226 protein-coding genes, 1 tRNA gene and 1 other RNA gene (1 of these 228 only partly in view) are annotated in these 230,686 nt (G+C 45.7%); 130 read left to right on the top strand and 98 right to left on the bottom strand.

Going from position 1 to position 230,686, the window contains the following annotated elements:
• Window positions 1–49: 49 nt before the first annotated feature.
• From D2V93_RS06420 to D2V93_RS06390, 7 genes are all read right to left on the bottom strand, one after another.
• Window positions 50–382 (bottom strand): ArsR/SmtB family transcription factor, encoded by a 333-nt coding sequence (locus D2V93_RS06420; RefSeq protein WP_036379071.1) that lies wholly within the window; start codon window positions 380–382, stop codon window positions 50–52.
• A gap of 108 nt (window positions 383–490) precedes the next feature.
• Window positions 491–703, bottom strand: a complete 213-nt coding sequence (locus D2V93_RS18820; protein WP_081894160.1) for a GDCCVxC domain-containing (seleno)protein — start codon at window positions 701–703, stop codon at window positions 491–493.
• Between the two features lie 2 nt (window positions 704–705).
• Window positions 706–1,308: a mercuric transport protein MerTP gene (gene merTP / locus D2V93_RS06410; RefSeq protein ID WP_036379073.1), complete on the bottom strand. Its 603-nt coding sequence runs from the start codon at window positions 1,306–1,308 to the stop codon at window positions 706–708.
• A complete protein-coding gene (locus D2V93_RS06405) occupies window positions 1,301–1,684 on the bottom strand; it encodes an ArsR/SmtB family transcription factor (protein WP_036379075.1) in 384 nt (127 codons plus the stop codon). The genes merTP and D2V93_RS06405 overlap by 8 nt, the downstream gene beginning before the upstream one ends.
• 84 nt (window positions 1,685–1,768) lie before the next feature.
• Window positions 1,769–3,043: a site-specific integrase gene (locus D2V93_RS06400; RefSeq protein ID WP_036385944.1), complete on the bottom strand. Its 1,275-nt coding sequence runs from the start codon at window positions 3,041–3,043 to the stop codon at window positions 1,769–1,771.
• Between the two features lie 222 nt (window positions 3,044–3,265).
• A tRNA-Pro gene (locus D2V93_RS06395) sits at window positions 3,266–3,339 on the bottom strand.
• A gap of 148 nt (window positions 3,340–3,487) precedes the next feature.
• On the bottom strand, window positions 3,488–11,698 hold the full coding sequence (locus D2V93_RS06390) for a T9SS type B sorting domain-containing protein (RefSeq protein ID WP_245978106.1): 8,211 nt from the start codon (window positions 11,696–11,698) through the stop codon (window positions 3,488–3,490).
• Between the two features lie 255 nt (window positions 11,699–11,953).
• On the opposite strand from D2V93_RS06390, the gene D2V93_RS06385 reads away from it, so the two are divergent.
• Window positions 11,954–13,072, top strand: coding sequence for a PQQ-dependent sugar dehydrogenase (locus D2V93_RS06385; RefSeq protein ID WP_119618861.1), 1,119 nt, complete (start codon window positions 11,954–11,956; stop codon window positions 13,070–13,072).
• 2 nt (window positions 13,073–13,074) lie between these two features.
• On the opposite strand, the gene murQ is transcribed toward D2V93_RS06385, so the two are convergent.
• Complete coding sequence (gene murQ / locus D2V93_RS06380) at window positions 13,075–13,887, bottom strand: N-acetylmuramic acid 6-phosphate etherase (protein WP_119618860.1); 813 nt, start codon at window positions 13,885–13,887, stop codon at window positions 13,075–13,077.
• Between the two features lie 5 nt (window positions 13,888–13,892).
• Window positions 13,893–14,642 carry a DeoR/GlpR family DNA-binding transcription regulator gene (locus tag D2V93_RS06375; protein WP_072877614.1) on the bottom strand — a complete coding sequence of 250 codons (750 nt, stop codon included), beginning with the start codon at window positions 14,640–14,642 and terminating at the stop codon, window positions 13,893–13,895.
• A gap of 184 nt (window positions 14,643–14,826) precedes the next feature.
• Here D2V93_RS06375 and nagB point away from each other — a divergent pair, with 184 nt between their 5' ends.
• From nagB to D2V93_RS06330, 9 genes are all read left to right on the top strand, one after another.
• Window positions 14,827–16,734, top strand: a complete 1,908-nt coding sequence (gene nagB / locus D2V93_RS06370) for a glucosamine-6-phosphate deaminase (RefSeq protein WP_119618837.1) — start codon at window positions 14,827–14,829, stop codon at window positions 16,732–16,734.
• A gap of 23 nt (window positions 16,735–16,757) precedes the next feature.
• Window positions 16,758–19,733 carry a SusC/RagA family TonB-linked outer membrane protein gene (locus D2V93_RS06365; RefSeq protein ID WP_119618836.1) on the top strand — a complete coding sequence of 992 codons (2,976 nt, stop codon included), beginning with the start codon at window positions 16,758–16,760 and terminating at the stop codon, window positions 19,731–19,733.
• Window positions 19,734–19,751: 18 nt separating this feature from the next.
• On the top strand, window positions 19,752–21,092 hold the full coding sequence (locus D2V93_RS06360) for a RagB/SusD family nutrient uptake outer membrane protein (protein WP_072877608.1): 1,341 nt from the start codon (window positions 19,752–19,754) through the stop codon (window positions 21,090–21,092).
• 91 nt (window positions 21,093–21,183) lie between these two features.
• The gene (locus tag D2V93_RS06355) at window positions 21,184–22,668 is read left to right on the top strand and encodes a glycoside hydrolase family 10-like protein (protein WP_119618835.1); all 1,485 of its coding nucleotides are present in this window, start codon (window positions 21,184–21,186) and stop codon (window positions 22,666–22,668) included.
• Window positions 22,669–22,674: 6 nt separating this feature from the next.
• A complete protein-coding gene (locus D2V93_RS06350; RefSeq protein ID WP_119618834.1) occupies window positions 22,675–23,157 on the top strand; it encodes a GNAT family N-acetyltransferase in 483 nt (160 codons plus the stop codon).
• Window positions 23,154–24,434, top strand: coding sequence for an MFS transporter (locus D2V93_RS06345; protein ID WP_119618833.1), 1,281 nt, complete (start codon window positions 23,154–23,156; stop codon window positions 24,432–24,434). Before D2V93_RS06350 ends, D2V93_RS06345 begins: the two co-directional genes overlap by 4 nt.
• Entirely contained in the window at window positions 24,427–26,031 is a 1,605-nt protein-coding gene (locus tag D2V93_RS06340) for a glycoside hydrolase family 3 protein (RefSeq protein WP_119618832.1), read from the top strand. Before D2V93_RS06345 ends, D2V93_RS06340 begins: the two co-directional genes overlap by 8 nt.
• Window positions 26,028–26,693: a class I SAM-dependent methyltransferase gene (locus tag D2V93_RS06335; RefSeq protein ID WP_119618831.1), complete on the top strand. Its 666-nt coding sequence runs from the start codon at window positions 26,028–26,030 to the stop codon at window positions 26,691–26,693. The genes D2V93_RS06340 and D2V93_RS06335 overlap by 4 nt, the downstream gene beginning before the upstream one ends.
• Window positions 26,690–27,772 (top strand): anhydro-N-acetylmuramic acid kinase, encoded by a 1,083-nt coding sequence (locus D2V93_RS06330; protein WP_119618830.1) that lies wholly within the window; start codon window positions 26,690–26,692, stop codon window positions 27,770–27,772. The genes D2V93_RS06335 and D2V93_RS06330 overlap by 4 nt, the downstream gene beginning before the upstream one ends.
• Here D2V93_RS06330 and D2V93_RS06325 read toward each other — a convergent pair.
• The 4 genes from D2V93_RS06325 to D2V93_RS06310 form a co-directional block, all read right to left on the bottom strand.
• Window positions 27,769–28,983, bottom strand: a complete 1,215-nt coding sequence (locus D2V93_RS06325) for a multidrug effflux MFS transporter (protein ID WP_119618829.1) — start codon at window positions 28,981–28,983, stop codon at window positions 27,769–27,771. The two genes, D2V93_RS06330 and D2V93_RS06325, sit on opposite strands and share 4 nt — an antisense overlap.
• A 196-nt stretch (window positions 28,984–29,179) precedes the next feature.
• Window positions 29,180–30,721, bottom strand: coding sequence for an acyl-CoA carboxylase subunit beta (locus D2V93_RS06320; protein ID WP_119618859.1), 1,542 nt, complete (start codon window positions 30,719–30,721; stop codon window positions 29,180–29,182).
• A gap of 5 nt (window positions 30,722–30,726) precedes the next feature.
• Complete coding sequence (gene accC, locus D2V93_RS06315; protein WP_119618858.1) at window positions 30,727–32,169, bottom strand: acetyl-CoA carboxylase biotin carboxylase subunit; 1,443 nt, start codon at window positions 32,167–32,169, stop codon at window positions 30,727–30,729.
• Window positions 32,169–32,654: an acyl-CoA carboxylase biotin carboxyl carrier protein subunit gene (locus D2V93_RS06310; RefSeq protein ID WP_119618828.1), complete on the bottom strand. Its 486-nt coding sequence runs from the start codon at window positions 32,652–32,654 to the stop codon at window positions 32,169–32,171. Before D2V93_RS06310 ends, accC begins: the two co-directional genes overlap by 1 nt.
• Before the next feature lie 175 nt (window positions 32,655–32,829).
• On the opposite strand from D2V93_RS06310, the gene udk reads away from it, so the two are divergent.
• The 12 genes from udk to D2V93_RS18750 all read left to right on the top strand — a co-directional run bounded on the left by udk (window position 32,830) and on the right by D2V93_RS18750 (window position 43,516).
• A complete protein-coding gene (udk, locus tag D2V93_RS06305) occupies window positions 32,830–33,438 on the top strand; it encodes a uridine kinase (RefSeq protein WP_119618857.1) in 609 nt (202 codons plus the stop codon).
• Between the two features lie 2 nt (window positions 33,439–33,440).
• Entirely contained in the window at window positions 33,441–33,773 is a 333-nt protein-coding gene (locus tag D2V93_RS06300; RefSeq protein ID WP_072877584.1) for an FtsB family cell division protein, read from the top strand.
• On the top strand, window positions 33,766–35,151 hold the full coding sequence (locus tag D2V93_RS06295; RefSeq protein WP_119618827.1) for a methylmalonyl-CoA mutase subunit beta: 1,386 nt from the start codon (window positions 33,766–33,768) through the stop codon (window positions 35,149–35,151). The genes D2V93_RS06300 and D2V93_RS06295 overlap by 8 nt, the downstream gene beginning before the upstream one ends.
• Window positions 35,144–37,216 carry a methylmalonyl-CoA mutase gene (scpA, locus tag D2V93_RS06290; protein WP_119618826.1) on the top strand — a complete coding sequence of 691 codons (2,073 nt, stop codon included), beginning with the start codon at window positions 35,144–35,146 and terminating at the stop codon, window positions 37,214–37,216. The genes D2V93_RS06295 and scpA overlap by 8 nt, the downstream gene beginning before the upstream one ends.
• 133 nt (window positions 37,217–37,349) lie before the next feature.
• Window positions 37,350–38,123: a ParA family protein gene (locus D2V93_RS06285; RefSeq protein ID WP_119618825.1), complete on the top strand. Its 774-nt coding sequence runs from the start codon at window positions 37,350–37,352 to the stop codon at window positions 38,121–38,123.
• Window positions 38,124–39,032, top strand: coding sequence for a ParB/RepB/Spo0J family partition protein (locus D2V93_RS06280; RefSeq protein ID WP_119618824.1), 909 nt, complete (start codon window positions 38,124–38,126; stop codon window positions 39,030–39,032).
• A complete protein-coding gene (locus D2V93_RS06275) occupies window positions 39,025–39,651 on the top strand; it encodes a DUF5683 domain-containing protein (protein WP_245978105.1) in 627 nt (208 codons plus the stop codon). The genes D2V93_RS06280 and D2V93_RS06275 overlap by 8 nt, the downstream gene beginning before the upstream one ends.
• Window positions 39,652–39,654: 3 nt before the next feature.
• Window positions 39,655–40,356, top strand: coding sequence for a 4-hydroxy-tetrahydrodipicolinate reductase (dapB, locus tag D2V93_RS06270; RefSeq protein WP_119618823.1), 702 nt, complete (start codon window positions 39,655–39,657; stop codon window positions 40,354–40,356).
• Window positions 40,357–40,404: 48 nt separating this feature from the next.
• Window positions 40,405–42,144 carry a signal peptidase I gene (gene lepB / locus D2V93_RS06265; RefSeq protein ID WP_119618822.1) on the top strand — a complete coding sequence of 580 codons (1,740 nt, stop codon included), beginning with the start codon at window positions 40,405–40,407 and terminating at the stop codon, window positions 42,142–42,144.
• A gap of 41 nt (window positions 42,145–42,185) precedes the next feature.
• Window positions 42,186–42,545, top strand: coding sequence for a four helix bundle protein (locus D2V93_RS06260; protein ID WP_072877556.1), 360 nt, complete (start codon window positions 42,186–42,188; stop codon window positions 42,543–42,545).
• 46 nt (window positions 42,546–42,591) lie between these two features.
• A complete protein-coding gene (locus D2V93_RS06255) occupies window positions 42,592–43,215 on the top strand; it encodes a WbqC family protein (protein ID WP_262696653.1) in 624 nt (207 codons plus the stop codon).
• A complete protein-coding gene (locus D2V93_RS18750; protein WP_119618820.1) occupies window positions 43,208–43,516 on the top strand; it encodes a DUF6122 family protein in 309 nt (102 codons plus the stop codon). The genes D2V93_RS06255 and D2V93_RS18750 overlap by 8 nt, the downstream gene beginning before the upstream one ends.
• On the opposite strand, the gene D2V93_RS06245 is transcribed toward D2V93_RS18750, so the two are convergent.
• From D2V93_RS06245 to D2V93_RS06215, 7 genes are all read right to left on the bottom strand, one after another.
• Window positions 43,505–44,554, bottom strand: coding sequence for an endonuclease/exonuclease/phosphatase family protein (locus tag D2V93_RS06245; RefSeq protein ID WP_119618819.1), 1,050 nt, complete (start codon window positions 44,552–44,554; stop codon window positions 43,505–43,507). The two genes, D2V93_RS18750 and D2V93_RS06245, sit on opposite strands and share 12 nt — an antisense overlap.
• Window positions 44,555–44,557: 3 nt before the next feature.
• The gene (locus D2V93_RS06240) at window positions 44,558–45,421 is read right to left on the bottom strand and encodes a rhomboid family intramembrane serine protease (protein ID WP_119618818.1); all 864 of its coding nucleotides are present in this window, start codon (window positions 45,419–45,421) and stop codon (window positions 44,558–44,560) included.
• Window positions 45,422–45,424: 3 nt separating this feature from the next.
• Entirely contained in the window at window positions 45,425–46,159 is a 735-nt protein-coding gene (locus D2V93_RS06235) for a rhomboid family intramembrane serine protease (RefSeq protein ID WP_072877545.1), read from the bottom strand.
• Window positions 46,160–48,007 carry a DNA mismatch repair endonuclease MutL gene (gene mutL, locus D2V93_RS06230; protein WP_119618817.1) on the bottom strand — a complete coding sequence of 616 codons (1,848 nt, stop codon included), beginning with the start codon at window positions 48,005–48,007 and terminating at the stop codon, window positions 46,160–46,162. It lies immediately after the preceding gene.
• Window positions 48,007–48,291 carry a riboflavin synthase subunit beta gene (locus D2V93_RS06225; protein ID WP_072877541.1) on the bottom strand — a complete coding sequence of 95 codons (285 nt, stop codon included), beginning with the start codon at window positions 48,289–48,291 and terminating at the stop codon, window positions 48,007–48,009. Before D2V93_RS06225 ends, mutL begins: the two co-directional genes overlap by 1 nt.
• A 172-nt stretch (window positions 48,292–48,463) precedes the next feature.
• A complete protein-coding gene (gene ribH, locus D2V93_RS06220; RefSeq protein ID WP_072877539.1) occupies window positions 48,464–48,946 on the bottom strand; it encodes a 6,7-dimethyl-8-ribityllumazine synthase in 483 nt (160 codons plus the stop codon).
• Window positions 48,947–48,949: 3 nt separating this feature from the next.
• A complete protein-coding gene (locus D2V93_RS06215) occupies window positions 48,950–49,711 on the bottom strand; it encodes a tetratricopeptide repeat protein (protein WP_072877537.1) in 762 nt (253 codons plus the stop codon).
• A 125-nt stretch (window positions 49,712–49,836) separates the two neighbouring features.
• Here D2V93_RS06215 and recF point away from each other — a divergent pair, with 125 nt between their 5' ends.
• Genes recF through D2V93_RS06195 form a run of 4 tightly spaced genes read left to right on the top strand, consistent with a single transcriptional unit; the run spans window position 49,837 to window position 52,195 of the window.
• A complete protein-coding gene (gene recF, locus D2V93_RS06210) occupies window positions 49,837–50,916 on the top strand; it encodes a DNA replication/repair protein RecF (RefSeq protein ID WP_119618816.1) in 1,080 nt (359 codons plus the stop codon).
• A 1-nt stretch (window position 50,917) separates the two neighbouring features.
• Window positions 50,918–51,340 (top strand): hypothetical protein, encoded by a 423-nt coding sequence (locus tag D2V93_RS06205; RefSeq protein ID WP_119618815.1) that lies wholly within the window; start codon window positions 50,918–50,920, stop codon window positions 51,338–51,340.
• Window positions 51,340–51,636, top strand: coding sequence for a DciA family protein (locus tag D2V93_RS06200; RefSeq protein WP_072877531.1), 297 nt, complete (start codon window positions 51,340–51,342; stop codon window positions 51,634–51,636). Before D2V93_RS06205 ends, D2V93_RS06200 begins: the two co-directional genes overlap by 1 nt.
• A gap of 19 nt (window positions 51,637–51,655) precedes the next feature.
• Entirely contained in the window at window positions 51,656–52,195 is a 540-nt protein-coding gene (locus D2V93_RS06195) for a GNAT family N-acetyltransferase (protein ID WP_182849951.1), read from the top strand.
• A 15-nt stretch (window positions 52,196–52,210) separates the two neighbouring features.
• Here D2V93_RS06195 and D2V93_RS06190 read toward each other — a convergent pair whose 3' ends face one another.
• Together D2V93_RS06190 and D2V93_RS06185 are read right to left on the bottom strand one after the other, a co-directional pair.
• Entirely contained in the window at window positions 52,211–52,630 is a 420-nt protein-coding gene (locus D2V93_RS06190) for a nucleoside-diphosphate kinase (RefSeq protein ID WP_108423523.1), read from the bottom strand.
• Window positions 52,631–52,680: 50 nt separating this feature from the next.
• Window positions 52,681–53,718, bottom strand: a complete 1,038-nt coding sequence (locus tag D2V93_RS06185; RefSeq protein WP_313791652.1) for an alkaline phosphatase D family protein — start codon at window positions 53,716–53,718, stop codon at window positions 52,681–52,683.
• A gap of 71 nt (window positions 53,719–53,789) precedes the next feature.
• On the opposite strand from D2V93_RS06185, the gene D2V93_RS06180 reads away from it, so the two are divergent.
• The 6 genes from D2V93_RS06180 to D2V93_RS06155 all read left to right on the top strand — a co-directional run bounded on the left by D2V93_RS06180 (window position 53,790) and on the right by D2V93_RS06155 (window position 62,001).
• A complete protein-coding gene (locus D2V93_RS06180) occupies window positions 53,790–54,806 on the top strand; it encodes a DHH family phosphoesterase (protein ID WP_119618813.1) in 1,017 nt (338 codons plus the stop codon).
• Window positions 54,803–55,351 carry a gliding motility-associated peptidyl-prolyl isomerase GldI gene (gene gldI / locus D2V93_RS06175; RefSeq protein ID WP_072877521.1) on the top strand — a complete coding sequence of 183 codons (549 nt, stop codon included), beginning with the start codon at window positions 54,803–54,805 and terminating at the stop codon, window positions 55,349–55,351. The genes D2V93_RS06180 and gldI overlap by 4 nt, the downstream gene beginning before the upstream one ends.
• A gap of 13 nt (window positions 55,352–55,364) precedes the next feature.
• The gene (locus D2V93_RS06170; protein WP_119618812.1) at window positions 55,365–56,471 is read left to right on the top strand and encodes a peptidylprolyl isomerase; all 1,107 of its coding nucleotides are present in this window, start codon (window positions 55,365–55,367) and stop codon (window positions 56,469–56,471) included.
• A gap of 87 nt (window positions 56,472–56,558) precedes the next feature.
• On the top strand, window positions 56,559–57,632 hold the full coding sequence (locus D2V93_RS06165; RefSeq protein WP_119618811.1) for a DUF3810 domain-containing protein: 1,074 nt from the start codon (window positions 56,559–56,561) through the stop codon (window positions 57,630–57,632).
• Window positions 57,633–57,696: 64 nt separating this feature from the next.
• On the top strand, window positions 57,697–60,636 hold the full coding sequence (locus tag D2V93_RS06160) for an amidohydrolase family protein (protein ID WP_119618810.1): 2,940 nt from the start codon (window positions 57,697–57,699) through the stop codon (window positions 60,634–60,636).
• A gap of 105 nt (window positions 60,637–60,741) precedes the next feature.
• Window positions 60,742–62,001, top strand: coding sequence for an amidohydrolase family protein (locus D2V93_RS06155; protein ID WP_245978104.1), 1,260 nt, complete (start codon window positions 60,742–60,744; stop codon window positions 61,999–62,001).
• 97 nt (window positions 62,002–62,098) lie between these two features.
• On the opposite strand, the gene D2V93_RS06150 is transcribed toward D2V93_RS06155, so the two are convergent.
• The gene (locus D2V93_RS06150; protein WP_119618808.1) at window positions 62,099–62,902 is read right to left on the bottom strand and encodes a DUF6503 family protein; all 804 of its coding nucleotides are present in this window, start codon (window positions 62,900–62,902) and stop codon (window positions 62,099–62,101) included.
• Between the two features lie 66 nt (window positions 62,903–62,968).
• Between D2V93_RS06150 and D2V93_RS06145 the strand changes: the two genes are divergently transcribed.
• The 13 genes from D2V93_RS06145 (at window position 62,969) to D2V93_RS06085 (ending at window position 79,117) form a co-directional block, all read left to right on the top strand.
• The gene (locus D2V93_RS06145) at window positions 62,969–63,772 is read left to right on the top strand and encodes a TrmH family RNA methyltransferase (RefSeq protein WP_119618807.1); all 804 of its coding nucleotides are present in this window, start codon (window positions 62,969–62,971) and stop codon (window positions 63,770–63,772) included.
• Window positions 63,773–63,775: 3 nt separating this feature from the next.
• Entirely contained in the window at window positions 63,776–65,008 is a 1,233-nt protein-coding gene (locus D2V93_RS06140; protein ID WP_119618806.1) for a M48 family metallopeptidase, read from the top strand.
• 44 nt (window positions 65,009–65,052) lie between these two features.
• On the top strand, window positions 65,053–67,257 hold the full coding sequence (locus tag D2V93_RS06135) for a RelA/SpoT family protein (RefSeq protein WP_072877507.1): 2,205 nt from the start codon (window positions 65,053–65,055) through the stop codon (window positions 67,255–67,257).
• A gap of 41 nt (window positions 67,258–67,298) precedes the next feature.
• A complete protein-coding gene (locus D2V93_RS06130) occupies window positions 67,299–67,754 on the top strand; it encodes a Fur family transcriptional regulator (protein ID WP_119618805.1) in 456 nt (151 codons plus the stop codon).
• Between the two features lie 12 nt (window positions 67,755–67,766).
• A complete protein-coding gene (locus D2V93_RS06125; RefSeq protein ID WP_119618804.1) occupies window positions 67,767–69,035 on the top strand; it encodes an adenylosuccinate synthase in 1,269 nt (422 codons plus the stop codon).
• Window positions 69,036–69,263: 228 nt separating this feature from the next.
• The gene (locus tag D2V93_RS06120; RefSeq protein ID WP_119618803.1) at window positions 69,264–69,743 is read left to right on the top strand and encodes a Dps family protein; all 480 of its coding nucleotides are present in this window, start codon (window positions 69,264–69,266) and stop codon (window positions 69,741–69,743) included.
• A 91-nt stretch (window positions 69,744–69,834) separates the two neighbouring features.
• Entirely contained in the window at window positions 69,835–71,538 is a 1,704-nt protein-coding gene (locus D2V93_RS06115; protein ID WP_119618802.1) for an OstA-like protein, read from the top strand.
• Entirely contained in the window at window positions 71,538–72,734 is a 1,197-nt protein-coding gene (locus tag D2V93_RS06110; RefSeq protein WP_119618801.1) for an aspartate aminotransferase family protein, read from the top strand. The genes D2V93_RS06115 and D2V93_RS06110 overlap by 1 nt, the downstream gene beginning before the upstream one ends.
• Before the next feature lie 86 nt (window positions 72,735–72,820).
• Complete coding sequence (locus D2V93_RS06105; protein ID WP_072877496.1) at window positions 72,821–74,221, top strand: tetratricopeptide repeat protein; 1,401 nt, start codon at window positions 72,821–72,823, stop codon at window positions 74,219–74,221.
• A gap of 24 nt (window positions 74,222–74,245) precedes the next feature.
• Complete coding sequence (locus tag D2V93_RS06100) at window positions 74,246–75,163, top strand: polyprenyl-phosphate transporter (protein WP_072877494.1); 918 nt, start codon at window positions 74,246–74,248, stop codon at window positions 75,161–75,163.
• An 18-nt stretch (window positions 75,164–75,181) separates the two neighbouring features.
• Window positions 75,182–76,219, top strand: coding sequence for a DUF368 domain-containing protein (locus D2V93_RS06095; RefSeq protein ID WP_072877492.1), 1,038 nt, complete (start codon window positions 75,182–75,184; stop codon window positions 76,217–76,219).
• The gene (locus D2V93_RS06090; protein ID WP_245978103.1) at window positions 76,188–76,925 is read left to right on the top strand and encodes a shikimate dehydrogenase family protein; all 738 of its coding nucleotides are present in this window, start codon (window positions 76,188–76,190) and stop codon (window positions 76,923–76,925) included. The genes D2V93_RS06095 and D2V93_RS06090 overlap by 32 nt, the downstream gene beginning before the upstream one ends.
• A 143-nt stretch (window positions 76,926–77,068) precedes the next feature.
• Entirely contained in the window at window positions 77,069–79,117 is a 2,049-nt protein-coding gene (locus tag D2V93_RS06085; protein ID WP_119618799.1) for a DUF349 domain-containing protein, read from the top strand.
• Between the two features lie 42 nt (window positions 79,118–79,159).
• Here the strand turns inward: D2V93_RS06085 and D2V93_RS06080 are convergent, their stop codons facing one another.
• Window positions 79,160–79,579, bottom strand: a complete 420-nt coding sequence (locus D2V93_RS06080; protein WP_072877486.1) for a CBS domain-containing protein — start codon at window positions 79,577–79,579, stop codon at window positions 79,160–79,162.
• A 228-nt stretch (window positions 79,580–79,807) separates the two neighbouring features.
• Between D2V93_RS06080 and D2V93_RS06075 the strand changes: the two genes are divergently transcribed.
• Complete coding sequence (locus tag D2V93_RS06075) at window positions 79,808–81,067, top strand: DUF7477 domain-containing protein (RefSeq protein WP_119618798.1); 1,260 nt, start codon at window positions 79,808–79,810, stop codon at window positions 81,065–81,067.
• Window positions 81,068–81,083: 16 nt separating this feature from the next.
• Here D2V93_RS06075 and rny read toward each other — a convergent pair whose 3' ends face one another.
• The 4 genes from rny to D2V93_RS06055 form a co-directional block, all read right to left on the bottom strand.
• Window positions 81,084–82,655: a ribonuclease Y gene (rny, locus tag D2V93_RS06070; RefSeq protein WP_072877482.1), complete on the bottom strand. Its 1,572-nt coding sequence runs from the start codon at window positions 82,653–82,655 to the stop codon at window positions 81,084–81,086.
• A gap of 53 nt (window positions 82,656–82,708) precedes the next feature.
• A non-coding RNA gene (ssrS, locus tag D2V93_RS06065) (6S RNA) lies at window positions 82,709–82,815 on the bottom strand.
• A 55-nt stretch (window positions 82,816–82,870) separates the two neighbouring features.
• Window positions 82,871–83,164 (bottom strand): cell division protein ZapA, encoded by a 294-nt coding sequence (locus tag D2V93_RS06060; protein WP_119618797.1) that lies wholly within the window; start codon window positions 83,162–83,164, stop codon window positions 82,871–82,873.
• Between the two features lie 14 nt (window positions 83,165–83,178).
• Entirely contained in the window at window positions 83,179–83,469 is a 291-nt protein-coding gene (locus tag D2V93_RS06055) for a hypothetical protein (RefSeq protein WP_072877478.1), read from the bottom strand.
• A gap of 168 nt (window positions 83,470–83,637) precedes the next feature.
• Between D2V93_RS06055 and D2V93_RS06050 the strand changes: the two genes are divergently transcribed.
• Entirely contained in the window at window positions 83,638–85,329 is a 1,692-nt protein-coding gene (locus D2V93_RS06050; RefSeq protein WP_119618796.1) for a M23 family metallopeptidase, read from the top strand.
• Window positions 85,330–85,469: 140 nt separating this feature from the next.
• Entirely contained in the window at window positions 85,470–86,117 is a 648-nt protein-coding gene (locus D2V93_RS06045) for a hypothetical protein (protein WP_072877891.1), read from the top strand.
• On the opposite strand, the gene D2V93_RS06040 is transcribed toward D2V93_RS06045, so the two are convergent.
• Complete coding sequence (locus D2V93_RS06040; RefSeq protein ID WP_119618795.1) at window positions 86,118–87,266, bottom strand: cysteine desulfurase family protein; 1,149 nt, start codon at window positions 87,264–87,266, stop codon at window positions 86,118–86,120.
• 109 nt (window positions 87,267–87,375) lie between these two features.
• On the opposite strand from D2V93_RS06040, the gene D2V93_RS06035 reads away from it, so the two are divergent.
• On the top strand, window positions 87,376–87,897 hold the full coding sequence (locus tag D2V93_RS06035) for a hypothetical protein (protein WP_119618794.1): 522 nt from the start codon (window positions 87,376–87,378) through the stop codon (window positions 87,895–87,897).
• Here the strand turns inward: D2V93_RS06035 and D2V93_RS06030 are convergent.
• Window positions 87,894–88,436 (bottom strand): Smr/MutS family protein, encoded by a 543-nt coding sequence (locus D2V93_RS06030; RefSeq protein ID WP_119618793.1) that lies wholly within the window; start codon window positions 88,434–88,436, stop codon window positions 87,894–87,896. The two genes, D2V93_RS06035 and D2V93_RS06030, sit on opposite strands and share 4 nt — an antisense overlap.
• Window positions 88,437–88,516: 80 nt before the next feature.
• On the opposite strand from D2V93_RS06030, the gene D2V93_RS06025 reads away from it, so the two are divergent.
• Genes D2V93_RS06025 through D2V93_RS06015 form a run of 3 tightly spaced genes read left to right on the top strand, consistent with a single transcriptional unit; the run spans window position 88,517 to window position 89,500 of the window.
• Window positions 88,517–88,837 (top strand): DUF2752 domain-containing protein, encoded by a 321-nt coding sequence (locus D2V93_RS06025; RefSeq protein WP_245978102.1) that lies wholly within the window; start codon window positions 88,517–88,519, stop codon window positions 88,835–88,837.
• A gap of 12 nt (window positions 88,838–88,849) precedes the next feature.
• The gene (locus D2V93_RS06020) at window positions 88,850–89,176 is read left to right on the top strand and encodes a CCC motif membrane protein (RefSeq protein ID WP_119618792.1); all 327 of its coding nucleotides are present in this window, start codon (window positions 88,850–88,852) and stop codon (window positions 89,174–89,176) included.
• A 6-nt stretch (window positions 89,177–89,182) separates the two neighbouring features.
• Window positions 89,183–89,500, top strand: a complete 318-nt coding sequence (locus tag D2V93_RS06015; protein WP_119618791.1) for a CCC motif membrane protein — start codon at window positions 89,183–89,185, stop codon at window positions 89,498–89,500.
• On the opposite strand, the gene recQ is transcribed toward D2V93_RS06015, so the two are convergent.
• The gene (gene recQ, locus D2V93_RS06010) at window positions 89,497–91,698 is read right to left on the bottom strand and encodes a DNA helicase RecQ (RefSeq protein WP_119618790.1); all 2,202 of its coding nucleotides are present in this window, start codon (window positions 91,696–91,698) and stop codon (window positions 89,497–89,499) included. The genes D2V93_RS06015 and recQ overlap by 4 nt on opposite strands.
• 184 nt (window positions 91,699–91,882) lie before the next feature.
• On the opposite strand from recQ, the gene D2V93_RS06005 reads away from it, so the two are divergent.
• The 4 genes from D2V93_RS06005 to lptB are packed head-to-tail and all read left to right on the top strand — an operon-like array spanning window position 91,883 to window position 94,828.
• On the top strand, window positions 91,883–92,848 hold the full coding sequence (locus D2V93_RS06005) for a KpsF/GutQ family sugar-phosphate isomerase (RefSeq protein ID WP_072877462.1): 966 nt from the start codon (window positions 91,883–91,885) through the stop codon (window positions 92,846–92,848).
• Window positions 92,848–93,690: a twin-arginine translocase subunit TatC gene (tatC, locus tag D2V93_RS06000; RefSeq protein WP_072877460.1), complete on the top strand. Its 843-nt coding sequence runs from the start codon at window positions 92,848–92,850 to the stop codon at window positions 93,688–93,690. The genes D2V93_RS06005 and tatC overlap by 1 nt, the downstream gene beginning before the upstream one ends.
• Entirely contained in the window at window positions 93,680–94,030 is a 351-nt protein-coding gene (locus tag D2V93_RS05995) for a carboxymuconolactone decarboxylase family protein (RefSeq protein WP_072877458.1), read from the top strand. The genes tatC and D2V93_RS05995 overlap by 11 nt, the downstream gene beginning before the upstream one ends.
• Before the next feature lie 57 nt (window positions 94,031–94,087).
• The gene (gene lptB, locus D2V93_RS05990; RefSeq protein ID WP_072877456.1) at window positions 94,088–94,828 is read left to right on the top strand and encodes an LPS export ABC transporter ATP-binding protein; all 741 of its coding nucleotides are present in this window, start codon (window positions 94,088–94,090) and stop codon (window positions 94,826–94,828) included.
• On the opposite strand, the gene D2V93_RS05985 is transcribed toward lptB, so the two are convergent.
• On the bottom strand, window positions 94,825–97,263 hold the full coding sequence (locus D2V93_RS05985; RefSeq protein ID WP_119618789.1) for a hypothetical protein: 2,439 nt from the start codon (window positions 97,261–97,263) through the stop codon (window positions 94,825–94,827). The genes lptB and D2V93_RS05985 overlap by 4 nt on opposite strands.
• Before the next feature lie 333 nt (window positions 97,264–97,596).
• A complete protein-coding gene (locus D2V93_RS05980; protein WP_119618788.1) occupies window positions 97,597–98,328 on the bottom strand; it encodes a CDP-alcohol phosphatidyltransferase family protein in 732 nt (243 codons plus the stop codon).
• A 151-nt stretch (window positions 98,329–98,479) separates the two neighbouring features.
• Between D2V93_RS05980 and D2V93_RS05975 the strand changes: the two genes are divergently transcribed.
• The 8 genes from D2V93_RS05975 to D2V93_RS05945 all read left to right on the top strand — a co-directional run bounded on the left by D2V93_RS05975 (window position 98,480) and on the right by D2V93_RS05945 (window position 108,072).
• Window positions 98,480–99,601, top strand: coding sequence for a lipoprotein N-acyltransferase Lnb domain-containing protein (locus D2V93_RS05975; RefSeq protein ID WP_245978101.1), 1,122 nt, complete (start codon window positions 98,480–98,482; stop codon window positions 99,599–99,601).
• A 22-nt stretch (window positions 99,602–99,623) separates the two neighbouring features.
• The gene (locus D2V93_RS05970; RefSeq protein WP_119618786.1) at window positions 99,624–101,498 is read left to right on the top strand and encodes an ABC-F family ATP-binding cassette domain-containing protein; all 1,875 of its coding nucleotides are present in this window, start codon (window positions 99,624–99,626) and stop codon (window positions 101,496–101,498) included.
• Window positions 101,499–101,544: 46 nt separating this feature from the next.
• Window positions 101,545–102,033: a hypothetical protein gene (locus tag D2V93_RS05965; RefSeq protein WP_147377372.1), complete on the top strand. Its 489-nt coding sequence runs from the start codon at window positions 101,545–101,547 to the stop codon at window positions 102,031–102,033.
• A gap of 16 nt (window positions 102,034–102,049) precedes the next feature.
• Window positions 102,050–102,211, top strand: a complete 162-nt coding sequence (locus D2V93_RS18620; RefSeq protein ID WP_182849949.1) for a hypothetical protein — start codon at window positions 102,050–102,052, stop codon at window positions 102,209–102,211.
• Between the two features lie 79 nt (window positions 102,212–102,290).
• Complete coding sequence (locus D2V93_RS05960) at window positions 102,291–102,851, top strand: cob(I)yrinic acid a,c-diamide adenosyltransferase (RefSeq protein ID WP_119618784.1); 561 nt, start codon at window positions 102,291–102,293, stop codon at window positions 102,849–102,851.
• A gap of 122 nt (window positions 102,852–102,973) precedes the next feature.
• Window positions 102,974–103,198 carry a DUF2795 domain-containing protein gene (locus tag D2V93_RS05955; protein ID WP_013551418.1) on the top strand — a complete coding sequence of 75 codons (225 nt, stop codon included), beginning with the start codon at window positions 102,974–102,976 and terminating at the stop codon, window positions 103,196–103,198.
• Between the two features lie 133 nt (window positions 103,199–103,331).
• Window positions 103,332–106,694: a preprotein translocase subunit SecA gene (gene secA, locus D2V93_RS05950; RefSeq protein WP_072877444.1), complete on the top strand. Its 3,363-nt coding sequence runs from the start codon at window positions 103,332–103,334 to the stop codon at window positions 106,692–106,694.
• 208 nt (window positions 106,695–106,902) lie between these two features.
• Window positions 106,903–108,072, top strand: a complete 1,170-nt coding sequence (locus D2V93_RS05945; protein WP_245750607.1) for a sensor histidine kinase — start codon at window positions 106,903–106,905, stop codon at window positions 108,070–108,072.
• Between the two features lie 119 nt (window positions 108,073–108,191).
• On the opposite strand, the gene D2V93_RS05940 is transcribed toward D2V93_RS05945, so the two are convergent.
• Window positions 108,192–108,428 (bottom strand): hypothetical protein, encoded by a 237-nt coding sequence (locus tag D2V93_RS05940; RefSeq protein ID WP_119618783.1) that lies wholly within the window; start codon window positions 108,426–108,428, stop codon window positions 108,192–108,194.
• Window positions 108,429–108,838: 410 nt separating this feature from the next.
• On the opposite strand from D2V93_RS05940, the gene msrA reads away from it, so the two are divergent.
• Window positions 108,839–109,495, top strand: coding sequence for a peptide-methionine (S)-S-oxide reductase MsrA (msrA, locus tag D2V93_RS05935; protein ID WP_119618782.1), 657 nt, complete (start codon window positions 108,839–108,841; stop codon window positions 109,493–109,495).
• A gap of 106 nt (window positions 109,496–109,601) precedes the next feature.
• Here the strand turns inward: msrA and D2V93_RS05930 are convergent, their stop codons facing one another.
• The 4 genes from D2V93_RS05930 to D2V93_RS05915 all read right to left on the bottom strand — a co-directional run bounded on the left by D2V93_RS05930 (window position 109,602) and on the right by D2V93_RS05915 (window position 112,718).
• Complete coding sequence (locus tag D2V93_RS05930) at window positions 109,602–111,041, bottom strand: hypothetical protein (protein ID WP_147377371.1); 1,440 nt, start codon at window positions 111,039–111,041, stop codon at window positions 109,602–109,604.
• Window positions 111,013–111,615 carry a hypothetical protein gene (locus D2V93_RS05925; RefSeq protein WP_119618780.1) on the bottom strand — a complete coding sequence of 201 codons (603 nt, stop codon included), beginning with the start codon at window positions 111,613–111,615 and terminating at the stop codon, window positions 111,013–111,015. Before D2V93_RS05925 ends, D2V93_RS05930 begins: the two co-directional genes overlap by 29 nt.
• Window positions 111,605–112,141, bottom strand: a complete 537-nt coding sequence (locus tag D2V93_RS05920) for an RNA polymerase sigma factor (RefSeq protein WP_119618779.1) — start codon at window positions 112,139–112,141, stop codon at window positions 111,605–111,607. The genes D2V93_RS05925 and D2V93_RS05920 overlap by 11 nt, the downstream gene beginning before the upstream one ends.
• A gap of 151 nt (window positions 112,142–112,292) precedes the next feature.
• Window positions 112,293–112,718, bottom strand: a complete 426-nt coding sequence (locus D2V93_RS05915) for an organic hydroperoxide resistance protein (RefSeq protein WP_119618778.1) — start codon at window positions 112,716–112,718, stop codon at window positions 112,293–112,295.
• 197 nt (window positions 112,719–112,915) lie between these two features.
• Here D2V93_RS05915 and meaB point away from each other — a divergent pair, with 197 nt between their 5' ends.
• From meaB to D2V93_RS05900, 3 genes are read left to right on the top strand one after another with little or no spacing between them, the layout of a single operon-like run.
• The gene (gene meaB, locus D2V93_RS05910; protein ID WP_119618853.1) at window positions 112,916–113,959 is read left to right on the top strand and encodes a methylmalonyl Co-A mutase-associated GTPase MeaB; all 1,044 of its coding nucleotides are present in this window, start codon (window positions 112,916–112,918) and stop codon (window positions 113,957–113,959) included.
• A gap of 35 nt (window positions 113,960–113,994) precedes the next feature.
• On the top strand, window positions 113,995–114,957 hold the full coding sequence (locus tag D2V93_RS05905) for a glycosyltransferase family 2 protein (RefSeq protein ID WP_119618777.1): 963 nt from the start codon (window positions 113,995–113,997) through the stop codon (window positions 114,955–114,957).
• Window positions 114,938–115,816, top strand: coding sequence for a lysylphosphatidylglycerol synthase transmembrane domain-containing protein (locus tag D2V93_RS05900; RefSeq protein WP_119618776.1), 879 nt, complete (start codon window positions 114,938–114,940; stop codon window positions 115,814–115,816). The genes D2V93_RS05905 and D2V93_RS05900 overlap by 20 nt, the downstream gene beginning before the upstream one ends.
• Here D2V93_RS05900 and D2V93_RS05895 read toward each other — a convergent pair.
• The 5 genes from D2V93_RS05895 to mazG all read right to left on the bottom strand — a co-directional run bounded on the left by D2V93_RS05895 (window position 115,804) and on the right by mazG (window position 120,724).
• A complete protein-coding gene (locus D2V93_RS05895; protein WP_119618775.1) occupies window positions 115,804–117,462 on the bottom strand; it encodes a glycosyltransferase family 39 protein in 1,659 nt (552 codons plus the stop codon). The genes D2V93_RS05900 and D2V93_RS05895 overlap by 13 nt on opposite strands.
• Window positions 117,459–118,028, bottom strand: coding sequence for a phosphatase PAP2 family protein (locus tag D2V93_RS05890; protein WP_119618774.1), 570 nt, complete (start codon window positions 118,026–118,028; stop codon window positions 117,459–117,461). The genes D2V93_RS05895 and D2V93_RS05890 overlap by 4 nt, the downstream gene beginning before the upstream one ends.
• On the bottom strand, window positions 118,028–118,255 hold the full coding sequence (locus D2V93_RS05885; RefSeq protein ID WP_108423469.1) for a hypothetical protein: 228 nt from the start codon (window positions 118,253–118,255) through the stop codon (window positions 118,028–118,030). The genes D2V93_RS05890 and D2V93_RS05885 overlap by 1 nt, the downstream gene beginning before the upstream one ends.
• Window positions 118,256–118,425: 170 nt before the next feature.
• A complete protein-coding gene (locus D2V93_RS05880; RefSeq protein WP_119618773.1) occupies window positions 118,426–119,793 on the bottom strand; it encodes an MATE family efflux transporter in 1,368 nt (455 codons plus the stop codon).
• Between the two features lie 157 nt (window positions 119,794–119,950).
• Window positions 119,951–120,724: a nucleoside triphosphate pyrophosphohydrolase gene (mazG, locus tag D2V93_RS05875; protein ID WP_119618772.1), complete on the bottom strand. Its 774-nt coding sequence runs from the start codon at window positions 120,722–120,724 to the stop codon at window positions 119,951–119,953.
• 162 nt (window positions 120,725–120,886) lie between these two features.
• On the opposite strand from mazG, the gene D2V93_RS05870 reads away from it, so the two are divergent.
• Genes D2V93_RS05870 through D2V93_RS05860 form a run of 3 tightly spaced genes read left to right on the top strand, consistent with a single transcriptional unit; the run spans window position 120,887 to window position 124,019 of the window.
• Window positions 120,887–121,762: an alpha/beta hydrolase gene (locus tag D2V93_RS05870; protein ID WP_072877402.1), complete on the top strand. Its 876-nt coding sequence runs from the start codon at window positions 120,887–120,889 to the stop codon at window positions 121,760–121,762.
• A gap of 24 nt (window positions 121,763–121,786) precedes the next feature.
• Window positions 121,787–122,431, top strand: coding sequence for a GDSL-type esterase/lipase family protein (locus D2V93_RS05865; RefSeq protein ID WP_119618771.1), 645 nt, complete (start codon window positions 121,787–121,789; stop codon window positions 122,429–122,431).
• 13 nt (window positions 122,432–122,444) lie between these two features.
• Window positions 122,445–124,019 (top strand): family 20 glycosylhydrolase, encoded by a 1,575-nt coding sequence (locus tag D2V93_RS05860; RefSeq protein WP_119618770.1) that lies wholly within the window; start codon window positions 122,445–122,447, stop codon window positions 124,017–124,019.
• A 3-nt stretch (window positions 124,020–124,022) separates the two neighbouring features.
• On the opposite strand, the gene D2V93_RS05855 is transcribed toward D2V93_RS05860, so the two are convergent.
• The 3 genes from D2V93_RS05855 to ruvX are packed head-to-tail and all read right to left on the bottom strand — an operon-like array spanning window position 124,023 to window position 125,528.
• Complete coding sequence (locus D2V93_RS05855; protein ID WP_119618769.1) at window positions 124,023–124,469, bottom strand: DUF5606 family protein; 447 nt, start codon at window positions 124,467–124,469, stop codon at window positions 124,023–124,025.
• Window positions 124,470–124,522: 53 nt separating this feature from the next.
• Window positions 124,523–125,113: a peptide deformylase gene (gene def, locus D2V93_RS05850; protein WP_119618768.1), complete on the bottom strand. Its 591-nt coding sequence runs from the start codon at window positions 125,111–125,113 to the stop codon at window positions 124,523–124,525.
• A 4-nt stretch (window positions 125,114–125,117) separates the two neighbouring features.
• Complete coding sequence (gene ruvX, locus D2V93_RS05845; protein ID WP_119618767.1) at window positions 125,118–125,528, bottom strand: Holliday junction resolvase RuvX; 411 nt, start codon at window positions 125,526–125,528, stop codon at window positions 125,118–125,120.
• A 98-nt stretch (window positions 125,529–125,626) separates the two neighbouring features.
• On the opposite strand from ruvX, the gene D2V93_RS05840 reads away from it, so the two are divergent.
• Window positions 125,627–126,442, top strand: a complete 816-nt coding sequence (locus D2V93_RS05840; RefSeq protein WP_119618852.1) for a 2,3,4,5-tetrahydropyridine-2,6-dicarboxylate N-succinyltransferase — start codon at window positions 125,627–125,629, stop codon at window positions 126,440–126,442.
• A gap of 5 nt (window positions 126,443–126,447) precedes the next feature.
• Here the strand turns inward: D2V93_RS05840 and D2V93_RS05835 are convergent, their stop codons facing one another.
• Complete coding sequence (locus tag D2V93_RS05835) at window positions 126,448–127,488, bottom strand: glycosyltransferase (RefSeq protein ID WP_119618766.1); 1,041 nt, start codon at window positions 127,486–127,488, stop codon at window positions 126,448–126,450.
• A 98-nt stretch (window positions 127,489–127,586) separates the two neighbouring features.
• On the opposite strand from D2V93_RS05835, the gene glf reads away from it, so the two are divergent.
• Together glf and D2V93_RS05825 are read left to right on the top strand one after the other, a co-directional pair.
• Window positions 127,587–128,696, top strand: coding sequence for a UDP-galactopyranose mutase (glf, locus tag D2V93_RS05830; RefSeq protein ID WP_119618851.1), 1,110 nt, complete (start codon window positions 127,587–127,589; stop codon window positions 128,694–128,696).
• Between the two features lie 226 nt (window positions 128,697–128,922).
• The gene (locus tag D2V93_RS05825; RefSeq protein ID WP_119618765.1) at window positions 128,923–129,726 is read left to right on the top strand and encodes a glycosyltransferase family 2 protein; all 804 of its coding nucleotides are present in this window, start codon (window positions 128,923–128,925) and stop codon (window positions 129,724–129,726) included.
• Here D2V93_RS05825 and D2V93_RS05820 read toward each other — a convergent pair.
• The gene (locus tag D2V93_RS05820; protein WP_119618764.1) at window positions 129,708–130,541 is read right to left on the bottom strand and encodes a glycosyltransferase family 2 protein; all 834 of its coding nucleotides are present in this window, start codon (window positions 130,539–130,541) and stop codon (window positions 129,708–129,710) included. The genes D2V93_RS05825 and D2V93_RS05820 overlap by 19 nt on opposite strands.
• A 76-nt stretch (window positions 130,542–130,617) precedes the next feature.
• Between D2V93_RS05820 and D2V93_RS05815 the strand changes: the two genes are divergently transcribed.
• From D2V93_RS05815 to D2V93_RS05790, 6 genes are read left to right on the top strand one after another with little or no spacing between them, the layout of a single operon-like run.
• Complete coding sequence (locus tag D2V93_RS05815) at window positions 130,618–131,688, top strand: hypothetical protein (protein WP_119618763.1); 1,071 nt, start codon at window positions 130,618–130,620, stop codon at window positions 131,686–131,688.
• 12 nt (window positions 131,689–131,700) lie between these two features.
• On the top strand, window positions 131,701–132,261 hold the full coding sequence (locus tag D2V93_RS05810) for an L-threonylcarbamoyladenylate synthase (protein ID WP_072877384.1): 561 nt from the start codon (window positions 131,701–131,703) through the stop codon (window positions 132,259–132,261).
• 1 nt (window position 132,262) lies between these two features.
• Window positions 132,263–133,693, top strand: coding sequence for a CCA tRNA nucleotidyltransferase (locus D2V93_RS05805; RefSeq protein ID WP_119618762.1), 1,431 nt, complete (start codon window positions 132,263–132,265; stop codon window positions 133,691–133,693).
• Window positions 133,690–134,703 (top strand): COX15/CtaA family protein, encoded by a 1,014-nt coding sequence (locus tag D2V93_RS05800; protein WP_072877382.1) that lies wholly within the window; start codon window positions 133,690–133,692, stop codon window positions 134,701–134,703. Before D2V93_RS05805 ends, D2V93_RS05800 begins: the two co-directional genes overlap by 4 nt.
• A gap of 42 nt (window positions 134,704–134,745) precedes the next feature.
• Complete coding sequence (locus tag D2V93_RS05795) at window positions 134,746–135,258, top strand: IS1096 element passenger TnpR family protein (RefSeq protein ID WP_072877381.1); 513 nt, start codon at window positions 134,746–134,748, stop codon at window positions 135,256–135,258.
• Window positions 135,259–135,317: 59 nt separating this feature from the next.
• Window positions 135,318–136,376, top strand: coding sequence for a nucleoid-associated protein (locus tag D2V93_RS05790; RefSeq protein ID WP_119618761.1), 1,059 nt, complete (start codon window positions 135,318–135,320; stop codon window positions 136,374–136,376).
• 85 nt (window positions 136,377–136,461) lie between these two features.
• On the opposite strand, the gene D2V93_RS05785 is transcribed toward D2V93_RS05790, so the two are convergent.
• Window positions 136,462–137,538 (bottom strand): hypothetical protein, encoded by a 1,077-nt coding sequence (locus D2V93_RS05785; protein ID WP_119618760.1) that lies wholly within the window; start codon window positions 137,536–137,538, stop codon window positions 136,462–136,464.
• A gap of 213 nt (window positions 137,539–137,751) precedes the next feature.
• Here D2V93_RS05785 and D2V93_RS05780 point away from each other — a divergent pair, with 213 nt between their 5' ends.
• The 3 genes from D2V93_RS05780 to uvrB all read left to right on the top strand — a co-directional run bounded on the left by D2V93_RS05780 (window position 137,752) and on the right by uvrB (window position 141,583).
• Window positions 137,752–138,648 carry an ABC transporter ATP-binding protein gene (locus tag D2V93_RS05780; RefSeq protein WP_119618759.1) on the top strand — a complete coding sequence of 299 codons (897 nt, stop codon included), beginning with the start codon at window positions 137,752–137,754 and terminating at the stop codon, window positions 138,646–138,648.
• Between the two features lie 13 nt (window positions 138,649–138,661).
• On the top strand, window positions 138,662–139,495 hold the full coding sequence (locus D2V93_RS05775) for an ABC transporter permease (RefSeq protein WP_119618758.1): 834 nt from the start codon (window positions 138,662–138,664) through the stop codon (window positions 139,493–139,495).
• Between the two features lie 99 nt (window positions 139,496–139,594).
• Window positions 139,595–141,583: an excinuclease ABC subunit UvrB gene (uvrB, locus tag D2V93_RS05770; RefSeq protein ID WP_072877371.1), complete on the top strand. Its 1,989-nt coding sequence runs from the start codon at window positions 139,595–139,597 to the stop codon at window positions 141,581–141,583.
• A gap of 50 nt (window positions 141,584–141,633) precedes the next feature.
• On the opposite strand, the gene D2V93_RS05765 is transcribed toward uvrB, so the two are convergent.
• The 6 genes from D2V93_RS05765 to D2V93_RS05740 all read right to left on the bottom strand — a co-directional run bounded on the left by D2V93_RS05765 (window position 141,634) and on the right by D2V93_RS05740 (window position 146,280).
• Window positions 141,634–142,413 (bottom strand): hypothetical protein, encoded by a 780-nt coding sequence (locus D2V93_RS05765; protein WP_119618757.1) that lies wholly within the window; start codon window positions 142,411–142,413, stop codon window positions 141,634–141,636.
• Window positions 142,414–142,578: 165 nt separating this feature from the next.
• Window positions 142,579–143,004: an Hsp20/alpha crystallin family protein gene (locus D2V93_RS05760; protein ID WP_072877367.1), complete on the bottom strand. Its 426-nt coding sequence runs from the start codon at window positions 143,002–143,004 to the stop codon at window positions 142,579–142,581.
• A 117-nt stretch (window positions 143,005–143,121) separates the two neighbouring features.
• Complete coding sequence (locus D2V93_RS05755; RefSeq protein WP_119618850.1) at window positions 143,122–143,523, bottom strand: TerB family tellurite resistance protein; 402 nt, start codon at window positions 143,521–143,523, stop codon at window positions 143,122–143,124.
• Window positions 143,524–143,640: 117 nt separating this feature from the next.
• Window positions 143,641–143,976, bottom strand: a complete 336-nt coding sequence (locus D2V93_RS05750) for a hypothetical protein (RefSeq protein WP_119618756.1) — start codon at window positions 143,974–143,976, stop codon at window positions 143,641–143,643.
• A gap of 354 nt (window positions 143,977–144,330) precedes the next feature.
• A complete protein-coding gene (sucC, locus tag D2V93_RS05745; RefSeq protein WP_072877363.1) occupies window positions 144,331–145,524 on the bottom strand; it encodes an ADP-forming succinate--CoA ligase subunit beta in 1,194 nt (397 codons plus the stop codon).
• 117 nt (window positions 145,525–145,641) lie between these two features.
• A complete protein-coding gene (locus D2V93_RS05740; RefSeq protein WP_119618755.1) occupies window positions 145,642–146,280 on the bottom strand; it encodes an LON peptidase substrate-binding domain-containing protein in 639 nt (212 codons plus the stop codon).
• Between the two features lie 205 nt (window positions 146,281–146,485).
• On the opposite strand from D2V93_RS05740, the gene lysA reads away from it, so the two are divergent.
• Window positions 146,486–147,724 carry a diaminopimelate decarboxylase gene (gene lysA, locus D2V93_RS05735; RefSeq protein WP_072877358.1) on the top strand — a complete coding sequence of 413 codons (1,239 nt, stop codon included), beginning with the start codon at window positions 146,486–146,488 and terminating at the stop codon, window positions 147,722–147,724.
• Between the two features lie 97 nt (window positions 147,725–147,821).
• On the top strand, window positions 147,822–148,337 hold the full coding sequence (locus D2V93_RS05730) for a thioredoxin family protein (protein ID WP_072877356.1): 516 nt from the start codon (window positions 147,822–147,824) through the stop codon (window positions 148,335–148,337).
• 37 nt (window positions 148,338–148,374) lie between these two features.
• On the opposite strand, the gene guaB is transcribed toward D2V93_RS05730, so the two are convergent.
• Window positions 148,375–149,847 (bottom strand): IMP dehydrogenase, encoded by a 1,473-nt coding sequence (gene guaB / locus D2V93_RS05725; protein ID WP_119618754.1) that lies wholly within the window; start codon window positions 149,845–149,847, stop codon window positions 148,375–148,377.
• Window positions 149,848–150,005: 158 nt separating this feature from the next.
• On the opposite strand from guaB, the gene D2V93_RS05720 reads away from it, so the two are divergent.
• The gene (locus D2V93_RS05720) at window positions 150,006–150,356 is read left to right on the top strand and encodes a DUF6686 family protein (RefSeq protein ID WP_072877352.1); all 351 of its coding nucleotides are present in this window, start codon (window positions 150,006–150,008) and stop codon (window positions 150,354–150,356) included.
• Between the two features lie 4 nt (window positions 150,357–150,360).
• Here the strand turns inward: D2V93_RS05720 and D2V93_RS05715 are convergent, their stop codons facing one another.
• The 7 genes from D2V93_RS05715 to D2V93_RS05685 form a co-directional block, all read right to left on the bottom strand.
• Window positions 150,361–150,858, bottom strand: coding sequence for a hypothetical protein (locus D2V93_RS05715; protein WP_119618753.1), 498 nt, complete (start codon window positions 150,856–150,858; stop codon window positions 150,361–150,363).
• Window positions 150,858–151,385, bottom strand: coding sequence for an FMN-binding protein (locus D2V93_RS05710; RefSeq protein ID WP_119618752.1), 528 nt, complete (start codon window positions 151,383–151,385; stop codon window positions 150,858–150,860). Before D2V93_RS05710 ends, D2V93_RS05715 begins: the two co-directional genes overlap by 1 nt.
• Window positions 151,386–151,432: 47 nt before the next feature.
• Window positions 151,433–152,611: a hypothetical protein gene (locus tag D2V93_RS05705; RefSeq protein ID WP_119618751.1), complete on the bottom strand. Its 1,179-nt coding sequence runs from the start codon at window positions 152,609–152,611 to the stop codon at window positions 151,433–151,435.
• Window positions 152,612–152,730: 119 nt separating this feature from the next.
• Window positions 152,731–153,594: a hydroxymethylglutaryl-CoA lyase gene (locus D2V93_RS05700; RefSeq protein ID WP_119618750.1), complete on the bottom strand. Its 864-nt coding sequence runs from the start codon at window positions 153,592–153,594 to the stop codon at window positions 152,731–152,733.
• A 20-nt stretch (window positions 153,595–153,614) separates the two neighbouring features.
• Window positions 153,615–154,271 carry a LysE family translocator gene (locus D2V93_RS05695; RefSeq protein ID WP_119618749.1) on the bottom strand — a complete coding sequence of 219 codons (657 nt, stop codon included), beginning with the start codon at window positions 154,269–154,271 and terminating at the stop codon, window positions 153,615–153,617.
• 6 nt (window positions 154,272–154,277) lie between these two features.
• Complete coding sequence (locus D2V93_RS05690; protein WP_119618748.1) at window positions 154,278–155,318, bottom strand: quinone-dependent dihydroorotate dehydrogenase; 1,041 nt, start codon at window positions 155,316–155,318, stop codon at window positions 154,278–154,280.
• A gap of 55 nt (window positions 155,319–155,373) precedes the next feature.
• Window positions 155,374–155,736, bottom strand: coding sequence for a hypothetical protein (locus D2V93_RS05685; RefSeq protein ID WP_182849948.1), 363 nt, complete (start codon window positions 155,734–155,736; stop codon window positions 155,374–155,376).
• A gap of 157 nt (window positions 155,737–155,893) precedes the next feature.
• Between D2V93_RS05685 and pepT the strand changes: the two genes are divergently transcribed.
• Both pepT and D2V93_RS05675 read left to right on the top strand, forming a co-directional pair.
• Window positions 155,894–157,123, top strand: a complete 1,230-nt coding sequence (pepT, locus tag D2V93_RS05680) for a peptidase T (RefSeq protein ID WP_119618747.1) — start codon at window positions 155,894–155,896, stop codon at window positions 157,121–157,123.
• A gap of 1 nt (window position 157,124) precedes the next feature.
• Complete coding sequence (locus tag D2V93_RS05675; RefSeq protein ID WP_119618746.1) at window positions 157,125–157,715, top strand: YdeI/OmpD-associated family protein; 591 nt, start codon at window positions 157,125–157,127, stop codon at window positions 157,713–157,715.
• 168 nt (window positions 157,716–157,883) lie between these two features.
• Here the strand turns inward: D2V93_RS05675 and D2V93_RS05670 are convergent, their stop codons facing one another.
• From D2V93_RS05670 to nusB, 4 genes are all read right to left on the bottom strand, one after another.
• Window positions 157,884–159,233, bottom strand: coding sequence for a Gfo/Idh/MocA family protein (locus D2V93_RS05670; RefSeq protein WP_119618745.1), 1,350 nt, complete (start codon window positions 159,231–159,233; stop codon window positions 157,884–157,886).
• Window positions 159,234–159,322: 89 nt separating this feature from the next.
• Window positions 159,323–159,616 (bottom strand): preprotein translocase subunit YajC, encoded by a 294-nt coding sequence (yajC, locus tag D2V93_RS05665; protein ID WP_072877327.1) that lies wholly within the window; start codon window positions 159,614–159,616, stop codon window positions 159,323–159,325.
• Window positions 159,617–159,629: 13 nt separating this feature from the next.
• Entirely contained in the window at window positions 159,630–160,109 is a 480-nt protein-coding gene (locus D2V93_RS05660; protein ID WP_072877325.1) for a DUF1573 domain-containing protein, read from the bottom strand.
• Window positions 160,110–160,147: 38 nt separating this feature from the next.
• Entirely contained in the window at window positions 160,148–161,095 is a 948-nt protein-coding gene (gene nusB / locus D2V93_RS05655; RefSeq protein WP_072877323.1) for a transcription antitermination factor NusB, read from the bottom strand.
• A 181-nt stretch (window positions 161,096–161,276) separates the two neighbouring features.
• On the opposite strand from nusB, the gene D2V93_RS05650 reads away from it, so the two are divergent.
• The 3 genes from D2V93_RS05650 (at window position 161,277) to D2V93_RS05640 (ending at window position 164,129) form a co-directional block, all read left to right on the top strand.
• A complete protein-coding gene (locus tag D2V93_RS05650) occupies window positions 161,277–163,028 on the top strand; it encodes an ABC transporter ATP-binding protein (protein ID WP_119618744.1) in 1,752 nt (583 codons plus the stop codon).
• 78 nt (window positions 163,029–163,106) lie between these two features.
• Window positions 163,107–163,478 (top strand): PUR family DNA/RNA-binding protein, encoded by a 372-nt coding sequence (locus D2V93_RS05645; protein WP_072877319.1) that lies wholly within the window; start codon window positions 163,107–163,109, stop codon window positions 163,476–163,478.
• 90 nt (window positions 163,479–163,568) lie between these two features.
• Window positions 163,569–164,129: a thioredoxin family protein gene (locus tag D2V93_RS05640; protein ID WP_119618743.1), complete on the top strand. Its 561-nt coding sequence runs from the start codon at window positions 163,569–163,571 to the stop codon at window positions 164,127–164,129.
• Between the two features lie 28 nt (window positions 164,130–164,157).
• On the opposite strand, the gene D2V93_RS05635 is transcribed toward D2V93_RS05640, so the two are convergent.
• Complete coding sequence (locus D2V93_RS05635; protein WP_119618742.1) at window positions 164,158–164,700, bottom strand: YfiT family bacillithiol transferase; 543 nt, start codon at window positions 164,698–164,700, stop codon at window positions 164,158–164,160.
• A gap of 231 nt (window positions 164,701–164,931) precedes the next feature.
• Between D2V93_RS05635 and D2V93_RS05630 the strand changes: the two genes are divergently transcribed.
• Window positions 164,932–165,570, top strand: coding sequence for a peroxiredoxin (locus D2V93_RS05630; RefSeq protein WP_072877313.1), 639 nt, complete (start codon window positions 164,932–164,934; stop codon window positions 165,568–165,570).
• A gap of 85 nt (window positions 165,571–165,655) precedes the next feature.
• Window positions 165,656–165,850: a cold-shock protein gene (locus tag D2V93_RS05625; RefSeq protein WP_072877311.1), complete on the top strand. Its 195-nt coding sequence runs from the start codon at window positions 165,656–165,658 to the stop codon at window positions 165,848–165,850.
• A 435-nt stretch (window positions 165,851–166,285) separates the two neighbouring features.
• Here D2V93_RS05625 and D2V93_RS05620 read toward each other — a convergent pair whose 3' ends face one another.
• Window positions 166,286–167,218 (bottom strand): peptidylprolyl isomerase, encoded by a 933-nt coding sequence (locus D2V93_RS05620; RefSeq protein ID WP_119618741.1) that lies wholly within the window; start codon window positions 167,216–167,218, stop codon window positions 166,286–166,288.
• A gap of 423 nt (window positions 167,219–167,641) precedes the next feature.
• Between D2V93_RS05620 and D2V93_RS05615 the strand changes: the two genes are divergently transcribed.
• The 14 genes from D2V93_RS05615 (at window position 167,642) to D2V93_RS05545 (ending at window position 176,445) form a co-directional block, all read left to right on the top strand.
• Complete coding sequence (locus D2V93_RS05615; protein WP_119618740.1) at window positions 167,642–168,061, top strand: DUF3997 domain-containing protein; 420 nt, start codon at window positions 167,642–167,644, stop codon at window positions 168,059–168,061.
• An 877-nt stretch (window positions 168,062–168,938) separates the two neighbouring features.
• Entirely contained in the window at window positions 168,939–169,697 is a 759-nt protein-coding gene (locus D2V93_RS05605) for a barstar family protein (protein ID WP_182849947.1), read from the top strand.
• A gap of 103 nt (window positions 169,698–169,800) precedes the next feature.
• Entirely contained in the window at window positions 169,801–170,262 is a 462-nt protein-coding gene (locus D2V93_RS05600) for a hypothetical protein (protein WP_147377370.1), read from the top strand.
• Window positions 170,263–170,396: 134 nt separating this feature from the next.
• Window positions 170,397–170,780 (top strand): nuclear transport factor 2 family protein, encoded by a 384-nt coding sequence (locus tag D2V93_RS05595; RefSeq protein WP_119618736.1) that lies wholly within the window; start codon window positions 170,397–170,399, stop codon window positions 170,778–170,780.
• On the top strand, window positions 170,780–171,124 hold the full coding sequence (locus tag D2V93_RS05590; RefSeq protein ID WP_119618735.1) for an MmcQ/YjbR family DNA-binding protein: 345 nt from the start codon (window positions 170,780–170,782) through the stop codon (window positions 171,122–171,124). Before D2V93_RS05595 ends, D2V93_RS05590 begins: the two co-directional genes overlap by 1 nt.
• 242 nt (window positions 171,125–171,366) lie before the next feature.
• Complete coding sequence (locus D2V93_RS05585; RefSeq protein WP_119618734.1) at window positions 171,367–171,900, top strand: DUF2975 domain-containing protein; 534 nt, start codon at window positions 171,367–171,369, stop codon at window positions 171,898–171,900.
• Window positions 171,901–171,903: 3 nt separating this feature from the next.
• Window positions 171,904–172,110, top strand: coding sequence for a helix-turn-helix domain-containing protein (locus D2V93_RS05580; protein ID WP_119618733.1), 207 nt, complete (start codon window positions 171,904–171,906; stop codon window positions 172,108–172,110).
• A 130-nt stretch (window positions 172,111–172,240) separates the two neighbouring features.
• Window positions 172,241–173,335, top strand: a complete 1,095-nt coding sequence (locus tag D2V93_RS05575; RefSeq protein WP_119618732.1) for a DUF6544 family protein — start codon at window positions 172,241–172,243, stop codon at window positions 173,333–173,335.
• A gap of 40 nt (window positions 173,336–173,375) precedes the next feature.
• Window positions 173,376–173,801 carry an EthD family reductase gene (locus D2V93_RS05570; RefSeq protein WP_072877293.1) on the top strand — a complete coding sequence of 142 codons (426 nt, stop codon included), beginning with the start codon at window positions 173,376–173,378 and terminating at the stop codon, window positions 173,799–173,801.
• Window positions 173,802–174,005: 204 nt separating this feature from the next.
• Window positions 174,006–174,332, top strand: coding sequence for a DMT family transporter (locus tag D2V93_RS05565; RefSeq protein ID WP_072877291.1), 327 nt, complete (start codon window positions 174,006–174,008; stop codon window positions 174,330–174,332).
• Window positions 174,333–174,351: 19 nt separating this feature from the next.
• Window positions 174,352–174,747, top strand: coding sequence for a DUF1801 domain-containing protein (locus D2V93_RS05560; protein WP_119618731.1), 396 nt, complete (start codon window positions 174,352–174,354; stop codon window positions 174,745–174,747).
• A gap of 24 nt (window positions 174,748–174,771) precedes the next feature.
• Window positions 174,772–175,137 carry a DUF2200 domain-containing protein gene (locus D2V93_RS05555; protein ID WP_072877287.1) on the top strand — a complete coding sequence of 122 codons (366 nt, stop codon included), beginning with the start codon at window positions 174,772–174,774 and terminating at the stop codon, window positions 175,135–175,137.
• A gap of 105 nt (window positions 175,138–175,242) precedes the next feature.
• Window positions 175,243–175,824 (top strand): PepSY domain-containing protein, encoded by a 582-nt coding sequence (locus D2V93_RS05550; protein ID WP_119618730.1) that lies wholly within the window; start codon window positions 175,243–175,245, stop codon window positions 175,822–175,824.
• A 39-nt stretch (window positions 175,825–175,863) separates the two neighbouring features.
• Window positions 175,864–176,445, top strand: coding sequence for a TMEM175 family protein (locus tag D2V93_RS05545; RefSeq protein WP_119618729.1), 582 nt, complete (start codon window positions 175,864–175,866; stop codon window positions 176,443–176,445).
• A gap of 8 nt (window positions 176,446–176,453) precedes the next feature.
• Here D2V93_RS05545 and D2V93_RS05540 read toward each other — a convergent pair whose 3' ends face one another.
• Window positions 176,454–177,851, bottom strand: a complete 1,398-nt coding sequence (locus D2V93_RS05540; RefSeq protein WP_072877281.1) for a M28 family peptidase — start codon at window positions 177,849–177,851, stop codon at window positions 176,454–176,456.
• Window positions 177,851–178,732: a PPK2 family polyphosphate kinase gene (locus tag D2V93_RS05535; RefSeq protein ID WP_119618849.1), complete on the bottom strand. Its 882-nt coding sequence runs from the start codon at window positions 178,730–178,732 to the stop codon at window positions 177,851–177,853. The genes D2V93_RS05540 and D2V93_RS05535 overlap by 1 nt, the downstream gene beginning before the upstream one ends.
• 176 nt (window positions 178,733–178,908) lie before the next feature.
• Between D2V93_RS05535 and D2V93_RS05530 the strand changes: the two genes are divergently transcribed.
• On the top strand, window positions 178,909–179,616 hold the full coding sequence (locus D2V93_RS05530; protein WP_143070670.1) for a hypothetical protein: 708 nt from the start codon (window positions 178,909–178,911) through the stop codon (window positions 179,614–179,616).
• Window positions 179,617–179,630: 14 nt separating this feature from the next.
• Here the strand turns inward: D2V93_RS05530 and D2V93_RS05525 are convergent, their stop codons facing one another.
• From D2V93_RS05525 to D2V93_RS05480, 10 genes are all read right to left on the bottom strand, one after another.
• A complete protein-coding gene (locus D2V93_RS05525; protein WP_119618728.1) occupies window positions 179,631–180,794 on the bottom strand; it encodes a sigma-54-dependent transcriptional regulator in 1,164 nt (387 codons plus the stop codon).
• A gap of 11 nt (window positions 180,795–180,805) precedes the next feature.
• Complete coding sequence (locus D2V93_RS05520; RefSeq protein WP_220473620.1) at window positions 180,806–181,675, bottom strand: DUF6268 family outer membrane beta-barrel protein; 870 nt, start codon at window positions 181,673–181,675, stop codon at window positions 180,806–180,808.
• 32 nt (window positions 181,676–181,707) lie between these two features.
• Window positions 181,708–182,595, bottom strand: coding sequence for a mechanosensitive ion channel family protein (locus D2V93_RS05515; protein WP_072877273.1), 888 nt, complete (start codon window positions 182,593–182,595; stop codon window positions 181,708–181,710).
• 6 nt (window positions 182,596–182,601) lie between these two features.
• On the bottom strand, window positions 182,602–183,942 hold the full coding sequence (locus D2V93_RS05510) for an ABC transporter permease (protein ID WP_119618726.1): 1,341 nt from the start codon (window positions 183,940–183,942) through the stop codon (window positions 182,602–182,604).
• A complete protein-coding gene (locus tag D2V93_RS05505; RefSeq protein WP_119618725.1) occupies window positions 183,932–184,870 on the bottom strand; it encodes an ABC transporter ATP-binding protein in 939 nt (312 codons plus the stop codon). Before D2V93_RS05505 ends, D2V93_RS05510 begins: the two co-directional genes overlap by 11 nt.
• A gap of 182 nt (window positions 184,871–185,052) precedes the next feature.
• The gene (gene dnaJ, locus D2V93_RS05500; RefSeq protein WP_119618724.1) at window positions 185,053–186,171 is read right to left on the bottom strand and encodes a molecular chaperone DnaJ; all 1,119 of its coding nucleotides are present in this window, start codon (window positions 186,169–186,171) and stop codon (window positions 185,053–185,055) included.
• Between the two features lie 6 nt (window positions 186,172–186,177).
• Window positions 186,178–186,753 (bottom strand): nucleotide exchange factor GrpE, encoded by a 576-nt coding sequence (locus D2V93_RS05495; RefSeq protein WP_119618848.1) that lies wholly within the window; start codon window positions 186,751–186,753, stop codon window positions 186,178–186,180.
• A gap of 133 nt (window positions 186,754–186,886) precedes the next feature.
• Window positions 186,887–187,849, bottom strand: a complete 963-nt coding sequence (locus D2V93_RS05490; protein ID WP_119618723.1) for a TIGR01777 family oxidoreductase — start codon at window positions 187,847–187,849, stop codon at window positions 186,887–186,889.
• Between the two features lie 137 nt (window positions 187,850–187,986).
• Window positions 187,987–188,649, bottom strand: coding sequence for a tRNA (5-methylaminomethyl-2-thiouridine)(34)-methyltransferase MnmC2 (mnmC2, locus tag D2V93_RS05485; RefSeq protein ID WP_119618722.1), 663 nt, complete (start codon window positions 188,647–188,649; stop codon window positions 187,987–187,989).
• Between the two features lie 2 nt (window positions 188,650–188,651).
• Window positions 188,652–189,122, bottom strand: coding sequence for a DUF4920 domain-containing protein (locus D2V93_RS05480; protein ID WP_119618721.1), 471 nt, complete (start codon window positions 189,120–189,122; stop codon window positions 188,652–188,654).
• A gap of 106 nt (window positions 189,123–189,228) precedes the next feature.
• Between D2V93_RS05480 and D2V93_RS05475 the strand changes: the two genes are divergently transcribed.
• On the top strand, window positions 189,229–190,296 hold the full coding sequence (locus D2V93_RS05475) for a branched-chain amino acid aminotransferase (protein WP_177190017.1): 1,068 nt from the start codon (window positions 189,229–189,231) through the stop codon (window positions 190,294–190,296).
• A gap of 27 nt (window positions 190,297–190,323) precedes the next feature.
• On the opposite strand, the gene D2V93_RS05470 is transcribed toward D2V93_RS05475, so the two are convergent.
• Window positions 190,324–190,710, bottom strand: coding sequence for a pyrophosphohydrolase domain-containing protein (locus D2V93_RS05470; RefSeq protein WP_072877261.1), 387 nt, complete (start codon window positions 190,708–190,710; stop codon window positions 190,324–190,326).
• A 39-nt stretch (window positions 190,711–190,749) separates the two neighbouring features.
• Between D2V93_RS05470 and D2V93_RS18815 the strand changes: the two genes are divergently transcribed.
• The 5 genes from D2V93_RS18815 to D2V93_RS05440 all read left to right on the top strand — a co-directional run bounded on the left by D2V93_RS18815 (window position 190,750) and on the right by D2V93_RS05440 (window position 194,746).
• A complete protein-coding gene (locus D2V93_RS18815; RefSeq protein WP_072877259.1) occupies window positions 190,750–190,938 on the top strand; it encodes a hypothetical protein in 189 nt (62 codons plus the stop codon).
• Between the two features lie 311 nt (window positions 190,939–191,249).
• Window positions 191,250–191,624: a fluoride efflux transporter CrcB gene (crcB, locus tag D2V93_RS05455; protein ID WP_072877244.1), complete on the top strand. Its 375-nt coding sequence runs from the start codon at window positions 191,250–191,252 to the stop codon at window positions 191,622–191,624.
• 269 nt (window positions 191,625–191,893) lie between these two features.
• Window positions 191,894–192,232 carry a P-II family nitrogen regulator gene (locus tag D2V93_RS05450; RefSeq protein ID WP_072877242.1) on the top strand — a complete coding sequence of 113 codons (339 nt, stop codon included), beginning with the start codon at window positions 191,894–191,896 and terminating at the stop codon, window positions 192,230–192,232.
• 32 nt (window positions 192,233–192,264) lie between these two features.
• Complete coding sequence (locus tag D2V93_RS05445; RefSeq protein ID WP_119618720.1) at window positions 192,265–193,548, top strand: ammonium transporter; 1,284 nt, start codon at window positions 192,265–192,267, stop codon at window positions 193,546–193,548.
• Between the two features lie 124 nt (window positions 193,549–193,672).
• A complete protein-coding gene (locus tag D2V93_RS05440) occupies window positions 193,673–194,746 on the top strand; it encodes a porin (RefSeq protein ID WP_119618719.1) in 1,074 nt (357 codons plus the stop codon).
• Window positions 194,747–194,807: 61 nt separating this feature from the next.
• Here the strand turns inward: D2V93_RS05440 and D2V93_RS05435 are convergent, their stop codons facing one another.
• From D2V93_RS05435 to D2V93_RS05425, 3 genes are all read right to left on the bottom strand, one after another.
• Window positions 194,808–195,446 carry a DUF1684 domain-containing protein gene (locus tag D2V93_RS05435; protein WP_119618718.1) on the bottom strand — a complete coding sequence of 213 codons (639 nt, stop codon included), beginning with the start codon at window positions 195,444–195,446 and terminating at the stop codon, window positions 194,808–194,810.
• A 25-nt stretch (window positions 195,447–195,471) separates the two neighbouring features.
• Window positions 195,472–196,890, bottom strand: coding sequence for an alpha/beta hydrolase (locus tag D2V93_RS05430; protein WP_119618717.1), 1,419 nt, complete (start codon window positions 196,888–196,890; stop codon window positions 195,472–195,474).
• A gap of 61 nt (window positions 196,891–196,951) precedes the next feature.
• Window positions 196,952–197,404, bottom strand: a complete 453-nt coding sequence (locus D2V93_RS05425; protein ID WP_072877852.1) for an Lrp/AsnC family transcriptional regulator — start codon at window positions 197,402–197,404, stop codon at window positions 196,952–196,954.
• Window positions 197,405–197,526: 122 nt separating this feature from the next.
• Here D2V93_RS05425 and D2V93_RS05420 point away from each other — a divergent pair, with 122 nt between their 5' ends.
• Entirely contained in the window at window positions 197,527–197,928 is a 402-nt protein-coding gene (locus tag D2V93_RS05420) for a hypothetical protein (RefSeq protein ID WP_072877232.1), read from the top strand.
• Between the two features lie 6 nt (window positions 197,929–197,934).
• On the opposite strand, the gene D2V93_RS05415 is transcribed toward D2V93_RS05420, so the two are convergent.
• Window positions 197,935–201,387, bottom strand: coding sequence for a methylmalonyl-CoA mutase family protein (locus tag D2V93_RS05415; RefSeq protein ID WP_119618716.1), 3,453 nt, complete (start codon window positions 201,385–201,387; stop codon window positions 197,935–197,937).
• A gap of 142 nt (window positions 201,388–201,529) precedes the next feature.
• Here D2V93_RS05415 and purU point away from each other — a divergent pair, with 142 nt between their 5' ends.
• The 6 genes from purU (at window position 201,530) to D2V93_RS05385 (ending at window position 206,438) form a co-directional block, all read left to right on the top strand.
• Window positions 201,530–202,378 (top strand): formyltetrahydrofolate deformylase, encoded by an 849-nt coding sequence (purU, locus tag D2V93_RS05410; protein ID WP_119618847.1) that lies wholly within the window; start codon window positions 201,530–201,532, stop codon window positions 202,376–202,378.
• A 157-nt stretch (window positions 202,379–202,535) separates the two neighbouring features.
• Entirely contained in the window at window positions 202,536–203,234 is a 699-nt protein-coding gene (locus D2V93_RS05405; protein WP_072877228.1) for a response regulator transcription factor, read from the top strand.
• Entirely contained in the window at window positions 203,231–204,604 is a 1,374-nt protein-coding gene (locus tag D2V93_RS05400) for a sensor histidine kinase (protein ID WP_119618715.1), read from the top strand. The genes D2V93_RS05405 and D2V93_RS05400 overlap by 4 nt, the downstream gene beginning before the upstream one ends.
• Window positions 204,605–204,701: 97 nt before the next feature.
• Window positions 204,702–205,202: an adenine nucleotide alpha hydrolase family protein gene (locus D2V93_RS05395; RefSeq protein ID WP_119618714.1), complete on the top strand. Its 501-nt coding sequence runs from the start codon at window positions 204,702–204,704 to the stop codon at window positions 205,200–205,202.
• Between the two features lie 8 nt (window positions 205,203–205,210).
• A complete protein-coding gene (locus D2V93_RS05390; protein ID WP_119618713.1) occupies window positions 205,211–205,687 on the top strand; it encodes a hypothetical protein in 477 nt (158 codons plus the stop codon).
• Complete coding sequence (locus D2V93_RS05385; protein WP_119618712.1) at window positions 205,671–206,438, top strand: YoaK family protein; 768 nt, start codon at window positions 205,671–205,673, stop codon at window positions 206,436–206,438. Before D2V93_RS05390 ends, D2V93_RS05385 begins: the two co-directional genes overlap by 17 nt.
• Before the next feature lie 65 nt (window positions 206,439–206,503).
• Here the strand turns inward: D2V93_RS05385 and D2V93_RS05380 are convergent, their stop codons facing one another.
• From D2V93_RS05380 to D2V93_RS05370, 3 genes are all read right to left on the bottom strand, one after another.
• Window positions 206,504–208,567 (bottom strand): TonB-dependent receptor family protein, encoded by a 2,064-nt coding sequence (locus D2V93_RS05380; RefSeq protein ID WP_119618846.1) that lies wholly within the window; start codon window positions 208,565–208,567, stop codon window positions 206,504–206,506.
• A 102-nt stretch (window positions 208,568–208,669) separates the two neighbouring features.
• Window positions 208,670–211,204, bottom strand: coding sequence for an ABC transporter permease (locus D2V93_RS05375; protein WP_245978100.1), 2,535 nt, complete (start codon window positions 211,202–211,204; stop codon window positions 208,670–208,672).
• An 11-nt stretch (window positions 211,205–211,215) separates the two neighbouring features.
• Window positions 211,216–211,896: an ABC transporter ATP-binding protein gene (locus tag D2V93_RS05370; RefSeq protein ID WP_119618711.1), complete on the bottom strand. Its 681-nt coding sequence runs from the start codon at window positions 211,894–211,896 to the stop codon at window positions 211,216–211,218.
• A 69-nt stretch (window positions 211,897–211,965) separates the two neighbouring features.
• Here D2V93_RS05370 and D2V93_RS05365 point away from each other — a divergent pair, with 69 nt between their 5' ends.
• The 3 genes from D2V93_RS05365 (at window position 211,966) to D2V93_RS05355 (ending at window position 213,887) form a co-directional block, all read left to right on the top strand.
• Window positions 211,966–212,634 carry an arylesterase gene (locus tag D2V93_RS05365; RefSeq protein WP_245978099.1) on the top strand — a complete coding sequence of 223 codons (669 nt, stop codon included), beginning with the start codon at window positions 211,966–211,968 and terminating at the stop codon, window positions 212,632–212,634.
• A 159-nt stretch (window positions 212,635–212,793) separates the two neighbouring features.
• Window positions 212,794–213,243, top strand: a complete 450-nt coding sequence (locus tag D2V93_RS05360) for a carboxypeptidase-like regulatory domain-containing protein (protein ID WP_119618709.1) — start codon at window positions 212,794–212,796, stop codon at window positions 213,241–213,243.
• Between the two features lie 185 nt (window positions 213,244–213,428).
• The gene (locus D2V93_RS05355; RefSeq protein WP_119618708.1) at window positions 213,429–213,887 is read left to right on the top strand and encodes an SRPBCC family protein; all 459 of its coding nucleotides are present in this window, start codon (window positions 213,429–213,431) and stop codon (window positions 213,885–213,887) included.
• Window positions 213,888–213,959: 72 nt separating this feature from the next.
• On the opposite strand, the gene D2V93_RS05350 is transcribed toward D2V93_RS05355, so the two are convergent.
• From D2V93_RS05350 to D2V93_RS05310, 9 genes are all read right to left on the bottom strand, one after another.
• Window positions 213,960–214,298 carry a hypothetical protein gene (locus D2V93_RS05350; RefSeq protein WP_119618707.1) on the bottom strand — a complete coding sequence of 113 codons (339 nt, stop codon included), beginning with the start codon at window positions 214,296–214,298 and terminating at the stop codon, window positions 213,960–213,962.
• Entirely contained in the window at window positions 214,295–214,864 is a 570-nt protein-coding gene (locus D2V93_RS05345) for an RNA polymerase sigma factor (RefSeq protein ID WP_245978098.1), read from the bottom strand. The genes D2V93_RS05350 and D2V93_RS05345 overlap by 4 nt, the downstream gene beginning before the upstream one ends.
• The gene (locus D2V93_RS05340; protein ID WP_119618706.1) at window positions 214,854–215,186 is read right to left on the bottom strand and encodes a hypothetical protein; all 333 of its coding nucleotides are present in this window, start codon (window positions 215,184–215,186) and stop codon (window positions 214,854–214,856) included. The genes D2V93_RS05345 and D2V93_RS05340 overlap by 11 nt, the downstream gene beginning before the upstream one ends.
• 35 nt (window positions 215,187–215,221) lie before the next feature.
• Window positions 215,222–216,334: a serine hydrolase domain-containing protein gene (locus D2V93_RS05335; protein WP_245978097.1), complete on the bottom strand. Its 1,113-nt coding sequence runs from the start codon at window positions 216,332–216,334 to the stop codon at window positions 215,222–215,224.
• Window positions 216,335–216,461: 127 nt separating this feature from the next.
• The gene (locus D2V93_RS05330; RefSeq protein WP_119618705.1) at window positions 216,462–217,901 is read right to left on the bottom strand and encodes an amidohydrolase family protein; all 1,440 of its coding nucleotides are present in this window, start codon (window positions 217,899–217,901) and stop codon (window positions 216,462–216,464) included.
• A gap of 116 nt (window positions 217,902–218,017) precedes the next feature.
• Entirely contained in the window at window positions 218,018–218,332 is a 315-nt protein-coding gene (locus D2V93_RS05325; protein ID WP_072877195.1) for a hypothetical protein, read from the bottom strand.
• 87 nt (window positions 218,333–218,419) lie between these two features.
• Window positions 218,420–218,920, bottom strand: coding sequence for a DUF4760 domain-containing protein (locus tag D2V93_RS05320; protein ID WP_147377369.1), 501 nt, complete (start codon window positions 218,918–218,920; stop codon window positions 218,420–218,422).
• A 108-nt stretch (window positions 218,921–219,028) separates the two neighbouring features.
• On the bottom strand, window positions 219,029–219,970 hold the full coding sequence (locus D2V93_RS05315; protein ID WP_119618703.1) for a TerC family protein: 942 nt from the start codon (window positions 219,968–219,970) through the stop codon (window positions 219,029–219,031).
• An 88-nt stretch (window positions 219,971–220,058) separates the two neighbouring features.
• On the bottom strand, window positions 220,059–220,577 hold the full coding sequence (locus tag D2V93_RS05310) for an RNA polymerase sigma-70 factor (RefSeq protein WP_119618702.1): 519 nt from the start codon (window positions 220,575–220,577) through the stop codon (window positions 220,059–220,061).
• Window positions 220,578–220,746: 169 nt separating this feature from the next.
• On the opposite strand from D2V93_RS05310, the gene D2V93_RS05305 reads away from it, so the two are divergent.
• The 6 genes from D2V93_RS05305 to D2V93_RS05280 all read left to right on the top strand — a co-directional run.
• On the top strand, window positions 220,747–221,892 hold the full coding sequence (locus tag D2V93_RS05305; protein ID WP_119618701.1) for a FecR family protein: 1,146 nt from the start codon (window positions 220,747–220,749) through the stop codon (window positions 221,890–221,892).
• A 144-nt stretch (window positions 221,893–222,036) separates the two neighbouring features.
• Window positions 222,037–225,597, top strand: a complete 3,561-nt coding sequence (locus tag D2V93_RS05300) for a SusC/RagA family TonB-linked outer membrane protein (RefSeq protein WP_119618700.1) — start codon at window positions 222,037–222,039, stop codon at window positions 225,595–225,597.
• A gap of 18 nt (window positions 225,598–225,615) precedes the next feature.
• Entirely contained in the window at window positions 225,616–227,037 is a 1,422-nt protein-coding gene (locus D2V93_RS05295; protein ID WP_119618699.1) for a SusD/RagB family nutrient-binding outer membrane lipoprotein, read from the top strand.
• A gap of 260 nt (window positions 227,038–227,297) precedes the next feature.
• On the top strand, window positions 227,298–228,797 hold the full coding sequence (locus D2V93_RS05290) for a S10 family peptidase (protein ID WP_119618842.1): 1,500 nt from the start codon (window positions 227,298–227,300) through the stop codon (window positions 228,795–228,797).
• A 7-nt stretch (window positions 228,798–228,804) separates the two neighbouring features.
• Window positions 228,805–230,304: a S10 family peptidase gene (locus D2V93_RS05285; RefSeq protein WP_119618698.1), complete on the top strand. Its 1,500-nt coding sequence runs from the start codon at window positions 228,805–228,807 to the stop codon at window positions 230,302–230,304.
• Window positions 230,305–230,399: 95 nt separating this feature from the next.
• Window positions 230,400–230,686, top strand: partial view of an amidohydrolase family protein gene (locus D2V93_RS05280; RefSeq protein WP_119618697.1) — the 5' portion only. It continues 1,321 nt past the right edge of the window; only the first 287 of its 1,608 coding nucleotides appear in the window; its start codon is at window positions 230,400–230,402; its stop codon lies off the right edge, out of view.

Raw genomic sequence — 230,686 nt, 5'->3', positions numbered from 1 at the left:
CAGTTTATTAGTTAATCGCAATAAAACGATTAATGGGTTCAAAAAAATACTAACAGCACTCTTGGTCCAGTTCAATCCCCTGATCGAGGAATGCCTTGAACTTATCCTTCATTTCGTTCCAATTTGCCACATTGACACAGTAACAGACACTGGTGCCCTCCACATCGCCCTTGATGAGTCCCATGTTCCGGAGTTCCTTCAAGTGTTGTGAAACCGTAGGCTGTGCCAGTCCTATCTCGTCCACAAGGTCACCACAGACACAGGCCTTGACCTTGAAGAGGTGCTGCAATATGGCAATCCGGGCGGGATGGGCAAATACCTTACCGATGAGGGCGAGCTCATTCTGGTTTTCGGTAAATATTTCGGTCTTTGCCAGTCCCATATCATTATTTTATCGCAATATTACAATATATTGATTCAACATAAAAAGATTTTCGATAAAAATACTTAGGTTCAAACCAAGGCTTTACAAATTTTCAGGGTCACTTGGTCATGTACCACAACATCCGGATGTTGCCTGAATGGGGGGACAGGCCACCGAACCAAAGGAACAATACACGCAACAATCGCCATTTTTGGGCCTTAGAATGGAGCCGCAATTTTCACATTCATAAAAGAACTGACAAGAATCCGTAGGCATCTTTTCCTCTTTGGAATTGCCACAATGCGGACAGGTAATTGTAGAGTACAGATTGATATCCATTATCACTGGTCCTTTATGGTGTATCCGGTTTTCAAAATGGCGTTCACGATAGCATCCCTGGTGGTTTTGGCGGGATCGTACATTATCTGTGCATTGGCTTTTTGGTAATCTGCCTTGACCATGATGATCCCATCAAGTCCATTGACCTCGTGTTCAATATGTGCCTCGCACCCACTGCATGTCATTCCCACGACCGGAATATTGATTTCCTTGACATCTTGGCTCGCAAAAAAGTTCGTTTGACCCTTGGCTTCCTGTTTCGGGTACAAAGATTGGGCATAATAGGGAAAGGCAAGCATCGCTAAGGCAAAGACCGTGATGGTCATCAACCAAATTTTACCCTTCCAAAAGGCCGGCTTTTCGTCCGTATCGCATGCACAGTCTATTTCCTTTTTGGCGACTGTCCTTAACTGTTGGTACCACGCCACTACCAAAACCAAACCCGTAATTCCGATCAAATACGGTCTGAACGGTTCCAAAAACTTAAAATTGGACGCCAGGCCAGATGTTCCGGCCACAATGGCCAAAAGTGGTCCTATGCAACAAAGGGAGGTGGCCATGGCCAAAATAATGGAAGATCCCATTAAGGTTTTCTTGTTATTCATGGTTTACTGGTTTTATTTGTTCTTTTTTATCGAGCAGGTCAAAAATTGGAAAAAGTAACGGCGAATGATCGGTCACCAAGGAATAATGGATCATCTGGCCTTCCTTTTGGGATGTGATCAAATTTCTGTCCTTGAGCTTGCGCAAATGTTGTGAAATTGCGGATACATTCATTTCCAGTATATCACTAAGGTCACAGACACATAAGCGTTGCTCTTGGTTCAAAAGGTAGAGAATCTTAAGCCGAACCGGATTGCCCATTAAATTCATTATCCCTGAAAGGGAGTCCATGGAATTTTCCAAATTTTGCATAGTTTCCCTGCATTCCATTATCTGTTTGGCATCCGCCTCCAAACGTATGCATATGTTCTTATCCATACTACGAAGTTACAGTAATTTATTATTTTAGCAAACTCTAAAATAAATGGGTGGCAAAAGAACAATATCAAGCCCTGGGTCACATTACCTGATAATCTTTAGGGTCGGATATTCCGAATTGTCGTTCGCTTTACTTTGCCCGCTTCCCAATTTCTCCTTCAACTGGGCCATGTCCTTGCTGATTTTCTTTTCCACGACCCTAGCATACTTTTGGGTCGTTGAAAGCTTGGTATGCCCGAGGAGTTTGGAAACGGTCTCAATGGGCACGTCGTTCATTAAGGTGATTGTCGTTGCAAAGGTATGTCTGGCCACATGGAAGGTTAGGTGCTTATCAATATTTGCCCTTTGTGCAATGATCTTTAGGTATTGGTTCACCTTTTGATTGGAATACACTGGAAGAACGGTATTTTCATTTTTGGGAAAATCCACATACTTCTCCAAGATTTTCTTGGCTTTGGGCAATAGGGGAACCTTCACTTCGGTCTTGGTCTTTTGGCGTTTTACATCGATCCAGAGTTCCCCGTCGATGCCGGATACGATACCATTGGGATTGAGAAGTTTGATCTCTATGTAGCTGAGTCCGGTATAACAGGCAAAAAGGAAAATATCCCGGACCAGTTCCATGCCCTTTTCCTCGAATTCCAATTGGTCCAGCGCCAGAATTTCCTCCTCTTCCAAGAAAGCACTGTCATAATCCTCCATTTTCACTTTATACAGATTGAAGGGATTCTTGGGGATACAATCAAATTTATAGGCCATGGTCACCAATTTCTTGAACCGCAGCATATGTTTCATGATACCGTTGTTGTTCAATGTCTGGAACGATTTGATGGGTTCGCAGTTCCGCAGGAAGTTTTCAAACTCGATCAAAAAGGCATAGTCTATCGAGGCCAGCCCAATATCGGGTACCCGATATTTTTTGGCAATGAAGCGTTTCAGGTAGGTCTCTGTGGAGGAATAGTTCTTGACCGTCCCTTTGGCCAGTTTGGGCAACTCATAGGTTCGGTTGTACTCCAAAAGGTCCAATAGGGTGAGCATCACCTTGTCCTTTCCCAGATATCGAAGCTTGATGGATTGTGCCGTTATAAAGTTACTCTCGGCACTAAGTTGCCGATGGCATTCCAGCAACTTTGCACGGACGTCGTCCAGATATTTGTTTACAACAACGGATTCACTGGCCCTATGGTCCATTTTTCCCAAAATAGGACACCATCGTTCTTCAAAAGTTGATCTATGGACACTGAGATCTGCATTTTTTCCTTTACATCTGATCCGGACATAAATTGGAAACCGTCCATCTTTTTTTCTTCCTGATTTTTTCAGCCAAAAACTGATACTGAAGGAGTTAGAGGTATTCATGTGTTCTCGCTTTAAGTGAAACATTGGTTGAAGCGAAAGTCAAATCACACGAAAAATCAATAATGGAAGTACAATTTAGGGAATTTTTCCCGACAAAAATAGGACACTCTATAGGACATCCTCACCGATGGTTTCAGATGGAAATAAAAAAAACCAGAAAAAATTAATTTTCTGGTTTTCAATTAATTAAGGTTTTACTTAGTGTCATAAAACCATGGTTCGTCGGGATGACTGGATTCGAACCAGCGACCACACGCACCCCATGCGTGTACGCTACCAGACTGCGCCACATCCCGAAATTGGACTGCAAAAATATAAATTTTGATGATATTTTGACCCAGACCCTACAAAACTTTTACCGATGGGTACAAATTACCCATACCGTCTTTGACATCAAAAATAAGCTTTAGTCTTAGTGTCAATGATTTATAAAATCCGTTCACCTTATCTATAAAGTGTAAAGTGCCCTACAAATCGTTGTTTTTCCCTGTCGTTGGCATTCACAACATACCAATAATCACCTGTGGGCAACGGTTTGCCGTCATAGTTTCCGTCCCACTTCTTGACCTGGTCCAATCGGGCCACTACCCTACCATATCGATCATAAATGATTACATCGATATTGGGGAAAAACTCACGGTTTTCTGGGTACCAATAGTCGTTCAGGTTATCCCCATCCGGGGTAAAGAACGGCGGCATTTCGGGCATTCCTTCAAAATTGAACGGCAGCACAAGATTAGCCACACAACCATTGCTGTCCCGGACCATAATGTTGATGTTGGAATCCACATTGATATTGAAAGTATTCACATCCCCATAGGATTCCCCTTGGAAGAAATATTCATATCCCCCGAACCCGCCTGTGGCAACCGCAGTGACCTCATTGGGCCCGGTTTTCATGGCTTCCAGGGTCAGTGGTTCGTAGGCATCGACCTCAAACTCCACAAAGGTCACACATCCATTGGCATGGTAGATATAGACGGTATGTTCGCCCGGTGGTAAGTCTCCAAAGGTCCTTTGATTGGTGGCGAGTTGCACATCATCCACATCCAAGGAAAACAACAGGTCGGATAGTTGTGAACTGTCCGCAATACTAATCGTCGTGGTACTGTTCGGGAAAATACCTTCACAACCATATTCCACAATGGGTTCTGCCACAATATCTATCCCAATGCCTATTTCCGCTATCACATTGGTCTGGCAACCATTGGCATCCCTAATAAAGATGGCATAGGTTTCCCCGCCTTGGAGGTTGTCAAAGAACATGGTATCATTCTGAACAAAATCAGCATCGTCAACAGAGTTGATACTGGTATAATAAGGGGCCGTACCTCCAGAAACTTCCAGAGTTAAGGTACCATCACCATCTCCCATACACACCTCTGGAGTAGTGGAAACCACTGCAGCGATAAGTTCCGTAGGCTGGGTGATTTCCAGTGTTCGGGTAATGGTACATCCCAAATCGTCTTGAATAATGATGTCATAGGTCCGTGGGCTCAGGTCATTGAATGTTTTTCGGTTCGGATTATCTGGATTATCACCTTCAAAGAACTCGCTCAATGTATCGGAAATGGAATACCTGATCCTACCTGTACCTCCACTGGCCTCAATAATGATCTGTCCATTGGTGTTCCCTGCGCACATAACGGGTACTGCTTCCAAATACTCCAATACCAAAGGTGGTTTCGGCTCGATGACGATAGGGTCCGACATGGCCTCGCATCCACCACTCTGGGCATACACATAGTAGGTGCCGGCATCCAGGTCCCTAAAGATTCCGGAACTTTGTGCGGAACGGACAATATTGGCTGACGACACGGGCAATGTGTTAGAGTTCACCAAGGTGTACATATAACTTCCAATGCCTCCGAATGCCTCTGACCGAATGATTCCGGTTGATTCCCCGGCACAATTGATCGTTGCGTTGGTAAGATCCAGGGCTATCACCAAAGGTGCCGCTGGGTCCAAAGATATCTGGTTCGATTTCTCAGAAGGACAACCGTTGGAGTTCTGCACGTCATATTGAAACGGTCCTGCATCCACAGTAATGTCCACTGCAATTTCCACACTGGTCATTCCAGCCCCAAAAGGAGTAAATGGATCAGAAGTACCTGACCTACGATAGAAATATTCGACCAGAGGCTCTGGATTGGTAACTGTTAATTCCATTCTGCCCAGATCCCCACAACCCGGGGGTTGCAGCTCCACCAATTCGGCCACAACGATTTCTGGATCGGCAATGGTGATCACATTGGTGAGGGCACTACAGTTCCATCCATCAAAAATGGTGATGGTATAATCTCCTGCCGAAAGGTTGGCAAAGGTCGGTGTGGTCTGGAGTCCACTATTGGTGCCATCAGTGATTCGGTTCAACTGGTACAGATAGTTCCCAGGTCCTTGCCCACCCGCTTCGTTATAAGCCTCTATTATGGCATCATTGTCATTGTTACAGGCCAATGGACTTACTATTCGAATATCCGCAGAAATAGGTGTCGGCAATGGCAAGTTGATGGTATTGAATCTCTCACAACCCTCAAGATCTCTGATATTCACCGTGTATGTATCTGTGGATAGATTTTCGAATACGGGATTGGTATTGGGATAATCCACCAAAATGGTTCCATCGGATGCCACCAACTGATATTGGTAAGTTCCCCATCCCCCATCGCCAGTAGCTGTGATTTCACCCAAACCGGGCACATTACAGGTCACTGGGGAGGTCTGCAATAAATCAACGGTCAGTTCCCTATCTGGAGAGCGCACTGTGGTCACATTGCTCACCACATCACAATAGGGCGAATCCAACGCTTCGATACGGACTACCAAGTTACCTGCCGGCACATTTTCGATAAGTTCTGGGGTATTGATGGGCGCATCGGTATCAAAAGTTCCGGTAACCCCCGTTGAAGTTTCCACTCCGGTATTATCGCGTGTGAACACCTCGTAATTGTACTCACCATTGTAGTTGTTGATTTGCAAGCTTATGGAACCATCTCTTCCATCAAAACAGGTCACGGGTTCGACTTCGGCGATCAGAGCTTCAATGGTATTGTATTCGGGCATGTTGATGGTCGTGGTCAAATAGGTACATCCGCCACTGCCCACATCGGTCACGGCAAAGATATAGTCACCGGGAGTGGCTATATCCCAAGTTACACGGTCACTCCCCCCAGAACTTCTTGCTGGTTCAGAACCTAAAGGCAAAATCTCAACTTGATAATCCCCTGGACCTTCATTGATGATGATGTCAATGGACCCTGGACTTACTCCCGTTCCTGAAGCATCACAAGTGATCGGGTTCACATTATAGCTAAAAGTGATGTCCGTCGGGCTGTTGATGGTTATGGTTGACGTTTCCTCGCAACCATTGTAGTCACGGGCAGTGAGGGTAATGGTCTGATTGGTGCCATTATCGATCACTTCAAAAGTATTGCTGGTCTGGAAATTGGTACCATCAAACTGTGGGGTACCATCGTTCATACTATAGGTGTAAGGGCCTGTTCCGGTCGCAGTGCCAGTACCATCACCATTGGTATCGGTGTAAATGGTTATGGTCGCCGTACTGAACTGATTGCTGGACGGGTTACAGCTGAACTCGGTATGTATTGCAGTGGCCTGTAATTCTGTTGGCTCATCAATAACAATACCGCCAACTGAGTTTGTACATCCTCTATCCGAAACGACTTCAACTAAGTAGGTATCCGGTGGCAAATTATCAAAAACGGAGGAGCCTTGCGGACCAGCAACTATGTTTGAGCTACTATCATACAGGATATAATTTATTGGCGTATCGGTATCCGTACCGGGTTGAAGCTCCACCGATATGGTACCGTTATCGGCCCCATTACAGGTCACATGGCTACTGGGCGTGCCCGCAATCACAGGTGTATCCACTGTGGACACGATGACTTCGGCCTCATCCGAGCACAATGGGGACGTGTTAGAATCCAAATCCGTTACCAGAATATTATAATTTCCGGGCATCACACCGGTAAATTCGTTGTTATTCAACTGTGGTGAGCCAATATCTGTCAAAGTGAGGGCATCCCTCAATTGGTATTGAAAATTCCCACTACCCCCAGTGGTGTTCACAGTGATGACCCCATCCCCTGCATTACAAGTAGGGAAAGAGGTGGCATCGGCCGTAATGGCAAAGAAATCGAATACTTCCGCGGTGACGGTATTGGTACAGCCGTTTCCATCCCGAACCGTGATCACATAGGTGCCAGGGTTGGGCACAATAAAGGTACCTCCTGTCTGGTAACCACTTCCGATGTTGTACTGGAACGTATTTTCCGGTTCAGGACCCGAAGTAATCGGCGATACAATATTGATTTGATACCCACTTGTGGCCGTACATTGGTTCACCACATCGATCATTGGGTCCGGAACTCCGGCCTCTTGGGTCACTGCAAGCGTGGTAAAAGCGGTACAACCGTTGGCATCTTGGGCGTAGAAATCATACGTTGTGGGGTAAGGCCCAGGAACCTCAAAAGTGGTTTCCGGCACAAATGTTGTCGGTGCTGGGTCTCCAGAAGGCACATAGGCATAGGTGTACGGACCTGTGCTTCCAAAGCCTCTAACAGTCACCAAAGCACCAGCATTACACGTGGCCTCCACAAAGTTGTCGATGGCTATGGAAACAGCAGTGATATCAATAAAGGCCAAAGTACTTCCACTACATCCAGTATCTGTATCATTTACAATGATTTGATAATTCCCTGGAGCCAATCCTGTAAAGCTATCCGAAAAAGGAAGCGTTTCATTGTTATACGTCGTAGGACCAGAAATGGTAGCCCCTGTGTCCGTATTTTGAAGGGTGACTGTAAAATTGCCTGGATTGTTTGGCAATCCAGAAACCTCATAATCAATGGCCCCACTTCCTGCCACACTGCACGAAGCTGTTGTAGCAGTTGCAGTAACATTGACTGGGGTTGGTGTTGTTATTGGGGTTATTTCTTCAATATAAGTACAACCATTGGCATCCCTAACCTCAACAAAGTAAGTAACCCCAAATGTTACTACCGCAGAAAAATCATGGATATCAACTCCATTTACATTGGCAGGAACGAAAACCGGGTCTCCCACCAAACGAAATTCGTAGGGTGCTGCCCCTCCACCTGCCTGAACCCTATAAGAAAGGAAAGGATCCGTACAATTGGCTGGAGGTGCATCCAATGGGGTTAAGAACAAGGTGTTTTGGTCAATCACTACGGGATCTCGGTCCTCACAACCTTGGGCATCGGTAGTGATCAGGGTATAGTTGCCTGTGGATAGATCGGTAAAGTTTACCGAAGTACTGGTGGTTCCTATCGATGAAGCCACTGTTCCCCCAAATTCATCCACCAATACATAATCAAAAGGCGCAACACCATTGCTGATGGATGCCGCTATTCTTCCATCGATCGCTCCCGACAAGCAAATCGCATCGGTAGGCGTTGCAGTGGCATCCAAAGGATCGCTGGCACCGATGGTCACGGTATAGGCCGGGCTCACACACCCCCTACTATCGCGGATGACAAACCCTCCGTGTATTCCAGGTCCATAACCCGAAAAGATATTCTGGCTGCTGAAGGTTGCCCCATTGTCATTACTGTACTCATACGGTGGAATACCTTGTGTGGTGTCGGGAACCAACTCCACGATGCCACTGGTATTGTCCCCACATTGGGTATCCGTACCCACTACAGACCCTGCTATGGTCTCCGGAGGTGACATGGTGACCATGTTCGATTGTGTGGTACATCCGCGGCTATCGGTAATCAAAAACTGAAAGGTGGTATCCGAAATGATGGAACCATCGTTGGGAATATTGTACACAAACGAGTCCCCTGTTATATTGTTGTTATCCGAAGTGTAAGGAGCTCCATTGATACTTACCTCATAGATATCGTAGTTGCCCCCGGAGGTATATCCGTTGCTAATGTTGACTTGTATTGCACCAAAAGGTGTTCCACAATCCAGTTCCTGGGTAATCGTGGCATTGGCCATGACCTGAGGCTGAATCGTAGCGGTGACCGTATCGCGACAGTCGTTGGCATCCACCACTTCAATGGTATAGGTTCCTGGAGTGAGTCCGGAAAAGCTGTTACTGGCCCCCAATGGCCCTCCATTGATTCTATAACGGTACGGGGCCAATCCGCCTGCCGCATTCACGGCCAAGGTGGCCGCGGTAAAATTGTCATAACAGAAATCCGAGGCTCCGTTGTCCAACGTGAGCGTAGGTGCATCCAATCTTGTAAGGATAAAACTGTCGGTAACCTCACATCCATTGGCATCGGCGACAATCACTTGATAGGTCCCATCCAAGGAAAGATTGGAGAACGTGCTTCCACTTTTTGGTCCTCTTGTGGAACCATCGGGTTGGATCAAGGTGTATCGGTTACCGCCCCATCCCCCAACGGTATTGATCTGGACCGCTCCAATGTTCCCATTCTGGCAGCTCATGTCCGTTACGTTCAAACCAGTAATATCAAACGCAGTTGATGGTTCTTCAATGATCAAAGTGGCTGTATCTGTACAGTTGGTCTCTTCATCGGTCACGGAAATCACATAACTTCCGGCGGTCAAGTTCGTAACCGGAATGATGCTTCCGTTCTGAGCAGTAAAAACTGGGCCTCCATCTATACTGTAGCTATAGGTTGAATTGAATCCATCCACCAAAAAGCGACCTTCCCCATCCGAATCACCAACACAGGTAACCACTCTTGTCTGTTGGGCCTGCACACCGATGGAACTGATATCGGTAATAGCGTAGTTCTCATCATAGGAACAACCCTCATTATCAGTGACCCTAAAAGTATAAGTTCCCAGTCCCAATCCGGTAAAGGTATTGTTGTTGCCATTGTTGATGGCACTTGCCGATGGGGCAATGATCTCGTAGGTATATGGTCCCGTTCCACCTGTAACGGTCAGATCCAAAGAAGCGGTGGTAGTGATACAGTCCAAACTGGAGATACTGAAATCCAGGTTGGTGGGCTTGTTCAACGCATTGAACACAATATTGGGAAGTGCCTCTACACATCCATTGGCATCCCTGACCATGGGCGTATAACTACCCACGCCCAAATTTGGAAACACATTATTGGCTCCAAAACCTGCTCCAATACTGTACTCGTAGGGAGCGGTTCCTCCCGACACGCCGGAAATGGTGATCTGTCCCCCATTTTCATTGCCACAAGTGGGTAGAAAATCCGGATTGGCGGATGCTGTTATGGTTGATGGAGTACCCACAGTGGCCGTTTGTGGTGTTGTGGTACAGGTAAACGAATCCTGTTCGTACCGCAGCACCACATCGTAAGAGCCTGGGGCCAAATTGGAGAACACATTGCTTATCTGAAAGGTTGCCCCATTGTTGATGCTGTATTCAATCTCATACCCAAATCCATTGGTCACATTGATAGTGACCCTTCCATCGTTGGCGCCACCACAATTGGCGTCTTCTTCGGTGATGTTAAAAATAGGCGGGGGAATATTGGGAACATCCACGGAAGCACTTCGTTGGCAACCATTGGCATCTTCCACCAAAATGGAGTAGGTTCCCGCTGTGGTCACAGAAAAGCTGGTGCTGCCCAAATAAGTTGAACCGAAAGGACCTCCATCCACACTGAAACGATAGGGAGCGGTTCCACCTGAAGTAGTCAAATTGACATTCACCGAAGTGGCGCCACATCCAAAACTATCCGATGCAGTGGCCGAAACGGCCAATGGACTTATACCACCACCTATCACTATGGGATCACCATTGATATCATTCGTAACGGTCTCTGAACAATTGTTGGTCTCCACCCGAATGCTGTACGTTCCAGGGCTTACGTTGGCAAATGTATAGGAATCGGACCCGTTGGGGCCAAAAGTATCCACGGTCACACCGTTCTTCACCAAACGATAGGTATAGAATCCAGGTACGCCAGAAACCTGAACATCTATACTTCCCAGTTCCCCGCTGCAGAGAATATCATTGGCGGTCACATCTACATTGATGTCAAGATCGTTCACAGTTACTGGATTTGATGGAAAAATACAGGCACTGGCCGAAACGTTCTTCAAACGTACATATACCCTGTAGGTTCCTGGTGTAGTGATATCAAAATAGGGAGTATCTTGATAAGGCCCGGCAGGACTGTTCAAACTATACTCGTAACCTGCAGGAACATTGGTCACTTCTACCCTGCCCGGATTTCCACAAACAATGTCCTCCTTGATCAATTGTGGGTTCAAGGGGTTGAGTGTCGATTTAAAATAATAGTATTGTCCAGAGTTTACCCTTACCCTGAATTCCCCTGCTGTCGAAAGGTCATAAGTGGGTCCCGTACCTACCGTGTTCCATGTACAGGCAGCATTTATGGTAGGGCAATCATCCACCACGGTAGGGGCACAACTATTGGGGTCCAACTGTTGCCATTGGTAGGCACTGCCCGATTGGCTCAGGCTCAAGGTCCTGACATCACTGGTTCCGCATAGGAAGAATTTAGCCAGTGTGCTTCCATCGTTTGGGCAAACGACCTGTTGATCGCTCCCCTGTATAATGGTCGCAAACATACTGGCACTTGCCGGGGCAAAGATCACTTCTGTAGCCAATGGCATCTCTGGAGGGGAAACCACCTCTCCCTCTCCAGCATTTGCTGCGGATACGGTGGACACAATTCTTGTCAAAATGTTTTTGACGTCTGTTTTTGCTAATACCGTGGAACCAAAGATTGATATGAACACCAGCAACACGGCATATAGCAAATGCCTTGTTTTTTGAGGAAGCATAGGTTAAGTCTTGTTAGCAGAATATGTCAGATTTGGGACCTTAATATTCTAAGTTGTAAATGTCTATACTTATAAAATTCTGTTTATCTTACGGCAAATGATTTTCTAAAAATGACCGTTCGTCTATTAAATCTGTTATTTCAACGTAAAATTATAGAAAAAAGTACCTTATTTCCCTATTTTTTCGTTGTACTGCTCAATACGTCCTGTGCCCAAAATTCAAATTCCAAGATAAATCTTACAAATAATACGGATTTTACATCTGAAATTGTAGTGGATGGAATTCAAAACCCGTGGGGCCTGGTCTTTTTTCCCAACAATGACATCCTGATATCCGAAAAATCAGGGAAATTAATTTTATATAGATCAGGAAAAAAGGTTGAAGTTGGCAATGCACCCGAGGTCTACAACCGGGGACAGGGCGGTATGATGGACATAGAACTGCACCCCGATTATAAAAAAAATGGATGGATCTACTTTTCCTATGCCTCAAGTGAGGGCGATAGTAAAGGTGGCAATACCGCAATTATGCGGGCCAAGCTTTCCGATACCAAACTTGTACAAAAACAATTGCTCTACAAAGCGGTCCCCAATACGACCAAAGGCCAACATTTTGGATCACGGTTAGAGTTCGACCAGGACGGCTACCTGTTCTTTTCCATTGGTGAGCGCGGTGATCGGGATGTGAACCCACAGGACATTACAAGGGACGGTGGCAAAATCTATCGTCTACATGATGATGGACGGGTTCCCAAGGACAACCCGTTCGTTGACAAAGACGGTGCCAAGACAGCCATCTACAGCTACGGCCATCGAAACCCACAGGGACTGGCGCTCCACCCAGAAACCGGACAGTTATGGGAGCACGAACATGGCCCTAGGGGCGGTGATGAAATCAATATCATACAAAAAGGCAAAAACTATGGTTGGCCCGTGGTCACCTACGGCATCAATTATAGTGGCACCAAAATAACCGATGAGACTTCACGGCCAGGAATGGAACAGCCTCTATACCAATGGACTCCTTCCATAGCCCCTTCCGGATTGGCTTTTGTCACCTCTGATAGGTACCCTAACTGGAAAAACAGTCTTTTGGTTGGCTCCTTGGCGTTTCAATATTTGGAACGGTTGGAAATCAAGAACAACAAAGTGGTGTACCGCGAAAAACTATTGGACGGTATGGGACGGGTACGCAACGTGCGGCAAGGCCCGGACGGCTACATTTATGTAGGGATAGAGGGCAAGGGCATCTATCGGTTGCTTCCCAGATAACCCTATTTCAATGCATCTATGGCCCGTTTTACGGAACCGTACTTTATCAATGCCTTCTCAGCTTCGTCATAGTTCAGCCCCAGCTCTTCCATAATATAGCGGGTTCCGCGGTCTACCAATTTGGTGTTACTGAGCTGCATGTTCACCATTTTATTGCCCTTTACACGACCAATGCGTATCATCAGCGCCGTGGAAATCATATTGAGTACCAACTTCTGGCTGGTCCCGCTTTTCATTCGGGTGCTTCCGGTCAAAAATTCAGGGCCCACATTAACCTCTATCGGAATGTCCGTATCCGTTGCCAAAGGCGATCCTGGATTGTTGGTGATGCCCACGGTCAAGATTCCATGCTTTTTTGCATCGGCAATACCTCCCAACACATAAGGAGTTGTCCCTGAAGCCGCTATACCGATCAGGACATCGTTTTTGGTAATGTTATATTCCTGAAGGTCTTTCCAAGCTTGCTCCATATCGTCCTCGGCAAATTCAACGGCCTTGCGTATGGCACTGTCCCCTCCTGCGATGAGACCGATGACCCTGTCATAGGGCATTCCAAAAGTAGGCGGTATTTCGGAAGCATCAAGGATTCCCAACCGTCCACTGGTGCCGGCACCGATATAGAACAGTCTACCCCCTTTTTCAAAACGCTTTGCGGTCTCATCTACGACTTGGGCCACTTGGGGCAAAACCAATTCCACGGCATCCGCTACTTTCTTGTCCTCATTGTTTATATTGGCCACAATGTCCAAAGTCTTCATTTCATCCAATCGGTCGTACAAAGACGGTTCCTCGGTAATCTTTATGTGCTTTTCTATCACTATTACAATAATTGTATGTTCATATTCTTAAATGCATCAAGTTTGCTGTCCCATGGTTCCAATTCCGTTATCAGGGCATCGATTTCTTCCACACCACATATCCTGTACCGCTGCAATGAACCGATTTTTTCCGATATGCAAGGCGATACTACCTTACGGGCACTATGGATCATGGCTTTTTTCATTTGTACGATTTCCCAATCAAATTCCGTCAGTCCTTCCGTTGGATGGATGGAGTTCGTACCTAAGAAACAAATATCCACTTTGATGTCGGACAGCATGTTGATGGCACTCCCCCCAATTGCTATTTGGGAATCCTGTGACAGCCTTCCCCCGATGAATATCACCTCTATGTTACTTTTTCCCAGCAATTGCACAGCCACGGGTAGACTTGGGGTAAAACAGGTCAATTCCATCTTTGAGGGCAAACGTCTTGCCAGTTCCAAATTGGTGGTACCCCCACTCAGCAAAATCACCTGCCCTTCTTTGATGAGTCCCAAGGCTTTTTCTGCTATCAAAGATTTTTTTTCAAGAGAGTAGATTTTTTTTCCAGTGGGGTTATAATTGTTGAAACCCAAAGAAATTGCTCCTCCGTGTACTTTCTTCAGCTGCTTGGCATTGTGCAGTTCCTTTATGTCCCTTCGTATGGTATCCACAGAAACATTGAGCAGATTGGCTATGTCTGTCAACAATACCCTATTGTGAACCCCAACCTCATTGAGGATAAACTGATGCCTTTCTTCTTTCAACATATACAGTAGGTAAAGTTAAATAAATCCTAAAAAGATTACCAATATCAGCAAAATACTGCAAAACTATGCAGATTTTGGAACTATATCTATAAATAACAGCAATATTTGGCAAATCTTGCATGTTTTTGCATATATTTGAGAAAAAGTTTCGTCTTTTTGCCAGAACACTCTACGATTACCAGATATGCACCAACCTTATCAAGAAGAATTAAGATTCGAGAAAATCCATACGATCATACATCGGGATTCGAACACTGCATCTTTGTCGGTGGCCAATGAAATTGCAAGCCTTATCAAACTGAAACAGGAAGAAGGAAAAAAAGCCGTTTTGGGTCTTGCCACAGGTTCCACGCCCATAAAGGTTTATGAATATCTGGTCCAGTTCCATAAGGAAGGGAGATTGAGCTTCAAGAATGTGATCACTTTCAATCTGGATGAATATTTCCCCATGGAACCAGGTTCCATACACAGTTATGTAAGGTTCATGAAGGAACACCTTTTCGATCATATCGACATTGAACCGGACAACATCCACATCCCCAATGGTGACCTTGGTATGGAAGAGGTCAGGAAATATTGTGAGGATTACGAAGAAAAAATAAAGAACGTTGGAGGGCTGGATATCCAAATTTTGGGCATAGGACGCACAGGACACATAGGTTTTAATGAACCTGGATCCACGCTCAATAGCAAAACCCGCTTAATCCGCTTAGATCGGGTAACAAGGTTGGATGCCGCCAGTGATTTCTTTGGGGAGGAAAATGTACCCAAAAGGGCCATCACCATGGGCGTGGGAACCATTATGGGGGCCAGAAAAATCATTTTGATGGCCTGGGGCGAAGGAAAATCCAACATCATACAACAGGCCGTGGAAGGCAAAATAAAGGAATCCGTTCCGGCAACCTTCCTACAACATCACGAAAATTGTGATTTTGTATTGGACAGTGCGGCAGCCTCTTCCCTGACCAGGATAAAGACCCCTTGGCTGGTCACCGAGTGCGAATGGGACGACAGACTCATCAAAACGGCTACCATATGGCTTTCCGAAAAACTGGGAAAAGCCATTTTGAAACTGACCAACGAGGATTATAACGAATATGGGATGGGCAACCTCATTGCGGAAATAGGTTCCGCGGAACAGATCAACCTGAAAGTGTTCAACCAGTTGCAGCATACCATCACGGGATGGCCTGGGGGAAAACCCAACGCAGATGACAGCCAGCGACCCGAAAGGGCCGAACCGTACCCAAAAACATCGCTTATCTTCAGCCCACACCCAGATGATGACGTCATTTCCATGGGCGGAACACTACTGCGCTTGGTAGATCAGGGGCATCATGTGCACGTAGCCTATCAAACTTCTGGAAATATTGCTGTTTTTGATGATGAGGTGATACGTTTCCTCGATTTTGCCACAGATGTTCAAAAGGACAACAAGGAGCTGAGAAAAAAATTCAAGGAGGTACGAGAGTTTCTCGCTAATAAAAAGCCCGGGCAAGTGGATAGTCCGGAGGTACAGCAGTTCAAAGGTCTGATCAGAAAAGGAGAAGCCTTGGCCGCCTGCAGGTATTGTGGTGTACCCGAGGCGAATGCCCATTTCCAGAACCTTCCGTTCTATGAAACAGGAGCCGTCAGAAAGAAACCGCTTTCCGATGAAGATGTGCAGATCACTTACGACTTGCTCAACAAATTAAAGCCGCATCAAATTTTTGCCGCAGGAGATCTTTCCGACCCACATGGCACCCACAGGGTATGCCTCGATATCATATTCAAGGCCATTCAAAAACTGGTGGACGACCGTGCGGAGTGGATCAGAAACTGCTATGTATGGCTATATAGGGGTGCATGGCAAGAATGGGACATCGCCGATATGGAGATGGCCATCCCGATTGGGCCCAAGGACATGGCAAGGAAGATCACTGCAATATTCAAGCACCAGTCCCAAAAGGACAGTGCCATGTTCCCTGGCAATGATGAACGGGAATTTTGGCAACGTGCCGAACAAAGAAACAAGGAAACCGCAAACCGATATAACGCACTGGGCATGGCCGAATATGAAGCCATGGAAGGCTTTGTGCGCTATCACTTTTAACTCTAATTAAACTACTCAAATTTATGCGAAAACTACATGACTATTTAGGACAGATGAGGTCCCGACTGGTTTTAATTGTCTTCTTGGCGTCTGCGCTTTCAGCCTTCGCCCAGAGCCAATACACCTTTTCGGGGACCGTTACTGAAAGTGGCACAGGAGTGCCACTTGCTGGTGCTTCAGTGTTCATTGAGAACACATCTTATGGTTCCGTCACCGATTTTGACGGAAATTATAGCTTTTCCGCCACTTTGGAATCAGACTCTTACACGTTGGCAATCAGTTCACTGGGGTTTTCCACACAGCGAATCGCAGTCACCGCGGGCGGAAGTTCCTCGATCACTACCGATGCCAATCTTGCCGAGGATTTATTGAGCCTTGACGAGGTAGTTGTCACGGGTACGGGGGCAGGAGCCAACAAAAGGACCTTGGGTAATGCCATATCCTCGGTAAAAGCCGAAGAGTTAGTGGACAATGGCGCTACACAGATAGACCAGGCCATTGCCGGTAAAGTCACCGGAGCCCTGGTACAACAAAACTCAGGTGATCCCGCAGGCGGTATCAGTATTCGTCTTCGTGGACCAAGTACCATTGCAGGTAGCTCGGATCCTCTTTACATCGTGGATGGGATCATCATCAGCAACTCGAGCAACGAGCTCGTGGACCTTGGGGGGAATGCACAGAACCGCTTGGCGGACATCAACCCCAACGACATCGAGAAGATAGAGATCATCAAAGGAGCTGCTGCTGCTGCCATTTACGGATCTAGGGCGAGCAACGGTGTTGTCCAGATTTTCACCAAACAAGGAAGAAGCGGCGAGCCCAAGTTTACGTTCATGACCAATACCAGGATAAATGAACTTCGCAAGAAAATTGATTACAACCAGGTCCCCTTGGCCTGGGCCGTGCCTTCCAACCGATCGGACCTTACGACAGTCGAAGTAGATCGCTATGACCTTCAGGATGAAATGTTCGAATCTGGTTTTGGGATTGAAAACTATTTCTCCATGACTGGCGGAACAGAGAAAACATCCTATTATCTGTCCGCTTCCCATTTGGACAATGATGGTATCATAAAGAACACCAATTTTAAGCGGTACGGCTTCAAGGCCAATCTTACCCAAAAGGCCTTTGATTGGTTGGATATCACAGGTGGTTTCAATTACATCAGAAGTGTCAGCGATGACATGCCCAATGGAGGGATCAACAGTGCATATGGTGCCATCACGGGCTTTGTGTTCAGTGACAACTCCATCGACCCATCTCCAGACGAATCAGGGGTATATCCCGTCACCTCCCCCGCAGTGCCAAGAACAAACCCTGCTGAGGCTGTGGCCCGCTTTGATTTTGCCCAAAAGACCAACCGTTTTATCACAAGTGTGGCACTTGACGCAAATTTCACTGAGAAATTGAGCGCTAAATATACCTTGGGATTGGACTATTACAACCAATCGGCTACTGCCTATATCCCGATCAACAACACCTCCCCTAATCCTGATGGGTATGCCAGAAGATCGGACCTGAACAGCTTCCAATACAACTCAGACCTAAATTTCACATATAAAACAGATATTACCTCATCCATCTCCTCGACATCAACCTTGGGTGGATCCTGGCAGTATGAAGAACGTGAGAACATAGGTATCAATGCAACAGGCTTGCCTCCCGTGGTGGAGACCGCAACTGGTGGAAGCATCTTGGAGCAAGGGGAAAACCGTTCCCAAATATCCTATTGGGGCGCTTTCTTCCAACAATCATTTGGTTTCAATGACAAAATCTACGTGAACGGGGCCGTACGTATGGATGGTGCATCCACCTTTGGTGAGGACGAGCGTAACCAGTTGTACTTTAAGGCTAGTGCTTCCTATGTAATGTCTGATGAGGATTTTTGGAAAAACACTTTTGGCGATACTTTCAACCTGTTCAAGCTTCGGGCTTCTTGGGGCCAGGCAGGCAACTTGACCGCCTTGAGTGCCTATGCAAGATTCTCCAACTACAACCCATCCGCCCTGACCGGTTCCGTAAGTTTGATTCCAAGCACCCAATTGGGCAATGAAAGCCTTAAGCCAGAACGACAGGATGAAACAGAACTTGGTTTTGACGCAGGACTATTGAACAATAGAATCGGTATTGAATTTTCTTACTACAAACAAAAAGTCACCGATCTCTTATTGCAAAGGGTATTGGCGCCATCCAGCGGTTTCAGCTCACGATTCGAAAATGTCGGAAATCTGGAGAACACTGGTGTGGAAGTATTGCTGAGAGGAGCCCCGATCAAGACCAAAGACTTTAACTGGGACCTTACGGCCACCTTCTCAAAGAACAAAAACGAAGTGACCAATGTGGCCGGCGGCGGTAGAATTGCACTTCCCGGCAGCTTTTCCACCAATTATGTAATTGAAGGTCAACCGCTTGGGGTTTTCTACCATGGATTCTATGCCAGAAACGAAGATGGATCCATAGCCCTTGATGATGCAGGATATCCCTACAGAGGGCAAACTGAGGAAGGTGAGCGCTCCAAAGTCATAGGTGATCCCAACCCAGATTGGTTCGGATCGTTGATCAACGAGTTTACCTACAAAGACTTTGGCCTAAGGGTACAGTTCGATGCCGTCCAAGGCTACGATGTCTTCAACTGGAACAGAAGATTGCTGGACAACGTTGTCTTTGGTGGTGGTTACAATGTAGGACAGGAACTTTTGGGCAACAGACCCAAGGGCTATGGAAGTGCACAAGCGAGTATTTTTGAGGAATTTGTAGAGGATGGATCTTTTGTAAAACTAAGGGAAGTGGCATTGAGCTATACCTTCAAACCCAAATGGGAGCATATAGACAATGTAAGGTTCAGTCTAGTGGGCAGAAACTTGATTTCTTGGGACGATTACTCCGGATGGGATCCAGAAGTAAGTGCAGCAGGACAGAGTAATGGAGTACGTGGATTCGATTTTGCCACAGTACCTATCCCAAGGACCTATCAATTGGGCGTAAACGTTAGTTTCTAATCCTAAAAAAAATTGACAATGAAAATTTATAGATACAATACATTAAAACTGATGTTCCTGCTAACGTCCATGTTGGCGGTCACATCGTGCGAAACAGACTTTGAAAATCCGAACGCAGCTTCAGCCGACCAAGTTTACGCTTCAAGGGAAGGTATTTTGGCCGCCTCGATAGGTATGCAGGAACTCTATTCCACAACAGGTATGCGATGGATGATAGAGACCCCTGCCATCACCACAAGGGAGGTTGGCATCACCAGTACTTTCCAAAACTTGATAGACCTTGAAAATGGCGGGGATATCCCAAACAACACCTCAAACATAGAAGGGCTTTGGGCCACTATGTTGAGGGTAATCGGTATTGCCGAGAATATTGCCACCGAGGCCGAAAGCTTGGAAATAGAGGCAGGAACGCGAAGTGGCCTTGTTGCTTTCGCCAAATTGTTCCATGCCATGAGTATCGGGGCCATGGCCCAAAACTACGAACAAGTGATCGTTGCCACTTCAGATGACAACCCTCCTTTTGTAAGCAGGATCGAAGGCTTCAATACCGCTGTTAGCTTGCTGACCGAGGCACAAACACTTCTAGCGGCGACACCCATTTCTGCCGAATTTGAAGCGGAAATATTGAGAGGTCAGATAGATTTGGAAAATACCATTGGTGCAATGCTGGCCAGATTCAATCTCTATGCCGGTAATTATGATGCTGCCATTGCAGCTGCATCCTCTGTGGACCAGACCTCTGGCTCTGTTTTCTCATACGATTCCCAGAACCTGAACCCCGTTTGGGCCAGGGTCTATCAAAATGGCGTGGACAACTTCAAACCAAGGGATAATTTTGGTCTACCGGAAAGCTTCGTATTTGACGATGCCGATGGCCGATTGGCCTTCTATTTGATCCCTTTGGATGAATTGAACCTTAACCTATTGCCCATCGAGGACCTGGCAGGTTTCTTTGATGGTGAAAATGGCTCGGAAGCAATCCCAGTCTATTTACCAGATGAAATGAACCTCATCATTGCAGAGGCCAACCTAAGAAAAGCTTCCCCAGATACAGGTGCGGCAATTGCGGCCTTGAACCTGGTACTTACGGACAATGACGATATCTTCGGTGTAAACGCCAATGTGGCTGCCTATAGTGGAGATACATCTGTGGATGCCTTGCTGGATGAAGTCTACAAAAACAGAAGGGCCGAATTGTTCCTCACCGGAGGTAGTCTCGAGGACAGTAGAAGGTTTGGAAGGCCTGAGCCAACCCCAACAGTACAAAATTTCGATGAAGAACGGAACAGGAACTTTTATCCATATCCTTTGACGGAAAGGGACAACAATACGAACACTCCTCCTGATCCGGCCATATGATGAAAATTCATTTGAGTTGTTAGTTGTTTAATTCAATTTTAGCAAAAAGGCCTACATTTAGTGCATACGTAGGCCTTTTTTATTCCATTTCATGAAAAGATTCCTCTATCTGATCCCTTTTGCTTTTCTGATTTCCTGTGCGGTTTCCAAAGCACCCAAGGAGGAATTCAGGGGAGTATGGATAGCCACTGTGGCCAACATCGATTGGCCGAAGCATCCTTCCGATGATGCTGAAAAGAAAAAGAAGGACTTCATTGCCATACTTGACTTTTACGAAAAGTTGAACTTCAATGCGGCCATTGTGCAAGTGAGGACAGCTGGGGATGCCCTCTACCCTACCCAATTGGCCCCATGGTCCAAATACCTATCGGGCCAACAAGGAAACGCGCCCGAAGGTTTTGAAGAACCGCTCCAATGGATGATCAAGGAAACCCACAAACGAGGGATGGAATTCCACGCTTGGCTCAATCCCTATCGCGCCACATTTGATTTGGACACCCTGGCCCTTTCCAAATCCCATGACTTTTACCAACATCCCGACTGGATGCTCAAGTACGGCAAAAAATACTACTATGATCCCGGCCTCCCCGAAGTGCGGGACAAATTCAACCAGATTATTGAAGAATTGGTCACCACCTACGAGCTGGACGCCATCCATTTCGATGATTATTTCTATCCCTATAAAATCGAGGGGGAAACATTTGGGGATGCAGCAACTTTTTCCAAATACGGATTGCCCGGACAATCCTTGGAAGATTGGCGACGAAGCAATGTGGATTCCCTCGTGAAAAACGTACACGCCACCATCAAAAAGAACAAACCTTGGGTACAGTTCGGCATCAGTCCGTTCGGGGTATGGAAAAACAAAAGCACCGACCCAAAGGGCTCGGATACCCAAGCCGGACAGACCACCTACGAGGACCTGTATGCAGACCCCGTGCTCTGGGTGCAGGAAGGTTGGCTGGACTATTTGGCCCCACAAGCCTATTGGAGCATGGATTATCCGGTAGCTTCACACAAAAAAATCGCTTCTTGGTGGGCCAATGCCACCCCCAATACCAACCTGTACATGGGCAATGGCACTTATAAAATCAACAACAATGCTGATAAGGCTTGGAGCAAGAAAAACGAAATTCCAAAGCAATTAAAACTTGCACGTAATCTGGAAAATATTGATGGCAATATCTTCTTCAGTGCCAAATCATTGATGGGCCAGCACGAAAAGGTCAACACCAAACTGGAAAAGAAATTTTATCGGTTGCCCGCTAAAAATCCCGGTCCCATCAACCAGAAGGCAAGAGATATACAGTTGCCTGCAATCGTTTCTTTGGAAAACACAGGGCAATCCGTGGAGATTTGCATCAGCCATGTGGACCAAATTCCTCGTTTTCTGAACCTTTACCTTGTGAAAAATGGAAAAGCACAGCTTCTTGGAAAAGAATATCTTTCAGAAAGTGATGTGGAAGGTTGTTTTCAATTCAACCTATCGCCAAAGCAGCTCCGAGGTGAACTCGAGATAAATATAAGTGATGCCTTTGGCAACCAAAGTGCCATGCAACCCCTGAACATCAAATAGCCCGATATGTACGACATGCTTGTTCGACTTATGGACCTCCCCGACATCTCCACAGCGGAAAAAGCGCTTTTCGAGAAAGAGGGTATCTTTTTTAAAAGGCCCATCCCTCCCGAAAAAAGCATTGTTGTGGATTGGGTCGGTCAGCATTTTAGCACAAACTGGGCCGATGAGACCGAGGCTGCCTTCTCGGCCTTGCCCGTAAATTGTTTCATTGCCCAACGGGAACAGGAAATTCTGGGTTTTGCCTGTTTTGAGAGCACGGCAAAAAACTTTTTTGGCCCTACGGGAGTTCTTCCCAGCGAGAGGGGCAAAAACTTGGGCAAGATCCTGTTGGTAAAATCCTTGCTCGCACTGAAGGAAATGGGATATGCCTACGCCGTCATCGGAGGGGTCGGTCCTGCCAGCTATTACGAAAAAACCGTAGGTGCCACCATCATCGAGAAATCGGAAAAAAGCATCTACCAGAACCTATTAAAGCACCGCAAATGAATGTAGCCCCCAAAGACAAAAACGCCTGGCTGTGGATTCCCTTTCTATATTTTACCCAAGGGATTCCATACATTCTCGTGGTCACGGTCTCCGTCATCATGTACAAGCGGTTGGGCATCGGCAATGCCGAAATAGGACTGTACACCAGTTGGCTCTATTTGCCTTGGGTCATCAAACCGTTGTGGAGCCCCATTGTGGACCTCAACGGCACCAAGCGAAAATGGTTCCTGGGCATGCAATTGGTCATTGCCCTCGCATTTTTGGGAATCGGGCTGTTCCTGCCCTCCAATTCCTTTTTCACCATCACCTTGGCGTTTTTCTGGATGGCTGCCTTCGCATCCGCCACCAATGATATTGCATCGGATGGTTACTACATGATCGGTCTCACCCAGAAAAAACAATCATTTTTCATTGGACTCCGCAGCACCTTTTACCGATTGGCCATGGTGACCGGGCAAGGGCTATTGGTCATTTTCGCTGGATTTTTGGAGAACACATATGGGGACAACACCAAAGCGTGGTCCATCACCATGATCAGTGCCGCCGTTTTGATGATCGCCCTCACCATTTCCAACTTTTTTGCCACGCCCAAGTTTGAAGAAACAGCACCTCAACCCAAAGAAAAACAAATGGGCTTTTTTGAGGTGTTCGCCTCCTTTTTCAAGAAAAAACAGATAGGTTGGGCACTCCTGTTCATCCTCACCTACCGCTTGGGCGAATCCCAATTGGTAAAAATGGCCTCGCCGTTCCTTTTGGACAAGCTCGAGGTGGGCGGACTTGCCTATTCCACGGAAGCCGTGGGCACCATTTACGGTACAGTGGGTATCATCATGCTCTCCCTTGGCGGAATCTTGGGCGGAATCCTAATCTCACGGGATGGCCTAAAAAAATGGATGCTGCCCATGTTGCTGGCCCTGAACCTGCCCAATGCCCTGTATGCCCTCTTGGCGATAACACAGAGTACCAGCATGTTCGCCGTAGTGGGCACCGTGGTGATCGAGCAATTTGGTTATGGTTTCGGGTTTGCCGCATTTATGATGTACCTCATCTACGTGGCCGAAGGAGCCTCCAAAACATCGCACTATGCCATCGCAACCGGATTCATGGCCCTCGGGATGATGCTCCCCGGCATGCTCAGCGGATACATACAGGAGTGGTTGGGATATGGCGGCTTCTTTACCTGGGTCGTGATCGCCGCCCTGCCCGCATTTGTGGTACTGCGCTTTTTGAAATACCCTGCCGATTACGGCAAAAAAACTGTTGAATCCAATGACTGATACCCATCCAACCTATACACTTTCAAAGAAAGAATTGACCCTAAGACAAAAAGTCGGGCAATTGTTCATGCCTGCGGTTTTCATCAACGATACCGAGGAAGAGGTACAGAAAATGGAAAGGCTCATCAAGGAACACCATGTTGGGTCCATCTGCTTTTTCCACAGTAGGGCCAGTGCCGCCACCAATTTTGAAGGGAAGAAAAAAGTGGTGCACAATGCCAAAAGCCATGACCGGCTAAAGGAACTCATCGCCCGATATCAGAAAGCCTCAGAAATTCCCCTGTTGGTGGCCATTGATGCCGAATGGGGGTTGGCCATGCGCATTGAGAATACCCCACAGTTTCCGTACGCCATCACTTTAGGTGCACTGAATGGGGATGAAAACCTGATCCTACAAGTGGGACAGCATATTGGATGGGATTGCAGGGCTGCTGGCATTCAGTGGAACCTTGCCCCAGTAGTGGACATCAACAACAATCCTGAAAACCCCGTCATCGGTTACCGTTCGTTCGGGGAAAACAAAGAAAAGGTATTGACCAAATCCGAAGCTTTCATTCGGGGAATGGAAAGTACCGGGACACTGAACTCCATCAAGCACTTTCCCGGTCACGGCGATACGGCGACCGATTCCCATTTGGGACTGCCCGTTATCGATAAATCTTTGTCCGAGCTAAAGGAGAACGAACTCTTCCCTTTCCAGGAACTCATCAACAAAGGGGTGGATTCCGTAATGGTGGGCCATTTGTCCCTACCCCAATTGGACGACCAAAATCCATCGACCACTTCATCAAAAATCATCACGGGTCTCCTGCGGAAAGAAATGGGTTTTGAGGGTGTCATCATTTCAGATGCGCTCAACATGCACGCTGTCTCCAAAAAATATCCCCAAAAAGGAAAGTTGGAACAGGTAGCTTTTGAGGCAGGGATGGACGTACTGTGTTTCAGTGAAAATGTTGCGGGAGGGATACAACTGATACTGGACACGGCCACTGAGGAGCGAATCGATGAAAGTTTTGATCGGTTGTGGAGCTTGAAGAAAAAAGCCTTTGCCTCTGAAAAAGAGATAGTCGCGCCCAATGACGGTTCCGCATCCATTTTGAACCGCAACATAGCCCTCAAAAGTATCACGGAGCTTTATGGAAACCCGAGCTGCATCCAAAAATTCAAAGCAGAGGGATTCCTCAACATATCCTGCAACAACGGGAAAGAAAACATCTTTTCCCAAAAATTGGAAGACGAATTTGGGGTTGAACCCTTGGATATTGCTTTGCAAACGGACATCATTAACGAAAAAATCAAAGCGACCAAAAATGTGGTCCTGTCCCTATTTCCTCCTGCCGTGAAACCCAAGGACCAGTTTGGATTTGATACAAATGTATTGGAAACCGTCAAAAAGTGGATCAATGACAACAACACCTTGATCTACCTTTTCGGCAACCCTTATGTTTTAGACCTTTTAGGATTGAAACCGACCTCCAATGTGGTGGTGGTCTATCAGGATTTTCCAGAATTCCAAGAAGTAGCGGCCGAACATTTCAAAGGAGCGATTTCGGCCAAGGGAACGCTTCCCATCCAACTAAAAACGTTTCAAGCATGAGCGAGGACATCTTAAAGTCGTGGGAAAAAAATGCTTCCGAATGGGTCAAGGTCATCCAAAACCATAGCATTCCGTCAAGGAGATTTACCAATGTGGCCATATTGGAGGCCGTCAGCGAACTGAAGGGCAGCAAAATTGTGGACATTGGATGCGGTGAAGGTTGGCTTACCCGCGAAATGGAGAAAATGGGATGGGAAGCCACTGGACTGGACGCCATAGAAAGTTTGATCACCGAGGCCAGAAAAAACAGCAAGGCAGACTTCCATGTATTTACGTATGAGAACATCATCGATGGAAAACCCATGCCCAATGCCCCATTTGATACCGCTGTGTTCAATTTTTGCCTTTACCTGAAGGAAAGACTGCACCAACTATTGACCAATACACTTCAACAACTTTCATCGAAAGGGACCCTTGTGATACAGACCCTCCACCCTTTCTTTTTGCTACAGAACGGGCTGCCCTACAAAAGCCAGTGGTTGTCCGATTCATGGAAAGGGTTGCCGGGCAATTTTACGGATGGACATTCGTGGTATGCACGTACATTCGAAGATTGGACCTCCGTGCTGAATCAATTGGGAGGAAGCGAGATTTGCATTACAGAAATAGTGAATGATGAGGAAAAACCCATTTCCTTGATCCTAAAACTAAAAAAACAATGAGCGGTTATAACGTATTGGGGTTGATGTCGGGCACCTCCTTGGACGGCCTTGACATGGCCCTTTGCCATATCTGGCAGGAAAACGGGCATTGGAACTTCACCATCAAACACACCAAGGATGTTGCCTACTCCGATGATATGAGGGAGCAACTCAAAAATGCCATTTACCTATCCGAAAAGGACCATGCGCAGTTGCACAGGGATTATGGCATTTGGTTGGGGAAACAGTCCAAAAATTTTATGGAAGCGTTTGGTTCGGATATCGATTTTATTGCCAGTCATGGACATACCTCCCATCACAGACCACATGATGGTGTCACTTTTCAATTGGGCGATGGCCAATTATTGGCGGATACCAGTAGTAAAAAAGTGGTCTGCGACTTCAGGACCAAAGATGTGTCCCTAAAGGGTCAAGGCGCCCCATTGGTCCCCATTGGCGATAAACTGTTGTTCCATGAATATGATTTTTGTCTGAACTTGGGGGGAATCAGCAATATTTCCTTTGATAAGGATGGGGAACGGATTGCCTATGACATTGGTTTGGCCAACATGCCCTTGAATTATATTACCCATAAAATGGGTCTGGCCTACGATGAAAATGGAAAATTGGCCCGTTCCGGGAAATTGGACCCCGGTCTTTTACAACAACTGAACGCCTTGGCGTATTATCAACTTCCCTACCCAAAATCCACAGGTTACGAATGGTTCACTGGCGAGATTGTTCCCTTGATCCAAGCTTCTGAAAGTTCCGAAATAGACCTTTTACACACCTTTATCCACCATAATTGCGAGCAGATTGCCATTTCGGTCCATAAGCATCAAGGCAAATCCAAAAACAAATTGCTGGCAACCGGTGGAGGGGCACTCAACCAATTCTTTGTGGATACGCTACAAGAGAGGTTGGGCTCCGACACCGAAGTGGTTGTCCCGAGCAAAACATTGATTGCGTACAAAGAAGCCCTGGTCTTCGCACTGATGGGTGTGCTTCGTTTGGAAGGCCACACCAACGTGCTGCGCTCCGTTACCGGTGCCACATCCGATTCTTGCAGCGGGGAGGTTTTCCTTCCCAACCGAGGTTAAGCGGCGGCCAGTCTTTTTCGTCTAGGCTTTCTCACCATCAGGAAAATGGCAAGGGAACAAAGTCCACAGATGGCCAAACCTGCAAAAAGGGGCCATACACTATCTTTCACAAACTCCCCAATGAAAGTCGCAATGGGAATGGAGAGCAGGGTGGACACAAAACCATTGATGGCCGCTCCTATTCCCGCTATATGACCTATGGGCTCCATGGCAATGGAACGGAAGTTACCCCACATAAACCCAAGACAGAAGAACTGCACTGACAGAAAACCGACCAACACATAGATGCTTGGATTGGGCGAATTCAAGTACAAAAAGGAATACAGCAGGGCCACCGAACAGAACACGATGGTGGCCATCAAGGACAGTTTTCGCATCCCGAAACGCATAACCAAGGTACCATTCAAAAAAGTGGAAAGTCCTATGGAAATGGCCAAGCCAGCAAAAATATAAGGGAACATCTCCTTCAGCGCATACTGGTCCTCAAAAATATGTTGGGCAGAACTCAAATAGACCAAAAACGCCCCGGTGACCAATCCTGAAGTCAACGTAAAGGCAACCGTTTCCCTATGCTTTACAAATTCCTTCAGACCATCGATAAATACGTGGCCCGTGAACGGAATCTTGTATTCGGGGTGTAACGTCTCCGGCTGTCGCTTCCAAAACCAAATAGCGACAATGAGCGCAAAGAACAATTGCACATAAAAAATGGCCTCCCATCCCGCGGCATCCAAAATCAATTTGCCTATGGCAGGGGCCACTACCGGCACCAATATGAAGAAAGCCACCACAAACGACATGATCTTGGCCATATAATCGCCTTCATACGTATCGCGGATGATGGAAATGGAAATGGTACGGGGAGCGGACAGCCCTATCCCCTGAAAAATCCTCCCAACGACCATGACTTCCAACGATGGGGCATAGAGACAGATGATGCTGGCCACCAAAAAAATGGTGAACCCAACATACACCACAGGTTTTCTACCAAAACTATCGGATATGGGCCCAAAGAACAATTGGCCCACACCTAGCCCCAAGAAAATCATGGTGACCAACAATTGGTTGTCCGTTGGATCCAGACTATTGATGGCCATGCCGATGTTTGAAATCGCGGGCAGAATGGCATCAATGGCCAGGGCGACTATGGACATCAAGGCGGCCATCATGGCCACGAATTCAAATTGGGGTTTTTGGGTTTCTTTTTGCATGGCGCAAAATTAGGGATAGCCCATGGATCAATAAAGCTTTTAAGAAAGGTTTAATGTTATATTGATATAGGTTTTGTCTATGGACATTTTCACCCTTTCTCCAAATCTTCGTTAAGTTTGGTGTCAAGGTTCAACTGCGCTCGACCTGACAGCTCACAACTATATTGGTGAAATTCGTGTCAAACCGACACAAAACCTACAACGGAATGTTCCCATGTTTCTTCCATGGGGTCTGCACTTCTTTCTTCTCCAACATCGCATAGGCCTTCAACAGTTTGCGCCTTGTATCCTTCGGTAAGATGACCTCATCAATAAAACCGCGTTCCGCAGCTCGATAGGGATTGGCGAATTTTTCGGCATATTCGCCCTCTTTCTCCTTTAACTTGGCCACTGGGTCGTCCGCAGCGGTAATCTCGCGCCTAAAAATGATCTCACTGGCTCCTTTGGCCCCCATTACCGCAATCTCGGCACTGGGCCATGCAAAATTAAAGTCCGCCCCAATATGCTTGGAATTCATCACATCGTAGGCACCGCCATACGCTTTACGGGTAATCACCGTAACCCGTGGCACAGTCGCCTCACTCAGGGCATAGAGCAATTTGGCCCCATGCATGATGATCCCGCTCCACTCCTGGTCCGTTCCCGGTAAAAATCCAGGGACATCCACCAAAACAAGCAATGGAATGTTGAACGCATCACAAAAACGGGTGAATCGGGCCGCTTTCTGCGAACTCCTCACATCCAACACCCCTGCCAAAAACATAGGTTGATTGGCAATGACCCCAATACTTCGCCCGCCCAAACGGGCAAAACCTGTGATGATATTTTCCGCAAAGTCCTTATGGATCTCATAGAACGTGTCGTTGTCGATGATACCCTGGATCACATCGTGCATATCGTACGGCTTGTTGGGATTGTCGGGCACAATAGTGGAAAGTTGCTCCCGAAGCTCATCACCAAGCTCATACGGTTTCAACTTGGGACGCTCGGTATTGTTCTGGGGCAGGTAGTCCAACAATCGTTTGATATCATCCAAACAAGTGGCATCGTTGGAAGCTGTCCGGTGTGCCACGCCAGACTTCGCCGCATGTGTGCTGGCCCCGCCCAATTCTTCGGAAGTGACCTCTTCGTTGGTCACCGTTTTCACCACATTCGGACCTGTGACGAACATGTAACTGGTCTCCTCCACCATCACAATAAAATCCGTCATGGCCGGGGAATAGACTGCACCCCCGGCACAGGGGCCCATGATGGCCGAAATCTGCGGAATGACGCCCGAAGCCTGCACGTTTCGGTAAAAAATATCGGCATAGCCTCCCAAAGACCTTACCCCCTCTTGGATCCTCGCCCCCCCGGAATCGTTCAAGCCCACAATGGGCGCTCCTACCTTCATGGCCAGGTCCATCACCTTACAGATTTTTTCAGCATGGGTCTCGGACAAGGCACCACCAAAAACCGTAAAATCCTGGGCATACACATACACGAGTCTTCCATTAACGGTACCATACCCTGTCACCACCCCATCCCCGTAGTAAATCTCCTTGTCCATCCCAAAATCAGTGGTGCGGTGGGTGACCAAGGCTCCCATTTCTTCGAAGGAACCTTCATCCAAAAAGTATTGGACCCGCTCACGTGCTGTCAATTTTTTCTTTTGATGCTGCTTTTCAATTCGTTTTTCCCCACCTCCCAAAAGGGCTTGGGCCATTTTCTCCTGCAGTGTCTTTATTTTGTCGTCCATTGGGTTCAATTTGATGGCAACCGTACTGTTTTTTTGTCTTCCAAATATTGATAGAGTGCAACCAGTGCAGCTACTTCAGCTTGTTTGGCATTGCGCTCTTTGATGTTGTCCGGAGCATAATGGTTTTTCACAAAGTGTGTATCAAAATTGCCCGAACGAAAGGCTTCATGAGCAAAGACAAAACTCCCGAAGGGCAATGTGGTCTGTACGCCCTTCACTTTGTATTGCTTGATGGCATCCAGCATCAACGCTATGGCCTCTTCCCTGGTTTTACCATAGGTAATAAGCTTGGACAGCATAGGGTCGTAGTAGATGGACACGTCCATGCCTTCCTCAAAACCATCGTCCACACGGATACCTTGTCCACTGGGCGGTCTGTATATTTCCAAGGTTCCCACACTAGGCAGAAAATCGTTCAAGGGGTCTTCTGCATACACCCGAAGCTCCACGGCATGCCCTTGGATTTTCAGGTCTTCCTGCTTCATGGGCAGTTCTTCCCCTCGCGCCACCCGGATCTGTAATTCCACCAAATCCACCCCTGTGATTATCTCGGTGACGGGGTGTTCCACTTGCAAACGGGTGTTCATTTCCAAAAAATAGAAATTGTGGTCGGCATCCATCAGAAATTCCACTGTACCGGCCCCGATATAATCGCAGGCCTTGGCCACTTTGGTGGCCGCTATACCCATTTTTTCTCGGAGTTCCGGGGTCAAAATGGATGAAGGGGCCTCTTCCACCACTTTTTGGTGCCGTCTTTGCACACTGCATTCCCGCTCAAAAAAGTGGAGGACGTTCCCGTGGGTGTCCGCCATCACCTGTACTTCGATATGTCTGGGTGACTTCACATATTTTTCCAAGAACACCGAACCATCCCCAAAGGCAGAGGTAGCCTCGCTGATGGCGCGTTTCATGCCCGATTCCAGTTCCTCTTCCTTCTCCACAATGCGCATTCCTTTGCCCCCACCACCTGCGGATGCCTTGATCAGAATGGGATAGCCTACTTCCTTTGCGATCTTTTTGGCCTTGGCCACATCGGTAATGGCCTCGTCTATGCCGGGGACCATGGGAATATCGTAGGCCTTGACCGCCTCTTTGGCCGCCAATTTGCTTCCCATCATTTGGATGGCCTTGGATTTGGGGCCAATGAAGGTGATCCCACTTTTCTCGACAGCTTCGGCAAATTCAGCATTTTCGCTCAGGAACCCATACCCGGGATGGATGCCATCGACACCAAGTTTCTTGGCCGCATCAATAATCTTATCCCCCCTCAAATAGGATTGGTTGGAGGGTGCCTCGCCAATGCAAACAGCCTCATCGGCAAACTTCACATGGGGTGCGTTCCTGTCCGCTTTTGAATATACGGCCACGGTTTGGATGCCCATTTTTTGGGCAGTTTTCATCACACGGACCGCAATCTCGCCGCGGTTGGCAATCAATATCTTTTTCATCATTCAAACGCTATCAACAATTGCTTTTTATCAACAGTGTCGCCTTGCTTCACGGCCACCTGTTTGATCACTCCCTTTCTCGGGGAAGTAATGATATTTTCCATTTTCATGGCCTCCAAGACCAATAGTTGGTCCTCTTCGTCCACTTCTTGCCCTGCTTCAACCAAAATATCCAAGATAAGGCCGGGCATAGGCGCGTAAATGGAATCGATGTTCTTGGCCCCATTGGTGGCAAATCCCATTTTTAGAATGAGTTCATCCAATGGTGTGAAGATGGATGTCGTGTATTCACTTCCATTGACTGAAATGGTATAGGTGCCTTCATTGAAATCGGATTCCAGGATTTCAACAGCGTAGGATTGTCCTTTTTGGAGCAAGTGAAGGCTGGTTTTCCCTGTTTTGATCAAATCCAATGCCGCGATTTCATCGTGCGAAAACGTAAACTCTAGATCCCCATCCACTTTTATCGAGTACGAACTGTCCATAAGATACTTCCTTTGGTTAGTAGGATAAATATAAGAGTATTGGTTTGGAATTGCACAAGACATTCCGGTTATCCTATGTCTTGATTTGCAGATGGACATCATTTTACCTGCTAAAGGACCGGATGATGGCAGCAGATATATTCAAATGTTTATTTTTGAGGTCAAATTGGTTCGTATGCTGATCTTAGGGATTGCCGGGGGCACCGGTTGTGGAAAAACGACAGTGGTCAATCAAATCGTTGACCAACTTCCTAAAAATGAGGTAGGTGTCATTTCACAGGATTCGTATTACAAAGACCTTTCCCATATGGAACGAAAGGAGCGGGGAAAAGTCAATTTTGACCACCCGAACTCCATTGATTTTGATTTGCTGATCTCCCATATGATGCAACTGAGAGAGGGAAGGACCATCCAGATGCCAGTATATTCCTTTGTGGAGGAAACACGTTTGGAAGAGACGATTCCGACCCCGCCCCGGAAGGTGATGATCGTTGAGGGCATACTGGTGTTGAGCAACCCAAAGCTCCGCGACCTGTTCGACATTAAGATATTTGTACATGCCGACTCCGATGAACGGTTGATCCGCAGATTGCAGCGTGACATTAGGGAACGGGGACATGACCTGGACAAGGTGCTCACCCGCTACCAGACCGCCGTAAAGCCCATGCACGAACAGTTCATTGAGCCTTCGAAGGAGTTTGCGGACATCATTATCCCGAACAACCACTACAACACGGTGGCCGTGGACATTGTGAGGACCATCATCAACAATAAACTGGCATAGCCATGGGCTTGAAAGAATTAAAACAGAAAAAATGGTTCAAAGTCTTTACCAATACGTATATTTTGGTACTGACCATTTTTGTGATATGGATGGCCTTTTTCGATACCAATTCCCTATTGATCCACATGGAGCTGCGGAACGAGATCAAGAAACTGGAGAAACAGAAGGATTTCCTCAAAGAGGAAATTGCAAAGGACAAAGAGATCCTCGAAAAGATGTCCGACAAAGATGAATTGGAAAAACTGGCCCGCGAAAAATATTACATGAAAAAGGAAAAAGAGGAAATCTTCCTTATCGAGTATGAGGATAGTTTGAAAAACAAAAAAGATGACTGACAGTGGCCTATTTGACGAATTTCCCGAAGTCTCCGCCAAACAGTGGAAACAGAAGATCCAATATGACCTAAAAGGGGCCGACTACAACGACACCTTGGTCTGGGAATCGTTGGAAGGCATCAAGGTAAAGCCCTTCTACCATTCTGAGGACATGGAAAGCACCAAGACCTTTCCCCTACCCGAAGGTCATACGTGGCAAATTGCGGAGACCCTCTATGCCGGAGACCCAAAAAAAACGAATGCAAAGGCCTTGAACGCCCTCAAAAAGGGAGCTGGCAGCTTGATCTTTACCATTCCCGATACCAAAACAGATTTCTCGGCCCTTCTTGCCCATATTGATTTGGAAACGACCCCGATCCATTTCAATTTTGAGTTTTTGGACGTGGAACCCATCAAACGGCTATTGTCCGTGACCGATGGCAAAAAAGCGAATATATTTCTCAACTTAGACATTATTGGTCATTTGACCAAAGATGGAAACTGGTTCCACAACCTGGAAAAGGACCATGACCTGCTCAAGGAAATCCACGGGCTGGGCAACTTTCCAATATTGGGTGTCGATGTTTCCCATTATCAAAACGCAGGTGCAAACAAGGTGCAACAACTGGCCTATGGATTGGCCCATGCCAATGAGTACCTGAACCATTTTGCGCATGTCATCCCAAGCGTAGTCGAGGGATCTTTTCCGATCGTGTTCAAAGTGGCCGTGGGCAGCAACTATTTCTTTGAAATAGCGAAATTGAAGGCATTGCGTTGGTTATGGAAAAGCATCGCCCCTTCATACGATTTAAATAACGACTGCCACATTCTTGCCGTGCCCACCAAACGGAACAAGACCCTGTACGATTACAACGTGAACATGCTCCGTACCACTTCCGAATGCATGTCTGCCGTACTGGGCGGTGCTGATACGGTATGTAACCTTCCCTATGACGCCATTTACCACAAGGACAATGAGTTTGGCAGCCGCTTGGCCCGAAACCAATTGCTGTTGCTGAAAGAGGAGAGTTATTTTGACAGCACTTCAAATGCTTCGGAAGGAGCTTACTACATCGAATCGCTCACCCAACAACTCGCGGAAAAAGCCTTGGCGTTATTCAAACAGATAGAGGCTTCGGGCGGATTTTTGGACGCCTTGAAAAAAGGGACCATACAGCAAAAAATCAAGGAAAGTGCCGCAAAGGAACAACAGCTTTTTGATGAGGGGAAGATCATATCATTGGGAACGAACAAATACCAGAACCCCCAAGACCGCATGAAAGATGATCTGGAGCTATACCCCTTTGTGAAGACACAGCCCCGAAAAACCCTTATTGAGCCCATTATAGCCCGAAGACTAGCCGAAAGCCTGGAACAAAAACGATTGGACAATGAGTAGAAAGAACCTTCAACATTTGGAACTCTCTGTCAGGTCGAGCGCAGTAGAGACCCAGAATTTCGAGCATGCCAACTTCGCGGCAGGCATCCCCCCCTTCCTTCGGGGCCCCTATTCCACCATGTATGTGAGCAGACCATGGACCATCCGCCAATATGCAGGATTTTCCACTGCCGAAGAGAGCAATGCCTTCTACCGCAGAAACTTGGAAGCAGGACAAAAAGGACTTTCGGTCGCCTTTGACCTTCCCACTCACCGAGGGTATGATTCCGATAATGAACGTGTTGTTGGGGATGTGGGCAAGGCTGGGGTCGCCATAGATTCCGTGGAGGACATGAAAATTCTCTTCGATGGCATTCCGCTGGACCAAATGTCCGTTTCCATGACCATGAACGGCGCCGTGATACCCATTATGGCCTTCTACATTGTGGCTGCCTTGGAGCAGGGCGTGCCCATGGAAAAGCTTTCCGGGACCATCCAGAACGATATTTTGAAGGAGTTCATGGTGCGAAACACCTATATCTACCCTCCTACGCCTTCCATGCAGTTGGTGGCCGATATTTTCGAGTTCACCAGCAAACATATGCCGAAGTTCAACAGCATCAGCATTTCTGGCTACCACATGCACGAAGCTGGTGCCCCTGCGGCCATGGAGTTGGCCTACACTTTGGCAGATGGAATCGAATACATCCGGACCGGGGTCAAGGCCGGCATGAAAATAGACGAGTTTGCCCCACGTCTTTCCTTTTTCTGGGGGATAGGGATGAACCATTTCACGGAGATTGCGAAAATGCGTGCCGGTCGTATGCTCTGGGCCAAACTGGTGCAGCAATTTGAACCGAAAAATGAAAAATCGTCCATGCTCCGTACCCACAGCCAGACCAGCGGATGGAGCTTGACCGAGCAAGATCCCTTCAACAATGTGGCAAGGACCACCATTGAGGCCATGGCTGCGGCCTTGGGTGGAACGCAGAGCCTGCATACCAATGCTTTGGACGAGGCCATTGCCCTTCCCACGGATTTTTCTGCACGTATTGCACGGAACACACAGATCTATCTTCAGCTTGAAACCCATATCACGAGAACAGTGGACCCTTGGGCGGGTAGCCATCTTGTTGAAAAATTGACCCAAGAAATAGCCCAAGAAGCCTGGGAACTCATCACGGAAATTGAAAAACTGGGTGGAATGACCAGGGCCATCGAAGCTGGCATCCCAAAAATGCGCATTGAGGAGGCAGCAGCCAAAAAGCAGGCCCGGATAGACAGCGGACAGGACATTATTGTAGGCGTGAACAAATACAAATTGGAGAATGAGGACGAGCTCCAAATTCTGGAAGTGGACAATGTAAAGGTCCGCAAGCAGCAGATGGAGCGACTGCAACACATCAAATCCACCCGAAATAACGCTGCGGTCAAAAAAACCTTGGAAAACATAAAAGTAGCGGCCAAAAAAGCTGTGCGTAAGGAGACCGACCGCGAAAATTTATTAGCTTTAGCAGTAGAAGCGGCCAAAGAACGAGCTACTCTGGGTGAAATCAGCGAGGCCATGGAGAGTGCCTTTGGACGCTACAAAGCAAAAATCCAATCCTTTTCTGGAGTGTATTCCAAAGAGATCAAAAACGACAAAAGCTTTGAAAAGGCCCGAAAAATGGCCGATGAATTTGCCGTTCAGGAAGGCCGTCGCCCTCGCATCATGGTGGCCAAGATGGGTCAGGACGGACATGATCGCGGAGCCAAAGTAGTGGCAACAGGTTATGCCGACCTCGGTTTTGATGTGGACATAGGCCCATTGTTCCAGACTCCTTCGGAAGTGGCCAAACAGGCCGTGGAAAATGATGTCCACGTCTTGGGCATCTCGTCCCTGGCCGGGGGCCATAAGACCTTGGTCCCTGAAGTGATCCAAGAACTCAAAAAACTAGGGCGGGAGGACATCATGGTCATTGTCGGCGGTGTCATTCCCAAACAGGATTACGGATACCTATTGGAACACGGTGCCGTAGCGGTGTTCGGACCTGGCACTACGATCAGCGATGCTGCCATAGAAATACTCAACATTTTGATGGACTAACTGCTTAACGATCTAATACAGATAACTTTAACTTTCTTTAACGCGCAAAGCACCCGTTATTCACCCCTTGTTAACAAAATACATTTTCTGGCATCTTAAATAATCGTATTTTTAGCACCTAACTTACTATGAAATGGGCAAGATAATTGCTATTGCGAACCAAAAGGGCGGTGTGGGCAAAACAACCACTACGGTAAACCTTGCAGCCTCCCTTGGCGTATTGGAAAAGAAAGTATTGCTAATCGACGCCGACCCCCAGGCCAATGCAACATCTGGCCTTGGCATCGATGTGGATTCCGTGGAATATGGAACTTATCAACTTTTGGAACATACCATGAGCGTGGACGAGGTCATTATCCCAACGGATTCGCCCAATGTGGACCTTGTACCCGCACACATCGATCTTGTGGCCATTGAAATAGAACTGGTGGACAAGGACAACAGGGAATACATGATGAAGGAAGCCTTAAAGGACCTTGGTGACCGATATGACTTTGTGTTGATCGATTGCGCTCCATCCCTGGGCCTTTTGACCCTGAACGCCCTTACGGCAGCAGATTCGGTCATGATTCCCATCCAATGTGAATATTTTGCGTTGGAAGGCCTTGGTAAGCTCTTGAATACCGTAAAAAGTGTACAAAAAATACATAACAATGACCTGGACATCGAGGGTATGCTATTGACCATGTACGATTCCAGGCTCCGCTTGTCCAACCAAGTTGTGGAAGAAGTGAAAAAACATTTTGCCGATATGGTGTTCGACACCATCATCCAAAGAAATGTGAGACTGAGTGAAGCCCCAAGTTATGGAGAGAGCATCATAAAATATGATGCCAGCAGCAAAGGTGCCTCCAATTACCTTAACTTGGCCAATGAAATTTTGAAGAAAAACAAGGAGAAAGTTTAAATGGCGAAAGCAACTAAAAAACAGGCTTTGGGAAGAGGCCTGTCCGCCCTATTGAAAGATCCTGAGAACGATATCCAATCCGTTTCGGACAAAAACGCGGACAAGGTGATAGGAAATGTGGTGGAACTGGACATCGAATCCATCGAGATGAACCCGTTCCAGCCCCGCTCCAACTTCAATGACGAGGCCCTTGAGGAATTGGCCAGTTCCATTCGGGAGTTGGGCATCATCCAACCCATAACCGTTAGAAAACTGGATTTCAACAAATTCCAGTTGGTATCCGGGGAGAGAAGGTACCGTGCCTCCAAACTGGTGGGCCTGGAGACCATTCCCGCCTACATCCGCATCGCCAACGATCAAGAATCCTTGGAAATGGCCTTGGTAGAAAATATCCAAAGGCAAGACTTGGACCCCATTGAGATTGCCCTTTCCTACCAACGACTCATCGATGAGATCCAGATCACCCAAGAAAAACTGAGCGACCGCGTAGGAAAAAAACGCTCCACCATCACCAATTATCTACGCTTGTTGAAACTTGACCCCATCATCCAGACTGGGATGAGAGATGGGTTCATCAGTATGGGACATGGTAGGGCACTCATCAACATCGACAAGAAAAAGGACCAGATCTCCATCTACGAAAAGATTGTTTCCGATGGCCTGTCCGTCCGTGATACCGAACAATTGGTGAAGGCCTACAAGGAGCCAGAAAGCCAAACAGCGACCCCGAAGAAAAAAGGCAGCAAGGATGTTCCCGGATTTGTATCCAAGGGCATCGAAGCCCTCAAGGAACACCTTTCCGCAAAAGTGGACATTTCCGCCTCCAGCAACGGAAAAGGCAAAATCGTGATTCCTTTCCATTCCGAAGAGGAATTCAAGCGAATAAAAAAATTGTTGACAGGTGAATAAAAACCTTCTCTTTTTGTTCTTTGCCTTGTTGTTTGTGCACATTGGTTTTTCCCAAGAAAAAGAGGAAACAGGCAAGGAAGAACCCCAACCCCAAGAAGTGGATTCCTTGGCCCAAAATTTGGAAGGTGAGGGCGTCACTTTTGAAGAGGTGACCAAAAGGGAAAGTGTGAATCCCCTTGCCCCCAGCAAAGCTGCATTCTATTCGGCAGTATTTCCCGGTCTTGGACAGATCTACAACAAACGCTACTGGAAAGCTCCCATTGTCTGGGGCGCCATCGGCACCGGAATCTATGTCTATTCCAATAACAATACCGAATATAAAAGGGCAAGAAATGCTTTCAAGCGACGATTGGCAGGCTTTACCGATGATGAATTTTTTGGCCGAATTTCCGACGAGGCCCTAGAGGGAGCCCAGGAGAACACCCAAAGGGACAGGGACCTGGCCCTGGTCATCACCATTGCACTCTATGCCCTGAACATCATAGACGCCAATGTGGACGCGCACCTTAAACAATATAATGTTGACGACAATCTTGCGGTTGACTTTCAACCTTATATAGATGTAAACCCCGTGACCAACCAACCCAACTATGGAATGGCCCTGGTCGTAAAATTTTAGTATATGAACATTGCTTTGTTCGGTTATGGCAAAATGGGTAAGATGATTGAACAAATCGCCCAAGAAAGAGGCCATACCATTGTAGCAAAAATAGACGTCGGTACGGCGGATGTGGATTACGGCGCCATGGACGTTGCCATAGATTTCAGCACCCCCGATGCCGCCTTTGAAAATATCACCAACTGTTTCAAGAACGGTGTGCCGGTCATTAGTGGCACCACGGGATGGTTGTCCCGATACGAAGAAGCCGTGGAACAGTGTACGGAAAACAAAGGCGCCTTTATCTACGCATCCAATTTCAGTTTGGGTGTGAACATTTTTTTTGAACTGAATTCACATCTGGCCAAAATGATGTCCAAATTGGAGCAGTACAAGGTTTCCATGGAAGAGATCCACCATACCCAAAAGCTGGATGCTCCCAGTGGGACTGCCATTACCTTAGCTGAAGGGATTATTGGGAACTCTTCGTACAGCGACTGGAAATTGGATACCGCTGGTGATAAGATCATTCCCATAACATCAATCCGGGAGGGCATGGTGCCCGGCACCCATAGTATCTGCTACGAAAGCGATGTGGACAGCATTGAGATAAAGCACACAGCGCACAATAGGCAAGGTTTTGCCCTTGGAGCCGTGATCGCGGCGGAATGGATCAAAGGAAAAACAGGTGTCTTTTCAATGAAGGACGTGTTAAACCTAAGCTAAAAAACGTAACAACAATTTAGGCAGTTAGTCTAACAAAGAAAATTTTATATGGACGGTACACAGTGGATCATTTTTATCCTGATCATCCAGATCATCCATTTTTTGGGTACTTGGAAACTATATGTAAAAGCAGGACGAAAGGCTTGGGAGGCCGCCATACCTATCTACAATGGGATCGTATTGATGAAGATCATCAACAGGCCCAAGTGGTGGGTCATCTTGTTGTTCATCCCCATCATCAATTTATTGATGTTCCCTGTGGTGTGGGTAGAGACCATCCGAAGTTTTGGCAAGAGCACCCTCTTGGATACCTGGTTGGTCATCCTCACTCTTGGGTTCTACATTTATTACATCAACTACGTAGAAGATGTCATCTATATCGAAGACCGTAGCCTAAAACCTAAAACCGGTCTGGGCGAGTGGGTCAGTTCCATTGTGTTTGCCATAGTGGCCGCAACTTTGGTGCACACCTATTTCATCCAGCCCTATGTGATACCAACAGGATCGTTGGAGCGCACCCTACGGGTCGGGGACTTCCTTTTTGTGAGCAAGTTCCATTATGGTGCCCGGGTGCCCATGACCACCTTGGCCGCCCCAATGGTACACGATACACTTCCCGTCCTCAAAACAAGGTCATATTTGGCCGATGTGGACCCGGAGACCGCCAAGACTTCCTGGATCAACAAACTGCAATTGCCCTATATGCGCTTGCCCGGTTTTGAAAGGGTGGAAAAAAATGATATTGTGGTGTTCAGTTTGCCCTCGGATACCCTGTACCAATTCTTCAAAGCACAAAAAGCGGTCATAAAACCTATAGACAAGAAATCCAATTACGTAAAACGTTGTGTGGGCACGCCCGGGGATTCCCTTTCCGTGGTTGATGGCTTTGTGCACATCAATGGAAAAAAACTGCAGCTTTCCGACAGGGCCAAACCTATGTACGATTATGAAGTGTATGCAAAAAATGGGGTGTCCAGTCGTTATCTGGAAGAAGTGGATGCATCGGATTATCTGCGTAAATACATTGCCCCCAGTATAACAGAAGCACAGTACAATGCGTTGGTCCCCTTTGCCATGGGAGCCAACCGTAAACAAGATGGCAAAATAGAGATCATCACAGAGGAAAAAGGAATCCCCACGGATGTCATTCGACAATTGAGGCTTTCCTTGACCGAAGAAAAACCTTTGGCGCGGGTTGCCAACATGACCGCCGAAATGGTGGAAAAATTGCGTCAAAACCCGGCCATCGACTCCGTGGTGATGACGCTTGAGCCCAAAGGGGTATATGGTGGTTCCTTCCCCCAAAAACCCAACCTCTATCCGTGGAACAATGATAATTTTGGACCCATTTATATTCCGGAAGCCGGTGCAACTGTGGAGATTAATTCCAAAACCATCCCCCTGTACAAAAAAATCATCAGGGACTATGAGCACAACGATGTCGAGGTCACAGGGAACAAAGTGCTGATCAATGGGCAAGAGGCCAACTCCTACACCTTCAGACAGGATTATTACTGGATGATGGGTGACAATCGCGACCATTCCGAGGACAGTAGGACCTGGGGCTATGTCCCTGCCGACCACATTGTGGGCAAGCCGGTTTTCCTTTGGATGAGTTTCGATAATTTCACAGAGGGCATTGCAAAATGGAGGCCCCGATGGGAACGTGTCTTCACCACTGTGGGTGGTAGCGGGGAACCTGTATCATACCGCTGGTATTTTGTTGTTGCAATTATCGGCTGGTTTGTGTTTGACTTCTTCCGAAAGCGAAAGAAGAAAAAGGCCTGATCTGTTTTTACGTTGATTTGTTGGTCTGAACTTATAAATCCATGTTTACATACTCTTTCGAAAAACTTGATGTATGGAAAGAAGCCAAGGAGTTCACAAAAGAGATATATGCCGTAACTGCTCGATTTCCAGAGCTTGAAAAGTTTGGTCTGACATCTCAGATGAGAAGGGCCGCTGTATCGATTTGTTCAAACATTGCGGAAGGATCGGCTAGAAAAACAAACAAAGACAGGGCTCATTTCACAACAATTTCATTTAGTTCAGCAGTGGAAATTTTAAATCAATTAATTTTATCATCTGAACTAGGTTTCTTGGATTTGGAAGATTATCAAGATTTGAGACTCAAATTGGAAAGTATAACCAATAAGCTCAACTCTCTTAGAAATTATCAGACCAAATAGCCAACCACAAACATTTCCAAATATCAAATCAACAGATAAACAAATATTGCTCCACCCCACCTATTTTCCGAACGTAGCCTCTTTTGCCGCGATGGTTCAAAATGATGTGGTTTGGGAAGCCGAAGACAATTTCCAGAAGCAGACCTATCGAAACCGCTGTTACATCTGCACGGACAAGGGAAAACACATGCTCAACATTCCCATCAAACATGTAGGGGGCGATGAGGGCAGACAAAAATATGCCGATGTGGAAATGGACAACAGCTACCCTTGGAAAAAACAACATTGGCGCACCTTGGAAACAGCCTACAGGACGTCCCCTTTCTTTGAATTCTATGAAGATGAGATAAGACCGCTGTATGAAGGCACGGACACCTCCCTATATGAGTTCAACTTAAAGACCATTGAGGTGGTCGGCAACTGTATAGGGGTGGAACTTCCCGCAGCAAAGACTGAGAAATTCCAAATGGAGCCTACCGAACTTTTGGATACCCGTTTTTTGGTAGAGGCCAAACGAAAAGGGAAAATACCATTGGAGCCTTATCCACAAGTGTTCGAAGAACGGCATGGATTCATTTCTGACCTGAGCATACTGGACCTTTTGTTCAATGAGGGCACCAATGCCCTTGCCTACCTGAAGAACCAATCTTTGCATTTGTCCCATGCTTAGGCACATGGTCCATTATGGTATCCATTTTTTGGTGCCCATCCTTATTGCTGGCTGGTTTTTCAAAGGTAATCGGCTGCAAATCGCATTGATCTTATTAGCGGGTATTCTTATCGATGTAGATCATCTGCTGGCAGATCCCTTATTTGACCCAAATCGTTGTAGCATTGGTTTTCATCCTTTGCACAGCTATTGGGCCATTTTGGTGTATTGTATCCTTCCTTTTTTTAAAACTACCAGGGTTATTGGTCTAGCGCTTATCATCCACATTTTAGCGGATATGTTGGATTGCTTATTGATGTGAATTGAGCCGAAGAGTGGCCATCACGGGGTAGTGATCGGACAGTTTTTCTTCAAAATTCACATGGTCTAGGACTTCAAAATCCGGATCGGTCAAGATATAGTCTATCCGGATGGGAAACTTCAAAAGATCATATGTACGGCCAAATCCCGTTCCTCTCTCAAAATAAGAATCATTCATATCTCCTTTGATTGTATGGTAGACATTCGAGTATTGCGTATTGTTGAAGTCGCCTACCACAATTTTCTTGTACGGTGTGGCATCCATACTTTCCCTGATCAGCTCGGCCTGTTCGTATTGTTTTAGCATTACCCTCCTCGACTTTGCAAACAATCGGGAGGATTCCTCCCTTTTGATGGTGTTCAGGTTGGGTTCAATCCTAAAGGATTGTAAATGGACATTGTAGACCCGTATGGTGTCCTTGTCCATTAGTAAATCCACATAAATGGCATTGTTGGCGCTACCGGGAAAAACAATGGAATCTATTTTCAGAATGGGGAATTTGGAATAGACACCTTGGATGACTTTTCCAGAATGTTTTCCATAAACAAAATCAACAAACTTGTGCTTGTACTGACCGAGAGCATTGTTGCGCTTCATGGCGTAGAGTGTCTCTTGGAAGCAAACAATATCAGGGTCCTTTTTCGTTACAAAATCATAGATAAGGCTATCCACATTGTCCATATCCAACTGCCCCAGCTCATTAAAACTTCTTGCATTGAAAGACATGATGGTCAATTCCGTATCATCATCTGGCACATGTTCACTTTTTCGTGGAAACCGATAAAATGGTCCCAAGAGCACATACCAAAGCACCAACAAAATTCCTGACAACAGCGCATTTCTTTTCCTCTTGAAGATCCAATAAAGCAAAAACAACAAGTTGACGATCACCAGCAAGGGGACAATCAGGCTTAAGATAGATAGCGATGGGATCAACGTAGTGGGAACATAGGGCACAAGCAGGGATATGGCCAGCACCAGTGCGAACACCGTGTTCAAAAAAAAGATGATCTTATCAAAAAATGAGAGGTTTTTCACAAATCAATCTTCCTTACCTGCTTTAAACAAAAAGTCCTTTTCTTCTTTGGACAGACTCTCGTATCCCGACTTGCTGATCTTGTCCAGAATGGTATCGATCCTGCGTTGTCTGGCCTGCCTATCATAATCTGCCTGGCGGTCCGCAGCGGTATTTTTTCTATATACGGTCTTCAACGGGGCCTTTTTCTCCTTTGGTTTGAACAGTTGCCCGATGGAATTTCTCAGCTTGGTGAACCCTGCTCCGATATCATTCCCATTCAGCAATTGCCGGGCATACATGTAGCCTAAAAAGGCCCCTCCCAAATGGGCCAACCGCCCCCCAATATTTCCTCCATAGGGTATCTGAATCAAATCCACCAGAACAAAAAACACCCCAACATACCATAATTTGATGTTGAAGAAAATCACCCTGACCTCTTGATTTGGGATATACGCACAAACAAAAATCAGCACGGCCGTTACCCCTGCCGATGCGCCAATAAGGGCCGTATTCGTATTCAACAGGGTTGGGAACACATTGTAGCTGAGCAGAAAGACCAGCCCACCCACGATGACACCCAAAAAATATACATTGATGAACCTTTGGGCATCAAAAAGGTTCAGGAAGATGCGACTGGCGAAATAGAGCATGAGCATGTTCCAAAAGATATGCCCCAATCCCGCATGGAAAAAGGAATAGGTAACCAATGACCACGGTTGTCCAACAAACTCCAAAAAGTCCTTGGGCAAGTGGAACCAGTGGGACACCGAATAACCCAACAAGGCTGTTGACAACCCGTCCAGAATAAAGATCAGGACATTGACAACAATCAGTTTCTCAGCTATGCTGAGCCTGGCAAATTGATATTGAAGCCCGCCATTCGTCATAGATCAATCCCACCTTTTATTGTTGAACTGGTCCTTTTTCCAGTACCACATCATTATAAAACCTATCAGGGCACCACCAATATGCGCGAAGTGGGCCACTCCCGTGTTCACGTTCCCTATACCAAAGATCAGATCCACGGCGATCAGTATGGGCACGAAATATTTTGCCTTGATGGGTACGGGCAGAAAGATGAGCATCAACTTGGCCTCGGAATACATAAAGGCGAAGGCCACCAAAATACCATAAATGGCCCCTGAAGCACCTACTGCAGGTGTGTTGAATGCGGTCAACATACTGTCAATTGTACTTTTGGGTGCCAGATCATACCAACCAGGGCTGTACTGTCCATTGGACAAAATATCCAAAACCTGCGTTCTGGCAATGCCAGCTCCTTCCAAAGCACTCAATCCTTCGTTGAAAAGGAAATAATTCACCCCTGTGTGCAACGCCGCAGATCCCAATCCGGCGGAAAAATAGAAGAACAAAAACTTGCCCTTGCCCCATATCTGCTCCAAAGGCGTTCCGAAGGCCCATAACGCATACATATTGAACACAATGTGCATCAAGTTACCATGCATGAACATATGGGTGACCACTTGCCACCATTCAAAATTGTTGTTCTTGGGAAACCAGAGCGACATCCATTGGTACATTTGGTCCCCATATAGTTGTGTGGCAAAAAACAAGATCACATTGATGATCAACAAATGCTTTACTGCCTCGGTCATTCTACCCATCTAACTGAATTTTTTATCGATATCCCCTTCGGAGATAATGGTGTACGTTAATTTCTGGAACGGGCTCAAAGAGGGTTCCTTGCATGCAAATAAGTTGTCCAAAAGGGCCAACTGCGATTCTTGGTCCAAAACCTCGCCGGTCCGTACCGCCAAGTTCTTGGAAAGCACTTTGGCCAGAACCTCAGCTTGGGAAACAGAACCATCACTGAACCCTTCCGTATAATCTGCGATGAGGCGATCCAATACCGTGCCAATCCCACTTTCGGGGACCACCAACGGGACGCCTGTCACTTTTACAGTCTCCTGTTCCAGACTTTCAAAGGCAAAACCAATGTTAGTCAGGCTTTCCTTGATTTCGCTCAGAACAGCCAGTTCCTGCTTGTTGAAGGTCAATTCCATCGGAAACAACAATTGCTGGCTCAAACCTTCCTTGACCGTGATCTCCCCTAAAAACTTTTCAAAAAGGATGCGTTCATGCGCCCTGTTCTGGTGGATGACCAGCATTCCGGACTTGACCGTGCTCACTACATATTTCCGCCGCAGCTGAAAGGTGGAGGCCAAATGCCCTGTCCCGTCATCCGAATACAAAGTGCCCTGCTCCTCGCTTTCCGACTCGATGACCACATTGCTAAAGCCTTCAATATCGGTACTTTTTTCCAACCCTTCGTACAGCCCCTCCCAACCCTTGACGCTGGTTTTTTGATAGGCTCCGCTACCCATACTTCTTCGCTCCGGGGTTTGCTGAAAGGGATTGAAACTGGCATCCACGGTAATCTTGGGCAAGGTCGCCCCCTTTTCTTTGTACGAATAGGGCGTATCCAGATTCGGGTCATGCTCAAAATCAAGTACCGGGGCCACATTGAACTGCCCCAAGCTATGCTTTATGGTCGATCGGAGAATAGCGTAGAGCGTGTTCTCATCATCAAATTTCACTTCAGTCTTTGTGGGATGGATGTTGATGTCGATGGAAGACGGGTCCACTTGCAGGTACAGAAAATAGCCCGGATACAGGTCCGATTTAATCAAACCTTCAAATGCGGCGACCACGGCATGGTGCAAATACGGACTTTTGATGAATCTGCCATTGGCAAAAAAGAACTGTTCCCCCCTACTCTTCTTTGCAAATTCGGGCTTGCAAACAAATCCAGAGATTTTGACCACCTCCGTTTCCTCTTGCACGGGCACCAATCTACCGTCCATCTTACTGCCAAAAATATGGGCAATACGCTGACGGTGTTTGGCTGATGGCAGGTTGAAAATATCCGAACCATTATTGTAGAAATGGAACTCGATATCGGGGTGCACCAAAGCCACCCTATGGAACTCATCGGTGATGTGACGAAGCTCCACTTGATTGGATTTTAAAAAATTTCGCCTTGCCGGTATATTGAAGAAGAGGTTTTTCACCGAAATGGAAGTCCCCTTTGGGGCCGCCACAACTTCTTGGGATACAATTTTGCTCCCTTCGATCTTGATATGTGTGCCCACTTCATTGGTTACCGTTCGAGTATGCATATCCACATGGGCAATGGCCGCTATGGAGGCCAAGGCCTCTCCTCGGAAACCCTTGGTCTGTAAATTGAACAGGTCTTGTGCTGATGATATTTTGGAAGTGGCGTGGCGCTCAAAAGATAACCGGGCATCGGTTTCACTCATCCCATCACCATCATCGACCACTTGGACAAGGGTTTTTCCGCCATCCTTGACGATCAGTTTGATGGTCTTGGCCCCGGCATCGATTGCATTTTCCATGAGCTCCTTGACCACAGAGGCGGGCCGTTGGACGACTTCCCCTGCTGCAATCTGGTTGGCAACATGGTCTGGCAAAAGTTTGATGATGTCAGCCATTAGGGATTCAGGAATATCGATAGGTCGAAGTCGATGATAAAAAGGAACAGCAACACCAATATGCCCACTATGATCAGAAGACGCAGCTTCAGGTTCTTGTCCCCTTCCATTTTCAAATCGTCCATTGCAGATGAAAACTTGTTCTTGAGTCCTCTATTGGTATGTGCCGTACTTCGAAACTTATCCAGTTTGTGTTCTATTTTATACGGATTGCCCTCCCCCTTGTAGTAGCGTGGTGAATAATCAAACGATTTATTTTTCCTAAGTTTTAAGGGGTTTCGCATAACATCCTTCTCCGTGTCACCTCAAAGGTACTCAAAATAGAAAAAAGGCATTGGAAGGTGCTGCCAAAAAATGTTAACACTTTCGGATTGTTGGATAGCTATGCTAATGGATTGTTTGGACTATTGGATCATAAGTCCCAATACTTGATTAGGATTCAGTCAACACTGAGCTTTATTTCCCCAATACCGCCATTTGGATAGCCGCTATGGCCGCTTCCGTACCCTTGTTTCCGTGTTTGCCCCCGCTCCTATCCTTGGCCTGCTGAAGGTTATCATCGGTCAGGACGCAGAAAATGACAGGAATGTCATAGGTCACGTTCAGATCTTTGATGCCCTGTGCCGTGGCACTGCACACAAAATCGAAATGACTGGTCTCCCCACGGATGACACTACCTATCGCGATAACGGCATCCACTTTTTGGGTTTTCATCATTTTCTTGCAGCCAAAAGTAAGCTCAAAACTGCCGGGAACATCCCATACCAATATATTTTCGGGAAGCGCCCCACAGTCCAAAAGGGCTTCTTTGGCCCCTTTGCAAAGGGCTCCTGTGATCTCTCCGTTCCACTCCGAAACAACAATCCCAAACCGAAGGTCCTTCGCATTTGGGATTTTGTTTTTATCGTAAGTGGATAAATTTTTGTTCGCTGTGGCCATAGTTTAGTTTTGGGCCATTCCGATCAGGGCTTCTACTCCATTGGCTTCCTGGGCGTTCGGATACTCCTCCTTGATGCGCTCAAAATATCCCAATGCCTTGTCTTTTTTCCCCAATTCCATGGCAACCACTCCTGCCTTGTACAGGAATCTTGGTGTGGTGAACTCATTTTCGCTATGGGCAATGGCCTTTTCGTAGTAATCCAAAGCATCTTCGGACTGATTCAACTGTGAAAAAGCATCACCGATCCCGCCTTTGGCCATGGCACCCATGATATCGTCCTCGGATGAAAAGCTTTCCAAATGGGAAATGGCCTCATCGTATTGCTGAAGGTTCAAATAGGTCATTCCAGCAGAATATTTGGCCAAATTGGCCGCTTTGGTACCGCTGTATTCCTCAATGATATCCAAGAAACCGTATTTACCCTCGGCACCGTTAAGGGCCAACGTGAACAGGGAATCCTTTTCGGTCTCACTGTTCAATGCCTGGTCAAAATATTGTTGCGGATAGAAAAGCTCATTGGCCGCAGAGGCCTCTTTGGGCTTTTGGATGAACTGGTGGTAACCCAAGTAGGCGAGCACCCCAATGGCAACGGCTCCAATGACCCCCAAAATGTAGTTTTGGTTCTTTTGTACCCATGCCTCGGTCCTCGACGCACTTTCGTCCAGCGTGTTGAATACTTCCGCCGTTGTGCTCTCGTGTTCTTCTACCTGAGCTTCTTCCGCCTTATTTTTTGGCTTAAAGCCTCTCTTCTTGTATGTTGCCATCCGTCATTTAATTGGTCGCGCAAAAATAAAGTTTTTATCCAAAACCGAAAGGTAATTTATTCGTTATTTTTGGAACCCTTAACGGACACCAATCAGAAAAACCCACTTTGTCTCTCTAGATTTTTATGTTTTTAAGGCATTTATCTTTAGTCAATTACAAAAACTTCGATTCCAAGACCTTGGAGTTCGACCCTGTCATCAACTGCTTGGTGGGCGATAACGGCGTTGGAAAAACGAATATTCTGGATGCCATTTACCACCTCTGTTTCGGCAAGAGCTATTTTAATCCTGTAGCGACGCAGAACATCAAGCACGACACCGAATTTTTTGTGGTGGAGGGGGAGTTTGAAAAGGTGGGAAAGACGGAAAAAATCATCTGTAGTTTCAAAAAGGGGACCAAAAAGGTCATCAAACGCAACGGAAAACCCTATGAAAAGTTCTCCGAGCACATTGGTTTTTTGCCCTTGGTGATCATTTCCCCTTCGGACCGTGACCTCATCCTTGAGGGCAGCGATACCCGTAGGAAGTTCATGGACGGTGTCATTTCGCAGTCGGACAAGGTCTATCTCCAGAACCTCATCAAGTACAACAAGGTCTTGGTACAGCGCAATTCCCTGCTGAAATACTTTGTGGCCAACCGTACCTTTGATGCGGGCACGCTATCCATATATAATGAGCAATTACATGGACTGGGGACGGAAATCCACAAAAAGCGAAAGGAATTCATGGCCGCTTTTGTGCCCATTTTCAAGGAGCAGTACAGTCATATTTCGGAAAAGGAAGAACAGATCATGCTCTCCTACGAAAGTCCGCTCTCCGAAGGCCCTCTCCTGAGACTCTTGGAGGCCAATGTGGAGAAAGACCGTGCCCTGCAATACACCTCGGTGGGGGTGCACAAGGACGATCTGGACTTCACGATTGCAGGACATCCCATCAAAAAATTTGGGAGCCAAGGCCAGCAGAAATCCTTTTTGATCGCCCTGAAACTGGCCCAGTTCCATTTTATCAAGGAACAGGCGAACACCACGCCCATCCTGTTGCTGGATGATATTTTTGATAAACTGGACGAGAACCGGGTCTCCCATATTGTGGGCTTGGTGAAGAACGACAATTTCGGTCAGATCTTTATCAGCGACACGCATGCGGAGCGCACGGAAAATGTGGTAAAAACCATCCATCAGAGCTATAAAATCTTTACCTTGTAACATGCGCCAGACTCTTCCTATTATATTGCTATTGATGCTTTGGAGCTGCAAAAAAACCGCTGTGGCCGAAGCGGACCTGCAGTATCTGAACGGATATTGGGAGATTGCCGAAGTGGAATTTCCGAATGGCTCCAAAAAGCAGTACTCGGTCAACCCCAGCATCGATTTCATCAAATTGAAGGATGGCGAAGGGTTCCGCAAAAAGATGCAGCCCCAGTTTGATGGCTCCTACGACACCTCGAACGATACGGAGTTCTTCACCGTATCGGAAAACCAAGAGACCTATACACTGCGCTACAAAAACGAGTTCAGCGAATGGGAGGAAAAATTGGTATCTGTGGATTCCCTCTCGTTTTCGGTGACCAATGAAGAAGGGGTCACCTATTCCTACAAGCGATTCCAACCCATCAAAATTCCCAAGTAATGGCCAAACGGAACAACTCCCATCTGCCACTGAGCGAAGCCTTGAACGAGTTCATCAAGGAAAATAAGCTCCAAAAAGGCATGGACAAGGTGGATGCTCGCGAGGCATGGACCAACCTGATGGGCAACGGGGTGAACAACTACACCACGGCCGTGGAACTCAAGAACGAGACGCTCTACGTGTCGCTTTCCTCCTCCGTGCTCAGGGAAGAGCTCAGTTTGGGCAAGACCAAGATCATTTCCATGATCAATGAGGAACTGGGCCGGGAACTGGTCAAGAAATTGGTGCTTCGTTGATATTGATCGTTCATCCCTTATGAAAGTCATCCTATCCACAGAACGGCTCGTCATTTCAGAAGTAGAACTTACGGATGCCACATTTATCCTGGAATTGTTGAACAGTCCTACATGGATCCAATTTATTGGGGACAAGGGAATATATTCAATGGAAGATGCGGAAAACTATATCCGAAAAAGCCTGACGAATTCATACCAGACCAACGGTTTTGGACTGTATAAGCTATGCTTCAAGGAAACCATGGTCCCGATAGGCCTGTGCGGATTCTTGAAACGAGATTATCTGGACCATCCGGACATCGGGTTTGCCCTGTTACCAGATTATGAAGGAAAAGGTTTGATGTTGGAGGCCGGCAAAGCGCTTTTGGAACATGCCACATCCCAATTGGGTTTTGATGAAGTCCTCGCCATTGTCCTTCCATCCAATGGCAAATCGTGCCAACTATTGGGAAAGTTGGGGTTCCAAGAAATTGGAAAAGTGATGCCGACAGGAAGTCAAGAGGAACTGCTGCTGTTCTCCAATAAAAAAAGCCACTCCAATGGAGCGGCTTCTTCTTGATATCTTTGGTTCAAATTAGAACACTTCCCTTCCCGAAAAATGGAAAGCACCTTCGATAGCCGCGTTCTCATCACTGTCCGATCCGTGAACGGCGTTCTCACCGATGCTGGCAGCATACAATTTACGGATAGTGCCCTCGGCAGCTTCGGCCGGGTTGGTGGCACCGATCAAGGCACGAAAATCATCAACGGCATTGTCCTTCTCCAGTATGGCGGCCACAATGGGACCCCTGGTCATAAACTCAACCAATTCACCAAAGAAAGGACGCTCTCTGTGGATACCGTAGAATTCCTCTGCATCCCTTTGGCTCAATTGGGTGTACTTCATGGCCACGATCTTAAATCCGGCAGCCGTTATTTTTTCCAAAATCGCGCCGATATAGCCGTTTTCAACAGCATCTGGCTTAATCATGGTAAACGTTCTATTTCCCGTCATTTTCTTTAAATTTTGCGCAAAAGTACAGTTTTTGGAACAACGGGCAAGGCTTAATAGGTTTGTTTTAACTCCTGAAGCACAGCCCCATTGTCGCCCATCATCTTCATATCGGCCTCTTTTTCCTTAAAATATAGGTTGATGACCCCATAACTTTTGTCCGAAACCACCTCACCTACCCTGTGGCTGTTTGGCTCCCCACTAAAGGAAGCATAGGAATGGGTCAGTCCACTGCTCGTAAAATCCACCAAGGGATAGGACAATCCATTGATAGTGGCCCTTGAAAATTCGGAGATATGACGGTCACCAGACAGTAGGATGACTCCCTTCGCCCCTGATTCCACAATCATGGTTTCCAACTTTTGGACCTCATGGGGAAAATTGCCCCAAGTCTCAAAACCGTGCTCCCCTGAAAGCACCTGGATACTGGACATGATCAAGTTAAAATCAGCGTCGGAATTGGCCAACTCGCCCTTCAACCAATCCCATTGGGCATCTCCAAGTATGGTGGCCCCCTCCTCGGTATTGGGCTTATACCTTCGTTTGGGATCTTCGTCCTTGATCAGGTCACTTCGGAAATATCGGGTATCCAAAACGATGATCTTCACTTTTCCCTCAGGCAGTTCAAATTCGTGGGAGGCGTATACCCCTTCGCGATTTCTTCGCTCACTGTCCGAAGGCACTCCCATAAAGTCCAAGAATATCTGCTGACTTTCTTTTTTCACGGCAAATCCGGATCCCCCATCGTTCAAACCAAAATCATGATCGTCCCAAGTCCCGATAATGGGAACCTCGACCTTTAATCTAGCATAGCCCTGTACGGTGTCCTGCATGGCATAAATGGTCCTGATCCTGTCCACATCGTCGGTATCGGCATAGACAATATCACCACCCCAGATCCAGACATCCGGGTTTTCGGCCACCACATCATCCCAAAACGGATTGGGTTCCTGGGGCATGTTACAGGAGCCAAAGGCAACCACAAAATCGGGCCGTTCCTTTTCTTTTTCCAATGGTTGTTTCTCTTCTTTCCTTTTACATCCCATGAAAAGGACCATAAGGACCAGCAAAACGGAAGTGTGCTTCATCATCAGGGTTTAGAGGTTCAAAAATAAGGATATTGCCAGTTACCTCTATATTATATTATTGTATATTTGGCCGCATGAATTCAGCGGATATCACGACAATAAAGTCGATACTTTCCCAACCTCAAAAAATTGTGATCGTCCCTCATAAAAACCCCGATGGCGATGCTATGGGCTCTTGCTTGGCACTCTATGGGTTTTTGAAGGGAATGGGGCACACGGCACATGTGATTGCCCCGAACGATTACCCCAAGTTCCTGAAATGGATGCCCTGCAACGAGACGGTCATCAATTACGAATGGGAGACCCAAAGGGCCCAACGATTGTTGGATGAATCTTCCTTGATCTTCACCTTGGATTTCAACGACCTGTCCAGGGTTGGGCAGATGGAATCCGCACTAAGGGAGGCCAAGGCCGATTTCATCATGATAGACCATCACCAGCAGCCCAGTGATTATGCCAAGGTGACCTATTCCGATGTCAGCATGAGCTCCACTTGCGAGATGGTCTATAATTTCATCGATTTTTTGGGCGGGGCCGAACAAGTGACCAAGGAAATCGCCACCAACCTCTACACGGGTATCATGACCGACACGGGTTCTTTCAAGTACCGATCCACATCGAGCAGGACCCACCGCGTAGTGGCGGAGCTTATTGACAGGGGTGCGGAGAACATGGAGATCCACAGGCAGGTGTTCGACACCAATTCGCCTTCCAGACTGCATTTGTTGGGCGTTGCCCTGAGCAATATGGTCATTCTGCCCGAATATCGGACGGCATACATTACCCTTACCCAGAACGAATTGGATGCCCACGATTTTAAGAAAGGGGACACGGAAGGATTTGTCAACTACGGACTCACCTTGGATGACATTGTTTTTGCCCTCATCTTTATCGAGAACAGGGAAGAAGGTATCATCAAAATCTCCTTACGCTCCGTGGGGGACTTTTCGGTGAACGAATTTGCCCGAAAGCATTTTCAAGGGGGCGGGCACGACAATGCCGCAGGGGGCAAAAGTGACCTGAGCATGGAAGAGACCATCGACCAATTCAATACCATCCTGAAAACCTATAAAAGTCGATTGAACCCATGAGAATTGTCCTTTTGTTCATAGTCGTTATAGTCTTCGCCAGTTGCAAAGGTCCGGAACCACGGAAACCAGTTGAAGTGAAATCCGGCAGTTTTTACAAGGAATCCATAGAACGAAGCAAACAACTGTTGGCCAAGGAAGAAGAAATCATCAAAGAACTGATGGCCAAGGACACACTGCACGAATACATTACCAGTCCCAATGGTTTCTGGTATTATTATGAAACAAAAAACGACACGGCCACCTATTTGCCCAAAACAGAGGACCAGATCTTGTTTTCCTACAATCTGATGTCATTGCAAAACGACACCATCTATACCGCCGAACAAATAGGTCCCACATCGCACGTAGTGGACAAACAGCAATTGTTCCCCGGACTCCAAAATGCCGTTAAGTTGCTTAAAATCAATGAGAAAGCCACTTTTATATTTCCTTCACTACAAGCCTTTGGCTATCAAGGGGACAATAAGGCCATCGGCCCGCGGACTCCATTGAAATCTTCTGTGGAACTACATACGATCATTATCCATAAAGACAGTTTAAACTAAATCCATACATCAAATGAAACAATCACTTTACATCATAACCTTGTTCTCCCTGGTTATTTTGGGATGCAAGTCCAGCAAACATGCTGATTTGGGAGATGGCATCTATGCCGATATCCAGACCACCAAAGGGGACATCATCGTCAAACTGGAATATGAAAAGACCCCGGTCACGGTGGCCAACTTCGTGTCCTTGGCAGAGGGCAACAACCCTTTCGTGAATGACGAATACAAAGAAAAAAAGTTCTATGACGGCATCGTTTTCCACAGAGTAATCAAAGATTTTATGATCCAAGGCGGCGATCCTTCGGGAACAGGCAGTGGAAATATCGGATATACGTTCAAGGATGAGATCCATGACTCCCTGACCCATTCCAAAAAAGGGATCATCTCCATGGCCAACCGAGGCCCAAAGACGAACAGTAGCCAGTTTTTCATCACGCACAACGAAACCCCATGGCTCAATGGAAAGCACACCGTTTTTGGGGAAGTGGTCAAAGGAATCGAGGTGGTCGACTCCATTGCCAACACGGAAACAGGACCTGGTGACAGACCCAAAGTGGATGTGGTGATGAACAAAGTCGAGATTGTCCGGAACGGCAAGGAGGCCAAGAAATTTGATGCTGTACAGGTAATGAACGCTTATTTTGAAGAAGCAAAAGCTGAAGAAGCCGCCTTCAAAAAAATGAAAGAGGATTGGGTCGCTGAATTTACTTCACAAATGGCCAATGCCGAAGAGACCCCTTCCGGACTGAAAATAGTCAAACTGAAAGAAGGTGATGGCGAACAGCCCAAACTAGGCCAAAAAGCAATGGTGAACTATGCCGGCTGGTTGGCCAATGGCGAATTGTTCGACACCAACATTATGGAAATTGCCGAAAAGTTCAATCAAGTGAACCCCGGCAAGAGAGATCGCGGACTTTACAGCCCCTACCCTATGGATTACAGCCCGGATGCACAATTGGCCGCTGGTTTTAGGGAAGGACTGCTCACCATGAAAGTGGGGGACAAACTGCGTTTGTTCATCCCTCCACATTTGGGATATGGCGACAATGACTACGGCCCTATCCCTGGAGGCTCCACACTGGTCTTTGACCTGGAAATCGTGGGAATCCAAGAATAAAAACCATGTATTGAACACAAAAAAAGCCGTACTTTTCCGTACGGCTTTTCCATTTATGGCCGCATCAATTTTCGCTTTACTATATCGATGGGACAAAAAACGAAAACAATCCTTGCCATTGCGCTTCCAGTCCAAATCGTATTGGTCAAATGGGTAGGTAGCTATCCCCTCTTCATCGAGAATTATTACAGTAATGGGGTTTATCCCTATATCTCCAGATTATTGCGGACTCTCTTTGGATGGGTTCCCTTTTCCTTTGGGGATTTGATCTATACCGCCTTGACCTTGATGGCCATCAGGTATTTTTACCGCAATTGGAAGACCATAAAAAAACAACCGCTACTTTTTCTCAAAGACATCTTGGTAGTGTTTTCCATCGCGTATTTTGCGTTCCACATCCTCTGGGGACTCAACTACTACCGCCAGCCCATCACTTGGAGATTGGGCATAGCCCGCGAATATTCCCTTGAAGAATTGGTGGACTTTACCGAATATCTAGCAGAAAGGGCCAACCATTACCAAAACGAGATTACCGGGGACAGTCTTTCCCCTGTACACGTTCCCTACACCAAAAAAGAAATTTTCACCAAAACAGAGGATGCCTATCAGCTTCTAAAAAATGAATACCCCAGTTTCCATTACGAAACCCCAAGTCTGAAGTCATCCCTCTACAGCCTTCCCCTTACCTACATGGGATACGGCGGCTACCTCAACCCCTTTACGAACGAGGCACAGGTGAACGGCCTCACACCATTGTTTCGGTTGCCGACAGTGAGCGGGCACGAAGTAGGGCACCAATTGGGGTATTCTGCCGAGGATGCTACTAATTTCATAAGTTTCTTGGTCACCTCGCAGAGCGACGACCCGTTTTTCAGATATGCAGCATACAACCATGCACTGGGGTATTGTCTCGTAGATTTATACAATAAAGATGAAACCAAATACAATCAAATTTTGGACTCCCTTCACCCCGGGGTGAAAAAAAATTACAAGGAATTGGCAGATTTTTGGAAAAAATATGAAAATCCCATGGAACCGGTCTTCAAGGCCGTGTTCAACACTTTTTTAAAGGTGAACAACCAAAAAGAGGGAATCAAAAGTTACAACTCGGTCGTTGGGTTGATGATCAACCACCAAAAACGCCTTGGGGAGCGAAATTGAAACTTGCGCGATCTTCACACTTCCTTTATATTTAGACGAGCTAAACTAATTCAAATCTAACTTTATGAAAATTAAACTCTTGGCACTGTCCTTCTTTTTGGGCAGTATTTCTTTGTTCGCACAAGATTATTTTCCCACAAATGATGGTGTAAAGACGAAGAACAACAACTACACGGCATTCACCAATGCCAAGATTTATATGACCCCCACACAGGTCATCGAAAAAGGCACCCTACTGATCCAGAATGGCAAGGTCGTACAGGTCGGGAAGTCCGTGAGCATTCCCAAAAATGCCGTGGTACAAGACCTTGACGGGAAGTCCATCTATCCTTCCTTTGTGGACATTTTTTCAAATTTTGGGGTAAAGCCGCCCGAAAGGGCAAATGGTGCGGGAAGATCTGCCCAATATGGTCCTGAAAGGGAAGGATTCTATTGGAACGATCACATTATGCCTGAGAACAATGCCGTGAACAGTTTCTCCTACGACTCCAAAAAAGCCGAAGAGCTTCGAAATGCAGGTTTTGGGGCAGTGAATACCCATATCCAAGATGGTATTGCCAGGGGAACGGGGCTACTGGTCGCCCTGAATGATGCTGGAACCGAGGCACAAAGAATCCTTTCAGACAAATCTGCACAATACTTTTCCTTCGAAAAAAGTGTAGCCAAAAGACAATCCTATCCTGGCTCCCTAATGGGGGCCATGGCCTTGATAAGACAATTGTACTATGATCTGGACTGGTACAGCAAGGGCAATGTGGACACCAAGGACCGCTCACTGGAAGCCTTGGCCGCCAACAAGGGCCTGACCCAGATCTTTGCTGCCGGTGACAATGGAAATGTGTTGCGTGCCGATAAGATCGGGGATCTGTTCGGTATCCAATACACCATTTTGGGCGGTGGAGATGAATATGAACGCATTGACGACATCAAGGCTACCAAGGCCAAGCTGATCCTTCCCTTGAATTTTCCGGACGCCTATGACGTGTCCAATCCGTATCAAGCCGAATATATTGCCTTGAAAGATATGCGGCATTGGAACTTGGCACCGTCCAACCCTAAGGTATTGGCAGATAACGGTGTGGAATTTTCCATCACGCTACACGAATTGAAATCGCCTTCCGACCTGAAGGAAAAATTGATGAAAGCCATTACTTATGGACTATCCAAGACCAAGGCCTTGGAGGCATTGACCACTGTACCTGCGAACATTTTGGGCATGTCTGGCCAAATCGGTTCCCTACAATCGGGCAGTCAGGCCAACTTCTTGGTCACCTCCGGCGAAATTTTTGACGAGGGTACCATCCTCTACGAAAACTGGGTCCAAGGAACCAAAAACATCATCCAGTCCATGGATTTGGTGGACATCCGCGGGAATTACGACCTCAATGTAAACGGCAATAGCTATACCGTGGCCCTTACCGGCTCCATTGACAAGCCCAAAGCCGAATTGAAAAAAGGGGATGAAACAGTCGATTCCAAGATAGATTACTCCGACAACTGGCTGAACCTATCTTTTTCAGAAGACAATGTAGGTTCTTACCGTATGATTGCCCGAGTTGCCCCAGGATCCAACGCGATCAGTGGCAAGATGGTACTCCCCAATGGGAACGAGACAACGGCCAGCCTGGCAAAAACATCGCCTTTTGAGGAGAAATCCGAAGACAAAAGTACCCAAAGGCCAGAATTAGTGGCACTCTCCTACCCTAATGTAGGTTTTGGATACAAGGAAAAACCCAAACAGGAGAATATCCTTTTCAAGAATGCAACGGTTTGGACCGGGGAAGCCATTTTGGAAAACACCGATGTATTGATCAAAAATGGAAAGATAGACAAGGTCGGGAAAGACCTGCGTGCAGGAGGGGCCACCGTGGTGGATGCCACTGGAAAACACCTGACCGCCGGGGTCATTGATGAGCATTCACACATTGCCGCTTTGGCCATCAACGAAGGAGGACACAATTCCTCTGCGGAGGTGCGGATGAAGGATGTCATCGATCCAACGGACATGGACATCTACAGAAACCTTGCGGGTGGCGTCACTACTATCCAACTATTGCATGGTTCCGCCAACCCGATAGGGGGCCGTTCTGCCATTCTACGGCTAAAATGGGGTGAAAATGCAGATGGATTGGTATTCCCCAATGCACCAAAGTTCATCAAGTTTGCACTGGGCGAGAACGTAAAACAGTCCAACTGGAACAGTTTTTCCCGTTTTCCACAGACCCGTATGGGGGTGGAGCAACTCTATACCGACTACTTCCAACGCGCTAAGGAATACGATGCAAAAAAGAAGAGCGGACAACCCTTCCGTTATGATGAGGAAATGGAAACCCTGGCCGAAATCCTCAATGGGGAAAGGTTCATCAGTTGCCATTCCTATGTTCAGAGCGAAATCAACATGATGATGAAAGTGGCGGAAAAGTTCAACTTCCGCATGAACACCTTCACCCATATCCTGGAAGGGTACAAACTGGCCGACAAAATGGCCGAACACGGCGTTGGGGGCTCCACATTCAGTGATTGGTGGGCCTACAAATATGAAGTGAACGATGCCATTCCCTACAACGCTGCCATCATGGCTAGCCAAGGAGTTACCGTGGCCATCAACAGTGATGATGCCGAGATGTCCAGAAGATTGAACCAAGAGGCCGGAAAAACTGTAAAATATGGAGGTATGTCCGAAATCGAGGCGTGGAAGATGGTCACCCTGAACCCTGCCAAGTTGTTGCATTTGGACGACCGCGTAGGCAGCATCCAAGAAGGCAAGGATGCCGATATGGTGCTTTGGAGCGATCATCCTCTATCCGTATATGCCAAGGCAGAAAAAACATTGATCGAGGGAAAAGTCTATTTTGATCTGGAAAAAGACCAAATGCTACGGGAATCTGTGAAAAAAGAACGAAACCAATTGATCGGCATGATGCTGAACGAAAAGAAAAATGGTGGAAAGACCCGTACACCTGCCCAGAGCAAAAAAGAACGATTTGAATGTGAAACCCTTTAAAGTAAAATAATGAAATTTTCAGATATATATTCAAGCAATCATTGTCCCCTTGAGGGGACTTTAGGGGTGTTTTTGAGGCGCCTCGCCTTCGTGGTCATGCTAGCTATGAGTTTTACAACTTCCGCTCAGCAGACCCCTGCCCCCAAGCAGACCGAACAAGTTGCCATTTTTGGGGCGACAGCCCACATCGGTAATGGAGAGGTCATAGAAAATTGTACCATCATATTTACCGATGGGAAAATCACGGCCATAGGTTCCGATCTTATGGCACCTACCATTGGCACTATGATAGATGCCAAAGGAAAACACGTATATCCGGGCATCATAGCTCCCTCCAAGTCCCTTGGTCTGGTAGAAGTGGATGCCGTAAGGGCCACTGACGACCAAGATGAAATCGGGGAAATGATCCCACACATCAGGAGCATCATCGCCTACAATGCAGAATCCAAAGTAGTCGAAAGCATGCGCCCGAACGGTGTTCTGTTGGGTCAGGTGACCCCACAGGGCGGTACCATTTCTGGAACATCGAGCATAGTCCAATTCGATGCATGGAACTGGGAAGATGCCGCTGTGAAGACCGATGATGGCATCCACTTGAACTGGCCGTCCTTCTTCAGGAGAGGCAGATGGTGGATGGGAGAAGACAGAGGTTACATCCCCAATAAGGAATACACAGGACAAGTAGGTGAAATCGAAGTGTTCTTCCAAAATTCCAGTGCCTATGGAAAATCAGTAGAAAAGGAAAGAAACCTTCCCTTTGAAGCCATGCAGGGTCTATTTGATGGCTCCAAACATTTATACATCCACGCCAATGGCGAAAAGGAGATGACGGATGCCGTGGCGGCCGTAAAAAAAGCAGGAGTGAAGAATGTAGTGATCGTAGGCGGGTACCGTGCCAACAAGATTGCGGATTTCCTAAAGGAAAACAATGTCCCCGTACTGGTAAACCTTACCCATTCGTTGCCTGAATATGACGATGACGATTACGACCTTCCCTACAAATTGCCCAAATTGCTTGTGGACGCAGGACTATTGGTCGGTTTGCAAAATGAAGGTGCAGCCAATTTCCAGACCAGGAACCTGCCCTTCTATGCCGGACAAACGGTAGGCCAAGGACTGGACAAGGAGACTGCGCTACAATTGGTGACCGGGAATACTGCAAAAATACTGGGCATCGACGATATGTACGGCACCTTGGAGGTTGGTAAGAGCGCCACCTTGTTCATTTCGGAAGGAGATGCTCTTGACATGCGTACCAACCAACTATCCAAAGCTTATATCGATGGTCGAGATGTTTCATTGGAAACCCATCAGACCGAACTTTGGAAAAGGTATATGGGCAAATATGAAGGTGACGGGAAGTAATAATTAACCCGACCTACCTTAGTATTGAAATTTGTCAGGTTGAGCGCAGTCGAAACCTAAAACATTCTCGACTGCGCTCCAAATTGACAAACAATTCCTAACTCTTGTTCAAGGGGATAAATTCCGCTCCATCAGGTTTGGTGTAGAAACCTTCCGTTTTGGCATCCTCGGACAGCATCACATTCTCGAAGACCACCGTACTCTTTGCATCCAACAAGGTACGCCCTTCATAATTGTACCAGGTGATGGCCTTTGGAAGCAACACGCCATTGACCTCTGTCCATTCATTATAATGTATCCATCTAAAATTATCTGAAGGCTCCCCGGTGCCGTAGGTCACGGTATATCCCAACCAAGCCATCTGGTGGGTTTCGGGGTCAAAATGGATATAATATTCATCCTTGGATGAAGCCCCTACCCCTGTCTTGTACCCAATTTGGATACCTGGGTAGCTTTTTCCTTCAAATTCCAAATCCTCTGCAGCGGTATAGACAATACCATCATCTGCCAAAACAAAGGGCATGGCCTGAAAATAGAACATCAAATTGTGGTAAAATGCGGCATCTCCCTTATAGGCTTCTTCGGCGTCCAAGAGCCAAACCTGTGCTCCATCAAATCCTAAGGAAAATAAATCGGTATCCACCCTATCCTTTCTAGACCACAGATCAATGGTGTGGATTTCGGGAAGGTCGGGGTTGGGTAGCACAAAGGAAAGGGTGCGCTGCTTTTTCCAAAGCTTCAACCCACCGTGGGCATCAAAAACCTTGGAAAGTGCTTCTGGAAAGGCATGGACGGCCATTTTCTCTTCCATGGGAATCTGCACTTCTTTTTCTTCATTTTTTGGGGACTGTTTGCAAGCAAAAATGGCCAGTACAGTCAATAAGATGGTTGTTTTCTTCATGGTATAAGTTTGGTCACTTGGTCGAAAACCCCTTTTTTACATTACAGGAATAGCTATTTTTACCTTATGATGGAAACCAAACTGATCAGCAGTGTCCAAAATCCATTGGTAAAAAAAATACTGCTCCTTAAAGAAAAATCCCGGGAACGGAAGACAACGGGACTTTTTGTGGTAGAAGGGCAGCGGGAACTGGAGCTTGCCCAAAAGGGTGGGTACCCATTGGAGACCTTGCTATATTGTCCGGACATTTTGGACGCGTCCCAGATCCGACCTTTCCTGAAAAATTCCAAGGCCGAAATTGTACAGATCACGAAACCGGTTTATGAAAAAATGGCCCACAGGGGTACTACCGAAGGCGTTCTGGGAATCATGAAAGCAAAGGAACACAGTTTGGAAAAGATCCATTTCAAGAACAAAGAGCCTTTGGTATTAGTTGCCGAGGCCCCGGAAAAACCAGGAAACATAGGTGCCCTGCTTCGCACTGCCGATGCAGCTGCGGTGGATGCGGTGCTGATTGCCAACCCCAAATCGGACCTGTATAACCCAAACATCGTACGATCCAGCGTGGGCTGCGTGTTCACCAATCAGATTGGCATGGGTTCCACCGAGGAAATCATCCATTTTCTCCAAAAAAATCACATCAAGATCTATTGTGCCACGCTCACCGCCTCAAAAAACTATGTAGACTGTGATCTTACTGGCGCAACGGCCATTGTGATGGGCACGGAGGATACCGGGCTAACGGACATTTGGCTCAAAAGTTCCGACCAAAACCTCATAATACCGATGCAGGGAGAAATAGATTCCATGAACGTTTCCGTATCGGCGGCAATACTTATATTTGAGGCGAAGCGGCAACGCGGATTCTAAGCTATGGAAAAGACTTTGCTCTTTTATGTTATTCTCATCATTTTGATTGTCCAATTCTTGGTCCATCAACTATTGGAATACCTTAACGCTAAGCGTTTTGGGTCGAAACTACCCCAGGAACTTTCCGATGTCTTCGATGAAGAAGAGTATCGAAAATCACAACAGTACAAACAGGCCAATTATCGATTTGGGTTGATTTCGGATGGCTTTTCATTGGCGGTCACCATCTGTTTTCTGTGGTTTGGTGGATTTGGGTGGGTCGATACCATCACCCGGTCCCTTACCGAGAGCCCCATTCCCATGGCATTGGTCTTCTTTGGGTTGATCACCTTGGGAAGCACCGTCCTTGGATTGCCCTTCTCCTACTACAGGACCTTTGTCATCGAAGAAGCGTACGGGTTCAACAAAACCTCCCGAAAATTGTTCTTCATGGACAAACTGAAAGGCGGATTGCTCACTGTCGTTTTAGGCGGAGGCATATTGGCCTTGTTCATGGTGTTCCTTCAATGGACCGGTCCCAACTTTTGGATCTACACTTGGGCCATGATCGGCGTAGTGATTCTTTTTGTCAATCTATTTTATAGCCGTTTGATCGTCCCTCTTTTCAACAAACAGACCCCACTAAAGGAAGGTAGCCTAAAAAAGGCCATAGAAGGTTATGCCCAAAAAGTCGGATTCGAACTAAAGAATATTTTTGTGATTGATGGATCCAAACGCTCCACCAAGGCCAATGCCTATTTTTCAGGATTGGGAAAAGAGAAGCGTATCACCCTTTTCGATACTTTGATAGATGACCTGAGCGAAGAGGAAATTGTTGCGGTCCTGGCCCACGAAGTAGGGCATTACAAGAAAAAGCACATCGTTTTCAACCTATTGGTTTCCCTGGCTTTGACAGGATTTACCTTATATGTGCTCTCCCTTTTCATCAACCATCCTGAAATATCGCTGGCCATTGGAGTGTCCACACCCAGTTTTCATGCGGCCTTGGTGGGATTTGCGCTTTTGTACAGCCCCATTTCAGAAATAACGGGCCTAGCGATGAACTATCTTTCCAGAAAGTTTGAGTTCCAAGCGGACGACTTTGCCAAAAACACCTTTGCGGCAAAGCCATTGGTCACTTCGTTGAAAAAACTTTCGAAGAATAGTCTGAGCAACCTTACCCCACACCCGGCCTACGTTTTTGTACACTACTCCCACCCACCGTTGATAGAGCGGATCAGAAACCTTAGGGCATAGTTTTTGTTGCCTAGCTGATAAGATTGTGGTAATTTTAATATACTATGACAGAGGCTGCGATTGAAAAAGAGAACAAGGAGATTGCAAAGCAGTACAAGGAACTGCTTCGCATAAGCTATCAAACTTTGACCGATGAGGATAAAAAGTTGATACGCTCCGCCTTTGATGTGGCCGTGGATGCCCATAAGGACCAAAGGCGCAAATCTGGCGAGGCATATATCTTCCACCCCATAGCCGTGGCCAAGATCGTAGCCTCCAAGATAGGTCTCGATGCCGTGTCCATAGCAGCGGCCCTGCTGCATGATGTGGTCGAGGACACCCCCTATACCCTGTCCGACATTGAGCGGATGTTCGGTGAGACAGTGGCCCGTATCGTGGACGGCCTCACCAAGATCGCCCACCTGAAAAAGGATATGGACATCAGCCAGCAAGCCGAGAATTTCAGGAAAATGTTGCTTACGCTGCATGACGATGTCAGGGTCATTATCATCAAGATTGCCGACAGATATCACAATATGCTCACCATGGAGTCCATGCCCGAGCACAAGCAGGTCAAGATCGCTTCAGAAACCCTCTATATCTATGCCCCGTTGGCTCATCGGATTGGGCTCTACAATATCAAGACACATCTGGAGGACCTTTCCCTGAAGTATACCGAACCAGAAGTGTATAACGACATCAAGGCCAAAATCGAGGATACCGAAGAGGAGAGCATGGCCTATATAGAAGCCTTCTCCAATGTCATAAAAAACTCGTTGGACAAGGAGGGACTCAATTACCAGATCAAGGGGCGGATGAAGTCCATCTTTTCCATCCGGAGGAAAATGAAGTCCCAGAACGTATCCTTCGATGAGGTGTATGACAAATTTGCCATCAGGATCATCTATAAATCCGACAGAAAGAACGAAAAGTTCCTTGCCTGGAAGATCTACTCCATCGTAACGGACCACTTCACCCCAAACCCCATCCGTTTGCGTGATTGGATCACTTCTCCTAAATCCACAGGGTACGAGGCGCTCCACATTACCGTAATGGGCCCAAAGGGCAAATGGGTGGAGGTGCAGATCCGAAGTGAGCGAATGCACGAAATTGCGGAAAAAGGCTATGCGGCCCACTTCAAATACAAACACGGCGACCAAAAGGAACAGGGCATTGAGGAATGGCTCAATAAATTACAGGAAGCCCTTGAAAGTGCCAATGGCAACGCCGTCGACTTTGTGGAGGAATTTAAACTGAACCTCTATGCCAAGGAAATCTTTGTGTTCACCCCTAAGGGTGATCTAAAATCCATGCCCAAAGGGGCCACAGCCCTAGATTTTGCCTTTAACATCCACACCGAGATCGGCATGAAGACCCGTGGGGCCAAGGTCAACGGGAAATTGGTCCCGTTGGGTACCGAGCTGCATAGTGGTGACCAAGTAGAGATCATGACCTCTGAAACGGCCAAGCCAAACCAAAGCTGGCTGGACTATGCCAATACGGCCAGGGCCAGGGCCAAGATCAAATCCTCGTTGATGGAGGAAAAAAGGGAAGTGGCCGAGGAAGGCAAGGAAATCCTTCGCAGAAAGCTGAAGTCCCAAAAAATTACCCTCAACGAGGACACGGTGAACAAACTGGTGAACTTTTTCAAACTGAAGACCAGTCTAGATTTGTTCTATCGCGTAGGAATTGGGGTCATCGACAACGACAAGCTGAAGGACTTCGCATCGTCCTATCACAATGCCTTTATTAACTTCTTCAAGAACCGGATACGGAAAACCCCTGTCCCCAAAGATGTGGACAAGGACGAGATCACCACCAAGTACGATATGCTTGTGTTTGGCAAGGAGGAAGAGCGGCTGAACTACAAACTTTCGCAGTGCTGCAATCCCATTCCCGGGGATGAGGTGTTCGGTTTTGTAAGCGTAAACGACGGTATAAAGGTGCACAAGAAAAACTGCCCCAACGCCATCTCCCTGCAATCCAATTATGCCTACCGCATCATGACCGCCAAGTGGATAGACTCCACCCAGGAAGAATTTTCGGTGGACATACAAATTACGGGGATAGACAACCTAGGACTGGTCAAGGACATCACCAAGATCATTTCCGAAAACATGCACGTGAACATGCGGAACCTCAATTTCAGTGCGGATGGCGGCACCTTCAAAGGGAAGATCACCCTTGTGGTAAAAAACAACAACATCCTCAAAAGGCTCATGGACAATCTAAAGCAAGTAGAGGGGATCGACAAAGTCTCCAGAATTTAATTTTTAGCTGTACCTTTGTGCATTAGCATAGGTAGAAAGCCATGGGAAACAATAAAAATCAGGAAATTGTAAAAAACGTGTTCACTGCGTTCCTCGAGGAAAAGGGACATCGGAAGACACCTGAGCGCTACGCCATTTTACAGGAAATCTATGAAAGTGACGATCATTTTGACGTGGAATCCCTCTACATCAAAATGAAGACGAAGAATTACAGGGTGAGCCGAGCAACGCTCTACAATACCATCGAACTTTTGTTGGAATGCAAACTGGTACGCAAGCATCAATTTGGAGAAAATCAGGCTAAATATGAAAAATCCTATTTTAACCGTCAACACGACCACATCATATTGACAGATACAGGTGGAGTTTTAGAATTTTGTGATCCTCGAATTGAATCCATAAAAAAGACCATCGAAGAGGTTTTTGACATCAAGATCAACAACCACTCGTTATATTTCTACGGAACCCGAAACAAAGAAGAAAACCTAACAGAATAACCAACACATTTCATGGTAGATTTATTGCTTGGACTCCAATGGGGAGATGAAGGAAAAGGAAAAATTGTTGATGTACTAACCAAGGAATACGATATTATCGCCAGATTTCAAGGAGGCCCCAACGCAGGGCATACCTTGGAATTCGATGGCATAAAACACGTACTGCACACCATCCCCTCTGGGATTTTTCATAAAAATGCCATCAATATTGTGGGTAATGGCGTAGTCATTGACCCCGTCATCTTCAAAAGGGAATTGGACAATCTTCAAAAGTTCAACATCGATATCATCTCCAAGCTTTTGATCTCGCGCAAGGCACACCTTATCCTTCCCACGCACCGGTTGCTGGATGCCGCATCCGAAGCCTCAAAGGGAAAGGCCAAGATCGGCTCCACACTAAAGGGCATCGGACCTACCTATATGGACAAGACCGGGCGCAACGGAATGCGTGTGGGAGACCTGGAATTTGACGATTGGAAAACCAAATACCGTGCCCTGGCCGACAAGCACGAAGCCATGATCGATTTCTATAATGCAGAGATCGAATACAATCTACCCGAATTGGAGGCCGAATTCTGTGAAGGTGTGGAGACCCTCAAAAAATTGACCTTCATCGACAGTGAGGAATACATCTTCAAAGCGCAGGCCGAAGGAAAGAAAATACTTGCCGAAGGGGCCCAAGGCTCCCTTTTGGACATTGATTTTGGGACCTATCCCTTTGTTACCTCATCCAACACCACCGCAGCAGGTGCCTGCACCGGTCTAGGTGTCGCACCCAACAAGATTGAGAAGGTATTGGGCATTTTCAAGGCCTATACCACCCGAGTGGGCAGCGGCCCCTTCCCCACCGAGCTTTTTGATGAGGATGGAGCGACCATGGGCCGCGTAGGAAACGAATTCGGCGCCACCACAGGAAGACCAAGACGTTGTGGCTGGTTGGACCTCGTAGCACTGAAATATGCCGTACAAATCAATGGCGTTACCGAATTGATGATGATGAAGGCCGATGTACTCAGCGGGTTCAAGACCATTAAGGTCTGTACCGCTTATGACTACAAAGGAGAAAAGATACAACACCTACCCTACAATATTGAAAGTGAATATGTCTCACCCATATACACTGAAATGAAGGGATGGGCCAAGGACCTTACCAAATTGACCACGGCAGAGGAACTCCCGACTGCCCTGAACGATTACATTACGTTCTTGGAGGAACAGCTCCAGGTGCCCATTAAGATTGTTTCCGTGGGGCCGGACAGACTTCAGACCATACGCAGATAAGGTTTCTCGCTGTACATTTTGACTGCTGACGACAAAGTAAACGTCAGTTCGATTTTTTCCCTTTGGGAAAAGGTACTTGCCCATTGACAGCCTGATCGAGAACAAGATTCTTGTAACAGGGTGACTTTTGTCACTTTTGGGATGATGCTTATTGCCTAACTTGCTTGAAAGAAACACGGCCCAAATCCGACAAAGTTTGGGTATAAAAATCATTTAAAAAGCAAGAACATGGGGAAAAATCTCAATCAAATAGGACTGGACCAAAAAGCATCGAGCGAACTCTCAGAAAAACTCAACGAGCTCTTGGCCGATTATCAATTGTTCTACATGAATGCACGCGGATTCCATTGGAACATCAAAGGCCATAAATTCTTTGAGCTCCACCTCAAATTTGAGGAGCTGTACAATGATTCCCTAATCAAAATCGATGAGATTGCCGAAAGGATCTTGACCCTTGGCTTCACTCCGCTCCACACATATGCGGATTATTTGGGACTGTCCAAAATAAAGGCAGCAAAGAACGTATCCAATGGCACTGAGGCCATCAAAGAGATCTTGAAGGGCTATGAGGTGCTGCTCCCCTTGGAAAGGGAACTCCTCGAAATGTCGGGAGACTCCAACGATGAGGGTACAAACGCGCTGATGAGCGACTATATCCGGGAGCAGGAAAAACTGGTGTGGATGTATTCCGCCTTTCTGAATGAATGACAAAACGGGGCAAAACTGTCCAACATTTGCCAAAGCTTTCTAAAGGCTATATGTCACTTTCCCCAAAAACCCTACTTTTGGGCAAAATTCCATGGATTTGAAAAGATTTTCTTTTTTCATTCTATTGTTATGCTTTATTGGGGCCACTGCCCAACAGGACGGTCAGAAACCCCAAGATAGACAGATCAACATTGTGTATGGGGCCAATTTCACCAAGGACGAGGCTCAGTTTCCAGGTGCTTCCATATTCAGCAAGGACGATGAAAGACAGGTACAGTTTGAACACCAAGGTGCAGACCTTTGGTGCGATATCGCCATATTCTATACGGAAGAAAACCGCTTGAAGGCCATTGGGAACATCCGTTTGCAACAAGGGGATTCCATTGAGATGAACAGTGGCAAAATGGATTATGACGGCAACACCAAACTGGCCAAGGCCTGGGAAAGTGTGGACCTGACCAACGGACAGATGACACTCACCACGGACACCCTTTATTTTGACCGTGAAAAGCAGTTGGCCTATTACAACTCAGGTGGCAAGGTGGTGGATTCCGCCAATGTGTTGACCAGCAAGGTGGGGACCTACTTCATGACCCCAAAAAAGTACCAGTTCCAAAGGAACGTGCACATAGACAACCCCGAGTACATCATCGATTCGGAACAGTTGGATTATTACACGACCTCCAAAAACGCATACATGTACGGCCCCTCCACCATTACTGGGGAAGAGTATAAAATCTACTGTGAACGGGGCTTTTACGACACCAAAATCGAACGGGGATATGGCATAAAGAATACACGGATCGATTACGATAACAAGATCATAGAGGGTGATAGCCTTTATTTTGACAAGGTCAGTGAGTTTGCCTCGGCCACCAACAACATCAAGATTACAGACACCATAAATAATGGGGTGATCAAAGCCCATTATGCAGAGGTATATAAGGCATTGGATTCCGTTTTTGCGACCAAACGGGCCGTTTCCATCAGTCTGGTGGAAAATGATTCCCTGTACATGCATGGTGACACCCTTATGGTGACCGGCAAACCCGAAAAAAGAATTCTGAGGGCTTTCAGAAATGCCAAATTCTACAAAACGGACCTGAGCGGCAAATGTGATTCCATCCATTTTGATGAGTCTACCGGAATCACCCAGTTGATCAAAGACCCCATTATGTGGAATGTGGACAACCAGATCACAGGGGACAGTATCCATCTGATCTCCGATATGGAGACCGAAAAACTGGATTCACTCAAGGTCATCGAAAATGCCTTTATCATTTCTCTGGACACCATTAGTGGAACCGGGTATAATCAGGCCAAAGGAAAGAATCTCTATGGAAAATTCATCGACAATGAACTAAAGATCATAGACTTGGTCGCCAATACCGAGGTCATTTATTACATGTACAATGACGATGAGGAACTTATTGGCATTGACAAGACCATTTGTAGCAAGATCCGGTTGATCATGGCCAATAACGATATTGAAGACATTACCTTCTTTGTCAATCCCGATGGGGATATTTTTCCCGAAAAGGACCTGCCTGTGGAGAGCCGGAAATTGAAGGGTTTTGTCTGGCGGGGCGATGAGCGCATCATGTCCAAGGACGAAATTTTTGATGAGGACGACAACAATATCGAACTGGTAAAGATTCGCGGAATCGATAATCCCATAGACATTGATGCAGAGGAAGAGGAACGTCAAAAAAATGAGAACGACCCCATCAATGCCCAGAACAACAAGGCCACACAGCCCAAAAAGACCCAAATAAAAAAAGTACAGGCCCCTTAATGTACAAAGACGACTTTTTCATCCATCAAGCCCAGACCACACCACATCCCTTGGGATTGGAGGTCTCCCATGCAAAGGGCAGCTATATCTACGACCACGAAGGCAAGGCGCACTTGGATTTTGTGGCCGGCGTGTCCGCCTGTGGGTTGGGCCATGGCCATCCAAGGGTCATCGAGGCCATCAAGGAACAGGTGGACAAATACATGCATGTGATGGTCTACGGGGAATATGTGCAGCGCCCAGCAGTGGAGTTTACAAAACTTTTGGCCGCCCACCTACCCAAAACTTTAGAGACCACCTATTTGGTCAATTCCGGAACCGAAGCCATGGAAGGGGCCATAAAACTGGCCAGAAGGAATACGGGTCGATCGCAGATCATAGCCGCCAACCATGCCTACCACGGAAACACCATGGGCAGTTTGAGCCTTATGGGCTATGAAGAGCGTAAAAGTGCGTTCAGGCCCTTGATTCCCGATGTGCGCTTTATCAATTTCAACGTAGGGGAAGATCTGGCAAAGATCACCGAAAAAACGGCCGCTGTGGTCTTGGAGACCATACAAGGGGGAGCAGGTTTCATCCTTCCGGAAAATGGGTATCTGGAAAAAGTCAGAAAACGCTGTGACGAAATGGGTGCTTTGCTCATTCTTGATGAGATCCAACCAGGTTTTGGCCGTACCGGGGCGCTTTTCGCTTTTGAACATTTCAACTGCGTACCCGATATCCTCGTGATCGGCAAAGGAATGGCCTCCGGCTTGCCTGTAGGTGCCTTTGTGGCCTCAAAAGAAATGATGGCCCAGTTACAGCACAGTCCAAAATTGGGCCATATTACCACCTTTGGTGGAAATCCCGTAATCGCTGCCGCCAGTTTGGCCACTTTGCGGGAGCTTATGGAAACCGCCTTGATTCCACAGACACTGGAAAAGGAAAACCTCTTCCGAAAACTGTTGGTCCACCCCTTGATCACCGAGGTCCGGGGCAAAGGGCTAATGCTGGCCGTGATGCTAGAAACCAAGGAAGTGGCAGACCATCTGATATTGGAGGCCGCCAAAAGGGGTCTCATTCTTTTTTGGTTGCTGTTTGAAGGCAGGGCAGCAAGAATTTCACCACCTTTGACCATTTCGTTGAAAGAAATTGAGGTCGGTTGCGACATAATCATTAGTATCTTGAACGAGTATAAACCCGACACTGTTAACTAATTTGTTGATAACATACCCGATTTTTGGACCTAAAGAGATACCCAAAGGGTTAATTTTAAGTCCATAGTCAAACCAAAAAAGTTCCTATGGCGTTAGATTCTAACGAATATCCTGACAAATCCATCAGCAAATTCGAGTCAATGCTCAAGACGGACGACGTCTATTTCTTTGACTCCGAGGACTTTGAGGAGATCATTCACCACTACCTCAACAATGGAAAAATCTCCCTAGGGAAGAAAGCTATCCAAATAGGCTTGGAACAACACCCAAACTCCTTGGAGCTAAAATTGTTGCAGGTTGAAGTATTGGCGTTTGAGGACAAATTCGAGGCCGCTGAAAAATTATTGGACGAAATTCAGGACATAGATGCCCTCAACGAGGAAATCTATATCCAAAGGGCCAACATCCAATCCAAACAGGACAACCACCAAGCTGCGGTAAACCTGTTATTGGATGCCCTGCACCTCACGGACGACACTTTTGACATCCATTCGCTCTTGGGCATGGAATACTTGTTCATGGACGACCATGAACGTGCCAAGCTCAGTTTCATGAAATGTGTGGAGTATGATGAAAGTGACTATTCATCGCTCTACAATGTCATCTATTGTTTCGAGTTCCTCGAAGATTTTGACGGGGCCATACACTACCTGAACGACTATTTGGAACGCAATCCCTATTGCGAAGTGGCCTGGCACCAGTTGGGCAAGATGTACTACGCCATGGACATGTTCCAAGAAGCCCTGACCGCATTTGATTTTGCCGTAATTTCCGACGATTCCTTCATCGGGGCCTATTTTGAAAAAGGCAAGGTGCTCGAAAAGTTGGGACGGTACAACGAAGCCATAGAAAATTACGAGGCCACCATTTCCATGGAGGATCCCACTTCCCATGCCTTCCTACGCCTTGGGAAATGCCATGAAAAACTGGGCAACTATGATCTGGCGAAATACTATTACTACCACACGGTACATGAAGACCCTCTGTTGGACAAAGGTTGGTTGGCCATTACGGATTTCCATTTTAGGCAAAAGAACCACGAAAAGGCACTCTACTATATCAACAAGGCCATCAATATTGATGGAGAGAATCCGCTCTATTGGAAAAAAGCCGCCAAAATCTACTTTGCCCTTGACAATTTGGACGAGGCTGATTTTGCCTACAAACAGACTGTGGACCTAGGGAACTATGAACTGGATACCTGGAAAAATTGGGCAGAGGTACTGAAAAGAATGGGCGATTTGAATTCCTCCATACAGGTTTTGATCCAAGGTTTGGAATTTTATCCCGACAGTGCCAAGCTCACGTATAAACTGGCCGGAATCTACCTGAAGAACAACGAAATCCCGGAAGCCAAGAAAACATTGGCGGACGCCATGAAAATGGATTTGGACAAACTGGAGTTGTTCGACGGGGAATTTCCAGAGTTCAGCGAAGTGAAATGGGTAAAGGCCTTGGTTTCCAAAATAAAAAAGACCTCAACCTAATCCTTGTCATCATATTTAAGTTACATGAAACCACGCCGATTAGCGGACTATATCATTATTACCCTCAAAGGAATGGCCATGGGTGCCGCAGATGTGGTCCCAGGGGTGTCCGGGGGCACGATTGCCTTTATTTCGGGCATCTACGAAGAACTCATCACCTCCATCAACAATATTGACCTATCCCTTATCTCCGTTTTGCGAAAAGAAGGTGTCAAGGCTTTTTGGAACAAAATCAACGGCAATTTTTTGCTCGCGCTTTTTGCGGGCATATTCATCAGCGTGCTTTCCCTCGCCAAGTTTCTTAGCTGGCTTTTGGAAAATGAGCCCGTGCTGCTGTGGTCCTTCTTCTTCGGATTGGTAGTGGCCAGTGTATTTTTTGTGGGGAAGGAGATCCAAAAATGGAACTTGGGCACTGTGGTCGTTTTTGTGCTGGGTGCCGTTGTTGCCTATTTTATCACCGAACTTCCCGTGAGCGAGAACACGGACAGCCTACCCTATCTTTTCATGTCGGGGGCCTTGGCGGTATGTGCCATGATCCTTCCAGGGATTTCCGGTGCTTTCATTTTGGTACTGCTGGGCTCCTACAAGACCATTTTGGATGCCGTCCATGAAAGGGACATCAAAATAGTGCTCACCGTTGCCCTTGGGGCCATTGTCGGACTGTTGAGCTTTGCCCGCCTCCTGAAGTGGATGTTCAGCAACTACAAGAATAGTACCTTGGCACTCCTCACCGGTTTCATTTTGGGATCCCTGAACAAGATCTGGCCTTGGAAAAAGGTGCTCCAGACCCGCACTTTTGGGGAAAAGACCATTGTTGTCGATGACATCAACGTACTGCCCGGTGCATTTGAGGGCGATAATCAATTAATGCTTGCCATAATCCTAGCCATACTAGGTTTTTCGCTTATTTTTATCCTGGAAAAAGCAGCTTCCAAAAAATAAGAAAACATATTTTGGCCCATGCACCAACCTAGGACGTTTCTGGATAATTTCTTCTTGGTCATCAAGGGCCTCTGTATGGGAGCGGCCAACAAGGTCCCTGGGGTATCTGGGGGCATCGTGGCCTTTGTGGGCGGCTTTTACGAAGAGTTCATCTATTCCCTCCAAAAACTCAATTCCAAAGCGGTTAAATTACTTTTTAACGGCAGGTTCAAGAGCTTTTACAAATACACCAACGCACAGTTTTTGATCCTTTTGATCTTTGGGATGCTGGTGAGCTATTTCAGTGTTTCGAGGATACTGGATTACTTTTTGGACCATAACGAGATATTTGTATGGGCCACATTCTTTGGAATGGTCATAGGATCCATCTACTATATCGGTAAAGATTTTGAGCCATGGAACCGAAGAACGGTTCCAGCAGGCATTATCGGGCTGCTCATTGGCATTTCCATTAGTTTTCTCAACCCGGCCAAGGAAAACGACAATTTGATATTTATCTTCTTTTGTGGAATTATCAGTGTTTCCGGGATGACCCTTCCCGGACTTTCCGGCTCCTTCATCTTGATCCTTCTGGGCAACTATGTGTTGCTATTGGTGGACTCTGTGAATGCCCTCTATGACACCTTTTCAGATATCTTTGCAGGTGATTTCAGCTTTGTGGACAACGGGGAGCGTATCCGTACCCTAAAGATATTGGCCGTATTCACGCTGGGATCTGCCACAGGACTGGTTACTTTCTCCCATTTGCTCAGCTATGTGCTCAAGCATTACAAGGCCACAACCACGGCCGTCATCCTAGGCTTCATAACAGGTTCGCTCGGAGTGCTTTGGCCATGGAAAAGGACCATGTTTAAACTGGGTCCGGAGGGAAACCCCTTGTTGGATTCCAATGGGGACAAAATAGTGCTTAACTACAAACGCTACCTTCCGGACATTGCTCTGGCTGAAACCTGGTGGGCTTTGCTTTTTATAATCCTTGGGATTTTAATATTATTGCTGTTGGATTGGTATGGAAAGAACAGAAATGAAAAAAAACAGGTACGGCCTTCTCGGTAAGAACATCTCATACTCTTTTTCCAAGGGCTATTTCACCCAAAAATTCAAGGACCTCGGAATGGATGACCACAGTTATGAAAACTTTGATCTTCAGGACATCTCTGAACTGGAATCCGTGCTTTCACAGGACAACATCAAGGGATTCAACGTAACCATCCCGTATAAAGAAGAAGTACTGGTTTATCTGGACCAGCTGGATGCCAAAGCGGAAAAAATCGGTGCCGTGAACACCATCAAAATTACCGAAAATGGCCTGAAAGGCTTCAACACAGACGCGTACGGTTTTGAAAAATCGCTTGCACCCTTGTTAAGACCGCATCACAAAAAGGCCCTGATATTGGGTACGGGCGGCGCCTCCAAAGCGGTACGTTTCGTGCTCGAGGAGATGGGCATAGGCACTACATACGTTTCACGGAGCAAAAAAGTGGGACAATACACCTATGATGAACTGGACAAGACCATCATGGAAGAAAACACCCTGATCGTGAACTGTACGCCCTTGGGCACCCACCCCGATATTGAAAAAAAACCTGACCTTCCCTACCAATATATTGGAAAGGAACATTTGTTGTACGATCTGATCTACAACCCGGACAAAACCACTTTCCTTGCCCTTGGAGAAGTCAATGGGGCGACCATACAGAATGGCCTGGGAATGCTGCAATGGCAGGCCGAAAAAGCTTGGAAAATCTGGAACACGCCATAAAAAAAGACGTCTAACGTAGCTTTCCTGTCGATTCACACAACTTGCCATTGGAGCAAAAGAAGATTCAATACTTTTGCTATTAGCCAATTAAGTTGTTAAATTGGCTATAATTATCATCAATCAACAGCTAAAGCTACTTACTAATGCAGGACAACGAACACAAACTTCAGCAAGCTGAAGGTGGCACAGAGCAAACATCGGACAACATTAAAGCACCTTTGGAAGAAAGCCCCATTTCTGAACCGAACGTGTCCGAGGAAGCCGCATCTGAAAATAAGGAAGAAAACAAGACAGAAAGCAGCGATTCCAAAGAGGACAGCGCAAAAGATTCCGACAGTCCCAACGACCCAATTGACGAGATAGATGAATCCAATGCGGAGGACGCGGAAGATACCGACAATGAAAAACGTCACTACATCCCATTTTTGGATTACCACTCCATGCCCATGGAAAACTTGGTGGGCGAACTTCAAAAGCTGGTGCGGAACGAAAAGGTACAGGCCATTGGAAAACATGTCAGCGCCATAAAATATGAGTTTGACCAAAAATTCCAGGAGTTTTTGGAACACAAGAAAGAAGAGTTCGTGTCCAAGGGAGGCAATGAAATTGATTTTAAGTACAACTCCGTGGCCAAAAGGCAGTTCAATGAAGTATATGCCGATTATCGTGAAAAGCGAGACCAGTATTACAAACAACTGGAGCAGAACCTCAAGAACAATCTCCAAAAGCGATTGGAGATCATTGAAGAGCTCAAGGGGCTCATCGATGTGGAGGAAGACATCAACACCACCTACAACAATTTCAAAAACCTTCAGGAAAGTTGGAAAAATGCAGGGCCCATTCCCCGCAACCACTACAACGATGTTTGGCGCACTTACCACCACCACATGGAAATCTTCTACGATTTCCTTCATCTGAACCGGGAACTGCGCGACTTGGATTTCAAGCACAATCTGGAAGAAAAGCAAAAATTGGTGGAGCGGGCCGAAGCCTTGGCCGATGAACCCGACCTGAACAAAGCCTTTAGGGAACTCCAGACCCTCCATAAGATTTGGAAAGAGGACATTGGTCCCGTGGCAAAGGAGAACAGGGAAGAAATCTGGGAAAGGTTCAGCAATGCCACCAAGGCCATGCACCAGCGTAGACAGGAACATTTCCAAGAACAGGAAAAGGTCTATGAAAAAAATCTCGAGAAAAAGCAGGACATCATAGCCTCCATTGTCCAGATTTCCGGAAATGTCGCCAATAGCCACAGGGCGCTTCAGCAGCAGATCAGTGAAGTTGAGAAGCTGCGGGATTCCTTCTTCAAGGCCGGTAAAGTGCCCCAAAGGGTAAACGAGGAAACTTGGAGCCACTTCAAGGATGCTGTCCGTAAATTCAATAGGAACAAGAACGCTTTTTATAAGAACCAGAAAAAGGAGCAACAACAGAACCTGGATAAGAAAAAGGCCCTCTTGGACCTTGCCATTTCTTTGAAGGACCGCGATGATTGGGACGAAGTCACACCCGAAATGAAGCGCATCCAAAGCGAATGGAAAAAGATAGGCCATGTACCCAGAAGGTATTCGGACAAGATCTGGAAAGATTTCAAGGATGCGTGCAACCACTATTTTGATCGCCTGCACTCAGATAAGAACGAAGCACAGAAGGACGAGTATGAAAATTTTGAAAAGAAAAATGCCTGTCTGGAACGATTAAAGGAGTTTCAACTCAGCGGGGACAAAAAGAAAGACTTGGCCGAGATCAAGGAGTTCCTTGCCGAATGGAAGCAATATGGCCGTATTCCCTACAACAAAAAGCACATTAACGGCAAGTTCAGCAAAATTGTGGATGCCCTACTGAAAAAGTTGGGGGTGAGCAGACAAGAGTCGGAGCTCATCAAATATGGGAACAAGGTGCAGGAACTGGCCAAAACGGAGGACGACCGCGCCATTGGCAATGAGCGGGTGTTCATCAGAAGAAAAATCGACGAGAGCAAGTCTGAAATACGCCAACTGGAAAATAATCTCCAGTTCTTCTCCAATGACTCAGAGGACAATCCGCTGGTGCAAGAGGTCATCAAAAACATAGACAACCAGAAAGAGGCCCTTCAGACCTGGAAAGAAAAGCTCAAAAAGCTGAACATTCTCGAAAACAGGCTCAACAGAGAGGCCGAAGAAGAAGAGAACAGCAACGATAACGAAGAAGAATAACAAAATCGCCCCAAAATTGGGGCGATTGTTTTTGTTGCCGGTTCAATATTGCTCCAACAGGTATCTTATCAAATCGGTAGTTGTGACAATGCCCACCAGCTTTCCATCGTCCACTACAGGAAGCGCATGGAATTCCTTTTGCGATAAAAACTGCGCCACTTCCCTGATCGTGGTCTTGGAGGTAACGGTCACCACATCATGCACCATCACTTGGGGTATGGTGAACATATTGTAAACTATGGTGTCCACATATTCCTCATGTTCGTCGATGGCATCAGCAAAACTGATACGGAGCAAGTCCGTGTAACTCAGTATTCCAATAATCGCATCTCCCTTTACCACTGGAATGTGCCTTATATGATGTTTCTTGAAAAGTCTCTCGGCAGTGACCAGGTCATCTTTTGGGCTCAACGTGACCAATTTTTTGGTCATGATCTCGGAAACAGGTACACCATTTTTCATCGTTGTTGAAGTTTATTGTTCCAAGGATAAAGCTAGTGCGATTTCATCGTGAAAAGTATGATAATTGTCAGCCCCTATACTCGGAGGGGCCTTGCTCACCTCCAAAAAACAAACATTGGCTATCTCTTTTGAACAGTACACCGCATTTCTTTTGAAGGTTCAGGAATAAATAGGAAATTTCGCAAGAAAATCAAACCTATTACCAACCAACCAACACCCCTTTTACCAATGACCAAAAGATCAATTTTCTTGGCCCTTTATCTTTTGTTGGGCATCCAAGCATTTTCACAATCCTATTATTATGAGACCAGTTGGATCAGCAACAGTGTAAAGTATACTGGTTTTGTATTCTTTTACACTGATACCGAAGCCTTGGTCCGTATAAAATATTTTGCCAATGGCACTGACAAGGTTGCCCAATACAAAGGCACCTTTAAAGAGTTCACCAAAGCTGATGGCACTAAGGATTATTTTCTGGATGGGGAAAACCCCTTAATCATCAGAGGACCTGAAAACTCCAGCTACAGTCCGGACAACTTTTATCTGGAAGAGATGTCCGATGGCACATTCAAGGCCTATACGGTGGATGACAATGCTTTCGCTGGTGGGGACATCACACAACACATGAAACCTACGCTCTATTGGGTCAACCTAGATCCGAAATCGGTAAACCAGGGTTATCTGGACGACTACATGAACGAAGACGAGGACATTTATAAGGCCCTGCTATTTGACAATTCCGGGGAACTGGAACTTCCCATCTATACCAATGCCATAACAGCGTTCGCAAATGGAGAGATAGAGGGTGAAGGAGCCTGGTCCGTAGTAATGAGTGATTTAGTGGCCAATTCCTATGAAAAACAAAAAATATTTCATTCAAAGCAATTTCCTTCCGATTGGATCAAGACCCACTGGGACTTGGGGTACACCATTACCTCTGTCGAGTTCGACAAAACCAAAAACACCTTTTTATTGGTCATGAGCAAAACTTCCCGTTGGGGGATTCAATCCTGGAAATTATCTGAAATTTTTCCCAAGGATTGGATCAACGAAAAATGGAACAATGGTTACCGCATCACTTCCATTGCCTATGGCAATGGGGAATGGGTCGTGGTCATGAACCAAAATACAGGGTATGGTGAACAACGATGGAAAACCTACAACTCAGAGATACCCAAAGAGTGGATAGAGCAGAATTGGAACGAGGGTTATTCCATCACTTCGGCCAATTATGGCAATGGACTTTGGGCGGTCACGATGAGCACAGAGTCTCAGTTGGGCCTTCAGAGCTGGAAGACACTTTCTGAATATCCGCTAGAATATATCAAGGAAAAATCGAATGATGGTTACGATATCACAACCATTGCACATGGCAACGGAAAGTGGTTCGTGGTGATGTCCAAAAGGAGCATCTATGGCTACAACACATCCTATTCGAGCTATAGTGACATTCCTTTGGAATGGATATTCAAAAATTCCAGGGATTAAGAAATCAAAAAAAAGCTTATTTGGCCACGTTCACTGAGCGTGTCTCACGGATCACGGTCACCTTCACCTGACCAGGATAGGTCATGTCGGTCTGTATCTTCTGGGAAATCTCAAACGATAGTTCAGCAGCCTTGTCGTCGCTCACCTTTTCGCTTTCCACAATGACCCGAAGCTCCCTACCGGCCTGGATGGCATAGGCTTTCTGTACTCCATTGAAACCAAAGGCGATGTCCTCCAGGTCTTTCAATCGTTGGATGTATGAATCCAACACCTGTCTTCTTGCTCCAGGACGTGCACCGCTGATGGCATCACAAACCTGCACGATGGGCGAGATCAGCGTGGTCATCTCAATTTCATCATGGTGGGCACCGATAGCATTGCAAACTTCGGCTTTCTCCCCATATTTTTGGGCCCACTGCATCCCTAAAATGGCGTGTGGTGTTTCCACTTCCACTTCGGCCATGGGCACTTTTCCGATATCGTGCAGAAGTCCGGCCCTTTTGGCCAACTTGGGATTGAGTCCCAGTTCGGCAGCCATTACGCCGCAGAGCTTGGCCACTTCCCTAGAGTGCTGCAATAGGTTCTGTCCATAGGAAGAACGGTATTTCATTCGCCCTACAGCCTTTATCAATTCTGGATGGAGTCCGTGGATACCCAGATCTATCACGGTGCGCTTACCGATTTCGGCAATCTCTTCGTTGATCTGCTTTTCGGTCTTTTTCACCACTTCCTCGATACGGGCGGGGTGAATCCGTCCATCGGTCACCAATCTATGCAATGAAAGTCGGGCAACTTCCCTTCTCACGGAATCAAAACAGGAGAGGATAATGGCTTCCGGGGTATCGTCCACAATAATCTCGACGCCAGTGGCTGCCTCGAGGGCACGAATGTTCCTTCCTTCCCTACCGATAATACGTCCCTTGACGTCATCCGACTCCAAATTGAAAACAGAAACACAGTTTTCCACTGCTTCCTCGGTCCCGATACGTTGAATGGTATTGATGACTATTTTTCTGGCCTCTTGTTGCGCGGTGAGCTTTGCTTCTTCCAAAGTGCTCTGCAAGTAGGCCATGGCATCTGATTTGGCCGTCTCTTTCAGGGATTCCAACAATTGGCTCTTGGCATCCTCAGCGGAAAGTCCGGAAATCACCTCCAATTGTTGCACTTGGCTCTTGTGGAGTTTTTCCACTTCGGACTGCTTTTTGTCCAGTATCTCCCCCTTGTAGTTGACTTCCTTGATCTGCTCCTGGAGCTGATCGCTCAATTTTTTGTTTTTGGCCAGTTCGCTGCTCACTTGGGATTCCTTGTCCCTGATACGTTTTTCGGCCTCTGCTATCTTCTTGTCCTTGCTGATGATGACCTTTTCGTGTTCGGCCTTCAACTCCAGGAATTTCTCCTTGGCTTGGAATATCTTGTCTTTTTTGATGTTCTCCCCTTCCTTGTTGGCCTCTTTTATGATATCTGAAGCCTCCCTCTTTGCATTGGCAATGGTCTTGGATGCCTTGCCCTTCTCCATCATCTTGGCAATTGCGAATCCTATGCCCAGCCCTACAACAGCTGCTACAACGATCACTATGATATTATCCATGTTTGATTATGTTTAGTTTAAAAAAAAAGCCCACATCGGCCGAAGTTTTGTACAAACTCCTAATTACAGGTTTAGGGCTAACAGGCTGATCAAGGATCCCTTGTACAGGGCATGCTTTTACAACCTAAACTCACCCTTTTTAATTATAATAGTGTTGAGCTTGTCAAAAATATATTACCAATGTGGGCAGTAACAATAATTTTATTTTAAAGAACTTATTCCCCCAGCTTGGAATGCAACAGTTCGTTGAGGGCCTTGAGGCGCTGCATGGCGGCCTCGGCACTTTCCGAACGGTCAATCCCACCTTGCTCAATTTTTGAGGCAAATTGTAAGGCACACATGGCCAGAACATCTTGCTTGTCCCGAACCGCATAGTTTTGCTCAAATTTTTTGGCCAGCGTCTCAATGTTCTTGGCCGCCTTTCGGAGTCCTTCCTCTTGCCTGGGGTCTATCGTAAGTGGATATACCCTATCAGCAATGGAAAGCTTAATTTTGAGCTTCTCTTCCATGGTTTCGTTACAAATCAATCCGAGAGCTTGGCAATGCAAACATCCAATTCGCGGATCAATGTATTTATCTTGAGCTTAGCTTCTGTTTTGCTAGTATTACTACCCAACATCGTGTTCGCCATTTTTAGGGAATTGTATTTCTCTTCCCACTCTGCCAAAGCGTCCTCTTTGAGCTTGCTTTCCTCTTTTGCAAGTTCCAATTCTTCTTTCAACTTGGTGTTCACCTGGTGCAACAGTTCCATTTTGTGCAGCAGTTTGCTCACCTTGTTCTCCAAAGAATCCACAATCTCAACAAGTTCGCTCATAGATGCAAACAACAATGCGTATTACACAAAGTTAACGATCCTAAGATAACCTCGCAATACTTTTCGGTATTTATTATTTAGGGCGGTTTGGGGGCACCAAGGGAGCTTTAAATCGTTTTTCATAAAACAAAACATTGGTTACTTTCGTATGTATTTATAAAAAACCTTATGCGCCTGTCTTTTTTTGCCCTTCTTTTTTTAATTGCCCCAATACTCCATGCCCAAGAAAAATACCCAAAAGATGTTTTCCGATCCCCTCTGGAGATTCCTTTGGTGCTTGCCGGGACATTCGGGGAGCTGCGTTCCAATCATTTCCATTCGGGCATCGACATCAAGACCCAACAGCGGGAAGGTCTGCCTGTTCTCGCTATCGGGGATGGCACGGTAACCCGGATAGTGGTCTCGCACTGGGGCTATGGAAAGGCTCTCTATGTGGCCCATCCCAACGGGTACACTTCCGTATATGGACACCTTAAAAAGTTTGGGCCGGAAATAGAGGAATATGTGAAGAAGGTGCAATACACCAAGCAATCGTATGAGGTCGAAATCTTCCCTGATTATGGAGAGCTAAAGGTATCCCAGGGCAATATTATAGCTTTTTCAGGCAACACCGGTGGTTCATCAGGCCCCCACCTACACTTTGAAATACGGAGCAGCGTCAACGAAAAACCCACCAACCCCCTACTCTATGGCTATGAAGTAAGGGATGCCACCGACCCAACCCTTTTGGGTCTGTATGCCTACCCTTTATCCAAGGATGCCTTGATCAACCAAAGTGAGGAGAAGATCCAGATCAACTATACGAAACAAGCGGATGGTTCCTTTTTAGCGGACAAGGTCACAGCCTCGGGTTCCATCGGCTTTGGCATCAATACGTTTGACCGACAGGACATGGCCGCCAACCAAAATGGGGTTTATTCGGTAAGGCAAACTGTGAACGGCAGGGTCTACTCCGAGTTTGACTTTGAAACGTTTTCCTTCGGGGAAACCCGCTATATCAACACCTTAATTGATTATGCCCATTTCTACAAATTCAGACAGCGTATCCAAAAATGCTTCAAGGAACCTTTCAACCATTTGAGCATCTACAAGTCACTGTACAACAATGGCCAGATTGACCTGGAGGAAGGCATGTCGTACAATGTGGAGCTCCTCATTTCGGATATTGCAGGCAATACCACCAAACTCATCATTCCTGTTGAAGGCAAAAAGGAGTCCGCAAAAAAAATCAAAAACGATGAAGCCTCCTCTGATTTTATCCTTGCAGACAAACCGAACAATTTTGACCTTGGTGCGGCAAAGGTCTATTTTCCAGCCAATACCTTTTACGATGATTTTTATATCGCCCTAAAAAAAGGAGAAGATACCGTGGCCATACACGACAACAGTGTGGCGGCCCACCGAAACTTCACCATCAGTTTTGACCCTTCCAAATACCCATCTTCAGACCGTGACCAAATGTTCATAGCCCATTTGGACGAGGATGGCCGCCCTTCCTACTCCAAAACCTATAAGAGGGATGGTTCCTTTACGACCCGCACACGTACCCTGGGCACCTATACCCTTGTCAAGGACAGCCTTGCCCCTTCCATAACACCAAAAAATTTCAAGGAAAGACAATGGTTGAGCAATTACAGCTATCTGAGCCTCACTATTTCCGATGATCTAAGCGGGATAGACACCTATTCGGCCACTTTGAACGGAGAATGGATATTGATGGAATACGAACCAAAGACCAATACCATCACCTATAATTTTGACGATAAGATCTTGAATGCCACGGAGTGTGAGCTCAAAGTCACCGTTACGGACAACGTGGGCAATTCAAGCACCTTTATCAGTACTTTTTTCAGGAAATAACCTTATTTTTGCCAGCGGAAAACAGCCAGCCAGCCGATTTTCATAGGAATACTTCCCCTCAACAGGGTTGGCCATAACGTGTTTTTGGCAGATTACTTCTGTGAAGATCAAGAGCCTGTTCCCCGTAAAAAAATATGATCATGAAAAAAATCGTCTTCATTTTTGTTCTGTGCACAGCGGTCTTTGCATCGGCCCAAAAGAACATTTATGAGAACACCCGTTTCGACGACCTCACCGAAGATCATGAAATGCTGGCCATTGTTCCCTTTATTGCCCATTTGGAACTGAAGAAGGCCGTGGACAACGACGAACTGAAGGTTTTGGCACAAAGGGAGGGCTATGCGGTGCAGGATGCCCTGGAGACCTATTTCGCCAAACGAAAAAAGCGGAAAAAGTTCAATGTGGATTTCCAGAACATCCGGAACACCAATGCCATTTTGGCCCAGAACGGTATCGAATACAACAATATTGACACCTTCACTACGCAGGAGCTCTGCGATATATTGGATGTGGACGGCATCATCAGCGGAAACCTCAACCTCAATATCCTGCTTTCCGAAGGCGTACCCACAGATTTCAGTCTTTTCGATTATTTCAGCGGCGATGCCAATTATGGCAGGATCGGAGTGAAGGTCAGTGATGGGGAAACGGGCAAGCTGCTCTGGAAATACGAAAACGAAATCACAAAAAAAACGGGGAAAAACACCACGGAACTCATCGACAAGATGATGAAAACGGCATCCCGAAAGTTCCCTTATGACAAGGAAAAGAAAAGGGACAGGGATTGATTACCCTTGCACAAACTCCTTGAGCACCCCAACGGTATAGTCCAACTCTTCCTTGGTGTTGTACATGGAAAATGAAAACCGCAATGATGGTTTTTCCAGTTCTTCGTCCGATAGGATTTCGGTGAGCACGTGCGATCCTTTATCACTGCCCGATTGACATGCACTTCCTTTGGAACAGGCAATTCCTTTCATGTCCAAATGGAACAGAAGCATCAATCCTTTTTGTTTGTCCAAGGGCAGGCGCACATTCGCAAGCGTATAAGTACTCTTGTCCATATCGCCTGAAAGCCCGTTGAAGGCAGCTTCTGGAATTTCTTCTTTCACTTTTTGCACAAAATACCTCTTGAGTTCCTTTACGGCCTTGGTCTCTTGCTCCAAATGTTCGTATGCCCTCACAAAGGCCTCTTCCAGCCCCACGATATTGTGGAAAGGTTCGGTACCGGCCCTGAATCCCCTTTCCTGGGCACCGCCCACGATCATGGGTTTCAACCCTGAATTTTTTCTGATAAATGCAAAACCAATGCCCTTGGGACCATGGAACTTGTGTGCGGCAGCCGTCATAAAATCGATGGATACTGATTGCACATCCCATGGGTAGTGACCAATGGACTGTACGGTATCGGAATGGAAAAGGGCCCCGTTCGCCTTGCATAGCTTCCCGACCGCCTCAATATCCATAATGTTTCCGATCTCGTTGTTCACATGCATCAAGCTGACCAGCTTTTTGGAACCATCTTTCTGAAGGAGTTCTTCCAAATGCTCCATTTTTGGATTGCCGAACTCGTCCAGGTCCACATACCAAACCGCAGTACCGTATTCTTTTTCCAACTCTTCCACAGTGTGCAGCACGGCATGGTGCTCTATTCTGGAGGTGATGATGGTCTTTACCCCCAAATCCCTGACGGCACAACGTAAAATCATATTGTCGGCCTCCGTGCCACCCGATGTGAAGATGATTTCCGAAGGTTGGGCATTCAATGTTTTGGCAATGGTCTTTCTTGCCTGTTCCACCATCGTCTTTGCCGACCTTCCAAAGCTGTGGGTCGAGGACGGGTTCCCATAATGCACGGCCAAGGCCTCCTGCATTCTTGCGATTACCTCATCCCTTACCTGCGTTGTGGCCGCATTGTCCAGATACACTTTTTGCATGGTCCAGTTGTGATTTTAGAGGGGCAAAAATACGGGAAATAAAGTTAATTTCTTTTAAAGTGACGGAGAGGATTGGGGTATTAAAATGGAATTGCTTTAAATTTGGTGCATGAGAAAACTCTTCCTTTCGATGCTTTGTGCCGGAATGTTTTTTTCCTGCAGTGATGGTGACCTTCAGATAGAGACCATTGATTTTGACAGTGTCTCCCTGCAATATTGCACCGCGCCGAGTACAACAACCAAAAACATACTCTTCAAGATCAATGAAAATGAGGCATTGATATTGGAACTCCAAAGCGGCGTACTCAACAGGGGCGTTATAGGCGATACCATTGTCACGGAAAGCACCGTGCCCGGACAGTCACAGATCACTTACCGCATTTTTTCAGATGATGTAAGCAAAAATTATTTCTGTGATGACATCCCCGCCGCAGACCCTGTTGTGGCCGACGAAGTCGAGGCCGAGGATGGGTTGGTTTTCATAGAGACCATCATGGATGCCGACAGCACCAACTTTGTCCATACCATAAATTTGAGCGGGATTTCTTTTGTCACTGGCAATGGGGAACGCATCACCAACCTGAACATCTCCGAGTTTGGTGAAGTAACCACTGCCATCCCTACCAACTAAGGGTTCTGAAAAATATAGACCTCTGTAGCACCCAGCCCGTATTTTTGGTAATCGGCATCATAGTACTTCACGTTTTCATATTTCCTGAAGAGATAATGTAGCTCTTCCTTTAAGATTCCTTCACCCACACCGTGGATGAACACCACTTTTTGGATGCGCTTCTGCATGGCAAATTCCAATTGTCCCTTGGCCCTTTCCAATTGGATATTGAGCATATCGAAATTACTGAGTCCTCTGGTGGATTCCACTAAGTGATGGATGTGGAGGTCCACTTCCATCTTGGGGGCAAGGCGCTCCTTTGGCTTTGTGCCCGTGGCCTTTCTCCGTTTCGGCTGTTCCTTTTCCTTTTTCACTTGGGCCACCTCAAAATTGGAGATGGAGATTTCCCTTCCCGCTTTCACCAGATCTTTTGCAGGATACTGCATTGGGAAACCCTCATCGGTAATCAGGGTGACCTTGTCCCCGTCCACTTTCTGCACAGTACCTGAAATGGCTTCGTCCAGTACCTCTACCTTGTCCCCGACCTTAAAAATGCCCATACTTAATTATCTGTTAAAAAAATGATGGGAAAGATGAATCCCATAAGCAAAAATAATAGTATTTTTCGGCTGTTACAGCTATGATGCACCTACAACCGACCATATTCTCCCTTAGCCTGAAGGACTATATGCTCCCCTGTCTCAACAAAAAGTTGTTAGGGCTGGACTGTCCCGGTTGTGGCATGCAGCGTTCTGTGGACCTATTGCTGCACGGAGAGTTTGCGGCCGCATTTAAAATGTATCCGGCCATTTACCCAATCATCCTCCTGCTGCTTTTTCTGATTTCCAACCTGTTTGTGAAATTTAGATTCTCCCATCAGATTCGATTGGCACTGATGCTGACGGTTGCGGGAGTGATTATAGTGAGTTACATCATCAAAATGAATAAACTGTTTAATTAAAAAACCAAAATTATGGAACAACAAAAACTTCCAAATGCAACACTGATCCTTGTATTTGGTATCATATCAATCGTCACTTGCTGCTGCTATGGCGTCATTGGATTGATTTTTGGCATAATTGCCCTGGTCTTGGCCAATAAGGCAATGAAACTATATGCCGAAAATCCGGAAATTTACGATGGAATACAAAATGTAAAAACAGGTAGAATACTGGCCATTATTGGAATTATCCTCAACGTATTGGCGCTCGCCTATTTTATATGGGCCATTTCCTTCTTTGGATGGGAAACCCTACAAGACCCTGAAAGAATGCAAGAAATTTTGGAACAATACCAATAATAGTTTATGAGCCAACAACCCTTACCTGGGGCAAGTACAGTGCTGACAATGGGAATCATTTCCATTGTCGGCACCTTGTTTTGCTGCGGCCCTTTTGGGGCCATCTTCAGTATCATCGCATTGGTCAAAGCCAAGACCGCTAACCAGTTGTACCAACAAAATCCTGGGAACTATACGGATTACAGCAATGTAAAGACCGGTAAGATCCTGGCCTACATCGGTCTGGTATTTTCCTTGATCTATTTGGTGCTGTTCATCCTGTATTTCGGATTCATCATAGCGATGATAACCGCAAATGGAAGTGATTGGGGTAGCGGATATTAATTCGCCACTTCACTTATAAATTTCAATCGGTAGAGCCGAAGTTCCTCATCCTCGTAACTGCCATCGAACTCCTCGATGGCCTGCGAGATGGAATCGGTGTCGGCCTCCAGGAAATACTCATGGATTTCTTCCTGTTGGTCCTCATCCAGAATTTCGTCTATCCAGTACCCAATATTGAGTTTGGTACCACTGAACACGATTTGCTCCATTTCCTTGATCAGCTCGGGAAGTTCCAGACCTTTCGCGGAGGCGATATCGTCCAGCGGCAATTTTCTGTCAATGCTTTGAATCACATACAGCTTCAATCCTGAATTGGCCCCGGTGCTCTTCACCACAAGGTCATCGGGTCTTACAATATCGTTTTCCTCAACGTATTTGTTGATCAGGTCCAAAAAGGGTTGTCCATATTTTTTGGCCTTTCCTTCCCCTACCCCCTGAATGTTGAGGAGCTCGTCCATGGTTATGGGATATTTGAGGGACATATCTTCCAATGAAGGATCCTGGAATACCACAAAAGGGGGTACCTCTCTTTTTTGGGCCTCCTTTTTCCGAAGGTCCTTGAGCAATTTCAACAAGTTTTCATCTGCTACGGCACCGATAGATTTTGCAGCTATGGCCTCGGCTTCCATACTTTCTTCCGTGTAGGTATGGTCCTTGGTCATGAGGAAGGATTCCGGTTTCTCCAGAAATTTTTTCCCAGCATCCGTCAAGTGCAGAATGCCATATCGTTCTATTTCCTTTTTAAGAAGGCCGGCCACGAGCACCTGCCGTATCAAAGCCATCCAATAAGCCTTGTCCTTTTCGGACCCGATACCAAAAAAGGGCTTCTCATCGGTTTTGTGGGACGAGATCATCGCATTGACCTTGCCGACCAATATCCTAACGATTTCCTTGGCCTTGAACTTTTCATTGGTGTCACGAACCACACCCAAAAGTTTCACCACTTCATTTTTGGCTTCTTCCTTGGGTTTGGGGTTCCTTGCATTGTCATCCATATCGGCACCCTCACCGTTCACCTCGTCGAACTCCTCCCCGAAATAATGGAGAATGAATTTCCGGCGTGACATGGAAGTTTCGGCATAGGCCACGATCTCTTGGAGCAGCGCACTACCTATTTCCTGTTCGGCCACGGGCTTTCCGGACATGAACTTCTCGAGTTTTTCCACATCTTTGTAAGCGTAGAATGCCAGACAGTGACCCTCGCCACCGTCCCTTCCTGCACGGCCCGTTTCCTGATAGTAGCTTTCGATGCTCTTCGGGATGTCGTGATGAATCACGAACCTTACATCGGGCTTGTCTATGCCCATTCCAAAGGCAATTGTGGCGACCACTACATCCACTTCCTCCATCAAGAACATATCCTGGTATTTGGAGCGGGTCTTGGCATCAAAGCCGGCATGGTAGGGAACCGCGCTTATTCCGTTCACTTGCAGCACTTGGGCCAGTTCTTCCACCCGCTTTCTGCTCAGACAATAAATAATGCCCGACTTGCCTTGGTTTTGCTTCACAAAGCGAATGATGTCCGCATCCACATTTGGGGTCTTGGGGCGCACCTCATAGAACAGGTTGGGCCTGTTGAACGATGCCTTGAACACCTTTGCGGAGGTCATGCCCAGATTTTTGATAATGTCTTCCTGCACTTTTGGGGTTGCCGTGGCCGTAAGCCCAATAATGGGGATATTGTCCCCCAAACGATTGATGATTCCCTTCAGGTTGCGGTACTCGGGCCTAAAGTCATGTCCCCACTCCGAGATACAGTGGGCCTCGTCTACAGCAACAAAAGAGAGCGGCACCTTCCGTAAGAATTCAACATTGTCATCCTTGGTCAGGGATTCCGGTGCCACATATAAAAGCTTGGTGATCCCATTGGCAATGTCCTGCTTCACCTGTTTAATCTCGGTCTTGGTCAGCGAAGAGTTCAGCACATGGGCTATACCGTTCTGTTCGGATATACCCCTGATGGCATCCACCTGGTTCTTCATCAGGGCAATCAATGGCGACACCACGATGGCCGTCCCCTCCTTCATTATGGCGGGCAATTGGTAACAGAGTGATTTCCCGCCGCCCGTAGGCATGATCACAAAAGTATCCTTGTCATCCATAATGTTCTGGATCACATTTTCCTGAAGACCTTTGAATTTAGAAAAACCAAAATATTTTTTGAGAGAGGAATGCAAATCAGTATTCATTAAGCTCATTTCCGCATTTTTCTTTTTATGACAAGCAACCTAAAGGCCGTTGAATCTTTATTTTTTAATGTCCATCAAAAGTAAGAAGTATTCTATCTTCCTTTATAGTCTGTAAAAGATAGTTTGATTAATTTTGTAATCTTAAATATAAGACATTCTTTTAGGAATACAATCAGATAATCCGTTAATTACCTTGAGCGACAGACAGTCCATTTTATCCATTGCAAAACGAACACTTGAAATAGAGAGCAAGGCCATCGGGGATTTGGTCGGTCAACTTGATGATCAGTTTGCCCATGCTGTCCAATATATATTGGAATCCCAGGGAAGGGTCGTGGTCTCAGGGGTTGGAAAGAGTGCCATTGTGGCCTCCAAGATTGTAGCCACGCTCAACTCCACCGGAACCCCGGCCATCTTCATGCATGCTGCAGATGCTATCCACGGGGATTTGGGCACCATCCAGAAGGACGATATTGTCATCTGCCTTTCAAAAAGTGGCAACACCACCGAAATCAAAGCTTTGCTTCCCCTGATCAAAAGCGGAGGGAACAAACTCGTAGGCATAACGGGCAACATGGATTCCTTTTTGGCCAAACAAGCGGATTTTGTGCTCAGCTCCTATGTGGAAAAGGAAGCCTGCCCCAATAATCTGGCCCCCACCACAAGCACATCGGCACAAATGGCCATGGGCGATGCACTGGCAATTTGCCTATTGGAGCTCAGGGGTTTCAGCAGTGCTGACTTTGCAAAATATCACCCAGGCGGTTCATTGGGCAAAAAACTATACTTGCGTGTAGCGGACATTGTAGTGAACAACCAAAAGCCAGAGGTCGATGTAAATGCGAGCGTAAAAGAAGTCATCATAGAGATTTCCAAAAAGATGCTCGGTGTCACTGCTGTGACCGAAAATGGCAAGGTCATTGGCATAGTGACCGATGGCGATATCCGAAGGATGCTCAGCAAACATGACAATATCAGTGGACTCACGGCCAGGGACATCATGACCCCCGATCCAAAATCAGTGAAAGTGGACACCCTTGCGGTAAAGGCACTCAAGCTGCTCCAAGAAAAGAACATATCGCAACTATTGGCCTTTGATGAGGGCAATTATGCCGGCGTGGTCCATATCCATAACCTTATAAACGAGGGAATCCTATAATGGCAAAAAAACAAAAGAAAAATCCGGATGAAATGTCCTTTTTGGACCATTTGGAAGAATTGCGCTGGCATCTTGTACGCTCAACCCTTGCCGTGGTCATCATCGCCTGCGTGGCATTTGTGTTCAAGGGTTTCATCTTTGACGTTATCCTATTCGGGCCCAAGAACATGGACTTTCCCACCTACAGGTTCTTTTGCCAGATTGCCACTTACTTTGGGGTAACATCCGAGTTTTGCGGGGATTCCCTTCCCATCACGATCCAAAGCCGGTTGATGGCCGGACAGTTCTCTGCACACATTTGGACCTCTATATGGGCCGGGGTCATCCTTGGATTCCCCTATATTTTATATGAACTCTGGAAATTCATCAGCCCAGGACTGTACGAAAACGAAAGAAAGCATTCCAGGGGCTTTATCTTGACAGCCTCTTTCCTGTTCTTTTTGGGGGTACTCTTCGGATATTATGTGGTGGCCCCACTCTCCATCAACTTTTTGGGGACCTACCAAGTCAGTGAAGAAGTGCTCAATCAAATTGATTTGGCATCTTATGTTTCCACGGTAAGGGCATCGGTGATTGCCTGCGGCATCATGTTCGAGCTTCCCATCGTCATCTATTTCTTGACCAAAGTGGGATTGGTGACCCCCGAGATCCTAAAAAAATATAGGAAAATGGCCTTGGTCATTGTCCTGATATTATCTGCTATCATTACACCCCCGGATGTTACCAGCCAAATCGTGGTTGCCATCCCGGTACTGATCTTATATCAGATAAGTATCCATATCTCCAGAATGGTCGTAAAAAGAGAGGCCAAAAAAGAAAAAGCGAAAAAGGATGCCAAATAAAGTAGAGGAATTCAATGCCTATCGTTCCCAAATGAACGAAAAATTGCTTGCCGACAACAACAAGCTCATCAAGCGCATCTTCAACCTGGACACCAATGCCTACATGGCGGGTGCCCTTGATGTGAAGACCAAGGAACTGTTGGGACTGGTCGCTTCGGCCGTACTCCGTTGCGACGATTGTGTGAAATATCATCTGGAAAGCTCCAGAAAGGCAGGTGCCAACAAAGAGGAGGTAATGGAGACCCTGGGCATCGCCACTTTGGTGGGAGGTACCATCGTTGTACCCCATTTACGCCGTGCCTACGAATTTTGGGAAGCCTTGGAGGAGAACGATGCTTAAAAAAATCCAAAAGAGCACCCCACAGAAAAAGAATATGTTTAGTTTTGGCCCATTCCTATGAAGCTACGTGCAGAAAATATCATGAAGGCGTATCGGGGCCGTAAGGTCGTGAAAGGCATATCGCTGGAAGTGAACCAAGGAGAGATTGTAGGTCTTTTGGGACCCAATGGAGCAGGAAAGACCACTTCTTTTTATATGATCGTGGGGCTGATCAAACCCAATGGAGGCAACATCTACCTCGAAAACATGGACATCACGAGCTTCCCAATGTACAAAAGGGCCCAGAACGGCATAGGCTATTTGGCACAAGAAGCCTCCGTGTTCCGCAAACTCAGTATCGAAAAGAACATCCTCAGCGTGTTGCAGCTCACCAAATTGAGCAAAAAGGAGCAACACATGAAAATGGAATCCTTGATTGACGAATTTGGCCTTGGCCACATTCGAAAAAACAGGGGCGACTTACTGTCCGGAGGTGAACGCCGACGTACGGAAATAGCCCGCGCACTGGCCACCGACCCCAAGTTCATCTTGCTGGACGAACCATTTGCCGGAGTGGACCCCGTAGCCGTGGAAGACATTCAGCGCATCGTGGCCCAATTGAAGAACAAGAACATCGGGATCCTGATCACAGACCACAACGTACAGGAAACCTTGGCCATCACAGAGCGCTCCTATCTCATGTTCGAAGGGGGAATCCTAAAAGCAGGTGTTCCCGAGGAGCTGGCCGTGGACGAAATGGTACGAAAGGTATATCTGGGGCAGAATTTTGAGCTACGTAAGAAGAAACTTGATTTTTAGTTGGGTTTAGCTGCGCTCAGTATTTTAATATCAGAATATAAATTTCCGTCCTCTCCCATTCCCTCAATCACAAGTTTTAATTTGTCATACCCGTAATTTGGAATTTTAAATTTATAGTTGTTATCCTGGTCTATCCATATTAATGGCTCCCAATGAATCAGTCCAAAATTCTCAAAAGCTGAATCTGTAAATGACTTAAACTTAGGGTTGTAAAACTCCTTTTGTTTCTCGAACCCCTTGTCCACTTTAAATTTAAAAGAATTTCTGGACATAAAATCTTGACCTTGTGTTAGATTCAACTCTTCGCCATGTCTCAAAAAAATATACACCGTTTCCATATTGCCGGCTTTTGTGCCCATATACCTAGATATCCTATCCACATAAAAACTCTCTACCTGCGTTAAGGGCATATTGTAAAACACATCTAAATTAGGCTGTAAAACATCATCTAAAAACATATTTACCCCACCACCCCTGCGCGATTTTATTCTGAACCTACTAATAAATTCATTGCTGCCACCATCAAAAGCCTGTAAATCCTCACGTATCTCATAGCCTTTTGAGCGCAACAAATCTGCAACCGTATTAAATGTCGAAGCTAATTCTTTATCAACAACGGTAATCTTATTCGCCAAATATCTAGGAACCCGCAAATTATTTCTTGCATCTTTCTCAAGTTTGCTTTGCTCAATAACAGTAACATTATCCAAAGCAATTAGTTTTTCCTCTGCACTTAGTTCCGGTAATTCAAAATCATCATCATCTTCATAAATGATACTGCTACCTCTATTGAGCATATTGAACTTTTCGTAACCAGAAACAACAATTTTATCCTCGAGAAAATAGTTGTTTGACAAACGGGCATACATATCCAACTTGGATAATTTTCCCTGACTATCTTTCTTGGAAAAGAAAATGTTTTCTCCAATAATTGGATAAAAATTGGTGACTAAAAATTTATCTTGTTCAGATGATAGGCTTATTTCTGTTGGCTCATGCACAATAGATTTATGAATCAAAATACTTTCCCGTTTCAACTTTTCATTCAAAAAACCATAAAGGTTCAATCCATCTACTGGACTATAGGTTGTTTGAAATTTCCCGTTTATTATCTCATGCCAATTGTATCTACTCCAACCCTGAGTCAACAAAAGCAAATCCATCTCGTATTTTTTTTTGTTATCCGTATTTGTAAAATAATAGTCAACATTTTCGATAACACCTTTTACATACGGTCTGAGATAAAATTGTTCGTATATATTATTACTCCCATGATATGCCATTGTATTCTTTGGTAAAACAGAGACACTAAGCCCCATAGGCTGGGCAACTTTTGAATTTAACACTATTTCTAAAGAGTCATTCGGTTGTATGGAGTGAGCCACATAGGCTTCAATTCTATTTTCTCCCATCCCTTTCCAAACAAAAAATTGTCTCTCTTCTATAGGATTGTTTTTTTCGTCAAATAAGGTTAGGATATTTACGCCTGCCATCAATTTAGTCTTATCAAAATAAATAGTATAGATTTTGGATTTTTTTGATAACAAGACTGGTTCAGATATGACTTCACCATCTTTGTGCAGAACCAAATTTGTTTTAATATCCCCATTCTCCAGTGCTAAATCATTGGCTTCAACCTGCACCAAAACTTCTTCTTTGTATGGATTATCGTATATGTTTAGGTTGATTCCTTTGGGATAAGCTTTTGGCATTTTAATACTTACTTCCTGTCCAGATGATGTTGTCACTTTGGCAAAGTAACCAGTATCGGTATCAGGATTTATTTCAAATTTACCTAGACCAAGGTCGTTGGTTTCCATCAATACAAGTTGTTTCCCATGCTCGTCAACAATCTCAATATTTTTCAATTGTAAGGGCTTGTTCAAATGATCAAGGGCTTTAACTCCTACAATATTCTTTATACCAGATACCAGGTTCCCTCCCTCTGGTAAAAACTGAAAATCTAAATTTTCCAGATTTAGGGGCTTCTCCCTAACCTTTATGTCAGATTTAACAACCAAAAATTCTTTTATAAAGGAATTTCTGTCATTAAAATTTCTCATCCAGTTCGTTTTTGCTTTTAAAAAATAACGCCCATGGGCAAAAGTTGAATCCACTTTTACACTCCCTTTAAAATAGCCCTCATTCAAATAATAAAGCTGTTCTTTTTTTAAGACACCCAAACTATCATATATCCCCACATTGATTGTTCTTGAAATTTTTGATGGTTCTGCTTTTTTTTGGTCATACAAATAACCTTTAAACCAAATTTCTTCCTCTGGAAGAAATATATCCTTACTTACATGTAGGTATACCATTTCTCTAGATTCTTCAAAATATTTGCGGTATTTCTCTGTTATTTGGTTCTGGGCTTTAAGAATATTAATGACAAGAAATAACGAGAATACACATAATAAAGGCTTGTGTTTTAGCATTATAAATAATTTAATTGTTTCTTGAGAAAGAAAATTAGGTCAATTCGTCAACCTTTTAAAAATACACAAATAAACCCAGTGTACATTTTCTTGTCTTTGCTTGCTATCATATGGAAGCAAGTTCAATACCTCATATTCCCCAAATAAACTACTTCAAAATACACAAAGGGAATAAATGGAACTATAGTTTTATATTAATAACAGTAAACGTGAAAAAAGGAAAAGCTGCAACTATAAGTCAGTCATATCTTTCTTCTTTAATCCATCTACTTGGATATGGGCGCTTAACGGAATCGGAGAACAACACTTCTGGAAGGACCTAACTGATGAGGCTTATGCGGTTTTTCCTCCTCTATCAATTAATGACATCAAAATATAAGCAAGGATAATAACCGGTATGGCCAAGAACTTCAAGGTCAACAACATGATTAAACTCCCAATCAAAAACAGGTAACGCACGCCATTGTCCTTAAAACTCCAGTTTTTAAACTTCAGGGCAAAGAGTTCAATGGGTGAGTTCAGCAAATAGGCGCTCAAAAGTGTCAACCCGACCAAAAACCATGGATTCAGGATAATCCCATTCAACAATTCGTTGTTATGGTACAAGAGGATCAAGGGCAACGAAAGGATCAGCAACGCATTGGCAGGTGTAGGCAGCCCCACAAAGGACGAGACCTGATTCTCATCCACATTGAACTTGGCCAACCGATAGGCCGACGCCAAGGTGATGACAAACCCAAAAAAAGGTAGTATGGTCATTTCAGTGCTATGTCCAAAAATTCCTAGGTTCCAACCTCCCCTTTCAGCCATGTTCAACAACTGGAACATGACCACTCCAGGGACCAGACCGCTGGTGATCACATCCGCCAAGGAATCCAACTGTACCCCCACCTCACTCTGCACCTTCAAAACGCGGGCAGCCAAACCATCAAAAAAGTCGAAGAATATCCCTATAAAAACAAACAGCGCTGCCCATTCCAGTTGGTTGAGCACTGCAAAAACCGTGGCAATACAACCACTTAAAACATTCAATAAGGTCAAAAAATTGGGGATATACGACTTCATACAAGGTCAGATTTTCGTAAAAATAAGGCAAAAAATAAACTGTTGACATCATATCTATGGCTGTGCCGTATTTATTCTGATATTTGCCGTGATGAATTTCAGGATGAAATCAAAGTACCTTTTTTCATTTTTTTTGTTATTGGTCGGAAATGTGCTGTTTTCACAAACGCCACAACTTACCGAACGATCACAGGTAAGCCTACTCACCTGCGCAGCGGGCGATGAACTTTACTACGCCTTTGGCCACAGTGCCTTTCGGGTGCAAGATCCTGTTTTGGGCATCGATGTGGTCTATAATTATGGTACATTCGATTTCAATCAGCCCAATTTCTACCTCAATTTCGCAAAAGGAAGAATGATCTATTCCCTTTCCCGCCGAAGTTTTGATGCCTTTTTGTATGAATATGAACTGGAAAAAAGATGGGTCAAGGAACAGATTTTTGATCTCACCCTGGAAGAAAGGAACCAACTGCTCGTCTTTTTTGAGAACAACTATCTGCCCCAGAACAGGGATTACCTCTATGACCCCTTACTGAACAATTGCTCCAGCATTACAGGGGATATTTTAAGAAAGCAATTTGGTGATGCCATTGCATTTGACGGTTCCTATTTGGACAAACCATATACTTTCCGTCAATTGGTAAGACAGTTCTTGGACACCAACTCGTGGTCCATGTTCGGTATTGACCTCGCCTTTGGAGCCGTGGTAGACCGAAAGGCCACAGTGCAGGAACATATGTTCCTCCCCTACTATGCCATGGAACAGATACGCAACACGAGCTTAAATGGCAGACCCCTCTTGAAAAGGGAACGCACCATTTTGGATTACAACGAACATACCCAACAGCATTTTTTCCCATTGTCCCCACTGTTTTGGTTCATCCTATTGCTGGCCTTTACCTGTGCCATCACTTACTTTGATTATACACACAAGACACGCAGCCGTTGGTTGGATTTTTCACTCATGTTCCTTACAGGCTTGGTGGGTACCTTTCTTTTACTCCTTTGGTTTGCGACGGACCACACTTCAACCCCAAAAAACTTCAACGTGCTTTGGGCATTTCCGCTGAATGTGGTGGTCGCCTTTATTTTTGCCTTTCAGGACAAACTGCCCGAATGGTCATCAAAATACCTCTGGTCCGCATTGGGACTCATCGGAATTGTACTGCTGCTTTGGATAATCCAAGTGCAGTCTTTTTCACCTGTGCTGATTCCCTTATTTTTGACCCTGGCCATACGGTATGTGTACCTGATCCGGTATTCCAAGCTTTAAACCTGGCCCGTAAACAGCATCCATGAATTTATTGACCGTAGAAAACATATCAAAATCGTATGGGGAACTGGTACTCTTCTCCGACATCTCCTTTGGCATCAACAAAGACCAGAAAATTGCACTGATAGCCAAGAACGGGAGCGGAAAAACCTCCATTCTCAACATCATGTCGGGCAAGGACACTTCCGAAACGGGACAGGTCACCATCCGGAAGGACATCAAGATCTCCTTTTTGGAACAAGAGCCCCGTTTGGATCCCAACCTAACCGTTGAGGAGACCATCTTTGCGACGGACAATGAAATCCTCAAGATCATAGCCGCCTACGAAAAGGCCGTGGAGAACCCTGAGGACAGCGCACGCTACCAAAAGGCTTTCGAGGCCATGGAACGGCACCATGCCTGGGATTTTGAGACGCAGTACAAACAGATCCTCTTCAAACTACAGCTTACCCAACTCGATGCCAAGGTGGCTACGTTGTCCGGCGGGCAGCGAAAACGTCTGGCCTTGGCCAATGCCCTGTTGAACAAGCCCGAACTGCTCATTATGGATGAGCCGACCAACCATTTGGACTTGGAGATGATCGAATGGCTGGAGGCCTATTTTTCCAAAGAGAACATGACCCTGTTCATGGTCACCCATGATCGGTATTTCCTGGACCGTGTCTGCAACGAGATCATAGAACTGGACAACAATCAGTTATATACCTACAAAGGCAACTACTCCTATTACCTGAGCGAAAAGGAAGGCCGGATGGAACGTGAGGCCGTGGAACAACATAAATCCAAGTTGCTCTACAAAAAGGAGCTGGAATGGATGCGCCTACAGCCCAAGGCCCGTACCACCAAATCCAAATCACGGATAGATGACTTCAACGAGATCAAACAGCGGGCGAACCAACGGAGAAAGGACCATGAAGTGGAGCTGGAACTCAATATGGAGCGCTTGGGCAGCAAAATCTTGGAGCTCCATAACATTTCCAAATCCTATGGTGACAAGACCATTTTGAACAAGTTCGATTACAACTTCACCAAAGGTGAACGGATAGGGATCATTGGGAAGAACGGAACGGGAAAATCCACTTTTTTGAACATCATCACCCAAAAAGAGGGCGTGGACGGTGGAAAGGTGGTGGTGGGAGACACCATCAAGTTTGGTTACTACACCCAAAAGGGGATTCCGGTCAAGGAAGGCCAAAAGGTCATCGATGTCATCCGCGAGTTCGGAGACTACATTCCATTGAAAAAAGGGAAACAGATTTCCGCACAGCAGTTGTTGGAACGTTTTCTCTTTGACCGAAAAAAGCAGTACGACTTTGTGGACAAACTCAGTGGCGGGGAACGCAAGCGATTGTATTTGTGCACCGTACTCATCCAAAATCCAAATTTCTTGATCCTGGATGAGCCCACCAACGACCTTGATATTGTGACCCTCAATGTTCTGGAAAGTTTCCTGTTGGATTTTCCGGGCTGTTTGATCGTGGTGTCGCACGACCGCTACTTTATGGATAAAATTGTGGACCATTTGTTCGTGTTCAGGGGCGAGGGTGAAATCGAGGATTTCCCCGGCAACTATACCGATTACAGGGTCTATGAAAGCAGCAAGCTCATCGAGGAACGGGAGAACAAGGAGATTCCTGAAAAAACGGAGAAGACCCATTGGAAAGAAAAGGAAAGTGGTGGAAAGCTTTCTTACTTGGAGCAGAAGGAGCACAAACAACTGGAAAAGGACATCCAAAAACTGGAAGAGCAAAAGGTAGCCTTGCAGAACAAGTTTGCCGACCCAGACCTGAACGGGGACGAAATCAACCAACTTTCCGTGGAACTGAAGAGGTTATCGGATACCATTGAGGAAAAAACAGAACGCTGGTTCGAACTTTCATCCATTCTGGAAGGGTAAATGTCCCCTTGAGGGGACCTTAGGGGTGTTAACTATGTTTTTCAAATTGTTTTCTTACGTAAACTTCCTAATCAATTCCACCAACGCGCATGGAGTACACTCCCCCTTTGTCTTCCAGTATGTGACCCAGTGCCTATATGTACGGAAAAGGCTCCATAGGGACAAATCCATCAATGTGCTGCTGAAGAGCATCGCCCACTTCAGGGCAAACAGCATCCATATGGACCCCAATCCTTCTCTTGAAAAAACCGTCAAAGAAATGTTTCCCAATGTCCATTTTGAGACGGAACCTTCGGATATCATCTATACCGATCTATTGGACACCGCACGTTTTGAAGAGCTTCTTTCCAAAGGAAAATTACACAATGACAGCATGGTCCTGATGGAAGGCATCCATCAAAATGAAAAAAAAATGGAAGATTGGAAGACGCTGATCGCTTCGCCCAAAATCACGGTGAGCATCGATATGTTCCATTGTGGGGCCATCTTCATCCGAAAAGAACAAGTGAAGGAGCATTTTACGATTCGGATTTAAAAAAGTAACTTTAAGTATGGAAAATGCAGCAACAGATAACACCGTTTGGTACGTTCTCGCCATATTGGGGCTCATCTATCTGATCATTCTGTTCAGGAACAAGAAATCGACCCGACAAAGAAAATCGAGAAGGTTCATGGATGGCAAGCGCCGGCATGATAGGGAGAATGAACAATGAACAGGACTCAAATCCCTCTAAAACATCCTATCCACCCAAACCAATTTGTACTTATATTTGATTATTGATAACAGATAGCATGAAGATATACACCAAAACAGGTGACAAGGGCACCACGGCACTGTTCACGGGCACTCGGGTGCCCAAACACCATATCCGCATTGAGAGTTATGGCACCATTGACGAACTCAATTCCTTTTTGGGACTGCTGCGCGATCAGGAGATGGACGCCCATTCCAAAGATGTGCTGGCCCTTATCCAAGAAAAACTCTTTACCGTGGGATCTATCCTCGCCACGGAACCCAAAAAGGACAAACGCCTTAAAATACCACGGATCGGTGATGCCGATATTGAGCTTTTGGAAAAGGAAATGGACCAAATGAACGAGGAACTGCCCGAAATGACACATTTCATCCTTCCGGGTGGGCACACCACCGTGTCATACTGTCATATTGCCAGAACCGTTTGCCGAAGGGCGGAACGGATGATCTCCTACTTGCACGAAAATGAACCCGTTCCCGATACCTTGCTTTCCTATATCAACCGTCTTTCCGATTATCTCTTTGTATTGGCACGGAAGTTGTCCAAAGACTTAAAAGCCCAAGAAGTCAAGTGGATCCCGGAGAAGTTGGACCAATAAAATCGTTTTTTTGACCCAATAGTTTTGTCAACATCAAAATAATTTTTAAATAATACTGTTTTTACTTGGCAAATTGGGTTTAAAAATTATTTTTGCAAAAAATTTAAAATCAAACCGTTACTATGTACTGGACGTTAGAACTAGCCTCATATTTGAGTGATGCGCCTTGGCCAGCCACCAAGGACGAACTGATAGATTATGCTATCCGTACCGGAGCGCCTTTGGAAGTTGTTGAAAATTTACAGTCCATGGAAGAAGAGGGCGGCGAAATATATGAGTCCATCGAAGAAATATGGCCTGATTATCCCACCGAGGAAGATTACCTCTGGAACGAGGATGAATATTGATATCAGAAAAACAAGCACGTTAAAAAGTCTCATTTGAGGCTTTTTTTTATGTAATTTTGACAGCCCAGCAAAAGAATTTCCCGACATTCCCGTCAATGGAACAGCTTTTGCCATTCTAACGAAAATACAATTCATGAGTTTTATCAATTCCGTACTAAAGGTTTTTGTGGGAGACAAATCGGAGAAAGATGTAAAGTCCCTACAACCCTTGGTGAAAGAGATAAAATCCTTTGAGCAGCAGCTGGAAGGATTGACCCACGACGAACTTAGACAAAAAACGGCCGCCTTCAAAACAAGGATAGCGCAAGACTGCAAGGACATCAACGACAAGATCGCCGACCTGCAGAAAGAAGTGGAAAGCTCCAATGACATAGACCGCAACGAGGAAATCTATACCGAGATAGACAAGCTGAACGAAGAGGCCTATAAAATTTCCGAAAAGACACTCAACGATATCCTTCCCGAAGCCTTTGCCGTGGTAAAGGAGACCGCCAAGCGATTTGCCGCCAACGAGACACTGACCGTACTGGCTACCGAATTTGACAGAAAACTGTCGGGCGACAAGGATTATGTGACGCTCGAGGGCGACAAGGCCATTTGGAGCAACTCCTGGGACGCCGCCGGAAAAGAGGTCACTTGGGACATGGTCCACTACGATGTACAGCTGATAGGCGGTATCGCGCTCCATCAAGGCAAGATTGCGGAAATGCAGACCGGGGAAGGTAAGACCTTGGTGGCCACACTCCCACTCTACCTGAACGCCCTAGCTGGTAAAGGTGCCCACTTGGTGACCGTGAACGACTATCTTGCCAAAAGGGACAGTGCCTGGATGGCCCCCATTTTTGAGTTCCATGGGCTTTCTGTGGATTGTATCGACAAGCACAGGCCCAATTCCGACGGAAGAAGGGCCGCCTACAATGCTGACATCACCTATGGGACCAACAACGAATTTGGTTTTGACTACCTACGTGACAATATGGCGCACACCCCGGACGATCTGGTACAGCGCCCACATCACTACGCCATTGTGGATGAGGTGGATTCCGTTCTCATCGACGATGCACGTACCCCATTGATCATCTCTGGCCCCGTGCCCGAAGGTGATCGACACGAGTTCAACGAGCTAAGACCAAAGGTGGCCGACATTGTGCAGCAACAACGCCAACACTTGACGGGCGTGCTTGCCGAGGCCAAAAAACTCATTGCGGCCGGTGACACTAAAGAAGGCGGGTTCCTTCTTCTCCGTGTGCACCGAGGACTTCCCAAGAACAAGGCACTCATCAAGTTTTTGAGTGAGGAAGGGGTGAAACAGCTCCTCCAAAAAACAGAGAACTTCTACATGCAGGACAACAACAGGGAAATGCCCAAAGTGGATGCCGACCTGTTGTTCGTGATCGATGAGAAGAACAATCAAATAGAACTGACCGATAAAGGGGTCGATTATATTTCCGGTGACAAGGACAAGGATTTCTTCGTGATGCCGGACATTGGCAGTGAAATTGCCAAGATCGAACGTCAAGATCTGGAGATTGAAAAAGAAGCAGAGCTCAAGGAAGAGCTTTTCAAGGATTTTGCCATAAAGAGCGAGCGTATCCATACCTTGACCCAACTGTTGAAAGCCTATACCCTATTTGAAAAAGATGTGGAGTATGTGGTGATCGAAAACAAGGTGATGATCGTGGATGAGCAGACCGGACGTATCATGGACGGTAGACGATATTCCGATGGACTCCACCAAGCCATCGAGGCCAAGGAGAACGTCAAGATCGAGGCCATGACCCAGACCTTCGCCACCATCACCCTTCAAAACTATTTTAGAATGTACAACAAGCTGGCCGGTATGACCGGTACAGCTGTCACAGAGGCAGGCGAGTTTTGGGAGATCTACAAGCTGGATGTCATGGAAATACCTACCAATAGGCCCATTGCCCGACATGACCGCCACGATCTCATCTACAAGACCAAACGTGAAAAATACAATGCTATCATTGAGGAAGTGACCAACCTTTCCAATGCGGGCAGACCAGTTTTGATCGGTACCACTTCGGTGGAAATTTCGGAATTGCTGTCCAAACTGTTGAGTGTCCGCAAAATTGCCCACAATGTACTGAACGCCAAACTGCACAAAAAGGAGGCGGACATTGTTGCCGAAGCAGGGAAATCCGGGGTGGTCACCATTGCCACCAACATGGCCGGTAGGGGTACGGACATTAAGCTTACCCCAAATGTGAAGGAAGCGGGCGGACTTGCCATTATTGGTACGGAGCGCCACGATTCTAGACGGGTGGACAGACAGTTGAGAGGACGTTCCGGGCGGCAAGGAGACCCAGGAAGCTCTCAGTTCTATGTTTCCTTGGAAGACAATCTGATGCGTTTGTTCGGATCGGACCGTGTGGCCAAGATGATGGACCGCATGGGTCTGGAAGAAGGGGAAGTGATCCAACACTCCATGATGACCCGATCTATCGAACGGGCACAGAAAAAAGTGGAAGAAAACAACTTCGGTATCCGTAAACGTCTGCTGGAATATGATGATGTCATGAACGCCCAGCGTGAGGTAGTCTATAAGAGAAGAAAACACGCCCTTCAAGGCGAACGTCTCAAGGTGGACATTGCCAACATGATCTATGACACCTGTGAACTGATCGCAGAGACCAACAAAATGGCCGATGACTTTAAAAACTTCGAGTTTGAGCTCATCAAGTATTTCTCCATCACTTCACCCATCAGCGAGGAAGAGTTCAAAAAACTGAATTTTCAGGAAATAGCCAATACCATTTACAAGGCATCCTACGATTTCTACAAGAACAAAATGGAGCGTAGTGCCACCGTGGCTTTCCAAGTCATCAAAAAGGTGTATGAGGACCAGACCAACAAGTTCGAGCGCATTGTGGTCCCTTTCACGGACGGTATCAAAACCTTGAACGTGGTCACCAATCTGGAAAAGGCTTATAATACGGATGGAAAGCAATTGATCACGGATTTTGAGAAGAACATCACACTGGCCATCATTGATGATGCCTGGAAAACCCATTTGCGCAAGATGGACGAGCTGAAACAATCCGTACAGTTGGCCGTTCACGAGCAAAAAGATCCCTTGTTGATCTATAAGTTCGAGGCATTCGAACTCTTCAAGGAAATGATAGACAAGGTGAACAAGGAGGTGATTTCTTTCCTTTTCAAAGGAGAACTTCCCTCAGAGAACACCAATCAGATCCAAGAGGCCCGAAACGTACAAAGGCCCAAGGAAAACCTTCAGACCTCAAAAGAGGAGATTCCCAACAGTGATGAGCTTGCAGCACAGCACAGGGCTGCCGGCCAAACTCAAGGTCAGCGCCAACACGTTACCGAAACCATTGTGAGGGAAAAGCCGAAAATTGGCCGAAATGACAAGGTTACGATAAAGAACATCATGTCCGGCGAGAGCAGGACCATGAAATACAAGCAGGCAGAATCCCTTATCGAAAAAGGGGAATGGGTTCTGATCGAAGATTAAATTAGCCCAAAAGCAATTCTACAAGTGACAGTTATTTTATAGCTGTCACTTTTTTTATATCAAAAACATATTTAGATTTACACCATAATTACACCCCATAAAGCTACTTTTGCTACCCTTTTTCAACCTTGGTAGTAGAGGAGACAATCACGTGCAGCATATGAAAGTCCCTGGTAAGGATAAATATCGGTTACAAGATAAGATTGATTTGATACTCAAGGTTAATTACAGTTCCTCACTCTTTGCTGCCATATTTGGGCTGATCTGCTTTTTTTTCCTGGATATAAAAGGGGTTATTCCCTATACCTTTATTGGATATGCCTTTGTGAACCTTGTGAACACAGCACTCTACCGCAGACATGAAAATTTGGTGCTTACCTATAACCTGACCTCTATCTTGTCCATGTTAGCGGCCATTGTCATCACCATATATAGTGGCAGTATACAAAGCCCATTTATCTTTGTACTGGCCATCATCGTCTTTGCAGGCTATGTGACCACAAAAGTTTTTGGCCAACTGTACCTCATCGTCAATTTGGCCGTGCTTACCATACTCTTTCTATATGATACAGGGGATTTCAGGATTTCCGAGAACACCGTTCCCTTGGAATCACGCAACTGGTTCGCCTTTCTCAGCGCTGTCTTTGCCGTGTACCTGCTTGGCGGTGTTTTTGGGAAGAACCTGCTCATGGCCCATCATAAATTGTACAAATCCCGAAATGAGATCCAGGAACGCATCGAAGAAAAGGAAACCCTCTTGAAAGAGGTCCACCATAGGGTAAAGAACAACCTTCAGACCGTTTCCAGTCTTTTGAGCCTACAGTCCAGGGCCATAGCGGACGAAAAGATCAGTAGTATCATCAAGAGCAGCCAGAACCGTGTAGTATCTATGGCCATGGTACACGAAATGCTGTACAAAAGGGACGATTATCTTTCCAAAATTGAACTTAGGCCTTATGTAAAGGAACTATGCGATTATCTGGTACGTTCCGTGAAAGGGAGCAACAGCAATATCAAGGTAGACTTGGACATTGACGACCACAAACTCAGTATAGATACGGTAATCCCCATTGGTCTGATTATCAACGAGACCATCACCAACGCCCTCAAATATGGGATAACGGATGCCAAAGGTGGCGAAATCCATGTTTCGGTCAAAAAAATAGGTGAAAACCGCTATCAAATGTACTTGGGGGACAATGGTATTGGCTATTCTGAGGACATCGGTCCAAGAACATCCAATTCACTGGGGCTTAAATTGATCTACAACCTAAGCCGTCAGCTCCGTGGGACCATCAGTAGGGATTACGATAAAAAAGGCACCTACTATTGTATCGAGTTTGAGGAAATCATCGAAGAGTTCAATTCGGTGGATTGATCGGGCCCAACTTATCTACCTTAAAAACTTTCTTTCCCGGAATGAAAAGGCAATTGTGGCCACCACAAAGGCCAAACTGATGAAAAGGGCAAATGGAATCAAAAGGTTAACAATCATGATTAGGCCAATATTGATTTATTCTTTTTGGTGGTAAAGGAAAGGGCTTGTTTCACTCTGGAATTCTTGAATTTGTACAATCTGGCCGTTTTCCTGTCCTTACGGATAGCTTGTTGAAAATCCATGTCCAAGACCACATCGGCAGTAATGGTTTCCACCTTTGACTCTTTGGAAATATCCTGTGCCATGGCCATGGTTCCGATAAAAGTTACTGCGATAATGGTCAAAATTGTTTTCATGATCTGGGTTTTTATTACGAAGTAAAATTACCTTCGTGCCCAACCTGATCCAGATTTCCATCGTCCAATAACCCTCTTTTTTCGGTATAAAAACTTTTCTTGGGCGAAGTGCATTTTATCGACGACGAACGTTTTTTGCTGCAAAAACATGATGCCGAGCACATGTGCATTTCATCGATCTTTTAAAAAATGACCTTTTCCAACCCACTGATTTGAAACCTTTTGTTTGTAGGAAAAACTTTTCATTCATTGTTTTTCAAAACCACATACCCCCATTCGGTTTTAGAAAAGAACAAAGGACTGTAAAACAGTCATTAACATTTTTTAACAACCCTTGGCGTAATACTTAGTACCTTATGGCAACTAAGTAAAAAAAGAAAATCGTGAGAATTCCACTTTTATCCCTTCTTATGTTGGTATCCACAGGTTGCCAGCCCAAAAGCAAATCGGACAAACCTGAAGTTGCCCAAAAAGGACAAGAAAATACCTTGATGGAGACAAGCCTGACTGCAGATCAATTAAAAGGTTATGAGACCGCTTATTTTGCAAGTGGTTGCTTTTGGTGTGTCGAGGCCATTTTTGAAAGTGTCAAGGGCGTAAAGGAAGTCTATTCGGGCTATTCGGGCGGAACCGAGAAAAATCCGACCTATAAGGAGGTTTCCTATGGAAAAACAACCCATGCAGAGGCCGTGGAAGTGTACTATGACCCAAAAATCATCTCTTTTGCCCAGTTGGTGCAGGTGTTCTTTGGTTCGCACGACCCCACTTCCCTGAACAGACAGGGACCCGACAGAGGTACCCAATACCGCTCCATCGCATTTTACAAGGATGAGGCACAAAAGAAAATCATCACGGATTATATCGCCCAATTGGAAGCTGAAAATATCTATGGCCGCCCCATTGTCACCGAGGTGAAAAAGTTTGACAAGTTCTATAGGGCGGAGGAATACCACCAAGATTACGAAAAAAGAAATCCAAACAACACTTATATTCAAAATGTATCGGTTCCAAGACTGAACCGGTTCAAGGAAAATTTCAAAAGCTACCTGAAAAAAGAATCACATTGATGTGAGCGACAGGGAACAATTATTTTTAAGAGGAAAGTGAGATAGGGGAGGTAAAATTGCCCGAAAGTGGTTGCAGAGATGCTTTGGGGCATTGAATATGGAAGGTTTATTCCTTTAGGACCACTTCGCTATACTTCGAGTTGATGCTGATGGATTTGCCTCCATTTTTATGGATATGATAGCCTTTAAGGGCATTGGTCCCGTAATTTTTTGAACTTTCCAATTTCAGCGTTTTGGGATACTGAAAGTCGGACGTGATTTCATTCACCGAAATTATAAAAGGGGTCGATGGCAATTTGCAGTCCATCTCTCCATTTTCCATGGAAATATCAAGGGATTTGAACCCATCGGATATTGTATGGATACTCAAGGTTCCAAACTTGTTGTTCACCAATGCCCTGCTGGCCAGTTTACCTATCACTACATTGGAGGAAACCGAACTAAGGTCCAGTTCCACCACCTCTTTTAAATTGACCTTGTCGGAATAGTCCGTCTTTAACTTCCCATAGTTCCATTGCTGCACCACAACAGGGGAATAGGAAGCCTGGATATAGGTCCTGTCCCCATCAATGGTAGGGGCATGCAAGCTTGCGTAGGACAAGCTTGCATTGATGTTCTTGGTATTGGCCGCCAGTTTCACCTCCCCATGCCTCACGTTCATGTTCAGTTTGAGGTATTTTGGCATTTTGATCTTGATGCGTTTTTTCACCTTGTACTCCTTGTTCTCCCCATCAGAGGAAAAATAGAATACATTGGGACTGGAACGTAATGTCCTGGCTTCCTCCGCATATTGCTTTCTCATCTCTTCCCTCTGGCTCCTCAGTTCCTCGCGCTGCTGCTTAAGGTCTTCCTGCATTTCCTTGCGCTTCTCTTCACGTTCTTTTTGGAATTCTTCCCTTTGCTTGGCCATCTCTTCCCTGTGTTTGTCCCTTTCCTTGGCCATTTCCTCCATTTCCTTGCCCCATTCCTCAAAGCGTTTTTTGTACTCTTCGTCAAAGGTCTTGTCAAACTTTTTCTTCCATTCCTTCAAGTACTTTTCCTTGTCCTTTTTGTAGGCATCGTAATCAAACTCCACAAAAGGGGTCGGAGGCATAGGTGGCATGGCCGGCATGAAGGAAATCTCAGGCAGCGCAACAATCTCTGGCATTTCGGGAATTTCTATGGTGGACATGATATGGTCCACGGATGGAAGTTCGGGAAAATCAAAACTCAATCCTTTAAAATCGTAGGCATAGGGCCCACCTGCCTTGGTACTCACCTCTATTTCCTTGCTATTTCCCATGATCTTGACGAGATCCTTTTCAAAATACGACTTGGCCTCCTCATCACCCACTCCTTCGAGTTCCACCACGACTGAGATTTCCACTTGATCCTTGTCCCAAGTTTCAAACTCAATGTCCGCATGGCTGGTATTGATGTTCAGTTCAGTGTCCTTGTTGACACTGTAGGTTTCCTTGTAGGTCTTGGATTTCTCCTGTGCACGGCAGGCAAACCCTCCGAGCAGCAAGAGCAATCCATTAAATAATATGAGACGATTCCTGTTCATTTTTTGATGATTTTAATTGATTCAACTTTGTTTTTAATTTTTGCAGCAATTGCAGTCTGAGCTGCAGGTTCATGATCAAGGCACTTATGGTTTGGTCGTTGGGTCCCAGTTCGTTCAGCTCCTTATTCAGCTGTTGGTATTCTTCGTTCAGTTCCGCCAATCGCTCCAAGTAACTGTCCATGAGCTCCTTGTTGTCCGATGTCATCTCCAGATCGGAGAGTTGCAGGTTGATGTTGGTGGTGTAATAGGTCTCAATTTTTTTGAAATCGGGGGAAAGGTCGCCCAGTGAAATGGTCTGTTCCTGTCCATCTGTTTTGTCCCTGTCTGCAACGATCACATTTTCATCGGACAAGTCCCCTTTGTCGGTACTATTCATAAAATACATGGAGAGTCCCACCGCCACTATCACAGAGGCCGCTATTTGCAACCACAGGGTATAGACTTTCTTTTTCCTTGGACCAGCTGGCAGCTGTCCATCCAATTTTTCAAGAAAACGGGCCTCATGTCCATCCTTCATGGAATAGCTTTTCTGCTCCCTTTCCTTTTCGAACATTTTCCGAAGATCATGTGCCATATACCAAATCTTTTAATTTCTCTTTCAATTGTGCTTTTCCGCGTAACAACCGGGTCCTGGATGCCGTATCCGAAATCCCCAATATCTGGGAGATCTCACTATGGTCATACCCTTCCACCAAGAACAGTTGCACTACATACCTGTATTTTCCAGGCAACTCCTCAATGGCCGCCTTTACCTGTTCCAAGGAAATGCTTTCCTCGACCGACCAATCGTCCTCTTCAGCCACATGCAGGTAATTTTCATCCAACTCCTCTGTCCTCTGGTGCTTCGATTTGAGGAAATCGATGCTCCCGTTCACCACTATCCTTTTCAACCATGCCCCGAACGTGACCTCCCCCTTGAACTGATGTATACGTTGGAAGGCCTTTATAAAGGATTCCTGAAGTACATCCTCCGCATCATCCGGATTTTTGAGGAAACGCATGGCCACCCCGAACATACCATCACAGTACTGTCGGTACAGTTTCAATTGTGCCTGACGATCGTTGGCCTTGCACTTTTCCACCAGTTCAATATGAAACAAGCTCGGTTCTATGTTTGGTCTTTTAGCTGTTCAACTTAAGGACGAAGCGAAAAACGCAACGTTGCAAAATAGGTTGTTTTTTGCTGATTTTTAACAAAAAAATCCTGCCGATTTTCACCGACAGGATTCATTTTGAACAGGTTATGATTTTTTACTCGTCCAACATCAAGTTCAAGTGAACGGTAATATTGTCCCTTGTCGCCTTGCTGTACGGACAGATTTCGTGGGCGGCATTGATCAAATCCTCCCCTGTCTCTCGATCTACCGTTGGCAAATAGGCGTCCAAGGTGGCCTCCAGGAAAAATCCTTCTTCCTCTTTATTGAAGGCTATGGTAGCCGTTACGTTGAAATCTCCTAGGTCATCTATGCCCTGCTCCTTGGCCACGGCCTGCAAGGCACCGGCAAAACAGGTGGAATATGCGGCCGCGAAAAGTTCCTCGGGATTGGTGGACTTGGGATTGGGCTTGCCTTTGGCATTGGGCATGGAAATATCAAAATCCAATACGCCGTCCTCGCTCTCCACATGTCCTGCCCTACCTCCCGTATTGGTGGCCTTACTTTCAAAAATTGTCTTCATCATATCTAGTTTTAGGTTTCTGTTCCGGTTTCCTAAAGTCACCGAACATTGAGTTGAAAAGTTACCAATTTGAATTTGGAAGTTCCCTACAACAGGTATTAAATTTTTGTGAAATGGTTGTACAATGGCATCCCATCTTTTCCCCCTAACCCATAAAAACTTTATACCTTAGTGATGAATTGAACCACCATCGACCCTTGGCAAAGAAAAAGAGTACATCCGACGATACCGTGTCGAAGATAAAAACCCTCCGCAAACAGGAAATTTCCGTGGACACCCTCACCGAAGGCATCTTCAAGGGAGACAAGGCCATGTTGGCCAAGGCCATCACTTTGCTGGAAAGTACACAGCCCGCCCATTTTGAAAAAGCCAATGCCGTAGTGGAAAAATGCCTTTCAAGGCCGGTCGAGAGCATACGGTTGGGGATTACGGGCGTGCCCGGAGTGGGCAAAAGTTCGTTCATTGAAACCTTGGGCACCACACTTACGGCCCTGGGCAAAAAGGTCGCCGTACTTGCCGTGGACCCCTCAAGTTCGCTGAGCAAAGGCAGCATTTTGGGCGACAAGACCCGGATGCAGGCCCTTTCCAATGACCCCAATGCCTTTATCAGGCCCTCCCCTTCGGGAAGTTCGTTGGGCGGGGTGGCCCAAAAGACCCGTGAGAGCATCATGCTCTGCGAAGCGGCCGGATATGATGTGGTGCTCGTGGAGACCGTGGGCGTGGGCCAGAGCGAGATTGCCGTGCACAGTATGGTCGATTTCTTTTTATTGTTGAAACTATCAGGTGCCGGGGATGAGCTACAGGGCATCAAAAGGGGCATTATGGAAATGGCGGATGCCATAGTCATCAACAAGGCCGATGGCAGCAATGTGGAGAAGGCCAAACTGGCTGTTACCGAGTTTCAACGAGCCTTGCACCTGTATCCCCCAAAGCAGAACGGATGGATCCCAAAAGTGATGAAATGCTCAGCATCCGAAAACACCGGGGTTCGTGAAATCTGGGACATGGTGGAAGATTTTGCCCGCCAAAACAAGGAAAATGGTTTCTTTGAAAAAAACAGGAAAAACCAGAACAAGAATTGGTTCCTTCAGACCGTGGACGACCACCTCAAACAGTTTTTCCACCAAAAGCCTGCTTTCATCAAGGTACAAAACGAATTGCTCAAGGACATTGAACAGAACAAAGTGTCCCCTTTTTATGCGGCCAAACTCCTATTGGACAAGATTACCAAGGAACTTTAAATAAAAGCGATAAATTTGCACAGATCAAAAATGAAATGAGTACCGTCACCGATTCCCTTTTATCCATAGTGGTTCCGTTATACAATGAAGAGGACAATGTGGTCCTTCTCACCCAAAAGATTCATGAAAGCCTCGAAGGATACAACTACCAGATTGTGTATGTGGACGACTTTTCCTCAGACCAGACCCGAAAAAGGGTAAAGGATATGGATGATGACAAGGTCCATCTCATTGAACTGAAAAAGAATTACGGACAGAGCCTTGCCCTAGCTGCCGGGCTCGACTATGCGGAAGGGGAATACATCATCACCATGGACGGCGACCTTCAGAACGACCCTTCGGACATTCCGCATATGTTGGAATACGCCGTGAGCGGCGAATATGATGTGGTCACGGGCATCCGCCAAAAACGGAAGGATTCCCTCGTGAAGAAAATACCCTCCAAAATCGCCAACTTTTTGGTGAGAAGGGTGACCAAACTGGACATCAAGGACAATGGCTGTGCCCTCAAGGTATTCACCAAGGATATTGCCAAAGGACTCAACCTGTATGGGGAAATGCACCGTTTCATCACGCTTTTGGCCTTTTTGGAAGGAGGGCAGATCAAGCAGGTCCCTGTAAAGCACCATGCGCGCCATGCCGGGGTCTCCAAATATGGGTTGGAACGCGTTTTCAAAGTGGTGGCCGACATGATGTTGTTGCTCTTCATCCGGAAATATTTCCAACGTCCCATCCACCTCTTCGGAATTTTTGGGGTGTTGCTGATCATCCTCGGGATATTCATCAACATCTACCTGCTGATCGTGAAACTTGGTTTCGGCGAAGATATCGGCAGTAGACCCTTGCTCATTTTTGGAATGATGTTCATATTGGGAGGCATCCAATTGTTCACCATCGGGATTGTGATGGAACTGTTGATACGCACCTACTACGAATCCCAACAGAAACGGCCCTATCGCATCAAAAAAATTACCATAGGTGACGGAAAAGCTGCGTAAAAGGCTAATCACTGCCCTAAAAATCGTTGTAAGTGCAGCGCTGATCTACTTCATCTTTACCAAAATAGAGCTGAAGGACGTTTTGCAGACACTCCGAAAGAGTGACCTGCTTTTTCTGTTCCTTGCCCTCCTGTTTTTTGTGATTTCCAAAGTACTCTCCGCGTTCAGGCTAAACCTGTATTTTCACCAAATAGGAGCCCAACTTTCGCACACCAGCAACCTAAAATTGTATCTGCTCGGGATGTTCTATAACCTGTTCCTCCCTGGGGGAATCGGTGGAGACGCCTACAAGGGGTATATGGTCCAAAAAACCTATCAACCCGGCACCAAAAAAGTGGTTTCAAGTCTGCTGCTGGACCGGTTGAGCGGGATGCTATTGCTGTTCGTATATGCCTGCGCCCTTGCCTTACTATCGGAAAATGCATTCCTCCAATCCTTTTTCTGGCTGTTGATGGCGGCCATTCCAGCAAGTGTGGTCGTGTTTTGGTTTGTGAACAAATCGTTCTTCCCCACTACCCTCCCTGTTTTTTGGAAATCTTTTGGGTATTCGGCACTCGTGCAATTGGCACAATTGGTCTGTGCACTCTTTATTTTAAGATCATTATCGGTTACGCTGGACGCCATCGAGTATCTTTTCGTCTTTTTGATCTCATCCATTGTATCAGTAATCCCATTGACCATTGGTGGGATTGGGAGTCGGGAAGTCACTTTTCTGTATGGTGCCAAATGGTTGGGACTGGATGCGAGCACATCCATCGGTATCAGCTTCACCTTCTTTTTGATCACGGCCCTGGTTTCCTTGATGGGAATCGCGTACCATTTCAAAAAACCGGACCTGGAATCGAATCAATCCAAATGAACCAAATGCATGTGGTTGAGCTTGCCCTCACGGGTGTTCGGGTTCAGGAATTTGGCCTGTAGACGGGTAATCCGGAATTGATCTACCGTGATCTGTCCCTCCCACTGGAACCCATTTTTTTGCAGTTGCTCCAGTTCCTCGTCCGTGGCATATACCCAAATATCCTTTTTATCAGCTATTTCCGATAGTGAAGTAATCTGTACGGGCTTTTTATTGTAGAAATCCAACGACCACGAGTACCTTTCCGAAATCTTATAGATCTTGTCCACCGGAATATGGTTCTCCCTCACCTTTTCCGCCATGGTGGAGCCTCCTTGATATTCAAGCAATTTGGGATAGAAGTGGGCATTCATCAACCCATTCAGCACTACCGAGCTGAGAATAGCCACTGTCACGATCTTTGCATAGACCGTTTCTTTTTTCAAGATGAAATAGGCCACCAACACCAGTGCGGCCACCAAAAGCAAATACCCGTACCATTGTTCCAATCGGAACACATAGAAACAGACCAACAGTGCGAAGACGATCACCAATCCCAATATAAAATATTGGATGCCCAGAATCACCTTGGCCATTTTCTGTTTTTCCCGTTGATACAGCCCAAACAGGAAAGCGGCCGACATCACCGCATAGAGTGGAATCAAAATATTGATGTAATGTGGTAGTTTGAACTGCGCAAAACTGATCAGGAAGAATAGAATGGAAATGCCACCAACGGTCAGAAACTCCAATTGTGGCCGCTGGGCAAATTTGGCTTGCCAAAATGCTCTCAATTGCGTCCAATACCCCATCAATGCTAGAACGGTCCATGGCAGGAACACCCACAAGAAGGTATGGAAGAAGAAAAAGAAATCGCTGCTGTTCTTTCCAACGCCTTCCCCGCTCATCCGCTCAAAACTCTGTTCCCAAAAAATGAAGAAGATACCGCTTCGATGGTCCTTGCCCCGAATCACTTTTTCCGGGTGTAGGTCAAATTGGTGGTAATAGGCATACAGCATCGGGGAAATGGTCAACCCAAAGACCAAAAGGGCCACCAGCAATCGCCAATTGAGCAAACGTGCCCATTTTCGGGTATAGGCCAAATGGCACAAGAGGGAAATTCCAATGACCACCAAGGCTATCTGCCCCTTGGTGGAAAAGGCCATCCCTGCTCCAAAGGCACCCCATACAACACTCTGTAAAGTTCCTTTTTCAATAAAGGTCGCCAATTGCCATATCGCGAAAATGGTGAATCCGGTCAGCACGGCATCGGTACGGATATCGATAGTGGCCAGCACAATGGTCTGTGCGGTCATGAATATGAGGGAGGCCAAGCGCCCCACCTCCTTGTTATAGAGCAATTTTCCAAGTCCGTAGCAGCTGTAAGCGGCCAAAAACGTGGCCAATATGCCCGGGATGCGATAGGCCCAATCGTATATTCCAAATACTTTATAGGAAAGGGCGGCCAACCAATAGTGCATATGGGGCTTGTCCAGATACTCTTCCGGACCTTTGAAAAGGCTCAAAAAATCATTTTCTTGGACCATTCGCATGGCCATCACTGCAAATTGGGCAGAATCGTTCTCGAAAAGGGTCACAAACATCCCCACGATGTACACCAATACAATCAGGGCAATAAAGAACCAATACCGGGCCGTGGAGATCATGAGCCTATTTTTTGGAATGCAAATATAGCCAACCTTGCAAATACCCATCCGAAGAAAGACCCAATCAAAGCGCCGGTGACCACATCCAAAGGATAGTGCACGCCGATATAGATCCTACTGTAGGCGACAACACAGGCCCAAAGAACCAAGATCCAGCCTATGTATTTCACCTTATTTCGAAAAAGAACGGTGAAGAAAATAGCCGGACCGAAAGAATTGGCCGCATGGGCCGAGAAATACCCGAACTGCCCGCCGCAATAACTTTTCACCAAGCGCATCGCGGTACTGATTTCAGGGTCGTGGCAGGGCCGTAACCGGGCCAGACCATATTTGAAAAAATTGGACAACTGGTCCGTGCAAGTGATCAGCAAGGCAATGCCAACCAGTACAACAGCAGTTTTCTTCAGTCCAAAATGTTTGTAGGTAAGGTAGAGTAACAGTAGATAAAGTGGGGCAGAATTACGGGTGGTGGTCATGAACATCCAAAAACCGTCCCATGCCTCCGTTCCCAATCCGTTCAGAAACAGGAAAAGGTCTTTATCGAACTGTATGAGCTGGTCCAACATTATTCGTCGTATCTGGAGACTTCCCTATCGTAAAACGCCGTGGCCGCCTCGATAAGGCTTTCGGCCTCTTCGGCAAGCTCTGCTTCGTCCTCTTGGGAAAATTCTTCCAGCCACTCCACTTCATCATCTTCCAGATTGATGACAAATCGTGGATATTCGGTATGGACTATGAAAATGGCCGTAGGATAGTCGGTGTTATCGGCCAATAAAAATTTAGGTAGTTCCATATGCTTTTAATTTGGTCCCAAATGTGAGGAACCTTAGGTTTAAATCGCTATTATATTATTTTTTGTGCACCCTGAGCGCGTCGAGGGGTCTATCAACAACGTCTCGACTACGCTCGACGCGACAATTCCAATTCAATTTTAGCTTTTGTCATCTAGGTCGGAGCAAATATTTAGTTTGCAATCAATTTTTTCGTCAAATAGTTGAATCGAATATACAACATTACCGCCGATGCTGTTAGCCCCGATAGCAATCCGATCCAAATGCCCGTGCTACCAAAATCCGTGAACAGTCCTAGATAATAACTGATCGGAAACCCTATCAGCCAATAGGCCACAAAGGTAATGAGCGTTGGGACCCTTACATCCTGAAGGCCGCGAAGCGCCCCGAGCACCACCACTTGCAGGCCATCCGATATCTGAAAAAAGGCGGCGACCAGCAACAGCTTGGCCGCTATGATGATCACCTCTGTATTGTCCGCTTGGTTCATAAGGTCGTCCACATCCAAATAGATGGTAGGGAACCAGTGTCTCCCCATCAAGAAAAGGACGGCAAACACAATTTCCAATAGCAATGTCAGAAAAAAGATGGATTGGGCTATGCGCCTGAGTTCCCTAAAATTTTGAAGTCCCTTTTGGTTGCCCACACGCACCATGGCCGCCACGCTAAGGCCCATGCCCACCATAAAGGTCATGCTGCTCAAGTTGAGGGCAATCTGGTTGGCGGCTTGGGCATTTTTTCCCAATACCCCGCTCAGCCAAATGGCCGCCGTGAAAATGGCCACTTCAAAGAACATCTGCAACGCAGAGGGAAACCCAAGGCTGATGATTTTCTTCATCATCTTTCTTTCAATTTCCTTGAAATTGAAATGGGTCACATAAGCCTTAAACTTTTTCTTTTGTTTCAACAAAAACCAAATGAAGGCCACCATGATGACCCTGGATGCCAAAGTTCCGATGGCCGCTCCTACAATGCCCAACTTGGGAAATCCGAATGAGCCAAAAATGAGTAGGTAATTGAGGGAAATGTTGACCACATTGGCCAAAATGGTGGCAATCATGGGGTATTTGGTCTGCGACAATCCATCAGAAAACTGTTTGAATGCCTGGAACATGACCAAGGGCACCAAGGAAAAGGCCACCAACTCCAAATACGGAATGGCGAGTTCCACCACCTCGGGAGGTTGCTCCATGTGGTACAGGAGGGGCTTGCAAAGCAAAATGACCCCAAACAGGGAAAGTCCCAGTAGCGTACAGAGCACCAGACCGTGCTTGAGTGCATTCTTGCCCGCCGCTTGGTCCCCTGCCCCATCGGCCTCTGCCACCAAAGGGGTTATCGCCGTTGAAAAGCCAATGCCCAAGGACATGGCAATGAACACAAAACTGTTTCCGAGGGAAACCGCAGCCAATTCGGCCGTGCCCAATTGCCCTACCATGATGTTGTCCGCAAAGGCCACAAAAGTATGCCCCAACATCCCCAAAATAACGGGATAGGACAACTTGAGGTTATATGTGAATTCTTTGGTGTATTGCTGGAACACTTCGGTGGTTTAAAAAAGAGCGTAAAGATAGTGGGATTGGAAATTTTTTCGCCCTGAATCTGTATAACTTTTTTGCACAACCACCCCTAAAGCCCCCTCAAGGGACAATGCCTTAATGGAATTCAATGGGCCATTCTTTTATCAGGATACTATTGGCTTAAAGACTTTTTGCTTCTTCCCAAAAAACATCCATCTCCGCCAAGGTCATTTCCCGTAAGGTCTTTCCTGATTCCTTGGCCTTGCCCTCCAAATATTGGAAACGCTTGATGAATTTCTTGTTGGTGCGCTCCAGGGCATTTTCTGGATTGATCTTCAGAAAACGGGCGTAGTTTACCATGGAAAAGAGCACATCCCCGAACTCTGACTCCATCTTGTCCATGTCATTTTGCTTCACCTCATGCTGAAGCTCCGCCAATTCTTCCTTCAGTTTTTCAAAGACCTGTTCCGGATGCTCCCAGTCGAACCCCACCCCAGCCACTTTTTCCTGTATGCGGTTGGCCTTCACCAATGCAGGAAGACTGTTGGGTACTCCCTCGAGCACACTTTTCTTCCCTTCCTTCAGTTTAATGCTCTCCCAGTTCTGCTTTACCTCTTCCTCATTCTGCACCTTGACATCACCGTAAATGTGTGGATGCCTGTTGATCAATTTCTCACAAATGCCATTGGCGACGTCCGCAATGTCAAAATCATGGGTCTCGGAACCGATTTTGGCATAAAAGACGATGTGCAGTAAAAGATCACCCAATTCCTTCTTCACCTCATCAAGGTCATTGTCCAGAATGGCATCACCCAGTTCGTAGGTTTCCTCTATGGTCAGGTGGCGGAGGGTCTGCATGGTCTGCTTTTTGTCCCAAGGACATTGATCGCGCAGCTCATCCATGATGTTCAACAGTCGTTCCAATGCCTTTAGCTGCTCAGGTCTTGCGTTCATCTATAAAATTTTATTTAAAAGTACAAAGACCGTAAATAGCGTGAGTTGATTTTTTATCCATAGTTATAAAGACCGTGCATCGTAAAAACAGAAAAATGGTGTTTGCAGCATTTTTCCATAGTACAGTATTGAAAATTGTACATTTGAAAAAATACCGGTAACATGAAAACACTTTCTTCATTAGCATTTGTATGTTGTGGGCTGTTCTTGAATGCACAAGAAATTGTAAAGCTGCCCAATACTGATGAACCACCCGTAACATGGGAAACGCCTGAAAACGACTATTTTTCAACTATATGGAACACCCAAGTCGTCACCAATGTATCAGAACCAACAATGCAGGTTTTTCGGCCTAAGGAAGAAATCAATACCGGTACTGCCGTCATTGTGGCTCCGGGAGGCGGATTATTTGCCCTTAGCATCAATAGTGAGGGCAATGAGGTGGCCAAATGGTTGAATGAAAAAGGCATCACCGCCTTTGTGCTCAAATATCGATTGGTACCCACTGGGGAAGATGGTGTCGCTGAAATCGAAAATAATGCCCCAGAAGAACCTGAAAAATTCATGGAGCGTGTAAATGCCGTTCTCCCCTATTCCATAAAAGATGGCCTCAATGCCATAAAACATGTTCGTGAAAATGCGGCCAATTATGGGGTTGACCCGAATAAAATAGGCTTTATGGGTTTCTCTGCCGGAGGAGCTGTGACGGTAGGCGTTGCCTACAACTACCAAGCGGAAAGCAAACCTGATTTTTTGGTTCCCGTCTATTATTGGGCCAGTGTGATACCTCTTGAAAAGCCAAAGGAAGATGCGCCTCCCTTATTTTTGGTCTGTGCGTCGGACGACCCTTTGGACTTGGCGACTGGAACCATTGCGCTGTATTCCTCATGGCTGGAAGCCGGAAAAAGTGTGGCCCTACATATGTACAGCAAGGGCGGGCACGGTTTTGGAATGCGCAAACAGGGATTGCCATCAGATACGTGGATAGAACGTTTTTATGAATGGAGCAAAACTCAAAATCTGGTCAGTGACTATTGATCGCCATCACAAAAACAGGTCGGCATGAAAAAAATACTCATACTACTATTGTTTATTCCCGTGTTGGGATGGGCCCAAGCTCCAAATCGATTTGATGAGGAAGTCAATGAAATCAAAAAAAAGAATGATACCCTCTGGGATGTATCACGACCCGCCATAGTGTTTACGGGAAGTTCCAGCGTCAGATTATGGGAAGACCTTCAAGATAGATTTCCAGACCAACAAGTGTTGAATACCGGATTTGGTGGCTCCCAATTTTCGGATTTGGAATTGTATCTCGATGAGTTGATCCTCAGCTACGACCCGATCAAAGTCTTTATATATGAAGGGGACAATGATGTGAACGCCAAAGTAAAACTTAGGACGATCGTGGATACCTCGGAGCGCATATTGGATGTGCTCCAACAAAAAAAGCAAGGGATGGAGATTGTCCTTATTTCACCCAAACCCAGTATATCCAGATGGAAATTACGGGGCAAGTACAAACGTTTGAACAGAAAACTTGCCAGACTGGCATCAAAAACCGAGGGTGTGGAATTTGTGGATGTCTGGTACCCGATGTTGGAGAAGCGAAAACTAAAACAGGACATCTTTATTGAAGATGGACTTCATATGAACTCAAAAGGGTATGACATCTGGTACGATGTCATCAAAAATTATGTAGAATAACCAATCGATCATCATGATATACCGATCCTTAGTACTGTTCGCTGCCATCGTGTGCTTGGCCGCCTGTCAAACTGAAAAAAAAGAAATCGTATTTCCAAAAACAGATTTGACCACTGTTCCCTTGATCCCCAAACCTGTCAAGACGATCGCCACGCACAGCGCCTTTGGACTCGACAGCAACACGACCATATATACCTCAACGATTGACCCCAAATTTGAGGAGGTAGGCAAATACCTTTCCGAAAAAATAAAGGGAAAAACCGGCCTGGACATTGCCGTGAATGCTACGCCTGACGGCAAGGTCGAGCGGATGATCTACATCAACCAATCGGACAGTTTGGAACTGGAGTCGGCCGAGTCCTACCAACTCTATATCAAGAAAGATTCGATCCTTTTGAATGCCAAAACCGCAGCAGGTGCCTTTAGGGGGATACAGACCCTTAGGCAACTTATCCCACAGCAAAGCAACGACACGCTTACCGACCACCCTTTGTGGCTGATTCCGACTGGAAAAATACTGGATGCACCCAAGTTTGCCTATCGCGGGGCCATGCTCGATGTGGCTCGCCACTTCTTTACGGTGGACGAGGTAAAAAAATTCATGGACATTCTGGCCTATTACAAATACAACACGCTGCACTTGCACCTTACGGATGACCAAGGATGGCGCATCGAGATAAAATCGTGGCCAAAATTGACAGAGATCGGCGCAGCCACCGAAGTTGGCGGTGGTAAAAGCGGCTTTTTTACCCAAGAGGATTATAAAGAACTGGTGCGGTATGCAGCGGAAAGACATATCACCATTGTTCCCGAGGTGGACATGCCCGGACATACGAACGCTGCTTCGGTGAGCTATCCTTTTTTGAACGGCAATGGAAAACCTGTGAAACCCTACTCTGGGACAAAAGTAGGTTTCAGCACTTTTGACGCCCAAAAAGATACCGTTTACAGTTTTCTGGATGATGTCATCGGGGAAATAGCAGCCATCACACCTGGCCCTTATTTCCACATTGGTGGGGATGAAAGCCATGTGACCAAGAAGAAGGACTACATCCACTTTGTGGAAAAAGTGGAGAAGATAGTACAGAAACATGGCAAAAGGTCCATTGGTTGGAACGAAATTGCGCAAGCGGACATTGATTCCTCCACCGTGGTCCAACTATGGAATGAACCTGATCATGCTACAAAAGCGGCCAAAAATGGGTCCAAGATTCTCATTTCGATGGCCGGAAAGACCTATATGGACATGAAGTACGATTCCATCTCGGAATATGGATTGACCTGGGCAGGCCTTATCCCTGTGGATGTGGCCTACAATTGGCTCCCAGAAACCTTGGTGGAGGGTCTACACGTGGAGAGCATCCTTGGTATTGAGGCCCCTTTGTGGTCCGAGACCATAGACGACAGTGCCGGTATTGAATATTTGGCCTTTCCACGGGCCATTGGATATGCCGAACTGGGCTGGTCCCCAACGGAACATTGCGATTGGGAGGACTACAGAAAGCGCTTGGCGCAGCAAGTGCCCTATCTGAACGAGATGGAAATCAATTATTATCCAACAAAGTTGGTGGACTGGGCCAAGGAATAAAGTTTATTCTTCCTCGCTGGAAGCTGTTTCAGCGGGGACTTCTTCAGTTGCGTCTTCGGCCACAACAAAATCGGTGATCTTGTTATCGATCAAGATGTTGTACCATTGGATGATTTTTTTGATATCGCTGGCATACACCCTGTCCTCATCATAATTGGGGAGGATCTCGAAGAAATATTCCTCCAACTCAATTTTGTCAGCCTTGTGGTTGATGGCGGTCTTTTTGCCATCTTCCTTGTCTTTTATTTTTTGGAAGACTTCACGAAGTGGCACTTCCTCTTCCAAGGTATAAATGGCGATTTCGGAAAGTACGCTCACATTGCTCCGCAATCCCACGGTAACACGTTTGCCGTCCAATAGGGATTCGCCGACAAAGCCACTTCTGGTTTGGGTCAATAATTTGTAAAGTCCGGGCTTTCCGCCAATAGATAAAATCTTGTCAAGTGCCATTTAAAATATTTTATGCGGGCAAAAATATGGTATTATCGGAAACTGTAATTTTTTTAACGTCCTTTTTTGATATTGGGAAACCTCATCCTATAGTCCACATCGATTTTTCCTTTGGAAATCTTTTCCAATCGGCCTTTTAACAGACGTTTTTTAAGGGAAGATAGCTTGTCCGTGAACATGATGCCCTCAATGTGGTCGTATTCATGCTGGATTACCCTCGCCAACAGACCATCATAGGTCTCGGTATGTGGCTTGAAATTTTCATCCATATAGGTGATGGTGATCTCCGGTTTGCGTTTTACATCTTCCCGGATATCGGGTATACTCAGGCAACCTTCGTTAAAATCCCATTCCTTTCCGGTCTCCTCGATGATCTTGGCATTGATGAACACTTTTTTGAAGCCGTTCAATTTTTCCTGCTCTTCGGGGCTCAAATCCTCATCATCGGAAAAAGGGGTGGTGTCCACTACGAACAAACGTATGGGAAGTCCCACTTGGGGAGCCGCCAATCCAACGCCATGGGCATTGTACATGGTCTCCCACATATTGGAGATCAATTCTTCGAGTTTTGGGTATTCCACGGCAATATCACCTGCTTTTTTTCGCAGAACGGGATCACCGTATGCAACAATGGGTAAAATCATAAAACTAAAATCGGTTTAAGTAGGCCTGCAATATGAGCGTGGCACTTATTTCATCGACCAAGGCCTTGTCTTGGCGCTTTTTCTTTTTCATTCCACTGTCCAACATGGATTGTACCGCCATTTTGGAAGTGAACCTTTCATCTTGGCGCTCCACGGGATAGGTGGGGAACTTGGTCGACATTTTCTTTAAAAATTCCTGGATAAGGGCTTCGGATTCCGAGGGCGTATTGTCCATCTGTTTGGGAAGTCCCACCACGATCCGCTCTACCTGTTCCCTTTGAAAATAAGTCTCCAAAAACGGGATCAGATCTTTGGTCTCCACCGTGGTAAGCCCGGAAGCGATCAGTTGGAGCTCGTCCGTGACAGCGATTCCCGTCCTCACCTTACCATAATCCAAAGCCAAAATTCTTGCCAAGACAATTTTTTGGCAAAAATAACCCTAAAAATGTTATGGCCTTAAAAATGGGGGCAATATTCTGTGGAGGGGCGTATCTTTGCGAAAAATTTAAGAAAATGACAGAATTAAGGACGCTCATAGAAAAAGCGTGGGACAATAGAACATTGTTGGAAGAGGAAACGACCCAAACGGCCATTCGTAAGGTTATAGACCTAATCGATTTGGGCCAGTTGCGCTGTGCAGAGCCTACCGAAGAGGGATGGCAAATCAACGAGTGGGTGAAAAAAGCAGTGGTACTCTACTTCCCCATCCAAAAAATGGAGGTCCTTGAAGCTGGCATTTTTGAATATCACGATAAGATTCCACTGAAAAGAGGATACAAAGAGAAAGGCGTGCGTGTGGTGCCCCATGCGGTGGCCAGACATGGCGCGTACATTTCCAAGGGAACCATCCTTATGCCCAGCTACGTGAACATTGGTGCCTATGTGGATGAAGGTACCATGGTGGACACGTGGGCCACTGTGGGCAGTTGTGCACAGATCGGGAAGAACGTACACTTGAGCGGTGGTGTTGGCATCGGCGGGGTGTTGGAGCCCCTTCAAGCCGCCCCGGTCATCATTGAGGACAATGCCTTTATCGGTTCGCGCTGTATCGTGGTAGAAGGGGTCCGTGTGGAAAAAGAAGCCGTATTAGGAGCCAACGTGGTCCTTACCGCTTCCACCAAGATCATAGATGTGACCGGCGACGAACCTATAGAGTTGAAAGGAAGGGTGCCCGCAAGATCGGTTGTGATCCCTGGAAGCTACACCAAAAAATTCCCTGCAGGCGAATACCAAGTTCCCTGTGCCCTCATCATTGGGAAACGCAAGGAAAGTACGGACAAGAAAACATCCTTGAACAACGCCCTGAGAGAACACGACGTAGCGGTGTAACCCTACTACCCCAACTCTGCCAAGGCATTTGTAACGGCTTCCTGTAAGAAGTGGCCATTGGCAATCTTGTTTCTCATGGTGTGCACATTGGCGACCATTTGGTCGTAAGTGGCCGCATCGATTTGGGCGAGTTTTTCCGATAGTTCCTCCAAGGAGGCAATGGCAAACCCGATTTTTTCCTTTTCCACCACTTGGGCAACGGCCGCCTTGTCCCATATGATGATGGGAAGGCCCGCCAATAAGTATAGGGAGGTCTTATGCGGATTGTTGTATTGGATGTACTTGCCAAAGTCACCATCGCACTCCCTGATGGCATTTCCGTTCCATACAAGGCCAAAGTTTCCCTTCAAGTGATCCAAGACCTCATCGGGGGCAAAGACCCCTTGGTAGTGCAATGCGGAGCCTTCTTTTACTTTCTCCTTTTGAAAGCCGTTCCCATAAAGTTTCAGGGTAAAGTTCGGATGCAACTCATCCAATTGGTAGAGGAAGGCACTTTTCTCCATACCCAATCCCCCTGCAAAAACGATTTCATTTCCCTGTCCCAAAGTCTGTTCGGGCAGTTCCTGCCCATCGGCCAACAGATAATCGAAGAGGTACAAAGGAACCTTTTTTCCTTTGTAGCCCTGTTCGGCGAACCACTGCATCATCACCTGATTGTGCAGGATGAGCACATCGGCCTTGTTGAACCGCTTCATCTCCTTTCCGGCATCCTTGTTCTTGCCCATAAGTGTCTTTACATCATGAACGATCAGGATTATCTTACACCCTTTCAGTTTGGCCACGGCCACTTTGTACCCGAAAAATTTACTGAGCGGATATTGCATGCAGAGTACCGATGAAAAAGGCAACCGGACCAATCCCCAAGTGATCCCAAAAAAGCTAATGATGGCCCCAATGGCCGAGCTGGGATGGTTGCTCTGCCTGAACCCAAGGTTCTTAAATCCCGATTGGGACAGCACCTCCTCGCAATCCATTTTGGGCTTGGATGCCGCATTTCTGGAAAACTTGTAATTTCTGGAGATATAGAACCGTTTTCGGTTTTGCATTTTGATCTGTTTTTTTCAAAAATATCCTTTTTTCTTTTGTCGAATCCATAAATTGCGACCAATCGCCTTTGAATTATAAACCAAAGATCGTGGACAACATGCGTGAACCCGAATATGATTTTCTGATTGTAGGTGCTGGATTGTATGGTGCCGTTTTTGCCCATGAAGCCCATAAAAAAGGGAAAAAATGTTTGGTTATTGACAAAAGGGAACATCTTGGAGGCAACACCTATTGTGAGGATGTGGACGGCATCAACGTGCACAAGTATGGGGCCCACATTTTCCACACCAACGACAAAGCTATTTGGGACTACGTGAACAGTTTCGTCCCGTTCAACAGATACACCAACTCACCGCTGGCCAACTACAAGGGTGAACTGTACAACCTCCCGTTCAACATGAACACGTTTCGCCAATTATGGGGTATTTCCACCCCCGATGAAGCCAAGGCCATCATCGCGGAACAGACCCAGGAATACAAGGGTAGGGTCCCGTCCAATTTGGAAGAACAGGCACTTACGTTGGCGGGCAGGGACATCTACGAAAAATTGATCAAGGGTTATACCGAAAAGCAGTGGGGAAGAAAAGCAACGGAACTCCCGGCCTTTATCATCAAAAGGTTGCCCTTACGATTTACGTATGACAACAACTATTTCAACGACGATTATCAAGGCATCCCCATTGGCGGCTATAACAAATTGACCGAAGGTCTTCTTGAGGGTATTGAGTGCCGAACAAATGTGGATTTTTTCAAGGACCGAAAAAAATTGGAAAGCTTGGCCGAACAAGTGGTGTTCACAGGAAAAATTGATGAATATTTTGATTATCGCCATGGCAAGCTCGAATACCGCAGCCTTCATTTTGAGCACACTACCCTCGATCAGGACAATTATCAGGGCAATGCCGTGGTAAACTATACGGAAGCCACCATCCCCTACACCAGGATCATTGAACACAAACATTTTGAGTTTGGCAAGCAAAAGACCACGGTAATCACCAAAGAATATCCACTGGAGGCCTCTTCGGACAATGAACCTTACTATCCCATCAACGACGCCAAGAACACCGATCTGTTCAATACGTACAAAAAAATGGCAGATCAGGAGACAACGACAATTTTTGGGGGCCGATTGGCCGAGTACCGGTATTATGACATGCACCAGGTGATCGGTGCTGCACTGGCCAAAACACGGAAAATATTGTCCTGAGAACTTTCCTACATCCCAAATAAGACAAAAAATCGCACTTCTTACGCAACCATCCCCACGGGACTCTATCTAAAGGAAAGAAACTGCATTGCGAAGAAACCATAAATTGGAACACCAATAGTAGGGGATTCAGGCAGTCAGTTGTTGTAAGAAAAAGAAACGGAAAACAATTTTCCACCTATTTTTTTGTTATAGATTTGTAAACCATTAACCCTGCACCCATAATATGGCTGGATTGAGCACCCCAAAGCAAAAATTGTCAGCACTCATCATTACTTACAACGAAATGGGCTACATTGAAAGATGTATAGATTCCGTTTCATTTGCAGATGAGATCATCGTAGTGGATTCATACAGTACCGATGGAACCTACGAATATTTGGCCAACCACCCCAAAGTGAAGGTCATCCAAAATCCGTTTGAAAATTTCACCGCCCAAAAATCGTTCACGCTCAAGCAGGCGACCAATGATTGGGTCCTGTTCTTGGATGCGGATGAAGTGGTCAACCAAAAACTCCAAAAAGAAATCATTGAAACCATAAACAACCCCAATGCCCAAGAGGCCTATTGGTTCTACCGCAAGTTCATGTTCCAAAATGAACCGTTGCATTTCAGCGGTTGGCAGACCGATAAGAACCATAGACTTTTCCGAAAAAGCAAGGTGCAGTTCACGGATAAAAAGTTGGTGCACGAGACCCTTGAGGTGGATGGAAGCTCAGGTATCCTCAAACAAAGACTGACCCACTATTGCTATAAAAATTATGAGGATTATAAAGGCAAAATGCTCAAGTACGGTCAATTGAAGGCCAAAGAGGATTTTTACAAGGAAAAACATTTCAACTACCTGTTGATGACAGTAAAACCGTTGTGGAAATTCTTTAACCACTACGTGATCAGATTCGGCTTTTTGGACGGCAAAAAGGGGATTACCATTTGTTATCTCAATGCCCTTGGCGTTCTGGAAAGGTTCAGGGAATTGAAAAGATTGGAAAAAAAGAACGAGCTCGCCTACTATTTGGTGATGCCATAATGTGTCCAGACCACTTTTTTGGACCTCGTTTCCTTTCGTATTGCTTGATTTTTGGCGATGGACTCCGGTGTCTTGTAGCCTCTTTTATGATCTAGGTGCACACAGACCGCACTGTAGCGCAGTTGTTTTGACTTTATCCCAAAATTGAAGAGGCGTTCACCCAATTCCCGGTCCTGACCGCCATACTGCATACGCTCATCAAAACCATTGACATTCAGGATGTCCTTTTTCCATCCTGATGAATTGTGGCCGTTCCAACTGGCATTGGTCGGGGTGAAGGTGTTCAGCAACTTTGAAATGAAGCCGCTCGCAGTGAGCTTGTTGTTCTTGAACGTTTTTGGAATACCCTTGTCCATCAGCCAATGGATATTGAAACAATTCTGCTTTTCAATATCCTCCAAGGTAATCATTTTGGAAATGTTCATCGGCAGCATGTAGTACCCGCCCGAGATAAAATACCCTGCTTCCTTGTTGATGTAGTGTACCTCCACAAAATCTTCGCGAGGAATGCAGTCCCCATCCGTCATGATGATGTATTCCGCACTACAGGCCTCCACGGCCTTGTTCAATATCCTTGATTTTTGGAAACCATCGTCCTCCTGCCACACATGAACAATCTTGTAGAACACCTTTTTGGAAAGTTCCTCCAGAAGTTCCCTGGTCTTGGGACCTGATCCATCGTCCGCAATTATCACCTCAAAGTCCTTGAAAATCTGACAATTGAAACCCCAAAGCACCTTTTCCAGCCACTCCTCGGCATTGTAGGTGCTCACTATTACGGATATTTTCGGTACTTCGTGTTCTTCGTGGCTCATTCAGGCAAAAATAGTAAAGTCTGTAATTTAAAAGATAACTTTGCAAAAAAGTACTGTCTTTGCAAAAAACCTGTTCATGGGAAAAGTAGCCCTTGTCGAGTTCAACTCCTATCATGACGAATGCCTGTACTCGCAGATCAAGTTCCTGACGGATTCCGGACATACGGTTACCTTGGTCATAAGCGAACAAATCCATGAAAGGGCATCCGAATATGTCCGCCTTGCGGAAGAAGTGATCATTTTCCAACGTTCATCACAAAAAAACCTGTTCAAGCGCATTGCCTTTACTCTTGGCCTAAGCAGGTTCTTCAGAAAGAAAATGATGGAAACGCTCATCTTCAACACCGCAAGTTCCAGGCTGGAAGTCATCCTGCTCAGCCATTTATTGAAACGGAAAACAAAACTGTTTGGAATACTCCACAACCTAAAAAAAGTAAATCATAGCTTTTCCCAAAAACTCATCAACAAGGCCATAAAGAAATTCTTCGTGTTGAATGATTTTTTGCTGGATTCCGTCAAGTTGGAGGACAGTTCCCTAAAATTGGGGGCTTTTTACCCCATTTTCTTCCCTGCATATGACAGTACCGCTCCAGCAAAACCAAAGGAAGAAACATGGATCAGCATTCCTGGAAAACTTGATTTCGGTAGGAGGGACTATTTTTTGGTTGCGAAAGCCCTTGAAAAGACACAGGCAAAATCCAACCTAAAGATTCTGATCTTGGGTAGCACCAATGTCAACGACCCAAAAAGCCAAGAATTTTTGGACCATATCAAAACCCATGACTTGCAAGATAATTTTATCACGTTTGACGCTTTTTTGGACAATGACACGTTCCACGATTACATCAAAAAATCAGACTACATATTGATTCCGCTAGATTCCGTTGGCGACAATTATGCCAAATACAAAATCATGGGGTGTTACAACCAAGCGTTTGGATACAAGAAAACCCTGATTTCCCCCATCGGACTTGAACATATCCCTGATATGGAATCCCACTCCATTTTTTTCAATGGCGCTGACGGACTATCTGAAATTTTTGCAAAAATGAGCAACGGAAAAAGCGACAAAAAAGAATACGTTTCCAAAAAGTGGGATTTTGCGGAACAGAAAAACAGCTATATCACCTTTTTGGAAAGCAATTAGAATTTTCATCCAATGACCGAAGAAATCAACAACTGCATCAAAGTGCTCAAAGAAGGGGGGCTTATCCTCTACCCTACCGACACCGTGTGGGGCATTGGCTGCGATGCATCCGATCCAGAAGCCGTAAAAAAAGTATATGCCCTCAAAAAAAGGGAGGACAGCAAGGCCCTGATCTGCCTCGTCGCCAACCAGGCGATGCTGGAACGCCATGTGAAACAGGTGCCCGAAGTGGCCTACGATATCATGGACCTGGCCACCAAGCCCACCACCATCGTTTTTGACGAGCCCATCGGTGTAGCCAAAAACCTAGTGGCCGAGGACAATACGCTGGCCATTCGGGTAGCGTCGGACAAATTCTGTCAATACCTCATCAACAAATTTGGAAAACCCATTGTTTCCACCTCGGCCAACATCTCCGGGGAACCCACCCCAAATCGTTTCAAGGATATAGCCCCGGAAATTTTAAAAGGAGTGGACTATGTGGTAAATTTGCCGGACGAAAACAAAAACCCTTCCCCTTCCTCCATCATTAAATTGAGCAATGACGGCCAGGTGAAGGTAATCCGGGAATAGAATGACGAAGGAATTCCATACAGAAGCCATACAACATCCCATTTTTGAGCTGATCGGTTCAACTGCAGATGAACTGGGAATCGATTCCTATGTGATCGGCGGCTATGTACGTGACTATTTTTTACAACGAAACACCCCGAAGGACATAGACATTGTGGCCATAGGGAGTGGTATAGAACTCGCCCAAAAAGTGGCTTCCAAACTCAAGGGAAAACCAGAAGTCTCCGTGTTCAAGAATTTTGGCACGGCCATGATCAAACATCAGGGCATGGAACTCGAGTTCGTGGGCGCGCGAAAGGAAAGTTACCAACGGGACAGCCGAAAACCCATTGTGGAGGACGGCACCTTGGAAGATGACCAAAACCGAAGGGATTTTACCATAAATGCCATGGCACTGTCACTGAACAAGGGCAGCTTTGGACGACTGTTGGATCCTTTTGATGGATTGTCCGACTTGGACAAAAAAACCATCAGGACCCCTCTAGAACCGGGCATCACCTATTCCGACGACCCACTACGCATGATGCGCGCCATCCGTTTTGCCACCCAGTTGGGATTTGCCATCGAGCTCCGGTCTCTTCAGGCCATCACGGAAAACAAGGAACGTATCAAAATCGTTTCCAAGGAACGTATTGTGGACGAACTGCACAAAATAATGATGGCCCGCAAGCCATCCGTTGGGTTCAAGTTGATGCTCCAAACAGAGCTTTTGCCCTATATCCTACCCGAACTCATCGCCCTGCAGGGCATTGAAGAGGTGGAAGGGCAACGCCACAAGGACAATTTTTGGCACACTCTGGAAGTGGTGGACAACATTGCCGAAACCACGGACAACCTTTGGTTGCGGTGGGCCGCCCTACTCCACGACATTGGCAAGGCCCCGACCAAAAAGTTCCACAAAAAAATTGGTTGGACCTTCCACGGACATGAATTTGTGGGATCCAAGATGGTATACAAACTCTTCAAGCGGCTAAAGATGCCCTTGAACGAGAAAATGAAGTTCGTGCAACAAATGGTGCTGATGAGTTCACGCCCCATCATCCTGGCCGAGGACCATGTCACCGATTCCGCGGTCCGTCGTTTGGTCTTTGATGCCGGGGACCATGTGGATGACCTCATGACCCTTTGCGAAGCGGACATCACTACCAAAAATCCCAAAAAGCAGAAAAAGTACAAGAACAATTTCCAGATTGTCCGCCAAAAAATAGTGGAGGTCGAAGAAAGGGACCATGTACGCAACTTTCAGCCCCCCGTTTCCGGTGAAGAGATCATGGCCACCTTCAACCTAAGTCCCTCCAAAGAAATCGGAATCATAAAGGATGCCATAAAAGAGGCCATTCTGGAAGGGGAAATCCCCAATGAATATGAAGCCGCTTACCAATTTATGTTGGAAAAGGGTAAAGAAATGAACCTAAAAGTACACTCGGAATGAAAAAGAACAAAGCTGTGATCTACTGGCTATTGACGGGCTGTGCCCTCATTTTTGTCATGGTGCTCGTCGGTGGCATTACCCGTCTCACCCATTCAGGACTTTCCATTTCCGATTACAAATTGATTCACGGAACCTTGCCGCCGATGAACGAGCAGGCCTGGGAAGAGGCTTTTGAACTTTATAAACAATATCCTGAATATCAAAAACTTAACTCCCATTTTGATTTAGAGGATTTTAAGGATATTTATTTTTGGGAGTGGTTGCACCGATTCATTGGGCGATTTATTGGAATCGTTTTTATACTGCCCTTCCTGTATTTTCTGGTCACCAAAAAATTGGACAGGTCCACCATCAAGAAATGTCTTGTCCTACTCTTTTTGGGAGGCTTTCAGGGATTTTTGGGCTGGTATATGGTCAAAAGTGGCCTAGTGGACCGCCCAGATGTGTCCCATTTCCGGCTCGCTGCCCATTTGACCACCGCCTTTGTCACCTTTGCCTATAGCCTTTGGGTCGCTTTGGATTTGATATACCCCACCAAAAAAGAGGTCAATATAAAAATCAGGAACCTAGTCAGGATCGGACTGGCCGTCCTGTTGCTCCAAATCATCTGGGGGGCTTTCGTGGCTGGACTGGATGCCGGTTTCATCCACAACCACTGGCCCATGATGAGCGAGGGGAAATTGATGCACGAAACCGTATATATAGAGCATCATCCCGTTATCAAAAACTTTTATGAAGGAAAGAGCGGGGTGCAGTTCGTGCATCGCTATCTGGCCTATGTTGTTGTGGGCTTTATCCTATGGATATGGTTCAGGACCCGAAAAGTGGAACGGACACCAATACAGGAGAATGGCCTTAAGACCCTTTTGGCCTTGGTATTCCTACAATTTGTGCTGGGCGTACTGACCTTGATCTACGCCGTTCCCCTGTGGCTGGGCATTGCGCACCAAATAGGGGCATTTTTCCTTTTGGCGGCCATGACCTTTACCTTGCACCGGTTCACCAAATAAGGGGTATTTATTGTAACTTTGCACATTCTATAATTTTTTTTGATGATCTATAAAATCAGGATAATACTTGATGCTGAGGAAGATATCTTTAGGGATATCGAAATTGACGAAAACGATACACTGGAAGAATTCCACAATGCCATAACCCAGGCCTTTGGATTTGAAGGAGGTGAAATGGCCTCTTTCTACACCTGTGACGAGGAATGGAACCAAGATGAGGAAATCGCACTCTTCGATATGAGCGAGAACGGTTCCGATATCCGGTTGATGAACGAGACCTCCCTGGACGATGTACTGTCCGAACAGACCCCAAAATTGATCTACGTGTACGATTTTTACAGCATGTGGACCTTCTTTGTGGAACTGGCAGATGTAGTTGAAAATGAAGGTGGAAAAATTTATCCCAATCTTTTGTTCAGTTTTGGGGAATTACCGGATTCGCCCCCGGAGAAAAAATTTGAAGCAGAGGAAGGAGATTTGGAGGACAGCTTTGGTGAAGACGATGATTTCCTCGATAGCTATGACGACATGGATTTTGATGAAAACTGGAATTGACATACCCAACCCTTAACCCTTAACCCTTAACCCTTAACCCTTAACCCTTAACCAAAAATATGCTAAACCTATATCCCGCCCAGATTGAAAGCATCTCGCTCCACCGTGTGGGCAACAAGAGCAAAAATGAAGCTGCTTTTATGTCCGCCGAACCTTTCTCGCTGAACGATGAGATGTCCGGTTTGCTAAAAGAGTATTTCTTTAGGCCTTTTAGGGAAAAGGAAGAGAACTATTTTAGGTTTGCCCATGATGTGGACCTGGAGTTCAATGAGGTATTCAAATCCATTTCGGAACTGTTTGAAAACCCATCGAACGGGCACCAGGTTTCCAAAAAGATAACCCAGCACCTTTTTGACCAGTCCAACCACCCGCACATCAAAAGCGGGGAGGTATATGTCGTCCATTTTTCGGACATGGTCATCGACAACAAAAAAACGGATGCCGTGGGCATTTTTAAAAGTGAGTTGAAGCATGATTTTCTACAGTTCCGGGAAAAGGAGCAAAACCTGGAGATCCTCATCAAGCAGGGTATCAACATCAATAAGTTGGACAAGGGCTGTATCGTTTTCAATGTGGACAAGGAAGAAGGGTACAAAGTTCTATCCGTGGACAGTAACCGCTACGATGCCAAATATTGGCTGGAGAATTTTTTAGGTTTGGTCCCGTTGACCGACGAAAATTTCTACACCAAAAACTACCTGAAATTCTGCCAGAACTTCGCCAAGGACGTGGTTCTTCCGGCGGAGGACAAGCAGCAAGAGGTTCTTTTCATGAACCGGGCGGTGAACCATTTTGCCAAAAACGATGCCTTTGAAGAGACCGCCTTTTTGAACGAAGTGATGGAAAACCCGGAACTGATTCCCGAGTTCAAACACTACAAAGTGGAAAAGGGGCCAAAGTACAGCATTGAGGATGTATCCAATTTTGACATTGCCAACAAGGCCGTTTCAGATGCCCGGAAAAAAATAAAGAATGTCATCAACCTCGACACCAATATCCAGATAAAACTGGATTTCATCAACCCTGAATCCGCCGAAAAATTTGTGGAGAAGGGCTGGGACGAGGAGCGCCAGATGTACTATTATCTGGTCTATTTCAACAAGGAGCAGAAGAGCTAACACAATTAGCAATGGACAATAAACAATAGTAATAGTGTCCAAAAAAAGTGTGATTGTCAATCGCTTATTGGCAATTGAACATTGATCAAAATTTCTTCTCGATGATCTGCTTCATGCTGACATCTTCATAGTTGCGCTTTACAAAATCGAGGGCCAGGGACAGTACTTCGCCCATGGTAGTGCTCTTTTTGAAATCGATATCCTTCGTAAGGTCATAGATTTCGTGTTTTAGGCGATCAATGTTTTCTGGCAATGATATGGTATCCGGTTTTACGGCACCTATCAAACGTTTGATGCGGTTGCCCGAACTGAGAATCCGCTTGGCAACAATGGACCGTTCCTCAATTTTATACTGGTCCACAGAGTTTTTCTGCAATTTGTCGCGCACCAATTCCACCATTTTATAGTTTTCCTTGAAAAACTGGGGCCTATATACCTTCAGTTTTCCCTCGAAGCACTGCTGGTCAAAATCGATGGCCCTGATCTTATAGACCACATGGTCAAAATCGTGTACAGGGACAATCACATAATTGTAGGAGCGCATATCGCCCAACAAGCGGATCATACAGCGTTCATTGAACTTCACAAACTCCTTGGCCAACTGGGCCTTCTCGGACTCCGAACATTTGGGCAGCATGTCCTTGATAAACACATCGCCCGGAATGCCCGCAATATGTTCCTCGATCAAGGTGTCCTTGTACACCAAAAAGTTAAGGTTATAGGGCGATAGCATATGTTCCAGCTCCAACCCATAGATTCGTGAAGCATCGGTCTTCTTTACATAAAAATAGGTGTAGTTGTCATTGAGGATGTTCCTTACCTTGATGCGGAACGGCTTGGAATTGCCAAAGGTACAGAAATCAACGGCATCCACGTTCAAATATTCCTGGATACGGTCACTACCATCCGAATGCAAAATGGAATAGACTTTTTTCAGGCTGATGTCGATTTCCTTTCGGTCAAAATCCGAATAATATACCCGCACCCAAAGGGTATCCTCCCCATCGGAATCGTACACGACCACCGAACCGGAAAAGCGCAATAGGTCCTCATAGAAAATGGGGATCTCTATTTTTCGGTTGTACCTGTCCAGATAGGTATCCAGTTTTTTGTTGACCGGATAGGCCGGTTTTTTCTTCGACATCAATTTCTCCTCGGACATATTTCTTTATGGTTCTGGATATAGGACACAGGAAACAAGATATGAGATGTCCGACTTCTGACTTCCGACATCTGACATCTGACATCTGACATCTGACATCTGACATCTAAACTTCCCCTATTTGTCTTATATGGTCAAAAATTTTGTTTTATTGTAACAAATTCCATTAAACCTCGTCAAGTTACTATAAACAAATCAAAAAACGATTCCGTCTTGGAAACAATCCTGACCGTAAACCATCTCACAAAAAAATTCGGGTACCTCACTGCTGTCAAAGACCTGTCCTTTACCATTGAAAAGGGCAATGTGTATGGCATTCTAGGGCCCAACGGAAGTGGAAAATCCACCACTTTGGGCATCATCCTCAACGTAGTGAACCGTACCTCGGGCGATTTCAGTTGGTTCGATGGCAATACCTCCACCCATGAGGCCTTGAAAAAGGTAGGGGCCATCATCGAACGGCCCAACTTCTACCCTTACATGACCGCCATCCAAAACTTGAAACTGGTCTGTAAGATCAAGGAGGTCCCAGAAACTAAAATTCAGGAAAAGTTGGAGCTGGTAGGACTTTGGGACCGCAGAAACAGCAAGTTCAAGACCTATTCCCTCGGGATGAAACAACGTTTGGCCATTGCCTCCGCCCTGCTCAACGATCCGGAAATATTGATTCTTGACGAGCCCACAAACGGCCTGGACCCCCAAGGAATCCACCAGATACGGGAAATCATCAAGACCATTGCAGGTCAGGGCACGACCATTTTGCTTGCCTCCCACTTGCTGGACGAGGTGGAAAAAGTATGCTCGCACGTGGTCATTCTCCGAAAAGGGGAAAACCTGTACTCCGGTCCAGTGGACAGCATGTTGGCAAGCCATGGATTTTTTGAACTCCGGTGCCAAGATATGGACCAGTTGAAATCCCTATTGGAGAAAAATGCCAGTTTTGGGAAGATTGAGAACTTCAACGGGACACTGACCGCTTACCTCAAGGAAGAAATGGACGCCGTGACACTCAATAAGATGCTCTTTGAAAAAGGCATTGTGCTCTCCCATCTGGTGAAACGCAAAGAGAGCCTGGAAGAACAATTTTTAACCTTGACCAAGAACAACTAATCAAAAAAAACGAATGTTACGTCTCCTTCAAATCGAATTCATAAAACTTTGGAACAACAGGGCGAGCAAAGTACTTATCATTGCCTACTTTGTCCTCTTGACCTCGATTGCGTTGATTGCTGCCATCAAGTTTGACATTGGACCGGTCCAGTTCCATTTGGCAGACCAGGGAATCTTCAACTTTCCGTATATCTGGCATTTCAACACTTTTGTGACGGCCCTCTTCAAGCTGTTCTTGGCCATTGTCATCGTTTCCATGATGTCCAACGAATACAGCAACAAGACCATCAAACAGAACCTCATAGACGGCCTTTCCAAAAAGGAGTTCATCCTTTCCAAAGTGCTCACCGTGGTATCCTTTGCATTGATATCGACCGTGTTCGTATTTGTGGTTTCCATGATTTTAGGGCTTATCTATTCAGATTACAATGAACTATCCATCATTTTTTCCGACTTGGAGTTCCTACCCGCTTTCTTCTTTAAGTTGGTCGGGTTTTTCTCCTTCTGTCTCTTTTTGGGGATATTGGTGAAACGCTCCGCTTTTGCGTTGGGGTTCCTTATCCTATGGACCATTTTGGAGCAGGTAGTATTTGGCCTCTTGGGATGGAAAGTGATGAGTTGGTCAGCAGCAAGGGTGGTAAAAGACTTTTTTCCACTACAATCCATGTCCAACCTGATCAAAGAGCCATTTACGAGACTTTCTGCTGTACAAAATATCGGACAACAAATTGGAGAAGATATGAAGTTTGATTACCATGTGTATTGGTACGAGTTCCTGATCGTCATCGTTTGGACAGCCATTTTCATCTATTTATCCTATGCTTTGTTGAAAAAAAGGGACCTTTAAAAACCAGTCACCCCGAAAGACGAAACATTTATACCTGATCAAATGGATAATCTTACTCTTTTGCTTCCGTTTGGATGTATCCTTTAGTATTTTTATCGAATGAAATTTCAGGTAGTTTCGGGATTCAAACCTACGGGGGACCAGCCAAATGCCATCAAGCAATTGGTGGAGGGCATTGAGGGAAACGAGCGGCACCAGACCCTGCTCGGGGTAACGGGTTCGGGCAAGACGTTCACTGTGGCCAATGTAGTGGAGACCGTACAGCGGCCCACCTTGGTATTGGCACACAACAAGACCTTGGCCGCCCAATTGTATTCGGAGTTCAAGCAGTTTTTTCCGAACAATGCCGTGGAATACTTTGTATCCTACTACGACTACTATCAACCAGAGGCCTATATCCCTTCCAGCGGACTCTATATCGAAAAGGACCTTTCCATCAATGAGGACATCGAGAAACTGCGGTTGAGCGCCACTTCTTCCCTTCTTTCAGGAAGAAGGGACGTGCTGGTGGTCGCATCGGTATCCTGTCTGTATGGTATCGGGAACCCCATCGAGTTCCAGAAGAACGTGATCTCCATCCATAGGGAGCAAGTGATATCCCGCACCAAGTTTTTGAAACAATTGGTACAAAGTCTGTATTCCCGGACCACGGCCGATTTCAGGAACGGCAATTTTCGGGTGAAGGGGGATGTGGTGGATGTGTTCCCCAGCTATGCCGACCATGCCTTCCGCATCCATTTTTTTGGCGATGAAATCGAGGAGATCGAAGCCTTGGATCCTTTCAACAACAAGGTCATCGAAATCTATGACTCCTTGAACATTTACCCGGCCAATATGTTCGTGACCTCTCCCGATGTGCTGCAAAATGCTATCCGGGAAATTCAGGACGATCTGGTGAAACAGGTGGACTACTTCAAAGAAATAGGTAGACCGCTGGAAGCCAAACGTCTGGAAGAACGTACCAATTTTGACCTTGAAATGATTCGGGAACTGGGCTATTGCTCGGGCATTGAAAATTACTCCCGCTATCTGGACGGCAGAAAACCAGGCACACGGCCTTTCTGTTTGTTGGACTACTTCCCAGATGACTATTTGATGGTCATCGATGAAAGCCACGTAACCATTCCACAGGTGCATGCCATGTACGGTGGCGACCGATCGCGAAAGGAAAATTTGGTAGAATATGGATTTCGACTGCCGGCAGCCATGGACAACCGACCCCTGAAGTTCGAGGAGTTCGAAGCCCTACAGAATCAAGTCCTTTATGTAAGTGCCACCCCGGCCGATTATGAATTGGAACTCAGTGGAGGCATTTATGTGGAACAGGTCATACGCCCAACGGGGCTCTTGGATCCTATCATCGAAGTGAGGCCCAGTGCCAACCAAATTGATGATCTGGTGGAAGAGATACAGCAAAGGGTGGAACTGGATGAACGTACCTTGGTGACCACCCTGACCAAAAGAATGGCCGAGGAACTGACCAAATACCTGTCCAGGATCGATGTACGTTGCCGGTATATCCATAGTGATGTGGACACCTTGGAACGTGTAGAGATCATGCAGGACCTTCGAAAAGGACTGTTCGATGTGTTGATCGGTGTAAACCTGCTTCGGGAGGGATTGGACCTGCCCGAAGTATCCTTAGTGGCCATATTGGACGCTGACAAGGAAGGTTTTTTGCGAAGCAACCGCTCCCTGACACAGACGGTTGGCCGTGCAGCACGTAACCTCAACGGAAAGGCCATCATGTATGCCGACAAGATTACCGAGAGTATGCAAAAGACCATCGACGAGACCAATTACCGTAGGGAAAAGCAAATGGCCTACAACAAGGAGCACAACATTACCCCCAAGGCGCTCAACAAAAATCTGGACAATGCCTTGGTCAAAAATTCCGTTTCCACCTATCATTTCCAAAAGGAAGAGCTGCGTGCCGCGGAACCTGATATGGCGTACCTGACCGAGGACCAAAAGGAAAAATTGATCCGGGAAAAGAGAAAGGCCATGGAGAAAGCCGCCAAAGAACTCAATTTTATGGAGGCGGCCAAGTTAAGGGACGAAATAAAGGTTTTGCAAGAGAAGGAATAAAAAAAAGAGGCCATTTAAGGCCTCTCTCATTTTCATTATTTTTCTATTTCTTACTGATTGCCACCACCCCCTGAGCCACAACTCAACAATATACTTTTTGATAGTGTACATGTAGATCCATTGGTCAGTGTAATGTCGGCAAAAATCCATAGGTAATAATTATCCCAACTACCGGTCGGAAGATAAATTGGCTTTGCGATTGCATAATTTCCACCAGGATTAGTTGATGAACCAATCGAAACATGGCTGTATGGCCCTATGGAATATTCCCAATCCACAGAAGAAACATTGTTTGCACAGCTCAATACCGCTTGATAGTCTATGCAGGGTTCCACTTGCAATATATTCAAACAGCTTTGCTGGGGACAGCTTATGGTTGGTTGCCTAAACGAAATAGTGTCCGAACATTCAACAGTGCCATTCGTACCATGAGCCTTGATACTTCCCGAACTAAAGCCTGATCCAAACTGAAAGGTCGCAGAATTTCCAGACGTACTGACCAAAGTTATTGCCCCGCTCAGCACGGTCCATGTGACTGTGGGACTCGACATATTTGTTGTATAGGTAAAAGTATATTGGTTGCCTGCCTGAGGTGTGGAGGTCCCGGTTATATCGCAAGTAGTCTTGCCCGTTAGGGAAGATGATGATTTAGTGTCATCTTCAATCCCATCCCCTCCACTTTCCATAATGGGCGGGTTGTCAACTTCGGAAACATCGATGTTTGGGTTTTCAAGACTGGTAGGTTCTTCTTTTGCACACGAATGGATTACCAACAAAAGGGAACTTACCAATAATAGTCCGATCAATTGTAATTTGTTAAATGGTCTCATAAAAATATAGTTAAGGTTAAACTTATCTTAAAAGTAAGATTTTTTATGTTAATTAAACATTAACAATCAAAATAAACGCGCCCCAAGCAATTTGCAAGGGGCGCGCCAACAAACTAACCAACTAATCCAACCATCATGAAACACCGAGTTGGTGCTTTCAATATCTTATCCAATCGAAATCAATCGCTTGGGCTTCGGTAAAGCCTCTTGCTTCTTGGGCAAGGTCAGCTTCAATATGCCGTCCTCATACTTGGCATCTATCTTGGAACCATCAACGGTTTCTGGCAAGGTAAAGGCCCTTTTGAAAGAGGTGAAAGAAAATTCCTTTCGTGTGTAATTGTCTTTTTTCTCCTCGTTTTCCGCTTTGATCTCACTTGAAATGGTCAATACATCATTATCCACCTCCACGGTGAAATCATCTTTCTTCATGCCAGGTACGGCAAGTTCCAATTCAAATCCATCCTCATTGTCCTTTATATTGACTGCGGGAATGGAAGCATTCCACTTTTCTGCGCCACCAAACCAGTCTGGGGCAAAGTAATCGTTCATCAGAGAAGGGAAAAACAAGTTGTTTCTTTTTACTATACTCATGGTGATTCAATTTTAATATTAAACTTCTAAACCATGTAGCCATAGGCAAAACCTGTACCAACGCCAAAAGCATGACGTTATGGCATTATTTGTTGAGAATATGATGACAAAGTGTCGTTAGTTGTAATGTGCCTTGAAGATATTGATCAGCACATCCGGAGGCACCACCTTGTTGGGATAGCGATGCATGATTTCCAGCACTTGGGCCATGGCCGCGGGTGGCAAACCCATTTTGAGGCCAATGTTGTACAATGTGTCTATCTCCTTTTTATGCTGCTCTTGATCGATGTTCATTAGGAGCAACAACCTATGGAACTGTACAATGCGCTCCGCTTGGGTCTTGAGCCTCACTTTAGGTGATTCATTTTTCAAGAGTCCATCAAAGGTTTCCTTGTCCACTCCCAAATTCGAAGCCACCTTCAACAAAAACTCATATTCCGACCGTTTCAGTGAATGGTCCACCCTCGCAAAGGAAATCAATTCCGAAAGAATGCCCAATTTTTCCTCGTAAGTACCCATATGGTTCAGTTTTGGCCGTGCACTTATATAGATAACTCCAATGTTGTTCATTTTAGTGCACAAAAAAGCCCTGAAATTTTCAGGGCCAACTGACTAACTCAAACTAAACTCTGCCGACTAAGCAGTAATCCGCACTGGGATTTTGTAAATCTTACCTGGACCACCCTGTTTAAAATCCACTTTTTGATAGTTCAGACGGCTTTTTACATAATTATCCAAAAAGTCGTTTTGGGTTTCCACGGAAAGCACTACCAGCTCTCCTTTGTTGTTGATGGTGAACCGGACCTCAGCGGTCAAATCCTCCGATTTCAACTCAAAAGGGTATTGTTTCAACATCTCATAAATTTGGGCGGAGAGGTCCTTTTCCACTTTGATGTTGTTTCCCTTGTTCGCAAAAACACCCATTGTGGCTAACAATGCAAGCACAACATAAACTACTTTGATTTTTTTCATGGTCTTGTTTTTTGATTAAATGATGAATGATTTCTTGATATCAGAATGAACGTTTCTCTTTTAAAGACAATCCAAAATTACCGCGAAGACAACCAAAAAAACGAATGGGAAAGTAGCATTTAACTGAGGTTTAATTTCTGTAACATTACGCTAATATTGGATCTATTGCCCTTCTCAAAACCTACTGTGTGGTCTTTTCATCCCATTCTAAAAAAGACAAGAAAAAGACCAATGGAAACACCTGGACCATTAAAAAGAAAAGGGCATTTTGGGGATACGATCGAGAAAAACAAAAAAGGGCAACGTTAAAACAACGTTACCCCTTGATCTTGTTCGGTTATTGCAATCGGAAAATTATCCCAATACCTCTTTCACCTTATCGGCAGCTTCCTGGAACTGCACTGCGGAATGTACGGCCAATCCTGAGTTATCAATGATTTCCTTCGCCAACTCAGCGTTGGTACCTTGCAAACGTACAATGATCGGCACCTGGATGGCATCTCCCATGTTCTTGTACGCATCCACCACACCTTGCGCCACTCGGTCACAACGTACGATTCCTCCAAAGATATTGATCAATATAGCCTTTACATTCGGGTCTTTCAAAATGATACGGAACGCCTCTTCCACCCTTTTGGCATCGGCGGTACCTCCAACGTCCAAAAAGTTGGCTGGTTCACCGCCCGCCATTTTGATCAAGTCCATAGTGGCCATGGCCAATCCGGCCCCGTTCACCATACAGCCCACATTGCCATCCAAATCCACATAGTTAAGGCCTACTTCACGGGCTTCCACCTCGATAGGGTTCTCCTCACGAAGGTCACGCATCTCGGCATATACTTTTCTTCTATATAGGGCATTATCATCAATGGACACCTTGGCATCCACTGCCATGATCTTGTCGTCCGAGGTCTTCAATACAGGATTGATCTCAAAAAGACTGGCATCACTCTGTTCGTAAGCTTTGTATAGGGCGGTAACAAATTTCACCATCTCCTTGAAAGCTGTTCCAGACAATCCCAAATTGAAGGCAATTCGTCTTGCCTGGAAGGGTAACAATCCCAATCCCGGGTCAATTTCTTCGGTAAAGATCAAGTGAGGGGTCTTTTCGGCCACCTCTTCAATGTCCATACCTCCTTCAGTGGAGTACATCACCATGTTCCTCCCTGTGCCCCTATTCAACAAAACGGACATGTAGAACTCGTTGGTCTCGCTGTCTCCTGGATAATATACGTCCTCGGCAATCAATACCTGATGTACTTTTTTACCTTCAGCAGATGTCTGTGGCGTTACAAGGTTCATTCCAATGATGCTTCCAGCCAGCTCTTCCACTTCCTTCAGGTTCTTGGCCAATTTTACACCGCCACCCTTGCCACGGCCCCCAGCATGCACCTGTGCCTTTATAACATGCCATCCTGTACCAGTTTCTTGGGTAAGTTGTTTTGCGGCATCCACCGCTTCCTTGGCATTTCGGGCCACTATGCCCCTTTGAATCCTAACGCCAAAGCTGGCCAAAATCTCTTTTCCTTGATATTCGTGAAGGTTCATCTGCGATTTAACTTTTGTTTGCCGACAAAAATAGAAAACACCATCGACAAATAGAAGGTCAAAAAAGAATAATTGCCCATATCGGGCCCGAAAAAGTTTGTTTTATACCCTAGGGGCTCAAATCTTGAAATCAGGAAAGTCCAACGGATCAAAATTCTTGAAATGTCCGTTCATTTCGATGGTGGCCTTGGTGCGGTTCACCTCGTTCAAAACATGGGCCGTGGTCTCCAAATGGGTCTTGATGTACAGTAGCCGATCCTTTTCACTGGTCATCTGCAACAATTCAAATTCCTGTTCAAAGGAAAGCCCCATTTTATGGGCAAGGGCGTAACTGTTGAACTGTTTGGGCGGCGTCTTGGTGAACGGTACATCCATCAGGTCGTACAAGGCCTCCACTTTCTGCATTACCTCTTCCCTGAGCCCATCATCCGCATCGTTCGCCATGTCCAAAAACTCCACTTCCCCACCTGCATACAATTTGCCCTGTAACTGGTTCTCAAAGGAAAGCACCTTGAACACCTGTCGGGCCACACAGACCACATCCATTTCGCCCGATCCGTAGGTATTGACCACTTCCACCAGTTGCACTTCCGTACCATAGGAAATGGCATTGTTGATAAAAACAGGGATGCCAAAGGTCAAGGCTTCTTTCCTGCAATCATGGATCAGCTCCTTATAACGTTCCTCGAAAATATGGAGCGGCACGGTCTCACCCGGAAAAAAAACGGACTGCAAGGGAAAGAAAGGTAGCTTCATATATGGAGTTTGCTTAAAAATACTATACACAGACCAAATCGGCAAATGGAACGGAATCTCCCTACAGAAGTCCAAGAATTTACTGGTTCCACCACATTTGATTGTTTTAAATAAAACAATTTGTTATAAAAAACCATATATTGCTTTTTATTCTTGTAAAACCGAAAGACAAACTTTAGATTTGTCGGTTAAATATTGATACGGCATGAACCCTAAGGATTTATTGAAACTCACAGAGCAATTTGGAGCTCCCCTGTATGTATATGATGCGGACAAGATCGCTTCGCAGTACCAAAGGCTCACCAAGGCTTTTGAAGGTGTTTCCAGCTTAAGGCTTAACTATGCCGCAAAGGCGCTTTCCAATATCAGCATCCTTAGATTGATGGACCATTTGGGCAGCGGATTGGACACGGTGTCCATCCAAGAGGTGAAACTGGGCCTTATGGCAGGTTTCAAACCGGAATCCATCATCTTTACCCCCAATGGCGTGTCTCTCGAAGAAATCGAGGCGGCCGCCGCACTTGGCGTACAGGTGAACATTGACAACCTTTCCATATTGGAGCAATTCGGGAGCAAGCACCCTGATATTCCCGTTTGCATCCGTATCAACCCACATGTGATGGCAGGTGGCAACTCAAAAATCTCTGTGGGACATATCGATTCCAAGTTCGGGATCAGCATACACCAGATACCCCATTTGTTGCGCATCGTGGAACTGACCAAGATGAACATCAACGGTATCCACATGCACACAGGCAGCGATATCCTGGACATCGACGTGTTCCTCTATGCCTCCGAAATTCTGTTCGAAACAGCGAAAAACTTCAAAGATTTGGAATTCATCGACTTTGGTAGCGGTTTCAAGGTGCCATATAAAGAAGGTGACATCCAGACCAATATTGAGGAACTCGGCAAAAAACTTTCCGCTAGGTTCAATGAATTTTGCGCCGAATATGGTCGGGAACTCACCTTGGCATTCGAGCCCGGTAAATTCTTGGTCAGCGAAGCAGGCTATTTCTTGGCCAAGGTGAATGTGGTGAAGCAGACCACTTCCACCGTTTTTGCCAGCGTGGATTCAGGTTTCAACCACTTGATCCGCCCCATGCTCTATGGGTCCAGCCACGAGATCGTCAACATTTCCAACCCAAAGGGAAGGGAACGTTATTATTCCGTGGTGGGCTATATCTGCGAGACCGATACCTTCGGAAGCAATCGCAGGATCAATGAGATTTCTGAAGGGGACATCCTCTGCTTCAGAAATGCGGGTGCCTATTGCTTTACCATGGCCAGCAATTACAATTCAAGGTACAGGCCTGCCGAAGTACTTTGGTACAAAGGAAAAGCGCATTTGATCAGGGAGCGGGAAACTTTTGAAGACATCGTGAGAAACCAAGTGGATGTTAAAAACCTCTTCGAAGCTCCCAAGAAAGAAGCGGTCAAGTAAGTCTAGGTTTTTCAGGGCTGAAAACCAGATACTTTTCTGGCACAATTTTCGTTATTTTTGTACGGATAGGGCGATATATGTCCCGAAAATAGAAATTATGCGCACTACTTTTACCCAGATTGGCTTGTTTTTTCTTTTATTGATGGGCTTTCAGGTCCAAGCACAGGACATCAAATGGATCTCATGGGATGAAGCCGTGCAACTGTCCCAGACGGATGCCAAGCCCAAAAAGATATTCATTGATGTGTATACCGATTGGTGCGGATGGTGCAAAAAAATGGACAAGGACACTTTTCAGCATCCTGAGGTCTCCAAATACATGCAGGACAACTTCTACATGGTAAAATTGGACGCCGAGGGCAAAGACCCTATCGAGTACCAAGGAAAAACTTTCAAGTTTGTTCCTTCCGGCCGAAATGGCTACCATGAGTTGGCCGCAGCACTGCTACAGGGCAAAATGAGCTACCCTACCGTGGTTTTCTTGGATGAGAACCGAAACATGCTCTCCCCTGTACCCGGATACCAAAAAGTGGAGCCGTTCATGCAGATTGCCCGCTATTTTGGTGAAAATATTTATAAGGACAAGGATTGGCAGACCTATGCCGGGAAATAAGGAGATTCCCTTTTCCCAGCACTTCACTTTAACCTTTTTATCGACTGTAGTTTGGACTTTCCTTTGTGATGGTCACATCATGAGGATGACTTTCGTGGATGCCACTAGAGGTTATCTTGACAAACCGACCCGTTTCCTTTAATGTAGCAATATCCTTGGCTCCACAATAACCCATTCCAGCCCTAAGTCCACCAATAAATTGGTGCATGCTCTCATACAGATCGCCTTTATAGGGTACACGGCCCACTATGCCTTCGGGAACCAATTTCTTGATGTCATCTTCCACATCTTGAAAATAACGGTCCTTGCTTCCTTCCTTCATGGCTTCCACAGAGCCCATCCCTCTGTATGATTTGAACTTTCGTCCTTCATAGATAATAGTTTCCCCAGGAGATTCCTTGGTTCCCGCCAACAGGGAGCCTAACATTACGGTATCGGCACCGGCAGCAATCGCTTTTGGAATATCACCCGTATAGCGAATCCCACCATCGGCGATTACAGGCACCCCACTTCCCTTAATGGCAGCGGCCACTTCCAATACAGCGGAAAACTGAGGAAAACCGACCCCGGCCACCACTCGGGTGGTACAAATAGAACCTGGCCCGATTCCGACCTTAACGGCATCGGCACCGGCCTCTACCAAGTATTTGGCAGCTTCGGCAGTGGCAATGTTACCTACGACCACTTCCAACTGTGGGTAGGCTTTTTTTACTTCTTTCAAAATGCTCACCACACCTTTGGTGTGACCGTGTGCGGTATCAATGATGATGGCATCCACACCCGCCTCAACCAGTGCTCCTGCCCTTTTCACAGCATCAGCGGTAACACCTATTGCAGCCGCCACACGTAGTCTTCCATATTGGTCTTTGTTGGCTATGGGTTTTTGGGTGAGTTTTGTAATATCTCTAAAAGTGATTAACCCGATCAGCTCATTCTTAGCGTTGACCACTGGGAGTTTTTCAATCTTATTTTCTTGCAGAATGACTTCCGCCTGTTCCAAGGAAGTTCCTTCCCCAACAGTAACCAAATTTTCCGAGGTCATCACTTCAGAGATTGGACGATCATTGTCTTTTTCAAAACGAAGATCACGATTGGTTACGATTCCGATCAATTTTTTATTGGCATCCACAATTGGGATTCCCCCAATGCTGAATTCCTTCATATTGGCCTTGGCATCCCTGACCTTGGAGTCCAAAGGAAGCGTTACAGGATCCATGATCATGCCACTCTCCGCACGTTTCACCTTGCGGACCTTAAGAGCTTGTTGCTCAATGGTCATGTTCTTGTGCAACACCCCAATGCCGCCCTCCTGGGCCATGGCAATGGCCATTCGGGATTCGGTCACGGTATCCATTGCTGCGGAAACAATGGGCACATTTATGGTGATGTTTCTAGTAAATTTTGATTGGATATTGACTTCTCGGGGAAGTACTTCGGAGTATGAGGGCACAAGAAGAACATCATCATAAGTAAGTCCTTCGCCAACAATTTTGTTTAGGTGGGCTTCCATTGCAATTACGGATTAATTGCGTGCAAATATACCACTATTTTTATTGAATCCACCCTCTTCCCACCTTAGACATTTTTTAATATAAAACTTGAAACGAACTATACTTATTTAGACTTAATATAAATAATTATTATCTTTACTATCCAATAGAACAACTTATGTGCAAATCCTTGAATATACTGAGCCGTTCCAAAAATGGAATATTGACCTTTTGCAACCAGAGCAAACTGTTCCAATTGATTTTCAACAACCTTTGCTTTGAGCTTTATGAATGGGAACTCGAAGCTTTGAAGGAATATATTGGACAATTGGACATTGCCTATTGGGAAAGCCATTTAAAAAATTGGGCACATCAACGCAAGATTCCCATTTCGGTGGGAAAAAAACATTTTATCATTTTGGTGAACAAGGAAGAAATCCATGAAATCATGAACCTGCTTTCTTATGAAAAGACCAAGATAGAACTATTGGATTATCAGGATATCGATTATCAATTTATAGAGAACTGATCCCCTATTCCACCTTTGGTGGTTTTACGCATTGCCAAAGGACCAAACAGGCTGCTCCTGTAAAGCTGAGGGTCATCAATGCCCCGGAAAATATCACCACATACTTGAACCAACTGATTCCTATCCACATCAGGTAAATTCCCCCAAAGGTCAAGATGACCGAAAGAAAAGGCTCAATGGTCAAAAAAAGTTTCCACTTTTTGGGTGCCTTGGAAATCCAGACCAACCCGCCCAACAAGAAAAAGATCAATGACATGGACAAAATATGGGTGTGAACCGTGGTGAGCATCTCCCTATCCCCCTTTTTGAACTTCATTACGGTTGCCTCCTCATCCTCTTCGTTGCCCAAATAATTCTCCTCAATTCCATTTGGAGATGTAGCCTCAGTATGTTTTATAAAAAGTAGCCCTGTAAAATATCCTATGGAAAGTATGATAACAAAAGTAGCAATAAAGAGTCTGATCTCTTTGGATAAGGTGCAAAGCAAGCCATTGTATTCCATCAAATTTGGTCTTTTGTTTGTAGAATATCAATACTTTGCAAAAGATTGTCCATTTCCTTGGCCATGGAATTCACTGAAATGGTGGCCCCTGAAATTACATCTATATTTTCGCCAGCTTTTATGCGATCTGCTCTTGATTTTCCAATAAATTGTTTTAGCCAACGGTTGCTTCCAATTTCACCTCCATAGTCCTCTCTGTAAACAAGCACTTTTACATTGATAATTTTCAAACTGTCATCAAATATTACCAGGTAGTCGAACATAGCTGTTTTACTTGGCGCCTGATTCCAAAATGCATAACCCAACAGAGCATCCGAAGTATTTACCTTATAAAGATTTTCCGAAGCAATTTTCATCGGCAAAATTGAATTGATTTCCTCTTGGATAGATATGGGTTCCAACTTAAAATCCGCAGTTCCAAAAGTCTTTTCAATTTCCTTTATGGATTTCTTGTCCAAACCTGGAAAAATAGCAGACCCAAAAGAAAATAATAGAAAAATAAAACCTAAAAACCCCGCTTTTGTCATGACTAAATGTAATGTTTTACTAATCCTTTCTTTTGGATTGGCATCTATCAGAACCACACTCCTATACCAAAGTTCAAACGATCAGGAACATCACTATCATCAGCTGCATTGCTTCTGAATTGGTAATCTCCCTTTACAACAACCCCTGGAGCAATGTGATAGGTCAATCCTGTTGTAATATCGGAACGATCATATGCATCATTGGCTTGTAAAGATCCATCAACTTTAAAGTGCGAGTTGTAAGTTTCATACCGTGCAAAGGCATAAAGCTTTTGTCTTTTGCCCATTGGAAGCACATTATAGGCACTTTCCAAATACCAGCCCTGCAAAGCACTGCCTAAATTACTACCAGTCAAATTATTATACAAATCAGTATCAGATAAAGACGCATGGATAAATTGTCCCCTTGCCGTAAAATTTTGGTGTGCAAATCGAGCGTCCAGGCCATACATGGCCATTCCAATGTCTGAACCATCAAACTCCTCAACATTATCCGCCGCTTGGGTTCTACCAAAATAGGTTGAAAATCCAAGGCGTAGTCCCGGTATACCGTAATAATCCAATTTAGTGGATAGGTTTGGACTATCAATAGTGGATTGAATACCTTTTTGTCTACCACCACGAAGACCACTGGACCCTCCCAACAATCCCTGAACACCACCATCACCATCTGATTGGGAAGATTTGAACCCATTAAAAAGATATGCCTGATAGCCAAGGGACAAAGAATTAAATCTACCCGTAACTCCAACCCCCAACTCGCGCCATGTTGTCGGTACAATTACATTATCCAATTCAGGGCGCTCAGTTCCATTAAATGTGGTGGGTTCATGGAACTCGTTAATGATGCCCATAGGCACCAACATAAGGCCACCCCTTATGTTAAAATTTGGTGCCGCGTTATAATTGACAAACGCCTGTTCTATATAAACTTCTTCGACATGCTCAAATTCGATTTCGGTTACAAACTGGGTTCTATCATCAAATCGGTACCCAAACAATACCACCAAACGTTGAACATCAAGTTCACCATTCTGGGCTTCGGGTTGATTATAGAGCATCTCGCCGTAGGCCCCTACTGTTACCGCAGAAGCATAATTACCTGATAACAAACGCTGAGCTGCATTAATTTGCTTTTGTGGATCCAATTGTATTGAATCGGTTATAGTTTGACCAAAAAGTAAACCTGTAAAAAGTAAACTGAACAATAAGATTGATCGTTTCATGAGATTTTAGATAATAGCGCGGCAAATTTATTTTTACTTTCATGATTAACCAAATTTATTTAGACTTAATTTAAATCACAAGGCGGAAAGGATTCAAAAATGAAATTAAGTATTGATTTTCAATGATATACGGAGAATAATTCGGTAGCCTTGTTGTATGCTGCCTCAAAAACCATCCAGTTTACGCCTGTATCCGCTTTTTGGGAGGTAAAGTACGAAAGCATTTTTTCCGTGGGCATATTTCCTGTGAGTTCATCCTTGGCCATAGGACAACCACCGAAACCTTGTACCGCACCATCAAAACGACGACAGCCTGCCTTATAGGCAGCATCCACTTTTTCATGCCATTTGGTGGGCGTGGTATGTAAATGGGCCCCAAACTCAATTTCTGGGTACTTGGGGATCAAATTGGAAAAAAGATAGTCGATCACTTCCGGTGTGGAACTCCCAATGGTATCGGACAGTGATAAGATATGCGTGCCCATCTCAGCCAACCTTTCGGTCCACTCCCCTACGATCTCCACATCCCAAGGGTCTCCATACGGGTTCCCGAACCCCATGGAGATATAGGTGACCACTTTCTTATCGTGGATATTGGCAAGGTCCAGGATTTCCTTCAAAGTCTCTACGGACTGTGCTATGGTTTTATGGGTATTCCGCATCTGAAAGTTTTCGGAAATGGAGAACGGAAAACCCAAATAATCTATCGCCCTGTGCCGACAGGCATCCTCGGCCCCCCTAACATTGGCCACAATGGCCAGAAGCTTGCTTTTGGTCCGTGTCAGGTCCAACTGGGCCAATACCTCGGCCGTATCCTGCATCTGCGGAATGGCCTTGGGCGACACAAAACTCCCAAAATCTAGGGTATCAAAACCGCAACCCAACAAGGATTGGATATACTTTACCTTTTCCTTGGTGGGAATAAAGGTCTTGATTCCCTGCATGGCGTCCCGTGGACATTCTATGAGTTTGATCTTAGACATTGGCTCCCGTAAAAATAGCACTATTTATCAGATAGCAACAGGTAAACGGCAATGCCCACAAAAACGATGATCTGCACCCATTTTAGGTACAGTCCGACCTTGTTATGGTTTGTCAAATAATTGGAAATACTCCCAGCCAGCAGGGCAATGGCCCCAAAAATGATGAGAGCGGACAGCATGAAAAGGAAGCCCAACACATAAAACTGCACTACAGGGTCCAGTTCCGAACTGAACAGGAATCCTGGAAAAAAGGCCAAAAAGAAAATTGTGACTTTTGGGTTCAGTACGTTCATGGTGAAGCCTGTCCAAAACAGGTTCTTTGGGCTTTTGCCTGCTTTTTTGCCCTCCAGGAGTATGTTCCCATCACTTTTGTACACCTTATAAGCCAAATATAATAGATAGAGGGCCCCGAAGAGTTTTATGCCAAAAAAGAGGACATCGCTACGCTTGATGATTTCCGAAACCCCGAAGGCCAACAATGTGGTATGTACCAAACAACCACTTACCAATCCGAAAACGGTTGCCAAACCTGCCCTGACCCCATTTGAAATACTTTGTGCAAGCACAAAAATATTGTCCGGCCCTGGGGAAATGGCCAATGCGGAAGCCGATAGCACAAACCCAATAAGGATAGGATAGTTTATGGTCTCTCCACTAAATAGAAGTAAGCTGTGCATGGGTTGTTAGGTCGTCCGCTCCAAAATGGCCTTGTTGATTTTTTTAACAAGACCCGGACCTTCATAAATGAAACCGGTGTACAATTGTATCAAATCGGCCCCAGCATCCAATTTTTCCAGGGCATCTTCAGGAGAATGTATGCCCCCCACCCCTATGATCGGGAAAGCCTTGTTGCTGTTTTCGGACAAAAAGCGGATGACCTCGGTACTCCTATTGCCCAAGGGTTTGCCGCTGAGCCCGCCTTGTTCTTCGGATAGGATCAGATGGGACTTCAATCCCTTTCTTTCGATAGTCGTATTGGTGGCGATCACCCCATCGATTTGGGTGATCCTGACAATGTCTATGATGTCCAAAAGTTGGTCGTCGGTAAGGTCTGGCGCAATTTTGAGCAAGATGGGCTTCTCCTTCTGAACCAGTTTTTTGGCTTGTTTGCTGTTCTGGCGTTTCAGCTTTTTCAAGAGATCCGTCAACGGTGCTTTATCCTGGAGCTCCCGAAGACCGGGGGTATTGGGCGAACTCACATTCACCACAAAATAGTCCACATGCTCAAAAAGTGCCTCGAAACAGATCAGGTAGTCCTTGATGGCATCCTCATTGGAGGTTACCTTGTTTTTTCCAATGTTCCCTCCTACGATGACCCGGTGTTTTTTCTTCAATTGTTCGACTGCCTCAAAAACTCCTTTGTTGTTAAAACCCATCCTGTTGATAATGGCCTTGTCCGCCAACAAACGAAACAACCGCTTTTTGGGGTTCCCGTCCTGCGGCTTGGGGGTCACCGTCCCGATTTCAACAAAACCAAAACCAAAATCCGAAAATTCATTGTACCGTTTGGCATCCTTGTCAAAACCTGCTGCCAGACCCACTGGATTTTTGAACTTCACCCCAAATACTTCCCGTTCCAACTTTGGGTCGTCCAACACAAATGCCTTTCTGAAGAATCGGTTCAACCCCAATTTTGAAAAAAACCCAATGGCCCCAAAAGTAAAATGGTGGGCAGTTTCAGCATCAAATAAAAAAAGTACCGGACGGATGAGGAATTTGTACATTCAAAATTGGTTTGGACAAAAATAAAAACTCTTAAAACAGATTTTTGCTATTGGACTATTTTTCGTCAACCGACCTGTTTACATGGATAGGACGCAAGGCAAGCTCATTGCAAAAGCCCAAGTAACGCTGATATTGCTTGTCGTTAAAAATGGTCAACAGCCTTTTGTCCATCATCCGTACGTTCTGGAACATACTGTCCTGGATAGCCCTATACTGTTTGGAGACCTCCAACAAGACTTCGGGGGTACTGTCCTCGTTCTTTTTCATCAAATATTCGGCCTTTTCCCTCAAGATATCATTCCGCACCTTCAGTTCGGCACTCCAACTTTTGAGTTTTTCCTGCTGTTCCTCGTTCAACTGGAAAACCTGGACCATGGTGTCTCCATCAGGTCCACCTACACCCAAAATACAATCCATCTGGGCCGACCCATAAAGACCCGAGATCAAAAAAAGACAAAAAATCACCCTTTTCAACGAAAGCTGGTTTTTAAAAGTTCGGGAAAGATACTTTTTTAAACCATTTGTTTTTTAATTTAACTCTCGAATATGCGTTATTTTTAGTGAAATCCCTACTATGGAAAAACTATTGCCCCGTTTTCTGGACTATGTAACGACCGATACCCAGAGCGACCCCTATTCCAAAACCACCCCGAGTACTGAGAAGCAATGGAACCTGGCCAAAAAACTGGTGATGGAACTGCATCAAATTGGCCTCCAAGAGGTTTCCATCGATGAAAATGCCTATATCATGGCCACCTTGCCCAGTAATGTGGACAAAAAGGTGCCGACCATTGGTTTTATCTCTCACATGGATACGTCGCCCGATTTTTCAGGAAAGAACGTAAAACCCCAGATCATCGAAAATTATGATGGCAAGGACATTGTACTGAACAAGGTCAAGAACGTTGTACTGTCGCCCGATTATTTTGAAGATCTGCTGCAATATGAAGGCCAGACCTTGATCACCACCGACGGCACTACCCTTTTGGGTGCCGATGACAAGGCGGGTGTGGCAGAAATCGTGACCGCCATGGAATATTTGGTGCAGCATCCCGAGATCAAACACGGCAAGATCCGCATCGCCTTTACACCAGATGAGGAAATTGGTAGGGGCGCCCACAAGTTTGATGTGAAAAAATTCGGGGCCGACTGGGCCTACACCATGGATGGCAGCCAAATTGGGGAACTGGAATATGAAAACTTCAATGCAGCCAAGGCAAACATCACCTTTACGGGCAAAAGCGTACACCCGGGCTATGCCAAGAACAAGATGGTGAACGCCATTGGCATTGCCAATGAGTTTTTAAGTCTATTGCCACCTCGCGAGGTACCCGAACATACCACAGGCATGGAAGGATTTTTCCATGTGCACAAAATAAAGGGTGAAATTGAAAAGGCCGAGATCGAATTGATTGTCCGTGACCACGATGCCATCCATTTTGAGGCCCGAAAGGAATTATTGAAGGAAGTTGTGGACAAACTCAACCAAAAGTATGGTGACTTTGTGAGCTTGATTATTGAGGACCAATACCGCAACATGCGCGAAAAAGTAGAACCCGTTTTCCATATTGTGGAAATTGCCGAAGAGGCCATGAGGTCTTTGGGCATTGAACCCATCATCAAGCCCATACGAGGCGGTACGGACGGCTCCCAACTCAGTTTTATGGGCCTGCCCTGCCCCAACATCTTTGCGGGCGGACATAATTTTCACGGAAAATATGAGTACATTCCTTTGGAAAGCATGCAAAAAGCGGTCGAGGTGATTGTGAAAATCTGTGAGTTGACCGCCAGTCAAATCAAGTAAGATGGAAAAATCAGAAAAACTAGAGGCCTTCTATGAAAAGGAACATCCCTTTAAAGACGGAATTACGCTTTTGCGCGAGTTGGCCCTCCAAACCGATTGCGAGGAGGATTTTAAATGGAGTTTTCCGGTGTATACCGTAAATGGCAAAAACGTTTTTGGCATCAGTAAATTCAAAGGCTATTTTGGAGTCTGGTTTTTTAACGGGGCCCTAATGAACGACCCGAAAAAAGTGCTGGAAAATGCCCAGGAGGGTAAGACCAAAGGCATGCGGCATTGGAAGTTCTTTTCTTTGGACGAGGTTGACAAAAAGGGTGTAACAGCCTATATGCAAGAGGCTATCCAAAACCAAAAAAAGGGAATTGAACTAGCTCCCGCCAAACCCACGAAAGCCGTAGTTCCAGACCTTCTCCAAACCAAATTGGCTGAAAGCGCAAGTTTAAAAAGTGCTTTTGACGCCTTTGCCCCCTATAAACAGAAAGAGTTCTGCGAGTACATTGCGGAAGCCAAACAAGAAGCCACCAAATTGCGTAGGCTGGATAAAATCCTACCCTTGATCGAAAAAGGAGTGGGATTGAATGATGGGTATCGGTAGAACAATGAACAATTACGGAATTCCTTAATCTTTTTTAAACAGAAAAAATGAATTTCACTTACCTGTGCTGAACTTGATTCAGTATCGGTCGACATCAATTATTAAAATCGATTCATATCTAATAGCGATAAGTGAAACAAAAAAATCTAAAACAAGACTCTTCAAAAACTACCCCATCTTCGGAAACTTCCAGCCGTTATGGTATTCGTTCATCAATAGGGCATCGGCCTTGGGATTATTGAACTTTTTGTTTTCGGCATCCCAGAACAGGCGTTCACCTGTCTTGTAGGCCACATTGCCCAAATGGCTCACCACCGCGGCATCGTACCCCACTTTTATGGGCGCTTTTAAGATGGAGGCGTCCCTAGTTTTTACCGCCTCCAAGAAATTTTTGGTGTGCAGCCCCAATCCTTGGCCAATCCCTTTTTGGAGGGGAACCGGTTCTATTTTTGGACCCAAATCTTTGCTCCAATGTGGACGGTCGTGCTCAGGGATCACCTCCCAACCTCCCCGGTCGAGCACCAAGGTCCCGTTGTTCCCGATAAAGGCCACCCCATGGTTTCGACCGTAGTTTCCTCCGTCAATGCCCGTAGCGTGTTCCCAAAGCAGGGAAAAATCCCCAAAATCGTATATGGTCTGTAGTGTATCTGGTGTTTCGGCTGCATCGCCTGGATAGGCAAACTTTCCGCCCATCGCCATCACCGATTTGGGGTCGGAGGCTTTCATGCCAAAAAGGGCATAATCTATCATATGCACGCCCCAATCGGTCATCAAACCGCCTGCGTAGTCCCAAAACCATCTAAAATTAAAATGGAACCTGTTTTCATTGAATGGGCGACTTTGTGCAGGCCCCAGCCACATGGCATAATCCACACCGGAAGGCACTGGACTATTGGGCAACACGGGAACGGATTGCATCCACCCTTGGTACGCCCATGCCTTTACCAATCGTATTTGTCCCAGTTTCCCAGAATGCACATAGCTGATGGCATCCACAAAATGGGGCTCGCTGCGTTGCCACTGTCCTATTTGCACCATGCGGTCGCTTGCAATCACTTTGGCCAACATGGCCTCGCTTTCGGCCACCGAATTGGCAATGGGCTTTTCGCAATACACATCCTTTCCGGCATCAATGGCATCTGTAAGTTGTAAACAATGCCAATGGTCCGGTGTTCCAATGATGACAATATCGATATCCTTGTCCTCCAATAGTTTCCTGTAGTCGGAATACCATTTTGGCTTTTTGATACCTCCCTTTTCCAGTTCGGCCGTTTTTTCACGCAGCACATTTTCATCCACATCGCACAGGGCCACGACTTCCACTTCGCTGTTCTGCAATAGGGAACTCAAATCGGAAAACCCCATGCCCTTACAGCCAATGAGCCCTACTTGTATCTTATCGTTCGGACTGACGGTTTTGCGAATGGAGGCCAATAGTTCCATAGGAAACAGAAACGAAGTGCCCAATCCGGCCATACCCAATGTACTTCTTTTTACAAATTGCCTGCGTGTGTTCATGCTTTTTTAAATTTGGAATAAGATACAAAAAAAACGTCCCTCGAAATGCACTTTCTGAGGGACGCCATTTAAAAAAATATGTTCGTTGATTATGACTTACTGTCGGAATCTGTGTTCAACTTTTTGCTCATTTCCATGGAAATGGCAGATCGGTCGAACTTTAAACGGCCGGCCATGGTCTCGATGACACAGGAAAAATCCTTGTCGTTCAATTCCACAATCTTGCCATGAAGTCCACTTTTGGTGATGATCTTATCGCCTTTTTTCAGCTCCGAAGTAAATTTTTTCTCATCCTTCTGACGTTTGATCTGCGGGCGGATCATGAAAAAATACGCCACACCAAAAATCAATATCAGAGGTAAAAACTGTTGTAAGTTTTCCATTCAGGTGTTATACTTATTTAACAGGACCAGCTGGTACTGCATTCTTGGGGTTAACAAATGCTTTGATCCTCAAGATTTCCGAGCCCTTTGCTGTATTGGCCGTAACTGTAATGGTCTTGGTCACCTGGTTTTGTCCAGACCCATTGAACTTTACCAAAAGCTCGCCGGTTTCGCCAGGGGCAATGGGTGTGTTCTTTGGATACTCGGGAACAGTACAACCACAGCTGCTCTTGGCATCGGTGATAATCAGAGGGGCATCGCCGGTGTTGGTAAACTTGAAGGTAGTCTCTTGAGGGGTTCCTTGTTCAATGGTACCGAAATCGTGTTCAGCTTTTTCAAAGGTCATTACAGGAACCAATTTTTGTGCCTCATCCCTTGAAGTGGCATTCTCAACATTGTCCGCAACTATTTTGTTAGAGGCCTTGTCCTTGCAGGAAACACCCACTAGGGCCATAGCGAAGACCAAGCTAAAAAGTGTTGTTATTTTTTTCATGATTAAAATTTGTTTTTCCAAAAATAATCAATTATTGTTTATTGTAGCCCTCTTCCAATTTTTTGCAACCTTCCATTGGTTTTGTACTCCTTGGCCAGTTTGTCCAGAACCCCATTGATGAAGATACTGCTCTTGGGGGTCGAATATTCCTTGGCAATCTCCAAATACTCGTTCAAGGTCACTTTTTCGGGAATGGACGGGAAATTCAGAAGTTCACAAATGGCCATTTTAAGGATGATGGAGTCGATTTCCGCGATTCGGTCATTGTCCCAGTTGGGGGTCTTCCCTTCTATCTCCTCTTCCCATTTTGCATCGTTGAGCAGGGTCTTGGTCAACAGGTCGTTGGCATAATCCATGTCCTGGGCATCCTTGAGCAGGGCGGGCAAAAAGAACTTGTCGCCCGAATTCTCATTGGCTTTTTTCAATCGCTTCACCAAATAGGTGTTCACAATGGGGAAATCGTCTACCCAAGTGAGCTTGTCATCCTCAAAGTATTCGTAAATCTTCTCGTTGGGTGCTATGATTTCCTTGAACAGTTGTATGACCACATCACGGTCATTGTCATAACTGTCCTTTGTATTGGTCATGTACTCCTTGTAAATATCACTGGCCACAATTTCCTTGTAGAGAATCTTCACATATTCCTCGTTCAGGTACCAATTGTTCAGTTTTCTTCTGGAAAGTTCGCTCTTAAGGGACTCATTGTTCGCTATTTGGAGCAATAAGCGATTGTTTGTGAATTTTTCTCGATTGGGATACTTGTCCTCCTCCGTGGCCACGTACTTTTTCGAGGCATGTCCCACATGTTTTTCGGCCATTCGATGCAGTTCGGCCAAGAGGCTCAAAATAAGCAGATAGAGCACATACATGTTCTCTATGCTCATTCTTAGGAATTTTTCCTGCTTCACCAAGGAATCGTCCTTGGACTGGATCAGTGCATAAATGCACTGCATCACTTTTACTCTGATATGCCTTCGGGTGAGCATCTGTAAAGAACTTTTTAAAGTCGTTGATTGGCTTTCACGCCACAAAAGTAACCTTATATTTTAATCTTACCTACCAAAGTTGCTTTCTTATCAGTTTTATAACATTTTGTTTGTACGCTATACCATATCTTTGCTTGATTGTCTTGAATCATTGACAATCGAAAAACCGCCTTTCCCTCTTATGAAGGAACTGAAACACCTTAACAAATACTTCAAAAAATACTGGTTCAAACTGCTTATCGGGGTGTTGATCACCATTATAGCCCGTATTTTTTCCCTGATCATGCCCTCCTATGTGAACAATTCCATACAGGCGGTCGAAGAGTTTATGGCCGATACCATTTCTCTTTCCGAGGCCAAGGGCATGCTGTTACAATATATCTTGATCATTGTGGGGGCCGCCCTGCTCTCCGCCCTTTTCACTTTTTTGATGCGGCAAACGATCATCAATATATCCCGGTACATCGAATACGACCTGAAGAACGAGGTCTTTGACCATTACCAGTCGCTCAGCCTCAATTTCTACAAAAAAAACAGGATAGGTGACTTGATGAACCGTATCAGTGAGGATATCAACCAAGTGCGTATGTATGCCGGCCCTGCCATCATGTATGGCATCCAGACGCTCACCCTTTTTGCCTGTCTTGTGCCGTTGATGTTCATAAAAGCACCCACGTTGGCAGCCTATACCTTGCTGCCTTTGCCCATATTGTCCGTGCTGATCTACCAAATCAGCAAGGTGATCCACAAGCGCAGCACCAAGGTGCAGGAATTCCTATCCACATTGTCCACCTTCACCCAAGAATCCTTTTCGGGCATTTCGGTGATAAAGGCATACAGTATAGAGCCCCGCATCAATGCAGAGCTTCGGGAACTGGCCACTCAGGGAAAGGCCACCAGCATGTCCCTTGCCAAAGTGAACGCTTGGTTCTTTCCACTGATGATCCTATTGATCGGTATCAGTAATATTTTTGTGGTCTACATTGGCGGAAGGCAATACATCAATGGTGATATAGAGTCCATTGGGGTGATTGCGGAGTTCATCCTCTACGTGAACATGCTCACTTGGCCCGTGGCCATCGTGGGTTGGCTCACTTCCATCATCCAAACAGCCGAGGCCTCACAAAAACGTATCAACGAATTTTTGATGCAAGAGCCTTCCGTCAAGAACGAGGTACTGCAACCTACGGTCATTCATGGCGATATTGAGTTCAAGAACGTGACCTTTACCTACGAGGACACCGACATCACCGCGCTAAAGGGTATTTCCTTCAAGGTAAAGGCAGGACAGACCGTGGCCATTCTGGGCAAGACCGGCTCTGGAAAATCCACTATTTTGGATTTGGTGGCCCGGTTGTACGATGTCACTTCGGGCGAAGTATTGATCGACGGGATCCCCGTACAGAAACACAATCTGAACAGTCTCAGGAACTCCATAGGTGCCGTTCCGCAGGATGCCTTCCTGTTTTCGGACACCATTGAGAACAACATCCGTTTCGGCAATGAAAATGCCACACACGATGAAATCGTGGCCGTTGCCAAAAAAGCGGTCGTGCACAAGAACATTGAAGGATTTGCCAAAAAATACAACACCATCCTCGGGGAACGGGGCATTACCCTGAGCGGGGGACAGAAACAGCGGGTATCCATTGCCAGGGCATTGCTCAAAAACCCACAGATCTATCTGTTCGACGACTGCCTTTCTGCCGTGGACACCGAGACCGAGGAAGAGATCCTGAACAACCTCAAAAAAGTATCGGAGAGCAAGACCACCCTTATTGTGAGCCATCGGGTATCCTCCGCAAAAAATGCCGACAAGATCATTGTCCTGGACAATGGCAAAATAATACAAGAGGGCACCCATCAAGAGCTGAACAACGTGGAAGGCTACTATAAGGAACTCTATCTCAACCAACTTTCGGGCAAAGAATGATAAAAAAGTTGCTGAATTAGCATTTTTTTTACATTTTTGATAGCACAATTCAACATAGTTCTAAATACACTATACCATATGGGCGAGAAAGATATAATGGATCAGGAAGAGATTTATTCAAAAGTTTTAAGGGCTGGAAGAAGAACCTACTTTTTTGACGTAAGGAGCACCAAGGCAGGTGATTACTACTTGACCATCACCGAAAGCAAAAAATTCACGCATGATGATGGCTCCTTTCATTACAAAAAACACAAGATCTATCTATACAAGGAGGACTTTACTGCCTTCAAAGAGATCATGGATGAAATGATGGATTACATCATCGATGAAAAAGGCCAAGAAGTGATTTCCGAACGTCATCAGAAGGATTTCAAGAAAGAAGAAGAGACCAGTGTTGGTGAGAACGGAATTGCAGAAAACTTTACCGATGTTGATTTTGACGACATCTAGAGGATTTACCCGTAATAAATCAGAAAACGGCCTGCCATTCCACAGGCCGTTTTTTATTTTTATACCACAGAACCACAAAAAGTAGCACCTATGGCGAGGACACCCAGTAATATGCTCCCTTTGGGGACAAAGGCCCCTGACTTTGAACTTTGGGACACTGTCTCAGAGAAGACCATATCCCTAAAAAACTGTAGTGGGGACAAGGGCACAGTGATCATGTTTATCTGTAACCATTGCCCCTTTGTCATCCATGTAAACCCTAAGATCACGGAACTCGCCCGGGAATATCAGGCCAAAGGAATCAGGTTTGTGGCCATTTCGAGCAATGATGTGGACAACTATCCCCAAGATGCACCACATCTGATGAAGGAGAAAGCAAAAGAAGAGGGATATCCCTTTCCTTACCTGTACGATGAGACCCAGGAAGTGGCAAGGGCCTACGATGCGGCCTGTACCCCCGACCTTTATCTCTTCGATCCCGACCTGAAATTGGTGTATCGTGGGCAATTGGACGATTCAAGGCCCGGAAATGGCATTCCGTTGAGCGGAAATGACCTTAAAGTGGCCATGGACGCACTTTTGGCCGGAAAAGCCATCTCATCCGAGCAAAAACCCAGTCTGGGTTGCAACATCAAATGGAAGCAAGCATAGCTTGGCTGGGTTCCCGTGATGGCACTGCCTACCAGCCTTCCCGCTCTACCAAGTTGGCTATATGGGCGTAATGGTGGTTGCTATGCCAGGCATATCGGCCTATGTTCACTTCCAATGTGGACTCCACATTCCCATCGGGATGGGTGAACTTCCGTTGCAGGTCGTCCACAGAAAGTCCTTTCAATAGATACACCAATTTGGCATGCACCGCCCTTAGATGGTCCAAAGACATTTGTATGGGTGCCGTCCTGGAATCGAAAAGGTCCGCCCAAGCTTTTTCGTCATAGGGCTTTATGACAGGATTATTTTCGGTAAGCGCCCACTTGAACCGTATGTAACTGTTGTGGTGGCTATCGGATATGTGGTGCACCAATTGTCTCACGGTCCATCCACCAGGTCGGTACGGAGTTTCCAATTGACCATCGGAAAGCGGCGTGACCAAATCCTGTAAACGCTGGGGCAAATACTCCAGGACAGTGATCCATTCTTCCAATTGTACCTTCGTGATGACAGAAGGGGCCTCAAACTTCCCGATTGGGTAACGGAGTTGTTCCAGTTGATTGTTTTCCATAATTTAAAAATAACAAAAGATATGTCGCTAAAAGAAGCTGGACATTTCCAAAAAGACGTAAAAATTCAAGCTCTCGATACAGTTTTTTAAAAAATCACTCGAACTGACATATTTCAATCAAAATGCACAACAGGTAATTTTAATACACTTTTAACTGAAATAAAGTGTCGCCATTGATTTATCTACTAAATTTGTAGGGTATTCGTTTATCAACTTTAAAACAAGATATATATGGCAACTCTACGATTGGGCGATACCGCCCCCGATTTTACTGCGGAGACCTCTGAAGGAACCCTGAATTTTTATGAATATCTAGGTGATGGGTGGGGCATTTTGTTCTCACACCCTGCTGATTTCACTCCAGTTTGCACCACCGAACTGGGCACTGCGGCCAAGTTCAAGGATGAGTTTGACAAAAGGAACGTGAAGATGATGGCCCTCAGCGTAGATGGTGTCGCCTCCCACAAGGAATGGATCAAGGACATCAACGAGACACAGCACACGACCGTGAATTTCCCCATTATAGCTGATGAGGACAGAAAGGTTTCCGACCTATACGATATGATCCACCCCAATGCCAACGATACCTTTACCGTACGCTCGGTGTTCATCATCGGTCCGGACAAGAAGGTAAAATTGACACTGACCTACCCTGCATCGACCGGGCGTAATTTTTATGAACTGCTCAGGGTGGTGGATTCCCTACAGCTGACCGCAAATCACAAAGTGGCCACTCCCGCCAATTGGGAACATGGGCAAAAGGTGGTGGTGAGCCCATCGATACCCACCGAAGAGGCTAAAGGAATATTCACCAAAGGTGTGGAGGAAGTGAAGCCCTATCTACGCCTGACCCCGGACCCAACTGCATAATTTTTTAAGAATTTCTTGCAAAAAACCTAATTATCAATAAATTAAGCGTATCTTTGCTGCTCATTTAATTTTTTTAACATTTATTATGAGTAAAGGAACAGTAAAATTCTTCAACGATTCTAAAGGCTACGGCTTTATCACTGAAGAAGGTTCAAACGCAGATCACTTTGTACACGTTTCAGGTTTAATCGATGAAATCAGAGAAGGTGACGCTGTAGAATTCGAACTACAGCAAGGTAAAAAAGGATTGAACGCCGTTAACGTACAAGTTATAGATTAAGGTACCAGCACACTTTTTTATACATCAGGCCCGGGCAAACGCCCGGGTCTTTTATTTTTCTTCCCCTTTTTACGCAACCATTCCATTTTTCCCTATCTAAAGGTTGAGATTGACATAGTTCCCCACAACCTTTAAACCCATGAATGCATGAACACTTTTTTTGGAGTACTGTCTTTTCTTTTGGTCGTTAACGCACTTTTGTTAGTGTTGAGCGTTAACGGATCTAAAAAATGATTTTAAAGGTATTGGGCAATAGGTAGGGTATTTTCCCGTTCAATTGTTATGCAGTAAACACCATAACCATGAATACCTTTTTTAGCATTTTGCTTCTTTTGCTCGCCTTTAACCTTTGTCTGCTTTTGGTAAGCGTGAACCGTACCAAATAAAAAAGCTCCCTTTTCGGAAGCTTTTTTATTGTTTTCAGTAGCGCAACGCTTACTTCACGGCCATCAATTCCACATCAAAGATAAGGGTGGCATCCGGGGGAATCACCCCGCCGGCACCGGCACTACCGTAGGCCAAATGTGATGGGATCACAAAACGCCCCTTGTCCCCTACGCTCAATAAAGCAATACCTTCTTCCCAACCTGCTATCACTTGTCCAATGCCCAAGGTAAAGTCGATGGGTTGTTTTCTTTTGTAGGAGGAATCAAAGATCTGTCCGTTTGAGAGACTGCCCTCATAATGTACGGATACGATTTTTCCATTTTCGGCCTTGGGTCCATTTCCCTTTTGGACAATCTTGTACCTGAGTCCGCTCGGGGTCTTTTCAAAACCAGCGGCCAATTTTTCCATTTCGGCCTCTGCCCTGGCCTTGGCCTCGGCGATGCGTCTTTCCCTGGCACCCTCGAATACCCTAAAGGCCTCGATGGCATTCCAGTTCTGGGCCTCGTCGCCCACTCGCACAATTTCCAGACTTTCTATTTCGTCCCCTTGGGCGATGGCATCCACCACTTCCTGTCCATGTTCCACAAAACCGAACACGGTGTGCTTGTTGTCCAACCAAGGCGTCGGGCCGTGGGTAATGAAGAACTGGCTCCCGTTGGTGCCCGGTCCTGCATTGGCCATGGAGAGTACGCCCGGTCCATTGTGTGTGAGTTCGGGATGGAACTCGTCATCAAATTTATAACCGGGATCGCCCGTACCTGTACCCAACGGGCATCCACCCTGTATCATAAAATCGGCTATGACGCGGTGGAACTTCAGTCCGTCATAATACGGCTTGCCTTGGGGCCTTGCCGCATTTTCCATATCGCCCTCGGCGAGTGCAACAAAGTTGCCGACCGTTCCCGGCGTCTTGTCGTGGGTGAGTTTCACCAATATTTCCCCTTTAGGGGTATTGAACTTTGCATAGATTCCGTCTTGCATTTCTTTCGAATTAGATGATTAATCAATTTCAGTGCCCGGAGTTTTTCCAAGGCTGCAAAGATACAGGTTTATGGCCAAGGGAAAAAGAGCCGAAACGAGGGTAAAAAGATCAAGATGTGGTGGATCATATAACCGAAAACCTTGGCTGCCATACCAATCAAAACTGGCATTACACCTTTTCAGGTGCTTCCTCTAGTTTTTCTGGATGTAAATGGAAGGTATGGGAACTGTATTGTTTGAGCTCCATTATGGTCTTTAATCTGTGTAAATGTTCCATGGAAGAATATGAGTTGGTAGAAAATAACTTGGTTTATTTGGATTATGACAATTTACGTCAAAAAGTATATAATAACTTTGTTATAATTATCTTATACATCAAAAAAACGATTGTTTTGGTTAAACAACCGTTGGGCACAATTTTGGATGAAAAAAAGAATTGAAAACATATTGACATTTCTGATTTTAGTTATTTCACTTAATTCTTGCTGTATTGGAGCGAAAGAAGATTATTTGGGAAATAACATCTACCTATCCGAATATGATAATGTTGACCGAAGAATTCTTTATCAAACAGAAAGTTGCACCACTTCTGGAATTGAAATAATTCCAATGACAGTTTTAGAAATTGCACATAATAATAAATGGATAATTGCAAAAACAGGTAACGGTAGAAAACGAACAGAAAGCAAGTATTTTAAATATTGGGTAATAAACAATGATTATGAAAATTTACCTGATTCAGAAACCGTAAAAAGCAATACGACTGAATTTGATAATCGACAAGACTTTGAGAAGTTTCAGGCTATAAATAAAATTGGTTTGACACTGAGAAAAATTGACTGAAATATAAAAACAGTGCCTAACAATTTGTACATGGCAGGCGGAGGTTTTAGCGATCTGACAAGTCAGACCTTGCGTCCACTTTCCTGTGGGTCTGACAGGATTTCTCTTCGAAATCCCGCCCGACCACATACAAGTGAGTGACCGTTGGCAATAATTTGAGAAAAACGAAATGATTAAAAATATGGATAACAATTTGACATTTGGATTGACCGACTCAGAAATATCCCTTTTATCATCAGTTGGACAAATAATAATCTCACTTGTTGCTTTATTTCTGACAATAATCAACTTGAAAATATTGCGTAGACTGAATATTGTAGACTCTATGCGCAGAGTGAATGACAAGTTTTCGGAATTGAATAATCTTGAAATCGGAAATGAACAATTGATAAAGCTAAATCCACTAAATTATTCGGACTCTGACTCATTATCAAAAAGCGAAATCAAAAAAATAAAAGAAAATAATCTCATTTTTAATTATCTGAATATTCTTGAGTCAGTCTTTCTGGAAATGAAATACAAGACTCTAAAAAAACAACACGCACTGAAAATAATGGACTCTTTCGTCCCAGATTTAATTGAAAACAAACGGGCGAAAAAATTACTAATGGATTCTGGTTACGATTCTGAATTCGTTGAATTTTGTTTGACTTATAAAAAATAAAAAAACACTATTGCCAACAATGGCTATAATTCATTGTGGCTTTGTGCCACATCAAAGTAAAAGTATAAATCAAACGGCCAGATTTCGTTGCGGATAAATCTGGCAGGATTTGTCCGCAACGAAATCATAGCCCAACCGTTGCCAGCAATTTGAATGACAAGCATAAATCCAAATAGAATCAAATTTTATCAATTCTTAAATGATGACCTTTCATTGGAATCATTTGAAAAGTGGATTTATGAAAATAAGGAACTCGAAAACACAATTCCAGAAGACCATTACAACGACCTGTTAGCGTTCAATTTCAATAGTCGAGAAGTAAAAAACTACATTAAATCAGTTGTCAAAAAGCATTTCGACTGGAGCGAATACGAAAAGTGGAGAACAGTAGAATTATTAAAGAAAATACAATCTGGTAAAGTTGAGATTGTTTTGGCTACAAGAAAATTAAGACAATTATATCTTGAACAAGAAGTGGAAATTAAAAGACCATTTCTTTCAATTGGACTTGCAATAGGTTATGAAAGTGAACTCGACAATTGCCCAATAGAATCGGAATACAATCAATGGAATTCGGATGCCTTGAAAAAGCAACTTGAACCCATAGAATGGTATCGAAAACAGATTTTAGAAGACGTTGACTCTGAACTTAAAGAATTACTAAACCCCGAAATAAAAACGATTGACCTTGGACATATTGTTAATATCAAACACCTGCACGACACTTTTGCCGAACGACTTTATTTCCCTGAATTTTATGGAAATAATTGGGACGCATTTTGGGACTCAATAACTGGAATTGTAGAAATGCCAAAAGTATTGACATTGACTAATTGGGATAAATTTGAAAACACGTTTGAAAAAGAATCAAAAATATTGAAAGAAATAATAGCGGATTACAACAATCAAAACGCTGAAAAAAGAATAAAAACTGTGGGCAACAATGGCTATAAACAATTGGGGCTTAAGTGATAAAACGAAAGTATAAACATAAAACAAAGGTCAGTGCTAAACCGAAAAGTTAGGGCGTAAAATCCCCAACTGTTCATAACCGAGACCGTTGTAACCAATTTAAGTGAACGAACTAAAATTCATAAAAAGAACTTTAAAAGAAGACAAAAATAGGAACGCTGAATCGCGAGACTTTTTTGACTTAATAGTGGACGGAAAATCTTTATTTGACCAATTTGTAGATGCGGAATCTGATTTGGCATCAAGTTTCGGATTTTATGATGATTCGAATCTGAATATTCAAATAGTGGACGAATTCCTGAAAATCCAAAAATCGGAATTGGAATCTGAACGAACTATGTTGTTTGTTTGCAGAGAATGTGGAGATATTGGTTGTGGAGCAATCACTGTCGAAATTGAAAAAAAAGAAAATTCCTATATCTGGAAAAATTTTGCTTGGGATAATGGATATGAGGAGATTTTAAAAAATGACTTTATTGATTTCCAAAAATTGGAATTTAATAAAACGGAGTATGAATCGGAATTAAACACTCTGAAAAAAAACTGGTTACAACACCGTGTATAGCTCATTGCGGCTGAATTCCTAATCGGAATTCATTCCAATTTGCCATCTTTCGGATACGGCGGAAAATCATAGCTGATTTCCCGCAACGAGCCATACACAAGACCGTTAGCGGGCATTTAAACAAACCGCGAAATATGACAGATAAGGAACTGAAGGAATACTTTTCCCGTATAGAGGAAAACTTTAATCTAGCTGTGATATCCAATAATGTGGACAAGATTAAAAAATGTATCACCGAAGATTGGGTGCTTGTTGACAGTCAAGGCGGAATAATACTTCAGGAACGGTTTTTCCAGATTGTTGAAAAGGGACTGCTTTCCCATTCCACTATGACCAAAGAAATTTTAAGGGTAAAAATCTATGGGGAAATTGCACTTGTAACCGGACGTGGAAAAAATACTGCGACTTGGCAAGGACAAAATATCGAAGCGGATGAATGGGTAACGGACGTTTATAAAAAAGAAAACGAAAAATGGCTGTGTGTCTTGACCCATTTAACACCTGTAAAAAATAGCTAATGGCGACCTTTGGAACATTGGAAAAAACAATACTTAACTTTCCGGAAGTTACGGTCGAACCCCATTTTGAAAAAATATCCTTTCGGATAAAAAAGAAAATATTTGCAACGTTTGATGAGAAAAATAGCAAAGTAACGGTCAAATTAACGGAAATCGACCAAGATAATTTTTCATCATTAAGTTCCAGCATTTACCCAGTTGACAACAAATGGGGAAAACAAGGTTGGACATTTATAGAGTTGAGTGAAGTAAATCAGGATTTACTGACCAAAACATTGACTTCAGCATATTGTGAAGTTGCACCAAAAAAACTGTCGGAACAGATAAGAAATGAGGAAAAATAAAAACGAACTGCCAACATTGGCTATAAGTAATGGCTTGGTTCTAGCCTACCCTCCGACAGGCTCAGGGCATCGCTTCTGAAAATCCTCGCAACTAATCATACACTAACCGTTGCCATTAATTTGAATGAAACCAACAGATCAGGACTGCTCTTTCTTTTTATCATTAAAAATTTAATATTTATCGTTTATCAATAAATATTTATCTATATTTGTTTCCGTCAAACAAATAACCATTTCAACATATGAAAACAAAAAACTTGGTGTTCAAAGGGATGAAAATCATTTCTTGGATTATTTTTATTGGCTTGTGCGTAGAAGCCGGAGCTTTGGTCGTGAACTTTGTCTTCAGCCTGTTCAAGCCGGAAGCTATCCAGAATCTCTATCAAAAGTTGGACATGAGCGATGTCTACCAAAGCAGCAAACTCACTTTTGTTGGGATGTATGGGTTTATCTTGGCCATCGCAATATTGAAGGCCGTGATGTTCTATATAGTGATTGTGCTGGCCACTAAAATTGACCTATCGAAACCGTTCAACCATTTTGTTTCCAAACAGATCTATAAGATCTGTTACTACACATTCTCCATCGGGCTGTTGAGCTTCATTGCACAGCGTGCCACCAAACTACTGGAGCATGATGGTTTCGCCATGGACAGGTTGAACCAATTTTGGCCCGATAGTGAGGCATTCATCCTGATGGCCGCCGTGATCTATATCATCGCCATTATTTTTGAAAAAGGAGTGGAATATCAAGAGGAACTGGAAGAAACCGTATAGACCATGGCAATTATCGTAAACCTTGACGTAATGATGGCGAAACGCAAAATATCACTCAACGAGCTCTCCGAAGCCGTGGACATCACCCTGGCCAACCTCTCCAAGCTCAAAACAGGCAAGGTGAAGGCCATCCGGTTCAGTACCCTCGAGGCCATCTGTGAAGCCTTGGACTGCCAACCCGGGGACTTGTTGGAGTTTTCCAAAGACTAAAGCCTGAATAGGTTGACAATCCATAAGTTACTTCGGATTTTTCTGGTCGAAAATGCACCGCAATCGAAAAAAGTGAATGCTTTTTGACTAAATTCATGCCACATGAAGTCCAACAGAAGCATCAAAAGAAATGCGGACAGCTTTCACCATATTGATCCTGCTACATGGAGCCATACACCTTTTGGGATTCTTTAAGGCTTTTGGGATATTGGAATTTGAGGGAATCCACCAATCTGTCTCCAAAACCTCGGGAATGTTATGGTTGCTGGCATTTCTTCTTTTTGTACTGACTGTTATCTTATTGAATGTCCATTCCGCTTATTGGTGGTCAATCGGTTTTTTGGCCGTGGCCCTATCACAGGTCTTGGTTTTCAACCATTGGTCCGATGCCAAATGGGGCACTATCGCAAACCTTATCATCCTTAGTTCTGCATTGATTGCCTATTCAACATTCAGTTTTAAGGAAAAGGTAGTCCAAGAAAGAACGGAATTGCTCAAAAATTCCCGAACCATTGGACGGAAAGCCATTACGGAAGAAGAGATTTCCCACTTACCGGAAGTTGTCCAAAAATGGCTCACCACCATTGGCACCTTGGGCAAGGAGCCTATCTCTAATGTACACTTGATCCAAGAGTTACAGCTACGGACAAGTCCTGACCAAGAAAATTGGAGCACTGGAAAAGCGGAACAATATTTTACGGTCGATCCCCCTGCATTCAATTGGGACATCGATGCCAAAATAAATTTCTTGCCCGTGGTCGGCAGAGATCAATTGGTGGACGGCCATGGAGAAATGACCATAAAGCTGTTGGGGCTCATTCCCATGGCAAATGCCGAAAACAGTGAAAAAATCGATAAAGCCACCTTACAACGCTATTTGGCGGAAATCGTTTGGTTCCCCACCGCTGCTTTGGGCAACCATATCCGTTGGAAACAGTTGGACGGCCAAAGTGCGGAAGCAACCCTGAACGTCAATGGCATGGAAGGTTCCGGGGTTTTCCATTTCGATGAGACCGGAATATTTCAAAAATTTACAGCCTATCGATACAAGGATACCAAGGACAAAACACCAAGGTTATGGACGGTTTCGGCCATAAGAACAGAGGAAAGAAATGGGATACAAATCCCTGTAGAACTGGATGCGGATTGGGAATTGGACGAAGGCAAATGGACATGGTTGAAACTCAAAATTGAACGCATAGAATACAATATAGATGTCCCGTAATTGGAGACTGAACAAATACAATAACTAAAATCAATTCAAAATGACGAACACCATCAAATTTTTCTTGCCCTTTCTTGCCCTGATAGCCCTAATCGGTTGCAAAACGGCCCAACTTGAAAGTCCACACCTCCAGAACGGAATGTTCAAAGTGACCATACTGTACCCAAATGGCGAAGGTTCCACTTTTGACATGGACTATTATGAAACGAAACATATGCCCATGGTGGCCGGTTTTTTGGGTGAAAACTTAAAGTTCTACGAAATCGATAAGGGCATTTCCGGCAGAACACCCAGTGACAAGCCCCCCTTTGCAGCCGTGGGCTACTTCTACATCAAGAACATTGAGGAATACGGAAAGGCCATTTCTGAGCACAGGGATGCCGTGATCAATGACTTTAAAAACTATACCAACATCCAGCCCGTGGTACAGATAAGCGAGATCAAGCAGGTGGTATACAACAACTAAAATTGAATACAGGAATAAGCCAAATAGATAAAAGAAACGGAACATATCACCAAAATTACTTTCCGTGAAAAACTCGGTTGGGAAAGTTCGCCCGCACCCATTTCAAAGAAGAAAGATTTTGGAGCAGCCAATAGGCATATATCTTATATTTTTATAAGATTTGAGAATAAATTGCTTTGTACCAATAATGGAAAAAACCTATAAATGAACTGGATACTATTGACCATTGCAGGATTGTTTGAAGTTGCCTTTGCTTTTTGTTTGGGCAAAGCAAAAGAAACCACAGGGCATGAAATGTATGCATGGTATGCGGGGTTTCTGGTGACCCTCTGCCTCAGCATGGCACTGCTGATCAAAGCGACCCAAACCCTTCCCATTGGCACAGCATATGCCGTATGGACAGGAATCGGGGCCGTGGGAACAGTGCTTGTTGGGATTTTGGTGTTCAAGGAACCGACCACCTTTTTGAGACTCTTTTTTTTGACTACCTTGATTGCGTCAATAGTGGGCCTGAAGGTAGTGTCCCATTGAACCGATAACTTTTGCACCTATGACAAATCCGGAAATCCAAGCATACAATGATGGGCAAGAAACTGTGGACAGGGAAATCTGCAATGTCCTTGCCATCACGATCTATAACGGATTGCCAGATTCCGAAAGCAAAATATGGCACGGACACCCCGTCTGGTTCTTGGACGAAAACCCCATAGTGGGCTATAGCAAACAAAAAAAGGGACTACGCCTGATGTTCTGGAGCGGTGCCAGTTTTGAAGAAGAAAAACTCGACATCAGAGGGGGAAAATTCAAGGATGCTTCCATTTTCTATACCTCCGTCGAAGAGATCTATGCAGAAGATATTGCCCGTTGGCTGGAAAAATCAAAAGAGATACAGTGGGACTACAAGAACATCGTGAAAAGAAAAGGCCGCTTGGAAAGATTGAAATAACGGACCAAATATCATATTGAGAAGATGAAGACAACCCCCGAACATGACCAACGCATTGCGAAAATGACATTTTCCTCGGTCTATCCGCACTATGTCACCAAAGTGGAGAAAAAGGACCGAACAAGGGAGGAACTGCACCAGGTGATCGAATGGTTGACCGGTTTTGATGACAATAAGCTCCAAGATCTTATCAATAGGAAGGTTACTTTTGAAACATTCTTTCAAGAAGCAACACTGAACCCGAATGCCCACCTCATCACAGGAACCATCTGCGGCTATCGGATAGAGGAAATCGAAAATCCGCTGACCCAACAAGTGAGGTATTTGGACAAATTGGTGGACGAATTGGCCAAGGGCCGCAAAATGGAAAAGATCCTTCGAAGTGCTTAAACCACTTTGACATTATCACCCTTTTTCAATGATTGTTCCGCAGCTTTAACCTTTCACAAATTTTGTCGATCTTTAGCGGGTTGTTCGCAAAACCCCATATAACGGATGGACAAAAGAAAAGTACAGGCTAAGACATTGCGGGTCTTCAGAAAGGTACACAGAACCACCGGCGCACTGTTGTTTGTTTTTTTCTTTTTCATTTCCGTATCGGGCCTGATCTTGGGCTGGAAGAAAAATTCAAACGGAAAATTGCTCCCCAAAACGCAACAAGGCACTTCTTCCAACCTAAAGGATTGGCTTCCTGTGGACAGTCTCCATACCATCGCCATCGGCGTGCTGCACAACAACGTATCCCCCGATCTATCATCGGAACTGGACCGAATCGACATTCGAAAGGAAAAAGGTTCCGTCAAATTTGTTTTTGTGGACCACTATGAAGAAATACAGTTGGATGGTGCCACTGGAAAAGTGCTTTCCATTGGACAAAGACGATCGGATTTTTTGGAGAAAGTGCACGACGGCTCCATCATCGACCGCTATCTCGGAACCGATGGAATCATCAAACTAGTCTATACCAGTATGATGGGCATCTCGTTGTTGCTTTTCACCGTCACAGGATTTTGGTTGTGGTATGGGCCAAAGCGAATGAGAAAAGAGGCAAGAAGAAGCGTACAGGCCATAAATTGACCTATATCAAACTATAAATACGAACCAAAAACTATTATTATGACCAAAGGAAGAATGGAAGCGTTCAGCGATGGTGTACTGGCCATCGTCATTACCATCATGGTATTGGAAATCAAAGTCCCCCATGAAGGGGAAGGTTTTGAGGCACTGGTCCCCTTGTTGCCCGTTTTTTTGAGCTATGTGCTCAGCTTCATTTATCTGGGCATCTATTGGAACAACCACCACCACATGATGCATACGGTAAAAAAGATTTCTGGAAAAATGCTCTGGGCCAACCTTCACCTGCTCTTTTGGCTTTCCTTGATCCCCTTTGTGACCGGTTGGATGGGAGAAAACCATTTTGCAAAAGAACCGATGGCGCTGTACGGACTGATCTTGCTGATGGCGGCCATTTCCTATTTCATACTCCAAAAGATCATCATACGATCACAAGGCCATGATTCCATTTTGAAACATGCCGTGGGGAAAGACATCAAGGGGAAAATGTCCCCTGTGCTCTACATTATTGGAATAGGGCTAGCTTGGGTAAGTCCTTGGGCATCCGGGCTCATGTATGTGTTGGTGGCCCTGATGTGGCTTATTCCCGACAAAAGAATAGAGAAGATCTTGCAGCGGGAATGACCCTATGTTTATCCCTTCACTTTCTTTGAGGGAATGGTACCATACTTATCAATGAGATAGACCAAACTGGCCATGGTGGCTGCTCCTAGCTCCAGTTCACGTTTGTTCACGTGCTCAAAAGTATCGTTCTCGGCATGGTGATGGTCAAAATAGCGCTGCGTATCCGGCCTAAGGCCCACCAAGACCATATTGCCATCTTTTAAGGGACCAATATCGGCTCCACCTCCACCTTTGTCGAACATATGGATCAGATAGGGCTCGAAGAGTCCTTTCCATCCTTGGATCTGTTCCAGGTTTTCTTCGGATGCATCGATGGTGAAACCCCTGGGGGTGAAACCTCCTGCGTCGCTTTCCAAGGCAAATACATGGTTTTCTCCTTTGTCCTGGGCTACTTCCGCATATTTGTTGCCGCCACGTAACCCATTTTCCTCATTCATGAACAATACTACCCTCAAAGTCCTTTGAGGTCTATAGCCTGTTTCCTTCAATAACCTGAGCACATCCATGCTCTGCACGCAACCGGCCCCATCATCATGCGAGCCATCCCCTAGGTCCCAGGAATCCAAATGGCCTCCCACGACCATAATCTCATTGGGATAGGTACTTCCCTTGATCTCACCGATTACATTATAGGACTGTACATCTTCATATTGCTTGCAATTCTGTCTGAAATAAAATTTGATGTTGGGGTTAAGTTTGAGGGTGGCGCTCAACAGTTCGGCCCCTTTGGTACTGATGGCCGCAGCGGGTATCCTTTTGTTGACGGGCATGTCACCATACCCCATGGAACCCGTGTGGGGGTAATCGTCCAACCGAAGGTTCATGGACCTGACGATCACGCCCAAAGCTCCGAATTTTGCGGCTTCGGCAGCTCCGGAATAGCGCTGGTCCACACAACCGGAATAGGATGCGAACGTATTGATCAATGTAGGGTCCATCGGACGGTTATAAAAAACGATCTTGCCCTCTATTTTTTCCCTGCCCAGTTTCTCCAGATCCTCTATGCCATTTACCTCAACGACGCCCGCTTTCAAACCGCCATCGGGTGTGGCCACGGATCCGCCCAAGGCACATATCGGCACATTGGTGGTCAGTCCTGGTTTGGTCTCAAAATAGGCAAATTCCGGGGTCCCCCTCATCCATTTGGGTACCATTACAGGCTGGAGCCATACACGGTCCAAACCGAGCAAGTCCAGTTGTTCCTTCGTATATTCCACAGCCTGTTGTGCTTGCACCGACCCAGAGAGCCTCCCTCCTATCTGATTGGACAAATGGTCGAGCCAGTCATAGGCCTTTCCGTCGGTCAGTGCTTTATCATAAATGGCCTTGATCTGTTTTTCGTCTTCTGTCTGTGAAAAAAAGGGGGTGCTCGCCAATAAAAGGGCCAAAAGTAGGACTGTTCTCATTAGGTTTCTTTTTCCAGTTCTTGCTTAAAGGTTTCTAAATTAGCCTTTATTTCGTCGTCGAGCTCGGGTTCCTCTATATCTTTGTACTTTTTTAACGCTTCCAGCATGATGGATGCCACAATGACCCGTGCCGCTTCTTTATTGTCCGCAGGGATGACGAACCACGGTGCATGGTCCTTGGAAGTTTTGGAAAGTGCTTCCTCATAGCATTTTTGGTAGGCGTCCCAGAGCTTGCGCTCCTTTAGGTCACCCGGGGAAAATTTCCAGTTCTTTTGTTTCGATTCAATTCTTCGCAACAATCGCTGGCGCTGTTCTTCCTTGGAAAGATGCAGGAAGAACTTGAAAATAATGGTCCCGTTTTTGGCCACGTGCTCTTCAAAGGCATTGATTTCCTGATATCTTTTTTCCCAGAAGGCCCCATCAATGTGATCAACGGATTCTATGCCGGGTAAATGTTCGCCCAAAATGTATTCCGGATGTACCTTGGTGACCAATACGTTCTCATAATGGGTCCGGTTGAATACGGCAAATTTTCCCCGCTCGGGAAGGGCGATATAGTGCCTCCAGAGATAATCATGTTTCAATTCAAGGGAAGTGGGTACTTTAAAACTGTGGACCACCACCCCCCTCACATTGAAATCCTTGAAGACTTCCCTGATCAAGCTGTCCTTGCCGGCTGTGTCCATGCCCTGCAGGCAGACCAGCACTCCATATTTACCGTGTGCATATAACGTGTCCTGAAACTCGCCCAGATCTTTTCGGATATCCTCCAATTCCTTTTTGAGCTTCTTTTCAGACGCCCCAAGATCTTCATAGGTGTCCGCTTTGTCAAGTTGTATATCACCCCTGACAAGATATTTCGCTGTTCTGATTTCTTCCATAGGAATGAATATAGTCTTTTTTCCACACTCCCTCAATCTTCCAAAAAGCGTCTTTCACCGATGGTTTTTGCCATTGGTAGTTTTTGGTTTCTTTTTATCGATCTTATTCTTCGCCAAAACGCCCTTATCTTAACTTAGTGACCATCAAAAGCGCAGCGTCCCAAATCTATCGCGTTATGAAAACCAAAAAGACTATCTTGTTGATTACCTTTGCTTTGGGTCTTATTGCCCTGTGGCTAATGTCTTCCTTCACTCTCCCAAATGCTTGTGCATATGCCAATTCCAATCTGGAATACATCAAGAGTAAAATACAGGCAGCCGTCACGGCAAATGACCTAAAAATGGCCAAGTACCATGCCTATAAAGCTTTGAACGGCATAGAAAAAACCAAAGGAAACTTTGTGGACTGTGGTTGTGAGGGCACTATTGAAAGCCTGGAAAAAGCCCTATCCTTACTGAAGACCGCAACGAGATCCGAATTTTTGGAGGATTCCAAAAAGGCTTTACACAGAGCTTTGGAGAACACCCTAATAGGCATCAAGGTCCTAAAGACCTATGAACGTGAATCTTCCAGTCTATATGGTAACGATTTTTTGACCATGAACACCAAAGAAATCCTTGATGGGCCAAATTGGTTGTCCCCTCCCCATAGCGGCACCATAAAGGAGCAGGTACACGAGTGTCTTCTGGAGTTTGAAACGTCGCTGGATAAGGTGGTGGCCAATGTGGATTGTGACGAAGCGAAGAGGTATGTCACGAACATCTATGAGGAATCCCGATTGATCTTGCTCAACACAAAACTGTCCCAATATAAGAAACAGTACCATCAACGGGTGAAAACGTTATCCCAGGCGGCTCTTCAGAAAATAGGGGCGTGTAATTAAAAAGGAGGAGGTATTTACTTACTGGCAAACAGTTTCACGTCTTCTTCGGACACTTCCTTTCCGCCCAAAATGATCAACCGCTCCACCACATTGCGAAGCTCACGGATATTTCCAGTCCAATCATAACTTTTAAGAAGTTCTATGGCCTTTTGGGAAAAATTCTTTTGGGCCGTTCCTTGTTCAGAAGCTATTTTCTCCGAAAAATAGGTGATCAACAGTGGAATATCGTCCCGCCTGTCGTTCAAGGACGGCACTTTGATCAATATCACCGCCAATCGGTGGTAGAGATCTTCCCTGAACTTGCCTTGCTCTATTTCCTTTTTCAGGTCTTTGTTGGTGGCCGCAAGTACACGCACATCTACCTTGATGTCCTTGTCCGAACCCACCCTGGATATTTTGTTCTCTTGTAAGGCGCGTAGTACTTTGGCCTGTGCGGAAAGGCTCATGTCGCCTATCTCATCCAAGAAAATGGTACCCTTGTTAGCTGTTTCAAACTTGCCGGCCCTGTCCTTGACTGCAGAGGTAAACGCCCCTTTTACATGGCCGAACAGCTCGCTCTCGATCAATTCCGATGGTATGGCGGCGCAATTCACCTCAATGAACGGTTCGGAGGAGCGTTGGCTTTTTTGGTGCAACCAATGTGCCACCAGTTCTTTGCCCGTTCCATTGGATCCCGTGATCAATACCCTGGCATCGGTGGGGGCCACTTTTTCTATCATGTCCTTAATGACACCGATCTGTTCACTTTCCCCCACCATTTCATAATTTTTGGAAATCTTTTTTTTGAGGGTCTTGTTCTCCACGACCAGTTCCTTTCGATCCAAGGCATTGCGTACTGTGGTGAGCAAACGGTTCAGATCTGGGGGTTTGGAAATATAGTCAAAGGCACCCATCCGCATGGTATTGACCGCTGTATCAAGGTCACCATGCCCCGAAATCATGATGAAAGGAACTTCGGGCTTTATTTTTTTGGCAGCCTCCAAGACTTCCACCCCGTCCATTTTTGGCATTTTTATGTCGCATAGAACCAAGTCAAAGTCATCCTTTTTGATGGCCTCTATCCCGGAAAGCCCATCTTCGGCTTCCTGGACATCATAGTCATCGTTCTCTTCGGACAATATCTTGACCAACACTCTTCTGATTGCAGACTCGTCTTCTATCACCAAAATCCTTGACATACTTTTCCTATTTAAAAAATTCCAATCTTGAACCCTGTTCGAATATAAAGATTTGAATCGTTATTGAACACAAATACCTCACCACGTTCCCTATTTCTCAACTTCCCTTCTTGAAACAAGGTACTCCCTGCCAAGGCAAAAAAAGAAATGTTCTCCGTGACATTATATTGATAGCCAATGGTTCCCACCAAAGAGTTGAAAGAAATCCTTGACGCCACCAACCCATTGTCCAAAACGATATTGTTCTGTAGGTTCATAAAATAACCATCCAAGAACAATGCCAATTCCAAACTGTGCTTTTCATTGATATGGTATTTTACATTGGATTTTGGAACACCGATCACATAGGACCAATCTGGATGGAACCTTTTGTAATAATGGATCAAGGGCAGTGGAACGGGTATTCCCGTCGTACTGTTATAGGTAAGTCCCAACACTAGTCTATAGGGTTTATCGGCCTTGGGTTTTTCTTTCCAAAATGCGGCAGAGGCATTCATAAAAAAGTCATCCCTGACCACGCCATCCAATAAATTGGATGCCAGTCTTGGGGTCAAGATGGCGACCACGCTCCAATTCTCGTTCCATTTTTTGACCAGCCCAAGGTTAAAGTCAATGACATGGAACCTGATCATTTCTTTTTTGTCGAAGGGAAGGTCGGCCGAATAGCCCATGTCAAAACGGTTGTATTCGCCCCCAACAACCAAATAATCCTTGTTCTCGTTCAATTTGATGGGAAAATTGATCAATGCTTTATAACGCTGTGTCTTTACCCCTGTATCATTTACAGGAATATTGAGGTATTCCAGCCTAAAGATATCGGTATTCTGTGCCCGGACCTGCTGTCCAAAAAGGATTGCAAAGGAGACTAACAGCACTCCCATAGCAATTTGATGTTGTCTATTTTTTATGTCTTTTATGTTTTTTGCTGGATGATATGTACATCCCTCTGCGGGAATGGAATGCCAATGTTGTTCTCTTTAAACCTGGCATTGATCTTATAGCGCATTTCACTTTTTATCCTTGGGTCCCTGAAACTATCGTTGGTAAAAAAATGGACGGAAAACAGCAATGCGGAATCCCCAAAGTCGTCAAACAGGACAAATGGCTTTGGGTTCTTCAGGATCTGTTTCTGTTCTGTTGCCACCTGTTCCAGAATCTTGGTCACCAACTGCACGTCACTTCCGTATGCCACACCCACACTCACCTTTTCCCGAGTGGTCCTGTGGTTCTGCGTGTAGTTGTAGACAATGTCACTGATGAACTTATGGTTGGGCAAAATGAGGACTTTATCGTCGCGTGTGATGGCCCTTGTGGTGCGCAGTTTGATCTCGAACACCTTCCCTACCTTTCCATCCACCTCAACGATGTCCCCCACTTGCAACGATTTGTCTATGATGATGAAAATGCCCCCGAGAATATCCTTGAACAGTTCCTGCAATGCGAGTCCCAACCCAACAAAGAGTGCCGCGGATGCCGTGATCACCAAGGTTATGTCCACCCCGGCCACCCCGAGGGTAACGAACACTGCTATCAGATAGACCACATAGTTGATGAACTTGAAGATGCTGGTGAACTTTTGTTTGTCCTCCTGCTCCATTTTACGGGTAATCAAGTGCCGGAGCCATTTCATGATGAATTTGGCCGCTATGATGGCCAACGTCAAAAGTAACAGCAGCCCTATCGTCAAGTTGATGGATTTTTCGCCCTGCCCTAGATGGATGCCAAGGTTGAGGAACTCCTTGATGGATCCCCAAATATCCTCCTCGAGGATCTCCTTTATTTCTTCTGCTCCGTCCTGCATGTTACATTAATATCTCAACCACTTCATCAATTCTTTGTATGTGGGCTTTTTGCCATACATCAAAATACCGACCCGATAAATCTTGGCCGCCAGCGACACAATACCCAAAAAGGTAACGATCAACAGGGAAATGGACAACAGCAGTTGCCACAAAGGTACGCCACCTTGCCCAATCCCTCCCGGTAGGCGCATAAGCATCACAATGGGCGATGTGAGCGGAAACAGGGAAAAAGCCACTGCAATGGGGCCGTTCGGGTTACTGAACACCGAAAAGAAGCCCACATAAATTCCCAACATCAAGGGCATTATGATCGGAAATATGAACTGCTGCGTATCCGTCTCATTGTCCACCGCAGCTCCAATAGCGGCATAAATGGAGCTGTAGATCAGGTAGCCCAATACAAAATAAATAAAAAAGGAAATGATCAGCAATCCCCACGGAATGTCGAATACTTCCTTGGCATACATCATCATTTCGCTGTCCATGGCGGTAAATTGGGACATTCCTCCCATGGTCTCCGATGGCAACGGGGCATCACCCATCATGGCCCCGAGGTCCAATCCCAACAAGAGAACAGCAAGCATCAGCAGGATGGAGGCCGAAATGATCCAAATGGTAAATTGGGTAATCCCTGCCAATGAGGTCCCTATGATCTTGCCCAACATCAATTGGAACGGTTTCACGGAAGATATGATCACTTCTATGATCCTGCTCGTTTTTTCCTCTATCACACTCCGCATCACAAACCCTCCGTATATGATAATGAACATCATGATGGCATAGCCAAAACCTCCCCCAATGAACGCCTTGATCTCATTGATGCCCTTTAGACTCTTTTCCCCTTCAAAAGTGGAGAGGTTCAGCCCGAAGGGTTTTTCCACTTCGGAAAACTGTTCCGATGAAACCCCCAATTTCTCCAAACGGTCCTGTCGCAACTGCTTCTGGAAAATTCCTTCCAATTGCTGGGTCACAGTGGTGTTCGGGTTGTCTTTGGTATAAAGATGAGCTTGGCGGGCCACATTCTCGATGCTGCCCCCACTGGGAATATGGAGCAGTCCATAGTAGCCCATGGAAGCCGTGGAATCCTTTGCGGCCTCCACAGAAATTTGGTCCAGATACACATAGGAAATGTTCCTGGACGAGGTGAACCCATCTTCAAAATAGCTGCTCTCGTTCAGAACAGAGACCACCCTTACCTCATCATCATTGATTTTGGCCAGATAGGCGATCAGTACGATCATTCCCACAATCAGTAGGGGACTCAGAATGGTCATTACAATAAAGGAGCGGTTCCTCACCTTAGCCAAGTACTCCCGTTTGATGATCAGCCCCAGCTTACTTCCCATTGTCCTTGCTGTTTACGGTTTGGATAAATATGTCGTTGGCCGATGGAATGGTCTCTTCAAACCGGTTCACGTTCGCCACCTTTGAAAGTTCCGCCAATATTTCCGAGGTATGTGCAGAAGGCAATTGCACCTTGAAATCCAATTGTTTTTCAAGGGGGTCGATATTGGACGAGACAATATTGAACTTTTCGCCCAATGTCCGTATCAATGCCTCACCGTCCTGCTGTATCTGCAACCCAACGTTGAAGACGTTGTTCTTATAGGCTTTTTTGATGTCGGAAAGTTTGCCATCCAAGATCTTTTCCGACTTATGGATCAGGGCAATGTACTCACAGAGCTCCTCCACAGATTCCATGCGGTGTGTGGAAAAGATAATGGATGCCCCTTTTTTCTTGAGTTCGATGATCTCATCTTTGATGATATTGGCATTGATGGGGTCAAAACCACTGAAGGGCTCATCAAAAATAAGGAGCTTGGGTTCGTGCAGCACGGTCACGATGAACTGTACTTTCTGGGCCATTCCCTTGGAAAGTTCCTGTATCTTTTTGTTCCACCAATCGCCTATGTCCAAGCGGTCAAACCAATACTTGAGCCGTTTCTTGGCCTCATTCTTGGACAGTCCCTTGAGCTGTGCCAGGTACAGGGCCTGCTCGCCCACTTTCATGCTCTTGTACAGCCCTCGTTCCTCGGGCAAATAACCGATAAGGGCTATGTGATCGGGCGACAAGGGAGTTCCATTGAAGAAAATCTCACCGGCATCCTGGTGGGTAATCTGGTTGATGATGCGTATGAAAGAGGTTTTTCCTGCCCCATTTGGCCCTAAAAGTCCATAGATGCAGTTCTCTGGAATTTCGAGTGAAATGTTGCTCAACGCTTTGTGATTTCCATAGGATTTGGAAACGTTTTTGGCAACAAGGATGTGATCCATGTAAACTATTTTTTCAAAGATATGTATTTGCCCAATAACAGCATACCCTTTAAAAACAAAACCCACCCTCAAATGAATTCAAGGATGGGAAAAAAATTGCTATGAAAAAGAAAATTAGATATTGGTCACCCAACATCAGTTTCAAATATACGTTTTTTATTTAAACAGCAATATTTTTCTTCTCAAGAGAACATATCTTTTACCTTTTCAAAGAAAGATTTATCGCTTTTTTCGGGTTTTGGTGCAAAATTCTCATCGTTCTGCATCCGTTCAAAAAACTCTTTTTGTTCCTTGTTCAGCTCCTTGGGTGTCCAGACGTTCACGTGCACCAACAGGTCACCGCTTCCATATCCGTTGATACTGGAGATTCCTTTCCCCCTCAGTCTCAATATCTTTCCGGACTGTATGCCCGGTTCCAGTTTGATGCGGACCTTTCCTCCCACAGAGTCAATTTCCTTGGAGCTTCCCAATACGGCCTCTGGGATGCTGATGTAGAGGTCATAGTGCAGGTTGTCACCCTCTCTTTTAAGGGTATCGTGTTCAACAGTCTCGATGGCCACCAGCAAATCTCCTGCAATTCCGTTCCCGGGTGCATCATTGCCCTTGCCGGACACTTTCAACTGCATACCATCTTCCACACCTGGTGGTATTTTGATGGAAACAGTCTCTTCCTCTACCTTAAGTCCTTGGACATCTGCCCCAGCGGGTCTTTTATCAATGGCCTGCCCTGAACCTCCACAGGTGCTACACGTGGTGGCCGTCTGCATTCTTCCCAGAATGGTATTGGTGATCTTGGTGATCTGTCCGGTTCCGTTACAGGTGGGACAGGTCTTGTAGGTCACACCATCGGCCTGCACCTTTCTCCTTACCTTGATTTTCTTCTCAACGCCATTGGCCACTTCTTCCAAGGTCAGTTTTACGCGAATGCGAAGGTTACTCCCCTTCATCCGTCGCTGGCCACCGCCACCGAAACCTCCAAAACCGCTGAACCCTCCTCCAAATGCACTGCCAAAAATATCGCCAAACTGGCTGAAAATATCCTCCATGTTCATGCCTCCGCCACCAAAACCGGAGCTTCCGTCGAATGCGGCATGGCCATACTGGTCGTATCTGGCACGCTTGTCAGGGTCGCTCAGCACTTCGTAGGCCTCGGCCGCCTTCTTGAACATTTCCTCGGCCTTGGCATCCCCTGGGTTTTTGTCCGGGTGGAACTCGATTGCCTTTTTGCGATAGGCCTTCTTGATTTCCGCAGCGGTCGCTCCCTTGGAGACTCCCAGTATTTCGTAAAAATCTTCCTTCATATAGCTCTAGTTACCAACCACTACTTTTGGGTGCCTGATGATACGGTCGCCCAGTTTGAACCCTTTTTCCACCACGTCCAGGATCTTCCCTTTCAATTTTTTATCAGGTGCCGGGATTTGGGTGATGGCATCGTGCACTTCGGCATCAAAGGCATCGCCTTGTTTGACCTCTATTTGCTCCAATCCCTTGTTTTTCAAGGTTTCGTTGAATTTATTGTTGATGAGTTCCACTCCCTTGAACATTTCCTTGTCCTCGGATTTGGAAAGTTCCTTCAGGGCACGGTCAAAATCGTCCAAAACGGGCAACAGGGACACCATGACTTCTTGTCCGGCCGTCTTGAACAGGTCTATGCGTTCCTTGGAGGTCCTCTTCTTAAAATTCTCAAATTCGGCAAAAAGTCTTAGGAACTTGTCCTTCTCCTTTGCCAATTCTTCCCGCAATTGGTCCTCCACGGAAACCTCTTCTTTCAATGTATCCCCTTGTTCCACACCTACATTTTCACCGTTCAGTTCAGTACTTTCGGAAGTTTGACCGTTATTTGGCCCTTCCTCCATTTCCTCAACCTTGCTCTTATTGCTCATATGTGTTTGTTTTATTTCCTTTTCCTGAAACGGCAAAAGTACTGCCATTTGTCCAAAAATGTCAAAATGTCACTACAAAACATAAAAAAATCCGCCTTTGCGGATTCGTTTTACTTTCCAATGGACCACTATCCTAGACCACTTCCTTTTCCACAGTCTTCATGGATGGGACATCAACTCCCTTTTCAGTGGAGTAAAGGTTTTCCAGAGCCGTACAGATATTGCAATAATGGAAGACAAAACCCGCCTTCTCTATTTTTTTACTGCTTACACGTTGACTGTTCAAAAGAAGCTGCGACATGTTACCCAAAATCGCCTTAAGCACAAATTTTGGCACATGGGGAAGCCATAACGGCATATCCAAGACCCTTGCCAGTTCCTTGGTCATCTTGGTATTGGTGACAGGGTTTGGCGCAACGGCATTGTACGTTCCTTTCAGGTTGTTCTCCACAATGAAGACAAACAGTTGTGCCAAATCCTCGATATGGATCCATGATTGCCATTGCTCGCCACTGCCCAGCGGTGCGCCCACGAAGTTTTTGACAGGGATAGTCATTTTGGGCAATGCCCCTCCTTCGGTAGAAAGTACGACTCCTATCCTCACTTTTGATACAACAATTCCCAGCTTTTTGAAGGTATCCGCCTCGGCTTCCCATTTCTGGACGACCTGGCCCAAAAAACCATCGGCTACCTCTGTTTCGTGTTCATCATAGAACTTGGAAGGAGAATCTGGGTAGATACCAATGGCCGAAGCGGACACAAGGCATTCCACCTCCGATGCCCCTGCTTTTTCCATACCCTTTTTTAGGGTCCTTAGACTGTCTATCCTACTGGAAAATACTTTTTTCTTGTGCAAAGGGGTCCATCGCTTGGCAATGTTTGTCCCTGCCAGATTGATAATGGCCTGGACCTGCTCAAAACATGCAAGATCTATTTCCCCTTTGGAGGGATTCCAATAAAAACCCCGAAAATCTTCAGAGGAAGAGATTTTGTCCTTGCTCGTGGTCAAGTAATTTACTGGGATACCTTTTGAATGCAGCACCTTCACAATGGCCTGCCCCACTAATCCCGTAGCACCTGTTATCAACACCTTCATACCATCATTTTGATACAAATTTAATGGTTTAAGTGGCTGTTTCTGAGACGTTAATTAAGGTTTAACACAAATGTTTAAACTTTAGAACTTTTTATGATGGCCAAAACTGTCAACGTTAACAGAAGATTGGCAAAAGGTCAGTTTTTTGTAGCGCGGAGCATCTCCCTTTTTCCAGGTGGTCCCGGCAATCGTTCAACAGTAAATCCGACAGCCTGCATGGCCCGTCTTACGCTACCCTTGGCCGCATAGGTGACCAAAACACCCTGTTGCTGAAGTGCATCGTACATCTTGGAAAAAATTTGCTCGGTCCAAAGTTCCGGCTGTACCCGGGCACCAAATGCATCAAAATAAATGAGGTTGAACAGATTTTTGTCACCTACTTTGAGAAAATCTTTTTTCTGCTTGGTCAAAACAAACCCATCTGTAATAGGACATGGTTCTTCCCACGGGCTTTCGTGCATTTTTTGGAACTCTCCTTGTTCTTCCATACAGTCCAATTGTGCACAATATCCCAATTCCGCCACTTCTTCCATGGAAACAGGGAATGCCTCAATGCCCACATAGTCGATTTTGAGGTTCAACTTGGTGGCTTCCAATAAGGTGATCAGCGCATTAAGGCCTGTTCCAAAACCTATTTCCAAAAGGCTGATTTTCCGATTGGCGAACAATCGAAGTCCGTGCGTTATGAATACGTGGTAGGCTTCCTGCACCGCACCGTGCCTGGAGTGGTACTGTTCGTCCCAATCCTCTATCTGGATGGTCTTGGAACCATCTGCAGTAAGGATGATCTTGCGTTTCAAGGTCAGTTGCCTATAAGTACCCCATCCGCTTCAAAACGCAGGGTCCTTTTGGGCTCCGTGATCTGGGCCAATTCATCTTCGGAGGCACCTTCATCCTCAGCGTAGTGTTTCTGGTCCTCAACGGACATCTCCTCCAAAAAGGCCGCCCCGTTCATCACCACCTTTTTTCCTGCCGCATCTTTGGGCACAAAGAAACCATAATCCTTGAAACGGACAAATACTTCGTCCTCAGAGTCCAATTTCACTTTCATCCAGCATCCCTTGGCCTGGCAAACTTCCGTTACCTCTCCCATCATCTGGGTCTGCAAGGTATCTGTGGCCACAAGTCCTTCATAGAGGGCCGATGTCTTGTCCACTTTGTTGGAAATCTTGAATTCCTCACCAAAATAATCTCCTTTTATGGTTTCCTGCTTGCAGGAGATTTGGCACAAAACCACTAACAATACGGCAGCAAAAGTGTTAAAAAGCTTCATTTTCAATAACGTTTAAAAATTTGTAGATCAAGTATAAAAAATCGATTTGGAAAACATTCAAAACTAACAATAAATAGCTAATTTTAACATTGAAAATGTAAGTGATATGGAAACAATGGTTAATAACATAGCTATAGAAAAGGCCAAGACCTCCAAAATAAAGGATGTCGATTTTGACAATCTTTCATTTGGAAGCGTATATACCGACCACATGTTGGTCTGTGATTATAAGAACGGGGAATGGAGTGCTCCCAAAATAGTACCCTACCAACCCATTACATTAGATCCTTCCGCAAAGATTTTCCATTACGGACAGTCCATCTTTGAAGGTATGAAGGCCTATAAGGACGAAGATGAAAAAGTATGGCTTTTCCGTCCGCTGGAAAACTTCAAGCGATTGAACAAATCTGCTAAGCGATTGGCCATTCCTGAACTTCCCGAAGCCCATTTTATGGAAGGGTTGACGGCCCTTATCCAACTGGAAAGTGACTGGATTCCCAAAAACCCGGGCAGTTCCTTATATATAAGGCCCTTTGTTTTTGCCTCCGGCAAAGGCTTCCATGCCTCTCCCGCTGGCGAATATAAGTTCATCATCGCCTGTGCCCCATCCGGAGCTTATTTTTCTGGGAAGGTGAAGGTACTGATAGAGCAGACCTATTCACGTGCCGCCAATGGAGGTGTGGGTTATGCCAAGGCCGGTGGAAACTATGCCGGGCAGTTCTACCCCACCCAACTGGCCGCCGAGAAGGGCTACCAACAGGTCATCTGGACAGACGACAACACCCATGAATTCATAGAAGAAGCGGGTGCCATGAACGTTTTTGTCCGAATCAATGACACTTTGCTCACGGCCCCGACCAACGATCGCATCCTGGACGGTATCACTCGAAAGAGCATCTTGGACATTGCCAAGGACGAGGGCATTAAGACCGAGGTCCGAAAGGTTTCCGTGCACGAACTGGTCGATGCGGCAAAAAACGGATCACTGAAGGAAATGTTCGGAGCGGGTACCGCAGCTGTGGTATCCCCCATATCAGCCTTTGGCTATGAGGGCGTGGACTACGATCTTCCAGAACTGGCCGACAGCTATGCCTCTCGCCTCAAAAAACGAATCACCGATATCCAATATAATCGGAGCGAAGATAAATTTGGATGGCGCTACGAGGTCATCTAACAAAAAAGGCACCAAGAGGTGCCTTTTTTATTTGTCCATGATGGTCTTGATATCCGGTTTAAAGTAGTTGGGGCCCTTGAGTACCTTGCCGTCCTCCCGGTAAATGGGCTTGCCATCCGACCCCAGTTTGCTCATGTTGCTTTTCTGTATCTCCTCAAAGACCTCCTCAATTTTATACTGCATCCCATGCTCTAAAATGGTACCGCAGAGAATGTACAGCATATCTCCCAAAGCATCTGCGACCTCCACCAGGTCCCCATCATTGGCCGCTTCCAAATATTCTTTGTTCTCCTCGTCCATGAGATTGAACCTAAGTAGATTTTTTTCTTCTCCCAAGCTGGCCTTGGGCTCATGGGAAACACCCAATCCAAATGAATTGTGGAAAAGCTCCACTGCCTTGATTTTACTTTCCATTACCCTTGATTTGGTTTAGATTTGTGCAAAAATAAAAATATGTTCAGTACGGGACAGCTCATTTTTGCCGCATTTTTCTTCATTGCCTTTGTCATTGTCATCATTCTCTCCTATAGAAAGGACAAAAAATTGCATAAAAAAAACTACAGAGGTGTTGTACAAATCTTGATTTCTTTTATAACCTTCATAATAATCCTCTTCCTGATCAAACACTTTCTCAAAAATTAACACCAATATTGCCTTCACTACAAAAATGACCTCTTTCACAACTTAAAGTAGGGTTTGGGACGTATATTATAGGAAAACACGTACTTTTGTTTAACATTAATTTAGCATCGACAAATGACCTCATTCCTTAGCATTTTATTCGTTTTGCTTGCAATTAATGCAATTCTGTTGATTTTCAGCGTCAACAGATCTGGCAAAAGGTTCAAAAAACCAATCCTCAAACTTTCAGAAAGTCCCATTACTAAACTCTTCCCCCGCGAGACTTCTGAAACTGAGTACAAAGAAGCTGTTTAATTTATACCTTTAGGGGTATGAAACAGGCTTTTCTTGTTTTTCTGGGAGGTGGATTGGGAAGCGTTCTTCGCTATCTCATCTCCAAACCCCTTAATCCCCTTTTTCAAAATTTCTTCTTGGGCACCTTCATAGTCAATATGATCGGTTGCTTACTGATTGGTTTTGTTCTTGGCCTGACAACCAAAGGCAATCTTCTTTCATCCAATGGCGCCCTCTTCTTGGCGACCGGCTTCTGCGGAGGCTTTACCACCTTTTCGGCCTTCGCCTTTGAAAAACACCATTTATTACGCAATGGTGAACTCCTCAACTTTGCCTTATATATGTTGTCCAGCATAGGCGTGGGTATCTTGGCCGTCGTTTTGGGGCTTTGGCTGGCCAAACTTATCTCCTAGTTACAAATTTCATTTTTTCAGTTAAAAAACGTTAAAAATTCAACAATTGTCATCATAAACCAACTTTATGATTGACAAAATTCATTTGTTTAAGATAATTGTTAAGAAAAAATAAACAAATAAATAATTTTATGTAATCTATAATTGAATACCCCTAAAAATTTAGGGGTATTTTTTTTATAACAATAAAAATTTTCAGTTATACCCATAAATTTTGACGGCCTTGTATTGATTAACATATATTTGGCAAATCAATTAACTACTTCATTATGAAAAAAGTCGAGGCAATTATTAGAAAATCCAAGTTTGATGAGGTGAAGAAAGCACTTCATCAAATCGAGGTCAACTTCTTTAGTTACTGGGATGTAACGGGGGTTGGAAATGAAAAACAAGGACATGTGTATCGCGGGATCTCCTATAGCACCAGCGATATACAGAGAAGGTATTTGGTTATCGTTGTGTCCGATGATTTCCTGGAGCGGACCATCAATGTCCTTTTGGACACCGCTAGCACAGGAAACGTCGGTGATGGGAAAATCTTCGTCTCAGATATGATCGAGGCCTACAGGATCAGGACCAAGGAAAGTGGCAGCGCCGGAATCAATTAAAACACAACCAGATTAACACAAAAACTTAGATTATGATTGTACAAGAACAAGAAGCGATAGATAAAGCCATTGAGGCCATCACTGGCGACATGGGCGCACTGTGGATCACCATTGCGGCCATTCTAGTATTTTTTATGCAAGCAGGGTTCACCTTGTTGGAGATAGGGTTCACGCGAAGCAAGAACTCCGGTAACATCATCATGAAGAACATTATGGACCTTGCGATAGGTTCCATCATGTTCTGGGCCTTAGGTTACGGCATCATGTACGGCAGCGACCTAGTGGGTGGCGGCTTCTTTAGGAGCAGCCCATCCGATCAAGGTTATTTCTTTTTCAGTGCATCGGATTGGTACAACCTATTCTTCCAGACCGTGTTTTGTGCCACTGCGGCAACCATTGTTTCCGGGGCCATTGCGGAAAGGACGAAATTTTCGACCTATCTTATTTTTTCAGCCGTGCTTACCACATTGATCTACCCTATTTCCGGTAGCTGGTATTGGCCTTTTGATGATGATGCTTGGTTGAACACCGCTGGATTTGTGGATTTCGCAGGTTCATCCGTGGTGCACGCCGTAGGTGGGGCCGCTGCATTGGTGGCCGCCATTTTGGTAGGTCCAAGGATCGGCAAATACGTGGATGGAAAGGCACAGGCCATCCCTGGCCACAATATGGCCTTTGGAGCACTTGGTGTCCTTATCCTATGGTTGGGATGGTTCGGGTTCAACGGAGGTTCCCAATTGGCCTGGGGCGGCGACGATACCGTAGCGGCCGGGAGCGTGATCATCAACACCAACATTGCAGCGGCCATTGGCGCCATTGCAGCGTTGCTCTTCACTTGGGCCAGGTACAAAAAAGCTGATATTTCCATGACCTTGAACGGTGCATTGGCCGGATTGGTAGGTATTACTGCCGGTTGTGGTGCTGTCAATGCATGGGGAGCTCTTGCCATAGGACTTATTTGCGGCATTGTAGTGGTACTTTCCATTGAATTCATCGACAAGAAGCTTAAGATAGACGACCCAGTAGGTGCCATTTCCGTGCACGGAGTATGTGGCTTTTTGGGAACTGTCCTAATCGGCGTGTTCGCATTGGAAGGTGGACTTTTATACGGTGGAAGCGGAAAGCTTCTATGGGTACAGACCTATGGCTCTTTAGCCTATATCCTATGGGCTGCCTTGGCATCCTTCATAGTTCTTTTCATCTTGAAGAAAACTATTGGACTACGTGTATCCGAGGAAGAAGAAGTTGATGGATTGGATCTTCATGAACATGGTGTGGAGGCTTATCCCGAGCACATTTCTTCCCAAAACAATTAAACTCACAACTCAAGAAAAGAAACGGAGCGTTTGGCAGAACGCTCCGTTGATAACCTTTTCAATCAAACTCACAATTTAACAACTAACCGTCCTCCGCTAAAAGGACAACTTAAATGATTATGATATGAAAACGATTATAAATACAAATTTCGGAAAAATTTTCATTCTTGCCCTATTGACCGTGACCGTGACCACTGCTGTGGCGCAAGAAGAAGAAACCAAACCCAAGTTCAGTTTCAGCGGTTCCGTGGATGCCTATTACAGGGCCAACCTTACCGCTCCGAATGATGAAGAAGCCATTGCACCTGGTTCTTCCTTTGCCAACCTTCCTGGATTTTCTTTGGGCATGGCCAACATTATCGCGGCCTACGAAGGCGAAAAAGTAGGTTTTGTGGCCGATTTGGTCTTTGGCCCCAGAGGTTCAGATGCCACTTTCAATTCTCCACAATATCTTAATTCAGCAGGAGGTGGCACAGGAGAAATCATTAATCAGTTGTATGTGTACTGGAACGTAAGCGATGCCGTTACCCTTACTTTTGGTAATTTCAATACCTTTTTGGGGTATGAGGTCATCTCTCCAGTGGCCAACTTCAACTACAGTACTTCCTACCTGTTTTCCTATGGCCCATTTAGCCACACTGGTCTGAAGGCTGATTTTGATTTGGGCAGCGATTGGTCTGCCATGGTTGCCGTGATGAACCCGACCGACCTTACCGAGCTCAACCCCACCGGTGATTATGCCGTGGGTGCACAATTGGGCTATTCCGGTCAGTTCTTGAACTTCTTGTACAGCCAAGGTGGTTTTGAGATTGACTATACCGGTGGTTTTGATCTTTCCGAGGAGTTTTTCTTGGGATTGAACGCAGCCCATTTCAGTGCTGAAGATGATGGAGGATCTTTCACAGGCGTGGCGTTGTACCCTCAATATGCAGTATCCGAAACCTTTAGCCTTGGTTTAAGAGGCGAGTACTTTATGACAGGTGATTTCTTCGGAGATGTTGCCAGCATAGGTTCTGACGTTGATGGCGACGGAAGTGTACTAGCGCTTACGTTGACCGGAAGTGCCACTATCGGGGATTTGATCCTGAAACCCGAAATCCGTTTGGATAGTTCTGCCGAGGATGCCTTTATCGATAATGATTTGGCTCCAACCAAGAGCTTGGCGTCTGTGCTTTTTGCGGCCATCTATTCATTCTAAAAAGCAACAACCCAACCAAATACCAATAGAAAAGCCTTTTTCCTCTTGGATCAAGGCTTTTTTAGTCCTTGTTAAAATTTTTCACTCCTGCTCTCACTTTAGTTCTCAAATAATTTTGCCTTGGCACTAGAGGGCAGGAGTACTTTTTATTGTAAGCGCAATAGGGATTATAGGCCTTGTTGAAATCGATGACCAATGTATCCCCCTCCGGGATGGAAAGGTCAATATATCGGCCGCCGCCATAGGTCTCCTCTCCATTGGTCCCATCCAAAAAGGGCAAAAACAGATAATCTTTGTACTCCTCTTGATCCATCAGGTCCAAACTTCGATAGACCTCCAATTGGTGCTCGGCCCCGTTCAAGGTAAAATGGGCTATGCCAAACAAAACTTCCTGTGTCTTCCTGTCGGTAGTGGTCGGCATAAAAAAGGGGATGGCGTCCGGGGTCCGTTCAAACCTGGCCTTTACAATATATAACGTGTCAGGTTCAAAAAAATCGAGCCCCTCAAAATCCTTTCGATGCTTGTCGGTCAGAGGGGATGTTTCCGGGTCTTTGAAACTTTCATCCAATTCTTCCTGGAATTCCAAAATCTCCGCCACCAAAGATGACTCCAGTACTTCCTTCTTACCATCGTGATATTTTTTTCCCCGCCCACAGCCGACCATCAATCCAAAAAGAAAAAAAATAGCCAAATATCTCATCAACAATATTTTATGTGAAATTAAATCAGTTTTCATCCATCTCGTACCGCGCATCTTTTAGATACTTGGCCACCATCTCATTAAACTCCGGTGTGATTCGGAACAAGGCGGTATTTTCTATACTGTAGAGTTTTTCCCTGTCCTTGAAGCCCTTTTTTAGCACTTCTTCCAAATAGAACAATGCCGTACCAAAATCCTCATTCTTAGCACTAAGGGATATGGTTTTTAAATAGTAATCAAAGTTTTCGGGATCCAAAATGGTCTTTAGCATATAAAGGAACGCCAAAGCATCCTCATCCACTACACTATCCGATTGAATGACTTCAATATTGTCCAATGCCAGTGCATTCACAAATCCCAATAGCCTATGGCCCATCTGCTTCTCATAGGGATTAGATCCCGAAATGAACTTTTTGATCTCACCCATTTGATGGTTCCACCAACCCAAGTTGTTGAAATTGTGGGTATATACATCTTCTTCCATATAATACAGGTAGTCCTCCTTCAATAGGGATTCCTTCAAGAATGCTGAGTTTTCGTTGCGTTTCATTGCCTTGAACTGCTTATCGCGGCGCAGGTCCCTTTGCACCGTTCGTAGGGAATCCAGGTTTTTGTGTGCCCCATAAACGGACATCATTTCGGTCATGAACTGTTCCGCCCAAAGTAGGTCCCCGGTCCTTTGCAATTGATTGACTTTGTCAAGATCTTCCCGGTATGCCCTTTCCACATACAGGGAGTCCTTGGGGATGAGCCTCCTTCCCATGGCCGCCAACGTGAAGAACTGCATTCCTTTTTCGAGGTCGTCTATGCTTGGCCAATCGCCCCCCCCTTCATACAGCAACACTTGATTGGGGAATTTGAGCCTGTCCAACAGCTCTGCATCATTCAGCATGGGCGTATAGTTGTAATTTTCCCTACTCACAATCCCGACAAAATGAAAAGGCTCTTTAAGGTTCAATAATTCCCTATTGGCAATGGAGGCACCAACAGAGATGACCCCTTTTATCCCATTGAGCAGGATGGGTGTCAAACTGGCAAATCGGCCACCTGATGCTGCACCGCCGGCATAGATTCGATCATTGTCTATGGGCAGCATTCCCATTGTTCTTTCCAATGACTTGCTCACAGCGATCATGCTGTTGGTCAAGGAAACGGTGTCCCTCATTTTGGGAGCTGCCAGCACATAGCCCTGTTTTTCGGCAACCTGCACGAACATGGACATGGCCTGCCGTTCTTTTCCTTCCATTTCAAAAATCATCAGCAAGGGCCATTTTTTGTCCGTACTGAAGTTGGTGGGCAAATAGAGTGAAAATGTGTTCTGGACGGAATCCTGGACGGGAATGGCCTCTATGATCTCTCCTTTTCTAAGCACCATTTGTTCCTGTGAAAGGACGAATGAGGCGGCAAAAGCGGAAAAAAAGGCCAGAAGCAGTGTTTTTTTCATATTCAAGTATTAACAAAAACCTAGCCAAATGACTGGGAGGGTCCCCTAAAATTAATGGATTTTATTTGACGTTTTTCGCATTTTTTATCGGAGCATCCGAAACCACGTTGGACAGCACAATGTGTGTCCTGCATTCTCCATAGACAATAAGCTCGTCTATGAACCTTTCCAAATGGGACTGATCGCGCAGCACCACTTCCATGATGATGTTCTCATTTCCCGTGATCCGATAGCAATTGATTACCTCCTGAAAGGATTTCACCTTTTCCAGAAAGGGTTTTAACTTGCCCATAAAGGCCCGAAGCATAATGATGGCCGTCAATTGGTGACCGGCCATGACATAGGAAATATTGGTCTTATATCCTTCAATGATTCCCAGGTCCTCCATCTTTTTCACCCGCTCGGCCACGGCCGGGGGCGTGAGGCCCACCTTACGTCCAATATTGGCAAAGGATTCCCTTGCATTTCGCTGCAAATGGCCCAAGATTTGCCAATTAAGATCATCTATCTTCATATAGAAAGAAATATACCCAATAAATTTTACATTCAAAAGTAAAACAATGATTATACTTTACTAACAAAAGTAAGAATATTTATTCCGTATGTAATTTTATAGGTGAAAATTGCTTTTGAAAAATGGAGAGAAACTCCCTTGATTCTTTGTCCGTGTATCGCAGATCTTTGGCCCTTCGTGAGATGAGCGAAGCCGTTGCATCCTATTTTTCCTATAACAGGGAAATCCTGTCTTTGCGAAAAATAGACTGTTTCCGTGATGACATTACCCAATCATTGATGACGGATGCCCTCCTGATCACCAAGGAAGTGGAGCAGGCCGCTTTGAGCAACTCCCACTCGGTCCGTATGAGGAGCCTCACCTTTGTCAATATCATGACCCGCAACATCTTGGCCTACTGCAATGGCCTTGAAAGGGACGGTGTTAAGGAAAAAGAATACCTGAACCTGCTCCGAAGGGAAATCAAGACTTTTAGGATCTCCTTCAAAAAATGGAGAAAGTCACTGATCAACAGGAACGACTGACCCTCACTACATATTTCTTCTATACTGCCCTCCCACTTGGAACAGTGCCTTTGTGATTTGGCCCAACGAACAGTGCTTGGCCACTTCCATCAGTTTTTCAAAAATGTTCCCATTGTTGATGGCCACCTGCTGAAGCTCCCTTAATTGGATTTCTGCTTCATCTTGCTTACGCCCATGGAGGTTTTTCAATGTTGTGATCTGATTTTCTTTTTCAGTCTCGGTGGCACGGATTACCTCGGCCGGTAAAATGGTCGGCGACCCCTTTGAACTCAAAAAGGTGTTCACACCAATGATCGGGTATTCTCCCGAATGCTTCAAGGTTTCGTAATGAAGGCTCTCTTCTTGGATCTTGGAGCGTTGGTACATCGTTTCCATGGCGCCCAATACGCCGCCTCGTTCTGTAATGCGGTCAAACTCCATCAAAACGGCCTCTTCCACCAAATCCGTCAACTCTTCTATAATGAATGATCCCTGGATCGGGTTTTCATTTTTTGCCAGGCCCAATTCTTTGTTGATGATCAACTGGATGGCCATGGCCCTTCGGACAGATTCCTCGGTCGGCGTCGTGATTGCCTCGTCATATGCATTGGTATGCAATGAGTTACAATTATCATAAATGGCATACAAGGCCTGAAGCGTGGTCCGAATGTCATTAAAATCGATCTCCTGTGCATGAAGGCTCCTTCCCGAGGTCTGGATGTGGTATTTGAGCATCTGTGCCCTTGGGTCGGCCCCATATTTCTCCCTCAACGCTTTTGACCAAATTCTTCGGGCCACGCGCCCGATAACGGCATATTCGGGATCCACCCCATTGGAAAAGAAGAACGAAAGGTTGGGCCCAAATTTATTGATGTCCATCCCTCGGCTCAAATAATACTCCACGTAGGTAAAGCCATTGGATAAGGTAAACGCCAATTGGGAGATCGGGTTGGCCCCTGCCTCGGCTATGTGGTAACCCGAGATGGAAACCGAATAAAAATTGCGGACCTGACGTTCAATAAAATACTGTTGCACATCTCCCATCAACCTGAGGGCGAACTCCGTGGAAAAAATACAGGTGTTCTGTGCTTGGTCCTCTTTCAATATATCGGCCTGTACCGTACCCCGAACTTGGTTCAAGGTCTTTGCCTTGATTTCCTCGTAAGTTTCTTTTGGAAGCACTTGGTCGCCCGTCACTCCTAAGAGTAGGAGCCCCAAACCATCGTTCCCTTTGGGAAGTTCCCCATAATATTCGGGCTGCCGCGTGCCCTTTTCCTTGAAAATGGTCTTGATCTTGTCCCGGACCTCCTTCTCCAAGCCATTTTCTTTGATGTATTTCTCACAGTTTTGGTCGATGGCCGCATTCATAAAAAAAGCCAAGAGCATGGGTGCAGGACCGTTGATGGTCATGCTCACCGACGTCATGGGGCTGCTCAGGTCGAATCCGGAGTACAATTTCTTGGCATCATCCAAACAGCAGATGGATACGCCTGCATTCCCTATTTTCCCATAAATATCGGGGCGATGGTCTGGGTCGTTTCCGTACAACGTGACCGAATCGAAGGCTGTGGACAAGCGCTTTGCGGGCATATCCATGCTCACATAATGGAAGCGACGGTTGGTGCGCTCCGGTCCGCCCTCCCCGGCGAACATCCGGGTGGGGTCCTCCCCTTCCCTCTTGAACGGGTACAGACCTGCCGTATATGGAAATTCTCCTGGTACATTTTCTTGAAGGAGCCATTGCAATATATCCCCCCATGCTTTGTATTTGGGCAGGGCCACTTTGGGAATCTGGCTATGCGAAAGGGATTCCGTGTGGGTCTTTATCTTGATTTCCTTGTCCCGGACCTTGAAGGAATAGAATTCAGATCGGTACCGTTCCACCTTTTCCCTCCATTTTAAAATAACCTTCCAATGATGGGGGTTCAGGTGCATCTTCACCCTATCGAACTCCTTCACCAATAGGTCCACCAATGCCCCGGATGCCTCATTTTTGATATGGGACTTTATTTTCTCTTCGTTCAAGCCCGATTTGTCCAAAAACAATTCCTCCGCCTTTTCTTGTTCCATTTCCAAAGTAGCGGCCAAAGTCAGGAAAATACCATAGAGTCTTTGGGCCACCTTGGCCTCTTCTTTGGCCTTGGCATCATAGTTTCTATTGCTTTCAGCAATTTCTGATAAATATCGGGTTCGGGATGGTGGAATCACATAGATTTTCTCTGCCATTTCTTGAGTCACCTCCAAACTTGAACTGAGGGAGGAACCTGCTTTTTCCACCAAAGTGTCCATCACCTTTTTGTAGAGGTTGTTCATTCCGGGGTCATTGAACTGCGAGGCAATGGTCCCAAAAACAGGGAGCTCGTCTTCTTTGGCATGCCACAATCCGTGGTTGCGGGCATATTGCTTCTTCACATCCCGAAGTGCATCCAAAGCTCCCCTTTTATCGAACTTATTGATGGCCACAATATCCGCAAAGTCCAGCATGTCGATCTTCTCCAATTGTGTGGCCGCCCCAAATTCGGGCGTCATCACATAGAGCGAAACATCGCTGTGTTCCAAAATTTCGGTGTCGGATTGGCCTATTCCCGAGGTTTCGAGGATGATCAGGTCATATTTGGCCGCTTTCAGCACCTGCACTGCCTCCGAAACGTGTTTGGACAAGGCCAGATTGGATTGGCGGGTGGCCAAGGAACGCATATAGACCCTTTCGTTGTTGATCGCATTCATGCGGATCCTATCGCCCAAAAGGGCCCCTCCGGTTTTTCGTTTGGATGGGTCCACGGAAATGATCCCAATATGCTTTTCGGGGAAATCCATCAAAAATCGCCGTACCAATTCATCCACCAAACTGGATTTTCCGGCCCCTCCTGTCCCAGTGATTCCCAAAACAGGCACATTGCCCTGTTGCTTTTCCACAAGGGGCTGAAATTTTTCAAATTCCTCATGTCTGTTTTCGGCCAATGAAATCAACCTTGCAATGGCATTGACGTCTTTTTTCTTGAGACGTTCTGAAACATCCTCTCCTTTGGAGAGTGTCGGGGTGGGGCCATCACATCGCTCCACCAAATCGTTGATCATGCCTTGAAGTCCCATTTCCCTACCATCATCGGGGGAATAGATACGCTCAATGCCGTAATCCATCAGTTCCTTGATCTCTTCTGGAAGGATCACTCCGCCACCGCCACCAAAAATCTTGATATGGTCCGCCCCTCTTTCCTGCAACAGGTCATACATATACCTGAAATATTCGTTGTGACCACCTTGGTATGAGGTCATGGCAATGGCATTTGCATCCTCCTGGATGGCGCAGTCCACTACTTCGGCCACGCTCCTGTCATGCCCCAAATGGATTACTTCAACTCCAGTGGCCTGGATAATGCGCCTCATGATATTGATGGCCGCATCGTGTCCATCAAAAAGGGAAGCTGCGGTAACAATCCTGATTTTGTTCTTGGGGCTATAGGGCTTGTTTTGTTCCATCTGCAATAAGAGGTCTGATTTTGCCTTGCAATTTACAGAAAATGCAAATAAAAATTGATTTCGATTGGAATTTTACAAAAAAGATAATGGGTTTGGACATCCTTTTTTGAATACCATAATTTTGACCTATCAAAAGCGACCCATGAAGCTCACTATCTTGATCCATTGTCCCGATCAATCGGGAATCATTCGTTCAGTTACCACTTTCGTCCATCAACAAGAAGGAAACGTTGTCTATCTGGACCAGCATGTGGACAAACAGGCCGGTGTATTTTTTATGCGGTTGCAGAGTGAATTTGAACGGGAAATAGCCCTGGATACCTTCAAGGCAAAGTTTGAGGCAGAACTGGCCGATGCCTTTCAGATGGAATGGGATATCTACACCGATGACTACAAGCCCAAGATGGCCATTTTTGTCTCCAAGTACAACCACTGCCTCTATGATTTGCTGAGCCGGTACAATTCCGGCGAACTGAAGGTGGATATTCCCTTCATCTTGAGCAATCACAAAGACCTGGAGTATGTGGCCGGGCAGTTCCAGATTCCATTTTTCCATATCCCCATGGGTAAGGACAACAAGGAGGAGGCCGAAGAAAGGCAATTGGCGCTGTTGCAGGAGCATGGAGTGGATTTTATTGTCTTGGCGCGTTATATGCAGATCGTATCACCAAAGGTGATCGATGTCTATCCCCAAAAGATCATCAACATCCACCACTCTTTTCTCCCTGCTTTTGTGGGGGCCAAACCTTATCACGCTGCTTTTGAGCGCGGGGTCAAGATCATTGGGGCCACGAGCCATTATGTGACGGCCGATCTGGATGCGGGACCCATCATCGAACAGGATGTGACCGCAGTCTCGCACTCGCATTCCATACAGGATTTCATTGCCAAGGGAAGGGATTTGGAACGCATTGTACTTTCGCGTGCCGTACAGCTCCATGTAGGCAGGAAGACGATGGTCTACAACAACAAGACCGTCATTTTTTCCTGATTTCCTGTGCCCCTGAACAATTCATTCCAAATTCCAGCAAGAGATTTTTATGGCCCAGTAGGGTGGCATCTGTACAAAACCCACATTTGATTTTAATGTGATTTTAACCTCTCCCATTTGGGAACGGCCTATCTTTGTGGGTTTTACAAATTGACCCATGAGTACCATTTTATTGATTGAAGATGAACAAAGTGTAGCCGATATCATCAAGAAAGGCCTGGAAGAAGATGGTTATACTCTGATCCACAAAAAGGACGGTGACAGTGGTATTGGGGTCTTGGAAAAAATGCCGATAAGTCTGGTCATTTTGGATATTCTTTTGCCGGGCATAAACGGGTTGGTTGTCTGTAAAAAAATTAGGGAACTGGGGTATGACGAGCTTCCCATTTTGATGCTGACCGCACTCGGAAGCGTGGAAAATGTGGTTTTGGGACTGGACAATGGTGCGGATGATTACCTCACAAAACCGTTCAAGCTCATAGAGCTCAAGGCCCGCCTACGTACCTTGCTCCGAAGGGCCGATGTAATGGATAGTTCCAGATTCAAGAATGGCAACCACTACTCGTTCGGGGACATCCATTTGGACGATTATACAAAAATGGTGACGCGCAATGGTGAGGTGATCAATTTCACTTCTACAGAATACCGATTGCTCCTGATGTTCATGAAAAATCCCCAGAAAGTACTTTCACGGACCGACCTGTTGGACGAGGTCTGGGGCATCAATTTTGACATCGGGACCAATGTAGTGGACGTCTATGTCAACTATATCCGGAAGAAACTCGAAAGGAACGGCCAAGAACGCGTTATCCAAACCGTAGTGGGAATGGGGTATGCCCTAAAAGAAAACAAATGAAGATACATTACCGGATCATATACCTGTTGATATCAGTATTCTTTATATATACGCTGCTCTTCTGTGGTTTCATCTACTACTCGATTTCCAATTTTTCCTTTGCCGACTTTTACAAACGCTTGGAGATAAGGGCTGCCACCACGGCCAAGATCCAATTGGACAACCCGAACAATGCCACGGTCATCAAAGAAATAAGGCAGGAATATTTGGAAAAACTCCCCAATCAGGCAGAATACATATTCCCCATACAAGGAAAGGAAATTGTGGTGGAAGAGGACCAAAAAATATTGCCCGAACCTTTTATACAGACTCTTTTGACAGAAGGCACCGGAAGTTATAGGGACAGGAACATTTTTTATTCGGGCATACGCTATATGACCCGAAAAGGGGCAGAATATATAGTCGTGGTCTCGGCCGACAACTACTTTTATTCGCACCACATAGTCTATCTCCGCAACCTATTGGTCACTTCCTTGCTCTACGCCCTGTTACTCATCGTACTGGTCTCCATGTTGATCACCAGAACCCTGATAAGGCCAGTGCAGCAGATCATCAAGGAAGTGGACAAGATCAGTTCGGAAAATCTACACCTACGTTTGGCCATCCCAAGGACAAAGGATTCCATCAGGAAATTGGCCCTGACCTTCAACGATATGCTGAACCGTCTGGAAACAACCTTCGAGACCCAAAAAAACTTCGTCAGCAATGCTTCGCACGAGCTCAACACACCTTTGACCAATATTATAGGGGAGGCGGATTATGCCCTTTCCAAGGACAGGGACCATGAACAGTACAAAAAATCCCTGGCCGACATTCTTGCCGAGGCGGAAAAATTGGAGCTCAAGACCAAAGCGCTCTTGCTATTGGCACAGACAGGCTTTGATGGTAAATCCCAAAAATTGGTGAGGCTACGTACCGATCAATTGATCCTGGATGTCAAGGAAACCGTTCAAAAACTGAATTCCAAGTTTAAAATAAGCCTAGACTTCAGTCTGCTCCCCGAGGACCATGAAAAACTCAAAGTGAAGGGCAATTTTTACCTACTCCACTTGGCATTGACCAACATTGTAGTGAACGGGTGTAAATATTCCGACGGAAAAACCGTCTATATTGCCCTCGGTGCCTCGGACACCCATGTGGTCATCATCGTTCGGGACTCCGGTATCGGCATCCCACAAAAGGAAATGCCCTATATATACGACCCGTATTTCAGGGCCTCCAATACGTCCAACTATGCCGGCTATGGCATTGGGCTTCCCCTCAGCAAAAACATCATCAAGATGCACAACGGGGACATCCATGTTTCCTCTGTAGAGAACAAAGGGACCTCTGTAAAGATCAATATCCCCATTTGGAGCGGTCCTCTTTAATCTTATTTTAATATCTCCCGATAATTCTAAGGTTTTTCTAATCTGGTTCTAAAATGGGTCTAATGACGCTGCCGGTACCTTTGGAAAAACTTTTATCATGGAGACAAAAAAGATTCTCATCCCTACCGATTTTTCAGTAAAATCATTGGAACTGGTCCGAAAAGCCATTGTTGAAACAGGTGACCAACCCTTGGAGATAGTGCTCCTACATGGCACCATATTGTCCAATTCAATTACTGACCTACTGTTCTTTTCCAAAACGAGATTGGTTAGGGAGCTACAATCCAAAGAATTTGTGGAAGCCTGTACTGTGCTAAAGAACAAGTACCCGGCAAAAATCCATTCCCTGTATGTGGAGGTCATTACCTCCAACAGTTCTGCCTATATCAAGAACTTTGTGGATGCCACACAGATTTCCGAGATCTTTGTGCCGCCGCATGGCGTCTTGAACTTCAAAGGAGCCAAAGGCTTTGATACCCTGCCCCTGTTTCCCAAATGTGGCGTGCCCTGTTTCTATCTCGACCAAGAAAAGCAGACCGAAGGCGAAATCGTGGGCAAAAAACAATTCGCCAATGTATTCCTTTCAGGATTAAAATAACAACACGCATGAGATTAGGTCCCATATACCTCTTTTTCGCCCTGTTGCTCGCCTTGAGCACCTGGTTCCTTTTGGACCAAGAAAGTCCAGAAACACTGATACTGGGCGAATGGGAGGAAATTGCATGGAAATATGAAAAGCTCGACCATGGCAATGTGATGGATTTTGACATTGATAGGCTCCAGAAGCAGGAAATCATCAAGAACATTATCATCCACGAGGCAGAAACTTGGCGGTTCAATCCAGATGGGACCCTCTCCTTTTTGGAGGAGAACGAAATCAAGGAAAACCTGAAATGGAACATCAAGGGGCGAGGCCACATCTTGGAGCTGCACCACAAGAACAATATCGTCGAGGACTATCAAGTAGTGGAAGTCACAAAGGATGAACTGGTGGTCCAGTTCAGTTCCGATCTACAGGTCCGGGGCATCATAAAAATGACCTTCAAAAGAATTCCAAAAAAACAATATGCTCAGAAAATATAGCAATTACAGAAGTTTTTCGGACAACCTAAAATTAGGTATACTGACCGCCTTTTCGGCCGGTATGGTGAACGTCATCTCGGTCATCGTTTTCTTTTCCTTTACCAGCAATGTAACGGGACACTATGCCATATTGGCCCAAGAAATTGCAAAAGGGAACTGGTACCAAGGGGCGGTCGTACTGATCTGGATATTCCTGTTCTTTGCGGGCAATTTTACCTCCAACTGTCTCATCATACACAACAATACCCCCACAGGACGGTACATGGCCCATGCCATTCCCGTGTTTCTTGAAATGGCCTGTTTGATGTTCGTTGGGATCTACCTGCACTATTTCTATACGGAAAGTCTCAAGGAAACCGAGTTCTTGGTGGCCGCCATGTTGTTCGCCATGGGTCTTCAAAATGGACTGACCGCCAGTATATCCAATTCCAAGGTAAAGACCACCCACCTTACAGGACTGACCACGGATCTTGGGATGGTGTTCTCCATGTTCACCAAAAAAGAATTCAGGAACGACAAGAAACTGATCCAAAAAGCGCAGTTGCTCTTGGGCATCATGTTTTCCTACATGGCCGGAGGAATCATTTCGGGATTGCTCTACTATAAAATTGAAAATGCGACCTTTATCGTCGTAGGGTTGGTATTGGGCACAGTACTGTTATACGATTACTCCAAATTACAGGTGACAAGGTTTGTCCAAAGACGTAGGTCCTACCAAAGAAGATACACCTTATATGGGAAGAAAATTTAGAAAGAGGTGGCACCACCAACATTTTATTGACGGGCAGAACGAGCTTTCAATGATGGGAATCGCTTTCAAAAGAGGTATGTAAGCCCAAGACCTCCATAGTAATTTCTTCCATTGGCCGGGTAGAAATAGCGTGGCTGATTGCCACCAAAACCCACGGCATTGATCAATACCGATCCTGCGTAATGGGTATCAAAAACATTATTGATCCCAGCATTCAACCTAAGTTTGAAATGGTCGGTCACCTGAATGGCATACTTGGCCGACATATTGATCACCGTATAGGCATCACTGCTCTGGGTGTTGGCATCCGTCAAAGGGATATCGTCCACATATTGATGGGAAATGCCCAGCACAGCATCCTTGCCATAGGCAACATCCAGACCTGAACTTATCCGATGCTTGGGCACACCGGTCAACGGATTGCCGCTGTAGTCGTTGTCCCCATCCACAAAATCCACAAAACTATGGTCGTTCAAAGTGTAGGCCATAAATGGTGATAGGGAGAACATGGTCGAAACCGGAATGGAGTATTTGGCTTCCAGTTCCAGCCCCCTGTGTCTTGTTTTTCCTGCATTCCGACCAATATATTGGTCCTCTCCCACCCGTTGGGCCACCAATAGATCCTTGATATGCATCAAATAGACCGTGGCATTCACTTGCAAAGACCTATCCAACAACCAAAATTCCCCTCCCAGTTCATAGCTCAACCCTTTTTCTTGTGAAATATCGGGGTTGACGACCCCTTCGGGCGTCAAAGTCTCCTCCAAACCAGGATTGGAGAATCCCCTGGCCACACTGGCAAACACTTGTCCTTCCCGTAATTGGTAACGGAGCTTCAGGCTTGGGGAAAGTATGGGACTGAAACTGCGCCTTGCCGATTTGTTCTCCTCCCCAGCATTGAACACGTCCCTAAAATCGTAAGTGGTCTTGTTGAGATTCATTCCGACTTGGGCGGAAAAATCCTCTGTCAAATCCAGTTCAAATGCACCAAAAAGGTTGAATTGGCTCCTAAACTCCTTGTTATCGCTCAATCTATCGCCTTGAAGGCTCCCGTTCCCATCGTTTTCTTCATACAAATTTTCAAAAGTGCCCCAACTATACTCGTCCTTGTACAGTTCCCCACCCAATGTAAAGTTCCCTCCAAGGAGATTTCCCTTGAATACGGAGCGCAGCCCAAACCCGTTCGTGATCTCGTCCAGAATGTTGAAAGGACGTGGTTCGTAGTGGTCCAGATAGGTATGGAACACGCTTGTACTGTTCCGCAATGAGCCTTTAAAGCGATACGAATAGGTAATCCCGGCCAATGTGTAGGTATTGGCCTCATATCCCTTTGCCGCCAACCAATTGGCATCGGCCATGGTGGGGTTTTCCTCAAAATTGGTCTGGCTCAGGGAACTGGGAATCCCTGCTGTATAATCGATCATATTGAACAACAGGTCCAGTTTGCCCCTACTCCCCATTTTAACGGAAGAAGTGAGCAGCAGACCATCCCTTTCAAAGGTATTGTTCTGCCGATACCCTTTGGTCTCGAGATGGTTGTACACCAAACTGATGTTGAAATCGTTCTCCGAATGCCGAAAGGCCAAATTGTTCTTGAACATTTCATAGGAACCGAAGGAAGCAGAATTCGCCAAAAAGGTACTGCCCGCTTCGGGGGCTTTGGTATTCAGGATGATGGCCCCACCAAGATTGGTTCCCAAAGCAGTTCCCTTTGGCCCCTTGACCACTTCAATGGCTCCCATGTTCTCCAAATCGTAGGCCTCAATTACTGAAGACCCAGCGCCATTGGTCACGGGAATGTTGTTAAAGTACAGGCGCAACTTATCCGTACCATAAGGTGTTCGGGCACCGACCCCACGGATGGTGATACGGTTGGTATTCAATGCGCCGGACAGTAGATATACCCCTGATATTTGGTTGATGGTGGCCGCAATGTCCAACGGTCCGTTTCGTTCCATCTGCGCCGTCACCAAAGTACTGGATGGGGTAATGCCCGTGGTTCTCTTCTCGATACCGTTCTCGATGAGCACCACTTCGGACAAGGGGGTAATCGAATCCTTTTTTTGGTCCTGGGCGAAAAAAATCCAAGGAACCACAAGAAAAAAGCACAAAAATGGGGATACTTTCATGTTTTGAAAATGTGTTTTGGGCATGACAACTTTATTCAGCAAAGGTACACGACAATACTCCAACAACCTATCACAATACCTGTTCCATCCGTTACAAATGCTTTATCCATTATGGCCCTTGCGCAAAACTTCGAGCGGGGTGCTACGGATCACCCCAAAACTATTGCTCACGCCAAGTACCAGTACCAAAAGCACAATACTGGGGAAAATGATTACAAAAGGAACCCAGGACGGTACAAAAGAGGTATTGAACAAAAGCCAGGACAGTGCAAGGCTGCTCAACAGGGACAAAAGCACCCCCGAAGCCGCTCCCAAAATCCCCAAAAAGGCATATTCGAAGGCAAACATCCGCAAGATCTGCGCACTTTTTGCACCCAAGGTCTTCAACAGGGCACTCTGTCTGATCCGCAAGTGTTTGCTGTTATAAATGGCTCCCAAAAGCACAATGGCCCCCACAAAAATGCTGAAGAACGACATGAAATTGATGACCCATCCCATTTTGTTCAGGATATCCTCAATGAGGGTAAGGATGCGTTTAAGGTCCAATATGGATACATTCGGAAATGTTTGTACCAATTGCTGTTGTAGTGTGGCCGAAACCATTTCATTGGGGACCCTAGTGGTGATTACGCCAAACTGTGGTGCATTTTCCAATATTCCCTTTGGGAATACGATGGAAAAATTGGGTTGTAAGCGCGTCCAATCCACCTCTCGGATGCTCTTCACCTGGGTGTCCATTATCCTTCCCTGCACGTTGAAGGTGACCCCATCACCAATGCCCACTCCGGCCTGTTCCGCAAAATCGGCACTCACGGAAATGGGCACTGCCCCGGTTTCGGGAACGGTCGGGAACCATTCACCTTCCACTAGACTTTCAGAACCGATGATTGAATCCCGATACGTGACCCTAAACTCATGACTCAGTATCCACCCGCTCACTTGGGAAGTGGAATCCTTCCGAATCCCGTCCACATTGATCCCTTTTAGGGATTCGACCCGCATGGTGACAATGGGAATCCTGTCGATCACGGGCAATTTTTGTTCCTGAATGGTGCCCGACACGGCATCCATTTGTTCCCGTTGCACATCCATCAGGATCATGTTCGCACTATTGGCCTTGTCCTCAATGGACGCTTTGGCCAAGAGCATATCTTTCGTAAAATAGAGGGTGCTCATCAAAAATGTGCCTATCCCTATGGTCAATACCAAGGTCAAGGTCTGGTTTTGCGGCCCCAACAGATTGCGGAGGCTCTGACGGGCCATAAATCCCCATCCCACGGGAAAAAACCGTCGAATAAGCTTCATCATCCCATAGGTCATTCCCGTAAGAATTAGAAAAACCAAGGCCAATCCACCCACAAACGATAGAGAATTGAGGAAATCCCCCAGCAGCCACCAAGAAAAACAGAATACAAAAAGGACAATACCCAAACCGACGCCCCATGACGCTTTTCTTGACCTTGCCCCGCTTTCATCCACCACACGAAGGGTCTGCAAGGGCGAAACATAAAGTGTTCGCATCAATGGATAGAGTGCAAAGAGAATGGACATGGTGAGCCCCAAGGAAAGTCCCAAAAGCACACTTTGTGGAGACATGCCCACTTCAATGTCCAAAGGTAACATGCCATCGGCCACAATAGGAAAAAGTTGCTGTATGAAATAGGCCAATACCGTTCCGATGGCCCCACCGATCAACCCCATGGACCCTACTTGGATAAAAAAGATGAAAAAAGTCTGCCGTTTGGTGGCCCCAAGGCACTTCAAAATGGCAATGGACTTCAGCTTCTCCTTGATGTAGATGTTCATGCCACTGGCAATCCCGACACAGCCCAGCAACAGGGCTATGAACCCGACCAAGTTCAAGAATTTCCCAAAGCTGTCGTACCGTCGTCCCATCCGTCGGCCCTCTGAGGTATGGGTATCCAAGTCGGCATCCTCGGCCTCCAAGACGGGTTCCAAGGTTTCTTCGAGTTGGACCATATCCTGGTCCTGGGTGGCCACGAAGTAGTATTTATAATCGATCCTGCTCCCTGTTTGGACCAAGCCCGTGGCATCAATATAGTCCAAAGGAATGATCACAGGCGGCGCTATGGCCCCAAAGACGGAGGTGTTGCCCGGAACCGAGTTCAAAATGCCGCCAATGGGCAGGGTCACCCCTCCTATTTTTACACTGTCCCCTTGTTTGAGGTCCAGTTGCAGCATGGTGGTAGCATCGACAAGTGCCTGCCCCTCCTTGTATTTTTTTGCGGCGGATGCAGGTTCGGTCTCCAATTCGCCATAGAACGGAAAATCGCCCTCCAGTCCCCTGACCTCCACCAGTTTTGTACCAATATTTCCCGGAAAGGCGGCCATGGACAGAAAACTGATCTCCCTCGCCCCGGCACCGCCCAACGAATCGATGATGCCCTGCACCTTTTCATTTACCGGCTTATCGCTCTCGATGACATAATCTGCCCCGACAAGGGATTTGGATTGTTGTGCAATACTGTCCCGAAGGGTCTCGCTAAAAGCATAGATACTCACCACAGCGGTCACACCCAGAGCAATCGAAAAAATGAAGAGTATCAATTTGCCATAACTCGATTTCCCATCGCGCCAGGCCATCCGCATGAGCCATGACAGGCCCGCTTTTTTCATTTCCATTTTGCTCATAGGGCCATCTGCTCCATACTGCCCGACCTTAGCCTTAAACTTCTGTTGGTCTTTTGGGCCAATTCCAAATCGTGGGTCACAATCACCAATGCAGTGCCCAATTCCTGATTGAGCTCGAACAACAACTGTTCTATCTTGGCGCCGGTCTCCCCGTCAAGATTGCCCGTGGGCTCATCGGCAAAAAGAATGGACGGTCTGTTGGAAAAGGCACGGGCCAAGGCCACACGCTGCTGCTCCCCTCCCGATAATTGCGAAGGATAGTGATGGAACCTATCGCCCAATCCTACTTTTTTCAGAAGTTCCTTTCCCCGTTCCAACGACGCCCTGCCGAATCCTTGGAGTTCCAACGGCACCACCACGTTCTCCAATGCGGTGAGCGTGGGCAACAATTGAAAATCCTGGAACACAAAACCTACGTGCCTGTTTCGGAGCAGGGCGCGCCCGTCCTCGTTCATGGAGGTGAGGTTCTGGCCGCACAGCCAAATGTTCCCCGACTGCGACACATCCAGACCCGCGCACAGCCCCAAGAGGGTGGTCTTCCCACTCCCCGAAGGGCCCACGATGGCAAAGGTCTCCCCTTCCGCAATTTCAAAGGAAACTTCCTTCAACACGGTAAGGTCATGGTTCCCGCTCCGGTAGGTCTTATTTAGGTTTTCAACTTTTAATATCTTTGACATAACCTGTTTTTGGTTAAAACCTTCAAAATACGAAAATTGCCCATGTCCGTACAAAGCCATCACTCCGCCATGCCGTTAATCTTTTGTTATTTTTTGTGCCTGTTGCTCATAGGCTGTGGGGGCAAGACGAAGGAAAAGGAACAAGATGCCGAAGCTGTTGGCACCGAAGAGACCACTGCGGAATCCAGCGGAAAGAAAATCCTCTTCTTTGGGGACAGCCTCACCGCTGGGTATGGCCTGGATGTGACAGATGCCTTTCCGTCCATCATCCAAGAAAAGTTGGATTCGCTGGGGATGGACTACCAAGTGGTGAACGCCGGACTGAGCGGCGAGACGACCGCAAGCGGCAGAAACCGAATGGCATGGGTGCTGGATGATGATATTTCGGTGGTGGTCCTTGAGCTGGGGGCCAACGATGGGCTTCGCGGCATTCCTTTGGAAGAGACCCGAAAAAACCTTCAGGCGATGGTGGACATGATACAGGAGCAATTGCCCCAGGCGACCATTGTGCTGGCCGGCATGCAGATCCCGCCCAATATGGGCCCTGAATACACTTCCGGGTTCAGGGACATTTTCCCGGAACTGGCCCAAAAGGAAGACCTTGCCTTGATCCCGTTCCTGCTCGAAGGGGTTGCGGGCATCCCTGAACTGAACCAAGGGGACGGCATCCACCCTACCCAAAAGGGGCAACAACTGGTGGCGGAAAACGTGTGGGAGGTCTTGGCCGAAGTACTCTGAGCCCTTTTTCTTTTTTGTTCGATTTTAAACGGTTGTACACGATTGCACTCGTTTCCATCGCTTTAATCCCTTGTGCTATTGGTATTTGGGATTTTTTTTTGATTTTTACTGGAGATGCTTATATAGGCAAGTTGGCAACAATATGAAAAACCGAAAACTTTGAGAATTAAAACAGTATTTTTCATATCATTATTTTTTTGCTTTTTCTCTGTATTTGGACAACGGACTTTAAGAGGAAAAACTATCGATCAATTTTTAGAAAGTGCCATTGGAATCAAAATATTCGACAAAGACACAATCAAAATCGGACAAACTGACTTGAATGGATATTTCCAAATTAAAGTACCCAAAGAAACGGATAAATTGATTTTTGCCGGAGTCGGCTATGAATGGTCAGTTGTTACAGTTCCATCGGAATGTGAAAATCTGGAGATAATTTTATTTTTGGCTTCTACTTACGATTTTATGTCTCCTAGAAAAGTTGACAGGCTTCGGAAAAAAGAATTTGAAAAATTAACAGAATTGCACTATCAAGCTTATAAAAAAGGAATTTTTGAAACCGAAAAACCTTGTGTCATTCGAAAGTTCGAACCGAATTGGCCAAAATAATTGAATGAAAATACTGTTGCCAACAATGTATAACCGCGATTACGGCGGATTCAACTACGCCCGAATCCACTCGTAATTGCTAACGAAAATTAACTCGTAATTGACAGTTATACGAAACCGTTGTATCTTTTGCAAAAGAACAATTCCCACAACGACCAAAACATAATTTTCAACCCAAACAAACCATGAAAAAACTACAGTTCAAAAAGGATATCAACGCATCTGCCGAGAAGGTTTACAATACCATGCTCGGTTTGGACCACATCGAAACCTACGAGCAATGGACCTCTGAGTTCAATCCCACCTCCACCTACGAGGGAAGCTGGAAAAAGGGGTCAAAAATTTACTTTGTAGGAACGGATGAAAATGGGAAAAAGGGCGGCATGGTCTCAGAAATCGCGGACAATGTTCCATCCCAGTTTGTTTCCATTCACCATTACGGGATTTTGGACGGTGACCAAGAAATCACCGAAGGTCCCCAGGTGAAAAAATGGGCTGGCAGTCTTGAAAATTATTCCTTCCGTGAGCAAAACGGGGTCACAACGGTCTCAGTGGAAATCGATGTGACAGAGGACTACCTTGAATATTTTAATACGACTTGGCCCAAGGCCTTGGACAAACTCAAGGAACTTGCGGAAAAGTAGGGTAGGAACTCTAGGCAGAACAGCAAACCCCATACATTTCCAGGCCGGGCGACTAAACCCATTAAGTGTCCACTATTCCCCATAGCTTCTTTGCGCGGAGCAAAGCTCCAAAACCCTGTTCGCCCCATACAGGACCAAAAACAGCACTCCCACAAACACAGGGGTTTTGGGCAGATTGATTTTTAGATCGATCAATGAAAATGAAGGTGCTCCCACAAAAAACAATACTGCCCCAATACCGAATAAGAGGGCGATTGAAGCCACGAAATAGAATCTCGGTTGGATGGCATCCATCTTTTTGGTGTCTTTTGCGGCTTCACTTTGCAATTCCAGCATAAGCATTTCCGTAAAATCCGCAGTGGTCTTAAGTTCGCTTTTTTGGATAATCTTTTTTATTTGGTCTTCGTTCATAGCAGTTCGTATATTTCGTTGCCCAATAATTTTTTCAGCTCCTGTTCCATATTGTTGCGGCCCCGGTGCAGGGCCACCTTTACCTTGGATTTGCCAAACCCCGTGATCTCCTGGATTTCCGTGATCTTATGTCCATACAGATAGAACAGTCTCAGTACTAGTGCTTCATCGGGCTTTAGGGCATTCAAGGCCCGATAAATATATTCTTTTTGGTCCTGTTCTTTGGATTCGCCGCTCCCAAAATCTGTGATTTCCTGTGTTTCCCTTATTACATTAAGGTCCTCAAATTTTCTTTGCTGTTTCAGCACGTTGTATGAGGTATTGACCACAATACGGTACAGCCATGTCGAAAACTTAGATTTATTTCCAAAGGTGTGCAGCTTTTGATACACTTTTATGAAAGTGGCCTGCACAGCATCCTCCGCGATCATGGAATCCTTCAAAATGGAACAGGCAAGGGTGAGCGAGGCGTCCTTATGGGCGTCCACCAACTCCCGAAAAGCCTGCATATCCCCTTTCAAACTACTGCTTATCAGCGCAATGTCTTTGGAGTTTCTATCGCCCACCTTCTTTTTTTCTCAACCAATGTGCCGTGAGCAGTCCCAGTGCACCAAAAATCAATATGGTCCCCCAGATGAATAGGTCCGTGGTATCTTCGGAAAGATCCATGGTAGTAAAAATGGACGATACCAGCAGTCCAATCCCCAACCCGAGTACAATGCACCCGATATCCACATACTGCATCCTTTTGCCAGAACCGGAAGGCTGCATTCCTTTTTCAATCATGGTCTTTTTCAAAAGGTAGGTGTATCTGGCGATGATGAAGATGACCGCTACCAGCCCGAGTACCAGAAACAATGCCCCAAGGGCGTCTTGTAGGTTTTCCATTCTATTGTTATTTATCTATTATCAGCAAGTTACGTTTAAAACTGTTCTCCCAATATCTTTGAAATCTCCTCCAAAAAAATGGGCATTTTGTTACAATTGGTAAAAACCACCAATCCGTATTCCTTCTCTGGGATGAACATGGCATAGGCCTGAAAATCATGATTGTTCCCTGTGTGCATGTGTATGTTGCCGTTGGGTCTTTTCTTTTGGGCAAAACCAAGGCCCCATCCGGTCTGGCCAATTTCTTTTTTGAGTGGGTTGTCTTCCGAAAAACGGGTCTCTTCCTTCAACATGGCATCAAAAGAGGATGTTGAAAGCCCTTCGCGCTTGAGCATGGCGATGATAAATTTTGCGTATTCAGATGCTTCACTGTGGATGCTGGAAAAGGCATTGAAGGTTTTTCCGCTCCAACGGCCCACAATAGGTTTGTTGGTAGTAGGGTTCAACTCCGTATCATGCCCATACACCTTGTGCTTTTCAAGGTAATCGTCCCATACAAAGGTGGTGTGTTCCATTTGGAGGGGTTCGGTCACTTCTTTTTGAAAGAGATCGTTCATGTCTTTTCCCATACCAACACCATTCAACATTCCTATAATAGCGGCCAAATATTGATAGGCTTCCCCAGAATACATGAAATCGGTTCCTGGGGTAAAGGCCAATTGTACGGGCTTTCCATTGGCATGGTTGGGAAATCCTGTTTGGTGTGCCAATACCATGCGGGCGGTGATCAACTTATATTCTTCTTGGCTTTCGGGTGCTATTCCGGGATGTGGCAGGTATTCGTAAAGCGGCCTGTCCAAGTCCAACACCCCGTTATCCACCATTTTCAGTGCAAAATAGGCGAAAATGGGTTTGGAAAGGGAGGCTCCCTCAAAAATGCTCTGCTCGGTGACCAATTCCTTTGTTTCGGAGTTGACCACTCCAAAAACGTTATGGTATGCCAATTTGTTCTGGTTGATGATAGCGATGGAGATTCCAGGTATGTTCTTTTCTCTTATAATGTTTTCTATCCCACGGTTCAATACTTCCTGGGTAATGGTTTTTCCATCAGGAGTTTCCACGGTTTTGTCTTGGGAAAAGCCCGCCATTGGCACAAGGGTTGCAAAAGATAGCAAAGTGATTCCCAAAACCTTTTTTATTTGTCTCATGTTTTAAAGTTTATCTTATTGAATGTTTTTTTTGAATTCACATCCATTGGACAAACTGGAACGGACAAAAGGTTACAACATGTTCAGAAATAATGTTTGGATCACCTACAGGATTTTTATACGGTTTTCAATCCAACCCAAAGCGCCCTTTTAGGTCGTTCAATATGTACTCTGGAGCATACCCTATACCCATTTTGAATACTGTTTCAACTTTGTTGATCACGGTTGCATCTTCTTCCAGGTTTCCATCAAGGATTATAAAATCTGCCCTTTTACCTTCCTGTATGGTACCAATATCGGGTCTTTCCAATGCAGTGGCCCCATTTCCGGTCATGATCTGAACTGCTTCTTCAGCAGTAAAGCCCGCTTCCCGGAGCAGTTCAAAATTCCTTTGGTCGCCAAAGCCGGGAAGTACGTGTCTGCCCGCATCCACGCCACTGCACAAGAGACCTCCCATTTTCTGGTATTGGTACTCAAATTCCATGATGCGTTTCAACCGCTCGTTTCTTGTGGAATCATCTGATTGGCCATCAAGAATCTGCCTCCGCTCTTCATACTGTTTTTTTAAATGGGGAGACATCACTTCAATGGCCCTTGAATCGGCATAGGCCCTGTTTGGTACACTGGCTTCATAAATAGAGAGTGTCGAGGTCAAGAACACCTTATTGTCGATCATCAGTTGTTGCAACTTCCTGATCTCGGGGCCATCAATGCGCATTTCATCCATATACTCCCTACCACCGTTACAGATACCGGATTCTTTGCCGGTCCTGAAATCGCTCAAGCTGTTCAGTCCGTGCTCAATCCCATCAATTCCCAGCTTGGTGGCCTCTTCAAATGTGGTAGCGCATAGATGCCCCCTAACCTTAGCGTCATTTTTATGCGCTTCGTCAACAATGATCTTTAAATCGTCCGGTCTTGTATTGCGATATACCTTGAACCATTTGACCCCTTTTTTTATCCAATGCTGCAGCGTATCCCTCAAATGCGTCTCATTTCTAGGGATTATCATATTGGGATTGCCCCCCTCACCTGTTATAAAAGGTGCACTTGGAATAATTTCGGGGCCTATTTGTTCCCCATTGGCTATTTGGGCCGATAAATCTATTTCCGCTTGGGAAGAAACAGCCCCGCAGGTCTGTATGGTAGTAACTCCTGAGGCCAAGTATAGCATTGCGGCCACTTCGGCCACCATTGGAAACCCAGGAACATGCAAATGGTTGTGCATACCCACAATGCCAGGAACCAATGTCTTCCCCTTAAGGTCGATCAAGGTACTTTTTTCGGGAATCTCAATTTCTGAAGCTGTTCCTACTGATTTAAACAATCCATTTTCAACAATAATGGTCCCCTCTTTTTGAATCGGGTTGCCTGTACCATCAATAATCGTGGCATTGACAAGCACAATAGTACCTCCTTGGTATTTGATGTAGTCTGGAACCTCATTTTTGGCCAAAAAAATCTTTTCCGGTTCGGAAATGGCCAACTCCTTTTTGTTGGAAGGTTTACAGCCCATCAAGAGCATTGCGAGTACAAGAACCTTCCAAAATTGCCTATTTTTGGACATTGTTTGACGTATTTCGATTGGGGATACCCAAAAGATATGGGACAACCATCTTTTCAATAGGTTACAAAAAAAGCATTTTTAAGTATGTCTGCGGTTTCACGGACCCATAAAAATAATTAAAAAGATGTCGAAAGTGGGGCCGAAGCATGGAAGTATGCCGTAAGAGCATTATCTTCTTGAAGATGGTCTGTCATAAAAGAACCAGATGAATCAAAATTCCTGGCGAGCATGGAGTATAAAGGCTCCGGGGTATCCTTGCCGATGGTCATAGTCCCTTTGTCCGCGCATACCTCAACAATGACCAAGGAAAGATAGTCCATCAAATGCTCGGCCTCTTTGATGAGGGCCATCCTTACCTGCAATTGAACGGCATATTCCAAGTGTATCCGCTGTACGGGGTTCTTGCCAAAAGATTTCCAGTGAATTTCCAAGCTTTCTTTTTATGCAAAAATAGCACCATTGTGGAAATAAATTTACAATTACCTTACATTAAATTAACACTCTAAGGATCAGCTTCATCACTGTTGATCCTTCCCTTTCATGTAAGCATACCTTTTAAAAAGATTAGATCTGTTCTTTCCCTCCATTTTCCGGACCTCGTGGGCCAGGTATTCAAAATAGTAGCCAATGGCATGGCCCTTGCCCCGCTTGTGGTTGATATAGAACAACAGGTCCCGCCAGTAGTTGGGCACCATGGGATAGAAAAGTTCACGGGTCAGTTTTCTTCGGATGATGCGCTGCTTGTACGAAATCCCTATTTCCGTAAAAATATTGATCCACATCATCAGCTTGGCCGAAAGTTCCTTGTCCCTCTCGGCAAGCTCGCATTTTTCCACATCGGTTTTGTCAGAGGACATCCATTGGTCTATTTCGGCCCTGATCTGGGCCATTTCACCAGTGTTCATCCGTTCAATGTAAGAAATGGTCTTCGAGGTCATAAAATGCCGAACGGTGAGGTAGATGGTGATCGCTGCGATCAAAAAACCACCTATCCCTGAAAGAAAGTCCATCAACTCCATACCTATATTGTGTTTGGTCCAACAAAAAAGCATTGGTCAGTAGCTGAAAGTTAGTCAAAAGGAACATACCAACGGAGCTTTTCCACTCATTGGCGCTCCTGTGTTGGTTCACTCTTTGGAGGAATCCCTGCTCAAGGAGACCACGACTCCCAATACCAAGGCCACTGCTATGAACCCAAGGGAGAGCCATTCCGGGAAGGTGTAATGGTGTGCCAAGATGAGCTTAATCCCAACGAAAATTAGGATGGCCACCAAGCTGTACTTGAGGTAGCTGAACCTGTTGATCATGTGGGCCAGGAAAAAATACATGGACCTGAGCCCCAAGATGGCAAATATGTTGGAACTGAACACCAAAAAAGGATCTGAGGTAATGGCCAATATGGCCGGCACACTGTCCAGCGCAAACAGGATGTCCGTGAACTCGATCACCACCAACGCCATGAACAGAGGGGTTGCCGCGGTGATATGTCGCAGCTTCACAAAGAATTTTTGTCCCTGCATGTGGGAAGTTATCGGCATCACCTTTCTGAGGTTCCGATATATGAAGGATTTTTTGGGGTTGAACGCTTCTTCCTTTGAAAAAAGCATTCGAAAGGCGGTAATCAATAAAAAAGCCCCAAAGAGATAGGTGGCAAAACTGAACTTCTTGATGATGGCAATACCAAAAAAGATCATCAGCGCCCTGAACACGATGGCCCCGAGAATTCCCCAGAACAATACCCTGTGCTGATAGCGCTGCGGAATGTTGAACGAAGTGAAAATGATGGCGATGACAAAGATGTTGTCTATGCTCAAGGAGAGTTCTATAAGGTAGCCCGTGATGAACTTCATGCTGGCACCTGTGGGAGTGAGCTGGTCGGCATTCTCAATACTGCCGCTGGAATACAGCCAATAGACCACTCCGGAAAAAATAAAGGACATGGTGATCCAAATGGCCGTCCACATGGAAGCTTCCTTGACGCTTATGATGTGTGCATTTCTATTGAAGACCCCAAGGTCCAAAGCCAAAAAAACCAATATAGCAGCAATAAAAAGCGCCCAGACCAGCATACAATCTATTTTGTGGCAAAACTAATCAATCCCCATATAACAACGAGAGGGTCGTCAGCAAAATAAGAATCCTTTAACAGAGGTAAAATCAAAAAAACGAGCAGGATATCAGAACCACGGATATGAAATCTTGTTTTTTATGGGTCCTCAGAAATGCATAGGCCCTTTTCATCTGGGTCTTCACCGTGTTGATGGAAACACCATTGGATTCGGCAATTTCCGAGTAGCTTTTTCCCTGAACCACAAAAGAGATGAAAATCTCCTTTCTCTTGTCGGGCATTTGGTTCAAAAGGTCATAGAGCTTACGGTTCTTCTTTGGCTTATCCAATAGGGATGGGGGGTCTTCCTTTCCAAAATCCAAATCGTGTTCCAACCTGCTTGTTTTTTTCTCTTTTTCAAGATACAGGAGACTTAGGTTTCTTACTGATCGTCTAGCATAGGCTTCAAAGGATGTTGTAATGGTCAATGTCTCTTTTTTATTCCAAATAGAAACAAAAAAGTCCTGGACAATATCCTTTGCAGCATCCCTATCCTTCACAATGGAGAATGAGACCAGACATAATAAAGCATAGTTATCTTTAAATAACACCTCTACCTTATTGGTCATATGCTTTTGGGTTTGGGGGTTATTAGGAGACTTAAAGTTAAGGAAATATAAATTTAATGTTTGACAAATAGTGGCTTGAATATCAAAAATTAACGTTTTTAAAAAAAAAGTTTCTTTTGTCACCCTGTTCAATAAAAAAGACAACTAATAAATATAGAAAACCGTTTTCATGTCCAAAAAGGAGCAACTGCAGGCATATTTACAAAAGATCAAGGCCACTGGAAATATGGAGGATATCTCCAAAAGTGGGCTATCCGAATCCGACAAGGAGCTTTTGGGGAACATATGGGAAGAAGGACTGGTCGACGAATCCTTGGAGTTCATGGAAGCATTGGATGAGGAAGAGGACTGGACGGTGCTTCAAGAACGTCTATCGGGCAGAAAAGTAAGGAAACTGCCCATGCCTACCATCCTTAAATACGCTGCCGTCTTTATAGGCATAGTATGCTTGGGACTTGCCTTGAAATTGTCCCTACACTCCGATCAACAACCCATTCCTGGCAATACCATTACCCTGAACACGGGCGATGCGGTAAAAACTATACAAGAGGGCAAAAAACAATCCATTGTATTGGCTTCTGGGGAAGTGGTTGCCGTACAGGAAGGGAATACCCTTAGGTATGACCCTGGAAATGTAGACCATCCAGTCTTCAATGAACTCCATGTTCCTTATGGTAAGGTGTTCACCCTTGTACTGTCCGATGGAACGGAAATACAATTGAACTCCGGAACCCATATCAGGTATCCTGTAAAATTCCCTCATCAAGGCAACAGGGAAGTGACCATGACGGGCGAAGCTTATTTCAAGGTGTCCAAGAACAAGGACCACCCCTTTATTGTCAATTCCGAGGAAATGGCCGTCCAAGTATTGGGAACCGAGTTCAATGTTACCGCTTATGAAGAACAGAGCACTATCAACACCGTTCTGGTAGAAGGTTCCGTTAGCCTTTCGCATAAATCCGATCCTGAAAACAAAACTCTCCTGGAGCCAGGAAACAAGGGCTCATGGAGCAAGACACAGGCAACCATGAGCGTGGAAAAAGTGGACACCCTGCTCTATACCAGCTGGATCAATGGCGAGATCGTGTTCAGGGACACTCCTTTTTCAGAACTCCTCACAAAACTGGAAAGGGCCTATAATGTAAGTATTGTGAACAAAAACATTGGATTGGAGGAAAAAGCCTTCAATGCCAGATACAACATAAAGGTCGAAAGCATCGAAGACGTATTGGAAGCATTAAAGATCATTGCTCCTTTTGGATATGAAATCAATGACAAAGGCAATGCCAACACCAAAGAAATTATAATCAACTGAACCAAATATGAACATTGAAAAAAACCTTCTGCCTATGACGTAAGTATTTTAAAAAAATACACAAAAAAAGGGAATGTTGGCCCATTCCCTCTCTCAAACTGTGTAATAAATAACGATTCAAACTAATTTAAATCACTCAAAATTATGAAAAAAAAACCATCTAGATTTCTTTTTCTGAAGGGATTCTTGAAGAATGGTTTACCAACCAAACTGACCATTTTTCTGATTATCGCTTCAATTGTCCAGATTCAAGCAGGACCCGGTTCCCAAGGGGACAAGCTATCCCTTGAACTGGAAGGAGTTACCCTTGAAAGGGCACTGGGAGAAATTGAATCCCTCTCAGAGTACCGTTTCATGTACGAATACAACCAAATTCCCCTACAAAAGAAAGTCACATTACGGACGAGCAACCAAAATCTTGACGAGGTGCTTACCCTTTTGTTCAAGAACATGCCCGTCGTATATAAAGTAAGGGGACGCCAAATCATTTTGATGAAATCCCCCAATTTCCGCACCGATCAGGGAGCTTCTGTGGAACCTGCCACAACCCCCGTTATGCAAAGCACGGTTTCGGGAAGCGTCGTGGACAATGCCGGTATGCCACTTTTGGGTGCCAACATTATGGTAAAAGGAACCACTGAGGGCACACAGACCGACTTTGACGGAAATTTTACCGTTGAGGCCGAAGTGGGGGCCATTCTCGTTGTTTCCTACATTGGTTTCAAAACGGCTGAAGTTCAAGTAACTGGCACTTCCCCGATTACCATCACACTGGAAGAAAACTCAGCACAACTGGATGAGGTCGTGGTCACCGCCCTTGGTATTTCAAGGGAGAAAAAGTCACTCGGGTACGCTACCCAGGAACTTGATGGCGAAGAGGTGAACAGAACACCGACCGACAACGTGGTCAACTCGCTTTCCGGTAAGATTGCCGGGGTGCAGATCAAAAGGAACACCAACATGGGTGGTTCCACAAACGTAGTCATCAGGGGAAGTACATCCTTGACAGGGAACAACCAAGCCCTTTTCGTGGTCGATGGTGTGCCCGTGAGCAACTCGAACTTCAATACTTCGGACCAGCAAAGTGGTACAGGAGGTTTTGATTATGGTAATATGGCTTCTGACATCAACCCTAACGACATTAAATCCATCAACGTACTGAAAGGTGCCGCCGCCACAGCACTTTATGGATCCCGGGCCACAAATGGGGCTGTGATCATCACCACCAAATCTGGAGCCGGAGCAAAACAAAAACCCACGATCACCATCAACTCCAGCATTACGTCTGGTTGGATAGACAAATCTACCTGGCCAGATTTCCAATACGAATACGGTACAGGTTACGGGGCCATATACGGTAGCGGGGGAGACAGCTATTTCGTGGATAGAGATGTGGACGGTGATGGAGAGCTTGATTTGGTCACACCCTCTACTGCCTATGGATCGTACGGAGCTCCTTTTGATTCCAATCTATTGGTCTACCAATGGGATTCCTTCTATGAAGGTTCACCTTACTATCTACAGCCTACCCCTTGGGAAGCTCCTAAAAGTAAGTTGATCGATTTCTTTGAGACCCCAATAACCACGACCAACAGCATTGCCGTTGCCGGTGGTGGTGAAAAGGCCACCTACAGGATTGCCTATACCCGTTTCAGCCAGGAAGGCATCATGCCCAACAGCAATTTGAATAGGGACAACGTTTCCATCAATACGTCTTTTGATGTTACCGATAAACTATCCGTGAGTGGTAGTGCCAATTATATCTTAACGGATGCACTGGGAAGGAACCGTACCGGTAATGAGACAGGTGCCAATGCACAGAACGTGATTTCTTCCATGAGGAAATATTGGGCCATGAACGTTGGGATCGACGAACTGAAGGATGCCTATTTCAATACAGGCCTGAACGTGGATCCTTTTATGGGAGGTACCATCGACAACCCTTATTGGGTCGTTTATGAAAACTACCAGAACGATTCCCGTAGTAGGGTTTTTGGAAATGTGTCCGTAAAATATAAGTTCACCGATTGGTTGAACATCGAGGGAAGGGTATCCTTGGACACCTACTCCTTTATTCAGGAAGAAAGGAACAACAAAGGTACTGCCGGAGCTGTTGGACGGTATTCCCGAAGGAACGTCAACTTCAGTGAGGAAAACTATGACCTGATGCTGAACTTCAACAAATATGTAACCGATAAGTTGAACATCAGTGGGGTGCTTGGTACCAACATTAGGAGAACAGACCTAAGCTCCATCTATGCCGAAACCAACGGCGGATTGGTATTGGCCGGCCTGTATTCGTTGTCCAATTCATTGAACCTGCCCCCCGCCCCAGTGGAAAGTGTTGAAAAAGTGGGTGTGGATGGTTTTTATGGTCTGGCTTCTTTCGGATATGACAATTTGATCTATCTGGACCTGACCGGAAGGTTCGACCACTCCTCGACTTTGCCTTCAGAGAACAGCACCTATTTCTACCCATCCATTTCTTCCAGTTTTGTTTTTTCCAACTTGATTGAAAAAAGCTGGTTGAGCTTTGGTAAGTTTCGCCTAAACTATGCAGAAGTGGGAAGTTCCGCTCCTGCCAACAGTTTGGTGGATGTACTGAACAAGCCCACTCCCTTTGGCGCAGTGCCTTTGTACGGTACCAACGCGACCAAGAACAATTCAGAGCTACTGCCAGAAACAACGGTCAGTGTGGAAGCCGGTCTGGAAATGAGGTTCTTGAACAGCCGTATTGGAATGGACCTTTCGTTGTACAAGACCAACTCCAAAGATCAGATCATCCCTGTTGCCATTTCTACGGCCACAGGATATTCCTCAAAATTCGTCAATGCTGGTGAAGTGGAGAACAAAGGGATTGAAATTGCATTGGACGGATCTATCATCCCTACCGGTGACTTTCAATGGCGGGCCAATGTGAACTGGGCCAAAAACCAAAGTGAGGTGCTTTCCCTTTTCCAAGGCGGGACCAACCTTCAGTTGGGAACCGTAAGTGGTGTGTCCATCAATGCAACAGTGGGACAACCCTACGGGACCATAATGGGTACGGATTATATCTATCTTGATGGAAAACCCGTGATCAACCAGACCACCGGTGCCTATGAGCGTACCTCTACGTCGAACAACGTCATTGGTAATATTACCCCTGACTGGACTGCAGGTATCACCAACTCGTTCAAGTATAAAGGCTTTGACCTGAGCTTTTTGATTGATATCCAAAAAGGAGGTGACGTATTCTCAAATGATATATCTACTGGAAACAGGTCTGGTCTATATGCATGGTCTGTTGGACTCAACGATCTGGGCAACCCTATAAGAAACTCCTTGGCCAATGGTGGAGGTATCATTCTACCGGGGGTAGCTCCTGATGGTTCTCCGAACACGGTAAGGACCGCAATGGACCACTACCAGAATGCAACAGGTAGTACCAGGGCCCCACAAGCGTATTTCATCTATGATGCCTCTTACGTGAAGCTAAGGGAAGTTGCGCTCAACTACAGTTTCCCCAAAATGGCATTCATGGAAAAGCTCAGCATCCAATCGCTTAAATTGGGATTGGTAGGTTCCAACCTGTGGATCATACACAAGAATCTTCCTTATGCCGATCCAGAAGCGGGCTTGAGCTCAGGAAACCTTCAAGGTTCACAAAATGGTGTGCTCCCGACGGTAAAAAATCTTGGTTTTAACCTTCAAGTTCAATTCTAAACCAGAAAAAAATAAATTATGAAAAATTATATTGTCATATTTCTAATAGCCCTGTTTTTTTCGTGCTCTGGAGATTTGGAGGATATGAACGTGGATGTCAAGAACGCCACCGAAGCTCCTGCGGAAAACTTCTTCAACAATGCCGTAAAAAACATGTCGGACCTATTGAGCGGCATTACCTATGGTGCCAACGGGAACCCGTTCAACACCACAAGGTTGCTGGTTCAGCAGATTTCATCGGTCACCTATAACGAAGGTACCACCTACTATTCCAATTTTACGTGGGACAATGTTTACTTGGGGGTCTTGATCAACTTGGACCAAAGTGCCCAGGTCATCGAAGCCACTCCCCCAACCAATGCCACAGTGGCAGCCAACCAGTTGGCCATCATTGAGATCATGACGGTTTTCACCTATGCCAAACTTGTTGAATCCTTTGGTGACATCCCCTATTCCCAAGCATTGGATTACGATAACATCTCCCCGGCATACGATGCGGACGAAGTGATCTACGAGGACCTTATTTCACGCTTGACGACCGCCATCAGTACTTTGGATGAAGGTCAGGCATCATGGAGCCAGGACATTCTGTACAATGGTGATGTAACAGGTTGGAAGAAGTTTGGGAGCTCCCTTTTGCTCCAAATGGGAATGAGGGTCATTGATGCCGATGCCACATTGGGAACCCAAGCCATTACAGCTGCTCTTCCCAATGTCTTCACTTCCAATGCCGATGTAGCGCAAGTGGAGCATTTGGAGTCCCAGCCCAACACGGCAGAACTATGGACCGACCTTGCTGTTGGAAACCGTAGGGACTTTGTAGGCTGCGAACCTTTTGTGGATTATATGAACGCTCTGGAAGATCCAAGAAGGGCCGTATTCTTTCAGGAAGTGGATGGAACCGATGGGGTCTATTTGGGATCTCCTTCGGGACTTGCCGTGACCTATTTTGATTATTCCCGTTTCGGCACATTGTTCTATCAACCTGCAACCCCAGTGATATTCATGGATTATTCAACCGTGGAATTCCTTTTGGCCGAAGCAGCGGAAAGAGGAATCGGTGGGGTTGCCGATGCAGCCAGTCACTACACTGAAGCCATTCGTGCCTCTTTTGACTACTATGGGCTTGCCGATAGTGCCGATGCGTACCTGGCCAATCCCGATGTGGATTATGCCACGGCTCCTGGAACCTGGGAGGAAAAAATAGGCATGCAAAAGTGGGTGGCCTTGTTCAACCAAGGGTTGGAGGCCTGGACAGAGTATAGAAGATTGGACTACCCAGTTCTTGAGGCTCCACCACTATCCTTTGTGCCAACAGTACCCGTAAGGTTGACCTATCCAATTTCTGAACAGACATTGAATCAGGCCAACTACGAAAGTGCGGCATCTTCTGTGGGCGGGGACCTGATGACCACAAAACTGTTCTGGGACGTCAATTGAAAATGATGGCCATTTCAAAATAATTGAAGAAACCGGGACCCGATCGGGTCCCGGTCATCAAAAATCTTGTTCGTTAGTTTGATTGATTAGCTAGGAAAAGGGCAGAGGAGCTCTCTAAATTATCTTTAATCGTTCAAAATCAACCTCTGCCCTTTCTTACTATGAATAAAAAATTAAATAATTGATTTTCAATTATTTAAAAAACAATCAACATATATACAACTTACCATCACCCAGCACTAAAATAAACATAGATGAACATGAAAACTTACACTACCCTTTTGGCTTTCCTCGTGTTCGCTCTCACTTCCACCGCCCAACAGTTGAACACGGCGATGGATTCGACCGTGACAACATACAGGGAAATCACCATTAAGGGAAAACCTGTAAAATACAAGGCTATAGCTGGAAAGCAACCGGTTTGGGACGAAAAAGGAAAAATCATAGCCGGTCTTTACTTTACCTATTATGAAAGAACGGATATAAAGGACAAATCGAAAAGACCACTGTTCATTTCGTTCAATGGTGGCCCAGGGGCCGCCTCGGTATGGATGCATCTCGGATACACCGGCCCTTATCGGGTAATCGTGGATGACGAAGGTTATCCCGTGCAGCCCTATGGCGTTGAGGAAAACCCCCACTCCATCTTGGATGTGGCCGACATCGTATATGTAGAGCCTGTGAACACTGGTTTCTCCAGACCCATAAACACCATGGAGGATAGTGAGGTTGCCAAAAGGTTCTTTGGTGTGAATCAGGACATTGAATATCTGGCCGCTTGGATCAATAACTTCGTGACCCGTCAAAATCGTTGGGCCTCCCCAAAATATCTGATTGGGGAGAGCTATGGTACCCCACGGGTATCGGGACTGTCCTTGGAACTGCAAAACTCCCACTGGATGTACCTCAACGGAGTCATTTTGGTATCGCCCACAGGTCTTGGGATCGAGAGAGGAACTGTCATTGAAGCAGCAAACCAACTCCCCTACTACACTGCCGCTGCCTGGTTCCATAAAAAATTACCATCCGACCTACAATCCAAAGACCTCGACGATGTTTTACCGGAGGTTGAAGAATACACCGTAAGCCAACTCATTCCCATCATGGCAAAAGGAGGTTCCATTTCAGATGCGGAGCGAAAGGAAGCCGCCAAGAAGATTGCCAGATATTCTGGACTATCCGAAAAAGTGGTCCTAGAACATAATTTGAGGATTCCCGAGCAATTTTTCTGGAAAGAACTGCTCCGCGATGAAGGGTTCACCATCGGTAGGCTCGATTCAAGGTACCTGGGTATCGACAAAAACGATTCTGGCGAGCGACCCGACTATGCGGCCGAAATCCGTTCTTGGCAGCACTCGTTCACCCCAGCGATAAATTATTACTTCAAAAATTTCCTCAACTATAACACCGATTTGGACTATTATATTGGCGGGCATACCCGCCCATGGGACAGAAGCAACAATACCACTGGCGAAGACCTACGCCAGGCCATGTCACAAAATCCCTATCTACATGTGATGGTGCAGTCAGGCTACTATGATGGTGCAACGGATTACTTCAATTCCAAATACAACCTCTGGCAAATGGACCTTAGCGGAAAGCTGAAGGATAGGATGAGTTGGAAAGGATACCGCAGTGGGCACATGATGTACTTACGGACTGAGGACTTGGAGTCCGCCAACGAGCATATCCGCGAATTCATCAAGCTATCCACCCCAAAGGATGGACAACCGGCACAATATCTAAGAAAAACAAAATGATAACCAAATGAAAGTGTACAGATTTTTTGCAATCGCCATCGCATGGATTGCTTTTAGCTATCCGATGCAAGCACAACTATTGAACACCGATATGGACTCCACGGTCACCACCTCAGGACAGGTGACCATCAAGGGAGTTCCGGTAAAATATACCGCAACTACAGGAAAATTGCCGGTATGGGACGAAAAAGGAAAGATAATCGCGGGACTCTTTTTCACGTATTATGAAAGGACCGGGATTGCCGACAGGTCCAAAAGGCCTTTGGTCATTTCTTTCAATGGGGGCCCTGGTTCCGCATCGGTCTGGATGCATATTGCCTACACTGGCCCCAAGATTTTGGCAATTGATGATGAGGGCTATCCCGTACAGCCCTATGGCATCAAGGACAACCCCAACTCAATTCTGGATGTGGCCGACATTGTCTATGTAAACCCCGTGAACACAGGCTATTCCAGGGCCATTGACGAAATGGACGACAAGACCAAGGCGAAAAACTTTTTTGGGGTAAAACAGGACATTGAGTACTTGGCCACTTGGATCAACACCTTTGTTACCCGCTACGACCGTTGGACCTCGCCCAAGTTCCTCATTGGAGAAAGTTACGGCACCCCAAGGGTATCCGGACTCTCGCTCGAGCTTCAAAACTCCCACTGGATGTACCTGAACGGTGTAATTCTGGTATCACCTACCGACTTGGGAATAGAAAGGGGCACTGTGCCAGAAGCTGCAAATTTTTTGCCTTACTACACCGCGGCCGCTTGGTTTCACAAAAAATTGCCCTCCGACCTACAATCCAAAGATTTGGTCGATGTGCTTCCTGAAGTGGAGAAATATACCATAGACGAACTCACCCCGGCCATATCCAAGGGGGGATTTCTTCCCGAAGCCGAGAAAAAACAGGTCGCGGCTAAAATTGCAAGGTATACAGGGTTATCGGAAAAAGTAATCATGGAACACAACCTTCGCATTCCCAAAACCTTTTTCTGGAAAGAGCTCTTGAGGGACGAAGGCTTCAATATCGGCAGGTTGGACTCCAGGTACTTGGGGATTGACAAGGAAGCCACTGGAAGCCGACCTGATTATGCCGCAGAGCTTACCAGTTGGTTGCATTCCTTCACCCCTGCCATGAATTTTTATGCTAAAAACCATTTGAAGTACGAAACCGACCTCAAATACAACATGTTCGGTCCGGTCCGTCCATGGGACAGGAGCAACAACACTACGGGTTACGACCTAAGGCAGGCCATGGCGCAGAACCCCTACCTGAATGTTTTGGTGCAGGCCGGATATTATGATGGAGGGACAGATTATTTCAACTCCAAATACAATCTATGGCAAATGGATCCCAGTGGAAAATTACGCGATCGTATGGATTGGAAGGGCTATAGAAGTGGCCACATGATGTACCTCAGAAAGGAGGACCTGAAAACCGCCAATGACGACCTCAGGGAGTTCATCAGCAAGTCACTTCCTGCCGAAGGTGTTCCTGCGCAATATAAGAGATAGAAAATACATCAAACCAACCTTGACCAGTGGGCCTGTCCTCCAAGTAAATGGTCCGCTGGTCTAAAAAATAATTCAAATACTCAAGAATGATTACAATGAAAACTTTAAAACTCAGTCTCCTGTTCGGTTTTTGCTTCCTTATACTCCAGAACGGGTTTGGTCAAATAGAAAAAGCCCCTGCAAGAAGCGAAGGCGAAGGTCCTTGGAGTCAATTGATCATTAGGGGCGCCACCATGATCAACGGTACTTTGGCACCGCCACAAGGCCCTGTGGACATCGTGGTCGAGAACAATATCATAACCCAGGTAAGTGTGGTAGGATACCCAGGGGTGCCCATCAATCCGAGTAGACGTCCAACCCTTAAACCGGGCGGCAAGGAACT

The sequence above is a fragment of the Flagellimonas taeanensis genome, from assembly GCF_003584105.1.
Taxonomy (GTDB): Bacteria; Bacteroidota; Bacteroidia; order Flavobacteriales; family Flavobacteriaceae; genus Flagellimonas; species Flagellimonas taeanensis.
The sequence above is the reverse complement of the archived record's forward strand: the minus strand, read 5'-3'. Positions and strand labels throughout refer to the sequence as shown.

Excerpts from the sequence above, each read along its gene's own strand:
- D2V93_RS05840 (WP_119618852.1), top strand. The coding sequence starts at position 125,627 with ATGACAGAATTAAGGACGCTCATAGAAAAAGCGTGGGACAATAGAACA.
- D2V93_RS05295 (WP_119618699.1), top strand. The coding sequence starts at position 225,616 with ATGAAAAATTATATTGTCATATTTCTAATAGCCCTGTTTTTTTCGTGC.
- D2V93_RS06195 (WP_182849951.1), top strand. The coding sequence starts at position 51,656 with ATGAAAGTCATCCTATCCACAGAACGGCTCGTCATTTCAGAAGTAGAA.
- D2V93_RS18750 (WP_119618820.1), top strand. The coding sequence starts at position 43,208 with ATGCTTAGGCACATGGTCCATTATGGTATCCATTTTTTGGTGCCCATC.
- D2V93_RS06300 (WP_072877584.1), top strand. The coding sequence starts at position 33,441 with ATGGGCTTGAAAGAATTAAAACAGAAAAAATGGTTCAAAGTCTTTACC.
- D2V93_RS06225 (WP_072877541.1), bottom strand. The coding sequence starts at position 48,291 with ATGCGAAACCCCTTAAAACTTAGGAAAAATAAATCGTTTGATTATTCA.
- D2V93_RS05470 (WP_072877261.1), bottom strand. The coding sequence starts at position 190,710 with ATGGAAAGTAAAATCAAGGCAGTGGAGCTTTTCCACAATTCATTTGGA.
- D2V93_RS06030 (WP_119618793.1), bottom strand. The coding sequence starts at position 88,436 with ATGGGCATTTTTAAGGTCGGGGACAAGGTAGAGGTACTGGACGAAGCC.
- D2V93_RS06360 (WP_072877608.1), top strand. The coding sequence starts at position 19,752 with ATGAAAATTTATAGATACAATACATTAAAACTGATGTTCCTGCTAACG.
- D2V93_RS05635 (WP_119618742.1), bottom strand. The coding sequence starts at position 164,700 with ATGGAAAACAATCAACTGGAACAACTCCGTTACCCAATCGGGAAGTTT.
- D2V93_RS06055 (WP_072877478.1), bottom strand. The coding sequence starts at position 83,469 with ATGAGCGAACTTGTTGAGATTGTGGATTCTTTGGAGAACAAGGTGAGC.
- recQ (WP_119618790.1), bottom strand. The coding sequence starts at position 91,698 with ATGAGCTTAATGAATACTGATTTGCATTCCTCTCTCAAAAAATATTTT.
- D2V93_RS06350 (WP_119618834.1), top strand. The coding sequence starts at position 22,675 with ATGTACGACATGCTTGTTCGACTTATGGACCTCCCCGACATCTCCACA.
- D2V93_RS06170 (WP_119618812.1), top strand. The coding sequence starts at position 55,365 with ATGAAACAATCACTTTACATCATAACCTTGTTCTCCCTGGTTATTTTG.
- D2V93_RS05540 (WP_072877281.1), bottom strand. The coding sequence starts at position 177,851 with ATGAGAACAGTCCTACTTTTGGCCCTTTTATTGGCGAGCACCCCCTTT.
- D2V93_RS06240 (WP_119618818.1), bottom strand. The coding sequence starts at position 45,421 with ATGACGAATGGCGGGCTTCAATATCAATTTGCCAGGCTCAGCATAGCT.
- D2V93_RS06130 (WP_119618805.1), top strand. The coding sequence starts at position 67,299 with ATGGGAAACAATAAAAATCAGGAAATTGTAAAAAACGTGTTCACTGCG.
- D2V93_RS05560 (WP_119618731.1), top strand. The coding sequence starts at position 174,352 with ATGACAAATCCGGAAATCCAAGCATACAATGATGGGCAAGAAACTGTG.
- D2V93_RS06080 (WP_072877486.1), bottom strand. The coding sequence starts at position 79,579 with ATGAAAAATGGTGTACCTGTTTCCGAGATCATGACCAAAAAATTGGTC.
- D2V93_RS05645 (WP_072877319.1), top strand. The coding sequence starts at position 163,107 with ATGGGCGAGAAAGATATAATGGATCAGGAAGAGATTTATTCAAAAGTT.
- D2V93_RS06295 (WP_119618827.1), top strand. The coding sequence starts at position 33,766 with ATGACTGACAGTGGCCTATTTGACGAATTTCCCGAAGTCTCCGCCAAA.
- sucC (WP_072877363.1), bottom strand. The coding sequence starts at position 145,524 with ATGAACCTTCACGAATATCAAGGAAAAGAGATTTTGGCCAGCTTTGGC.
- lepB (WP_119618822.1), top strand. The coding sequence starts at position 40,405 with ATGGACGGTACACAGTGGATCATTTTTATCCTGATCATCCAGATCATC.
- D2V93_RS05760 (WP_072877367.1), bottom strand. The coding sequence starts at position 143,004 with ATGAGTATAGTAAAAAGAAACAACTTGTTTTTCCCTTCTCTGATGAAC.
- recF (WP_119618816.1), top strand. The coding sequence starts at position 49,837 with ATGTTTTTAAGGCATTTATCTTTAGTCAATTACAAAAACTTCGATTCC.
- D2V93_RS05675 (WP_119618746.1), top strand. The coding sequence starts at position 157,125 with ATGGAAAAATCAGAAAAACTAGAGGCCTTCTATGAAAAGGAACATCCC.
- D2V93_RS05730 (WP_072877356.1), top strand. The coding sequence starts at position 147,822 with ATGCGCACTACTTTTACCCAGATTGGCTTGTTTTTTCTTTTATTGATG.
- lysA (WP_072877358.1), top strand. The coding sequence starts at position 146,486 with ATGAACCCTAAGGATTTATTGAAACTCACAGAGCAATTTGGAGCTCCC.
- D2V93_RS05870 (WP_072877402.1), top strand. The coding sequence starts at position 120,887 with ATGAAAACACTTTCTTCATTAGCATTTGTATGTTGTGGGCTGTTCTTG.
- D2V93_RS05820 (WP_119618764.1), bottom strand. The coding sequence starts at position 130,541 with ATGAGCCACGAAGAACACGAAGTACCGAAAATATCCGTAATAGTGAGC.
- D2V93_RS05530 (WP_143070670.1), top strand. The coding sequence starts at position 178,909 with ATGAAAACCAAAAAGACTATCTTGTTGATTACCTTTGCTTTGGGTCTT.
- D2V93_RS05335 (WP_245978097.1), bottom strand. The coding sequence starts at position 216,334 with ATGAGACAAATAAAAAAGGTTTTGGGAATCACTTTGCTATCTTTTGCA.
- D2V93_RS05660 (WP_072877325.1), bottom strand. The coding sequence starts at position 160,109 with ATGAAAAAAATAACAACACTTTTTAGCTTGGTCTTCGCTATGGCCCTA.
- D2V93_RS05800 (WP_072877382.1), top strand. The coding sequence starts at position 133,690 with ATGAAAAAGAACAAAGCTGTGATCTACTGGCTATTGACGGGCTGTGCC.
- D2V93_RS05905 (WP_119618777.1), top strand. The coding sequence starts at position 113,995 with ATGAGTACCGTCACCGATTCCCTTTTATCCATAGTGGTTCCGTTATAC.
- D2V93_RS05450 (WP_072877242.1), top strand. The coding sequence starts at position 191,894 with ATGAAAAAAGTCGAGGCAATTATTAGAAAATCCAAGTTTGATGAGGTG.
- D2V93_RS05565 (WP_072877291.1), top strand. The coding sequence starts at position 174,006 with ATGAACTGGATACTATTGACCATTGCAGGATTGTTTGAAGTTGCCTTT.
- D2V93_RS05815 (WP_119618763.1), top strand. The coding sequence starts at position 130,618 with ATGGGAAAAGTAGCCCTTGTCGAGTTCAACTCCTATCATGACGAATGC.
- D2V93_RS05355 (WP_119618708.1), top strand. The coding sequence starts at position 213,429 with ATGAAAAAACTACAGTTCAAAAAGGATATCAACGCATCTGCCGAGAAG.
- D2V93_RS05425 (WP_072877852.1), bottom strand. The coding sequence starts at position 197,404 with ATGAAGATAGATGATCTTAATTGGCAAATCTTGGGCCATTTGCAGCGA.
- D2V93_RS05445 (WP_119618720.1), top strand. The coding sequence starts at position 192,265 with ATGATTGTACAAGAACAAGAAGCGATAGATAAAGCCATTGAGGCCATC.
- D2V93_RS06375 (WP_072877614.1), bottom strand. The coding sequence starts at position 14,642 with ATGTTGAAAGAAGAAAGGCATCAGTTTATCCTCAATGAGGTTGGGGTT.
- D2V93_RS05415 (WP_119618716.1), bottom strand. The coding sequence starts at position 201,387 with ATGGAACAAAACAAGCCCTATAGCCCCAAGAACAAAATCAGGATTGTT.
- D2V93_RS05370 (WP_119618711.1), bottom strand. The coding sequence starts at position 211,896 with ATGTCAAAGATATTAAAAGTTGAAAACCTAAATAAGACCTACCGGAGC.
- D2V93_RS05835 (WP_119618766.1), bottom strand. The coding sequence starts at position 127,488 with ATGCAAAACCGAAAACGGTTCTATATCTCCAGAAATTACAAGTTTTCC.
- D2V93_RS05435 (WP_119618718.1), bottom strand. The coding sequence starts at position 195,446 with ATGAGATATTTGGCTATTTTTTTTCTTTTTGGATTGATGGTCGGCTGT.
- D2V93_RS06050 (WP_119618796.1), top strand. The coding sequence starts at position 83,638 with ATGCGCCTGTCTTTTTTTGCCCTTCTTTTTTTAATTGCCCCAATACTC.
- D2V93_RS05330 (WP_119618705.1), bottom strand. The coding sequence starts at position 217,901 with ATGTCCAAAAATAGGCAATTTTGGAAGGTTCTTGTACTCGCAATGCTC.
- nagB (WP_119618837.1), top strand. The coding sequence starts at position 14,827 with ATGCACCAACCTTATCAAGAAGAATTAAGATTCGAGAAAATCCATACG.
- D2V93_RS05615 (WP_119618740.1), top strand. The coding sequence starts at position 167,642 with ATGAAAAAAAGAATTGAAAACATATTGACATTTCTGATTTTAGTTATT.
- D2V93_RS05860 (WP_119618770.1), top strand. The coding sequence starts at position 122,445 with ATGATATACCGATCCTTAGTACTGTTCGCTGCCATCGTGTGCTTGGCC.
- D2V93_RS05285 (WP_119618698.1), top strand. The coding sequence starts at position 228,805 with ATGAAAGTGTACAGATTTTTTGCAATCGCCATCGCATGGATTGCTTTT.
- D2V93_RS05525 (WP_119618728.1), bottom strand. The coding sequence starts at position 180,794 with ATGTCAAGGATTTTGGTGATAGAAGACGAGTCTGCAATCAGAAGAGTG.
- D2V93_RS05585 (WP_119618734.1), top strand. The coding sequence starts at position 171,367 with ATGAAAACAAAAAACTTGGTGTTCAAAGGGATGAAAATCATTTCTTGG.
- D2V93_RS05705 (WP_119618751.1), bottom strand. The coding sequence starts at position 152,611 with ATGAAACGATCAATCTTATTGTTCAGTTTACTTTTTACAGGTTTACTT.
- D2V93_RS05940 (WP_119618783.1), bottom strand. The coding sequence starts at position 108,428 with ATGAAAACAATTTTGACCATTATCGCAGTAACTTTTATCGGAACCATG.
- D2V93_RS05690 (WP_119618748.1), bottom strand. The coding sequence starts at position 155,318 with ATGTACAAATTCCTCATCCGTCCGGTACTTTTTTTATTTGATGCTGAA.
- D2V93_RS06325 (WP_119618829.1), bottom strand. The coding sequence starts at position 28,983 with ATGCAAAAAGAAACCCAAAAACCCCAATTTGAATTCGTGGCCATGATG.
- D2V93_RS05420 (WP_072877232.1), top strand. The coding sequence starts at position 197,527 with ATGGAGAGAAACTCCCTTGATTCTTTGTCCGTGTATCGCAGATCTTTG.
- glf (WP_119618851.1), top strand. The coding sequence starts at position 127,587 with ATGCGTGAACCCGAATATGATTTTCTGATTGTAGGTGCTGGATTGTAT.
- lptB (WP_072877456.1), top strand. The coding sequence starts at position 94,088 with ATGAAGCTACGTGCAGAAAATATCATGAAGGCGTATCGGGGCCGTAAG.
- D2V93_RS06125 (WP_119618804.1), top strand. The coding sequence starts at position 67,767 with ATGGTAGATTTATTGCTTGGACTCCAATGGGGAGATGAAGGAAAAGGA.
- D2V93_RS05650 (WP_119618744.1), top strand. The coding sequence starts at position 161,277 with ATGAAGGAACTGAAACACCTTAACAAATACTTCAAAAAATACTGGTTC.
- D2V93_RS05960 (WP_119618784.1), top strand. The coding sequence starts at position 102,291 with ATGAAGATATACACCAAAACAGGTGACAAGGGCACCACGGCACTGTTC.
- accC (WP_119618858.1), bottom strand. The coding sequence starts at position 32,169 with ATGAAAAAGATATTGATTGCCAACCGCGGCGAGATTGCGGTCCGTGTG.
- D2V93_RS18815 (WP_072877259.1), top strand. The coding sequence starts at position 190,750 with ATGTTCAGTACGGGACAGCTCATTTTTGCCGCATTTTTCTTCATTGCC.
- D2V93_RS05305 (WP_119618701.1), top strand. The coding sequence starts at position 220,747 with ATGTCCAAAAAGGAGCAACTGCAGGCATATTTACAAAAGATCAAGGCC.
- guaB (WP_119618754.1), bottom strand. The coding sequence starts at position 149,847 with ATGGAAGCCCACCTAAACAAAATTGTTGGCGAAGGACTTACTTATGAT.
- D2V93_RS05805 (WP_119618762.1), top strand. The coding sequence starts at position 132,263 with ATGACGAAGGAATTCCATACAGAAGCCATACAACATCCCATTTTTGAG.
- D2V93_RS05365 (WP_245978099.1), top strand. The coding sequence starts at position 211,966 with ATGCCGTTAATCTTTTGTTATTTTTTGTGCCTGTTGCTCATAGGCTGT.
- D2V93_RS05595 (WP_119618736.1), top strand. The coding sequence starts at position 170,397 with ATGACAGATAAGGAACTGAAGGAATACTTTTCCCGTATAGAGGAAAAC.
- D2V93_RS06120 (WP_119618803.1), top strand. The coding sequence starts at position 69,264 with ATGGGGAAAAATCTCAATCAAATAGGACTGGACCAAAAAGCATCGAGC.
- D2V93_RS06145 (WP_119618807.1), top strand. The coding sequence starts at position 62,969 with ATGATGGAAACCAAACTGATCAGCAGTGTCCAAAATCCATTGGTAAAA.
- D2V93_RS05685 (WP_182849948.1), bottom strand. The coding sequence starts at position 155,736 with ATGGATTGTATTTTGGGTGTAGGTGGACCTGATGGAGACACCATGGTC.
- D2V93_RS06200 (WP_072877531.1), top strand. The coding sequence starts at position 51,340 with ATGGCCAAACGGAACAACTCCCATCTGCCACTGAGCGAAGCCTTGAAC.
- D2V93_RS05740 (WP_119618755.1), bottom strand. The coding sequence starts at position 146,280 with ATGAAGCTACCTTTCTTTCCCTTGCAGTCCGTTTTTTTTCCGGGTGAG.
- D2V93_RS05890 (WP_119618774.1), bottom strand. The coding sequence starts at position 118,028 with ATGTTGGACCAGCTCATACAGTTCGATAAAGACCTTTTCCTGTTTCTG.
- D2V93_RS06400 (WP_036385944.1), bottom strand. The coding sequence starts at position 3,043 with ATGAATACCTCTAACTCCTTCAGTATCAGTTTTTGGCTGAAAAAATCA.
- D2V93_RS06160 (WP_119618810.1), top strand. The coding sequence starts at position 57,697 with ATGAAAATTAAACTCTTGGCACTGTCCTTCTTTTTGGGCAGTATTTCT.
- msrA (WP_119618782.1), top strand. The coding sequence starts at position 108,839 with ATGTTGGTATCCACAGGTTGCCAGCCCAAAAGCAAATCGGACAAACCT.
- D2V93_RS05480 (WP_119618721.1), bottom strand. The coding sequence starts at position 189,122 with ATGAAGCTTTTTAACACTTTTGCTGCCGTATTGTTAGTGGTTTTGTGC.
- D2V93_RS06190 (WP_108423523.1), bottom strand. The coding sequence starts at position 52,630 with ATGACGGGAAATAGAACGTTTACCATGATTAAGCCAGATGCTGTTGAA.
- mazG (WP_119618772.1), bottom strand. The coding sequence starts at position 120,724 with ATGAACGCAAGACCTGAGCAGCTAAAGGCATTGGAACGACTGTTGAAC.
- D2V93_RS05720 (WP_072877352.1), top strand. The coding sequence starts at position 150,006 with ATGTGCAAATCCTTGAATATACTGAGCCGTTCCAAAAATGGAATATTG.
- D2V93_RS06095 (WP_072877492.1), top strand. The coding sequence starts at position 75,182 with ATGCACCAACCTAGGACGTTTCTGGATAATTTCTTCTTGGTCATCAAG.
- nusB (WP_072877323.1), bottom strand. The coding sequence starts at position 161,095 with ATGCTCACCCGAAGGCATATCAGAGTAAAAGTGATGCAGTGCATTTAT.
- D2V93_RS05715 (WP_119618753.1), bottom strand. The coding sequence starts at position 150,858 with ATGGAATACAATGGCTTGCTTTGCACCTTATCCAAAGAGATCAGACTC.
- D2V93_RS05995 (WP_072877458.1), top strand. The coding sequence starts at position 93,680 with ATGCCAAATAAAGTAGAGGAATTCAATGCCTATCGTTCCCAAATGAAC.
- D2V93_RS05510 (WP_119618726.1), bottom strand. The coding sequence starts at position 183,942 with ATGGGAAGTAAGCTGGGGCTGATCATCAAACGGGAGTACTTGGCTAAG.
- D2V93_RS06185 (WP_313791652.1), bottom strand. The coding sequence starts at position 53,718 with ATGATGAAGCACACTTCCGTTTTGCTGGTCCTTATGGTCCTTTTCATG.
- D2V93_RS06260 (WP_072877556.1), top strand. The coding sequence starts at position 42,186 with ATGTTTACATACTCTTTCGAAAAACTTGATGTATGGAAAGAAGCCAAG.
- yajC (WP_072877327.1), bottom strand. The coding sequence starts at position 159,616 with ATGGAAAACTTACAACAGTTTTTACCTCTGATATTGATTTTTGGTGTG.
- D2V93_RS06165 (WP_119618811.1), top strand. The coding sequence starts at position 56,559 with ATGGGACAAAAAACGAAAACAATCCTTGCCATTGCGCTTCCAGTCCAA.
- D2V93_RS05855 (WP_119618769.1), bottom strand. The coding sequence starts at position 124,469 with ATGGCACTTGACAAGATTTTATCTATTGGCGGAAAGCCCGGACTTTAC.
- D2V93_RS06205 (WP_119618815.1), top strand. The coding sequence starts at position 50,918 with ATGCGCCAGACTCTTCCTATTATATTGCTATTGATGCTTTGGAGCTGC.
- D2V93_RS05765 (WP_119618757.1), bottom strand. The coding sequence starts at position 142,413 with ATGAGACCATTTAACAAATTACAATTGATCGGACTATTATTGGTAAGT.
- D2V93_RS05640 (WP_119618743.1), top strand. The coding sequence starts at position 163,569 with ATGGCGAGGACACCCAGTAATATGCTCCCTTTGGGGACAAAGGCCCCT.
- D2V93_RS06075 (WP_119618798.1), top strand. The coding sequence starts at position 79,808 with ATGACCAAAAGATCAATTTTCTTGGCCCTTTATCTTTTGTTGGGCATC.
- D2V93_RS06110 (WP_119618801.1), top strand. The coding sequence starts at position 71,538 with ATGTACAAAGACGACTTTTTCATCCATCAAGCCCAGACCACACCACAT.
- D2V93_RS05390 (WP_119618713.1), top strand. The coding sequence starts at position 205,211 with ATGAGATTAGGTCCCATATACCTCTTTTTCGCCCTGTTGCTCGCCTTG.
- D2V93_RS05810 (WP_072877384.1), top strand. The coding sequence starts at position 131,701 with ATGACCGAAGAAATCAACAACTGCATCAAAGTGCTCAAAGAAGGGGGG.
- D2V93_RS05825 (WP_119618765.1), top strand. The coding sequence starts at position 128,923 with ATGGCTGGATTGAGCACCCCAAAGCAAAAATTGTCAGCACTCATCATT.
- def (WP_119618768.1), bottom strand. The coding sequence starts at position 125,113 with ATGATTTTACCCATTGTTGCATACGGTGATCCCGTTCTGCGAAAAAAA.
- D2V93_RS06335 (WP_119618831.1), top strand. The coding sequence starts at position 26,028 with ATGAGCGAGGACATCTTAAAGTCGTGGGAAAAAAATGCTTCCGAATGG.
- D2V93_RS05320 (WP_147377369.1), bottom strand. The coding sequence starts at position 218,920 with ATGGAGTTGATGGACTTTCTTTCAGGGATAGGTGGTTTTTTGATCGCA.
- D2V93_RS05775 (WP_119618758.1), top strand. The coding sequence starts at position 138,662 with ATGTTACGTCTCCTTCAAATCGAATTCATAAAACTTTGGAACAACAGG.
- crcB (WP_072877244.1), top strand. The coding sequence starts at position 191,250 with ATGAAACAGGCTTTTCTTGTTTTTCTGGGAGGTGGATTGGGAAGCGTT.
- D2V93_RS05555 (WP_072877287.1), top strand. The coding sequence starts at position 174,772 with ATGAAGACAACCCCCGAACATGACCAACGCATTGCGAAAATGACATTT.
- D2V93_RS05490 (WP_119618723.1), bottom strand. The coding sequence starts at position 187,849 with ATGAAGGTGTTGATAACAGGTGCTACGGGATTAGTGGGGCAGGCCATT.
- D2V93_RS05290 (WP_119618842.1), top strand. The coding sequence starts at position 227,298 with ATGAAAACTTACACTACCCTTTTGGCTTTCCTCGTGTTCGCTCTCACT.
- D2V93_RS06155 (WP_245978104.1), top strand. The coding sequence starts at position 60,742 with ATGAGTTTTACAACTTCCGCTCAGCAGACCCCTGCCCCCAAGCAGACC.
- D2V93_RS06025 (WP_245978102.1), top strand. The coding sequence starts at position 88,517 with ATGATGCACCTACAACCGACCATATTCTCCCTTAGCCTGAAGGACTAT.
- D2V93_RS05630 (WP_072877313.1), top strand. The coding sequence starts at position 164,932 with ATGGCAACTCTACGATTGGGCGATACCGCCCCCGATTTTACTGCGGAG.
- D2V93_RS05575 (WP_119618732.1), top strand. The coding sequence starts at position 172,241 with ATGCGGACAGCTTTCACCATATTGATCCTGCTACATGGAGCCATACAC.
- D2V93_RS06115 (WP_119618802.1), top strand. The coding sequence starts at position 69,835 with ATGGATTTGAAAAGATTTTCTTTTTTCATTCTATTGTTATGCTTTATT.
- D2V93_RS06135 (WP_072877507.1), top strand. The coding sequence starts at position 65,053 with ATGACAGAGGCTGCGATTGAAAAAGAGAACAAGGAGATTGCAAAGCAG.
- D2V93_RS05750 (WP_119618756.1), bottom strand. The coding sequence starts at position 143,976 with ATGAAAAAAATCAAAGTAGTTTATGTTGTGCTTGCATTGTTAGCCACA.
- D2V93_RS06040 (WP_119618795.1), bottom strand. The coding sequence starts at position 87,266 with ATGCAAAAAGTGTATCTGGACAATGCGGCCACAACGCAGGTAAGGGAT.
- purU (WP_119618847.1), top strand. The coding sequence starts at position 201,530 with ATGAAGCTCACTATCTTGATCCATTGTCCCGATCAATCGGGAATCATT.
- D2V93_RS18620 (WP_182849949.1), top strand. The coding sequence starts at position 102,050 with ATGGAAAATGCAGCAACAGATAACACCGTTTGGTACGTTCTCGCCATA.
- mutL (WP_119618817.1), bottom strand. The coding sequence starts at position 48,007 with ATGGCTGACATCATCAAACTTTTGCCAGACCATGTTGCCAACCAGATT.
- D2V93_RS05495 (WP_119618848.1), bottom strand. The coding sequence starts at position 186,753 with ATGAGCAATAAGAGCAAGGTTGAGGAAATGGAGGAAGGGCCAAATAAC.
- D2V93_RS05590 (WP_119618735.1), top strand. The coding sequence starts at position 170,780 with ATGGCGACCTTTGGAACATTGGAAAAAACAATACTTAACTTTCCGGAA.
- secA (WP_072877444.1), top strand. The coding sequence starts at position 103,332 with ATGAGTTTTATCAATTCCGTACTAAAGGTTTTTGTGGGAGACAAATCG.
- D2V93_RS06090 (WP_245978103.1), top strand. The coding sequence starts at position 76,188 with ATGAAAAAAAACAGGTACGGCCTTCTCGGTAAGAACATCTCATACTCT.
- D2V93_RS06345 (WP_119618833.1), top strand. The coding sequence starts at position 23,154 with ATGAATGTAGCCCCCAAAGACAAAAACGCCTGGCTGTGGATTCCCTTT.
- D2V93_RS06310 (WP_119618828.1), bottom strand. The coding sequence starts at position 32,654 with ATGGACAGTTCGTACTCGATAAAAGTGGATGGGGATCTAGAGTTTACG.
- D2V93_RS05545 (WP_119618729.1), top strand. The coding sequence starts at position 175,864 with ATGACCAAAGGAAGAATGGAAGCGTTCAGCGATGGTGTACTGGCCATC.
- D2V93_RS06140 (WP_119618806.1), top strand. The coding sequence starts at position 63,776 with ATGGAAAAGACTTTGCTCTTTTATGTTATTCTCATCATTTTGATTGTC.
- dnaJ (WP_119618724.1), bottom strand. The coding sequence starts at position 186,171 with ATGAAGGAAGATTTTTACGAAATACTGGGAGTCTCCAAGGGAGCGACC.
- ribH (WP_072877539.1), bottom strand. The coding sequence starts at position 48,946 with ATGGCCACAGCGAACAAAAATTTATCCACTTACGATAAAAACAAAATC.
- D2V93_RS05375 (WP_245978100.1), bottom strand. The coding sequence starts at position 211,204 with ATGAAAAAAGCGGGCCTGTCATGGCTCATGCGGATGGCCTGGCGCGAT.
- D2V93_RS05670 (WP_119618745.1), bottom strand. The coding sequence starts at position 159,233 with ATGAACACACGCAGGCAATTTGTAAAAAGAAGTACATTGGGTATGGCC.
- D2V93_RS06365 (WP_119618836.1), top strand. The coding sequence starts at position 16,758 with ATGCGAAAACTACATGACTATTTAGGACAGATGAGGTCCCGACTGGTT.
- D2V93_RS06320 (WP_119618859.1), bottom strand. The coding sequence starts at position 30,721 with ATGGACGACAAAATAAAGACACTGCAGGAGAAAATGGCCCAAGCCCTT.
- D2V93_RS06085 (WP_119618799.1), top strand. The coding sequence starts at position 77,069 with ATGCAGGACAACGAACACAAACTTCAGCAAGCTGAAGGTGGCACAGAG.
- D2V93_RS06060 (WP_119618797.1), bottom strand. The coding sequence starts at position 83,164 with ATGGAAGAGAAGCTCAAAATTAAGCTTTCCATTGCTGATAGGGTATAT.
- D2V93_RS05400 (WP_119618715.1), top strand. The coding sequence starts at position 203,231 with ATGAAGATACATTACCGGATCATATACCTGTTGATATCAGTATTCTTT.
- dapB (WP_119618823.1), top strand. The coding sequence starts at position 39,655 with ATGAACATTGCTTTGTTCGGTTATGGCAAAATGGGTAAGATGATTGAA.
- D2V93_RS06235 (WP_072877545.1), bottom strand. The coding sequence starts at position 46,159 with ATGGGTAGAATGACCGAGGCAGTAAAGCATTTGTTGATCATCAATGTG.
- D2V93_RS05340 (WP_119618706.1), bottom strand. The coding sequence starts at position 215,186 with ATGGAAAACCTACAAGACGCCCTTGGGGCATTGTTTCTGGTACTCGGG.
- D2V93_RS05515 (WP_072877273.1), bottom strand. The coding sequence starts at position 182,595 with ATGCAGGACGGAGCAGAAGAAATAAAGGAGATCCTCGAGGAGGATATT.
- D2V93_RS05505 (WP_119618725.1), bottom strand. The coding sequence starts at position 184,870 with ATGGATCACATCCTTGTTGCCAAAAACGTTTCCAAATCCTATGGAAAT.
- D2V93_RS05895 (WP_119618775.1), bottom strand. The coding sequence starts at position 117,462 with ATGATCTCCACGGCCCGGTATTGGTTCTTTATTGCCCTGATTGTATTG.
- D2V93_RS06105 (WP_072877496.1), top strand. The coding sequence starts at position 72,821 with ATGGCGTTAGATTCTAACGAATATCCTGACAAATCCATCAGCAAATTC.
- D2V93_RS05930 (WP_147377371.1), bottom strand. The coding sequence starts at position 111,041 with ATGAACAGGAATCGTCTCATATTATTTAATGGATTGCTCTTGCTGCTC.
- D2V93_RS05790 (WP_119618761.1), top strand. The coding sequence starts at position 135,318 with ATGCTAAACCTATATCCCGCCCAGATTGAAAGCATCTCGCTCCACCGT.
- D2V93_RS05300 (WP_119618700.1), top strand. The coding sequence starts at position 222,037 with ATGAAAAAAAAACCATCTAGATTTCTTTTTCTGAAGGGATTCTTGAAG.
- scpA (WP_119618826.1), top strand. The coding sequence starts at position 35,144 with ATGAGTAGAAAGAACCTTCAACATTTGGAACTCTCTGTCAGGTCGAGC.
- D2V93_RS05310 (WP_119618702.1), bottom strand. The coding sequence starts at position 220,577 with ATGACCAATAAGGTAGAGGTGTTATTTAAAGATAACTATGCTTTATTA.
- udk (WP_119618857.1), top strand. The coding sequence starts at position 32,830 with ATGCTGATCTTAGGGATTGCCGGGGGCACCGGTTGTGGAAAAACGACA.
- D2V93_RS18820 (WP_081894160.1), bottom strand. The coding sequence starts at position 703 with ATGGATATCAATCTGTACTCTACAATTACCTGTCCGCATTGTGGCAAT.
- D2V93_RS06020 (WP_119618792.1), top strand. The coding sequence starts at position 88,850 with ATGGAACAACAAAAACTTCCAAATGCAACACTGATCCTTGTATTTGGT.
- D2V93_RS06015 (WP_119618791.1), top strand. The coding sequence starts at position 89,183 with ATGAGCCAACAACCCTTACCTGGGGCAAGTACAGTGCTGACAATGGGA.
- D2V93_RS06150 (WP_119618808.1), bottom strand. The coding sequence starts at position 62,902 with ATGAAGAAAACAACCATCTTATTGACTGTACTGGCCATTTTTGCTTGC.
- D2V93_RS05925 (WP_119618780.1), bottom strand. The coding sequence starts at position 111,615 with ATGGCACATGATCTTCGGAAAATGTTCGAAAAGGAAAGGGAGCAGAAA.
- D2V93_RS06035 (WP_119618794.1), top strand. The coding sequence starts at position 87,376 with ATGAGAAAACTCTTCCTTTCGATGCTTTGTGCCGGAATGTTTTTTTCC.
- D2V93_RS05440 (WP_119618719.1), top strand. The coding sequence starts at position 193,673 with ATGAAAACGATTATAAATACAAATTTCGGAAAAATTTTCATTCTTGCC.
- merTP (WP_036379073.1), bottom strand. The coding sequence starts at position 1,308 with ATGAATAACAAGAAAACCTTAATGGGATCTTCCATTATTTTGGCCATG.
- D2V93_RS06045 (WP_072877891.1), top strand. The coding sequence starts at position 85,470 with ATGAAAAAAATCGTCTTCATTTTTGTTCTGTGCACAGCGGTCTTTGCA.
- D2V93_RS05700 (WP_119618750.1), bottom strand. The coding sequence starts at position 153,594 with ATGTCTAAGATCAAACTCATAGAATGTCCACGGGACGCCATGCAGGGA.
- D2V93_RS05405 (WP_072877228.1), top strand. The coding sequence starts at position 202,536 with ATGAGTACCATTTTATTGATTGAAGATGAACAAAGTGTAGCCGATATC.
- D2V93_RS05885 (WP_108423469.1), bottom strand. The coding sequence starts at position 118,255 with ATGGAACTACCTAAATTTTTATTGGCCGATAACACCGACTATCCTACG.
- D2V93_RS06100 (WP_072877494.1), top strand. The coding sequence starts at position 74,246 with ATGAAACCACGCCGATTAGCGGACTATATCATTATTACCCTCAAAGGA.
- D2V93_RS06340 (WP_119618832.1), top strand. The coding sequence starts at position 24,427 with ATGACTGATACCCATCCAACCTATACACTTTCAAAGAAAGAATTGACC.
- D2V93_RS05580 (WP_119618733.1), top strand. The coding sequence starts at position 171,904 with ATGGCAATTATCGTAAACCTTGACGTAATGATGGCGAAACGCAAAATA.
- pepT (WP_119618747.1), top strand. The coding sequence starts at position 155,894 with ATGGAAAAACTATTGCCCCGTTTTCTGGACTATGTAACGACCGATACC.
- D2V93_RS05550 (WP_119618730.1), top strand. The coding sequence starts at position 175,243 with ATGGACAAAAGAAAAGTACAGGCTAAGACATTGCGGGTCTTCAGAAAG.
- D2V93_RS05430 (WP_119618717.1), bottom strand. The coding sequence starts at position 196,890 with ATGAAAAAAACACTGCTTCTGGCCTTTTTTTCCGCTTTTGCCGCCTCA.
- D2V93_RS05625 (WP_072877311.1), top strand. The coding sequence starts at position 165,656 with ATGAGTAAAGGAACAGTAAAATTCTTCAACGATTCTAAAGGCTACGGC.
- gldI (WP_072877521.1), top strand. The coding sequence starts at position 54,803 with ATGAGAATTGTCCTTTTGTTCATAGTCGTTATAGTCTTCGCCAGTTGC.
- D2V93_RS06420 (WP_036379071.1), bottom strand. The coding sequence starts at position 382 with ATGGGACTGGCAAAGACCGAAATATTTACCGAAAACCAGAATGAGCTC.
- D2V93_RS06285 (WP_119618825.1), top strand. The coding sequence starts at position 37,350 with ATGGGCAAGATAATTGCTATTGCGAACCAAAAGGGCGGTGTGGGCAAA.
- D2V93_RS05520 (WP_220473620.1), bottom strand. The coding sequence starts at position 181,675 with ATGGGAGTGCTGTTAGTCTCCTTTGCAATCCTTTTTGGACAGCAGGTC.
- D2V93_RS05535 (WP_119618849.1), bottom strand. The coding sequence starts at position 178,732 with ATGGAAGAAATCAGAACAGCGAAATATCTTGTCAGGGGTGATATACAA.
- D2V93_RS05755 (WP_119618850.1), bottom strand. The coding sequence starts at position 143,523 with ATGGGTACTTACGAGGAAAAATTGGGCATTCTTTCGGAATTGATTTCC.
- D2V93_RS05785 (WP_119618760.1), bottom strand. The coding sequence starts at position 137,538 with ATGTCCGAGGAGAAATTGATGTCGAAGAAAAAACCGGCCTATCCGGTC.
- D2V93_RS05350 (WP_119618707.1), bottom strand. The coding sequence starts at position 214,298 with ATGAACGAAGACCAAATAAAAAAGATTATCCAAAAAAGCGAACTTAAG.
- D2V93_RS05865 (WP_119618771.1), top strand. The coding sequence starts at position 121,787 with ATGAAAAAAATACTCATACTACTATTGTTTATTCCCGTGTTGGGATGG.
- D2V93_RS05710 (WP_119618752.1), bottom strand. The coding sequence starts at position 151,385 with ATGACAAAAGCGGGGTTTTTAGGTTTTATTTTTCTATTATTTTCTTTT.
- D2V93_RS06405 (WP_036379075.1), bottom strand. The coding sequence starts at position 1,684 with ATGGATAAGAACATATGCATACGTTTGGAGGCGGATGCCAAACAGATA.
- D2V93_RS05315 (WP_119618703.1), bottom strand. The coding sequence starts at position 219,970 with ATGCTGGTCTGGGCGCTTTTTATTGCTGCTATATTGGTTTTTTTGGCT.
- D2V93_RS05380 (WP_119618846.1), bottom strand. The coding sequence starts at position 208,567 with ATGAAAGTATCCCCATTTTTGTGCTTTTTTCTTGTGGTTCCTTGGATT.
- D2V93_RS05955 (WP_013551418.1), top strand. The coding sequence starts at position 102,974 with ATGTACTGGACGTTAGAACTAGCCTCATATTTGAGTGATGCGCCTTGG.
- D2V93_RS05475 (WP_177190017.1), top strand. The coding sequence starts at position 189,229 with ATGGAAACAATGGTTAATAACATAGCTATAGAAAAGGCCAAGACCTCC.
- D2V93_RS05980 (WP_119618788.1), bottom strand. The coding sequence starts at position 98,328 with ATGAAGTCGTATATCCCCAATTTTTTGACCTTATTGAATGTTTTAAGT.
- D2V93_RS06180 (WP_119618813.1), top strand. The coding sequence starts at position 53,790 with ATGAATTCAGCGGATATCACGACAATAAAGTCGATACTTTCCCAACCT.
- D2V93_RS06330 (WP_119618830.1), top strand. The coding sequence starts at position 26,690 with ATGAGCGGTTATAACGTATTGGGGTTGATGTCGGGCACCTCCTTGGAC.
- D2V93_RS05985 (WP_119618789.1), bottom strand. The coding sequence starts at position 97,263 with ATGCTAAAACACAAGCCTTTATTATGTGTATTCTCGTTATTTCTTGTC.
- D2V93_RS05695 (WP_119618749.1), bottom strand. The coding sequence starts at position 154,271 with ATGCACAGCTTACTTCTATTTAGTGGAGAGACCATAAACTATCCTATC.
- D2V93_RS05915 (WP_119618778.1), bottom strand. The coding sequence starts at position 112,718 with ATGAAGACAATTTTTGAAAGTAAGGCCACCAATACGGGAGGTAGGGCA.
- D2V93_RS05385 (WP_119618712.1), top strand. The coding sequence starts at position 205,671 with ATGCTCAGAAAATATAGCAATTACAGAAGTTTTTCGGACAACCTAAAA.
- D2V93_RS05395 (WP_119618714.1), top strand. The coding sequence starts at position 204,702 with ATGGAGACAAAAAAGATTCTCATCCCTACCGATTTTTCAGTAAAATCA.
- D2V93_RS06280 (WP_119618824.1), top strand. The coding sequence starts at position 38,124 with ATGGCGAAAGCAACTAAAAAACAGGCTTTGGGAAGAGGCCTGTCCGCC.
- D2V93_RS05970 (WP_119618786.1), top strand. The coding sequence starts at position 99,624 with ATGAATTTATTGACCGTAGAAAACATATCAAAATCGTATGGGGAACTG.
- D2V93_RS05795 (WP_072877381.1), top strand. The coding sequence starts at position 134,746 with ATGATCTATAAAATCAGGATAATACTTGATGCTGAGGAAGATATCTTT.
- tatC (WP_072877460.1), top strand. The coding sequence starts at position 92,848 with ATGGCAAAAAAACAAAAGAAAAATCCGGATGAAATGTCCTTTTTGGAC.
- D2V93_RS05570 (WP_072877293.1), top strand. The coding sequence starts at position 173,376 with ATGACGAACACCATCAAATTTTTCTTGCCCTTTCTTGCCCTGATAGCC.
- uvrB (WP_072877371.1), top strand. The coding sequence starts at position 139,595 with ATGAAATTTCAGGTAGTTTCGGGATTCAAACCTACGGGGGACCAGCCA.
- rny (WP_072877482.1), bottom strand. The coding sequence starts at position 82,655 with ATGGATAATATCATAGTGATCGTTGTAGCAGCTGTTGTAGGGCTGGGC.
- D2V93_RS06215 (WP_072877537.1), bottom strand. The coding sequence starts at position 49,711 with ATGGCAACATACAAGAAGAGAGGCTTTAAGCCAAAAAATAAGGCGGAA.
- D2V93_RS06355 (WP_119618835.1), top strand. The coding sequence starts at position 21,184 with ATGAAAAGATTCCTCTATCTGATCCCTTTTGCTTTTCTGATTTCCTGT.
- D2V93_RS05620 (WP_119618741.1), bottom strand. The coding sequence starts at position 167,218 with ATGCAAGACGGAATCTATGCAAAGTTCAATACCCCTAAAGGGGAAATA.